The organism is Inhella sp. (assembly GCF_041912635.1).
Lineage (GTDB): Bacteria > Pseudomonadota > Gammaproteobacteria > Burkholderiales > Burkholderiaceae_C > Inhella.
Map to the genome: position 1 here is coordinate 53,759 of NZ_JAYRMO010000001.1, position 186,430 is coordinate 240,188.

The 186,430-nt window shown below is 68.7% G+C and carries 151 protein-coding genes, 2 tRNA genes and 1 other RNA gene (1 of these 154 only partly in view); 90 read left to right on the top strand and 64 right to left on the bottom strand.

Annotation, left to right across the window (positions count from 1 at the left end; translation table 11 throughout):
• Window positions 1–197 carry the 5' portion of a hypothetical protein gene (locus ACE3QP_RS00285; RefSeq protein ID WP_374432647.1) on the bottom strand. It extends 142 nt beyond the left edge of the window, so only the first 197 of its 339 coding nucleotides appear in the window; its start codon is at window positions 195–197; the stop codon falls past the left edge of the window.
• A gap of 197 nt (window positions 198–394) precedes the next feature.
• Between ACE3QP_RS00285 and coxB the strand changes: the two genes are divergently transcribed.
• The 6 genes from coxB to ACE3QP_RS00315 are packed head-to-tail and all read left to right on the top strand — an operon-like array spanning window position 395 to window position 5,052.
• A complete protein-coding gene (gene coxB / locus ACE3QP_RS00290; RefSeq protein ID WP_374432650.1) occupies window positions 395–1,579 on the top strand; it encodes a cytochrome c oxidase subunit II in 1,185 nt (394 codons plus the stop codon).
• A 17-nt stretch (window positions 1,580–1,596) separates the two neighbouring features.
• Window positions 1,597–3,222 (top strand): cytochrome c oxidase subunit I, encoded by a 1,626-nt coding sequence (gene ctaD / locus ACE3QP_RS00295; protein WP_374432651.1) that lies wholly within the window; start codon window positions 1,597–1,599, stop codon window positions 3,220–3,222.
• A complete protein-coding gene (locus ACE3QP_RS00300) occupies window positions 3,222–3,326 on the top strand; it encodes a cytochrome oxidase small assembly protein (RefSeq protein ID WP_374432652.1) in 105 nt (34 codons plus the stop codon). The genes ctaD and ACE3QP_RS00300 overlap by 1 nt, the downstream gene beginning before the upstream one ends.
• Before the next feature lie 5 nt (window positions 3,327–3,331).
• Window positions 3,332–3,886 (top strand): cytochrome c oxidase assembly protein, encoded by a 555-nt coding sequence (locus ACE3QP_RS00305; protein WP_374432654.1) that lies wholly within the window; start codon window positions 3,332–3,334, stop codon window positions 3,884–3,886.
• Between the two features lie 3 nt (window positions 3,887–3,889).
• The gene (locus ACE3QP_RS00310; protein ID WP_374432655.1) at window positions 3,890–4,126 is read left to right on the top strand and encodes a DUF2970 domain-containing protein; all 237 of its coding nucleotides are present in this window, start codon (window positions 3,890–3,892) and stop codon (window positions 4,124–4,126) included.
• A 47-nt stretch (window positions 4,127–4,173) separates the two neighbouring features.
• Entirely contained in the window at window positions 4,174–5,052 is an 879-nt protein-coding gene (locus tag ACE3QP_RS00315) for a cytochrome c oxidase subunit 3 (RefSeq protein ID WP_374432656.1), read from the top strand.
• Window positions 5,053–5,115: 63 nt separating this feature from the next.
• Here ACE3QP_RS00315 and ACE3QP_RS00320 read toward each other — a convergent pair whose 3' ends face one another.
• Complete coding sequence (locus ACE3QP_RS00320; protein WP_374432659.1) at window positions 5,116–5,331, bottom strand: DUF2909 domain-containing protein; 216 nt, start codon at window positions 5,329–5,331, stop codon at window positions 5,116–5,118.
• A gap of 16 nt (window positions 5,332–5,347) precedes the next feature.
• Here ACE3QP_RS00320 and ACE3QP_RS00325 point away from each other — a divergent pair, with 16 nt between their 5' ends.
• The 5 genes from ACE3QP_RS00325 to ACE3QP_RS00345 are packed head-to-tail and all read left to right on the top strand — an operon-like array spanning window position 5,348 to window position 9,325.
• Window positions 5,348–6,055 carry an SURF1 family protein gene (locus tag ACE3QP_RS00325; protein ID WP_374432660.1) on the top strand — a complete coding sequence of 236 codons (708 nt, stop codon included), beginning with the start codon at window positions 5,348–5,350 and terminating at the stop codon, window positions 6,053–6,055.
• Window positions 6,012–6,710: an SCO family protein gene (locus ACE3QP_RS00330; RefSeq protein WP_374432662.1), complete on the top strand. Its 699-nt coding sequence runs from the start codon at window positions 6,012–6,014 to the stop codon at window positions 6,708–6,710. Before ACE3QP_RS00325 ends, ACE3QP_RS00330 begins: the two co-directional genes overlap by 44 nt.
• The gene (locus tag ACE3QP_RS00335) at window positions 6,707–7,828 is read left to right on the top strand and encodes a heme A synthase (protein WP_374432663.1); all 1,122 of its coding nucleotides are present in this window, start codon (window positions 6,707–6,709) and stop codon (window positions 7,826–7,828) included. Before ACE3QP_RS00330 ends, ACE3QP_RS00335 begins: the two co-directional genes overlap by 4 nt.
• Window positions 7,825–8,739, top strand: coding sequence for a heme o synthase (gene cyoE, locus ACE3QP_RS00340; protein ID WP_374432665.1), 915 nt, complete (start codon window positions 7,825–7,827; stop codon window positions 8,737–8,739). The genes ACE3QP_RS00335 and cyoE overlap by 4 nt, the downstream gene beginning before the upstream one ends.
• A complete protein-coding gene (locus ACE3QP_RS00345) occupies window positions 8,717–9,325 on the top strand; it encodes an SCO family protein (protein WP_374432667.1) in 609 nt (202 codons plus the stop codon). Before cyoE ends, ACE3QP_RS00345 begins: the two co-directional genes overlap by 23 nt.
• Window positions 9,326–9,374: 49 nt before the next feature.
• Here ACE3QP_RS00345 and rpoH read toward each other — a convergent pair whose 3' ends face one another.
• Window positions 9,375–10,295 (bottom strand): RNA polymerase sigma factor RpoH, encoded by a 921-nt coding sequence (rpoH, locus tag ACE3QP_RS00350; protein WP_374432669.1) that lies wholly within the window; start codon window positions 10,293–10,295, stop codon window positions 9,375–9,377.
• Between the two features lie 109 nt (window positions 10,296–10,404).
• Window positions 10,405–10,899 carry a chemotaxis protein CheW gene (locus tag ACE3QP_RS00355; RefSeq protein WP_198111344.1) on the bottom strand — a complete coding sequence of 165 codons (495 nt, stop codon included), beginning with the start codon at window positions 10,897–10,899 and terminating at the stop codon, window positions 10,405–10,407.
• Between the two features lie 537 nt (window positions 10,900–11,436).
• On the opposite strand from ACE3QP_RS00355, the gene ACE3QP_RS00360 reads away from it, so the two are divergent.
• From ACE3QP_RS00360 to ACE3QP_RS00370, 3 genes are all read left to right on the top strand, one after another.
• Window positions 11,437–14,304 (top strand): ribonucleoside-diphosphate reductase subunit alpha, encoded by a 2,868-nt coding sequence (locus ACE3QP_RS00360; protein WP_374432670.1) that lies wholly within the window; start codon window positions 11,437–11,439, stop codon window positions 14,302–14,304.
• 271 nt (window positions 14,305–14,575) lie between these two features.
• Complete coding sequence (locus tag ACE3QP_RS00365) at window positions 14,576–15,736, top strand: ribonucleotide-diphosphate reductase subunit beta (protein ID WP_374432671.1); 1,161 nt, start codon at window positions 14,576–14,578, stop codon at window positions 15,734–15,736.
• A 203-nt stretch (window positions 15,737–15,939) separates the two neighbouring features.
• Window positions 15,940–16,473, top strand: coding sequence for a histone (locus ACE3QP_RS00370; RefSeq protein ID WP_374432849.1), 534 nt, complete (start codon window positions 15,940–15,942; stop codon window positions 16,471–16,473).
• 56 nt (window positions 16,474–16,529) lie between these two features.
• On the opposite strand, the gene ACE3QP_RS00375 is transcribed toward ACE3QP_RS00370, so the two are convergent.
• The 12 genes from ACE3QP_RS00375 to ACE3QP_RS00430 form a co-directional block, all read right to left on the bottom strand.
• Window positions 16,530–17,573 carry a DUF3426 domain-containing protein gene (locus ACE3QP_RS00375; protein WP_374432672.1) on the bottom strand — a complete coding sequence of 348 codons (1,044 nt, stop codon included), beginning with the start codon at window positions 17,571–17,573 and terminating at the stop codon, window positions 16,530–16,532.
• Entirely contained in the window at window positions 17,570–18,463 is an 894-nt protein-coding gene (gene prmA, locus ACE3QP_RS00380; protein WP_374432674.1) for a 50S ribosomal protein L11 methyltransferase, read from the bottom strand. The genes ACE3QP_RS00375 and prmA overlap by 4 nt, the downstream gene beginning before the upstream one ends.
• Entirely contained in the window at window positions 18,460–19,809 is a 1,350-nt protein-coding gene (accC, locus tag ACE3QP_RS00385; RefSeq protein ID WP_374432675.1) for an acetyl-CoA carboxylase biotin carboxylase subunit, read from the bottom strand. The genes prmA and accC overlap by 4 nt, the downstream gene beginning before the upstream one ends.
• Window positions 19,810–19,821: 12 nt before the next feature.
• Window positions 19,822–20,292, bottom strand: coding sequence for an acetyl-CoA carboxylase biotin carboxyl carrier protein (accB, locus tag ACE3QP_RS00390; protein ID WP_374432677.1), 471 nt, complete (start codon window positions 20,290–20,292; stop codon window positions 19,822–19,824).
• A 29-nt stretch (window positions 20,293–20,321) separates the two neighbouring features.
• The gene (aroQ, locus tag ACE3QP_RS00395; RefSeq protein WP_198111351.1) at window positions 20,322–20,762 is read right to left on the bottom strand and encodes a type II 3-dehydroquinate dehydratase; all 441 of its coding nucleotides are present in this window, start codon (window positions 20,760–20,762) and stop codon (window positions 20,322–20,324) included.
• A gap of 95 nt (window positions 20,763–20,857) precedes the next feature.
• Window positions 20,858–21,349 (bottom strand): TlpA family protein disulfide reductase, encoded by a 492-nt coding sequence (locus ACE3QP_RS00400; protein ID WP_374432678.1) that lies wholly within the window; start codon window positions 21,347–21,349, stop codon window positions 20,858–20,860.
• On the bottom strand, window positions 21,346–21,945 hold the full coding sequence (locus ACE3QP_RS00405) for a hypothetical protein (protein WP_374432679.1): 600 nt from the start codon (window positions 21,943–21,945) through the stop codon (window positions 21,346–21,348). The genes ACE3QP_RS00400 and ACE3QP_RS00405 overlap by 4 nt, the downstream gene beginning before the upstream one ends.
• Window positions 21,942–22,253 (bottom strand): DUF4440 domain-containing protein, encoded by a 312-nt coding sequence (locus ACE3QP_RS00410; RefSeq protein ID WP_374432681.1) that lies wholly within the window; start codon window positions 22,251–22,253, stop codon window positions 21,942–21,944. The genes ACE3QP_RS00405 and ACE3QP_RS00410 overlap by 4 nt, the downstream gene beginning before the upstream one ends.
• The gene (gene mtgA, locus ACE3QP_RS00415) at window positions 22,250–22,978 is read right to left on the bottom strand and encodes a monofunctional biosynthetic peptidoglycan transglycosylase (protein WP_374432682.1); all 729 of its coding nucleotides are present in this window, start codon (window positions 22,976–22,978) and stop codon (window positions 22,250–22,252) included. Before mtgA ends, ACE3QP_RS00410 begins: the two co-directional genes overlap by 4 nt.
• Window positions 22,972–23,811, bottom strand: a complete 840-nt coding sequence (gene aroE, locus ACE3QP_RS00420) for a shikimate dehydrogenase (RefSeq protein WP_374432684.1) — start codon at window positions 23,809–23,811, stop codon at window positions 22,972–22,974. The genes mtgA and aroE overlap by 7 nt, the downstream gene beginning before the upstream one ends.
• The gene (locus ACE3QP_RS00425; protein ID WP_374432686.1) at window positions 23,808–24,686 is read right to left on the bottom strand and encodes an energy transducer TonB; all 879 of its coding nucleotides are present in this window, start codon (window positions 24,684–24,686) and stop codon (window positions 23,808–23,810) included. Before ACE3QP_RS00425 ends, aroE begins: the two co-directional genes overlap by 4 nt.
• The gene (locus ACE3QP_RS00430; RefSeq protein ID WP_374432687.1) at window positions 24,683–26,704 is read right to left on the bottom strand and encodes a ribonuclease catalytic domain-containing protein; all 2,022 of its coding nucleotides are present in this window, start codon (window positions 26,702–26,704) and stop codon (window positions 24,683–24,685) included. The genes ACE3QP_RS00425 and ACE3QP_RS00430 overlap by 4 nt, the downstream gene beginning before the upstream one ends.
• Before the next feature lie 62 nt (window positions 26,705–26,766).
• Here ACE3QP_RS00430 and ACE3QP_RS00435 point away from each other — a divergent pair, with 62 nt between their 5' ends.
• Entirely contained in the window at window positions 26,767–26,964 is a 198-nt protein-coding gene (locus tag ACE3QP_RS00435; protein WP_374432689.1) for a hypothetical protein, read from the top strand.
• Window positions 26,965–26,971: 7 nt separating this feature from the next.
• Here the strand turns inward: ACE3QP_RS00435 and ACE3QP_RS00440 are convergent, their stop codons facing one another.
• Complete coding sequence (locus tag ACE3QP_RS00440) at window positions 26,972–27,742, bottom strand: MBL fold metallo-hydrolase (RefSeq protein ID WP_374432690.1); 771 nt, start codon at window positions 27,740–27,742, stop codon at window positions 26,972–26,974.
• Between the two features lie 81 nt (window positions 27,743–27,823).
• Window positions 27,824–29,362 carry a methyl-accepting chemotaxis protein gene (locus tag ACE3QP_RS00445; protein ID WP_374432691.1) on the bottom strand — a complete coding sequence of 513 codons (1,539 nt, stop codon included), beginning with the start codon at window positions 29,360–29,362 and terminating at the stop codon, window positions 27,824–27,826.
• A gap of 146 nt (window positions 29,363–29,508) precedes the next feature.
• On the opposite strand from ACE3QP_RS00445, the gene ACE3QP_RS00450 reads away from it, so the two are divergent.
• Entirely contained in the window at window positions 29,509–31,641 is a 2,133-nt protein-coding gene (locus ACE3QP_RS00450) for a prolyl oligopeptidase family serine peptidase (RefSeq protein ID WP_374432693.1), read from the top strand.
• Window positions 31,641–32,309, top strand: a complete 669-nt coding sequence (locus ACE3QP_RS00455; protein ID WP_374432694.1) for a CatA-like O-acetyltransferase — start codon at window positions 31,641–31,643, stop codon at window positions 32,307–32,309. The genes ACE3QP_RS00450 and ACE3QP_RS00455 overlap by 1 nt, the downstream gene beginning before the upstream one ends.
• Here the strand turns inward: ACE3QP_RS00455 and fabG are convergent, their stop codons facing one another.
• Both fabG and ACE3QP_RS00465 read right to left on the bottom strand, forming a co-directional pair.
• On the bottom strand, window positions 32,310–33,053 hold the full coding sequence (fabG, locus tag ACE3QP_RS00460; protein WP_374432696.1) for a 3-oxoacyl-ACP reductase FabG: 744 nt from the start codon (window positions 33,051–33,053) through the stop codon (window positions 32,310–32,312).
• Window positions 33,050–33,634, bottom strand: a complete 585-nt coding sequence (locus ACE3QP_RS00465; RefSeq protein ID WP_374432697.1) for a YqiA/YcfP family alpha/beta fold hydrolase — start codon at window positions 33,632–33,634, stop codon at window positions 33,050–33,052. Before ACE3QP_RS00465 ends, fabG begins: the two co-directional genes overlap by 4 nt.
• 171 nt (window positions 33,635–33,805) lie before the next feature.
• On the opposite strand from ACE3QP_RS00465, the gene ACE3QP_RS00470 reads away from it, so the two are divergent.
• A complete protein-coding gene (locus ACE3QP_RS00470; RefSeq protein WP_374432699.1) occupies window positions 33,806–36,487 on the top strand; it encodes a zinc-dependent metalloprotease in 2,682 nt (893 codons plus the stop codon).
• Window positions 36,488–36,641: 154 nt separating this feature from the next.
• On the opposite strand, the gene mpl is transcribed toward ACE3QP_RS00470, so the two are convergent.
• From mpl to ACE3QP_RS00485, 3 genes are read right to left on the bottom strand one after another with little or no spacing between them, the layout of a single operon-like run.
• Entirely contained in the window at window positions 36,642–38,003 is a 1,362-nt protein-coding gene (gene mpl, locus ACE3QP_RS00475) for a UDP-N-acetylmuramate:L-alanyl-gamma-D-glutamyl-meso-diaminopimelate ligase (RefSeq protein WP_374432701.1), read from the bottom strand.
• 44 nt (window positions 38,004–38,047) lie between these two features.
• Window positions 38,048–39,334 (bottom strand): glutamate-1-semialdehyde 2,1-aminomutase, encoded by a 1,287-nt coding sequence (gene hemL / locus ACE3QP_RS00480; RefSeq protein ID WP_374432702.1) that lies wholly within the window; start codon window positions 39,332–39,334, stop codon window positions 38,048–38,050.
• A 51-nt stretch (window positions 39,335–39,385) separates the two neighbouring features.
• Window positions 39,386–40,306 (bottom strand): hydroxymethylpyrimidine/phosphomethylpyrimidine kinase, encoded by a 921-nt coding sequence (locus tag ACE3QP_RS00485; RefSeq protein WP_374432703.1) that lies wholly within the window; start codon window positions 40,304–40,306, stop codon window positions 39,386–39,388.
• A 216-nt stretch (window positions 40,307–40,522) separates the two neighbouring features.
• Between ACE3QP_RS00485 and ACE3QP_RS00490 the strand changes: the two genes are divergently transcribed.
• The 15 genes from ACE3QP_RS00490 to ACE3QP_RS00560 all read left to right on the top strand — a co-directional run bounded on the left by ACE3QP_RS00490 (window position 40,523) and on the right by ACE3QP_RS00560 (window position 66,367).
• A complete protein-coding gene (locus ACE3QP_RS00490) occupies window positions 40,523–40,675 on the top strand; it encodes a rubredoxin (protein ID WP_198111467.1) in 153 nt (50 codons plus the stop codon).
• A 35-nt stretch (window positions 40,676–40,710) separates the two neighbouring features.
• Window positions 40,711–41,094: a PleD family two-component system response regulator gene (locus ACE3QP_RS00495; RefSeq protein WP_198111368.1), complete on the top strand. Its 384-nt coding sequence runs from the start codon at window positions 40,711–40,713 to the stop codon at window positions 41,092–41,094.
• A gap of 11 nt (window positions 41,095–41,105) precedes the next feature.
• Window positions 41,106–41,471 carry a PleD family two-component system response regulator gene (locus ACE3QP_RS00500; RefSeq protein ID WP_232351904.1) on the top strand — a complete coding sequence of 122 codons (366 nt, stop codon included), beginning with the start codon at window positions 41,106–41,108 and terminating at the stop codon, window positions 41,469–41,471.
• A gap of 55 nt (window positions 41,472–41,526) precedes the next feature.
• The gene (locus tag ACE3QP_RS00505; protein ID WP_374432704.1) at window positions 41,527–42,042 is read left to right on the top strand and encodes a chemotaxis protein CheW; all 516 of its coding nucleotides are present in this window, start codon (window positions 41,527–41,529) and stop codon (window positions 42,040–42,042) included.
• A 53-nt stretch (window positions 42,043–42,095) separates the two neighbouring features.
• A complete protein-coding gene (locus ACE3QP_RS00510) occupies window positions 42,096–44,366 on the top strand; it encodes a methyl-accepting chemotaxis protein (RefSeq protein ID WP_374432705.1) in 2,271 nt (756 codons plus the stop codon).
• A 12-nt stretch (window positions 44,367–44,378) separates the two neighbouring features.
• Window positions 44,379–51,062 carry an Hpt domain-containing protein gene (locus tag ACE3QP_RS00515; protein ID WP_374432706.1) on the top strand — a complete coding sequence of 2,228 codons (6,684 nt, stop codon included), beginning with the start codon at window positions 44,379–44,381 and terminating at the stop codon, window positions 51,060–51,062.
• Window positions 51,063–51,107: 45 nt separating this feature from the next.
• Window positions 51,108–52,142 (top strand): GGDEF domain-containing protein, encoded by a 1,035-nt coding sequence (locus ACE3QP_RS00520; RefSeq protein ID WP_374432707.1) that lies wholly within the window; start codon window positions 51,108–51,110, stop codon window positions 52,140–52,142.
• A 129-nt stretch (window positions 52,143–52,271) separates the two neighbouring features.
• Window positions 52,272–52,997 carry a TetR/AcrR family transcriptional regulator gene (locus ACE3QP_RS00525; protein WP_374432708.1) on the top strand — a complete coding sequence of 242 codons (726 nt, stop codon included), beginning with the start codon at window positions 52,272–52,274 and terminating at the stop codon, window positions 52,995–52,997.
• Entirely contained in the window at window positions 52,994–54,379 is a 1,386-nt protein-coding gene (locus ACE3QP_RS00530; RefSeq protein ID WP_374432709.1) for an efflux transporter outer membrane subunit, read from the top strand. Before ACE3QP_RS00525 ends, ACE3QP_RS00530 begins: the two co-directional genes overlap by 4 nt.
• Window positions 54,380–54,388: 9 nt before the next feature.
• Window positions 54,389–55,471: an efflux RND transporter periplasmic adaptor subunit gene (locus ACE3QP_RS00535; protein ID WP_374432710.1), complete on the top strand. Its 1,083-nt coding sequence runs from the start codon at window positions 54,389–54,391 to the stop codon at window positions 55,469–55,471.
• The gene (locus ACE3QP_RS00540) at window positions 55,472–58,561 is read left to right on the top strand and encodes an efflux RND transporter permease subunit (protein ID WP_374432711.1); all 3,090 of its coding nucleotides are present in this window, start codon (window positions 55,472–55,474) and stop codon (window positions 58,559–58,561) included.
• Window position 58,562: 1 nt separating this feature from the next.
• Window positions 58,563–59,528, top strand: a complete 966-nt coding sequence (locus tag ACE3QP_RS00545) for an alpha/beta hydrolase family protein (protein ID WP_374432712.1) — start codon at window positions 58,563–58,565, stop codon at window positions 59,526–59,528.
• Window positions 59,529–60,011 carry an N-acetyltransferase family protein gene (locus tag ACE3QP_RS00550; protein WP_374432713.1) on the top strand — a complete coding sequence of 161 codons (483 nt, stop codon included), beginning with the start codon at window positions 59,529–59,531 and terminating at the stop codon, window positions 60,009–60,011.
• A 478-nt stretch (window positions 60,012–60,489) separates the two neighbouring features.
• A complete protein-coding gene (locus tag ACE3QP_RS00555; RefSeq protein ID WP_374432714.1) occupies window positions 60,490–63,660 on the top strand; it encodes a Calx-beta domain-containing protein in 3,171 nt (1,056 codons plus the stop codon).
• A gap of 31 nt (window positions 63,661–63,691) precedes the next feature.
• Window positions 63,692–66,367 carry a LuxR C-terminal-related transcriptional regulator gene (locus tag ACE3QP_RS00560; RefSeq protein ID WP_374432715.1) on the top strand — a complete coding sequence of 892 codons (2,676 nt, stop codon included), beginning with the start codon at window positions 63,692–63,694 and terminating at the stop codon, window positions 66,365–66,367.
• Window positions 66,368–66,596: 229 nt separating this feature from the next.
• Here ACE3QP_RS00560 and ACE3QP_RS00565 read toward each other — a convergent pair whose 3' ends face one another.
• The 4 genes from ACE3QP_RS00565 to ACE3QP_RS00580 all read right to left on the bottom strand — a co-directional run bounded on the left by ACE3QP_RS00565 (window position 66,597) and on the right by ACE3QP_RS00580 (window position 70,700).
• The gene (locus ACE3QP_RS00565) at window positions 66,597–66,911 is read right to left on the bottom strand and encodes a CcdB family protein (RefSeq protein WP_374432717.1); all 315 of its coding nucleotides are present in this window, start codon (window positions 66,909–66,911) and stop codon (window positions 66,597–66,599) included.
• Between the two features lie 7 nt (window positions 66,912–66,918).
• Complete coding sequence (locus tag ACE3QP_RS00570; RefSeq protein ID WP_374432718.1) at window positions 66,919–67,188, bottom strand: type II toxin-antitoxin system Phd/YefM family antitoxin; 270 nt, start codon at window positions 67,186–67,188, stop codon at window positions 66,919–66,921.
• Window positions 67,189–67,390: 202 nt separating this feature from the next.
• Complete coding sequence (locus ACE3QP_RS00575) at window positions 67,391–68,560, bottom strand: MFS transporter (RefSeq protein ID WP_374432719.1); 1,170 nt, start codon at window positions 68,558–68,560, stop codon at window positions 67,391–67,393.
• A gap of 163 nt (window positions 68,561–68,723) precedes the next feature.
• The gene (locus ACE3QP_RS00580) at window positions 68,724–70,700 is read right to left on the bottom strand and encodes a recombinase (protein ID WP_374432720.1); all 1,977 of its coding nucleotides are present in this window, start codon (window positions 70,698–70,700) and stop codon (window positions 68,724–68,726) included.
• 167 nt (window positions 70,701–70,867) lie between these two features.
• Between ACE3QP_RS00580 and ACE3QP_RS00585 the strand changes: the two genes are divergently transcribed.
• A complete protein-coding gene (locus ACE3QP_RS00585; RefSeq protein WP_374432721.1) occupies window positions 70,868–73,477 on the top strand; it encodes a phosphocholine-specific phospholipase C in 2,610 nt (869 codons plus the stop codon).
• A complete protein-coding gene (locus tag ACE3QP_RS00590; protein WP_374432722.1) occupies window positions 73,474–74,013 on the top strand; it encodes a hypothetical protein in 540 nt (179 codons plus the stop codon). The genes ACE3QP_RS00585 and ACE3QP_RS00590 overlap by 4 nt, the downstream gene beginning before the upstream one ends.
• A gap of 64 nt (window positions 74,014–74,077) precedes the next feature.
• Here the strand turns inward: ACE3QP_RS00590 and ACE3QP_RS00595 are convergent, their stop codons facing one another.
• From ACE3QP_RS00595 to ACE3QP_RS00625, 7 genes are all read right to left on the bottom strand, one after another.
• Window positions 74,078–77,647 (bottom strand): class I SAM-dependent DNA methyltransferase, encoded by a 3,570-nt coding sequence (locus tag ACE3QP_RS00595; protein WP_374432723.1) that lies wholly within the window; start codon window positions 77,645–77,647, stop codon window positions 74,078–74,080.
• A gap of 76 nt (window positions 77,648–77,723) precedes the next feature.
• Window positions 77,724–78,506: an OmpA family protein gene (locus ACE3QP_RS00600; protein WP_374432724.1), complete on the bottom strand. Its 783-nt coding sequence runs from the start codon at window positions 78,504–78,506 to the stop codon at window positions 77,724–77,726.
• Window positions 78,507–78,510: 4 nt separating this feature from the next.
• Entirely contained in the window at window positions 78,511–79,506 is a 996-nt protein-coding gene (gene tagF / locus ACE3QP_RS00605; protein ID WP_374432725.1) for a type VI secretion system-associated protein TagF, read from the bottom strand.
• Window positions 79,503–83,330 (bottom strand): type VI secretion system membrane subunit TssM, encoded by a 3,828-nt coding sequence (gene tssM / locus ACE3QP_RS00610; RefSeq protein WP_374432726.1) that lies wholly within the window; start codon window positions 83,328–83,330, stop codon window positions 79,503–79,505. Before tssM ends, tagF begins: the two co-directional genes overlap by 4 nt.
• Window positions 83,331–83,346: 16 nt before the next feature.
• The gene (locus tag ACE3QP_RS00615; protein ID WP_374432727.1) at window positions 83,347–84,741 is read right to left on the bottom strand and encodes a hypothetical protein; all 1,395 of its coding nucleotides are present in this window, start codon (window positions 84,739–84,741) and stop codon (window positions 83,347–83,349) included.
• Entirely contained in the window at window positions 84,741–85,007 is a 267-nt protein-coding gene (locus ACE3QP_RS00620; protein ID WP_374432728.1) for a PAAR domain-containing protein, read from the bottom strand. The genes ACE3QP_RS00615 and ACE3QP_RS00620 overlap by 1 nt, the downstream gene beginning before the upstream one ends.
• Before the next feature lie 11 nt (window positions 85,008–85,018).
• Complete coding sequence (locus ACE3QP_RS00625) at window positions 85,019–85,861, bottom strand: M15 family metallopeptidase (protein WP_374432729.1); 843 nt, start codon at window positions 85,859–85,861, stop codon at window positions 85,019–85,021.
• A gap of 684 nt (window positions 85,862–86,545) precedes the next feature.
• Between ACE3QP_RS00625 and ACE3QP_RS00630 the strand changes: the two genes are divergently transcribed.
• Complete coding sequence (locus ACE3QP_RS00630) at window positions 86,546–86,992, top strand: hypothetical protein (RefSeq protein ID WP_374432730.1); 447 nt, start codon at window positions 86,546–86,548, stop codon at window positions 86,990–86,992.
• A gap of 42 nt (window positions 86,993–87,034) precedes the next feature.
• Here ACE3QP_RS00630 and ACE3QP_RS00635 read toward each other — a convergent pair whose 3' ends face one another.
• Together ACE3QP_RS00635 and ACE3QP_RS00640 are read right to left on the bottom strand one after the other, a co-directional pair.
• Window positions 87,035–87,820: a PP2C family serine/threonine-protein phosphatase gene (locus tag ACE3QP_RS00635; protein ID WP_374432731.1), complete on the bottom strand. Its 786-nt coding sequence runs from the start codon at window positions 87,818–87,820 to the stop codon at window positions 87,035–87,037.
• 85 nt (window positions 87,821–87,905) lie between these two features.
• A complete protein-coding gene (locus ACE3QP_RS00640) occupies window positions 87,906–88,697 on the bottom strand; it encodes an outer membrane protein assembly factor BamD (RefSeq protein ID WP_374432732.1) in 792 nt (263 codons plus the stop codon).
• 149 nt (window positions 88,698–88,846) lie between these two features.
• Here ACE3QP_RS00640 and ACE3QP_RS00645 point away from each other — a divergent pair, with 149 nt between their 5' ends.
• From ACE3QP_RS00645 to ACE3QP_RS00740, 20 genes are all read left to right on the top strand, one after another.
• On the top strand, window positions 88,847–89,821 hold the full coding sequence (locus tag ACE3QP_RS00645) for an RluA family pseudouridine synthase (protein ID WP_374432733.1): 975 nt from the start codon (window positions 88,847–88,849) through the stop codon (window positions 89,819–89,821).
• 178 nt (window positions 89,822–89,999) lie between these two features.
• Window positions 90,000–90,749 (top strand): SMC-Scp complex subunit ScpB, encoded by a 750-nt coding sequence (gene scpB / locus ACE3QP_RS00650; protein WP_374432734.1) that lies wholly within the window; start codon window positions 90,000–90,002, stop codon window positions 90,747–90,749.
• Window positions 90,746–92,563, top strand: a complete 1,818-nt coding sequence (gene rluB, locus ACE3QP_RS00655) for a 23S rRNA pseudouridine(2605) synthase RluB (RefSeq protein ID WP_374432735.1) — start codon at window positions 90,746–90,748, stop codon at window positions 92,561–92,563. The genes scpB and rluB overlap by 4 nt, the downstream gene beginning before the upstream one ends.
• A 112-nt stretch (window positions 92,564–92,675) precedes the next feature.
• Window positions 92,676–93,101 (top strand): nucleoside-diphosphate kinase, encoded by a 426-nt coding sequence (ndk, locus tag ACE3QP_RS00660; protein WP_198111393.1) that lies wholly within the window; start codon window positions 92,676–92,678, stop codon window positions 93,099–93,101.
• A gap of 5 nt (window positions 93,102–93,106) precedes the next feature.
• Window positions 93,107–94,231: a 23S rRNA (adenine(2503)-C(2))-methyltransferase RlmN gene (gene rlmN / locus ACE3QP_RS00665; RefSeq protein ID WP_374432736.1), complete on the top strand. Its 1,125-nt coding sequence runs from the start codon at window positions 93,107–93,109 to the stop codon at window positions 94,229–94,231.
• A gap of 35 nt (window positions 94,232–94,266) precedes the next feature.
• On the top strand, window positions 94,267–95,034 hold the full coding sequence (pilW, locus tag ACE3QP_RS00670) for a type IV pilus biogenesis/stability protein PilW (protein ID WP_374432737.1): 768 nt from the start codon (window positions 94,267–94,269) through the stop codon (window positions 95,032–95,034).
• Complete coding sequence (locus ACE3QP_RS00675; RefSeq protein WP_374432738.1) at window positions 95,031–95,963, top strand: helix-turn-helix domain-containing protein; 933 nt, start codon at window positions 95,031–95,033, stop codon at window positions 95,961–95,963. The genes pilW and ACE3QP_RS00675 overlap by 4 nt, the downstream gene beginning before the upstream one ends.
• A gap of 5 nt (window positions 95,964–95,968) precedes the next feature.
• Window positions 95,969–97,243 carry a flavodoxin-dependent (E)-4-hydroxy-3-methylbut-2-enyl-diphosphate synthase gene (ispG, locus tag ACE3QP_RS00680; RefSeq protein WP_374432739.1) on the top strand — a complete coding sequence of 425 codons (1,275 nt, stop codon included), beginning with the start codon at window positions 95,969–95,971 and terminating at the stop codon, window positions 97,241–97,243.
• Complete coding sequence (gene hisS / locus ACE3QP_RS00685; protein ID WP_374432740.1) at window positions 97,240–98,538, top strand: histidine--tRNA ligase; 1,299 nt, start codon at window positions 97,240–97,242, stop codon at window positions 98,536–98,538. Before ispG ends, hisS begins: the two co-directional genes overlap by 4 nt.
• A 39-nt stretch (window positions 98,539–98,577) precedes the next feature.
• Window positions 98,578–99,243: a YfgM family protein gene (locus ACE3QP_RS00690; RefSeq protein WP_374432741.1), complete on the top strand. Its 666-nt coding sequence runs from the start codon at window positions 98,578–98,580 to the stop codon at window positions 99,241–99,243.
• On the top strand, window positions 99,240–100,364 hold the full coding sequence (gene bamB, locus ACE3QP_RS00695; RefSeq protein ID WP_374432743.1) for an outer membrane protein assembly factor BamB: 1,125 nt from the start codon (window positions 99,240–99,242) through the stop codon (window positions 100,362–100,364). Before ACE3QP_RS00690 ends, bamB begins: the two co-directional genes overlap by 4 nt.
• Window positions 100,365–100,371: 7 nt before the next feature.
• Window positions 100,372–101,706 carry a ribosome biogenesis GTPase Der gene (gene der / locus ACE3QP_RS00700; protein WP_374432744.1) on the top strand — a complete coding sequence of 445 codons (1,335 nt, stop codon included), beginning with the start codon at window positions 100,372–100,374 and terminating at the stop codon, window positions 101,704–101,706.
• A 77-nt stretch (window positions 101,707–101,783) separates the two neighbouring features.
• On the top strand, window positions 101,784–102,020 hold the full coding sequence (gene hfq / locus ACE3QP_RS00705; RefSeq protein WP_198111402.1) for an RNA chaperone Hfq: 237 nt from the start codon (window positions 101,784–101,786) through the stop codon (window positions 102,018–102,020).
• 43 nt (window positions 102,021–102,063) lie between these two features.
• A complete protein-coding gene (gene hflX / locus ACE3QP_RS00710) occupies window positions 102,064–103,266 on the top strand; it encodes a GTPase HflX (RefSeq protein ID WP_374432746.1) in 1,203 nt (400 codons plus the stop codon).
• Window positions 103,267–103,284: 18 nt separating this feature from the next.
• Complete coding sequence (gene hflK, locus ACE3QP_RS00715; protein ID WP_374432748.1) at window positions 103,285–104,517, top strand: FtsH protease activity modulator HflK; 1,233 nt, start codon at window positions 103,285–103,287, stop codon at window positions 104,515–104,517.
• 18 nt (window positions 104,518–104,535) lie between these two features.
• Window positions 104,536–105,432, top strand: coding sequence for a protease modulator HflC (gene hflC / locus ACE3QP_RS00720; protein ID WP_374432749.1), 897 nt, complete (start codon window positions 104,536–104,538; stop codon window positions 105,430–105,432).
• A gap of 4 nt (window positions 105,433–105,436) precedes the next feature.
• A complete protein-coding gene (locus tag ACE3QP_RS00725) occupies window positions 105,437–105,622 on the top strand; it encodes a DUF2065 domain-containing protein (RefSeq protein WP_374432751.1) in 186 nt (61 codons plus the stop codon).
• Window positions 105,623–105,677: 55 nt separating this feature from the next.
• Window positions 105,678–106,835: an ATP phosphoribosyltransferase regulatory subunit gene (locus tag ACE3QP_RS00730; protein ID WP_374432753.1), complete on the top strand. Its 1,158-nt coding sequence runs from the start codon at window positions 105,678–105,680 to the stop codon at window positions 106,833–106,835.
• Window positions 106,836–106,892: 57 nt separating this feature from the next.
• A complete protein-coding gene (locus tag ACE3QP_RS00735) occupies window positions 106,893–108,230 on the top strand; it encodes an adenylosuccinate synthase (protein ID WP_374432754.1) in 1,338 nt (445 codons plus the stop codon).
• A 58-nt stretch (window positions 108,231–108,288) separates the two neighbouring features.
• Window positions 108,289–108,810, top strand: coding sequence for a phosphoribosyltransferase (locus ACE3QP_RS00740; protein ID WP_198111408.1), 522 nt, complete (start codon window positions 108,289–108,291; stop codon window positions 108,808–108,810).
• Window positions 108,811–108,925: 115 nt separating this feature from the next.
• Here the strand turns inward: ACE3QP_RS00740 and ACE3QP_RS00745 are convergent.
• Window positions 108,926–109,010: transfer RNA gene (locus ACE3QP_RS00745), tRNA-Leu, on the bottom strand.
• A 199-nt stretch (window positions 109,011–109,209) separates the two neighbouring features.
• Window positions 109,210–109,294: transfer RNA gene (locus tag ACE3QP_RS00750), tRNA-Leu, on the bottom strand.
• Between the two features lie 52 nt (window positions 109,295–109,346).
• Between ACE3QP_RS00750 and rnr the strand changes: the two genes are divergently transcribed.
• Window positions 109,347–111,530 carry a ribonuclease R gene (rnr, locus tag ACE3QP_RS00755; RefSeq protein ID WP_374432756.1) on the top strand — a complete coding sequence of 728 codons (2,184 nt, stop codon included), beginning with the start codon at window positions 109,347–109,349 and terminating at the stop codon, window positions 111,528–111,530.
• Between the two features lie 3 nt (window positions 111,531–111,533).
• On the opposite strand, the gene ACE3QP_RS00760 is transcribed toward rnr, so the two are convergent.
• Entirely contained in the window at window positions 111,534–113,024 is a 1,491-nt protein-coding gene (locus ACE3QP_RS00760) for an NAD(P)H-hydrate dehydratase (RefSeq protein WP_374432757.1), read from the bottom strand.
• Window positions 113,025–113,188: 164 nt separating this feature from the next.
• On the opposite strand from ACE3QP_RS00760, the gene rpsB reads away from it, so the two are divergent.
• The 15 genes from rpsB to ACE3QP_RS00835 all read left to right on the top strand — a co-directional run bounded on the left by rpsB (window position 113,189) and on the right by ACE3QP_RS00835 (window position 126,803).
• Window positions 113,189–113,932 carry a 30S ribosomal protein S2 gene (rpsB, locus tag ACE3QP_RS00765; protein ID WP_374432759.1) on the top strand — a complete coding sequence of 248 codons (744 nt, stop codon included), beginning with the start codon at window positions 113,189–113,191 and terminating at the stop codon, window positions 113,930–113,932.
• A 70-nt stretch (window positions 113,933–114,002) separates the two neighbouring features.
• A complete protein-coding gene (gene tsf, locus ACE3QP_RS00770) occupies window positions 114,003–114,899 on the top strand; it encodes a translation elongation factor Ts (protein ID WP_374432760.1) in 897 nt (298 codons plus the stop codon).
• A 74-nt stretch (window positions 114,900–114,973) separates the two neighbouring features.
• Window positions 114,974–115,684, top strand: a complete 711-nt coding sequence (gene pyrH, locus ACE3QP_RS00775; protein ID WP_374432761.1) for a UMP kinase — start codon at window positions 114,974–114,976, stop codon at window positions 115,682–115,684.
• 18 nt (window positions 115,685–115,702) lie between these two features.
• The gene (gene frr / locus ACE3QP_RS00780; protein WP_198111414.1) at window positions 115,703–116,263 is read left to right on the top strand and encodes a ribosome recycling factor; all 561 of its coding nucleotides are present in this window, start codon (window positions 115,703–115,705) and stop codon (window positions 116,261–116,263) included.
• Complete coding sequence (uppS, locus tag ACE3QP_RS00785) at window positions 116,263–116,988, top strand: polyprenyl diphosphate synthase (protein ID WP_374432763.1); 726 nt, start codon at window positions 116,263–116,265, stop codon at window positions 116,986–116,988. Before frr ends, uppS begins: the two co-directional genes overlap by 1 nt.
• Window positions 116,982–117,815 (top strand): phosphatidate cytidylyltransferase, encoded by an 834-nt coding sequence (locus ACE3QP_RS00790; RefSeq protein ID WP_374432765.1) that lies wholly within the window; start codon window positions 116,982–116,984, stop codon window positions 117,813–117,815. The genes uppS and ACE3QP_RS00790 overlap by 7 nt, the downstream gene beginning before the upstream one ends.
• A gap of 7 nt (window positions 117,816–117,822) precedes the next feature.
• Window positions 117,823–119,007: a 1-deoxy-D-xylulose-5-phosphate reductoisomerase gene (locus ACE3QP_RS00795; RefSeq protein ID WP_374432767.1), complete on the top strand. Its 1,185-nt coding sequence runs from the start codon at window positions 117,823–117,825 to the stop codon at window positions 119,005–119,007.
• Window positions 119,008–119,153: 146 nt separating this feature from the next.
• Window positions 119,154–121,466 (top strand): outer membrane protein assembly factor BamA, encoded by a 2,313-nt coding sequence (bamA, locus tag ACE3QP_RS00800; RefSeq protein WP_374432768.1) that lies wholly within the window; start codon window positions 119,154–119,156, stop codon window positions 121,464–121,466.
• Between the two features lie 8 nt (window positions 121,467–121,474).
• On the top strand, window positions 121,475–121,975 hold the full coding sequence (locus ACE3QP_RS00805) for an OmpH family outer membrane protein (RefSeq protein WP_374432770.1): 501 nt from the start codon (window positions 121,475–121,477) through the stop codon (window positions 121,973–121,975).
• A gap of 3 nt (window positions 121,976–121,978) precedes the next feature.
• Entirely contained in the window at window positions 121,979–123,019 is a 1,041-nt protein-coding gene (gene lpxD / locus ACE3QP_RS00810; RefSeq protein ID WP_374432772.1) for a UDP-3-O-(3-hydroxymyristoyl)glucosamine N-acyltransferase, read from the top strand.
• Window position 123,020: 1 nt separating this feature from the next.
• Window positions 123,021–123,458 (top strand): 3-hydroxyacyl-ACP dehydratase FabZ, encoded by a 438-nt coding sequence (gene fabZ / locus ACE3QP_RS00815; protein WP_374432774.1) that lies wholly within the window; start codon window positions 123,021–123,023, stop codon window positions 123,456–123,458.
• Between the two features lie 25 nt (window positions 123,459–123,483).
• Window positions 123,484–124,266, top strand: a complete 783-nt coding sequence (gene lpxA / locus ACE3QP_RS00820; RefSeq protein WP_374432776.1) for an acyl-ACP--UDP-N-acetylglucosamine O-acyltransferase — start codon at window positions 123,484–123,486, stop codon at window positions 124,264–124,266.
• Entirely contained in the window at window positions 124,266–125,405 is a 1,140-nt protein-coding gene (gene lpxB, locus ACE3QP_RS00825; RefSeq protein WP_374432778.1) for a lipid-A-disaccharide synthase, read from the top strand. The genes lpxA and lpxB overlap by 1 nt, the downstream gene beginning before the upstream one ends.
• 52 nt (window positions 125,406–125,457) lie before the next feature.
• Window positions 125,458–126,021, top strand: a complete 564-nt coding sequence (gene rnhB, locus ACE3QP_RS00830) for a ribonuclease HII (RefSeq protein WP_374432851.1) — start codon at window positions 125,458–125,460, stop codon at window positions 126,019–126,021.
• On the top strand, window positions 126,018–126,803 hold the full coding sequence (locus tag ACE3QP_RS00835) for a TrmH family RNA methyltransferase (RefSeq protein ID WP_374432779.1): 786 nt from the start codon (window positions 126,018–126,020) through the stop codon (window positions 126,801–126,803). Before rnhB ends, ACE3QP_RS00835 begins: the two co-directional genes overlap by 4 nt.
• Here the strand turns inward: ACE3QP_RS00835 and ACE3QP_RS00840 are convergent.
• Together ACE3QP_RS00840 and ACE3QP_RS00845 are read right to left on the bottom strand one after the other, a co-directional pair.
• Window positions 126,791–129,481 carry an ATP-binding protein gene (locus ACE3QP_RS00840; protein WP_374432781.1) on the bottom strand — a complete coding sequence of 897 codons (2,691 nt, stop codon included), beginning with the start codon at window positions 129,479–129,481 and terminating at the stop codon, window positions 126,791–126,793. The two genes, ACE3QP_RS00835 and ACE3QP_RS00840, sit on opposite strands and share 13 nt — an antisense overlap.
• Before the next feature lie 49 nt (window positions 129,482–129,530).
• Entirely contained in the window at window positions 129,531–130,352 is an 822-nt protein-coding gene (locus ACE3QP_RS00845) for a pyruvate, water dikinase regulatory protein (protein ID WP_198111425.1), read from the bottom strand.
• Between the two features lie 182 nt (window positions 130,353–130,534).
• On the opposite strand from ACE3QP_RS00845, the gene ppsA reads away from it, so the two are divergent.
• The 10 genes from ppsA to ACE3QP_RS00895 all read left to right on the top strand — a co-directional run bounded on the left by ppsA (window position 130,535) and on the right by ACE3QP_RS00895 (window position 143,033).
• A complete protein-coding gene (ppsA, locus tag ACE3QP_RS00850; RefSeq protein ID WP_374432783.1) occupies window positions 130,535–132,934 on the top strand; it encodes a phosphoenolpyruvate synthase in 2,400 nt (799 codons plus the stop codon).
• Window positions 132,935–133,041: 107 nt separating this feature from the next.
• On the top strand, window positions 133,042–133,407 hold the full coding sequence (rpsF, locus tag ACE3QP_RS00855; protein ID WP_374432784.1) for a 30S ribosomal protein S6: 366 nt from the start codon (window positions 133,042–133,044) through the stop codon (window positions 133,405–133,407).
• Window positions 133,408–133,483: 76 nt separating this feature from the next.
• Complete coding sequence (priB, locus tag ACE3QP_RS00860) at window positions 133,484–133,774, top strand: primosomal replication protein N (protein WP_374432786.1); 291 nt, start codon at window positions 133,484–133,486, stop codon at window positions 133,772–133,774.
• Window positions 133,775–133,804: 30 nt separating this feature from the next.
• A complete protein-coding gene (gene rpsR, locus ACE3QP_RS00865; protein ID WP_198111429.1) occupies window positions 133,805–134,095 on the top strand; it encodes a 30S ribosomal protein S18 in 291 nt (96 codons plus the stop codon).
• Between the two features lie 12 nt (window positions 134,096–134,107).
• Window positions 134,108–134,560 carry a 50S ribosomal protein L9 gene (gene rplI, locus ACE3QP_RS00870; RefSeq protein ID WP_198111430.1) on the top strand — a complete coding sequence of 151 codons (453 nt, stop codon included), beginning with the start codon at window positions 134,108–134,110 and terminating at the stop codon, window positions 134,558–134,560.
• A gap of 161 nt (window positions 134,561–134,721) precedes the next feature.
• Window positions 134,722–136,140 (top strand): replicative DNA helicase, encoded by a 1,419-nt coding sequence (gene dnaB, locus ACE3QP_RS00875; RefSeq protein ID WP_374432787.1) that lies wholly within the window; start codon window positions 134,722–134,724, stop codon window positions 136,138–136,140.
• 290 nt (window positions 136,141–136,430) lie between these two features.
• The gene (gene imuA, locus ACE3QP_RS00880; RefSeq protein ID WP_374432789.1) at window positions 136,431–137,360 is read left to right on the top strand and encodes a translesion DNA synthesis-associated protein ImuA; all 930 of its coding nucleotides are present in this window, start codon (window positions 136,431–136,433) and stop codon (window positions 137,358–137,360) included.
• A gap of 3 nt (window positions 137,361–137,363) precedes the next feature.
• Window positions 137,364–138,683 (top strand): DNA polymerase Y family protein, encoded by a 1,320-nt coding sequence (locus ACE3QP_RS00885; RefSeq protein ID WP_374432790.1) that lies wholly within the window; start codon window positions 137,364–137,366, stop codon window positions 138,681–138,683.
• Complete coding sequence (locus ACE3QP_RS00890; RefSeq protein ID WP_374432792.1) at window positions 138,680–141,925, top strand: error-prone DNA polymerase; 3,246 nt, start codon at window positions 138,680–138,682, stop codon at window positions 141,923–141,925. Before ACE3QP_RS00885 ends, ACE3QP_RS00890 begins: the two co-directional genes overlap by 4 nt.
• 10 nt (window positions 141,926–141,935) lie before the next feature.
• Window positions 141,936–143,033: a PA0069 family radical SAM protein gene (locus ACE3QP_RS00895; protein WP_374432794.1), complete on the top strand. Its 1,098-nt coding sequence runs from the start codon at window positions 141,936–141,938 to the stop codon at window positions 143,031–143,033.
• On the opposite strand, the gene ACE3QP_RS00900 is transcribed toward ACE3QP_RS00895, so the two are convergent.
• The 13 genes from ACE3QP_RS00900 to argA all read right to left on the bottom strand — a co-directional run bounded on the left by ACE3QP_RS00900 (window position 143,030) and on the right by argA (window position 158,712).
• Window positions 143,030–144,646: a response regulator gene (locus tag ACE3QP_RS00900; protein ID WP_374432796.1), complete on the bottom strand. Its 1,617-nt coding sequence runs from the start codon at window positions 144,644–144,646 to the stop codon at window positions 143,030–143,032. The genes ACE3QP_RS00895 and ACE3QP_RS00900 overlap by 4 nt on opposite strands.
• Window positions 144,647–144,766: 120 nt before the next feature.
• A complete protein-coding gene (dnaJ, locus tag ACE3QP_RS00905; RefSeq protein WP_374432799.1) occupies window positions 144,767–145,909 on the bottom strand; it encodes a molecular chaperone DnaJ in 1,143 nt (380 codons plus the stop codon).
• A 65-nt stretch (window positions 145,910–145,974) separates the two neighbouring features.
• A complete protein-coding gene (gene dnaK, locus ACE3QP_RS00910; protein WP_374432801.1) occupies window positions 145,975–147,945 on the bottom strand; it encodes a molecular chaperone DnaK in 1,971 nt (656 codons plus the stop codon).
• A gap of 83 nt (window positions 147,946–148,028) precedes the next feature.
• Window positions 148,029–148,559 (bottom strand): nucleotide exchange factor GrpE, encoded by a 531-nt coding sequence (gene grpE / locus ACE3QP_RS00915; protein WP_374432803.1) that lies wholly within the window; start codon window positions 148,557–148,559, stop codon window positions 148,029–148,031.
• Window positions 148,560–148,691: 132 nt separating this feature from the next.
• Complete coding sequence (locus ACE3QP_RS00920; RefSeq protein WP_374432805.1) at window positions 148,692–149,105, bottom strand: RNA-binding S4 domain-containing protein; 414 nt, start codon at window positions 149,103–149,105, stop codon at window positions 148,692–148,694.
• The gene (gene hemH / locus ACE3QP_RS00925; protein WP_374432806.1) at window positions 149,105–150,187 is read right to left on the bottom strand and encodes a ferrochelatase; all 1,083 of its coding nucleotides are present in this window, start codon (window positions 150,185–150,187) and stop codon (window positions 149,105–149,107) included. Before hemH ends, ACE3QP_RS00920 begins: the two co-directional genes overlap by 1 nt.
• The gene (locus ACE3QP_RS00930; RefSeq protein WP_374432808.1) at window positions 150,187–151,137 is read right to left on the bottom strand and encodes an adenylate/guanylate cyclase domain-containing protein; all 951 of its coding nucleotides are present in this window, start codon (window positions 151,135–151,137) and stop codon (window positions 150,187–150,189) included. The genes hemH and ACE3QP_RS00930 overlap by 1 nt, the downstream gene beginning before the upstream one ends.
• A 128-nt stretch (window positions 151,138–151,265) precedes the next feature.
• Window positions 151,266–153,473: an RNA polymerase sigma factor RpoD gene (gene rpoD / locus ACE3QP_RS00935; protein ID WP_198111442.1), complete on the bottom strand. Its 2,208-nt coding sequence runs from the start codon at window positions 153,471–153,473 to the stop codon at window positions 151,266–151,268.
• A 138-nt stretch (window positions 153,474–153,611) separates the two neighbouring features.
• Complete coding sequence (dnaG, locus tag ACE3QP_RS00940) at window positions 153,612–155,435, bottom strand: DNA primase (protein WP_374432811.1); 1,824 nt, start codon at window positions 155,433–155,435, stop codon at window positions 153,612–153,614.
• An 80-nt stretch (window positions 155,436–155,515) separates the two neighbouring features.
• Complete coding sequence (locus ACE3QP_RS00945) at window positions 155,516–155,902, bottom strand: H-NS family nucleoid-associated regulatory protein (RefSeq protein ID WP_374432813.1); 387 nt, start codon at window positions 155,900–155,902, stop codon at window positions 155,516–155,518.
• An 11-nt stretch (window positions 155,903–155,913) separates the two neighbouring features.
• Complete coding sequence (locus tag ACE3QP_RS00950; RefSeq protein WP_374432853.1) at window positions 155,914–156,954, bottom strand: extracellular solute-binding protein; 1,041 nt, start codon at window positions 156,952–156,954, stop codon at window positions 155,914–155,916.
• 87 nt (window positions 156,955–157,041) lie between these two features.
• Window positions 157,042–157,320 (bottom strand): oxidative damage protection protein, encoded by a 279-nt coding sequence (locus ACE3QP_RS00955; protein WP_374432815.1) that lies wholly within the window; start codon window positions 157,318–157,320, stop codon window positions 157,042–157,044.
• 51 nt (window positions 157,321–157,371) lie between these two features.
• A complete protein-coding gene (gene argA / locus ACE3QP_RS00960) occupies window positions 157,372–158,712 on the bottom strand; it encodes an amino-acid N-acetyltransferase (protein ID WP_198111445.1) in 1,341 nt (446 codons plus the stop codon).
• 134 nt (window positions 158,713–158,846) lie between these two features.
• Here argA and ACE3QP_RS00965 point away from each other — a divergent pair, with 134 nt between their 5' ends.
• The 4 genes from ACE3QP_RS00965 to ACE3QP_RS00980 all read left to right on the top strand — a co-directional run bounded on the left by ACE3QP_RS00965 (window position 158,847) and on the right by ACE3QP_RS00980 (window position 167,623).
• Entirely contained in the window at window positions 158,847–159,248 is a 402-nt protein-coding gene (locus tag ACE3QP_RS00965) for a VOC family protein (RefSeq protein ID WP_374432817.1), read from the top strand.
• A 41-nt stretch (window positions 159,249–159,289) separates the two neighbouring features.
• Window positions 159,290–163,180: an ATP-dependent RNA helicase HrpA gene (gene hrpA / locus ACE3QP_RS00970; protein WP_374432819.1), complete on the top strand. Its 3,891-nt coding sequence runs from the start codon at window positions 159,290–159,292 to the stop codon at window positions 163,178–163,180.
• Between the two features lie 288 nt (window positions 163,181–163,468).
• Window positions 163,469–165,175, top strand: coding sequence for an HDOD domain-containing protein (locus tag ACE3QP_RS00975; RefSeq protein ID WP_374432821.1), 1,707 nt, complete (start codon window positions 163,469–163,471; stop codon window positions 165,173–165,175).
• Between the two features lie 78 nt (window positions 165,176–165,253).
• Window positions 165,254–167,623, top strand: a complete 2,370-nt coding sequence (locus ACE3QP_RS00980; RefSeq protein ID WP_374432822.1) for an HDOD domain-containing protein — start codon at window positions 165,254–165,256, stop codon at window positions 167,621–167,623.
• On the opposite strand, the gene ACE3QP_RS00985 is transcribed toward ACE3QP_RS00980, so the two are convergent.
• The 8 genes from ACE3QP_RS00985 to ACE3QP_RS01020 form a co-directional block, all read right to left on the bottom strand.
• Window positions 167,564–168,424: a DoxX family protein gene (locus ACE3QP_RS00985; RefSeq protein WP_374432824.1), complete on the bottom strand. Its 861-nt coding sequence runs from the start codon at window positions 168,422–168,424 to the stop codon at window positions 167,564–167,566. The two genes, ACE3QP_RS00980 and ACE3QP_RS00985, sit on opposite strands and share 60 nt — an antisense overlap.
• A 110-nt stretch (window positions 168,425–168,534) precedes the next feature.
• Window positions 168,535–169,710, bottom strand: a complete 1,176-nt coding sequence (locus tag ACE3QP_RS00990) for a serine hydrolase domain-containing protein (protein WP_374432825.1) — start codon at window positions 169,708–169,710, stop codon at window positions 168,535–168,537.
• Between the two features lie 61 nt (window positions 169,711–169,771).
• Window positions 169,772–171,106, bottom strand: a complete 1,335-nt coding sequence (locus tag ACE3QP_RS00995; protein ID WP_374432827.1) for a sensor histidine kinase — start codon at window positions 171,104–171,106, stop codon at window positions 169,772–169,774.
• On the bottom strand, window positions 171,103–171,762 hold the full coding sequence (locus ACE3QP_RS01000; protein ID WP_374432828.1) for a response regulator: 660 nt from the start codon (window positions 171,760–171,762) through the stop codon (window positions 171,103–171,105). The genes ACE3QP_RS00995 and ACE3QP_RS01000 overlap by 4 nt, the downstream gene beginning before the upstream one ends.
• Before the next feature lie 46 nt (window positions 171,763–171,808).
• Window positions 171,809–171,905, bottom strand: an RNA gene (gene ffs / locus ACE3QP_RS01005) — signal recognition particle sRNA small type.
• 45 nt (window positions 171,906–171,950) lie between these two features.
• Window positions 171,951–172,949 carry a Kelch repeat-containing protein gene (locus ACE3QP_RS01010; RefSeq protein WP_374432830.1) on the bottom strand — a complete coding sequence of 333 codons (999 nt, stop codon included), beginning with the start codon at window positions 172,947–172,949 and terminating at the stop codon, window positions 171,951–171,953.
• Between the two features lie 155 nt (window positions 172,950–173,104).
• On the bottom strand, window positions 173,105–175,195 hold the full coding sequence (locus ACE3QP_RS01015; protein WP_374432832.1) for a winged helix-turn-helix domain-containing protein: 2,091 nt from the start codon (window positions 175,193–175,195) through the stop codon (window positions 173,105–173,107).
• A gap of 3 nt (window positions 175,196–175,198) precedes the next feature.
• A complete protein-coding gene (locus tag ACE3QP_RS01020) occupies window positions 175,199–176,320 on the bottom strand; it encodes an AIR synthase related protein (protein ID WP_374432834.1) in 1,122 nt (373 codons plus the stop codon).
• A 161-nt stretch (window positions 176,321–176,481) separates the two neighbouring features.
• Here ACE3QP_RS01020 and ACE3QP_RS01025 point away from each other — a divergent pair, with 161 nt between their 5' ends.
• Both ACE3QP_RS01025 and ACE3QP_RS01030 read left to right on the top strand, forming a co-directional pair.
• The gene (locus tag ACE3QP_RS01025) at window positions 176,482–180,093 is read left to right on the top strand and encodes an MHYT domain-containing protein (RefSeq protein ID WP_374432837.1); all 3,612 of its coding nucleotides are present in this window, start codon (window positions 176,482–176,484) and stop codon (window positions 180,091–180,093) included.
• Window positions 180,090–181,091 carry an HD-GYP domain-containing protein gene (locus ACE3QP_RS01030; protein WP_374432839.1) on the top strand — a complete coding sequence of 334 codons (1,002 nt, stop codon included), beginning with the start codon at window positions 180,090–180,092 and terminating at the stop codon, window positions 181,089–181,091. Before ACE3QP_RS01025 ends, ACE3QP_RS01030 begins: the two co-directional genes overlap by 4 nt.
• Window positions 181,092–181,106: 15 nt before the next feature.
• On the opposite strand, the gene ACE3QP_RS01035 is transcribed toward ACE3QP_RS01030, so the two are convergent.
• Together ACE3QP_RS01035 and ACE3QP_RS01040 are read right to left on the bottom strand one after the other, a co-directional pair.
• A complete protein-coding gene (locus ACE3QP_RS01035; protein WP_374432841.1) occupies window positions 181,107–182,021 on the bottom strand; it encodes an alpha/beta fold hydrolase in 915 nt (304 codons plus the stop codon).
• A gap of 4 nt (window positions 182,022–182,025) precedes the next feature.
• The gene (locus ACE3QP_RS01040; RefSeq protein ID WP_374432842.1) at window positions 182,026–183,948 is read right to left on the bottom strand and encodes a S46 family peptidase; all 1,923 of its coding nucleotides are present in this window, start codon (window positions 183,946–183,948) and stop codon (window positions 182,026–182,028) included.
• A 121-nt stretch (window positions 183,949–184,069) separates the two neighbouring features.
• Here ACE3QP_RS01040 and dnaX point away from each other — a divergent pair, with 121 nt between their 5' ends.
• Both dnaX and ACE3QP_RS01050 read left to right on the top strand, forming a co-directional pair.
• Window positions 184,070–185,965 carry a DNA polymerase III subunit gamma/tau gene (dnaX, locus tag ACE3QP_RS01045; protein ID WP_374432844.1) on the top strand — a complete coding sequence of 632 codons (1,896 nt, stop codon included), beginning with the start codon at window positions 184,070–184,072 and terminating at the stop codon, window positions 185,963–185,965.
• Between the two features lie 2 nt (window positions 185,966–185,967).
• Entirely contained in the window at window positions 185,968–186,294 is a 327-nt protein-coding gene (locus tag ACE3QP_RS01050) for a YbaB/EbfC family nucleoid-associated protein (RefSeq protein ID WP_198110233.1), read from the top strand.
• Window positions 186,295–186,430 lie beyond the last annotated feature (136 nt).

The following is a 186,430-nucleotide window of genomic DNA, read 5'->3' on the forward strand; positions in this document are numbered from 1 at the left end:
GCTTGATCGAGCGCGCCGCAGGAGGCGCAGTGCTCGAACCAGCCGGCCATTGCGCGCGGGCTTTCGCCATCGGGGCTGCGGCACACGCCCACCAGCGGATCCACCGGCCCCAGCGCCAGACTGATCGCAGGCGCCAGCAGGCCCATCCAGAGGATGAACACCAGCAGGTAGCGAGGCAGGCGGCGAATGGGCTTCATGAGGGCCGGCCGATTCTAGGAACCTGGGGTGAACCCGCACTTGTTCTGTATCAAGGCGTCAAAGTGCGATTTGCGCCTGCGCATAGAATGCGCCGCCTTTTTGGCCGCACCCTTGCTGGGGTGACGGCCTTGCGTCCGTGGCCCCCAAAGCAAGCCGCCTCGGCGCGACCCGCAGCAACCGGAGTCGAAACGCAGACATGAACAACGCACACAAAATCCTGCAGGGCCTCGGGCGCTTGGCGCAAGCCGGCCTGGCCCTGACGACCCTGGTGGGGGCGCATGCCGCCCTGGCCGTGAACGACCTGCCCGGCGGCCCGGCGGTCAACCAGATCAATCTGCATCCGCCGGTGACCAAGATCGCCGCCGATCAGATGTGGCTCCACAACATGATGCTGTGGATCTGCACCGGCATCTTTGTGGCGGTGTTCGGGGTGATGTTCTACTCGATCTTCAAGCACCGCAAATCGCGCGGTGCCAAGCCGGCCAACTTCCATGAGTCGGTGGCGGTCGAGATTGCCTGGACCATCGTGCCCTTCATCATCGTCATCGCGATGGCTCTGCCGGCCACCAAGGTGGTGGTGGCCATGAAGGACACCACCAATGCCGACATCACCATCAAGGCCACCGGCTACCAGTGGAAGTGGGGCTACGACTACCTGAACGGTGAAGGCAAGGGCATCGGCTTCCTCTCCACCCTGGATTCGGCCCAGCGCCAGCAGAGCGATAGCGGCAAGCCCGAGCAGGTGGACAACTACCTGCTGAAGGTGGACGAGCCGCTGGTGGTGCCGGTGGACAAGAAGATCCGCATCATCACCACCGCCAACGACGTGATCCACGCCTGGATGGTGCCGGCCTTCGGCGTCAAGCAGGATGCGATCCCCGGCTTCGTGCGCGACACCTGGTTCCGTGCCGAGAAGGTCGGTGACTTCTACGGCCAGTGCGCCGAACTGTGCGGCAAGGAGCACGCCTACATGCCCATCCACGTGAAGGTGCTGTCGGCTGCCGAATACACCGCCTGGGTGGACAAGAAGCTCAAGGAAGCCGCGGCCAAGGCCGACGACCCGAGCAAGGAATGGAAGCTTGAAGAGCTGATCGCCCGTGGCGAGAAGGTCTATGCCGCCAACTGCGCCGCCTGCCACCGTGCGGACGGCAAGGGCGCCGGCCCGATCAAGCCCCTGGACGGCTCTGCCGTGGTGCAGGACGCCGACAAGTCCAAGCAGATGACCATTCTGCTGAACGGCGCCGCCAATGGGGCGATGCCGGCTTGGAAGCAGCTCAGCGACACCGAGCTGGCCGCCGTCATCACCTACACCAAGAACAACTGGTCCAACAAGACGGGTCAGATCGTGCAGCCGGCCGAGATGGCCGCTGCCCGCAAGTGATCTGAGAAGGAACCACCATGAGCGCAGTGCTTGATCACCACGGCCACGGCCACGATCACCACGATGACCACCACCACGCCCCCACGGGCTGGCGCCGTTGGGTCTTCGCCACCAACCACAAGGACATCGGCACCCTGTACCTGCTGTTCGCCTTCACCATGCTGATGGTGGGCGGCGTGCTGGCCCTGCTGATCCGTGCCGAGCTGTACCAGCCCGGCCTGCAGTTCTTCAACCCCGAACGCTTCAACCAGTTCACGACCATGCACGGTCTGATCATGGTGTTCGGCGCCATCATGCCGGCCTTCGTGGGCTTCGCGAACTGGATGATTCCGCTGCAGATCGGTGCATCGGACATGGCCTTCGCGCGGATGAACAACTTCAGCTTCTGGCTGATGATCCCCGCGGCCATCATGCTGGTCTCGTCCTTCTTCATGCCCGGTGGCGCGCCCGCCGCGGGCTGGACCCTGTACGCGCCGCTGACCCTGCAGATGGGCCCGTCGATGGATGCCGGCATCTTCGCGATGCACATCCTGGGCGCTTCGTCCATCATGGGTTCGATCAACATCATCGTCACCATCCTGAACATGCGCGCCCCGGGCATGACGCTGATGAAGATGCCGATGTTTGCCTGGACCTGGCTGATCACCGCCTACCTGCTGATCGCCGTGATGCCGGTTCTTGCCGGCGCCATCACGATGACGCTGACCGACCGCCACTTCGGCACCACCTTCTTCAACCCGGCCGGCGGCGGCGACCCGGTGATGTACCAGCACATCTTCTGGTTCTTCGGTCACCCCGAGGTCTACATCATGATCTTGCCGGCCTTCGGCATCGTCAGCCAGATCGTGCCGGCCTTCGCCCGCAAGCGCCTGTTCGGCTACGCCTCGATGGTCTATGCGACCGCCTCGATCGCGATCCTGAGCTTCATCGTCTGGGCTCACCACATGTTCGCCACCGGCATGCCGGTGACGGGTCAGCTGTTCTTCATGTACGCGACCATGCTGATCGCCGTGCCCACGGGCGTGAAGATCTTCAACTGGCTGGCGACGATGTGGCGCGGCTCGATGACCTTCGAGACCCCGATGCTCTGGGCGGTGGGTTTCATTTTCGTGTTCACGATGGGCGGCTTCACCGGCCTGATCTGCGCCATGGCGCCGATCGACATCCAGATCCAGGACACCTACTACGTGGTGGCGCACTTCCACTACGTGCTGGTGGCCGGCTCGCTGTTCGCGCTGTTCGCCGGCGTGTACTACTGGGGCCCGAAGTGGAGCGGCGTGATGTATTCGGAGTTCCTCGGCAAGGTCCACTTCTGGGGCTCGCTGATCTTCTTCAACATCACCTTCTTCCCCATGCACTTCCTCGGCCTGGCCGGCATGCCGCGCCGCTACGCCGACTACCCGCTGCAATTCGCGGACTTCAATGCGATTGCCTCGGTGGGCGCGTTCGGCTTCGGTCTGATGCAGGTGTTCTTCTTCCTGGCCATCTGCGTGCCGATGCTGCGTGGCAAGGGCCAGCCGGCTCCGCAAAAGCCCTGGGAAGCGGCCGAAGGCCTGGAATGGGAAGTGCCCTCGCCGGCGCCTTTCCACACTTTCGAGACCCCGCCCAAGCTGGACGCCACCGCCACCAAGGTGATCGGCTGATGAGCCCTGAGCAGCAGAAGGCCAACCGTCGTCTCGGTCTGATCCTGTTCAGCGTGGCGCTGGCCTTTGGCGTGGGCTTCATGATCAAGATGATCTATTTCTGATCGCCATGACGTCCTGGGTCGCCAAGATTCGCCACGCCAACCGCCAGCTGCTGTTCAAGCTGGCGGTGGTCAGCCTGCTGATGTTCGGCTTCGGCTATGCGCTGGTGCCCATGTACCGCGCCATTTGCGAGGCTTTGGGCATCAATGTGCTGTCGCTGGCCGAGCGCAAGGAGCAGGCCAAGAACACCCAGGTGGACACGACCCGCACCATCCTGGTGGAGTTCGATGCCAATGCGCGCGGCCCCTGGGACTTCAAGCCGGCGATCAGTCAGATGAAGGTCCATCCGGGCGAGATGGCGACGGTGATGTACACCTTCCGCAATCGTCAGGAGCGTGCCATGGCGGCGCAGGCGATTCCTAGCTACGCCCCCAAGCAGGCCGGTGCGCACTTCAACAAGTTGGAGTGCTTCTGCTTCAACGAGTACACCTTGCAGGCCGGTGAAAGCAAGGAATGGCCGGTCGTCTTCGTGGTGGACCCCAAGCTGCCCAAGGACGTCCACACGATCACCTTGTCCTACACCTTCTTCGAGGTGCCGGGCAAGAAGTTGGCGGGGCTCTGAGGCGTGAAGCCGGGCGAAGAGTTGAAGCAGGTCGCAGCACGGCCGCTGTCCTTCGGGCAGACGATCCGCGCCGTGGCCTGGAGTTTTTTCGGTGTGCGCAAGGGCTCCGAGCATGAGGCCGACATGGCCAAGCTCAACCCGGTGCACGTCATCATTGCCGGTGTGATCGGCGCAGCGCTGTTCGTGCTGCTGCTGGTCCTGCTGGTGCGATGGGTGATCAGTTCCGGCGTGGCCGGCTGAGCACCCGCAGCAAGAGTCAGAGAAGAACCGTTCGAGGAGAACCTTAGATGGCAGCAGCAACCCCCGGGGCCGCGCCCCATTACTTCGTGCCCGGTCCGTCGCGCCACCCGGTGATGGCGGCGATCGGCCTGTTCTTCGTGATCCTGGGCGCGGGCCAGTGGGTCAACGACCACGCCTGGGGCGCCTATTCCCTGGTCTTCGGCCTGCTCTGGTGGGCCTTCGTGCTCAAGCAGTGGTTTGGCGATGCCATCCGCGAGAGCGAGGGCGGCCTGTACAGCGACCGCATCGATCTCAGCTTCCGCTGGAGCATGGGCTGGTTCATCTTCTCGGAGGTGATGTTCTTCGCTGCCTTCTTCGGTGCGCTCTACTGGGCCCGGGTGCACTCGGTGCCGATGCTGGGCAACGCCGAGCACGCGCTGCTGTGGCCGGACTTCAAGGCCCTGTGGCCCAGCACCGGCGGAGGCACCGCCTCGCCGGCCGGCACCATCGACGCCTTCTCGACCATCGGCCCCTGGCCGCTGCCGACCGTCAACACCGCGCTGCTGCTGACCTCGGGTGTGACGCTGACGATCGCGCATCACGCGCTCATCGCCGGCGACCGTGCCAAGACCATCAAGTTCATGTGGGTGACGGTGCTGCTGGGCATCACCTTCCTGTTCGTGCAGGGCTATGAGTACGCACACGCCTACCGCGACCTGAACCTGAAGCTGAGCTCGGGCATCTTCGGCTCGACCTTCTTCATGCTGACCGGCTTCCACGGCTTCCACGTCTTCGTGGGCATGCTGATGCTGCTGTTCATCACCCTGCGCCTGCAAAAGGGCCACTTCACGCCGCAGCGTCACTTCGGCTTCGAAGGCGCGGCCTGGTACTGGCACTTCGTGGACGTGGTCTGGCTGGGTCTGTACGTCGTCGTCTACTGGATGTAATTCAGAGGCTGACAAGCAAAAGGCGCCGCAATCGCGGCGCCTTTTTTCATGATCTGGGGTCGTCTAACGCCCCAGCGGACGGGGTTGGATCCAACCCATCTTCCAGGCCAGCAGGATGAACAGAAATAGCGCGATCGAAAGGCCGACTCGCACTGCCAGGGCGCGCGCCATGTGCTTGGAGGCGTCGTGCTTGGCCTGGGGCCGCTTGAGCATGAAGATGCCGGCGGCCGCGAGCGCGCCGAGGATGCCGATGAAGGCGGTCAGAAAGAGCCAGTTCATGGAGGCACTGTAGGACATGCGGGCAGAGCGATGGCTGCTCGGCGCGCTGGCCCTGCTGGGGGCTGGCCTCACGGGTTCATTGGGCCTGTGGCAGCTGGACCGGGCGCAGCAGAAGCTGGCCCTGCAGGCCGAAGAGCAGGCCGCCGAGCGCCTGCCGGTGTTGACCAACGCGGAGCTGTCGCCGCGAACCGAGCCGGCCGGCCCACGCCGCCTGGCCCGGCTGCGCGGGCGCTGGCTGCCCGAGCAGCAGATCTGGCTGGACAACCGCCCCCACGATCGGCGCAACGGCACCCTGCTGCTGACCCCGCTGCAATTGGAAGGGCGGCCGGAGCTCATCTGGGTGCAGCGCGGCTGGCAGGAGCGCGCGCCTGGCCTGCACCAGGTGCCCCCCTGGCCCGCCACACCCGGCGGCGTGGTGGAGGTGCTGGGGCAGTTGCGGCCACAGGCCTCGCAGGTGAAAGCCTTTGGGGCGGAGTCGTCCGGCCCGCTCCGGCAAAATCTCGACCTTTCCGCCAGCACAGCCCAGCTCGGACGTCCCGTCCTGCCCTGGGTCCTCTGGCAGACCGGCCCGGACTGCGCACCCCTGCGCTGCGACTGGCCGGCCCCGGACAGCGGGGTTCACAAGCATTGGGGCTATGCCGCGCAATGGTTTGCGCTGGCGGCGCTCATCCTGGGTTTGTATGTCTGGTTCCAATTTCTCAAACCAGCCCGCGCCGGTCGATGACCCGGCGCAGCTGACGGTGCATGGGCTCGGTGCGGTCGAGGCGCTGACGCAGGCGGAGCGCACGCGGCGTGGCCGCTGGATGATGGGCTGGGTGGTGTTCCTGTGCGCCCTGCCGGTGATCGCCAGCTACTTCACCTTCTACGTCGTGCAGCCGCGCGGCAAGGCCTATGGCGAGCTGATCACGCCGACGCGCGACCTGCCTGCCGATCTGGCGCCGCGCACGCTGGCCGGCCAAGCGGTGGCGGTGGAATCTCTGCGCGGGCAGTGGTTGCTGATCGTGGTGGATGGCGGCTCCTGCGTGGGCGACTGCGAGAAGCGCCTTTTCATGCAGCGCCAGCTGCGCGAGATGCTGGGCAAGGAACGCGACAAGCTCGACAAGCTCTGGCTCATCAGTGATGAGGCGCCGGTTTCCGACAGCCTGCGCCAGGCGCTCGAGACGACGCCGGCGATGCAGCTGCTGCGGGTCGATGGCGCCGCGCTGGCGCGCTGGCTCAGCCCCGCCGAGGGGCAGGCCCTGACGGCGCATCTCTACCTGGTCGACCCACTGGGGCGGTGGATGTGGCGCAGCCCGGCCCAGCCCGACCCCACGCGGGTCAAGAAGGATCTAGGCCTGCTGATGAAGGCCAATTCCGGCTGGGATCGGCCCGGGCGATGACGACCGGTGTCGACTGGTCGCCCATCCTGCAGCTGCTGCTGCTGGGCCTGGCCCTGGGTTGTCTGCCGCTGCTCGTCTGGGTGGCGCGCTCGCGCGGCCGCAGCGCGCCGCAGCGCTTGCGCGCCTTGCTGCTGCTGACTCTGTTCCTGAGCTTCGACCTGGTGGTGTTCGGGGCCTTCACGCGTCTGTCCGATTCCGGTCTCGGCTGCCCCGACTGGCCGGGCTGCTATGGCGAGCTCAGCCCCTTGGGTGCCCGCGCAGAGATCGCCGCCGAGCAGGCCGAGCGCCCGCATGGTCCGGTGACCCATGGCAAGGCCTGGGTTGAAATGGTGCACCGCTACTGGGCCAGCGCGGTGGGTTTCCTGATCGTGGTTAGCTTGGTGCTGGCCTGGATGTGGCGCCGCGAGCTCGGTGCACGCGCCTGGCAACTCGCTTTGCTCACCCTCGGCTGGGTGGTGTTGCAAGGGGCCTTCGGTGCGCTGACGGTGACGATGAAGCTGTTCCCGGCCATCGTCACCCTGCATTTGCTGGGCGGCTTGGGCCTGTTGGTGTGCCTGCTGCTGCAGGTGGAGCGCTTGCGGCCGCAACCCTTGGTGCTGCCCCCGTCCTTACGGGCTGGGCTGGGCCTGGCCCTGCTGGCGCTGCTGCTGCAAATCATGCTGGGCGGTTGGGTCAGCACCAATTACGCGGTGCTGGTGTGCCGCGACTTTCCGACCTGCCAGCAAAGCTGGTGGCCCGAGATGGACTTTGCGGCCGGCTTCACGCTCTGGCGTGCGCTGGGCCAGACCGGCGATGGCGCCTGGTTGGGGCTGCCAGCGCTGACGGCGATCCACATGGCGCATCGTCTGGGCGCATTGCTGCTCAGCGCCGTGCTGCTCGTGCTGGTGCGGGCGCTTTGGCGGCGGGCACCGGGGCATGCGCGGGCGCTGCTGGCCCTGCTGGCGCTGCAACTGCTCTCCGGAGTATCGAACGTCGTGCTGGGCTGGCCGCTGCTGGCTGCGCTGGCGCACACCGCGGGCGCGGCCGGGTTGACGATGCTGCTGGTGAGCCTGGCCTGCCGGGCCCAGGCGGCTCCGCGGGCGCGGCCGCAGGCGGCGGGAATTGAGGTGTGTGCATGAATGCTTCTACGAGCAGCCCCGCGGTGGGCCTTTCGGTCTGGCGCCAGTACAGCGCATTGACCAAGCCCCGGGTGGTGCAGCTGATCGTGTTCTGCGCCCTGATCGGCATGGCCCTGGCGGTGCCTGGCCTGCCCAGCCGTGGCGAGTTGGGCGTGATGCTGGCCGCCTGCCTGGGCATCTGGCTGGTGGCTGCTGCTGCGGCGGCCTTCAACTGCCTGATCGAACAACGCATCGACGCCCGCATGAAGCGCACGGCCTGGCGGCCGACGGCACGCGGCGAACTCAGCCCGCGCCAGGCGCTGGTGTTCTCGGCCCTGTTGTGCAGTGCCGGTGCGGCGGTGCTGGCGGTCTGGGTCAACTGGCTGACGCTCTGGCTCACGCTGGCCACCTTTGTCGGCTATGCGGTGGTCTACACCGTCTGGCTCAAGCCCACGACGCCACAGAACATCGTCATCGGGGGGGCCTCCGGTGCCATGCCACCCGTGCTCGGGTGGGCTGCGCTGCGGGGTGAGGTCGGGGCCGAGGCCTGGCTGATGTGCCTGATCATCTTCCTGTGGACGCCGCCGCACTTCTGGGCCCTGGCCCTGTACCGCGTGGAGGACTACGCCCGCGCCGGCCTGCCCATGCTGCCGGTGACGCATGGCAACGCCTACACGCGGCTGCAGGTGCTGCTCTATACCTGGATCCTGCTCGCCGCCACCTTGTTGCCGTATTTGATCGGCATGAGTGGCTGGCTTTACCTGGTGGCAGCGCTGCTGCTGGGCCTGCGCTTTTGCTGGTTCGGCTGGCAGCTGTGGCGCCAGTACTCGGATGACCTGGCCCGCCGCACCTTCTGGTTCTCGATCTGGTACCTAACCCTGCTGTTTGCTGCTCTGATGGTGGATCACTATGTCGCACCCTGGCTCTATTGATCGCCGCAGCCTGCTGGGCCTGGTGGGGCTTTCGACCCTGGCGGGCTGCCAGCCCAGCTCAGCGCCCAGCTTCAAGGGGGTGGATCTGACCGGCGTCAGCTATGCCCAGAAGCTGGAGCTGCTAGACGCCGACGGGCGACTGCGCAGCCTGGCCGACTTCAAGGGCAAGGCCGTGGTGCTCTTCTTCGGCTACACGCAGTGCCCGGACGTCTGCCCGGCCACCCTGGGTGAGCTGCGTCTCGTCAAGGAGGCCATGGGGAAGGAGGGCGAGCGGGTCGTGGGCCTGTTCGTCACTGTGGACCCCGAACGCGACACGCCGGAGTTGCTGCGCGAGTACATCGCCAACTTCGGCCCCGGCATGGTGGCCCTGCGTGGCAGCCCTGAGCAGACGCAGGCCGTGGCCAAGGAGTTCAAGGTGTTCTATGCCAAGGTGCCGAGCAAGTCCGGACCCGGCTACACCATGGACCACACGGCGGCGAGCTTCCTGTTCGACCCCGCCGGCAAGGTGCGGGTCTATCACCGCTATGGCGCCGGCCCGGAGGCGCTGCGCCACGACCTGACCCAGTTGCTGGCCGTCAAGCCCTGAGCGGGCCGCCGCACCAAGAAGCAGGGGCCCAGCGGGGCCCCTGTCACCTTCAGGCGCTTAGCGCCAACCGCATCTTCTTGAGTGCGGCCGCCTCGATCTGGCGGATGCGCTCGGCGCTGACGCCGTACTCGGCAGCCAGCTCGTGCAGGGTCTTGCCGCCACTGCTGTCGTCGTTCACTTCAAGCCAGCGGGCCTCGACGATGCGGCGGCTGCGTGGGTCGAGCCGCTCCAGGGCCTGGAGCAGGCCCTGACCGGCCATTTCATCGCGGTTGCGGCGCTCGAGCGCGCGGCTGGGTTCGTGTTGATCGTCGGCCAGATAGGCGATCGGAGCGGGCGGCGCGCCATCCTCGTCATCCACCGGGCTTTCCAGCGCCACGTCACCGCCGGCGAGACGGGTTTCCATCTCGATCACCTCTTCCGGCTTGACGTTGAGGCTGCGCGCCACTGATTCGATCTCGGCCACGCTCAACGCCTGACGCTGGGGATCATCGGCATCCGCCTTGAGGCTGTGCTTGAGCGAGCGCAGATTGAAGAACAGCTTGCGCTGTGCCTTCGTCGTGGCCACCTTCACCAGGCGCCAGTTGCGCACGATGTATTCATGGATTTCGGCCTTGATCCAGTGGATGGCGTACGAGACCAGACGCACACCTTGCTCAGGGTCGAAGCGGCGCACGGCCTTCATCAGGCCCACATTGCCTTCCTGGATCAGGTCGCCCTGGGGCAGGCCGTAGCCCAAGTACTGCCGCGAAATCGCGACCACCAGACGCAGATGCGACATCACCAGCCGTCCCGCGGCATCCAGATCGCCCTTTTCGCGCAGCAGGCGGGCGTCCTGGGCCTCTTCCTCGGCGCTCAGCATGGGCAGGGCCTGGACGGCACGGATGTAGGCATCCAGATTGCCCAGCGAAGGCACCAAGGCCCAGGGGTCGCGTACGGCCAGGGCGGTAGGGGCGGTCAAGGCAGTGGTCATTGCGGAGTTCCTCCAAACCAGAGCCACTTTGGGCTCCGACCTAAAAATATTAGCACTCTCGGATGATGAGTGCTAATCATCTGGTGGAAAGAACTGCCGACTCGGACGCCTACTCGGTCAGGCCAAATTCAGGGCTGGCCACCATGCCCTCGATATCCAGCAGGATCAGCAGGCGTTCGCCGACCTTGCCCAGGCCCGTCACGAAGCGCGAATCGATCGAGGCGGAGATTTCCGGTGCCGGCCGAATCTGGTCGGCTGGCAGCTCGAGCACATCGGACACCGAATCCACCACCATGCCCAGCACGCGATTGCCGATGTTGAGCACGATCACCACCGTGAAGGCGCTGTACTGCGCTTCGCAGTCCAGGCGGATGCGCAAATCCATGATGGGGACGATGACACCGCGCAGATTGACCACGCCCTTGACGAAGCTAGGCGCGTGGGCGATGCGGGTTGGCGCTTCGTAGGAGCGGATCTCCTGCACCTTCAAGATGTCGATGCCGTATTCCTCGCCGCCGATTCGGAAGGTGAGGAATTGCTTGCTGGGCTTGCTGCCGCCCGTGGTTTCGCCGACGGAGGACAGCACCAGTTCGGTGGAGCTCATGGTTGCAAGGGCTTCCAGTTGGGGGTGAGGGGCATTGTGCCAAGTCGGCCCCAGGGGCCGCTTGGCGCTCACCCTATCTCGCTCCGGCTTGTGCAACACGACACGCCCAGTCAATGCACATGCGGTCTGGCGGGCGGAAAGGGCTCGCCGGGCGCATGCCCAAAGGACTTCGGGGGCAGCCTGCGCTGACGGCGCGGGGACACGCCCCGGTGCCACGCTGAGAGGGCCATTTCGATGCACGGGACGGAGCGCGTTTGTGTCAGGCTGTCAAGCGGGCAACACGCTAGGGATAGTGGTTGAGTGCGCGATGACCGCTAGATATAGTGGCTGTGGTATCGTGACGACCTTCACAAAGCGCAGTCCCTGCCCATCGTTTCAACGCCTTTCTCGGCGTCCGGACGGGGTGGCGGCGAGCCGGAATCGCAGGCCGTCGAAAGCGCGTCCCTTGAATCACTCCGCAAGGCCCCGCCAGGGGTCCTTGCCCCGCCTTTGCCCATCGCCGGCAAAGCCCGTTTGACCGTTGTAAGAGGTTCATTCATGCAAAGCAGCGTCCTGTCCGCCGTCCCCGCTGGGGAACGCCCCGTCAGCGCGAGCGCCCACGCGCTTCCGTCGGCTTACCAGGCTTACCAGATCATCCGCCGCAACGGCGCGGTGGTCTCCTTCGAGCCGAGCAAGATCGCCGTGGCGTTGATGAAGGCTTTCCTCGCGGTGCATGGCGCCCAAGGCGCGGCTTCCGCCAGCGTGCGCGAGACGGTGGATGGCCTGACCGAGGCCTGCGTGCGCGCCCTGCTGCGTTCGCGCCCGGGCGGCGGCACCTTCCATATTGAAGACGTGCAGGACCACGTGGAGTTGGCCCTGATGCGGGGTGGGCACCACGAAGTGGCGCGCGCTTATGTGCTGTACCGCGAGCGCCGCTCCGCCGAGCGCGCGGCCAAGGGCGAGGCCCCGGTGGCCGCGCCGCCGGCGGAAGCGCTGTTTGTGCTGGACGGCGGCGTGCGCAAGCCGCTGGATCTGGGCGCGCTGCACGCCCTGATCGAGTCGGCCTGTGCCGACCTGGGTGCTGAAGTGAAGGCCGGACCGATCCTGGCCGAAACCCAGCGCAATCTGTACGACGGCGTGCCGCTGGACGAGGTCTACAAGGCCGCCATCCTCTCGGCCCGCACCTTGATCGAGAAAGAGCCCGGATACACCCGCGCCACCGCCCGCATCCTGCTGCACACCATCCGCAAGGAAATCCTGGGCGAGGAAGTGACCCAGGCCGGCATGCAGCAGCGCTATGCCGAGTACTTCCCCAAGTACATCAAGAAGGGCGTGGAAGCCGAGTTGCTGGACCCGCGGCTGCAGCAGTACGACCTGGCCAAGCTGGGTGCGGCCCTGAAGGCCGAGCGCGACCTGAACTTCGACTACCTGGGCCTGCAGACCCTCTACGACCGCTACTTCCTGCACATCCGCAAGACCCGCATCGAGATGCCGCAGGCCTTCTTCATGCGTGTGGCCATGGGCCTGGCGCTGAACGAGATTGACCGCGAGGCGCGCGCCATCGAGTTCTACGAGGTGCTGTCGAGCTTCGATTTCATGAGCAGCACGCCCACGCTGTTCAACAGCGGCACGCTGCGCTCGCAGCTGTCCAGCTGCTACCTGACCACGGTGGCCGACGACCTGGACGGCATCTACGAGGCCATCAAGGAAAACGCGCTGCTGAGCAAGTACGCCGGCGGCCTGGGTAACGACTGGACCCCGGTGCGTGCGCTGGGCAGCCATATCAAGGGTACGAATGGCGAGAGCCAGGGCGTGGTGCCTTTCCTGAAGGTGGTGAACGACACCGCGGTGGCGGTCAACCAGGGTGGCAAGCGCAAGGGCGCGGTCTGCGCCTACCTGGAGACTTGGCACCTGGACATCGAGGAGTTCCTGGAACTGCGCAAGAACACCGGCGACGACCGCCGCCGCACCCATGACATGAACACCGCGAACTGGATTCCGGACCTGTTCATGAAGCGCGTCATCGAAGGCGGCGAGTGGAGCCTGTTCTCGCCCAGCACCACGCCCGACCTGCACGACCGCATCGGTGCCGACTTCGAGAAGGCCTACGTGGCCTATGAAGAGAAGGCCGCGCGCGGCGAGATCAAGCCTTACAAGAAGATCGGCGCGCGCGAGCTGTGGCGCAAGATGCTGACCATGCTGTTCGAGACCGGGCATCCCTGGATCACCTTCAAGGACGCCTGCAACGTCCGCTCGCCACAGCAGCATGTCGGCGTCGTGCACTCCAGCAATCTGTGCACCGAGATCACGCTGAACACCAATGACAGCGAAATCGCCGTCTGCAATCTGGGCTCGATCAATCTTGCCCAGCACCTGAAGGATGGAGAGGTCGATCACGCCAAGCTGAAGAAGACCGTGTCGACGGCCATGCGCATGCTCGACAACGTCATCGACATCAACTACTACGCGGTCAAGAAGGCGCGCGACTCCAACCTGCGCCACCGCCCGGTGGGCCTGGGCCTGATGGGCTTCCAGGATGCGCTGTATCAGCTGCGGGTGCCCTACGCCAGCCAGCAGGCGGTCGACTTCGCCGACCGCTCCATGGAAGCGATCTGCTACTACGCCTACTGGGCCAGCTCCGAGCTGGCCGAGGAGCGCGGCCGCTACTCGACCTACCGCGGCTCGCTATGGGATCGCGGCATCCTGCCGCTGGACAGCCTGGATCTGCTGGCCGAGCAGCGCGGCGGCTTCGTCGAGGTGGACCGCAGCAGCACGCTGGACTGGGAGGCCCTGCGCACTCGCATCGGTCAGCACGGCATGCGCAACAGCAATTGCGTGGCCATCGCCCCGACCGCCACCATCTCCAACATCATTGGCGTGGACGCCTCGATCGAGCCGAGCTTCGGCAACATCTCGGTGAAGTCCAACCTCTCGGGCGAGTTCACCGTCGTCAACGAGTACCTGGTGCGCGACCTCAAGAAGCTCGGTCTGTGGGACGAGGTCATGGTCATGGACCTGAAGCACTTCGATGGTTCGCTGCGTCGTATCGACCGGGTGCCCGAAGAGGTCAAGGCTCTGTACGCCACGGCCTTCGAGATCGAGCCGCAGTGGCTGATCGAAGCCGGTGCACGCCGCCAGAAGTGGATCGACCAGGCGCAGAGCCTGAACATCTACATGGCCGGCGCCTCGGGGCGCAAGCTCGATGAGACCTACAAGCTGGCCTGGACGCGCGGCCTGAAGACCACCTACTACCTGCGCACCATCGGCGCCACGGCGGCCGAGAAGAGCACCGTCAGCCGGGGTCAGCTGAACGCCGTGTCGAGCAGCGTGCCACACGCTCCGATGGCTGCTGCCGAGCCCGAGCTGCCCGCCACCGACGCGAAGTTCTGCAGCATCGACAACCCCGACTGCGAGGCCTGCCAATAAGGCTGCTGCGAGACCCGATCTTGGGCCTGCGAAGCTCGCCGTACGGGAGTACGGCTGCGCGCCGCAGACCCAACCTCAGGCCCTTCGCCACGCCTTCTTGGCACGCTTCGGCCGCTATTTGGATGGTTTGATTAAACGTTCAATCATTTAAACCAAATAGCGATTCGATGCCCTGGCGCAACGCATTCGTGCGATGGCAACGAAATCGATGCAAAAACCATTTGCCGACTCGCCGTCATCACTTTGATAATTTGCTAGAAGAGGAACGTCCATGTTGCATTGGGAAGACGACGTCAAACCCAGCCCCGCACTCGCCACACACAGTGCCCTGTCTGCCGCAGCCAAGAGCCCGGCCAGCGTCCCCGTCACCCCTTCGCAAGTCCACTCGTCGAGCACCGCCGCGCAGAGCGGTTCGCGCCGCGTCAATGTCGCCGACAAGCGCATCATCAACGCGCAGACCGACGTCAACCAGCTGGTGCCCTTCAAGTACAAGTGGGCCTGGGAAAAGTACCTCGCCACCTGCGCCAACCACTGGATGCCGCAGGAAGTGAACATGAGCCGCGACATCGCGCTCTGGAAAGACCCGAACGGCTTGAGCGAGGACGAGCGCCGCATCATCAAGCGCAACCTCGGCTTCTTCGTTACGGCGGATTCGCTGGCGGCCAACAACATCGTGCTGGGCACCTACCGCCACATCACGGCGCCCGAGTGCCGCCAGTTCCTGCTGCGCCAGGCCTTCGAAGAGGCGATCCATACCCACGCCTACCAGTACATCGTCGAGAGCCTGGGCCTGGACGAGGGCGAGATCTTCAACGCCTACAACGAGGTGCCCTCGATCCGCGCCAAGGACGAGTTCCTGATCCCGTTCATTGACGCGATCATGGATCCGGCCTTCAAGACCGGCACGCCCGAGACCGACCAGACCCTGCTGAAGAGCCTGATCGTGTTCGCTTGCCTGATGGAGGGCCTGTTCTTCTACGTCGGCTTCACGCAGATCCTGGCGATGGGCCGCCAGAACAAGATGACCGGCGCGGCGGAGCAGTACCAGTACATCCTGCGTGATGAGTCCATGCACTGCAATTTCGGCATTGACCTGATCAACGCATTGAAGCTCGAGAACCCGCATTTGTGGACGGCCGAGTTCAAGGCCGAGATCAAGGCGCTGTTCCTGAAGGCCGTTGAGCTCGAGTACCGCTATGCCGAGGACACCATGCCGCGTGGCGTGCTGGGTCTGAATGCCGCCATGTTCAAGGGCTATCTGCGCTACATCGCCAACCGCCGTGCGGTGCAGATCGGCCTCGACCCCCTGTTCCCGAACGAAGAGAACCCCTTCCCCTGGATGAGCGAAATGATCGACTTGAAGAAGGAGCGCAACTTCTTCGAGACGCGCGTGATCGAGTACCAAAGCGGGGGCGCGCTCAGCTGGGATTGAACCGGCTGGCCCTCCTTGGTCGAACTGGATAAGAGCCACACAGCTTCAGCACTTGCGTTCACGGCCCCCCAAGAAGGGCCGGAACAGGGTGCCAACGAATTCACCCCTGGTGGCCTGAAGGCTGCTTGGGGTGAATGGCCGTACCTGCTGCGTCATGCGCGTTGCAGGGCGGTTTTTTCCTCCCCTTGATCAAGGAGATTCACATGGCAACTGCGAAGAAGGCCGCTCCGGCCAAGAAGGCCGCCCCGGCGAAGAAGGCCGCCCCGGCGAAGAAGGCCGCCCCGGCGAAGAAGGCCGCCCCGGCGAAGAAGGCTGCTGCTCCGGCGAAGAAGGCCGCTGCTCCGGCAAAGAAGGCCGCTGCTCCGGCGAAGAAGGCCGCTGCTCCGGCGAAGAAGGCCGCTGCTCCGGCAAAGAAGGCGGCTGCTCCGGCGAAGAAGGCCGCTGCTCCGGCGAAGAAGGCCGCTGCTCCGGCGAAGAAGGCCGCCCCGGCGAAGAAGGCCGCTCCGGCGAAGAAGGCCGCTGCTCCGGCGAAGAAGGCCGCTCCGGCGAAGAAGGCCGCTGCTCCGGCGAAGAAGGCCGCTCCGGCGAAGAAGGCTGCTGCGGCCAAGCCGGCTGCCAAGCCTGCGGCCAAGAAGGCCTCGGCCACCAAGTCGCCGCCCGTGAAGGCTGCGCCCACGGCCAAGACCACGCTGAGCCCGCAAGCCGCCTGGCCTTTCCCGACCGGCAACAAGCCCTGAACGAATTCGGCCCACCTCGGGTCGAGTATTCAAAGCCCGCCTCTGGCGGGCTTTTTTTATGGGTGGAAGAGGCCGACCTCGTAACCGGCCAGCCGCCCATCCAGGCGGAAGGTGGCGTGCAGATCCAGGCTGGCGCCGGGCTCGATGCGCTGCGTGTTCTGACCCAGTTCCGCCGGGCTGAGGCTGCGGCGCAGCAGACGGCGTCCATCGCCGTCGGCCAGTTGCAGGTCGACCCAGGGAAGCCGCAGGGCATGGCTGGCGCGGTTCTCGATGCGCAGGCGCAGCTGGTAGGCTTGGCCCTGGGGGGTTGGTTGCAGGCTGGATGAAGCAACCACCAGACCATCCAGGCGGGTCAGCGTCACGGGTTCACAGCCTCCGCACGCACGCTGCCACAGCGTTTCGATCAGAGGCCACTGCGCCCGCAGGGCATCCCGTTCGATCCAGGCCCATTGCAGGGGCAGTGCCAGGACAAGCACCGCCGTGGCCAGCCAACCCAGCGTGCGCAGGCCGGTGCGGGGCCGCGGCGGCCGTTCCAAGGAGGCAAACGGAGTCGGGGTCGCTTCGGCCGGGGCAGTGCCGGGGGCGGTGGTACCGAGCAGCCGGCGCATGCGTTCGGCGGCCTGCTGGGCATCCGCTTCGGGATCCAGTTCGGCGCCCGGTTCGGCGTTCCGTTGCATTGCCGTCAAGTCGCTCGGGACCGCGGTGGTCGCCGCGAGCTCGCGCGGCGCGTCCTCAAACCCCGGCTCGGTTCGGCCGAAGCGGTCTGCTGACCAGCCCGGCGCCGAATCCTCCTGCGGCAAGTCCGCGGCATCCGGCTCGCCGTGCGGGGTCTCGGTGCTGGCGAAGGTGGATGCGAACCCGCTGGACTCGGGGGTGGGCTCGAAGGGGGCCGGCTCGGGAGGAGCCGGGGCGGGAACTGGCGAAGGAACTGGCGCGGTAGGGCGGATGGCCGCCCCGGTCTCCAAGTCGAACAGATGGGCGCGGGCGTCGAACACGGCGTCGCAGCGCCCGCAGCGCACAAAGCCCTCGCTGACCCGGAGCTGGTCCTCCGCGACGCGGAACACCGTGGCGCAGGAGGGGCAGCGGGTGGCCCAGCTCATCGCGTCCCGGTCAGCAGCACCCAGCCGTCTTCGGCGTCCGTCACGCTCAGGGCCAGCCAGGGTGCGTACACCGCGGCCAGTTCCTCGGCCTGCCGTTCCAGCAGCCCTGCCAGCACCAAGGAGGCGCCAGGCTTCAGATGCGCGCAGAGCAGCGGCGCCAGCAGCTTCAACGGCGTGGCCAGGATATTGGCCAGCACCAGATCGAACTCGCCTTGCGCCAGCTCGGGTTGGCCAACCAACACCTTGACCCCGTTGACCTCGGCGTTGTGGCCGGTGGAGGTGACGGCGGCGGGATCGATGTCCACGCCGGTCAGGTCGGTGGCACCGAGCAGGCCGGCCGCAATGGCCAAGATGCCTGAGCCACAGCCGTAGTCGAGGACGCGACGCCCCTGCCAATCACCCTGACGAGCCAGCCAGCGCAGGCACATGCGGGTGGTGGGATGGGTGCCGGTCCCGAAGGCCAGCCCCGGGTCCAGACGCATCACGGTGCGGGCCTGTGGCGGGGCTTCGTGCCAGCTGGGCACGATCCAGAAGCTCTCGGTGATGGGCACCGGCGCGAACTGGGACTGCGTCAGGCGCACCCAGTCCTGGTCGTCCACGGGCACCAGGCCCTGGACATGCACGTCGGCCGCAAAGTCCTGCGCCAGCAGCGTGGTCAGGGCCTCGCTGGCCTCTTCCTGTGTGCCGAACAAGGTCTTGAGGATGCTGCGTTGCCAGCCCGCGCGCGGGATCGGCATGCCGGGCTCGCCAAAGAGGGCCTGCTCGTCGGGGCTGTCGGCATCGGCATCTTCCACCGTGACCGACAGCGCATCGAGTTCCATCAGCGCATCGCTGACCCGTTCCACCTGTTCCTGTGGGCAGATCAGTGCGAGTTCGACGAGCTGGCTCATCGCTTGTGCTGGGCCATCCAGTGTTCGAGGTAGTGGATGCTGGTGCCGCCCTCGATGAACTTGGCGTCCACCATCAGTTCGCGGTGCAGCGGGATGTTGGTCTGGATGCCTTCCACCACCGTCTCGGCCAGCGCAGTGCGCATGCGCGCCAGCGCCTGCTCGCGGGTGTCGCCGTGCACGATGATCTTGCCGATCATCGAGTCGTAGTTCGGCGGCACGAAGTAGTTCGTGTAGGCGTGGCTGTCCACGCGCACGCCGGGGCCGCCCGGTGCATGCCAAGCGGTGATGCGGCCGGGCGAGGGCACGAACTTGACCGGATCCTCGGCATTGATGCGGCACTCGATAGCATGGCCGCGCAGCTCGATCTGCCGCTGCGTGAAGGGCAGCTTCTCGCCAGCGGCGATCAGGATCTGCTGCTTGACGATGTCGATGCCGGTGACCATCTCGGTGACCGGGTGCTCCACCTGCACGCGCGTGTTCATCTCGATGAAGTAGAACTCGCCGTTCTCGTACAGGAACTCGAAGGTGCCGGCGCCGCGGTAGCCCAGTTTCTTGCAGGCGGCGGCGCAGCGGTCGCCCACCTTCTCGATCAGGCGGCGCGGGATGCCGGGGGCCGGGGCCTCCTCGATGATCTTCTGGTGGCGGCGCTGCATCGAGCAGTCGCGCTCGCCCAGCCAGACCGCGTTCTTGTGCGTGTCGGCCAGGATCTGGATCTCCACATGGCGTGGGTTCTCCAGGAACTTCTCCATGTAGACGGCCGGATTGCCAAACGCGGCGCCGGCTTCGGCGCGGGTGGTCTGCACGGCGTGGATCAGCGCAGCTTCGGTGTGCACCACGCGCATGCCGCGCCCGCCGCCACCGCCGGCGGCCTTGATGATCACCGGGTAGCCGACCTCGCGCGCGATGCGCACGATTTCCTTCGGGTCCTCGGGCAGGGCGCCTTCGCTTCCAGGCACGCAGGGCACGCCGGCCTTGATCATGGCCTGCTTGGCGCTGACCTTGTCACCCATGGTGCGGATGGCCGCCGGCGTCGGACCGATGAAGGTGAAGCCCGAGCTCTCGACGCGCTCGGCGAAGTCGGCGTTCTCGCTCAGGAAGCCGTAGCCGGGGTGGATGGCCTCGGCGTCCGTCACCTCGGCGGTGGCGATGATGGCCGGCATGCTGAGGTAGCTTTGCGCCGAAGGCGCCGGGCCGATGCAGACGGCTTCGTCGGCCAGCTTCACATACTTGGCTTCGCGGTCGGCTTCCGAGTACACGACCACGGATTGAATGCCCAACTCGCGGCACGCCCGCTGAATCCGAAGAGCAATCTCTCCTCGGTTCGCAATGAGAATCTTCTTGAACACGGTGAACCCGCTTTACTCAATGATGAACAGCGGCTGGCCGAATTCGACGGGTTGACCGTTCTCGCAGCAGATCTTGGTGACCGTGCCGGTGGCGTCGGCCTCGATCTCGTTCATGATCTTCATGGCTTCGATGATGCAGATCGGCTCACCGGCTTTGACCTGCTGGCCCACTTCCACGAAGGCCTTGGCGTTCGGGCTGGAGGCGCGGTAGAAGGTGCCGACCATCGGCGACTTGACGACATGGCCGCTCGGCGCGGCTTCAACCGGGGCAGCCGCCGGGGCTGCAGCGGCCGGGGCGGCGGCCATGGCAGGCGCCATGGCCTGCATGGGCATGGCCTGCATCGGCATGGCCTGCACCACCGGAGCGGCGGCGGGGGAACTCTTGACGATGCGCACCTTGCCATCGGCCTCGGTGATTTCCAGCTCCGAGACGTTGGACTCGGACACGAGGTCGATCAGGGTTTTGAGCTTGCGCAGATCCATGAGGTGTTCTCCGTTCGTGCCAGCACGCCTCAGGCCGAGGCCAGACGTGCCAGCGCGGCTTGCAGGGCCAGCGAGTAGCCCTGCGCGCCAAGGCCGCAAATGACGCCCTCGGCCAGCTCACTGAAATAGCTGTGCTGGCGAAAGGCTTCGCGGCGGTGGATGTTGGACAAATGAACTTCGATGAAGGGAATCGCCACGGCCGCCAGCGCGTCGCGGATGGCCACGCTGGTGTGGGTGTAGGCGGCCGGGTTGATCAGGATGAAGCGCGTGCCATCACGCGCCGCGGCCTGGATCCGGTCTACCAGGGCGCCTTCGTGGTTGCTCTGGAAGCTGACCAGGGCCACACCGGCGGCCTGGGCCTGGGCGGCCAGGGCGGCGTCGATATCGGCCAAGGTTTGGCGCCCGTAGACCTCAGGTTCCCGCGTGCCGAGCAGGTTGAGGTTGGGTCCGTGCAGTACCAGAAGGCTCACTAGAGCGGCTTCCCTAACGATGAAAAGGGCGGACTTTACGCGTTTTCGTTACAGATCCGGCCAATTTCGTCAGAAAAGGGGGCAGACCGTCTGGGTTAACCCTTGCTCTGGGGCAGCTCCGTCAGCTTCTCCAGATCGGCCGGGTGCGTGACACCCAGGCGCCGCCAGACGATGCGGCCCTGCGGGTTCAAGGCCACGCTGAAGGGCAGGGCGCCGGTCTTGTTACCCAATTGGCGCGCCAGTTCGCTGCCGGACAGCCCGGCCAGCCCGATCGCGAAACTGACCGGGCGCTTGGCCAGGAACTCGCGCACCGGCGTCGGTCCGTCGACGGCCAGGCCGAGCACCGTCCATTGGGTCTGCGCGCGCGCGAAGGCGTCCAGGTCGGGCAGTTCGCGGATGCAGGGTGCGCACCAGGTGGCCCAGAAGTTGACGAACAGCCAGCGGCCCTTCAGCTCCTGCAGTACGAGTTCGCCGCCCGCCGGGCGGGCGAAGCGGCTGGCCCAGAGCTTGTCTTCGGGGGCGGCCCAGGCCGGCTGGGTGGCGGCGAGGGGAGTGGACAAACCGAGCAAGAGCTGGCGGCGTTTCATGGGGTGTCACTTTCAGCCAGGCGGCGGCGCAGGCCGGCGGCATCGCCCCGCCAGGTCTGGCCACGTGCATCGGGCAGCAGGGCGCCGCGGCGTTCGCGCGGGTCCAGCACGGCCAGATGCAGGGCCACGGGCTGTTGGAAGCCGGGCGGCGGGCGCAGCCAGATGACGAGGTTTTGCAGATCCTGCCCGCGCGCATCGCGCCCCTGCGGGCCGGGCTCGGGGTTCTCGCCCAGGTTCAGCAGGGCGATCTCGGGGGCCTTGGGGTCGTCGGCAAACAGTTCGACGTGCAGGTCGGAAAAGCGGTTGGCCGTGCCGCGCCAGGCCGCGCCCACCAGCAGGGGCTCGAACTCGGCCAGGCGCTCCAGCCAGCGCAGCGCCAGTTCGCGCAGGGTGCGCAGCTCGGCGGGCTGGGTGTCGGCCTGGAACAGGCTGAGGTGCTCGCGCAGCGCCTCTTCCACCAGTTCATTGCCGGGCAGGGCGGTACGCGGGGGCAGGCCCAGGTCGCGCAGCGCGCGCTGCTTGGCCGGGCCCCAGGGCATGCCTTCCTCGGCAATCAGGCGCGCGCTGGCCTGGGCGATTTCCAGTTCAAGACTCATGGGATGGGGGTGGCCTGGTGAAAGCGCATCTGCCAGCCGGCGGCGCCATGCTGCCAGATCGAACTGCGCCAGGCCGGGCGGGGGCCCAGGCTGCGCCAGCTTAAGAGCCAGCAATCGGGCGCCAGTTCGATGGCCTGCACGTCGCTGCGCAAGGGGGCTTCGCCCGCGCCGCTCAGCTCGGCCAGCACCGCGGCGCGGTTCCAGCGCCGGCCGCTGCGGCCGAACTCGAAGAACTCGGGGTGCAGCAGGCGTTCAAAGTCCTGGCCCTGGGCTAGTCGGTCTTCCAGGGCGAGCAGGCTGTCCTTCATGGCAGCTCCACCGCCGGCATGCGGGCCTGGATGGTGGCACTGCGCCCGCTCAGGTAGGCCGAGCCGGGGCGCTTCTCGAAGCGCTTGGGGGCCGGCAGCATCACCGCCAGGCGGGCGGCCTGGGCGCTGCCAAGCTGCTTGGCGGGGATGCGGAAGTAGTGGCGCGCGGCGGCCTCGGCGCCGAACACGCCCTCGCCCCACTCCACATGGTTCAGGTAGATCTCCAGGATGCGGGATTTGCTGAGGAACAGCTCCAGCTCCAGCGTGATCAGCGCCTCCTGGGCCTTGCGGGCCAAATTGCGCTCTCCGCTCAGGAACAGGTTCTTGGCCAGCTGTTGGCTGATGGTGGAGCCGCCCACGACCTTGGCTGGCTTGGCCTGGGAGCGCTTGGCGGCGCGCGCTTCGGCCTTTTCGTTGCGCTCCCAGGCCTTGTCCACGGCGTCCCAGTCGATGCCGCCATGGTCCACAAAGCCCGCGTCTTCGGAAGCGATGACGGCGCGTGCCAGTTGGGGCGAGATGGCGGCAAGGTCCTGCCATTCCTGGCGCCAGGGCAGTTCACCCTTGACCTTCAGGATGCGCAGGGCTTCGCTGCGCTGGAAGGTGGTGGAGCTCGGGTCCAGCACGTTCATCAGCAGGATGCGCCCGGCCAGATAGAGCTGCAGCGCCAGCACGGCCAGGCCCAGCAGCAGCAGCCAGCGGCCCAATATCCCGACAGGCCTCAGCATGCCTGGGGCACCTCGGCGCGCAGGGCGGCGAACACAGGGGCTGTGTCAGGGCGCAGGCCCTGCCAGGCCTCGAAGGCCAGCGCGGCCTGCTCGACGAGCATGCCCAGGCCGTCGCGCACCCGTGCCCCTTGCGCCTGCGCGGCTTGCAGGAAGCCGGCGGCGGCCGGGCCGTAAACCATGTCCAACGCCCAGGCCTCGGGCGCGAACAGGCCCGGTGCCAGCTGCAGTTGGCCACCGCCCAGGGCGGTGCTGGTGCCATTGATGACGCCCTCGAAGGCGTGCGCCGGCGCGGTACCCCAGGGCAGGCTGTGCAGGGGCACGCCCAGATCGGCGTGGCGCTCGATCAGGGCCTGCACCTTGTCCGCGCTGCGGTTGCTGAGGGTGATGGAGGCCGGCCCGGCCGCGATCAGCGGCGCCAAGCAGCCGGCCACGGCGCCGCCTGCGCCCAGGATCAGCAGGTGCCGGCCGGCCAGGGCGAAGCCGGCGCGTTCCAGCAGGTCGTTCACCAGGCCCTGGCCATCGGTGTTGTCGGCCCAGAGCTGGCCGGCGTCGTCCCAGCCCAGGGTGTTGGCGGCGCCGGCACGGCGCGCGCGCTCACTGGCGCGCTGCGCCAGTGCCAGGGCCTCGGGCTTGAAGGGCAGGGTGATGTTGCAGCCGCGCAGGCCCTGGGCGCGCAGCCGCTGCAGGGTGGCAGCCAGGCCGTCGAGCGGGGCCTCGATGGCTTCGTAGCGCAGGGGCCGGCCCGTCTGGTTGGCAAAGGCTGCGTGGATGCGCGGCGAGCGGCTGTGGGCGATCGGGTGCCCGAGCACCGCGTAGAAGGGCAGTTCGTTCATGGCGAGGCGGGCGCTTCGAGGGCGGTGTGCAGGCCCTTGTCGCGGTCAAAGCTGAAGCGGGCGCTGATGACGAGGATTTCCGCCTCCTGGCGCATCTCCTTGCTGAAGGCGCCAAAGGGCCCGGCGGCGCGCACGATGGCCACGGCGCGCCGGTCCAGCAGGCTGTTGCCCGAGGGCTGCACGATGTCGGTGCCGAGCAGGCGCCCTTCGGCATTGACGCTCAGGGTCATGGTCAGCTGGCCGTACAGGCGGCGGCCCTGCTGGGTGGGGAAATCGGCCGTGCCGCGCGCCTCGATGCGGCGGCGCAGCGCGTCGTAATAGCGCGCGTAGACCACCTCCTGGGTGGCGGGGCTGACGAAGCGCTGCCGCGGCCCGCTGTTGTCCTGGTTGACGCGCCGCTCGATCTCCGCCATCAGGGCCAGCAGCTGGCGGCGCCGCTCGGCCAGCGCACGGCCCTCGGGGCTGGCGGCCTCTTCCTGCGGATCGGGGGGCGGCAACTTGGCCAGTTCGCGGCGCGCCTCCACCAGCAGCTGGCGCTGCTGCTGGCGCAGTTCCTGCACGCGCTTCTTTTGGCTGGGGTCGATGGCGTCGCCCAGCTCCATTTCGGTGGAGGGCGGCAAGGGCGACTGGGCGCGCTCGGGCGCCGGGGAGTCGCCGCCACCGCTGAGATTGGCCTGCGCCAGGGCCTGCGCCTTGGTGGGGGCGCGCTCGCCCTGGGTGTTGACGAGGATGACCTCCAGCCGTTCCTCGGCCCAGCTGCGCAGCGCGCTGCCGGGCGTGGCCAGTTGAACGAAGAGCAGGGCGATGTGCAGCAGCGCCGAAGCCGCCAGGGCGGCGTGCAGGGGCTGGGCCTGGGCGCGCTGCAGCAGCTTCATGCGCCGGCTGGGGCCTCTGTCTCGGCGTCGGCCAGGTCCACCGCGATGGTCAGGGGCGCGGCGGCTTCCTCCTCCTCGCCCTCATCCGCCTCTTCGGCCGCAGTCGCTGCGGTCTGCAGGCGTTCCAGCAGGTTCGCATGCAGCTCCAGCGTCAGCAGATCGATGCCGGTGACACGCACCTTCACGGCGGCGCCACGCTCCAGGCTTTCGCAGCCCAGGGCCTTGAAGACCAGGGGCAGTTCGTCCGCGCGCACCAAGCCGTCGCGCAGGGTGCTGGCGGTCAGTTCGCTGATGCCGTTCTGCTGCAGGTAGCGCAGGGTCCAGTAGCGCTCGATCTGGCTCTGGAAGCCGTTGTAGGCGCTGTAGGCGGCGTCGAAGCTGGAAAGGATGGCGAACAGGTTCGCGTCCTTGGGCTTGAAGGGCGCCACCAATGGGGCCGTCTGGCCGTGGCGCACCGCGGCAATCAGCTGCCACTGGTTCACCAGGTCCACATAGCGGCGCAGGGGCGAGGTGCACCAGGCGTAGCAGGCCACGCCCATGCCGGCGTGCGGCAGGGGCTTGATGCCCATGCGCACCTTGATGCCCGGCGCCAGGCTGGCCTGGCTGCGGTAGAGGCCCGGCAGGCCGACCTCGGCCAGCCAGGCGCCCCAGCGGCTGTTGGCCAGGATCATGGCCTCGGCCACGATCAGATCGAGCGCAGTGCCGCGCGCGCGCTTGCTGATGTGCACGGTCTCGTCGCCCAACGGCGGTTCGCTGCGCTCGCCTTCGAGCTTGAAGCTGTAGTCGGGCCGGTTGAAGTTCTCGGGTTTGCCGCGCACCTGCTCGCGGCCGGCCTTCAGGTGCCGGGCCAGGCGGTGAGCAAAGGCCAGCTCGGCGGCGAACTCGTAGTCGGCCGGGGCCTCGCCGGTCAGGCTGGCCTCGGTGATCACGCCATCGAGCTGGTCATGACGCAGATTGCGCACGATGGGCACCGCTTCGATCCGCGTCTCGGTGCTCTTGAGCTCCAGTGTCGCCTCGTCGAACTGGCAGTACAGGCTGAGTGCCGGGCAGTCGCGGCCTTCCGTCAGCGTGTACACCTGCACCACGCTGTCGGGCAGCATGGTGATCTTCCAGCCCGGCATGTAGACGGTGGAAAGGCGCACGCGCGCCACGGCGTCGATGGCGGCATCGGGCTGGATGGCCAGACCCGGCGCGGCGATGTGGATGCCGAAAGTGACCGTGCCGCTGCCCAAGCCCTGGACCGAGAGCGCGTCGTCGATCTCGGTGGTGCTGCTGTCGTCGATCGAGAAGGCCGCCACGGCCGCGCGCGGCAGCTCGCCGATGGTCGGGGCTTGCAGTTCGGGGAAGCCGGTGCCCTTGGGGAATTGCTCGAACAGGAAGCGCTGCCAGTGGAACTGGTAGGGGTTGCCGATGGCGCCGGCCGCCGTCAGCAGGTCCAGCGGCGCCTTCTTGGCCTGCAGGGCGGCTTGCACCAGGGCCTTGTACTCGGGGCCGTTCTTGTCCGGCTTGAAGAGCAGCTTGTAGATCTGCGCGGCAATCGGCTCGGGGCAGCGGCCGGCGGCCAGCTCGCCCGCCCAGGCCTCGATCTGCGCCTGTTGCTGCTTCTTGCGCTCGATGCCCAGCAGCGCGGCCTGCACCTGCTCCTGCGGCGCCTTCTTGAACTGCCCACCCTTGCCGGCGCGGCGGAAGTAGTGCGGCGCGCCGCTGAGTGCCAGCCAGGCAGCGGCCTGCTCAGCCGCGCTGGCCTTGTCGGAAAAGTAGTCGCGCGCCAGCTCGGCAAAGCCGAACTCGCCCTCGGGGGCGAACTCCCAGGCCAGGTCGAGATCGATCTGCGCACACAGCTCGGCCGAACTGCGCAGTAGCTCGGCGGGATTGGGGGCCGAAAACTTCAGCAGGCTCTGCTGGGCCTTGAGCTTGACGCGCTTGCCGCTGTCCAGCTCGACCTGCAGGGACGCATCGGCCTCGGAAAGGATGCGGCCGGCCTGGGCCTTGCCGCTGTCATCGAACAACACAAACATGGGGCCGGATTGTCTCCGAAGGCCCCGGGCGGCTGGGCAGGCCGCCGGCGGAATCGACGCCCATGGGAATCGCCCTGGCAAAGTGCTTGGGCGGTGCCAACTTGAAGGGAGCAACGAGCACGAGGCCTGAGACGCCAGCGAGAGTTGCGCGTCATCCGCTGTTCGAAATCTGGCGCCCCGATCTCAGCCCGCTGGAGTGCGAGCTGGTCAACGAGGTTTTCATTGCCATTGGCGGCCAGCAGGGCGAAGAGCGCCTGTAGCGCGGCCTCAGGGCAGCTGGTACTGCGCGCTGCCCATCAGATCGATGCCGCAGGGCAGTTCGCGCACCCAGTCGATGAACTGCTGCACCGCCGGTCCTTCCAGCGGCGCGCCGTGCTGCGGCACGATCAGGTCGATCGGCAGCCGGCTGACCATGTCCGCCCACAGGCGCAGCACCTTGTTCGAAACCATGTAGCGGCGGTGAAAGGCTTCCATATGGCGCAGATGCGGGCCGAGCTCGCGCACGCGCTGGCCCGGATCGACCGCGCCGCCCAGCGAGGCGCCCAAATCGCCCGAGAACAGGATGCGGCTGACCGGGTCGTAGAACTGGAAATTGCCTTCGGCGTGCAGAAAGTGCGCGGGCAGGGCCCAGAGCTCGAAGCGGTCTTCACCGCTGCCCAGCTGCAGACGCGCGCCGGCGTCATCCAGCCCCTGGATGCGGCCGCGCGTCTTGCCTGGCTTGCAGAAATGCGGGGCGAAGCGCTCCCACAGGCGCGAGATGTAGACGGTGGCCTCGGTCGCCGTCATCCAGCGGTCCAGCGAGGCAATGATGTCCGGGTCGGCATGCGAGGCCAGGATGGCCGCAAGCCGCTGGGGTGGAAAGTGCTCGGCCATGCCGAGGAAGAGTTCGTTGTAGGCCAGGTTGCCGCCCGGGTCGAGGATGGCCCCGGTGCCGCCATTGACCAGCAGGAACTGATTGGACTGCACGCCCTCGCTGCCGCTGAGCTCAGAGAACATCAGGCACTGGTGCCTGCCTTGCTTGAAAAGAATCGTCGCCACATTCACCTCCCGGACCGCGGCGCACTGTAGGCAGGCGCGCGGTGGGAGGTGTTGATGGCCGTCAAGCCGCCGCGCCGGGCTTCAGGCGCTGCCGCGCCGCAGGCGGAAGGCGGCGACGGTCTCCACCAGCTGCCGCGCCTGTACCCGCAGGCTCTCGGCGGCGGCCGCACCTTCCTCCACCAGCGCGGCGTTCTGCTGCGTCACCTGGTCCATCTGGCTGATGGCCTGGTCGATCTGCGCCACGCCCAGGCTCTGCTCCTGGCTGGCACTGCTGATCTCGCCGACGATGTCCGTGACGCGCCGGATGGCGGTGACAACTTCGCTCATGGTGCCGCCGGCCTGCCCCACCAGCTGCGAGCCCTGCTCGACGCGTTCCACGCTGGTGCCGATCAGGGTCTTGATCTCCTTGGCCGCATCGGCGCTGCGGCCGGCCAGGGCGCGCACTTCGCTCGCCACCACGGCAAAGCCACGCCCTTGCTCGCCGGCCCGTGCGGCCTCCACCGCGGCATTCAGCGCCAGGATGTTGGTCTGGAACGCGATGCCGTCGATCACGCCAATGATGTCGGCGATCCGCTTGCTGCTCTCGTCGATGCCGCGCATGGTCTGGATCACCTGGTCCACCACCTGGCCGGCCTGCACGGCCACCTGCGAGGCGCCCTGGGCCAGCTGCGTCGCCTGGCGGGCGCTCTCGGCCGTGAGCTGCACCGTACTGGTGAGTTCTTCCATTGAGGAAGCGGTTTCCTCCAGGCTGGCGGCCTGGCGCTCGGTGCGGTGGCTCAGGTCCTGGTTGCCGCTGGCGATCTGCGTGCTGGCGCCGGCCACCGACTCGGAGGAGTCGCGCACGGTGGCCACCACCGCCGCCAGCTTGTGCTCCATGTCCTGCAAGGCGCGCATCAGCTCGGCCAGCTCGTCGTCGCCGCGGGTGTCGATGTCGGCACTCAGATCGCCCGCCGCCACGGTCTGGGCCAGGCTGACGGCCTGCTGCAGCGGCCGGGTGATGGAGCGGCTCAGCGCCAGGCCGGCCCAAATGCCGACGGCACTGGCCACCGCCATCAGGATCAGGCTGATCTGGGTGGCGCGCCGACCCGCGGCGGCGGCCGCGCTGGCGGCTTCCTGGCTGTCGGCCTGAATCTTCCTGCCCACCTCTGTGATCAGCTTGGCGGGCTCGCGGTCCATGCCCTGCACCGCCTTGTCGCCGGCGGCGTGGTCATGGTCGGCGGCCTTGAATTGCTCGAAGGCACTGCGGTACTTCTGGCCCATGGTGGCGTGGGCCTGGGCAAAGCGCTGCACCAGCTCCTTGGCCTCACCCGCCGGCAGGCGATCCCCGAGGCGCTTGGCCAGCTCAGCCACCTCCTTCTCTTCCTTGCCAAAGGCGCCCCAGTACTTGTCGAGCTGCTTCGGGTCCTTGCCGCGCAGCAGGGTGTTCTTCCATTCCTGCACCTGGGTCTTGAAGCCGCTGGCCATGGCGGCGGCCAGGCGCTCGTTCTCGGTATGCGCCTGCACCTCGGTGGTGAAGGTGCTCACGGCGCTGTTGAGCTGGTAGATGCCCAGCAGCGCGGCAACAAAGACCAGGGCCAGCACGGCCGCCACAACCAGCGGGAGCTTGCGTTTCAGTTTCATGGTGGAGACCCAGGCGGGAGGGGGGATATGGATGAGAAGGGAGCCGCCGGGCCTTGTCAATGGATCCAAAGTGGGAGGGGGTTTGCACGGGTCCGCCGGGGCTTCCTACACTGCCCGGCTTTGACATTGCACCGGCGCCACCGACCATGAACCGTTCGACTCTCCTGGCCCTGAGCTTGCTGGCCGCGGCCGCACAGGCCCTGGCTTCCGCCTACCCCGAGACCCCCGTGAAGCCGGTGCGCGACCGCTACCACGGCGTCACCGTGACCGACCCCTACCGCTGGATGGAGGACATGGCCTCGCCCCAGTTCCAAGCCTGGCTGAAGGCGCAGTCCGAATTCACCGCGGCGGGCCTGAAGACGCTGCCGGGCCGCCAGGCCCTGCGCGAGCGCCTGGGACAGTTGGCCGATGCCGGCGTCATCACCGGGGGCTACACCCCGTCGGCCGGCCAGGTGCTGTACCTCAAGCGCGAGCCCGGCCAGAACCAGCGCCGCCTGTGGCTGCGCCAGGGTGTGGACGGGGTGGAGCGCCAGCTGCTCGACCCCCTGGCCGTGCCGGGCATGCCGGGCAAGCACTCGATCGATTTCTACAGCCCCTCGCCCGACGGCAAGCGGGTGGCCCTGGGCCTGTCGGCGGGCGGCAGCGAGAACAGCACCCTGGTGGTGATGGATGTGGCCAGCGGCGAGCTTCTGCCTGAGCGCATCGCCCACGCCGGCCTCAACCAGTACGGCGTGTCCTGGCTGGCCGATGGCAGCGGCTTCTTCTACAACCGCCACCCGGCCGACGAGCGCTACAACAAGAGCGCCGTCTACTTCCACCGCCTGGGCAGCACGGAGGCAGACCGCCTGGTGTTCGGCTGGGGCGCTCCGAAGAGCAAGTGGCAGATCGCCGACCTGCCCTATGTGTACGTGAGCAAGCAGTCCAAGTGGGCGCTCGCCGAGGTGCTGCACGGCGACGCCGTGGACCGCAGCTACTACGCCGCACCCCTGGAAGCGGTGCTGAAGGACGGCGCTGCAGCGCCCTGGAAGCGTGTCATCGGCCCCAAGGACCGGGTGACCCGGGCCGCGCTGGATGGCGACCGCCTGGTGGCGCTCAGCCAGGCCAAGGACCCGCGCCGCGAACTGCTGGCCTACCCGGTGGCGGGCGGCGCGCCGCAAACCCTGCTGCCGGCCAGCAGCCAGGTGCTGCTGGAGTTCGACAAGGGCGAGGGCGAGCTGCTGGTGCGCGGCCTGGATGCCGGCGTGAGCCGCCTGACGCGCGTGCCGCTGAAAGAGGGCGCGCAGCCCGAACGCCTGCTGCTGCCTTTTGACGGCACGGTGCGTGAGATGGCGGCGCTGGACGGCGGTGAGTGGCTGGTGCGCCTGGAGGGCTGGACCCAGCCGGCGCAGACCCTGGTGCTCAAGCCCGGCAGCATGCCGCGCGCCGTCAACCTGCAGCCGCCCAGCGGGCTGGACGTGACCGGCATCAGCGCCGAGCGCGTGATGGTCAAGAGCCATGACGGCGTCGAAGTGCCGCTGTCCATCATCAGCCCCAAGGGCGCGATGGTGGCGCGGCCCACCATCCTGACCGGCTACGGCGCCTACGGCATCGTGATGGAGCCGGGCTTCCGCGCCAGCCGCCTGGCCTGGGCCGAGCAGGGCGGGCGCTTCGCCGTCTGCCATGTGCGCGGCGGTGGCGAGCTGGGTGAGGCCTGGCACCAGGGCGCCCACATCGTCAACAAGCAGAACACGGTGAGCGACTTCATCGCCTGCGCGCAGTACCTGATCGACAAGGGCTACACCAGCCCGCAGCTGCTGGCGGGCACGGGAGGGTCGGCCGGTGGCATCACCATCGGCGGCGCCATCAACCAGGCGCCGCAGCTGTTCGCCGCCGCCCAGGCCGCGGTGGGGGTGAGCGACATGCTGCGCATGGAACTGACGCCCAATGGCGCGCCCAACATCGCCGAGTTCGGCACGGTCAAGAACCCGCAGCACTTCAAGGCCATGTATGCGCTCAGCCCCTACCACCGCGTCAAAGATGGGCAGGCCTACCCGGCCGTGATCGTCACCACCGGCGCCAACGACCCCCGCGTGGATGCCTGGATGCCGAGCAAGTTCGCGGCCCGCCTGCAGGCCGCCACCGCCAAGAACGCCAATGCCAAGCCCGTGTGGCTGCGCGTGGACTACGAGGCCGGCCACGGCATGGGTTCGTCGATCAGCTCCCAGCTGGACGAGCAGGCCGATGTGTGGAGCTTCTTCCTGTGGCAGTTCGGCCACCCGGCCTACCAGCCGGCGAAGTGATGGTCACGCCCGTTGCCATCGACCCGGGCGCCGGCCCGCGCGCCCAGGCCTATGCCTTCTACCGCGCGGCCAAGCAGCCGCGCTGGGGCTTCACCACCCGCCTGGACGTGGGGCCGCTGTTGCGCGCGGTGCGCATCTGGCAGGAGGACTGCCCGGACCTGACGCCCATGCTGGCCTACCACCATGCGCTGCTGCAGGCCACGCTGGCGGTGCCGGCGCTGCGCCAGCGCCTCACGCCCGAGGGTGGGGCGGTGGAGTGGCCGAGTCTGGACGCTTCCATCACCCTGGTGCGTGACGACGACAGCTTTGCCATCGCCTACCTGCCTTGGGCGCCGAAGTTGCGCGACTTCGTGGCGCCGGCGCGCGCTGCCATGGCGGCGGCGCGCCAGCCCGGCACCGACTGGGGCCTGGGCCAGGCGCACCGCGGCTGCCTCTACACGACCACGCTGCCGTGGCTGGATTTCACCCACTTCGAGCACGCGCACACGGCGGCCTTCGATGAGGGCACGCCGCGCGTCGCCTTCGGGCGCTTCTGCCCGGTGGACGACGCGCGCACCGAGATGGCCTTCAATCTGGAGATCCACCACGCGCTGGTGGACGGCGTGCACGCCGGGCGCCTGGTGCAGGCGCTTGAGGCATTGCTGGCCGAGCCCGGCCAGCTCTGGTGATTACATCGAGAGGCCGCCGCTGACTTCCAGCACCGTGCCGGTGATGTAGGCGGCCTCGTCGCTGGCCAGGAAGGCGTAGGCGTTGGCGATGTCCTCGGGCGCGCCCATGCGCTGCAGGGGCACGGCGGCGGTCATCTTCTCGGTCACCTTGGCCGGCACGGCGGCCGTCATCGGCGTGGCGATGAAGCCCGGTGCCACCGCGTTGACGCGGATGCCGCGCGGCCCGAACTCGCGTGCCCAGGTCTTGGTCATGCCGATCACACCGGCCTTGGCGGCGGCGTAGTTGGTCTGGCCGAAATTGCCGTGCAGGCCCACCACCGAGCTGGTGTTGACGATCACGCCGCGGCCAGCGGCCAGCATGGGCTGCAGAGCGGCCTGGGCGCCATGGAAGACGCCGCGCAGATTGACGTCGATGACGGCGTCGAATTGCTCCACGCCCATGTGCTCGAAGCGCGCGTCGCGCGTGATGCCGGCGTTGTTGATGAGGATGTCCAGGCGCTGCCAGCGTGCCAGCGCCGCCGCCACGGCGGCGTCCCAGGCGCTGCGCTCGGCCACGCTGCCGGGTTGGGCGATGACGTCGGCGCCCAGCGCGGCACAGCCCTCGGCCACGCGGGCCAGGCTCTCCGCGTGCAGGTCTAGCAGCACCAGGCGGGCGCCTTGCGCGGCAAACAGCAGGGCGGTGGCTTCGCCAATGCCTTGGGCGGCGCCGGAGATCAGGGCGACGCGGTCGGTGAATCGCTTCATGGGGATTGCAGGTGTCGGGTCAGTTCGGGGAGCCAGCGCTCGAAGTCGCTGAGGGCGTGGTCGGAGGCCGAGAGCAGCAGCACCCGCCCCAGGCCGTAGCGCGCCAGCATCTCACGCCAGTCCAGCAGTTCGTCGCCCTTGGCCAACAGGGCAAACCAGCGGGTGGGGTGGGGTAGGGTGCCGGGCCGCAGGGCGCGCAACTCGTCCACGTACTCGGGCTGGAAGTAGAAGGCCTCTTCCGGCCGGTGCCAGTAGCGCTGCTCGCCGATGTAGGCGGCCAGATCGCGCGCCGGGTCCACGGCGGGGTTCAGCAGGCCGACCCGCCACTGCGACCGCCGTGCGGCCAGCGCGGCGGCATAGAAGCCGCCCAGCGAGCTGCCCACCACGGCCGCGCCCTGGGCTGGCCAGCCGGCGGTGAGCTGCTCGATCAGGGCGAAGGCCGCGCGCGGCGAGGGGGGCAGGGCCGGGGCCAGGAAGTGCAGGCCGGCTTGCTCGGCCGCCCATTGCGCCATGCGCTGGGCCTTGGCGGATTGCGGGCTGGAGCGAAAGCCGTGCAGGTACAGCAGGTGCGTGAGGATCATGACCAACCGCAGTGTAGGCAGGCAGAAATTACGCTTTGCCCCTGCGCGCGGAACATGACCATCCGCACTGCGGGTTGCCCGCCTTGACGCTCACGGGTGCCGCTGGGACAGTGCCGCGCTTTTGGCCCCCGCCGACCGGGCGGGGCCGCTATGACCAAGGACACCCCCTCGATGAACACCAAGCTGAAGTCCGCCCCGCGTTGGGCTCTTTCGGCCCTGAGCCTGGCGCTGCTGAGCCTGGGCCAAGCCCAGGCGCAGACCCCGCCGGCCACGCCCAATGGCGGTGCCTCCGCTCCGGCCGCCGCCGCCGCGCCCCGCCCCCCGGCGGACCCGACCGCGCTCAAGCCCTTCGCCGAGATCTCCAAGGATTTCAAGAGCCAGGAAGGCCTGTTCAGCATCTGGAAGAAGGACGAGAAGGTCCTGCTCGAAATCCCGCGTGCGATGCTGAACAAGCCCTTCTTGTTCACCGTCAACATCGCCAACTCGATCGGCGAGCGCGGCATGTACGCCAGCCAGATGGGCCCGGACACCATGGCCGAGTTCCGCCTGGTCGGTCGCCAGCTGCAGCTGATCGCCGTCAACAACAAGTTCCGCGCCAAGGGTGAGGGCAAGGAATCGGTGGCCCAGGCCTTCTCGCCCAGCCTGATCGGCGCCACCAGCGTGGCCAGCGCCGACCACCCCGAGCGCAAGAGCTTCCTGGTGGATGCCAGCTTCCTGCTGTCCGACATCCCCGGCTACAGCACGCGCCTGGAATACGCCTACCGCCTGCCTTACAGCCTGGACAAGTCCAACTCCAGCTTCGCCGCCACGCGCGCCGAAGCTCAACTGGCCACGCTGACCGGCCGCATGCACTTCGCCACTGCGCGCATCCCGGCCCCGCCGCTGATGCCCACGCCGGTGCCCATGCCCACACCGCCGCAGTCCGTGCCGGATCCGCGCAGCTTCTTCGTGGACTATGTCTACAACTTCCGCGCCCTGCCTGATGAACCCGCCGCGGTCCGTCACATCGATCCGCGCCTGGGCCACTTCATGGAGTCCTACGTCGATCTGGATTCGGACGTGAACCCGAACAACCGGGTGCACCTGCTGAACCGCTGGCGCCTGGAAAAGAAGGATCCCAGCGCCGCGCTGAGCGAGCCCAAGCAGCCGATCGTCTACTGGATGGACAAGAACATTCCGGCGCGCTACCGCAAGGCGGTCGAGGCCGGCATCCTGGAGTGGAACAAAGCCTTTGAGAAGATCGGTTTCAAGAACGCCGTCGTGGCCAAGCAGCAGCCTGACGATGCGGACTGGGACAACATGGACGCCGCCCACGCCTCGATCCGCTGGTTCGTCGGCGCCGACGTCGGCTTTGCCATCGGCCCCAGCCACACCGACCCGCGTACTGGCGAAATCCTCGATGCCGACATCGGCATGAGCGATGTGTTCGCCCGTGGTTCGCGCCGCTTCCTGGTGGAAGACGTGCTGACGCAAGGGCAGTCGAGCGAAAGCAAGCTCGCTGCGCTGACCCAGGGCTGGAAGGAAGGCAACCGCTTCGCCGCCCAGTGCAATTACGCGCACGAAGCCAGCGCCGAGATGAATTTCGCGATGGACATCCTCGAGGCTCGCGGCGACATCGCCCCGGACAGCCCCGAGGCCGAGGCCTTCGTGAACTCGGTCATCAAGGACGTCATCATGCATGAGGTGGGTCACACCCTCGGCCTGAAGCACAACTTCAAGGCCTCGACGGCGGTGACGCGCACCCAGCTGCAGGACAAGGCCTTCACCGAGGCCAACGGCATCTCCGCCTCGGTGATGGACTACAACGCCTACAACGTGCCGCTGAAGGGCGAGAAGACCGGCTCCTTCAACAACACCACCCTGGGCCCCTACGACTACTGGGCGATCGAGTACGCCTACAAGCCGATCGACCCGGCCGCCGAAAAGGCCGAGCTGGCCAAGATCGCCTCGCGCTCGACCGAGCCGCAGCTGATCTACGCCGATGACATGGACGCCGGTGTGGGCGGCCCGTACGACGGCATGGACCCGCTGGCCAACCGTTTCGACCTGGGCGACGACCCGCTGGCTTACTTCACCAAGCGCCTGGCGCTGAGCAAGGAGCTGTGGGACCGCGTGCAGGACCGCGGCTTCAAGCCGGGCGACGACCCGCTGCGCGCCCGCCGCGTGCTGCTCTCGGGCTTCCAGCAACTGGGCCGGGGCGCCGAGTCGGCCGCCAAGTACGTGGGTGGCATGACGGCCCTGCGTGACCTGCCTGGCACCACCGGTCGTCCGGCCTTCCAGCCGATCGCACCCGCCAAGCAGCGCGAGGCCCTGAAGTCGCTGACCAGCGGCCTGTTCAGTGCCGACAGCTTCCGCTTCAAGCCCGAGTTCATCAGCAACCTACGCGTGGACTACAACGAGTGGGACCGCGGCGGCCTGGCCGATATCGGTGGCGCCGTGGCGCGCCTGCAGCTCGGCGCACTCGACCGCCTGATGAGCCCGGCCACGGCCAAGCGCCTGCTCGACCTGCCCGGCTATCTGGCCGAGAAGGACCGCAAGGGCGCGATCAGCCTGGCCGAGGTCTACGGCAGCATCCAGGGCGCCGTGTGGAGCGAGCTCAAGTCGGGTGCCGAGATCGAGCGCCTGCGCCGCAATCTGCAGCGCGAGCACCTGAAGCGCTTGACGACGCTGCTGACCAAGGGCGGCCCGCTGCCGGCCGACGCCCTGGCCCTGGTGCGCTGGCATGCCACGCAGCTGCAGGCCGATCTGAAGGCCGCGTCCGCCAAGGGCGGCTCCGTCGAGACTCGCGCCCATGTGGCCGAGTCCCTGTCGGCGCTGACCGAAGCGCTGCGCGCGTCGATGTCACGCGTCTGATCGCGTGAAAGCCCCGTGCGAGCGGGGTCGCCAAAGCAAAGGGCCGGCATTGCCGGCCCTTTTTCATTGGGGGTGCGTGATCTGTGCGCGGCCTTCAGGCCCGGGCGGCCAAGCTTTGAAGAGGAGCTTGTCGTGAATGCCGCCCCTCAGACCTTCAGGCCCGGGCGGCCAAGCCTTGCAATAGCTTGTCGTGAATGCCGCCAAAACCGCCATTGCTCATGCACAGCAGATGGTCGCCCGGCCGCGCCACCTTCAGCACCTGGCGCACCAGGCTGTCGATGTCCTCGGCCACCAGGGCCTTGTCGCCCAGCGGGGCCAGGGCGGCGCGGGCATCCCAGCTCAGGCCGCCCTGGTGGCAGAAGCTTTGGTCGGCCTCCTCCAGCGCCCAGGGCAGCTGCGCCTTCATGGTGCCCAGCTTCATGGTGTTCGAGCGCGGCTCGAAGATCGCCAGCAGCCGCTCGTTCGGGGCGATGCGACGGCGCAGGCCCTCGACCGTGGTGCGGATGGCCGTGGGGTGGTGGGCAAAGTCGTCGTAGACCTTGATGCCGCCCACCTCGCCGCGCAGTTCCATGCGCCGGCGCACCCCCTCGAAGCGGCTCAGCGCCGCCGCGGCAGCCTCGGGCGCCACGCCCAGGTGCTCGGCCGCAGCAATGGCGGCCAAGGCATTGAGCTGGTTGTGTTCGCCCGATTGGTTCCACTCCACGCGCGCCACGCGCAGGCTGCCGCGCAGTACGTCAAAGGCATGGGGCTCGCCGCGGGCACGCAGCATGCCTGGCTCTTCCTTGCGCGCGCCGAAGTGCTGCACGCTACTCCAGCAGCCGCGGGCCAGCACGCGCTGCAGCGCCTCCTCGCGCGCGTTGACGATCAGCTTGCCCGAAGCCGGCACGGTGCGCACCAGGTGGTGGAACTGGGTCTCGATGGCGGCCAGGTCGGGGAAGATGTCGGCGTGGTCGTATTCGAGGTTGTTGAGGATGGCCGTCCGCGGCCGGTAATGCACGAACTTGCTGCGCTTGTCGAAGAAGGCCGAGTCGTATTCATCGGCTTCAATCACGAAGGCCTTGCCTCCGCCCAGGCGTGCACTGGTGGGGAAGTTCTGCGGCACCCCGCCGATCAGATAACCCGGCTGCAGGCCGGCGGCCTCCAGGATCCAGGTCAGCATGGCGGTTGTGGTGGTCTTGCCATGCGTGCCGGCCACGGCCAGCACATGGCGGCCCTGCAGCACATGCTCCTGCAGCCATTGCGGGCCGCTGGTGTAGGGCAGGCCGGCGTCGAGGATGGCTTCCATGAGCGGATTGCCGCGGCTCACCACATTGCCGACGACGTACAGATCGGGCTTGAGTTCGAGCTGGTCGGGCGACCAGCCCTCGATGAGCTCGATGCCCAGCTGCTGCAGCTGGGTGCTCATCGGCGGGTAGACATTGGCGTCGCAGCCGGTGACCTTGTGGCCAGCCTCGCGCGCCAGCGCGGCCAGGCCACCCATGAAGGTGCCGCAGATGCCGAGGATGTGCAGATGCATGGGAACTGCCGGGGCGGCGTGCGCCCCGGTCTCTCAGGAAGGGCTCAGGACCAGGCGTGGGCCGCGGCGGCCAGCGTGGCGTCGATGTCGGCCTCGCTGTGCGCGGCGCTGACGAAGCCGGCTTCGTAGAGGGCCGGCGCGAAGTACACGCCCTGGTCCAGCATGGCGTGGAAGAAGCGGTTGAAGGCTGGGCCGTCGGTCGTCATCACGACCTGGTAGTTCTGCGGCAGCTCGGGCAGCAGGAAGAAGCCGAACATGCCGCCCTCGCAGTCGGCGCTGAAGGCGATCTTCTTCTCAGCGGCCACCGCCTTGAGGCCGTCGACGAGCCGGCGCGTCTTGCCGGCCAGCGCTTCGTAGAAGCCGGGCTGGCGGATCTCGTGCAAGGTGGCCAGGCCGCAAGCCGTGGCTACCGGGTTACCCGACAGCGTGCCGGCCTGATAGACGCCACCCAGCGGCGCCAGCTTGGCCATCACGTCGCGGCGGCCACCGAAGGCCGCCAGCGGCATGCCGCCGCCGATGACCTTGCCCAGCACCGTGAGATCAGGCACGAAGCCGGGGATCTGCTGCGCGTAGAGCGACTGCGCGCCACCCAGCGCGACGCGGAAGCCCGTCATCACCTCGTCCAAGATCAGCAGCGCGCCATGCTGGGTGCAGAGCTCGCGCAGGCGCTTCATGAAGGGCACGGACGCGCGCACGAAGTTCATGTTGCCGGCGATCGGTTCGATGATGACGGTCGCCAGTTCGGCGCCGTGGCGCTGGAAGGCGAGCTCCAGCGCTTCGACATCGTTGTAGGGCAGCACCAGGGTGTGCTGCGCCACCTCGGCCGGCACGCCGGCGCTGGTGGGGTTGCCGAAGGTGGCCAAGCCGGAGCCGGCCTTGACCAGCAGGCTGTCCGCATGGCCGTGGTAGCAGCCCTCGAACTTGATCATCAGGCTGCGGCCGGTGAAACCGCGCGCCAGGCGGATGGCGCTCATCGCGGCCTCGGTGCCGGAGCTGACCAGGCGCACCTGCTCGATCGAGGGCAGCAGGCTGATGATGGCCTCGGCCAGTTCAATCTCGCGTTCCGTGGGGGCGCCGTAGCTGAAGCCTTCCAGCACGGCGCTCTGCACGGCGGCGAGCACCTTGGGGTGGCCGTGGCCGAGGATCATCGGGCCCCAGGAGCCGATGTAGTCGATGTAGCGCTGGTCGTTCGCGTCCCAGAAATAGGCGCCCTCGGCGCGGCGCACGAAGCGTGGCGTGCCGCCCACGGCACGGAAGGCGCGTACGGGGGAATTCACACCGCCAGGGATCACGGCGGCGGCGCGGTCAAACAGTTGTTGGTTCTTGTCCATATCGGGTTCCGGTTCGGCGGAAGGCCAAGGCGGCCCGTGGGCCGCCGATGTTCAGTGCATCCGCCGCGGGGGCGCCTGATTCGCTGGGGTGTCTTCGGGCGTCTCGGCTTCGGTCTCGCCTTCCTCGGGCACGGGCAGGGCCCAGAAGAAGCGATCCGGAATGACCTGGCCCATGCCGGGCTGGAAGCCGGCGTCGAGCGCCTGATCCAGAAAGGCGAGGGCCTCGCCCACCGCCTCATGCAACTCAACGCCTACCGCGAGCAGGGCGGCCAGGGCGGCCGAGAGCGTGTCACCGGCGCCGATGAAGCTGGCCTCGAAGCGCTCGAACTTCTCGCCGGTGATCGGGCCCTGCGGGCCGGCGAGCACGTTGTCCACGAACTGGTTCGGCAGGCTGATGCCGGTGACCAGCACATGGGCGGCGCCGAGCTTGTGGGCCGCATTGGCCAGCTCGCGCGGCGAGGCCGGGCGGCTGCCGTCCCAGTCGGGCAGCAGGAATTCGGTCAGCACGGCGTGCGCGCCCACCAACACCAGAGTCTGCGGCAGCACCAGCTCGCGCAGGGCGTCGTGGTAGCTGCTCTGCTGTTCGTCATCCAGCCAGGGCGTGCTGCCCAGGTAGGTGACCAGCGGCAGCTCTGGGTAGTCGGACAGGATCTCGGCCACCGCGGAAACGGTCTCGGCGCTGCCCAGGTAGCCGACCTTCCAGGCGCCGATGGAGATGTCTTCCAGCACCGAACGCGCCTGCTCGGCCACCAGCTCATCGTCCAGCGCGTGGTGCTCGAAGACGTCGGCGGTGTCGCGCACCAGCACGCCGGTCACGACCGGCAGCGCATGCGCGCCCATGGCGGCGATGGCGGCGTTGTCCGCGCCCAGGCCGGCGGCGCCGGTCGGCTCGCTGGCATTGAAGCTCAGCACGCAGGGGGGCGCGGCGTCCTCGTCCGGGTTGGCTTCGGGCGACTCAGGATTTGGGTTCATGGTGTGGGAGGAGGGCGCCCAGATGGACCATCCGCGCACGCGCTGTAGCCGCTTTGAGCGGGCGCGTACCCTCGGGCGTTCCCCAGGGGGGCCACCCCGATGGCCCCTAGAGGAGCGTGACTAGAATGAATCGATTGTAGTTAGCCCCTTTTCGAGGGGCGATGACGTAGAGGACTTGACTTGAACACGAGCGTGAATACCGAGCTTTGCACCTGGATGTGTCTGATCTGCGGCTGGATCTATGACGAGGCCGAGGGCGATCCCGAGCATGGCATTCCCGCCGGTACCCGCTGGGCCGACGTGGACCTGAACTGGACCTGTCCGGAATGCGGGGCACGCAAGGAAGACTTCGAAATGGTGCGCATCTAAGCCAGGTTCACGGCGCCAACCCTAGGGGGATACCCATGTCGGCAGAAACTCCGCTCAAGGTGCTGGTCATCGACGACAGCAACACCATCCGCCGCAGTGCGGAAATTTTCCTCAAGCAGGGCGGTCATTCGGTGGTCCTGGCCGAAGACGGCTTCGATGCGCTGGCGAAACTCAGCGACTTCAAACCGGACCTGGTCTTCTGCGACATCTTGATGCCCCGACTTGACGGCTACCAGACCTGCGCCATCATCAAGCGCAATGCCGAGTACTCTGACGTGCCCGTCATCATGCTGTCCAGCAAGGACGGCCTGTTCGACAAGGCGCGGGGCCGGATGGTGGGTTCGCAGGACTACCTGACCAAGCCCTTCACCAAGGACCAGCTGCTGCAGGCCGTGCAGCAGCATCAGAACCGCCCATAAGAAGCGCCATCATGAGCATCAAGAACATCCTGCTGGTCGACGATTCGAAGACCGAGTTGCACCACCTCAGCGACATGCTGACCAAGCGCGGCTACAAGGTGCGCACCGCCGAGAACGGCGAAGAGGCCTTCAAGCGGCTGGAAGAAGAGGTGCCCGACCTGATCCTGATGGACGTCGTGATGCCCGGCCAGAACGGCTTCCAGCTGACCCGCGCCATCACCCGTGACGAGCGCTACGCCAAGGTGCCGGTGATCATGTGCACCAGCAAGAACCAGGAAACCGACCGGGTTTGGGGTCTGCGCCAGGGCGCCAAGGACTACGTCGTCAAGCCGGTGCAGGCCGAAGAACTGATCGGCAAGATCAAGGCGCTGGGCTGATGACCGCTCCGCGCGCTCCCCGGCTGTCCCGCCGCCCGCTTGATGGAGAGCGGGCATGAGCAATAAGCAGGCGCTGAGAGACTTTCAGGCGCGCCTGGCGCAGCGCCTGCAGGCGGTGCGCGAGCAGACGCAGACGGCGCGTTGGCTGGCCGTGGATTGCGCCGGTCTGGGCTTGCTGCTGCCGCTGCAGCACGCGGCCGAGATCTTCGCCCCCGTGCCCGTCACCACCGTGCCCTACACCCAGCCCTGGATGATCGGGGTTGCCAATCTGCGCGGCGGGTTGCACACCATCGTGGATCTGGCCCAGTTTCTGGGTCTGCGCGAGGGCCGTGCTGACACGCAGGGCGGGCGTCTGGTGGCCTTCAACCCCGAGCTGAACATCAACTGCGCGCTGCTGGTCGACAAACTGCTCGGCTTGCGCGGTGAAGAACAGCTCGCTCCCGCGCAAGGCGCCGGCACGCGCCCGCATTTCGCCAGTGACCAGCGCGTCGACGACAAGGGCCGGGTCTGGCAGGTGCTCGACCTGGACGCCCTGGCGCGCTTCCAACCCTTTCTGGACATCGTGGTCTGACCCCCGGATCCCGCTTTCCCAATACCACCGTTTTCACGCAGAACGAGGCAACGATGAGCCTGCTGGACAAGATGAAGTCTTCGAACGACCGCGGCACCGACAGCACGCAGGCGGACGCACCCGACAGCGTGTATGAAACCGTTCACCTCGACAGCCAGACACACGACGCCCCGCCCAGCACGCTGGCGCCGGCCGACAGCGCGATGAGCGGCTTCGCCGAGACTGGCGCGAGCCAGACCACCCAGTACAGCACCATGGAGCCCTTGGGGCAGGCCACCCCGCAGCGTCGCCTGCGTGGGCAGAACCTGTTCACCGGCCTGGTGGCGGCAGGTCTGGTCGGTACCCTGGTGGGGGTGTTTTCGAACATCTATCTGGCTGGCAAGAACTCCGACCAGGTGCGCGAAACCGGTCTGGCCCTGATGCAGTCGCAGCGTCTTGCCAAAGCGGTGTCGACCGCAATGGTGGGTACGCCGACTTCCTTCGCCGAACTGCGTGAATCGCTCGACAAGTTGGCCAGCGTGACGCGCAATCTGCACACCGGCGATGGCGGCCCGCTGTCGCGCGCGCCGTCGTCGGTGCGTGAGCAGTTGGACCCGCTGCTCCCCATGGTGGACCGCGCCGAAAAGAACGTGAAGGTGGTGCTGGGCACGGAAAAGGTGCTGACCGAGGTGGGTACCTCGCTGCGCACCATCAACCGCCAGTCTTCCGATCTGCTGGAGTCGGCCGAGGCCGTCAACTCGCTGGAGCTGCAGTCCGGTGCCTCGCCCGTCGAAATCGCTGCCTCGGGCCAGTTGGTGATGCTGACCCAGCGCATCGGCAAGAGCGCCGGTGAATTCCTGACCCAGGAAGGTGTGAGCCCCGAGGCGGTGTTCCTGCTCGGCCAGGATCTGAACGCCTTCCGTGAAATCACCCAGGGCCTGCTGAGCGGCTCCAAGGAACTGAACCTGCCGGCGGCGCGCGACCCGCAGCTGCGCGAGAAGCTCAAGACCCTGCTCACCCAGTTCGAGGCCACCGATCAGCAGGCCAAGGCCGTGCTGACCAACCTGACCGGCCTGGTGGCTGCGCGTGAGGCGGCCAACGCCATCCTGAAGGACTCGGAGCCGCTGCGCAAAGGCATGGAGCAGGTCGTGGACGGCCTGAACCAGGCTGGCGGCCTGGCCTGGTGGCAGGCCGTCCTGCTGGCGGGCTCGCTGGCGGCACTGGTCTACGGTGCGGTCGGTTTCCTGCGCCTCTACATCGCCGGCCAGCAGCGCCGCGCCCAGCTCGCTGAAGAGCAGCGTCGCCAAGCCCAGGCCCAGGAGCTGGAGGCCAAGCGTGTCAACGACGCCAACCAGGCCGCCATTCTTCGCCTCATGAACGAACTGGCCGCGGTGGCCGACGGCGACTTGACTCAACAGGCGACGGTGACGGAGGACATCACCGGCGCCATCGCCGACTCGGTGAACTACACGGTGGAGGAGCTGCGCAACTTGGTGTCGCAGGTGCAGGGCACGGCCATCCGCGTGACCGAGACCACGCAGCAGGTGGACCAGACCTCGACCGAACTGCTGGCGGCCTCGACCGAACAGCTGCACGAGATTCGCGCCACCGGTGACGCGGTGCTGCAGATGGCCGGCCGAATCAACGAGGTGTCCACCGAAGCCCAGAACGTCGCCCAGGTGGCCCGCCACTCGCGTGAAGCCGCCGAGCAGGGTCTGCAGGCGATGCAGAACAACCGCGAGGGTATGAACGCCATCCGCGATCAGATCCAGGAAACCTCCAAGCGCATCAAGCGCCTGGGCGAGTCGTCGCAGGAGATTGGCGAGATCACGGAACTGATCTCGGACATTACCGAACAGACGAACGTGCTGGCCCTGAACGCAGCCATCCAGGCAGCCTCCGCCGGTGAAGCCGGTCGCGGCTTCTCGGTGGTGGCAGAAGAAGTGCAGCGCCTGGCCGAACGCTCGGCCGATGCCACGCGCCGCATTGCGGCTCTGGTGAAGGCGATTCAGACCGACACCCAGGACGCCGTGGCCGCCATGGAGCGCTCGACCGCCGGGGTGGTGCAAGGTACGCGTCTGTCGGACGCAGCCGGCCAGGCGCTGGAAGAGATTGACTCGGTGGCCCGCCGCCTGAACGACATGGTGGCCGGCATTTCGAATCGTGCGCTGGAAGAAGCGGCGTCAGCCAACGAGGTGGCGTCCAATATCCAGCACATCTTCGCGGTGACCGAGCAAACCTCGGAGGGCACGCGCTCGACCGCCAAGATGGTGCATGAACTGTCCCGTTCCGCCGAAGCCCTGAAGGGTTCGGTGGCCCGATTCAAGGTCGGCAACGCCGCCTAAGGCCTTCGGCGCATGATCTCTCCCTCCGACCAGGAAAACCGTGACTCCGCCGACCTGACGCCGCTGGCCTGGGTGCAGGAGGAGATCCGGCGCACGCTTGAGGGCGTGCACAAGAGCCTGCGCCGCACGCTGCGTGAATTTGATCTGCGCAGTGCCACCGGCCAGGTCGATGCCAATCAGCTCGGCACCGGCCTTGGGGCCGTGGCGCAGCAACTGCACCAGGTGGCAGGCGTGCTGCGCATGGTGGGCCAGCCCGAGGCTGCCAACTTGGCGGTGGCCAACGAAGGCCTGGTGCGGCGCATGGCCGATCAGGTGCGCGTGGGCGCGGCCGAGGTCGAAGCCATTGAGCGCGCCGATTTCGCGCTGCTCACCTACATCGTGCGCCGCCTGGGTGCGAACCCGGCCTCGCCACTGGGCCTGTTCCCGTCCTACCGGCGGGTCCAGGAACTGGCGCAGGCCGAGCGTGTGCATCCGGCCGATTTCTGGTCGGCCAATTTCGAGTGGAAGACCCTGCCGCCGCCGCAGCTGAGCCAGCCCGTGCCGGCGCTGGACGCGCTGCGGACGGCATTCGAGACCGCGCTCCTGCGGCAAATGCGTCAGACCACGCCCGTGCATGCGGCGCAACTGGCCGAGTTGTGCATCGGCCTGGCAGCGGCGCTCGCGAGTGAACCGCAGGCCAGCTTCTGGCAGTTGGCGGCTGCCCACTTTGAGGCCCAGGCGCTGGGTCAGGTGGACACCGACGCTTATGTGAAGCGCCTGGGTTCTCGTCTGCTCGCGCAACTGCGCAGCCATCTGCAAGGCCACCCCCAGCCGGCGGATCGCCTGGTGCAGGATCTGCTGTTCTATTGCGCCCAGAGTGGCGACCCTCCCGAGGGCCGCGCGCCGCACCTGCAGGCGGTGCGGGCGGCCTACGGCCTGGATGGTGCACTCAGCGGCGACTACCGCGACGAGAGTCTGGGCAAGGTCGACCCGGCACTGGTGCTGCAGGCGCAGAAGCGCGTGCTGGCGGCTAAGGAGGCCTGGGGTGCTGCGGCCGAGGGCGAAGCCGCCCGCGCCGCCAGCATGAACGAAGCGTTTGCCAGCCTGGGTGAATCGCTGCAGCAGATGGTGCCCGGTGCCGAGGTGCTGGTGCAGACGCTGCAGCGCGCCGCGGTGCTCACGCTGCGTTCCGGGCAGCGCCCGCCCGCGGCCCTGGCCATGGAAATGGCCACTGCCCTGCTGTATCTCGAAGCCATCTTTGATGACGGCGTGTTCGATTCGCCCGAACAGGCCCAGCGGGTCCAGCGTGTGGCCCAGCGTGTGCAGGCAGCTGCCTCCGGTCAGGCCGAGGATTCGCTCGAGCCCTGGATGGAAGACCTGTTCCGCCGCGTGGCGGACCGCCAGACCCTGGGCAGCGTGGTGCATGAGTTGCGCCACAGCCTCACCGAGGTTGAGCGCCAGGTCGACGAATACTTCCGCGACCCGAGCCGGCGCGAGCAGCTGATCCCCGTGCCCAGCCAGTTGCAGGCCATGCGCGGCGTGTTCACTGTGCTCGGCCTGGATCAGGCCGGCATCACCTGCGTGCGCATGCGCGACGAGGTGGACCGCCTGTGCAACACCGAGGTTGACCCCAGCTTGCCCGGGCCGCGCGCGATCTTCGAGCGCTTGGCCACCAACCTGGGTCAGCTCGGCTTCCTGATCGACATGCTGAGCGTGCAGGCCCCGCTGGCCAAGTCGATGTTCCGCTTCGACGATGCCAGCGGCGAGCTCAAGGCGCTGGTGGAGCGTGAACGGAACGAGCTGCCGGTGGCGTTGCCCAGCCTGGTGGATCAGGCCCGCGAGGCCATGGCCAGCGAAGACCCGCAGGCCAAGCGCGAGGCGCTGGAGCAGGTGGCCTTGCAGGCCGCCGCCGCCGATCAGCCCGCGCTTGCGAGTGCCGCCAAGGAAGCGGCTGCCGCGCTGCAGGCGCCCAGCCTCGACTTTGGTTCGCTGGAACTGCCCAGCCTGGACCTGGAGCCCAGCGCATCTGCTGCGGACGACGCGCCTGCCAGCACCGCGCTGGAGGCCCTGGAAGCCCTGGTGGCGCCGCCAGCGGCTCCGGAGCCCGCGCCCAGTGCTGCCTTGCCGGAAACCGAGGAAGCCCTCGACCAAGAGATGCTCGAAATCTTCTTGGAAGAGGCCGCCGAGGTGGCTGAGACCGCGCGTGCGGCCTTGGCGCAGCTGGCCGACGATCCTGCCAACAAGGGTGAGCTGACGACAGTCCGTCGCAGCTTCCACACCCTGAAAGGCAGCTCACGCATGGTGGGCCTCAACGAGTTCGGCGAGGCGGCCTGGGCGTGCGAGCAACTCTTCAATGACTGGTTGGCGGACGGCAAGCCCGCCAGCGAACGCCTGCTGAGCTTCAGCGCCGATGCGCTGGAAGAACTTTGCGCCTGGCGCGATGAGGTCGCGGCCCAAGGCCGCAGCACCCGTCGCGCACAGAGCCTGCGCGAGCGCGCCGACGCCTTGCGCCTGGGCAAGCCGATGCCCGCCGCCGCGCCGGTGGCCCCGAGCTTCGTCAGCACCGAACCTGCCCTGGACAGCGTGGCGGCCGAGCCTGTGCCGCCGCTGACGCCCGAGCTCCAGCTGGACTTCGAATCGACGGCCCCGCTGCCCGAGGCTGCGGAAGCCGCGCCGCTGGAGGGGACCGAGACCGAGACCGTCACACTCGACTTCAGCCTGGAAGAGGCCCCAGCCGAGTTGGGCTTGAGTGATGCTGAGGTCGAACCCATCGCTGCCCCGGTGCTCGAAACCCTGCCCGAGCCGGAGGTCGAGACCCTCGAGCTGGGTGCCGATGACCTGCTACTGGGCACGCCCGCGCCCGCCGAACCCCAGGCCGAGGCCTTGCCCGTGCCGGAGATGGTGGAGCTGCCGGCCGACGAGGCGGGCTTTGAACTGGATCTGAGCTTGCCCACACCGGCTGAGCCACAACCGGCGGAAGCCCTGCCAGCGCTCGAGCTCAAGCTGGATCTGGGTGAGCCTGAGCTGCAGACCCTGGCCGAGCCCGAGGCCGCGATCAGTCTTGCCGAAGCCGCACCCGAGCCCGCACCGCAGGCCGTGGCGCCGCTGGAGCTGAGCTTCGGAGCCGCGGGCGCGGAAGCGCTCGAGCCCACCCATGCGGCAGAGGCCTCTGCCGACGCTGCCCTGCCCGACCTGGCCGCCGAAGCCGCCACTCTTGACCTGCGCGTTGCCGAGCTGCAGGCGCACACCGGGCACGAACCGGAACACGAACCCGACCTGTCGGGTGACCAGCCGACGCTGGATCTGCGCGATGACATGCGCACGCTGGACCTGAGCGCCGACATGCCGACGCTGGATCTGAGTGCGGATGTGCCCACGCTGGACCTCAGTGCCGATATGCCCACGCTGGACCTGTCCGCGCCCAGCGCACCGGACGTCGAGGCGCTCGCACCGACGCTGGATCTGCGCATGCCGGCCGACGAGCCCCTGATCCAGGCGGCGATGGAGGGCGTGCACGCGAGTGAGACGCTTGCCGCGGCGCCCGAGCTGACCGAACTGCCGGTCGGCTGGCCGACCGAGCTGCCGATTGAAACCGTGCAAGCGGCGAACGCCATGCCGGAAGAGTCGCCCGTGTCTTCGGTTCAGGCCGAAGCCGAGCCGCAGTCAGACGGCGAGCCTGTGGCGGAATCCGTTGCTGCGCCCGAAGTGGCAGAGGACGAGGAACGCCAGATCGGCTCGCTGCGCGTCTCGCGCGCCTTGTTCGATATCTTCGTGGGCGAAGCCGATCAGCAGTCCGGCCGCCTGGTGCTGGAGCTCGCCGAGTGGGCGGCCCAGCCCGACGAGGCACCGCCCGCGAACACCGAGGTCTATGCGCACGCCCTGGCGGGCAACGCCGCAACGGTGGGGTTCGAGGCGCTGTCCGTGCTGGCGCGTGCGCTGGAGCATGCCCTGGGCCGCGCGCAGCGCGCCCGGGTCTTTGATGCCGAGGTGGCGGCACTGTTCCGCCGTGCGGCGGAAGAGATTGCGCATCTGCTGCATCAGTTCGCCGCCGGCTTCCTGCGTGAGCCCGCGCCTGAGCTGGTGCCGGCCCTGCAGGCTTACCAGCCCGAAATGCGCGACGAGCCCGACACCGGGCTGGGTGCACTGGGCGAGTCCAGCGCACCGGCGCCCTTGCTCGACCACTCGCCGGTGGAGCATGCCGCAGTGCTGTCGGCCCGTGCCGATGATGCCGAGTACCTGAGCGGCGAGCCCGACCAGATCGACGACGAACTCTGGGAGATCTTCGAGGAAGAGGCCAGCGACCTGCTGCACCAGTTGCACGCACGTCTGCGTGACTGGACCGGCCACGCCCAGGACGACGCCCGGGGCGACGCCTGCATGCGCACGCTGCACACCTTCAAGGGCGGTGCGCGCCTGGCCGGTGCGATGCGCCTGGGTGAACTGGCGCACCGCCTGGAATCAGCGGTCGAGGGCCTGATGGGCCGCGGCAACCGTGCGGCTGCCGACCTGCTGCCCCTGCAGGATCGGGGCGACGAGCTGGAAGTCGAATTCGAACGCCTGCGTCTGGCCTTCCGCCAGCCCAAGCCCGCCCCCGTGCCGACACCGGCGCCGGTGGCTGCCCCTGCGGCCGAGCCTGATCTGCTGCTCGAAGAGCATCTGGTCGACCTGGAGCTGGAGCCGCCCCCGCCGGCCGAGCCCGAACCGGTGGCGCCGCCGCCGATTCCCCTGTCCGAGCGCGAGCTGCCGCCGCTGCCCGAACCCGAGCCCGAATTCATCGTCGGCCCGGAGGCCGTGAACTGGGACCGCTTTGCCGGTCTGGGGGCCCGCGAGATCTCCAGCGCCGATGCTGCGCCGCTGGTCAGTGGCCAGGCCATGGTGCGCGTGCGCTCCAGCCTGCTGGACCGCCTGGCCGCACAGGCTGGCGAGGTCTCGATCCGTCGTGCGCGGATGGAGAACGAGCTGACGCAGATGAAGACGGCGCTGCTCGAACTCGACGACAACCTGGAACGTCTGCGCACCCAGCTGCGCGAGCTGGAGGTGCAGGCGGAGGCGCAGATCAGTTCGCGCCAGGAACAGGCCAAGGCCCTGGGCTCCGACTTCGACCCGCTCGAATTCGACCGCTACACGCGCTTCCAGGAAGTGACGCGCATGCTGGCCGAATCGGTGAACGACGTGGCCACGGTGCAGCGCTCGTTGCAGCGCAACGTTGCGCAGGGCGAAGACGAGCTGGCCGCACAGTCGCGCCTGACGCGTGAGCTGCAGGACGATTTGCTGCGCAGCCGGATGGTGGAGTTTGACTCCCTGGCCGAGCGCCTGCACCGCGTGGTGCGCCAGGCGGCGCGCGAGGGCGGCAAGCAGGTGCAGCTGGAAGTGCAGGGCGGCGGCATCGAGCTGGACCGCGGCGTCCTGGAGCGTCTGATCGGCGCCTTCGAGCATTTGCTGCGCAACAGCGTGGCGCACGGCATCGAGCAGCCGGCCGAACGCGAGAAGGCCGGCAAGGGGCCGATGGGCACCATCCGCATCAAGCTCTCGCAAGAGGGTAACCAGGTGCTGATCGCCTTCAGCGACGATGGTGCCGGCCTGAACCTCGCCCGCATCCGCGAGAAGGCCGGCAAGCTCGGCCTGTTGCCGGAAGGCCGCGAGGCGACCGACCACGAGCTCATGCAGCTGATCTATGCGCCGGGCTTCTCGACCGCCGGCCAAGTGACCGAGCTGGCCGGCCGCGGTGTGGGCATGGACGTGGTGCGCGCCGAGGTCAACACCCTGGGCGGCTATGTGCTGACGCGCAGCCAGGCCGGCAAGGGTGCCGAGTTTGACCTGCGCGTGCCGCTCACCACCGCCCTGACGCAAGTGGTGCTGCTGCGCTGCGGTGAAGTCGAGGTGGCGGTGCCCGCCAGCTTGGTCGACTCCGTGCTGCGCCTGCCCAATGCGCAGCTGGAAAAGGCCTATGCCGAGGGGCATCTGACCGCCGGCATGCGCGGCCAGGAGATGCAAGTGCCGATCTACTGGATGGGCGGCCTGCTCTCGCACAACGACCACCCGCAGCTGCACGGCAAGCATGCCGCCGTGGTGCTGGTGCATTCCGGCCCGGACCGCATCGCTATCCATGTGGACGAGGTGGTCGGCAACCAGGAAGTGGTCGTCAAGAACCTCGGCCCGCAGCTCATCCATGTGCCGGGTCTGGCGGGCATCAGCCTGCTGGCCAGCGGCTCGGTGGCGTTGATCTACAACCCGGTGGCCCTGGCCGAGCGCTACGGTGCCCAGGCCAATGCGCGTGCCCATGCGGGCGGTGCGCCGGTCATTGCACCGGTCGCGGCCGCCGAGGTGCTGGCGCCGCTGATCCTGGTGGTGGACGATTCGCTGACCGTACGTCGCGTCAGTCAGCGTTTCCTGGAGCGTGAGGGCTACCGCGTGCAGCTGGCCAAGGATGGTCTGGATGCGATGGAACAGCTGGCGCGCGAAGAGCTGCCCGATCTGGTGCTGTCCGACATCGAGATGCCGCGCATGGATGGCTTCGACCTGGTGCGCAACCTGCGTGCCGACGAGCGTCTACGCAAGCTGCCGGTGGTGATGATCACCTCGCGAATCGCCGCCAAGCACCGTGAATATGCCGAGGCGCTGGGCGTGCAGGGCTACCTGGGCAAGCCCTATGACGAGGAAGTGCTGAAGGGTCTGATCCGTCAGTACACTGGTTCGAAGGCGACTGCGGTCGCGTGATCGGAAAGGGGCAGGGCGCAGCACCTGCCCCCCGCCAAACAGGGCATGACGAAGGTCGTTGAACAACTCGCGGAGTTGACAGGCTACAAGGACCGGGACGTCATGGACGTCACTCTGGTCGTGGCCCTGCGCGACCTCCTCAATCCCTTGTGCGTCAGCATTTACCGCGCCGTCGGCACGCCGCCGGATCTGCGCTGGATGTCGCGCGCGCACCTGGGCTATGGCGAACTGGTGCCCACCGCCGATTCCCTGGCCGGTGATCTCTCCAGCCTGCCGCCGCTCGATCAATACCCGGCCCGCCTGTCCTGCCTGCAGCGGCGTGAACTGCGCGAATCGGCCAGCCGCTCCGAATTCACCTGCCATTTCCCGCTGCTGTCCGAGCACGATGGCGACGGTGTGCTCGAAGTGGTCACCCGCACCCGCCTGAGCCCGGCCGAACAGCGCACCGTCAGTGCCATCCTGCGCGTGTTCCACAACTTCCAGGGCCTGCTGGATTACTCGGAGCGCGATTCACTGACCGGCCTGCTGAATCGCAAGACCTTCGACGCCAGCTTCCTCAAGCTGCTGGGCGAGGCCCCGGCCATGCCCAGCGCGGTGGCGGTCGGCGATCGCCGCCATGACGTGCATGCCACCTACTGGCTCGGCGTCATCGACATCGATCACTTCAAGCGCGTCAACGATGGCTTCGGCCACCTGATTGGCGATGAAGTGCTGCTGCTGCTCTCGCGCCTGATGCGCACCTGCTTCCGTTACCACGACCGCCTCTACCGTTTCGGCGGCGAGGAGTTCGTGGTGTTGATCCGCTGCGAATTGGGCGACGACGCGCAGCTGGTGTTCGAGCGCCTGCGCCAGCAATGCGAGGCCTTCAACTTCCCGCAGGTGGGTCGTGTGACCCTCTCGATCGGCTACACCCGCATCCGCAACCCGGACACCCCCACCGCCTGTTTCGACCGCGCCGACAAGGCCGTGTACTTCGCCAAGCACCATGGCCGCAACCAGGTGCATGGCTACGAGCAGTTGCTGGTGGCTGGCCATGTGCAGGAAGAGAGCGAAAAGGCCAGCGACGTCGAGCTGTTCTAAGGCGCCCGCTCTCCATGCCAAAGGCCGGACACTGTCCGGCCTTTGGCGCTTCTGGCCCCTTCATCACTCCGGCGGAGTTTTCGCAAAAAATCAAGCAAGCGCTTGAATGGTTTGCTAGCATGCGCCGCCATGTCGAAAACCCTTAGTCCGAAACCGCGTCCGACCAAGAGCCCGGGCCGGCCACGCCAGACCCAGGAACAGGGCGCGCGCGAGCGCCTGCTGGATGCTGCCTCGGTGCTGTTCGCCGAACAGGGCTTTGCCGAAACCTCCACACGCGAGATCTGCACCGCAGCCGGGCTGAACCCGGGCGCCATCCACTACCACTTCGGCGACAAGGACGGGCTTTATCGCGCCGTGCTGGCGCGCCCGCTGGAAGTCATGAGCTCCCAGCACGCAGGCTTTGCCGACCCGGCACTGAGCCTGCGTGAGGGCCTGGCGCGCTTCTTCGGTGCATTCCTGAGCGAGGCTGCCGAGGAGTTGGAGCTCCGCCTGCACCTGCGCGAGCTGCTCAAGCCCAGCACGGTCTACGCCGAGACCATCCAGGAATACATCGGCCCCAACCAGCGCGCGCTCTCGGCGCTGCTGGCCCGCCACATCGGCGTGGCACCCGACGACGAGACCGTGCTGCAGCTCGGCTATGGCCTGGTGGCCATGGCCCAGGACTACTGCCTCTCGCGCGCCTTCATGCAGCTGCTGACGCCGGGCTATCTGGCCGACCCCCAGGCGTTCGAGCGCATCCGCGAGCGCCTGCTGGACTGGGCTGAGGTGCTGGTGGCGCACGAACGTGCGCTCCACGCCGCAGGGCCCCAGGCAAGCGCGTCGAAGAAGACCTCCTTACCCAAGACGACTCGATGAAAACCGCTTCCCAACTGGGCGCGCTGGCCGTGGCCCTGCTGCTGTCGGCCTGCGCCGTGACGCCGCCGATGCAGGACCCCAAGCCGCCGCTGCCCGCGCAGTGGCTGGCCCCCTTGCCCCATGGCGGCCAGGCCGCCAGCCTGGTGGACTGGTGGCAGGCCTTTGGCGACGCCCAGCTGCTGGCCCTGCAGGCCCAGGCGCAGCAGCGCAACCCGCAGCTGGCGCAGGCGCTGGCGCGCTTGAGCCAGGCACGCGCCCAGCGCGAGGCGGCCGGGGCGCTGCTGGCGCCCCAGCTCAACGCCCAGGCCAGCGCCCAGCGCGCCAAGACCCTGCCGAGCTTTCAGGCCATGGGCAGTGGAGTGGCGCAACTGCAGGCCAGCTGGGAGATGGATCTGTTCGGCGCCCAGCGCGCGCAGGCCCAGGCTGGCCAGGCCCTGGCCGAGGCGGCGCAGGCGCAGTGGCATGAGGCGCGCGTCAGCCTGGCTGCCGAGGTGGCCCAGGCCTACCTGAGCTACCGGCAGGCGCAGATCGCCGCCGGCCTGGCCGCGCAGGACCTGGAAGCCGCCGAGCGCATCGAGCGTGCCGCTGCCCAAGCCGCCGAGCGGGGCCTGCTGGCACCGGCACAGGCGGCCGAGGCGCGTGTGCAGCTCTCCGAGGCGCAGGTCATGGCGGCCACGCAACGGGCGCTGCCGGGGCTGTGGCTGCAATCCCTGGCCCTGCTGGTGGCGGATGACGCTGCCGCGCTGGCCCAGCGCCTGGGCGAGGCCGCCTTGCCGCAGGCACCGCAATTCCCCGTGCCCGGCGTGCCCGCCACCGTGCTGGCGCAGCGGCCGGACTTGCGCAGCGCCCACCAGCAATGGCTGGCCGCGGTGTTCGAGCAGCACAGCGCCGAAGCGCAGCGCTACCCGCAGCTCAGCTGGGGCGCGCTGCTGGGCGAGGGTCGGCTGCGTATGGACGGCCAGACCCTCAAGGGCGGCATCTGGTCCATCGCCCCCAGCCTGAACTTGCCGCTCTTCGATGGCGGCCTGCGCAAGGCCCAGAGCGCCGCGGCGGCCGCGCGCGAGCAGGAGGCCCGTGCGGCCCTGGAAGCCCGCTGGCGCCAGGCCGTGGCCGAGGTGGAGGAAGCCCTGCTGACTGTGCAAAAGAGCGAGACCCAGGTGGCCGCCGTGCAGGCCGCGATCTCGCAGTGGCAGCGCCTGGACGCGGTGGCCGAACAGCGTGCGCGCGCCGGGCTCATCAGTGGCCTGGAGCGCGCGCAGGCGGCGCGCCAGTTCATCGCCGCCAAGCAGGGCGCCTACGAACTGGCACTGGCGCGTTCCAACGCCTGGATTGCCCTGTATCGCCGCCTCGGGGGCGGCTGGTCGCAAGAACAAGATTCCTGAAAGCTCGACATGAAGACTCAAGCCCTTGCGCTGGCGCTGCTGGCCGCCCTTTCCCTGAACGCCCAGGCCCAGCAGGCGGCCCAGCCGGCCCAGCCGGCCCCGGCGGGTGCGCCCAAGCCGGCGCTGAACGTCAAGCTGGTGGCCGCGCAGAGCCAGAACTGGCCGCAAACACTTTCCGCCACCGGCAACCTCGCTGCCTGGCAGGAGGTGGCGGTGGGCAGCGAGACCGGCGGGCTGCGCCTGGTCAAGGTCGAGGCCCAGGTGGGCGATGCGGTGAAGAAGGGCCAGCTGCTGGCCCAGCTGGCCAGCGAGACCCTGGAGGCCGAGCTGGCCGCCACGCGCGCCGGCCTGCGCGAAGCCGAGGTGGCGGCGCGCGACGCCGCGGCGCAGGCCGCGCGCGTGCAGGCCCTGGCCGGGGGCGATGCGGTTTCGGCCCAGCAGGTCGAGCAGCTGCAGGCCAGCGCCGCCGCGGCGGCGGCGCGGCTGGAATCGCTGAAAGCCCAGCTGCGTGCGGCCGAAGTGCGGCTCTCGCACACGCGCGTGCTGGCGCCGGATGACGGCGTGATCGCCGCCCGCGAGGCCCTGCCGGGGGCCATGGCCCAGCCGGGGCAAGAGCTGTTCCGGCTGATCCGCCAGGGCCGGCTGGAATGGCGGGCCGAGGTGCCGGCACCCGAGCTGGCGCAGCTCAAGCCGGGCCAGGCCGTGACGCTGACGCCGGTCGGCGGCCAGCCCCTGGAAGGCCGGGTGCGCGTGGTGGCGCCCAAGGTGGACCCCGCCACGCGCAACGGCCTGGTCTACGTGGACTTGCTCAAGCCTGGCGCAGCGCGCGCCGGCATGTTTGCGCGCGGCGAGTTCCAGCTGCAGAGCGGCACGGTGATCGCGCTGCCGCAGAGCGCCGTGCTGCTGCGCAACGGCTTTGCGTATGTGTTCCAGGTCGACAAGGAGATGCGCGTGCGCCAGCGCAAGGTCGAGCTGGGCCGCCGCGTGGGCGAGGCCGTGGAAATCAAGGCCGGGTTGAAGGCGGGTGAAAGCGTGGTCGCGCAAGGTCTGGGCTTCCTGGCCGACGGCGACCTCGTCAAGGTGGTGAAGTAAATGCTCAACGTCTCGTCCTGGTCGATCCGCAAGCCGGTTCCATCGATCCTGCTCTTCATCATGCTGACGGTGGCCGGCCTGCTGGCCTTCCGGGCGATGAAGATCCAGAACTTCCCCGACATCGATCTGCCCACCGTCATCGTCACCGCCCAGCTGCCCGGCGCCGCGCCGGCGCAGATGGAGACCGAGGTGGCGCGCAAGATCGAGAACAGCATCGCTTCCATCCAGGGCCTGAAGCACACCTACACCAAGGTCTACGACGGCGTGGCCACCGTGGCGGCCGAGTTCCGCCTGGAAAAGCCCACCCAGGAAGCGATGGACGATGTGCGCGACGCGGTGGCGCGCGTGCGCTCCGACCTGCCCGCCGAGCTGCGCGACCCGGTGATCAGCAAGATGGACCTGAGCGGCTCGCCGGTGCTGGTCTACACCCTGGCCTCGGAGCGGCGCGATGAGGAGGCCCTGTCCTGGTTCATCGAGAACGAGCTGAGCAAGAAGCTGCTCTCGGTGCGCGGCGTTGGCGCGGTGGGCAACGTGGGCGGCGTCAAGCGCGAGCTCAAGGTCGAGCTCAGCCCCGAGCGCATGCTGGCCCTGGGTGTGAGCGCCGCCGAGGTGTCGCGCCGCCTGAAGGAGGTGCAGCAGGAGGCGCCGGCCGGGCGCTCGACGATCGGCGGCATCGAGCAATCGCTGCGCGCCATCGCCACGGTGCAGAGCGCCCAGGAGCTGGCGGCGCTGGAAATCCCGCTGATGGACGGCCGGCGTGTGCGCCTGGACCAGGTGGCCACGGTGGCCGACGGCATCGCCGAGCGCCGCTCGGCCGCGCGCGTCAACGGCAAGCCGGTGGTGGCCTTTGAAGTGACGCGCGCCCGCGGCGCCGGCGAGGTGGAAGTGATGCACGGCGTGCGCGCCGCGCTGGCCGAGCTGAAGGCGGCGCATCCCGATCTGGTCGTCACCGAGGCCTTCAACTTCGTCGACCCGGTGGTGGAGAACTACCAGGGCTCGATGAGCCTGCTGATCGAGGGCGCGCTGCTGGCGGTGCTGGTGGTCTGGCTGTTCCTGCGCGACGGCCGCGCCACCTTTGTGTCGGCCGTGGCCTTGCCGCTGTCGGCCATCCCGACCTTCCTGCTGATGCACTGGATGGGCTTCACGATCAATATCGTGACCCTGCTCTCGCTCTCGCTGGTCATCGGCATCCTGGTGGATGACGCCATCGTCGAGATCGAAAACATCATGCGCCACTTGACGATGGGCAAGACGCCCTTCCAGGCGGCGATGGAGGCGGCGGATGAAATCGGCATGGCGGTGATTGCCACCACCTTCACGCTGATCGCGGTCTTTCTGCCCACCGCCTTCATGAGCGGCGTGCCGGGCAAGTTCTTCGTGCAGTTCGGCTGGACGGCGGCGCTGGCGGTGTTCTTCTCGCTGGTGGTGGCGCGCATGCTCACGCCCATGATGGCGGCCTACATGCTCAGGAAGCCCAAGAAGCCGCACCCCGAGCCCTTCTGGATGCCGATGTACATGCGCTGGGCCAAGTGGTGCCTGCAGCACCGCGGCAAGACCTTGGTGGCCATGCTGGTGTTCGGCGTGGCCAGCTGCGCCCCGCTCTTCATGGGCGCGATTCCGGGCGCCTTCATTCCGCCCGATGACCTGTCGCAAACCCAGGTCTACCTGCAGCTCGAACCGGGCAGCCGGTTGGAGCAGACGGTGGAATTGGCCGAGGCCGCACGCCAGCGCGTGGCCGCGAACCCGCATGTGAAGCTGATCTACACCGCCATCGGTGGCGGCGCCGCCGGCTCCGACCCCTTCCAGGGCAGCGGCGCGCCCGAGGTGCGCAAGGCCACGCTGACGATCAACCTGACCAAGCGCCAGGACCGCCCCGGCGTGACCAAGCAGATGATCGAGAAGGACCTGCGTGAGCGCCTCTCCGACCTGACCGGCGCGCGCATCAATGTGGGCTTTGGCGGCTCGGCCGAGAAGTACATCCTGGTGCTGAGCGGCGACGACGGCGAGGCCCTGCTGGCCCATGCCACCCAGGTGGAGCAGCAACTGCGCACGCTCAAGGGCATCGGCCAAGTGACCAGCAGCTCCAGCCTGCAGCGCCCCGAGCTGGTGCTGCGTCCCGATTCGGCGCGCGCCGCCGACCTGGGTGTGAGCACCGCGGCCATTGCCGACACCCTGCGCATCGCCACCGCGGGGGATTACGACCAGCTGCTGCCCAAGCTCAACCTGGCCGAGCGCCAGGTGCCGGTGGTGGTGAAGCTGCCGGACGGTGCCCGCGCGGACCTGGCCCTGATCAAGCAACTCACCGTTCCGGGTAGCAAGGGGCCGGTGGCGCTGCAGCAGGTGGCCGAGCTGGAGCTGGCCAGCGGCCCGGCGCAGATCGACCGCTTCGACCGCTCGCGCAACGTCAACTTCGAGATCGAGCTGAACGGCCGCGCCCTGGGCGAGGTGGCGGCCGAGGCCGACCTGCTGCCCGCGCTGAAGAACCTGCCCGCCGGCATCACCAAGACGGTGACCGGCGACGCCGAGGCCTTTGCCGAGCTCAGCGCCAGCTTCCTGCTCGCCATGGGCACCGGCGTGGCCTGCATCTACATCGTGCTGGTGCTGCTGTTCCACGCCTGGGTGCAGCCGCTCACCATCCTGGTGGCCCTGGTGCTGTCCATCCCCGGCGCCATCCTGGCGCTGTTCGTCACCGGCACCGATCTGTCCATGCCGGCCATGATCGGCATGATCATGTTGATGGGCATCGCGACGAAGAACTCGATCCTGCTGATCGAGTACGCCATCGTGGCGCGCGACGAGCGCGGCCTCACGCGCCTGGAAGCCCTGCTGGACGCCTGCCACAAGCGCGCCCGCCCGATCGTCATGACGACGCTGGCCATGGGCGCGGGCATGCTGCCCATCGCGCTGGGCTTCGGCACCGACCCGAGCTTCCGCGCGCCGATGGCGATCGTCGTCATCGGCGGCCTGATCACCTCGACCTTTCTTTCCTTGCTGATCGTGCCGGTCGTCTACACCTGGGTGGACGACATGGTCGAGTGGTTCATGCGCCGGCTGCGCCGCAAGGCAGTACCGGCGGTACAGGAGGCTTGAGATGAAACGTCGCGTGCTCTTGTTGGCCGGTGCCGGCGGCCTGCTGGCCTGCAGCGCGCTGCGCGCCCGTGAGGAACCGGCACCGCAGGAGGCGCTGGCGCCACCGGCCTGGCGCTACGAAGAGTTCGACTGGCTCGATGCCACGCGCCAGCGCGAGGTGCCGGTGCGCCTGTACTTGCCGGCGCAAGCCCCGGCCGGCCCGCTGCCCCTGGTGCTGTTCTCGCACGGCATCGGCGGTTCGCGGCGCGGCTACTCGTACATCGGCCAGCATCTGGCCAGCCAGGGTTTCGCCAGCCTGCATGTGCAGCATGTGGGCAGCGACCGCAGGCTCTGGGGCGGCAACCTGCTGCAGCTGGCCTGGCGCCTGCAGGCCGCGGCGCGCACCGAAGAGGCGCGGGCCCGCGCGCACGACCTGCGCTTCGCGCTCGACCAGCTGCTGGCCCAGCAGCCCGGCCTGGTGGATGAGCGCCGCATCGCCGTGGCCGGCCATTCCTACGGCGCCAACACCAGCCTGCTGCTGGCAGGGGCCGCCATTCCGGGCGAGCCCGAGCCCCTGGCCGACCCGCGCGTGCGCGCCGCGGTGTTCATCTCGGCGCCGCCGCTGCACGGCGTCAGTCAGCCCGAGCGCGCGCTGGCCGCCATCCGCGTGCCCAGCCTGCACATCACCGCCACCGAAGACGTGATCCAGGTGCCCGGCTACCACAGCACCGCGGCCGAGCGCATCGCGCTCTTCCAGGCCACCGGCAGCCCGCTCAAGCGCCTGGTGGTGTTCCAGGGCGGCTCGCATTCGGTGTTCACCGACCGCAGCGGCACTGGCGGCGTGCTGGCCAACCCGCGCATCAAGCAGGCCACCAAGGAAGTGGTGGCCGAGTTCCTGCACGGCGTGCTCGATCTGGGCACGGTGGACCATCTGCACGGCTGGTCGCAACGTCATCAATCCCTGCTCGCCCACTGGGCCGCCGCCTGAATGTCCTTCTCCATCCGCCCCGCCGCCCCGGCCGATGTGCCCGCCCTCGTCGGCCTGATCCGCGAACTGGCCGAGTTCGAGCAACTGACCCACCTGGTGCAGACCTCGCCCGAGCGCCTGCACGAACACCTGTTTGGCGAGCGCCCGGTGGTGGAGGCCGTGGTGGCCGAAAGCGCGGGCCTGGTCGTCGGCTTCGCGCTCTTCTTCACCAATTACTCCACCTTCCTCTCCTTGCCCGGGCTCTATTTGGAAGACTTGTACGTGCAACCGGCCCAGCGCGGCAGCGGCCTGGGCCAGGCGCTCTTGCGGCACCTGGCGCAGATTGCGGTGCAGCGCGGCTATGGCCGCTTCGAGTGGAGCGTGCTGGACTGGAACGTCAACGCCATTCGCTTCTACGAGCGCATGGGCGCCACGGTGATGCCGGACTGGCGCATTTGCCGGGTGACCGGCGAGGCCTTGCAGAGCCTGGGCCGCGCCGGCTGAAGCCCGGCCCCGGCCGGGTGTGCGCTATGCCACGCCGGCCGCTGCTGCGGCCTTGGCAGCCGCGCGTCCGCAGGAACAATTCCGCCGTTGGCCGGACTGCTGTGCTTCTGCCGGTCACATGCTTGTTGTCGTTGTCGCGTCGTGCTTGGCGATCAAATGGACCCGGAAATAGCCCTTGCGGGCAATGGGCTTGGTTGAGATATTGATTTAGAAAAGTGGAGGAACTGTGATCTTTTCGGGCTTGATTAAAGTTGACTGCATCTTGGGGGTCCAGACAGGAATCTATGAGGCTTCAAATAATTTGGTTAGGGTTCGATTCGATGTGATCCCATCGACGACGGAGGCCTCAAGCCTAAAAGTGTTGAATGCAGCGCAAGTTGCGAATGTTTGGACGGCACTAGACTACATCTCCTCGGTTACTGGAGTTCAATTTGTTCCGTGGGGAACGGCTGGAGCCGGCAGTTCAATTACTTTTGGCATGGGCTACACGTACGGCTGGGCCGGCTTCTGTGAATATGATGGTGGCACTACCTACGATATTGTCATTGACAACCGATATGAAGATCTGAATGAATTGAGTCCGGGTAATTTTGGTTATGAGGTCATTTTGCACGAGCTCGGACATGCTCTTGGCTTGGATCACCCTCACGACGGACCATATACGCTGAGTGGGCCGGAAAATAATTCGCACAACACACTGATGTCGTACAACCATTGCGGCTCACACAGTGTGTTCAGTCCATACGATCTTTGGGCGCTGCAGTGGATATATGGCGGCGATGGCGTAAAAGGGGTTTATGGAATTGGAGGGACCTCAGGCCCCAGCCTGCCCCCCGAGGCCTATCCGCCCATCACCCACGACATCGCCGGCGGCGGTGCCGTCAGCGAGTCCATCGGCAGCTACAGCTTCACCGTTACCCGCGCGGGCAACGTCTCGGTGGCCACCACTGTCGCCTGGGCGGTGAGCGGCAGCGTGGACGCCGCCGACTTCGGTGGCACCTTGCCCAGTGGCGTGGTAAGTTTTGCCGCCGGTGAAACCAGCAAGACCATCAACTTCCAGGCCAGCAACGACGAAGCGGCGGAGGCCGACGAAGTCTTCACCGTCGCTCTGGGCGCGCGCACCGGCAACGGCGCCATCCTGGGCACTACCTCCAGCGCCAGCTACACCCTCACCGACGACGACACCCCGCCGGTGATCAGCATCATCAGCGACGCCCGCGACACCGAGGGCGACAGCGGCAGCAAGACCCTGAACTTCACCCTCACCCGCAGCGGCAACCTGGGCAAGGCCAGCGAGGTGCTGTGGACCTTCGTTCACAGCAGCACCCATGCCGGCGATTTCGCGGGCGGCAACCCGGCGGCAGGTGGCAGCGTCACCTTCCTGCCCGGCCAGAGCAGCACCCAGATCAGCTTCCAGATCGCCGGCGACACCGCCATCGAGGCCAACGAAACCTTCTTCGTGGACATCACGCCGCTGAGCTTCGGCGTGGCCGGCAACACGCGGGGTGTGGGCACCCTCGTCAACGATGACTTCAACAACCGCTTCACGGTCTCGGCCCCGCAGGCCCAGATAGTGGAGGGCGTTTCTGGCGCCGAGAAGGCGGTCGACTTCGTAATCACCCGCACCGGCGACAGCAGCGCGGCGGCCACGCTGGTGTGGGAGCGCGGCGGCAACGTCAACGCAGAAGACCTGGGCACCAGCACGCCCAACAACGGGCAACTCAGCTTCGCCGCCGGCCAAACCCAGCAAACCCTGCGCCTGTTCGTCAAGGGCGACGCCCGCATCGAGGGCGACGAAACCCTGACCATCACCCTGCTCGACGTGCAAGGCCTGGGTTCCGGCCTGGGCACGCCGGCGCAGGCCAGCGTCACCGTGCAGGACGACGACCCCAAGGGCGAAGTCACCGTGCGCGCCACCACCCCGGCCAGCGTGAACGAAGGCAACAGCGGCAGCGTGCTGCACCGCTTCACCCTGACCCGCAGCGGCGATGTGGCCGACAGCGCCAGCATGCCCTGGCGCATCAGCGGCGATGTCAATGGCGCCGACTTCGGCGGCACCCTGCCCAGCGGCACCGCCAGCTTCGCCGCCGGCTCGGCCACCACCACGGTGGAAGTGATCACCCTGGGCGACACGCTGTTTGAGGCCGACGAGAACCTGATCCTGGTCGTGACCGAAGGCGACCGCGTCAAGCCCGCCGCCAGCGGCGCCAGCGCCACCGTGCGCTTGGTGAATGACGACATCCCCAACGAGGTCAGCATCCGCGCCAGCAATGCCGCGCTGACCGAAGGCTCGGCACCGGGCATCGCCACCGGCTTCCAGTTCGTCGTCACCCGCATTGGCGACCTGACGCAAGCCGCCACGGTGGACGTGCAAGTGCAGGGCGCGGGCACCTACCCGGCCAATGCCCAGGACTTCAAGGGCGGCGCCTTCCCGAGCTTCAAGCTCAACCTGCCTGCCGGCAGCGCGCAATCGGTGTTCTTCATCGAAGTGGCCCAGGACACCCTGCGCGAAGCCGACGAAACCTTCAAGGTGGTGCTGCTCAACGGCCAGGGCGTCAGTGTTTCGGCCACGCAGGGCGCGGCCGAATCCATCATCCGCACCGACGAGCCGGCCCCGACCGTGAGCGTCAGCGCCCCGGTCGTCAGCATCATCGAAGGCCACAGCGGCCCCAAGGCCGTGAGCTTCACCGTCACCCGCACCGGCGAGAGCTTCAGCCATCTGGACCAGGCGGCCACGGTGCAGTGGAGCCTGGGCGGCAGCGCCGACGCCAACGACCTGATGCAAGGCCAGGCCCGCAGCGGCAGCCTGAGCTTCGAGCCCTGGGAGGCCAGTAAGACCGTGACCGTGCAGGTGCAGGGTGACACCACGGTGGAGCCGAACGAAACCCTGAGCTTCAGCCTGACCCAGGCCGAAGGCGCGGTGCTGAGCGCCACCCAGGCCAGCGCCAGTGTGACCGTGCAGAACGACGACAACCCGCTGCGCACCGTGCAAGGCACGGCGGCGGCGAACGAGAAGATCGTGCTGCAAGGTGCGCGGGGCGACTACCGCATCAGCTTCGAGCCGTCCACCGGCGCGCACAAGCTGGTGGACCAGGTGCAGGGCCGCGATGGCGAGATCAACGCCAGCGCCATCGAGGTGTTTGAGTTCGCCGGCGGGGCGCGCTTCAAGGCCATTCCCAGCGCCACCGAGCTCACGATCGTGCAGCTCGGCCAGACCGTGCTGGGCGCGGCGGGCCTGAACAGCGAGTTGTGGGCCTTGTGCACCGACTACGCGGCCCAAAGCGGCATGCCGGCGCTGGCCCGCCTGGCGGTGCAGGAACTGTTTGCCACGGCCTCCGCTGCCGATATGGCGCGGACGGTGCTGCGCAATGTGGGCCTGGCCCCGGACACCCTGGCCGGCGGCGCCCCGGTGTTTGACGCCACCCTGGCCCTGGTGACCGGGCTCTTCAGCGGTGACGTGGCGGCTCGCGGCGAGGCCCTGCTGTTTGCCGCAGCCCGCCTCGCCGCCCTGGCCGATGACCCGACCTACGGCCCGGCCGCCCAGGCCTTCAACGCCCGGGTGGGTGCGGAGTGGATGGAGGAATTTGCCGGCCACCCCGCAAGCCTGGTCGGGCTGCCTGACCCCTTGCTGGATGTGCCTTTGGGGTGAGGCCCAAGCTCGTTACAGAATGCCGGCCACCATGAGCCTGGCCACCGTCCCTGCCGAGATCGCGATCACCAAGATCCAGGCGCCCAAGCCGCGCAGCAGCGGCTTTCTGGCGCGGGCGCGGATCGAGGAGCGCCTGGGCCAGGCCTTGCTGCGCCAGCGCCTGGTGCTGGTGACGGCGCCGGCCGGCTATGGCAAGACCTCGGTGCTGGCGCATCAGCTGGGCGAATTGCCCGACGGCGTGGCCCATGCCTGGGTGGCGCTGGAAGAGGGCGACGACCTGCAGCGCCTGCTCGAAGCCCTGGTGGCCGCGCTGGAACCCTATGACCCGCCCTGGCGCACCGCGCCCGAGGCCCTGGCCACCACCGCCACCCAGCCGGGCCGGCGCGCGGCGGTGGTGAGCGAGCTGGTGAATGCGCTCGATGCCTGCGAAGTGCCGCATGGCGTGATCGTGCTGGACGACCTGCACCGCGTCAGCGACCCCGAGGCGCTGGAGTTCCTGAAGCTGATGGTGGAGCGCCTGCCCACGCGCTGGACCCTGGCCGTGGGCACCCGCACCGAGCCCCCGCTGGCCCTGCCGCGCCTGCGCGCCCTGGGCGAGCTGGCCGAGTTCCGCCAGCTCGACCTGGCCTTCGGCCGCAGCGAGGTGCTGGCCCTGGTGCGCCTGCTCGGCCTGCCCGAGGAACGCGCCGAGGCCTTGTGGGAGCGCACCCAGGGCTGGCCGGTGGGCTTGCGCCTGGCGCTGAACGCCTGGCAGGACGTGGCACCCGGCACGCAGCGCCTGCCGCCCATCAACCGCCATGTGTTCGACTACTTGGCCGCCGAGGTGCTGGACCGCCTGCCCGAGCACCTGCGCCGTTTCCTGCTGCGCTGTTCGGTGCTGAGCGAGCTGGACCCGAAGCGCTGCGCCGCGCTCAGTGGCGAGCCGCGCGCGGCCGAGCTGCTGGAGGAGATCGAGCGCCTTGGCCTGTTCGCCACCGCCATCGACGGTGAGGACGACGGGCTCAGCGCCCCGCTGACCTTGCGCCTGCACGACCTCTTCCGCGCCGCCCTGTTGCACCGCCTGGAGCGCGAGCACCCCGAGGAGCTGCCCGGCCTCTTGAAAACCGCCGCCGCCCATGAGCCCGACCCGGCACGCAGCGTGCCCCTGCTGGTGCGGGCAGGCGAGCTGGATGGCGCGGCCGAGCTGCTGCTGGCGCATGGCCACCGCCTGCTCACGCTGGGCGCCGGCGCGCTGGTGGACCGGCTGCTGGGGCTGTTCCCGCCCGACTTCCAGCAGCGCTGCCCGGACTGGCTGCGCATGCAGGGCCTGGCCGCCTGGAACCGCTGGGACTGGCCCGCCATGCTGACGGCGATGCAGCAGGCCGAAGCCGCCGCCGCGGGCGACCCGCTGCGCCAGGCGGTGGCACGGGTCTATCAGGTCATCGCCACTCTCTCGCTGGACCGCTTGGAGCCGCCCGAGCGGCATCTGCAGGGTTTTGACGAGGCCGCGCTGCCGCTCAATGCCCGCGTGGTGTTCCTGTTCAGCCAGGCCTGGTTCGCGCTGCAGACCGGCCGCCTGGGCGAGGTAGGCCCGCTGCTGCACCGCATGGTCGATCTGCTGGAGCAGACCGACGCGCACGAAGTCTGGTATCAGGTGCTGCCGGTGCCGCGCTTTGTGGGCCTGCCGGGCCAGCCTGGGCTGGGCCATGCCAACGGCGCGCTGCAGCGCTATGCCGAGGGCCTGCTGCGCATAGCGGCCGACGCGCCCACGCCGCTGCGCGGCATTGCCGTGGTGCAGCAGGGCTGGCTGCTGCTCTGGGCCGGCCAGCTGGATGAGGCCGAAGCCGCGTTGGCGCGTGCCCGCGCCGACGCCCACTGGGCCGGCGAACCGGTGACCGTGCGCGTGCCGCTGAAAGCCCTGACCGCACTGCTGCGCACCGCCCAGGGCCGCGGCGACGAGGCGCTCGAAGAGGTGCGCCAGCGCGTCACCGATCTGCCGCGCTCCGGCGGCCTGAACACGCGCTGGACCGCGCTCTTCCTGTGGGGCCGCGTGGCCGTGGCCTTCGGCCGCCTGGACGAATGGCAGGCCTGCCGCGAGCAGCTGGACCGGGTGCGCGCCGCCTTGGGCTACGAACCCCTGCTGGGCCGCGCCGTGCCGGCGCTGGAAGCCTGCGTGATGGGCCAGCGCGCCGCCGAGGTGCCGGCCTGGCAGGCCCTGCTGGAGCAGGAGGAGTCCATCGACATCATGGGCCTGGCGGTGGAAGCGCGGCTTCGCTTGGCCGAGGCCCTGCTGGCCCTGGGCCGGCGTGCCGAGGCCGCCGAGGCCCTGCTGCCGCTGCCCGCGCGCGTTGCCCGCCAGGGTGGGCCCGGGGGCGCGCTGCTGGCCCGCAGCGCGCTGCGCCGCGTGGCCGAGCAGGCCTGGGGCGATCTGCTGCCGGCCGACTTGCAGGCCCAGCTGCGCCGCTGCGCCGGCCTGGGAGCGTTGCCCCTGGCCGAACTGCCCAGCCCGCTGAAGCCGGCGCCGGCGGCGGACATTGCGGCCGCTGGCCTGACGGCGCGCGAGCTGGAGATCCTGGAGCGCCTGGCCGCGGGCGAGAGCAACAAGGTCATCGCCCGGGTGTTCGAGCTCAGCCCCTTCACCGTCAAGCGCCACGTCGCCAACATTCTGGAAAAGCTCGGCGTGCAATCGCGCGGCCAGGCGGCCGACTGGTTCCGCCGCCGCGCCTGATCAGGCGCTTGCGGTGGACAACAGAGACTTGAGCATCTTGACCGACCGGGCAGGCTGAGCGCTGTCTGCGTCTTGATCGCGGGCCGTCAAACCTGAGCAGACCTTCCGCGGCATGGTCGCGGAGTGAGTTGCCAATCAGCGGTCATTCGTGGGTGTCAGCGATCGACCCGTTGGAGATAGAGCCGTACCGGTCTCGGTGCCGCCCAGCGGCCTTCCGTATCGGCACGAACTAGATTCCCGACAACACCGCGTCCAAGGCCGCGACCAGTGCGCTGGCCTGCGAAGCCACGTTTTCCACCGGACGCCGCAAGGCCTTCGCGGGCAAAGGTGCGCCGTAGTGCACCAGCGCGTGCAGCCGCTGGCCTTTCACCCTGATGACCGGACAAAGAGCGGTCGGCACCTTGGTCACGACATCGAGCACGGCCAGCGGCATGGTCAGCCGCGTGGCCAAGGCATCCAGCAGATCGCTCTGGACCACCACCACGTAGGGAATGCCTTCGGCCGCGCTGCCGCTGGGTTTGGGGAAGACGTCGTACTGGGCCATCGGCCGCTCACCACGGGCGCAGGTCGGCGCCGGGAATGCCGTGCGCCTCGAAACGGGCGTTCTGGGCGGCGATCCAATCACCGTACTCAGCTTCGAACGCCTTCTTGCGCGCGGCCCGGCTCGCCCTGTCGTGGTTGGCCTTCAGGGCCTGGTAATGCTCGGCCGAGAGGATCACGGTGTCGAGTTGGCCGGCCTTTTCCACGAACACGGGTTCGCGCTTGGCCTGGGCGCAGAGGCTGCCAAAGCGGTTCTTGGCTTCTGTGGCGGTGACGCGCATGGGGTCTCCCAAGATGGATGGCCATTTTGGCCATTGAAGATCACGAGAGCAGAGCGGTGCGGTATGCGCATCGGCCCTTGCTGTAGCGGTCAGTCATCGAGTTCGGCTCCTGGCCGAATCGAGACTGCCGGCTCATGCAATTGCCCGCCCCCAACCGGCCGGCATGGACCTGGCTCTGAGCACCTCAGGCTTCGTGAATGGATCAAACGCTGCGGCTGCGCGGCCAGAGGGCACACAACAGCGCCGCACCCAGGGCGAACAGCAGGGCCGGGGCCCAGCCCCATTGCGCAGCCACCACCGGCGCCGGTGCGACGAAGCTGACCACGGCGATGCGCGAAAGCGCCGCCGCTGCCAGGGCGGCGTTGAGGGCGCCTCCCGTGAAGCCTTCGCGGCCTACTTGACCGAAGAAGACGGCGGCCGAAAAAGCGCTCATCAGGCCCACGCCCCAGGCCGCGCCGGCCAGGCCTTGGATGGGCCACAGCGCCTCCAGCGAGGTGGCGGTCCAGGCGCCCGCGCTGCACGCGGCGGCCACCAGCAGGCTGCCGGCCATCACCGGCAGGGCCCTGAAACGCCTGACGGCCAGGCTCGCCGGCATCAGCGCCAGATTGAAGCCGACCCAGAACACCGGCAACAGGGACGGCAGCATCGTTGCCGGCGCATGGCGCAGGTAAAGCGGCGCGGCCACCAGGTTGGTGTGCACCTGGGCGGCGGCCCCCGCCAGCAGGGCTGCCAGCAGGAAGCCCGGGAACGGCGCCACGCCACCGCCTTCGGCGAGCAGAGCCGGTGGCGGCGCCACGGTCTGCAACGCCGGCGCCCCTACAGCGGTCCGCTGCTGGGCCAGCGTGCGCTCGGCCCACACCATGCCGGCCGTGATGGCGGCCAAGGACAAGCCGGCCAGAGCGAACGGCAGACGCGGGTCAATGCCCTTCAGCGTCAAGCCCAGGTAGGGGCCGATGGCGGAGGCGACCCCCGTGCCCAGCAACACCAGGCTCATCAGCCAGGGGACGGCGGGCTTGGCGACATAACGGCCCAGCAAGGTCAAAGGCGGCGCCCGCAACGCCGCGCTGCTGGCCGCCCAGAGCGCGGTGGTCGCCACGAACAGGCCCGCTGGTGCTCGAGGCGCCACCCAGGGCAGCAGCAGGAAGGCGACGGTCGACAGCAGGGTGACGCCGACGACCCACCCGCCGATACGCCCCAGCACGCCCGCCGCGCGGTCCGACCAGACGCCCACCGCCAGATCGCAGACCACGAAGATCAGCTGATCCATCAGCAGCAACCAGGGCACGGCCGACCTGGGCAGCCCGGCCTGCTCGGCCAGCGCCGGCAGATAGATCACGTAGACGACCCAGCCGAGCGCAAACAGGAACTGCACGCCCGCCAGGTACAGGCCGACGGCGGTGGGGCCTTGGCGGATGGGCTCAACGCGTCGTTCTCCGCAAGATGGGCTGGCTCGGGGCTTGCGGCATTCTCAGGGCTGGCCTGCGCGGCCGCATTCGTGCAACAGCGCTGTTCCGGCCCATTCGATCAGGACCTTGTCATCGGTCACCGGTGCTGGGTGCCTGCGCCGGCGGCGGCAGCACGAAGCTCAGCGGCGCACTGCGCAGGCGGGCGCGCAAGGCCTGGGCGATGCGCCGGCGCTCATGCAGGCGGATGCCGCGCGAGCGCAGCGCCACGCGGAAGGCCAGCCAGAAGCTCACGCCCACATTCAGCGCGCCGATGCCGGCCACCGTGACCACGCAGGACCAGAAGGCCGGCTCGCGCAGCAGCCCACTCCCCAGCGTGCCCAGCGCCGCCGCCAGCTGGCCGGTGGAGAGCGTCACATGGCGCACGTCCAGCCCCAGGCCGAAAAAGCCGAGTACCACCGGCACCAGACCGAGCAGAAAGCCCAGCGAGATGTTGGCGGCCAGGCCCGAGACATTGGCGCGCCACCAGCGCGCCCAGCGCTGCGCGCGTTCCGGCCCCAGCAGGGCCTGCAGACGCGGGTTCCAGCGCAGCGCGCTGTCCAGCCGGTGCAGCACGAAGGCGTTCTCGGCCCAGCCGGCGATCAGCGAGCTGCCGAACAGCAGCACGCCGGTGAAGGCGGCAAACAGCAGGCTGGGGCCGAGCAGGCTCAGGCTGTCCAGCACGTAGCGGGCCTTGGCGGCGTCGATCACCGGCGCCTGGCCCAGGCCCTGCAGCAGCAGCTGCAGCAAGAGCACCAGCGGGCCGCACACCGCCACATTGCCGACGATGCCGGCCACCTGCGAGCGGATCAGCGCCGCCACGCGGTCCACGAAGCCCTCCACCGCCTGGGTCACCGCGGCCTCGTCGCGCAGGCCGCGCAGCGCGGTCAGGCTGTCGGCCAGGGCCGGGGCCGTCATGGCGGGCTGCTTGGTCGCCACCGTCCAGTGCAGCAGCATCACCAGCACGAAGCTGACCGCGTAATTCAGCCCGGCCGCGAAGCCGCCCCAGAAGGGGCTGAGCGCCAGCGCGGCCAGGGCGAACTTCAGCACCGTGGTGCCGGCAATCACCAGGCCACCGCCGGCGGCGCGGCGCAGCATGTCGAAGTACTCGCTGCGGCTGCGGGTGATGTAGTGCTCGCCGGTCTCGGCGCTGCGCTCGGCAATCTGGCGCGCCAGCAGCTGGAAGTGCTGGCCCAGCAGCGGGCGAATGCCGCGCTGCGCGCCACCGAGCTCGATCAGGCGCAGCAGCAGGGGCAGGGCGGGGCCCCCCAGGGCCAGATTCAGCAGGGCCTCCAGGCGCTCCAGCCGGCCGTCCAGCTGGTCCAGCGTGAAGACGAGGTCGATCGACACGCCATGGCTTTCCAGGTGGCTGAGCACGCTGGCGGCGGCGCGCCGGCAGGCATCCAGCAGGGCGCGCAGGTAGGCGGCGTGCTGCAGGGCCTCGGCCTCGGCGCCATGCTCCAGCGCCTGGGCCAGCTGGGCCACCGTCAGCGGCAGCTGGCGAAAGGGCTGCGCCTGGCGCAGGGCTGGGTCCATGCGGCCGCGCAATTCGGCGTCCTGGCCCTCGGCGGCGGCCTCGTTGGCCAGCAGGGCCAGGGCATCGAGCGCCTGGGCGCGGGCGGGGAAGGCCAGCAGCTCGGCCAGGCGGGCCTGCAGCGGTTTGTCCAATGCGGCCAGCCAGGCGGCATCGGCGGGGCGGAAGGCCAGCTCGAACAGGGCGCCGAGCTGGTCGGTGTCGGGCGTGCCGGGCAGCCAGCGCAGCGCGGCGCGGCGGCGCAGCTCGCGCAGCAGCGAGAGGCGGCGCGCCAGCCCGTATTCGGCCAGCAGGCTGCCGCCGTCGGATTCGCTCCACAGCAGCGCCAGCAGGGCCTGCACGCACTCGCGCAGTGCGGGTTCGTCGTCCAGGCGCTGCAGCAGCTGCTGCAGGCGCAGCACGGCCATCTCGGCGCCCTCGTGGCGGCCCGGGCGCAGCCAGGCGATCAGCTGCACCAGCGCCAGCTGGCGTTCGGCGCGCACGGCCGCAGGGTCCAGCCGGGCCAGCAGGGTGTTCAGGGTGGGCAGGGCTTGCATGGGGGCGCACCTTAACGGCAATCGCGCGCGCTCGCCCTGTGCCGCTTCCTGCGGCGCGGCGGCCGAATGCGGCACAGCCTTGCCGCGCTTCACGCGACCGTCACACCGGCTTTCAACACTGCGCGCGCCTTTCACCCCCAGGCCGCTCGCGGCGGCCGCGCACGCCCATGAATTCACCGCATTCGCGCCGCCGCTTTCTGGCCGCCGGCGCCGCCCTTGGCAGCAGCGCGCTGGCGCAGACCCTGCAGCGCGCCCTGGCCGTGCCGGCCGCGCGCCGCAGCGGCACGCTGGCCGACATCGGCCACATCGTCTTCCTGATGCAGGAGAACCGCAGCTTCGACCACTACTTTGGCACCCTGGCCGGCGTGCGTGGCTTCAACGACCCGCGCGCCATCCGCCTGCCCTCGGCCAAGCCGGTGTGGCACCAACCCCATGGTGCAGCCGAGGTGCTGCCCTACCACTTCGACGTGCGCGGCACCAATGCGCTGCGCATCGGCCTGAACCACAGCTGGAAGGGCAGCGAGGCGACATGGAAGGACTGGGCCGCCTGGGTGCCCAACAAGAGCCCGCGCTGCATGGGCTTCTTCGACCGCCAGGACCTGCCTTTCTATTACGCCCTGGCCGATGCCTTCACGGTGTGCGACGCCTACCACTGCTCGGTCTTCGGCCCCACCGATCCGAACCGCTTCTACGCGCTGAGCGGCCATGCCGGCGGCGTGCTGACGGGCATCTCGGACAGCCGGCTCTACAACGTCAACAACGGCACCTACAACGGCGACATCGCCAACGACAACCCGGCCGCGCAGGGCATCGCCTGGGCCAGCTATGCCGAGCAGCTCGAAGCCCTGGGCGTGAGCTGGAAGGTCTACCAGGAGTGGGACAACTACGGCGACAACTACCTGCAGTACTTCCAGCGCTTTCGCGTGGACGAGCAGGGCCGCCGCCTGACACCCGACTCGCCCTACTACCGCAAGGGCCGCGCGCTGGCGCCGGGCTCCACGGCGGCCAATGCACGCGGTACCAGCGGGCAGTGGCTGATCGACGACTTCACGGCCGACCTGCGCGCCGGCCGCCTGCCTGCGGTCAGCTGGATCTGCGCCCCCACCGAGTACTGCGAGCACCCGGCCGAAACGCCGAATGCCGGCGAGCACTTCACCGCCCGCCTGCTGGCCGCCCTGGCCGACCACCCCGACACCTGGGCCCGCACCGTGCTCGTGCTCAGCTACGACGAGAACGACGGCTTCTTCGACCACCGCCCGCCGCCCATGGCGCCGCGCGATGCCAATCAAGGCCGCAGCAGCTACCCGAACACCGGCGAGCTCTACCAGGGCCGCGAGCCCATCGGCCTGGGCCCACGCGTGCCCGCCCTGGTGCTCTCGCCCTGGAGCAAGGGCGGGCGCGTCAACTCGCAGCTGTTCGACCACAGCTCGCAGATCCGCCTGCTCGAAGAATGGTTGACCCAGGGCCTGGGCCTGCCGCGCGCGGCCGTGCAATGCCCGCACATCAGCCCCTGGCGCCGCGCGGTGTGTGGCGACCTGACCAGCACCCTGAACCTGAGCCAGCCTGATGCGCAGTGGCCGCCGCAGCTGCCGCGCAGCGCCGTCTACTTCAGGGGCTGGGGCACGGCCGATGCGCTGCCGCCCACCATCCAGACCCTGCCCAGCCAGGAACGCGCGGCCCGCCCGCGCCCGGCCTGCCCCTTGCCCTATCGCGTGGCGGTGGAGGGCGCCATCCAGGCCGACGCGAAGCAGTTCGCGCTCGACTTCGTCAACAGCGGCACGGCCGCCGCCGCCTTCATCGTCTACAGCGGCCTGCGTGGCGACGGCCCCTGGCACTACAGCGTCGCCCCCGGGCAGCGCATCGCCCAGGAAGTCTGGAACTGGACCGGTGGCGAGTACCACCTGGCTGTGCAGGGCCCGAACGGCTTTGCGCGCGAGTTCTGGGGCCGCCTGGGCGCCGGCACGCCGCGCGTGGAGGCAAGCCTCATCGAGCAGCCGCAGGCGCAAGGCGTGCAGCTGCTGCTGCGCAACGCCGGCGGCAGCCCCCAGCGCCTGCAGCTGCGCGACCTGGCGTATGGCGACCGCAGCGTACAGACGATCGAGCTCGCCCCCGGCCAACAGCGCCTGCTGGCGCGCAGCCTGCTCGCCAGCCAGGGCTGGTACGACCTGGGCCTGCGCCTGGAGGGCGACGCGCGCTGGTGGCGGCGCCTCAGCGGCCACTTGGAAGGCGCTGGCCTGGACGCCAGCGACCCCGTGCTCAGCGGCCTGGCCCAGGCCGAACCCTCGCCCTGGCCTGCGCCGGCCAACGGCCCCGCGCCGGTGCAGTTCAGCGCCTCCACGGCGCTCACGCGCGTGGGCGACAGCGTGCAGCTGCAGTGGCGCGATCTGCCCGCCGGCAGCACGCATTGGCTGGGCGTCTACCGCAAGGGCCAGACTCCCGGCGTGCAGGGTTCATTGAAGTGGAACTACGTGGCCGCGCCCGCCGGCAGCCAGGCCTTGAGTGGCCTGGGCGAGGGCGAGTACTTCATCGGTCTCTTTCTGAACGACGCCTACACCCCCGCCGCCGCCTTCCTGCCCCTGCGCGTGCTGCGCCGCGGCGACCTCAACGGCGACGCCCGCATCGACGCCACCGACCGCGAAGCCCAGCGCGCTGCCCTGGGCAGCTGTGCCGGCCAGCCGCGCTACCAGCCGCTCGCCGACTTCGACGGCGACGCCTGCATCACCCAGGCCGACTACCGCGCCTGGTACGAACTCTTCACCCAGCAGACTCGCCCATGAAACAGCTCCTGTTCACTCTCTTGCTGGCGCTCGTGCAGGCCGCCAGCGCCCAGACCCTGCGCCTGCAAGGCCCCGAGACCCTGCCCGCCGGCCAGGCCTTCAGCCTGCAGCTCTGGCTGGACGAACCCTTTGCGGGCCGTGCGGCCGATGAGGAGCTGCTGTTCTTCGGCTTGAGCCTGCAGAGCAGCGGCCTGCGCTTCGTTGGCTTCGAGCCGGCGGCCGGCTGGCAGGACGACAGCCCCTGGTTGGGCGAGCAGCGCATCGGCGCCTCGCGCTTTCCTGGCCTGCCCAACCAGGGCCAGGCCAGCGAGGCGCTGGGCTGGTTGCACTTCGAGGCGCTGGGGCCGGGTGCGCTGGGGCTGTCTTTGAGTTCGGGGGCCGCAGATCCCAACCTCGGGCTGGGCTACTGGCAGGGCGGTAGCCTGGCGGCGCAGGTGCAGTGGCAGGGGGCGGCGCTGCCGGTGCCGGGCAGCTTGGCCTTGGTGCTGGTGGCTGGTTTGGCGGCTGTGGGCAGGTGGCAGCGTCGTTTGGGTTGACGCTGCTGTTCGAACGACCGCGCAGTGGTCTTCACCAAGCGTTCGAGACCCAAGACCAAGACGATCAGCAGCCCTGCCACCCACCCTCCACCCGCCGCGCCCGCCCCAGGGCCTCCAGGGTGTCGAGGATCTGCGGCAGGCGCTTTTTCCAGGGGCCGCGGCCGCTGAAGCGTTCGCCCAGCAGGGCTTCGGTCCAGGCGGTGGCGCCGGGCCGGGTGCCCAGCAGTTCGGCCACCGCGCGCATCTGGGCCGGCAGGCCCTCGGGCCAGGGCTGGCGGGCCGTGGCGCTGGCTGCTGCCGCAGGCGCTGCAGCCTGCGTGGCTTCTTCCGCTTCGGCGGCCTCGGCTTCGGCTGGCGCGGCGGCAGGAGCTTCCACCGCAGGCAGTGTGGCCTGGCGGCGCGCCGGGTCCTGGAACTCGGGGCGCAGCCAGCGCACCAGGCCTTGGGCTTCTTCGACCGCGCGGCGGGCGTTCAGCTCCACCAGGCGCTGCAGCAGGGTCTCGGTCCAGCCGCGGCGCGCTTCCTCGTCGCGCCAGGGCACGGGGCCCAGGTCGCTCCAGCCGTAGGCGGCCAGCACGGCGGCATCCAGCTCTTCGTGCAGGCTCAGCAGCACGCCCACCAGGCCCTGCTCATGCAGCAGCTTGTCTTTGGCGCTCAGCGCCTCGCCGCGGCGCAGCTTGTCCAGCACGTTGTAGAGCCCCGTGAGTGTCACGGCCTCGTGCGCGGCCTGACGGGCCTTGCGGTGGGCGTCGAGCTGTTCGGCCAGGTGGCGGATGCGCTCGGTCAGTTCGGGGGTGAGGCCGGTGTCGTCGGAGGGGAATGGGAACCGCTCGAAGCAAACGGACTTGTTGTAGCGCGGTCGGTCCTCAAGCGTCCCACCTGCTGCGAGTGCCCAGTCAATGTGGATCTGGCTGGACAGCACTCCCAGATGAGTCGCATCAGAACTGGCGATGCAGACCACCATGTGGTCAGAAAGTACGTTGGCATCAATGAACTGAAATGCTCGGTGCTTCGCAGTCTCTGTGGTTCCGACATACCGGCTGAGTGGCTTGATGGCCTTGCGAACCAAGGGGCGCTCCCAGCCGAAGCGCCACCACAGCTCGCGAATGGTGCGCCGGCTGTTGTGGTCGCGCTCTGGCTTCACATAATCCATCACACGTTGATAGGCCGCTGGATTGGTGGCGCGGGCTTCTGCCTCGGTGAGGCCAGAGAAATCGATCAGGTAGCGCTCACGCGGTCTTTGCAGCAAGTCTCTGCCACCGAGATAAGGCGCAATGACTGAAGCGCCTGCCACACGCAACGCCGCAGCTTGGCTGGGTTCAATAATGAAGCCGCTGCCGTGAAGTGCAACTCCCATGCCGGAAAGGCCGGCATTGGCCCTCAATGCGGTTGCGGTGGCTACCGCTGCGCCCACTCTCAAGTCGGGGCCTATGGTTCCGCTGCGCTGGCTGAGCGCAACTGTTACTTCTCCGTCCGTTCCGTCTGACTCGGACTCGACTTGGCTCAGAGTGCCCAGGCCAACTCCTGCCGATCCGGCTGTCATCGAAATGCGAACAGCTGCCCCGTTGGCGCTGTCGACCCAGGGGTGATCTGGTACGGCGAAGCAAATAGAAAGCTCGGGCTTCGCTTGCAGGTGCCGGCTCAGCACCTGGCGATTGAAAGCTTGGCGAATGCTGTTCGTGGTGATCAAACCGAACCGCTTGACGCGCCCATGGCGAGTCAACTCGGCTGCGTGATCCCACCAGTACATGACGAAGTCCGACGAATCGCTGACGTGCGGCCAGGAGGCTCGCAAGGCGTCAACGTAGCCGTCGCCGAGGAGCGACCGCATCCGTTTGGTGCCAATAAACGGCGGATTCCCAACGATGAAGTCCGCCTGCGGCCAGGCCGCCGGGCGCGGGTTCAGGTAGCGCCAGACCTGGATCTGCGCGCTCTCGTCCGGCACGGCCTCGCCCGTCACTGGGTGGGTCTTCGTCGTCTTGCCATCCCAACGCAGCAGCGGCTTGCCCTCGGCGTCCTGCGCGGGCTCCATGCCGTCGTAGGCCAGCACGGCGTCGCGGCATTCGATGTTGCCGTAGTCGTGCACCACGGGTTCGGCCACGCTGCTGGGGCCGCGGGTGCGCAGCTGCCATTGCAGCCAGCCAATCCACAGCACCAGCTCGGCCAAGGCGGCGGCGCGGGGGTTGAGTTCGATGCCCAGCAGCTGCTGCAGGGTCACGGTCTCGCCTTCGAGCACCAGCTTGTCCTGCGTTTCGCCCAGCTGGGCCAGCAGGTCCAGCACCTCGCCTTCCAGGCGCTTCAGGTGTTCCAGGGTGATGTAGAGAAAGTTGCCGCTGCCGCAGGCGGGGTCCAGCACGCGGGTGGTGCAGAGCTGGTGGTGGAAGCGGTGCAGCTCGTCGCGCGCTTCCTGCAGCTTGGCTTCGCGTTTGCGGGCGTCCTTGGGGGCGCTGAGGGCCTCGGCTTCCTTGACCAGCAGCAGGGCGGCGGCGCGGGCGTTGGCGAAGTCGTCGCGCAGCGGCTCCACCACGGTGGGCAGCACCAGCCGTTCCACGTAGGCACGCGGGGTGTAGTGGGCGCCCAGGGCGTGGCGCTCGTTGGGGTCGAGCGCGCGTTCCAGTAGGGTGCCGAAGATGGCGGGCTCGACATGGCGCCAATCGGCACGCGCGGCGCGCAGCAGGCCGTCCACCTGGGCGGGTTGGAGTGGCAGCGCATAGCCGCTGCCGGCGGCGCCCTTGAAGAGCTTGCCGTTGAAGCGCAGCACGTCGGCGGCGATGGCGGCGTTGAAGCCGCCTTTGTCGCAGCCGTCCCAGAACACGGTGAGCATGCGGGCCAGGGTGTCGGGCTTGTCGCGGTGCTGGCGCAGCAGTTGCTCGAAGGAGCCACGCCCATCGGGCCCGGGCGGCAGCAGGCCCACGTCCTCCGCAAACAGGCTGAACAGGCAGCGGGTCAGGAAGGCGGCCACGGTTTGCGCGGGGTGGCCGTCGGCTTCCAGCGAGCGGGCCAGCTCGGCCAGTTCGGCCGCCACCGCACGGGTGACGCGGCCGCTGACCCGCGCGGGGTCGAGCGCCAGCGGGTCCAGCCAGAGCTGGCGCAGGCGCTCGCGCAGCTCGGGGCGGGCCAGATCGGCCAGGCGGATGCGGTGGCTGCGCGGGTCGGGGTAGGGCGTGTAGGTGGCGCCGCTGCGGCTGAACTCGGCGTAGAGCTCGATCACATGGCCGACATCCACCACCACCAGGAAGGGCGGCCGGCCTTCGCTGGCGGGCAGGGCGCGGGCATAGGCCTCGGCCTGGGCGCGGGCGCGCAGCAGGGCTTCGTCAAAGCGCTGGCTGCTGGGGCCGCCGGAGTGCTGCGCGGCGCGGGTTTGCGCATCGAGCTTGAGCTTCTTGCTTTCCCAGATGAAGGCGCCACGGCGGTAGCAGTCGATCCGGCCGGGGCTGCTGCTGCCATCGCCATGCTGGAAGCTGATGGGGCGCTCGAACTGGTAGTCCTGTTCGGGCGTGGGGTGCGGGCGGGGCACGCCCAGCAGCTCGCACAGCTCGATGACGAAGCTCTGCGAGGTGGCGAGTTCCGAGGCTTGCACTCCGTGCCAGCGCGCGATGAAGGCCTGGCTGCGTTGCTGTTCTTCTGCACTCATGGAGCGCGAATGTAGCGAGTGCCCGGCCGACCCCCGGGGGCCGCCGGACAGCTGAAGCTTCAGCCTGCCCCGGGCCTCAGGCCAGCACCCGGAACTCAATCCGCCGGTTCCGCGCCTTCCCCGCCGCACTGCCGTTGTCCGCCACCGGCCGGTCCGGCCCCGCGCCGTCGGTGACGATGCTGGCCGCCGGGATGCCGCGCTCCACCAGGTAGCGCTTGACGGCCTCGGCGCGGGCTTTGGAGAGCGCCATATTGGCCTCGCGCGCGCCGTCGCTGTCGGTGTGGCCCACCACCTCGAAGCGGCGGCCGTCGAACTGCTTGAGCAGGGGCAGCAGCTGGTCCAGCACCTGGGTGCCGGCGGCGGTGAGCTGGTCGCGGGCGGGTTCGAACTCGACGATGCGGTTGGCCAGCGCGGCGTCCAGCTGGGCCTGGCCGGGGCTGTCCACGCGCAGGCCGGCGCGCAGCTGGTAGCTCGGGTTGGCCAGTTGGCCCTGCAGGCTGGCGGGGATGCTGGCCACCAGGGCCTGGCTGCCCACCTGGCCGTTCAGCTCCACCACCGAGCCGCGCACCTTGAGCTCGCCCTGACTGACCTGCTTGAGCTCGGGCTGCATCAGCTTGACGACCTGCTGCGTCCAGTTCGGCGGGGCAGCCAGCTTGCCCACGCCGAGCTGGTCGACCACGCGGTCGGGGCCGTAGAGCTCGCGGGCGCGGGCCAGGATGGCGGCGCGGCTGGCTTCGTCGGGCACCACGCCGCTGACGATCACGGGCTTCTGGGCCGGGGCGGGTGCAGGGGTTTGGGCGAAGGCGGGCGTTGCACTCAGCAGCAGGGCGGCGCTCAGCAGGCGAAGGGAATGTGTCATGGCGTCACTCACCGAGGAAGGCCTCGCGGAAGGTCTGGGTGGCCTGGCGCAGCGACAGGCCCTGCTGCTGCAGGTAGCTGGCGAGCTTGCGCACGGCGTAGTCCTGCTCGGCCAGGGCATCGGCCCAGTCGGGGTCGAGCAGGTCCACGAAGGGGCCGCTGTCGGGCTCCGGCACCTGGCCCAGATGCGCGGCCAGCGCCGTGGCGCTGCCGCCGGCAAAGCCGAGTGCCAGCCAGGGGGCGCTGTCCTGCGGCCAGAGCAGCAGCAGTTCGAAATTGGCGCGGCGCAGGAAGCCGGACACCAGGTCCAGCCACCAGCTGGCCATGAAGGGGGCGTAGAGCGGGTCGGCGGGCAGGGGCAGGCGCAGGCCGCGTTCCAGCCGGGCACTGCCGCTGGCCGGCACGGGCTGCAGCAGCAGGCCCAGGCCCAGCACCACGCGCGCCAGGTCCACCTCCGGGTGGGCGCGCGCCAGCAGGGCCTGCGCGCTGCCGATGGTCTGCAGGTCGAGGAAGTCGGTCAGGGCGGCGTCGTAGGCGCTGGGCTGCAGGTTCAGGTCCACGCGCTGCTGTGCCGCCTCGCCCAGCAGGGTGGTGGCGTCCACCGCGCCTTGGGCGCGCCGCGCCAGCTGCTCGGCCTGGCTCCACAGCCGGTTCAGCGCCAGCGGCGCGCGGCCGATGAAGTGGCCGGGCGCCTCGGCCTCGAAGCTGCTGGCCACCAGAAAGGGGAAGCGCCGGCCCGAGCCATCTTGCGAGGGCCGGATGTGCCCGGCCACAACCTGGCGCTGCTGCGGCCCGAGTACGGCGAAGTGCAGGGGCGCGGCGCCGTCGTACAGGCCCTTCCAGTGCGCGTTCGGCACCAGCAGTTCGAGCGCACCGCTGAGCCAGCGGTCGAAGCTCTGCACCAGGGCGGGCTGCTGGGCGCTGCGCACGAAGTCGCCGCGGCTGGGCAGCTTGCCGAAGAAGAGCAGGGGCGCGCTGGCCTCGTTCAGTACCGCGCTCACAGCTTGGCTCCAGTGGCGGTGGCGGCGGCAGCCGTGGCGGTGGCGGCACTGCCCGTCGCACTGTCCACGCCCACTACCAGGGGCGGCAGCTTCAGGCCCTTGAGCCCGCTGCCGGCGCTGGCGGTCTGGGTGGCCTGGGCGGCGGCGCCGGGCGCGCGCACGATGCGCAGCTGGATGCTGACGCTGTGCTCGCCCTGGCTCCAGCTCATTTCGTTGATGTCGCCGGGCAGGCGGCGCGTCTTGGCCAGGCTGAACATGCGGTCCAGGCCGTAGGCGCCCACCACATTGATGAACTCGACCGTGCGGCCATCCACCGTGATGCCGGACAGGCGCACGCCGGGCTGGCCGGCGGGGTTGGGCCAGACGAAGTCGGTCCACTGCGCCGCGCCGTTGCGGTAGCGCAGCTGCTGGCCGTCGATGCTGAGCGTGTACTCCAGCAGGCCCGGCGCGCCTTGGGGCTGCACCTGGAAGGCGTACTGCGCGCTGGCGGCGGCCGGCGCCGTGCTGGCCGCGGGCGCGGCGGCGGCGCCGTCCAGCGGCGCGATCCAGCGGCCGTAGCCTTCAAGGAAGGCCGGGCGCAGGCGCAGGCCGATGTCGGCCCAGGTGCGCGCCTCGATGCTGTCGCCGCGCCGCACCACCATGGTTCCCAGGGTGTCGTTGCCGAATTTGGCGATTGCGCCCTCGGGGCCGAAGAGCTTGGCGATCTCGGCACTGCCGGCCTCGACGCGCGAGGCGGTGTCGAACGGATATTTGCCGGCCAGGGTGCGCTGGAAGGGGCCGTAGACCTCGGCCTCCCAGCGGCGGTTCAGCTCGGTCTCGGCAGCCGGCACGGAAACGGCGTAGGCCTGCATCAGCGGGCGCACCAGCAGCGGGCGCAGGGTGCTGCGCTGGCTGGGGCTCAGGCCCAGCATCATCTGCTCGTCCACGAAGCGCAGCGCCTCGGCGAGCTCGGAGTTGCCGGCTTCGAGCGTGCCGCTCATCAGGCTGCGCGCGCCGGGGCCGGGGTTGCCTTCGTTGGCGATGGTGTTGAAGCGGCTGCGCAGCTTGCCCAGCGCGGCGAAGTAGCCCTTCACCAGCGGCGGGCCGCTGTCCTTGGCCAGCATCAGGCGCGGCAGGGCGGCGAACTCGCGGCCGATCGGGCCCATCGGCACTTCCTTGTTGCCGCCGCTGATGTTGACGTCCACCTCGACGCGCGAGGGCGCCATGCGCAGCACCGACTGCTTGAACCAGGCGATCACGCCGCCCTGGGTGCGCTTGAGCCGGTCGTTCAGGATGCTGGGGTTGTCCCAGCTGGTCTGGTCCAGCAGGGCTTCGAGCACCAGCTTGAGCGGCGAGTCGCTGGCGTCGCCCAGGCGGTTCAGGTGCTTGACGGCGTCGCCGAAGTCCTGGAACTCGGCCACCGTGACGCCCTGCACGAAGCGTTGCCACTCCTTGACGTACTCGGTCTTGTAGAGCTCGGTGAGCGCGGCGCGGATCTGCTCGGGGCTGCCCTCGAGCGAGAGGTCGTCCTTGGCGGCGACGTTGAGCACCCAGTCGACGCGCTGCAGCTCGGTGGTGGCGGCCTGCTTGATGGCGGGCTGCACATACTCTTCCCAGGCCTGGCGCGTGAAGCTGCCCGGGATGGCGTAGCTGCCGACCACCGAGGGCAGGCTGCCGGCCTCGGTGGGGCGGCCGGCTTCGGTGAGGATGCGCGCCACCGTCATCGGCGCAAAGCGGGTGGCGGCGCGGGCCTTGATCTCGGCGTAGACGCGGTCGCGCGCCGGCATGCCGCGCATCACCTTGCGCAGGTTTTCGCGCGTCTGGTCCACCAGGGCGAGGTTGGTGTCCAGCACCGGGAAGGCCGGGTCCTGCAGATGGGCCAGGCTGAAGGCGAGCAGGCGCTCGGCGCTGCGCACCAGCTGGTCGCGCGGCAGGCTGCCGCGGTTCTCGTCCAGCCAGCCGCGCCAGAAGCGGGTGATCTGATCGGTCAGGTGGGCCGGTTCCATGCGGCTGCGCTCGGCCAGCATCAGGTAGGTCTTGAGGGCGTTGTAGGCCTCGCCCGCGTGCGTGGGCGAGGCATCGGTGTAGCGGCTCGGCGCACCGGGCGCGGATTCACTCGCGGCCACGCCGGAGTCGGGCGTGCGCGTCAGCGGGCTCAGGTCAGCGGCCTGCTGGTTGACCTCGGTGAGGTAGCCCTCCACCGCCTGCGCCACCGGCTGCAGCATCAGCTGGCGGATGCCGGCGAAGTACTCGGCGCGCAGCTTGCGTTCGATGGCCTCGCCCTGGTAGAGGCCGAAGCCCAGGCCGAGCGGGCGGTCGTCGCGCAGGCGCTCCAGCTCCTCGATGCGCTGCTGCAGCACCTCCAGCGCTTCCAGGCGGGCGCCCAGGTCCACGCGCTCGGCCTGCAGGGCCACGACTTTGCGCAGATCGGCCTCCACGCCATCCAGCAGCTGGCGGTTGCCCAGGGCGGACCAGGCCCACATCCCCAGCAGCAACGCCAGCGCCGCCACGCCGGCCGCAAAGGCGGCGGTGCGCAGGCGCAGCTTGCCGCGGCTGGCGTATTGGCGCACCAGGTTGCGGTCCGCAAACACCACCTTGCTGAAGAGCTCGCGCAGGAAGTAGCCGGCTTCGGACAGCACCACCGCGCTGCCCTGCGTGCCGCGCGCCTGCAGGCCGAAGGCCTTGGCCACCTCGGCGCTGGCGGGCGATTGCGCGCTGCCTTCCTGCACCGAGCTGGTGAAGTAGAAGCCGCGGAACACCGGCTTGAACTGGAAGGGGTTGTCCTCGAACAAGGTAGCCACGAAGCTGCGCAGCGCGGGCTTCAGCGCCGCGAATTCGAGCGGGAAGCTCAGCACGCCCGTGGGCAGGGCTTGGCCGCGCTGCAGGCTCATGCGCGCCAGCGTGAGTTCGCGCAGGCCTTCCTGCAGCTCATCGAAGTGGCGCTCGAAGTGCCCAACCGCGTCCTCGCCGCTCTCGGCCTTGTAGGGCAGGGTGGCGCCCCAGATCTTGTCGCGCTCGGCGGCGTCGCGGTCGGCGAAGAACTCGACGAAACCGGCCACCAGATCCACCTTGGTGAACACCAGGTATACCGGGGCGAACACCTCAAGCGATTCGGTCAGCTCCTGCACGCGCTGGCGCAGGCTCTTGGCGAGCTGGATGGCGGCGTCGGGCGTGCTGCCCGAAAGTTCGGCCACCGAGACGGCGATCAGGATGCCGTTGATGGGGGCCAGCGGCCGTGCGCGCTTGAGCAGGCGCAGGAAGCCCAGCCACTCGCTGCGGTCTTCCTCGTGCACCGAGTAGCGGCCGGCGGTGTCGAGCAGGATGCCCTCGCTGGTGAAGAACCAGTCGCAGTTGCGCGTGCCGCCGATGCCCTGCACTGCGCTGCCGGCCTGGTCGGCGAAGGGGAAGTTCAGGCCACTCTTCAGCACCGCCGTGCTCTTTCCGGCCGCGGGGTTGCCGATGATCATGTACCAGGGCAGTTCGTACAGCGCCGCCTTGCCCACGCTCTGGCCGAGCTTGCTGGTCTTGATGGTCTTCACGGCGGCATCCATGCGCCCGCGCAGGGCCTGCAGCGAGGCCTTGTCGCGCTCGCCGGCCGCCTTGGCGGCGGCCTCGGCCTCGGCGTCCAGCCCCTGCTCCAGACGGCGCGCCGCGCGCACGGCGCGGGCCTTCTGCAGCGCCCACCACAGGCCATAGCCCAGCAGCACCGCCAGCAGGGCCAGCAACGCCCAGATCAGCCCGAGGCGCAGCATGTCCGCGCCCAGGAAGAGGAAGGTGGCCAGCGCGATCAGACCCAGCACGCTGAGCGTGCGCAGGTCGAACAGGAAGCGGAAGAAGAGTTTCATGGCGGGGTGACTTCGTTCAGGCGGGTGCGCCGCGGCGCACCAGCAGGCCCAGGCGGGCCTGCAGATCGTTCAGGCCCAGGATCAGGCTGGGCCGGTGTTCCTCGTCGGCCGCGGCGCGCTGCGCGGCCAGGGCCACGGCGGCGACGCTGCCCACGCTGCCCAGGTGCCCGCAGGCGGCACCGAGCAGTTGCATGTCCTCGATCGGGTCGAGCGGCAGCTTGTGCGCCAGCACGGCGCCAAAGAGCTCGGTGTTGCGCGGGCCGTGGCGGTCGGCATCGCACACCAGGCTGCCCAATGCCTCCACGCCGCAGCGGCCCAGCGCCAGGGTCTGGGCCAGCACGGCCTCCAGCACCTGGTGGCCGACCTTGCCGGCAGCTTCGATGGATTTGTCGCGCTGCGCCAGCACGGGGCGGTGCAGATGGGGCAGGGGGGGCTCGTCGCCCGCCACCGGCCAGTCCGCCGGACCGAGCACCAGCACGGCCGCGCCTTCGCCCGGCATCAGGCCCTTGGGCTGGCGCTCGGCATCAAACAGCCGGCCCTCGGCCTCCCAGCGCTCCACCAGGTCTTCAGCCAGGTGGCTGTGCGCGGCCACCAGCACCAGCAGGTCGGGGCTGCGCTCGCGTTGCAGCAGGGTGAGCAGCCGGTCGGCGGCCTGCCAGAGCGCCTGAGCCGGTTCGGCAGCAGCGGGCAGGGGCTCGATGCGCAGGCGCTCCAGGGGCAGGCCGGTAGCCTCGGCCAGTTGCTGTTGTACCCATTGCGCCACGGCCTCGCTCTCGCGCGCCGCGCAGCCAGTCTGCAGCAGCAGGCGCAGGCTGGGGGCGGGCTCTTGCGTCCATGCGGCCAGGGCCTGATGGATGTCGTCGGCGCTGCGCTGCAGCGGCTCCAGCAACGCGGCCAGCGCGCGGCGCGTCGCCGTGCCGAGCTCGCGTTCGGCGTCCGGCCAGCTGGCCTCCAGTGCGCTCGGATCCAGATCGGCCATGCGGGCGGCCAGGATGGGCAGGCCGCGTGCGCCGCGCAATTCGCCGTCCACGCCCGGCGCGGCCTTGCCGCTTTGCACTGCGTCCTGCACCTCGCTGGCGCTGCTGCCGGCGCTCAGGCGCAGCTGGGCGCTCAGCACGGGGTGGGTGCGCTCGCGCGCCTGCTCCTCGGCGCTGCGGGCCGGCGGGGCGGCCGCTGCCGCGGCGGGTTCGGCCACGGCGGCGGCCAGGCCGGGCAGCCACACCGCCTGCCAGGCCCAGCGCAGCAGCAGCAGGCAGGCAAACAGCATTAGCGGGAGTACCAGCAGGTAGAGCAGGGCCTCGCCGGTGCTGGGCTGATGGCCCTGGGCGTCCCAGCGCCACAGCATCAGGAGGCTGCTGCCGCACAGCAGCAGCACCAGCAGGGCCAGGGCCTTGAGCAGCTTGCCGGCCATCAGTCCACGCTCGGGCTCTGGCGCATCAGCAGGGTGGCGCCACAGGTGGTCTTGTCGCCGTGCCGGGCCGCGGGCTTGCCGTCAATGATGCAGGTCGGGTCGCCCGTGGCGATGACCGCGCCGCCATGGCCGGGGATGGGGCAGGGTACGGCGTCGCCGATGCGCGAGATCGGGATGCCGTAGTGAAAGGTCGTGGGCGCACCCTCGACGACGGTGCCACCATGGTCGGTCTTGCAGCCAATGATGATGAATGGGCGTTTGCTCATGGTTCTCCCTTTCAATGCGTGTGTGCGTGCCCGGCCTCGCGCCGCAGCACGCCGAGGCGGCGCAGCTCCACATGGCCGTAGTCCTTCAGGCTGCGCCAACCACCGCCCCAGGTCAGGCCGATCGATTCGGCGGCCGCGCCGAGCAACTGGTAGCCCTGCATCGCGTAGGGCTCGCGCTCGCTGATGACGATGCGGCCCTCGCGCAGGAAGGCGATGTCCGCGGCCAGGCCATGCTGGTGGTAGCTCTCGAAGGCACCGGCCTGCGTGACCTGCGGCCCCAGGGCCTGCAGCGCAGCCTGGCGTTCGGGGCTGCGGTAGCCCTCGATCAGCACCGCCTCGTAACCGTGGCGCTCCTTCAGCACCTGGAACACCACCAGCAGACGCTGGCGGAACTCGGCGTCCAGCAGCGCCCACTCGCGGTTCGCGCTGCGCACCAGGGGGCGCGCCTGCTCCAGCTCGCGCTGCAGGAAGAGTTCGGGCGGCAGGGCCGGTGGGGGCACCAGCTGCTCGCCCATGAGGAGCGCGGCGATACGTTCATCCCGCGGCCGCTCCAGGCGGTGGTCGTAGGTGTCGGCCGGCAGCCGCAGGCGCAGCAGCCCAAGGGCGGCGGGCACCAGCAGCAGCACCAGCAGCGCCAGCCCGAGCGGCAGGGCGTGGCGGCGCACGAAGCCGAGCCAGTGCACTCCCCGGGTGCTGGCTTTGTGGCTCAATGAATGAGCCACTTGAACTTGACGCCACTGCCAGCGGCGCAGGCGCGAGTGCCCGCGCGCGAGCCCGCGCCAGGTGGCCGCACGCGCGCCCGGCACGAGCAGCAGCAGGGCCAGCGCGCAGGCGGCCAGCAGATACAAAAACAAGCCAACAATTACACCCAGAAGCATGGGCAAAAACAGGTGAAAAACGGGCTGATGGTGGGCCGCGCGGCGAGCGCTGAAAGCGCTGCGTTTTCATAGGAGAAAGCGCGGTTTTTCGAGGCCGGTTCGGCACTCAAAAACAGGCCCCGCGGCGAGGCGATCAGTGTGCCGTCTCATGGCTTGCGCAGCACCCCTCGGCGAGGGGGGCAAAGTGGACGTGAAACGCGCGCCCAGGCCCTAGACTTTTTCACGTTCCTGCGCCCGCGCGCCGGGCCCGCCGGAACCCTTGGCGGGCCGGTGCTTGACCGATCCGCATCTCATCAAGCCATGCCAAGCAATGCATCCGTGTTCCCCAAGTCGAGCTCGCGCCCGAGTCTGCTGGCCCGTGCCGGCCAGGGGGCGGGCCCGGCTGATTCGGAACCCAGCGGCTTTGGTCTGAGCATCCTGAGCGCCGCGCGGGAGGACCAACGCCCGGAGACCGCCACGCGGGCTGGACGGGCCGTTTTCCATGGGAGAAATCGGCGTGCCAACGGGCTTTGGTTGCTGGGTACCGGCCTCGTGGCCCTGGCTTTGATCGGCTTGTCGCAATGGCGGCCGTCTGCGCCGTCCACGCCTTTGGCTGCCCCGAAGGCCAGTGTGTCGGCGGTGCCATTGCCTGCGCCGGCGCGAACCGCGGTGGCTCAGTCTGTGAGCCAGTCTCCACCGTTGGTGGCGGCGGCCAGTGCGCCAGTTGCCGCGGCCCTGCCGCTTGCAGCAGCCAGCGCTGCTGCGGACGTAGCGCCCGGCGAAGCGCTGCGTGCATTGCCCGTGGCCCGGCCGGCCGCGCCGGCCAAGCCAAGCAAGCCGGTGGCCAAGGATCCGGATGCCGAGCTGGTGGCGGCGGTCATGGCCCACAGCGACCTGGCGCGCCGGCCAGCCGCTCCCAAGCCCCTGAGCGATGTGCAGCGCTTCCAGTTCGCCATGGAGCTGCGGCGCTGCAAGGGCTTGCCGAATCAGACCACCCAGGACGCCTGCGTGGTGGCCGCCTGCGAGGCCAAAGCCTTCTGGGGTCGTACCCGCAGTTGCCCCTTGCCGCCCGAACCCAGGCCGCAGCGCGCCGGTACGGGCGCGGCGGGTTCCGCGAAACAGGGTTGAGATTGCGGCGCCGCCCGGGTGCGGGCGTGCCGCCGCAGGGGTCTAGCTGGACGCCTCGATCTTGACGATCGCGATCGACAGGTTGTCACCACTGCCTTGCGCACGCTGGCGGGCCTTGTTGATCAGCAACTCGGCCGCTTCCCGCGGCGGCAGGCTGTGCATCACCGTGCCGAGCTCGCGGTTGTTGAAGTAGTGCCAAAGGCCATCGCTGCAGCACATCAGCACGTCGCCGGCCTGCAGGTCGTGGATGGCGCTCTCGACCGGTTCCGGGTCCTGCACCGTGCCCAGACAGGCAGTGAGCAGATTGGACTGCGGGTGGCTGGCGGCGTCGGCCTCGGTCAGAGTGCCCTCATTGATGAGCTTCTGCACATAGGACTGATCCAGCGTGCGTCGCATCAGCGTGGGGCCGCGGAAGTGATAGATGCGCGAGTCACCCGTGTGCAGCCAGAAGCACTGCTTGTCGGCCGTGACCATGAAGGCCGCCAGCGTGCTGTGCGGCTCTTCCTCGGCGGACAGTGCAGTCAGCTTGATCATCAGGTGCGCTTCCGAGCACAGCTGGCGCAGCAACTCGGCCGGGTCTTCATCCCCGGGCGAATGGCGCTCGAACAACTGCTGGGCGGTGAGCAGCACCTGGTCGGCGGCCTTGCGGCCACCGCTCTTGCCCCCCATGCCGTCGGCCACGACGCCGAGCACGCAGCCCGGCACGCGCGGGTGCACAAGCACGGCCACCTGATCTTGCTGGTACAGGCGATCACCCCGATGCAGGCCGGTGGCTGCAACCAGACGGTGACTGGGCTTGGGTGGCTTCGCGGCGCGTTGAATTGCCATGCCGCGATCCTAGAGGCCTTCGGGGACGATCTGGCGTCTGGGCATGGATCTGCGGGGCAGGGGTTTCAGGGGTGGCGCGTGGCGCTCACCAGAGGCGCCACCAGGGCTTTTCCTGGCGGCCGCCATCGGCCAGGTACTTGCTCTGCGGGAAGTTCTTGCGCAGCACCCGCAGGGCGTCATCGCGCAGCTGGGGCAGTTGCAGCCGGTCGTAGCTCTGCGCCTGGATGGACAAGGCCTCTTCGACGGCCGGGGCGTATTGGTATTCCGTCACCGCCGTTTGGGCGCGGCTGGCCGCGGCCACATAGGCGCCGCGCACGAAGTAGTAGCGCGCCACGTGCACTTCGTGCTGGGCCAGGGTGTTGGTGATGAAGTCGATGCGGGTGCGCGCGTCGGCCGCGTAGCGCGAGCTGGGGTACTTCTCGATCAGCTCGCGAAAGCTCTGCAGCGCGTCGCGCGAAGCCTGCTGGTCGCGTTCGGAGACGTCCTGGTTGGCGAGGCGCCCGAACAGGCCGAGGTCCTCGTTGAAGTTGACCAGGCCCTTGAGGTAGAGCGCGTAATCGGCGCCAGCCGACGAAGGGTGCAGCTTCAGGAAGCGATCCAGCGTGGCCAGGGCCTGGGCCTTTTCGCCACTGCGGTGTTGCGCCCAGGCCATTTCAAGCATGGCCTGCTGCGCCATCAGCGTGCCGGCGGCCCGCCCCTCAATGCGCTCAAGCAGCTTGATCGCACGCTCGTAGGCGCCGGTCGAAAGCTCGTCCTTGGCCTCTGCATACAATTTGTCCAGACTGGCCTGCGAGTTCGGATCGTCCTTCGGGGTGTTGCTGCAGGCGGCCAGCACAGCCAGCGCAAGCAGGCTGCCGATGCGACCGATGCGGTGCATCCAGGGGCCTTGCGGGCCATGAACAGGCGCTTCGACGGCGCGCGATGCGCGGCGCTGCAGGGCAGCGCGAGAACTCGAGACGGGCATTGACAAGCCGACGATTCGGCCACTGAGAGAGGGGTGCGGGAATTATAGGAAGCGCAGAAGCCTTGCCTGGAGACGAGGACGAGCTTGAAGAAGCTGCACCCGAAGCGGTCCAGGATTGGAACGGTGAGATCCTGCCGCAGTGGGCAGGCTGGCGCCTGGATCGGGCCTTGGTGGCGCTGTACCCGGGGTATTCGCGCTCGCACCTGCAAAGCCTGGTGGAAGAAGGGCGTGTCGGGCTGGATGGCGCCGCCTGCCCGCAGGCGGCGCGCAAGTTGCGCCTGGGCCAGCGCCTGCAAGTGCAGTGGCGTGCGCCACAGCATGAGGTGCCGTTCGCGCCCGAAGCGCTGCCCATCGACATCCTGTTCGAGGACTCCCACCTGCTGGTCTTGAACAAGCCAGCGGGCTGGGTGGTGCATCCGGCGGCCGGCAATTGGAGCGGCACGCTGCTGAACGCTCTGCTTGCACATCATGAAGCGGCACGCCTGCTGCCGCGGGCCGGCATCGTGCACCGGCTCGACAAAGACACCTCCGGCTTGATGGTGGTGGCCAAGAGTGTGGCCACCTACCACGCGCTGGTGGCCCAGTTGGCTGCGCGCGAGGTGGGGCGCGAGTACATGGCGCTGTGTCATGGCCGCGGGGAGCAAGCCTTCAGCGTGGACGCCCCGATCGGCCGCGACCCGCGCAGCCGGGTGCGCATGGCCGTGGTGTCGGACGGCAAGCCGGCCCGCACGGATTTCACGCCTTTGGCGGTTGGCGCGGCCTGCAGCTTGCTGCACTGCCGGCTCCACAGCGGGCGCACGCACCAGATCCGGGTGCACGCGGCGTCGCGGGGGCTGCCCTTGGTGGGTGATGCCCTTTACGGCGGCCGGGAGCTGGCGGGCATGCAGCGCCAGGCGCTGCACGCGGCTCGTCTGCGTTTGCAGCATCCCGTGCGCGGTGTTGCGTTGAGTTGGTCGGTGGCGCCGCCAGCGGACTTTCTGGCTGGCGCGAGCGCGCTGGTGGGGTGGTCTGGCGGCGGGTTGCCTGAGGGCCTTTAGAATTGCCGAAATACCTGCGCGGCGTGGACCGCGCAGATCGCGGGGCCAGGCGCCTCGCCGGAGGCGCCGCGGCAGATCGGCGGCGCTCCAGATCGGATGCCAGCGGCGTCCAGCGCGGGAGGCCAGGCTTCCCATGTGTAAGCAGGGCACCGGGTGTGCCAGCCTGAACCAGAGGTCCATGGAGATTCAAGCAGCGGAGGCGAAGTCCATCCTGGAAGCGGCGTTGCTATGCGCGCTGCAGCCCATGCCATTGAAGGACATGCAGGTCCTGCTGGGTGACGGGGTGGACGCCGATGCCGTGCGGGCCCTGCTGGTCGAGCTGCAGGGGGATTGGTCCAATCGCGGGCTGGAATTGGTGCAGCTGGCGGGTGGCTGGCGCTTTCAGACGCGACTGCAGCTGCGTTCACACCTGGAGCGACTGCACCCCGAGAAGCCGCAGCGCTATTCGCGTGCCGCGATGGAGACCCTGGCGGTGATTGCCTACCGGCAGCCAGTCACGCGCGGCGACATCGAGGACATCCGCGGGGTGGTGGTGAGCTCCCAGATCGTGCGCCAGCTTGAGGAGCGCGGCTGGATCGAGAGCATCGGCCACCGTGAAGCGCCGGGGCGGCCCGCGCTCTACGCTACGACGCGGCAGTTCCTCGAAGACCTCGGCTTGCGGTCCCTTTCGGACTTGCCGACCCTGGATGCCATGCTGGCCACCGGCCTGACGCCGGAGCAGGCCAGCCTGTTGCCCGAGACCGAAGCGGCCGGTACGCCGGCCGATGAGATGAGCCCGCAGGCTGAAGCTGCGGACGAGATGGGCGAAGGCCCGAACCCGGCGACGGATGCTTCAGCGACCGTTGCCGCCCCAGTGCCTGAAGCCCCGGCTGCGGCCGAGTCCCCCGAATGGCTTCCTCAAGAAGACCCCGAAGCGAGCGCACCATGAGCGACGAGCAAAAACCAGTCCTGAATCCTGATGCGGCAGCCGAGGCGCCGGCCAAGCCGGCCCGCAAGCGCACTCCGCGGGCCAAGCCGGCCGCAACCGAAGTGGCCGCAGCACCTGAGCTGACGGCCGAGGCGCCTGCCGAGGTCCCCGCAGCGGAGACCGCGCCCAAGGCCCGTGCCCCGCGTCGCCGCAAGCCGGCGGTGACGGCCGAGGTGGACGCTGTGCTGGAGACGGGCGAGGCCCAGGCGCAGCCAACGCCAACGCCCGCGGCCGAGCTTGCCGCGCAGCCGGCACCGGAGGCCGCTCCGCCAGCGCAGGCCCGGGAAGCCAGTGAGCCCCGCGAAGCGCGTGGTTCACGTGAAGCTCGTGGTCCGCGTGAAGCCCGCGAACCGCGTGAAGCCCGCGGGCCTCGCGAAGCGCGCGAGCCCCGCGAGGACCGTGAGCCTCGTGAAGCCCGCGAGGATCGTGAGCCTCGTGAAGCCCGTGACGAACCGTCCGCGCCCAGCCTGGTGCTGCAGGACGAGCAGGTCGAGGCCGCGCTGTCCGAGCGTCTGAATGCCCTGCTGGCTGAGGGTGACGCCGCGCCCGAGCCGGCGCCCGCCGAGCTGGCGCCCGCCGAAGCGGAAAAGCGCGTGCTCGCGGCGGAGGCCGATGCCCCCAAGTTGCAGAAGGTGCTTGCGCAGTCTGGCGTCGGCTCGCGGCGCGACATCGAGGCCTGGATTGCCGAGGGCAAGATCGAGGTCAATGGCGAACCGGCCCATATCGGCCAGCGCATCTCCTGGGGAGACCGGGTGAGCGTCAACGGCAAGCCGGTCAAGATCCGCATCCAGCCGCCGCTGCCGCGCGTGCTGGCCTATCACAAGCCGGTGGGCGAGATCGTCACCTTCAACGACCCCGAGGGTCGCCCCACGGTGTTCCGCTCCCTGCCCAGGCTGCAGATGGGCAAGTGGCTGTCGGTCGGTCGCCTCGACATCAACACCGAAGGCTTGCTGCTGTTCACCAACTCTGGCGACCTGGCCAACCAGCTGATGCATCCGCGCTTTGGCGTGGAGCGCGAGTACGCCGTGCGCGTGCTCGGGCAGTTGGATGACGAGGCCAAGGCGCGCCTGCTGGAAGGGGTCGAGGTTGACGGTCAGACGGCCGCCTTCAAGAGCATTGAAAGTGCGGGCGGCGAGGGGGCCAACCGCTGGTACCGCGTGGTCATCACCGAAGGGCGCAACCGCGAGGTGCGCAAGCTGTTCGACGCCGTGGGCCTGACGGTCAGCCGCCTGATCCGGGTGCGCTACGGCAGTGTGGTGCTGCCCTTGGGGCTGAAGCGTGGGGTCTGGGTGGAGCTGAACGGCTTCGACGTCAAGTCCATCCGCCGTCTGGCCCAGCCCGGTGGCGGCGAGGAACGCCGCCCCGACGGCGGCCGCGGCGCTCCGCGGGCTGACAAGGGCAAGGGTCCGCGCGAGAACCCGCGTGGCGAGCGCCCGCCGCGTGCCGAGGCGCCCTTTGCCGAGCGTCCGCCGCGCGCCGAGCCGCGTCAGCGTGCCGAGGACGACGACGACTACATGCCGCGCGACATCAATCCCTTGGAGCAAACCTTCGACCGCCGCTTCGCCAAGAGCAAGCGCGGCTTCCCGCAGGGGTTTGGCCATGGCGGCAGCGCGCCCGATCACGGCCAGGCCCCGCGCGGCCGGGGGCCGGGCGGTGAGCCCGACCCGATGCGCACCTCGGTCGGCTACATCGGCGCCGACAGCTTCCATCGCCGCAGTGGTGGCGGTGGAGGTGGCGGCAAGGGCGGCGGCGGTGGGGGCAAGCGCCGTCGCTGACTGAAGGCTTCCGTTCGACCTGCTCGCGCGCCGCGCCGGCAGGTGACGGAGGCCATGGCCCTGCACCTACAATCGCGGGCTTTGCCGAATTGCCAGTAAAAGGAGAAACCCCATGGCCATCGAACGTACCCTGTCCATCATCAAGCCCGACGCCGTCGCCAAAAACGTCATCGGTCAAATCCTGGCCCGCTTCGAAGGCGCCGGCCTGAAGATCGTTGCCGCCAAGATGGTGCACCTGTCGCGCGCCGAGGCCGAGGCCTTCTACGCCGTGCACAAGGCTCGCCCCTTCTTCAACGATCTGGTGAACTTCATGATTTCCGGCCCGGTGATGATCCAGGTGCTGGAAGGCGAAGGCGCGATCCTGAAGAACCGCGACCTGATGGGCGCCACCGACCCGAAGAAGGCCGAGAAGGGCACCATCCGTGCCGATTTCGCCGACAGCATCGACGCCAATGCCGTGCATGGCTCCGACGCTGCCGAAACCGCTGCCGTGGAAGTGGGCTTTTTCTTCCCGGGCATGAACGTCTACAACCGCTGATGGTCATGACGGCAACCAATCTGCTCGGGTTCGACCTGGAGGGCTTGGTTGCCTATTGCGAAGGGCTGGGTGAAAAGCGCTTTCGCGCCGTTCAGCTCTTTCGCTGGATTCACCAGCGCGGGGTCGCCGACTTCGCGCAAATGAGCGATCTGGCCAAGTCCCTGCGCGACAAGCTGGCCCAGAACGCTGAAGTCAGCGCGCTGCGCGTGCTGTCCGAGCAGCGCTCGGCCGACGGCACCATCAAGTGGTTGTTCGACGTCGGCAATGGGGACGCCGTCGAGTCCGTCTACATCCCCGAGGACGACCGCGCCACGCTGTGCATTTCCTCGCAAGCCGGCTGTGCGGTCGGCTGCCGCTTCTGCTCTACCGGCCACCAGGGCTTCAGCCGCAACCTCAGCACGGCCGAGATCGTGGCGCAGCTGTGGTTTGTCGAGCATCTGCTGCGCGGCGAGGGCAAGGCGCGCGACCAGAGCGGCCGCGTCATCAGCAACATCGTCATGATGGGCATGGGCGAGCCGTTGCAGAACTACGCGGCCCTGGTGCCGGCGCTGCGGACTTTCCTTGATGACCATGGCTATGGCCTGTCGCGCCGCCGCGTGACGGTGTCCACCTCCGGCGTCGTGCCGATGATCGACCGCCTGCGCGAGGATTGCCCGGTGGCGCTGGCGGTGTCGCTGCACGCCCCCGACGACGCGCTGCGCGACCAGCTCGTGCCGCTGAACAAGAAGTACCCGATTGCCGAGCTCCTGCAGTCCTGCCAGCGCTATCTGGAAGCCGCGCCGCGCGACTTCATCACCTTCGAGTACTGCATGCTCGACGGCGTGAACGATGCGCCCGAGCAGGCCGAACAGCTGGTCAAGCTGCTCAAGGGCAAGGTGCCCTGCAAGCTCAATCTGATCCCGTTCAACCCTTTCCCGGCCTCCGGCCTGAAGCGCAGCCCGCGTGAACGCGTGCTGGCTTTTGCCGAGGTGCTGATCCGGGCCGGCATCGTGACCACGGTGCGCAAGACCCGGGGGGATGACATCGACGCGGCCTGCGGTCAGCTCGCCGGTGAGGTGCAGGACCGCACCCGCGCCGAGCAACGCATGACGCGCGCTCCGGTGGTGGTGCACCGCCGGCCCAGCTCCTGAAGAATCGCGATCCCAGTCCACTGCGAAGGCTGCCCATGCTGCGTGTGCTTCTAGCTGCCAGTTGTCTGACCGTTCTAGCCGCCTGCGCCCAGCAGCAGGCTCCGCGCGAACCGCGCACCGAGGTGGACGCCAATGAGGTGGAGCGCCGCGCGGCGATGCGCATCGAACTGGCTGGCGGCTACCTGGCGCGTGGCCAGTACAACGTCGCGCTGGACGAAGTCAAGCAGGCCTTGGCGCTGCGCCCAGACACCCGCGAAGGCCTGAACCTGCGCGCGCTCATCCTGGCCGCGATGGGCGAGACGAGTGCCGCCGAGGAAGGCTTCCGTCGCATCCTCAGCCTCTACCCGAACGACCCCGACACCCTGCACAACATGGCCTGGATGGCCTGCCAGCAGCGGCAATGGGAACAGGCCTTCAGCCGCTTTGACGAGGCGCTCAAGCAGCCCAGCTACCGTGCGCCTGCGCGCAGCTGGCTGGCCAAAGGCGTCTGCGAGCTGCGCGCCGAACGACTGGAGGCGGGCGAGCGCAGCCTGATGCGGGCCTTCGAGCTTGACCCGGGCAACCCGAACATCAACTTCACGCTGGCCGACCTGCTGCTGCGCACCAACCAGCTGGAGCGGGCGCGCTTCTACGCGGCACGGGTGAATGCCAGTGCCGCCAATGCGCAAAGCCTCTGGCTGGCCGCGCGCATCGAGCAGCGCCTGGGCAACCGGCCGGGCACCGCCGAGTGGGGCCAGCGCCTGCTGCGCGAGTACCCGCAAGCCGCGGAAGCCCAGCTGTACCGCGACGGACGCTTCGAATGAGCGAGCAACACGCTGCTGCCGGCGCCGGCGCGCGGCTTGCTGCGGCCCGCAAGGCGCGTGGCCTGAGCCTGGCCAGTCTCGCGGCCCAGTTGAAGGTCTCCGAGGCACGGCTGGCCGCGCTGGAGGCTGAGCGTTGGTCCGAACTGCCCGACGGGCCCTACGCCCGGGGCCTGGCCACTTCGTTCTGCCGGGCTCTGGGCCTGGACCCCAAGGACGTGCTGCACCTGATGCCCGGCGCGGCGCCAGTGGCCCTGGAGAAGGTGGCCGAGGGCATCAACCGCCCCTTGCAACTGCATCCGCGCCAGCGCCTGCAGGCCTCCGGCCCCTTGCTCTTGCTGCTGATGCTGCTGCTTGCCGTGGCGGCCGCAGTGGCCTTCTGGCCGCAGGGGCGCAGCCTGCCCTGGTCCTTCTCCGCCCAGACGGCCGAGGCTGATGCCGAGCCGGTCCGGATGGTTGAGGCGCCGTCGGTTCCGCTGCCTGTCAGTGTGCCCGCCAGTGCTAGCGCGGCAGCCGCGCCGTTGCCCCGGCCGTCCAGCGCAGTGGCGTCGGCGGCCTCTGCGGCTGCCGCGGTTGCTGCGGCGGCTTCGGTACCCGCCGCAGCGGCCCCACCCAGTTCCGCACCGCTTCCCCAGGCGGTGCCGGTGGTGCTTGCGCAAGGCGTCGGTCCGGCGCCCGCCACGGCAGCAGAAGCGGCCTTGCTGACCGTGGTGGCGCGCGAAGAAACCTGGGTCAGCATTTCCGATGCCCGGGGCGCCAGCCTGGTGGCGCGCGTGCTGACGGCGGGCGAGCGCTTGCAGCTGGAGGCGCCGGCGGCGCCGCTACGCGTCGTGCTGGGCAATGCGCCCGGCGCCGAATTGAACTGGCGCGGCCAGAGCCAGGACCTGGCGCCCTTCCACGCCGTGCGCGTGGCCCGCCTGACCTTGAACTGAGCGCCATGAATTTGCAGCAGCCTTCCGGGGCCATCCTCGGCCTTCCCATTCCTGCCCGGCGCAGCCTGCAGGCGCGCGTGCGCTGGGGTGAGCGCCTGGTGACGATCGGCGGCGACGCCCCGGTGCGCATCCAGTCCATGACGAACACCGACACGGTGGATGTCATTGGCACCGCCATCCAGGTCAAGGAGCTGGCGATCGCCGGTTCGGAGCTGGTTCGCATCACCGTCAACACCCCCGAAGCCGCCGAGGCCGTGCCGCACATCCGCGAGCAACTGGACCGCATGGGCATCGACGTGCCCTTGGTGGGCGATTTCCACTACAACGGCCACCGCCTGCTGAGCGAGTTCCCCGCCATGGCGGCAGCCTTGAGCAAGTACCGCATCAACCCCGGCAATGTCGGCAAGGGCGACAAGAAGGACCGCCAGTTCGCCCAGATGATTGAGGCCGCGCTCCAGCACGACAAGGTGGTTCGCATCGGCGTCAACTGGGGCAGCCTGGACCAGGAGCTGCTGGCCGGCCTGATGGACGAGAACGCCCAGCGCGCCCAGCCCTGGGAGGCCAGTTCGGTGATGTATCAGGCGCTGATCGATTCGGCGCTGCAGTCTGCCGCTTACGCGGTGGAGCTGGGCATGGACCCGGGCCAGGTCATCATCAGCTGCAAGGTCAGCGGCGTGCAGGACCTGATCACCGTCTACCGTGAGCTCAACCGCCGCACCCGCCACCCGCTGCACCTGGGCCTGACCGAGGCCGGCATGGCCACTAAGGGCACGGTGGCGTCCACGGCAGCGCTGTCGGTGCTGCTGCAGGAAGGCATTGGCGACACCATTCGAGTGAGCCTGACGCCACAGCCGGGTGAGGCGCGCACGCAGGAAGTGGTGGTGGCCTCCGAGATCCTGCAAGCCCTGGGCCTGCGCACCTTCAACCCGAGCGTCACCGCCTGCCCCGGCTGCGGTCGCACCACCAGCACCACCTTCCAGGAGCTCGCCAAGCAGATCGACGACTTCCTGCGCGAGCAGATGCCGGTCTGGCGCGCTCGCTACCCCGGGGTGGAGAAGCTCAAGGTCGCAGTGATGGGCTGCATCGTCAACGGCCCGGGCGAGAGCAAACATGCCGACATCGGCATCAGCCTGCCCGGCACGGGCGAGGCGCCGGCTGCGCCCGTCTTCATCGACGGCGAAAAGGCCATGACCCTGCGCGGCGAGGGCATCGCCCGCGAATTCCAGACCCTGGTCGAGAACTACATCGAGCGCCGCTTTGGCGCCACCGCATCCGCATGACTGAGCAGAAGAAGCCCGAGCCCCTGAAGGGCGTCAAGGGCATGAACGACACCTTTGCGCCCGCCTCCGGCCATTGGGAATGGCTGGAGGCGCAGATGCGCGATTTGCTGCGGTGCTACGGCTACCGCAATGTGCGCACGCCCATCGTCGAGCCCACGGCCCTGTTCGTGCGCGGCATCGGCGAGGTCACCGACATCGTCGAGAAGGAGATGTACACCTTCACCGACAAGCTCAACGGCGACGAGCTGGCGCTGCGCCCCGAGATCACCGCCGGCCTGGTGCGCGCGGTGATCGAGCACAACGCCTTGTATGACGGCGCGCTGCGCATGTGGTCGATCGGCCCGGTGTTCCGCCACGAGCGCCCGCAGAAGGGCCGCTACCGCCAGTTCCACCAGCTGGACGTCGAGGCCATGGGCTTTGCCGGGCCGGATGTGGATGCCGAGCTGATCCTGCTCAGCCGGGCGCTGTGGCAACGCCTGGGCCTGAAGGTGGGTGAGGACATCCAACTGGAGCTCAACAGCCTGGGCGAACCGGCCGAGCGTGCCGCCCATCGCGCGGCGCTGATCGCCTACCTGGAACAGCACCAGGCGCTGCTGGACGAGGACGCGCGCCGCCGTCTGCACACCAACCCCTTGCGGGTGCTGGACACCAAGAACCCTGCCATGCAGGCACTGGTGGACGCCGCGCCCAAGCTGCTGGACTTCCTGGGCCCCGAGTCGCTGGCGCACCTGAATGCGGTGCGCGCGACGCTGGACGCCGCCGGTCTGGCTTACACCATCAACCCGCGCCTGGTGCGCGGCCTGGACTACTACAACCGCACGGTGTTCGAGTGGGTCACGCCGCACCTGGGCAGCCAAGCCACCGTGTGTGGCGGCGGCCGCTACGACGGCCTGATTGCCCAGCTCGGCGGCAAAGGCGCGCCGGCGGTCGGTTTCGGCCTCGGCATGGAGCGCCTGCTGCTGTTGCTTGAGGCCCTGAACCTGCTGCCGGGCGAAGACGCACCCGACGCCTATGCCGTGTTGCCCGACGCGGCCGCGCTGCCCCAGGTGCTGCCGGTCCTGGAGGCGCTGCGTGCCGCCGGGCTGGCGGTGCAGATGCACGCCGGGGGCGGCAGCATGAAATCGCAGTTCAAGCGCGCCAACGGCAGCGGGGCCCGCTACGCCCTGGTGTTCGGTGGGGATGAGCTGGCGCGCGGCGAAGTCGCCATCAAGCCCCTCCGAGATGAGGGCGCCCCCCAGTTCAGCCGTGCCTTGGGCCAGGCTGCCCAATGGGCGTCCGAGCTCCGGACCGCATAATCCCGCCGCTTTTTCCGCCCGACTTCACCGCGACCCGCCATGGCCACGCTCGACCTCCAAGAACAAGAACAACTCGACAACCTCAAGGCCTTCTGGCAGCGCTGGGGCAACCTCATCACCACCCTGGTCACGCTGGCCCTGCTTGCCTTCGCGGGCTGGAACGGCTGGACCTGGTGGCAGCGTGAGCAGGGCCTGAAGGCCAGCCTGCTGTACGACGAGGTCGAGCGCGCCGCCGAAGCCAAGGACGTCGACAAGACCCTGCGCATGTGGCAGCAGATGAAGGATCAGATGCCGCGTGCCACCTTCACGGCCCATGCGGCGCTGCTGACGGCACAGGTGGCCTTCGACGGTGGCAAGGCCGATGCCGCCCTGGGCGCGCTGGAGTGGGCGGCCGAGCAGGCCAAGCCCCAGGCCTTGCAGGAACTGGCGCTGCTTCGACTGGCCGCCGTGCACCTGGAAGCCAAGCGTTTTGCGCCGGCCGAAGCCGCGCTGGCGCGCATCCAGTCCACGGCCTACGCCGGCCTCGTGGCTGACAAGCGCGGTGATCTGGCCCAGCTCCAGGGGCAGGCCGACAAGGCGCGCGAGCACTACCAAGCCGCCTTTCTGGCCTTGCCGAAGGAGCAGCCCTACCGGCAACTCGTCGAGGCCAAGCTGACCGCCCTGGGCGTGGACACCAGCAGCCTGACGGCCAAGGAAACCAAGTGAAGCCGATTTCTCGCGCCCTGTTGGCGTTGCCGCTCAGCCTGGCGCTGGGGGCCTGTTCCCTGTTTGGCAGCGATGCCCCGAAGCCCACGCCCCTGCAGGCGGTCAGCCCGAGCTTGGCCGGACGCGTGGTGTGGAGTGCGCGCATCGGTGATGTCGATTTCCCCCTGCAAGTGGCGGCCACGGCCGAGCGATTCGTCGTGGCCGACAGCGGCGGCCGTGTGCTGGCCTTGCGCGCCCAGGATGGCGCTGAAGTCTGGCGCGGCGATGTCGGCGCCAAGTTGATGGCGGGTGTGGGCAGCGATGGCCGCTGGGCCGCTGTCGTCACGCGCGACCAGGACCTGGTGGTGTTGGATGCCGGCCGTGAGATCTGGCGCAAGCGCCTGGCCGCGCCGGTGCACACCGCGCCCTTGGTGGCCGGCGAGCGCGTGTTTGTGCAGAGCGTGGACCGCGCCGTGCAGGCCTTCGACGTGCTGGACGGCCACCGCCTGTGGGAGCTGCGCCGCCCGGGCGATGCGCTGCTGCTGGCCCAGCCCGGCGGCCTGGCCGCCTTCAAGGACACCCTGGTGGTGGGGCAGGGCGCCCGGCTTGCGGGGGTGGACCCGCTGCGCGGCATCCTGCGCTGGGAGGCCAATGTGGCGAGCCCGCGCGGCACCAATGAGGTCGAACGCCTGGCCGATGTGGTCGGGCCGCTGGCCCGCGCCGGCGACTTCCTGTGCGCCCGAGCCTTCCAGTCGGCGGTGGGCTGCATCAATGCCCAGCGCGGCAGCCTGGTGTGGAGCCGCCCGAGCGCCGGCGCCAAGGGCGTGACGGCGGACAGCAAGGCCGTGATCGGCTTTGACGCCGTGGACCGGCTGACCGCCTGGCGCACCGAGAACGGTGAAACGCTGTGGAGCAACGAGGAATACCAGCACCGCCAGCTGAGCGCCCCGCTGCTCAGCGGCACGAGCCTGGTGTTTGGTGACCTGGAAGGGCAGGTGCACTTCCTGGCGCGGGACACCGGCAAGATCCAACTGCGCGTGTCGACGGGCGGTAGCCCCATCGCCGCCGGCCTGGTGCAATCCGGCACGACCCTGCTGGCAGTGGCGCGCAACGGCGGCGTGCACGCCCTGCGCCTCGAATAAGGCTCAGATGAAACCCGTCATCGCCCTGGTGGGGCGCCCCAATGTGGGCAAGTCCACGCTGTTCAACCGCTGCACCAAGAGCCGCGATGCCATCGTGGCCGACTATGCCGGCTTGACGCGGGACCGCCATTACGGTGATGGCCGCATCGGCCGGCGCGAGTTCATCGTTATCGACACCGGTGGCTTCGAGCCGACGGCCGAGACCGGCATCGTCAAGGAAATGGCCAAGCAGACGCGTCAGGCCGTGGCCGAGGCGGATGCCGTCATCTTCGTCACCGATGTGCGCGCCGGCATCTCGGCGCAAGACCATGACATCGCCTCCTACCTGCGCACCTCCGGCAAGAAGGTGCTGCTGGCGGTGAACAAGGCCGAAGGCATGAAGGATGCGCCGGCGCTGGCGGAGTTCTACGAACTCGGCATCGGTGAGCCCATCCCCATCTCCGCCGCGCACGGCCAGGGCATCCGCAGCCTGCTGGAAGCCGCGCTCGAAGCCTTCGAGGAGCCGCCCGAGGAAGACGAGGCCGAGCAGGGCGATAAGCCCATTCGCCTGGCCGTCGCCGGCCGTCCGAATGTCGGCAAGAGCACCTTGATCAATGCCTGGCTTGGTGAGGAGCGCCTGGTGGCCTTCGACATGCCGGGCACGACGCGCGACGCCATCAGCGTGCCCTTCGAGCGCGACGGTCGCAAGTTCGAGCTGATCGACACTGCCGGCCTGCGTCGCAAGGGCAAGGTGTTCGAGGCGATCGAGAAGTTCTCGGTCGTCAAGACCCTGCAGGCCATTGCGGACGCCAATGTGGTGCTGCTGCTGGTCGATGCGACCCAGGGTGTGTCCGACCAGGATGCCCACATCGCCGGCTACATCCTCGAATCGGGCCGCGCGGTGGTCATCGCCATCAACAAGTGGGATGCGATCGACAGCTACCAGCGTCAGATGCTGGAGCGTTCGATCGAGGCGCGTCTGTCCTTTCTGAAGTTCGCGCCGCTGGTGCACATCTCGGCGCTGAAGCGGCAGGGCCTGGGGCCGCTGTGGAAGGCGCTGGCCGAGGCCCATTCGTCGGCGTTTAAGAAGCTCAGCACCCCGGTGCTGACGCGGCTGATCCACGAGGCCGTGCAGCACCAGCAGCCGCAGCGTGTGGGCGCCTTCCGACCCAAGCTGCGCTATGCGCACCAGGGCGGCATGAACCCACCGATCGTCGTCGTGCACGGCAACTCGCTGGAGCATGTCAGCGATTCGTACAAGCGCTATCTCGAGGGGCGCATCCGCACCCATTACGGGCTGACCGGCACGCCGATGCGCATCGAAATGCGCTCGGGCAGCAACCCCTTCGACAACGAATCTTGACCCTGTCGAGCGGGCAGGGCTGGGGCCTGTGTTAAGGTGCCGCGGCACTGCCCACCACAACCAACACGGAGCATATCGTGAGCAATAAAGGCCAACTGCTGCAGGATCCCTTTCTGAACCTGCTGCGCAAGGAACATGTGCCGGTGTCGATCTACCTCGTCAACGGCATCAAGCTGCAGGGCCAGATCGAATCCTTCGACCAGTACGTGGTGCTGCTGCGTAACACGGTGACCCAGATGGTCTACAAGCACGCCATCTCCACCGTGGTTCCCGGTCGCGCGGTGAACTTCCACCCCAGCGACGCCGGCGCCTGAGCCGCGTGCTGAACTCCGCGGGCCCGCGCCCGCGGCGCATCCTTTGAACGACACCTTCATCGCCGACCCAGCCCGTGTGGTGCTGGTCGGTGTCGACTTCGGGCGTGACCCCGACTTCGACGACAGCCTGGACGAACTGGCCTTGCTGGCCGGAACCGCCGGGGATCAGGCCGTGGCGCGTGTGATCGCCCGGCGCAAGGCGCCCGACGCCGCCCTCTTCGTGGGCAGCGGCAAGGCCGACGAAATCAAGGCCCTGGTGCTGGGCGAGCGCGCCGAAGCGGTGCTGTTCGATCAGGCCCTCTCGCCCATCCAGCAGCGCAACCTCGAAAACCACCTCGGCGTGCCGGTCTCGGATCGCACCGCCCTGATTTTGGAAATCTTTGCCCAGCGGGCCCGCAGCCACGAGGGCAAATTGCAGGTCGAGTTGGCCCAGCTCCAGTACCTGGCCACGCGGCTGGTGCGGCGCTGGTCCCACCTGGAGCGTCAGCGCGGCGGCATTGGCGCGCGCGGTGGCCCGGGCGAGCGCCAGATGGAACTGGACCGCCGCATGATCGACGAGCGCATCAAGCAACTGAAGCTGCGCCTGAAGAAGGTCGAACGCCAGCGCAACACGCAGCGCAAGGCGCGCGCGCGGGGCGGGCAACTGCGCGTCTCGCTGGTGGGCTACACCAATGCGGGCAAGTCCACGCTGTTCAATGCCCTGACCAAGGCCGACAGCTATGCCGCGGATCAGCTGTTCGCGACGCTGGACACCACCACGCGGGCGCTCTACCTCGGTGGGGACAACGGCGGCGCGTTGCTGTCCGATACCGTGGGCTTCATCCGCGACCTGCCGCACAAGCTGGTGGAGGCCTTCAAGGCCACGCTGCAGGAAGCTGCCGATGCCCACCTGCTGCTGCATGTGATTGACTGCGCCTCACCCAAGCTGCTTGAGCAGTGGGCCGAAGTTGAACGCGTTCTGAGCGAGATCAATTGCGCCGATACACCGCAGATCGTGGTGTTCAACAAGCTGGATCGCCTGCCCGACGTGGCGCGGCCGCGTCGCCTGGTGGATCAGGTACAGCGGCCCGACGGCAGCCGCGTCTTGCGGGTTTTCGTCAGCGCCTACAGTGGCGAGGGGCTGCCGGAATTGCGTGCAGCCCTGGCCGCAGTGGCGCGTGGCGATGATGCCGCCCAAGCCTTGAGTTTGGTCGCGCAGCCCCCAGCTCTGATTGACACTGCGGTCCTGCCTCTTCCGCACCCCTGAATACCAACCGGTGATTGCATGACGGACCGTCTCTACGAGCCCGCCCCCCACCTCCTGGCCCGCTTGCAGCGCACGCTGCGAGGGGTGTTCGCCCAGCAGGAAGGCCCCCCCGATCTGGATGAACTGTGGCGCGATTTCAAGCGCAAGCTGGGCAATCTGCTGCCCGGTGGTGGGGCCAATGGTCCGCGCCGGCCGGATGCCCCACCGCCCGATGCACGTGCCGCGGGGGTGGGCGTCGGCTTGATCCTGGGCGTCGTGGCGCTGGGCTGGCTGGGCAGCGGCTTCTTCATCGTGCAGGAAGGGCAGCAGGCCGTCGTCACCTCGTTCGGCAAGTACGACAAGACGGTGGAGGCTGGCTTCCAGTGGCGTCTGCCTTATCCCTTCCAGGCGCACGAAACGCTCAGCGTGACCCAGTTGCGCTCGGTCGAGGTGGGGCGCAACAGCGTGGGTTCGGCCACCGGCCTGCGCGACTCCTCCATGCTGACGCAAGACGAGAACATCGTCGACATCCGCTTCACGGTGCAATACCGGCTGAAAGATGCACGCGAGTTCCTGTTTGAGAACCACAAGCCTGATGAAGCGGTGCAGCTCGCGGCCGAGTCGGCCGTGCGTGAGATCGTCGGTCGCTCCAATATGGATTCGGTGCTCTATGAGCAGCGCGATGCGATTGCCAATGACCTGGCCAAGTCGGTACAGGCGCAGCTGGACCGCTTGAAGGCGGGCATCCTGGTAGTGAGCGTGAACATGGGCAGCGTGCAGGCGCCCGAACAGGTGCAGGCGGCCTTCGACGACGCCTTCAAGGCCGGCGCGGACCGCGAGCGCGAGAAGAACCTGGGCGAGGCTTACGCCAACGACGTCATCCCCAAGGCCAAGGGCACGGCCGCCCGACTGATGCAGGAGGCCGAGGCCTATCGGGCGCGTGTCGTCGCCGTGGCGGAAGGCGATGCGCAACGCTTCCGTGCCGTGCTGGCCGAGTACCAGAAAGCGCCCGGCGTCACGCGGGACCGCCTCTACATCGACACCATGCAGCAGGTCTACGCCAACGTCAGCAAGGTGATGGTGGACGCGCGCACGGGCTCCAACCTGCTCTACCTGCCGCTCGACAAGTTGCTCGGCTCGCCGCAGCCGGCGGCGACCGTCGCGGCGCCGCAGGCGGTCACCCTGCCGCCCGCCACCGACAGCAGCCAGACCGTGAACATCGATGTGCGCTCGCGCGACGGCCAGCGCTCGCGCGACCGTGAAGGTCGCTGAGTCGGCCAAGGACACGCCATGAACCGAATCATTTCCGTGCTGTTTGGTGCCCTGGTGGCCCTGCTGGTTGCGAGCTCCACGTTGTTCATCGTGGATCAGCGCCAGTTCGCCGTCGTCTATGCACTGGGCGAGATCAAGGAAGTCGTCACCGAACCGGGCTTGAAATTCAAGCTGCCGCCGCCTTTCCAGAACGTGGTCTACATGGACCGACGTATCCAGACGTTGGACAGCCCGGTCTTCCCGCCGATCTTCACGGCCGAGAAGAAGAGCCTGGTGATCGACTGGATGGTGAAGTGGCGTATCAAGGATGCCAAGCAGTTCATCCGCAACAGCGGTGCCACGCTGACCCAACTGGAGGCGCGCCTGAGCCCGATCGTCCAGGCGGCGCTGAACGAGGAGGTCACCAAGCGCACCGTGCGTGCCGTGCTGTCCACCGAGCGCGAAGGTGTGATGCGCGATGTTGCCAAGCGACTTGAGGCGGACATCAAGCCCTTCGGCATCGAAATCGTGGATGTGCGCATCAAGCGCGTGGATTTCGCCGCCGGCATCACTGATTCGGTCTATCGCCGCATGGAATCCGAGCGCAAGCGTGTAGCCAACGAACTGCGCGCGACCGGCAGCGCCGAGGCCGAGAAGATCAAGGCCGATGCCGACCGGCAGCGTGAGGTCATCGTGGCCGAGGCTTATCGCGATGCGCAAAGCATCAAGGGCGAGGGCGATGCCAAGGCCTCGGCCCTGTATGCCGAAGCCTTTGGGCGTGATCCTCAATTCGCTCAGTTCTATCGCCAGCTTGAGGCGTATCGCAAGAGCTTCCAGAACAAGAGCGACGTGATGGTGGTTGATCCGTCGTCGGAGTTCTTCAAGGCGATGCGCAACGGTGGCCCGGCGCCGGCCGCTGCGCCGGCGCGCAAGTAGTCAGATGTGGGAGGTTCTGGGTCTGGCCTTGGGCCTGACCCTGATCCTGGAAGGCCTGTTGCCTTTGCTGAGCCCGGGGCAGTGGCGCGCCATGTTCACGCGCCTCACGCAACTGCAGGACGGTCAATTGCGCTTTGTCGGCCTTTGCAGTGTGGTCCTAGGTCTGCTGACTCTGCTGTTGTTGAGCTGAGCCTTCTGCGGGTCGACCCGTAGAATGCCGTTTTTAACCCCCCGGCGTTTTTTGCATGAGTTCAGCATGGCTGCTGCCTGAGCACCTGGCCGATGTCTTGCCAGCCCAGGCGCGTCGTATCGAAGAGCTGCGGCGCCAACTGCTGGACCTGGCGCGCAGCTATGGCTGTGAATTGGTGGTTCCGCCTCTGCTGGAGCACCTGGATTCGCTGCTCAGCGGTCACGGACAGGCGCAGGATCTGCGCACCTTCAAGCTGGTGGACCAGCTCTCGGGCCGTTCCTTGGGCGTGCGGGCGGACATGACCCCGCAGGTGGCGCGCATTGACGCCCACCTGCTGAACCGCAAGGGCGTGACTCGCCTGTGCTATTGCGGCTCGGTGGTGCACACCCGGCCCAGCAGTCCGCTGGCCTCACGCGAGCCTCTGCAGTTCGGGGTCGAGGTGTACGGCCATGCCGGGCTGGAGGCCGACCTCGAAGTGATCGAGCTGGCGCTCGACGCACTCGAAACGGCCGGCCTGGGATTGCCACTGCTCGACCTCGGGGACGCGCGCCCGCTGCAGGCCCTGCTGGCCGGTGTGCCGCGGCCCGAGCAAGAGGCCATCCGGGTGGCCATGAACGTGCGCGATCCGGTGGCGCTGCAGGCCGCCAGTGCCGCCTTGCCTTCCGAGCACGCGCAAGCCTTGCGGCAGTTGTTGGAACTGGATGGTGGGCCGGAAGTGCTGGCGCTGGCGCGCCGCACCTTGCCCGACAGCCCGCAACTGCGTGCCGCGCTGGCGGATTTGGAGTGGTTGATCGACCACTTGCAGCGCACGCATCCGAGCCTGCGCATCAGCCTGGACCTGGCCGCGCTGGTGGGCAACGACTACTACACCGGGGTCTGCTTCAGCGCCTTCGTGGACGGCCAGCCCCAGGCCCTGGCACGCGGTGGGCGGTATGACGAGGTTGGCGCCGCCTTTGGCCGCCGCCGGCCGGCGGCGGGCTTCAGCTTGGACCTGAAGGCGCTGGTCCAGGCCGTGCCTGCCGGCGAACTGCGCGCAGCGATCCGAGCGCCCTGGGGCGAGGAGGCCGCGCTGCGCCAGACCGTCCGCAGGTTGCGGCAAGAAGGTGAAACCGTGGTCTGTGTACTGCCCGGCCACGAGGACGAGGGCGAGGAATACGCTTGCGACCGCGAACTGGTGTTGCAAGACGGTCAGTGGTCTGTGCGGTCGCTCTGAGCGGCCATTCCAGGCGATCCAAGTTGCGCGGGCCACCTGCCCGCATGGGAAACAGCAATGAATGCAAGCAAGTCGGTGACCGGGCGTCACGTCGTGGTGGTGGGCACCCAGTGGGGTGATGAAGGCAAGGGGAAGGTGGTCGACTGGATGACCGACCATGCCCAGGGCGTGGTGCGTTTCCAGGGCGGCCACAACGCCGGCCACACCTTGGTCATCAAGGGCGTGAAGACCGCGCTGCAACTGATCCCTTCGGGCGTGATGCGCGACGGCGTGGTCTGCTACATCGGCAATGGTGTGGTGGTCGATCCGACCCACCTGCTGTCCGAAATCCAACGCTTGGAAGCTGCTGGCGTGGAGGTTCGTTCGCGGCTGCGCATCAGCGAGAACTGCCCCATGATCCTGCCCTTCCATGTGGCGGTGGACAAGGCGCGCGAAGCCCTGCGGGAAAGCAGTGGCAGCGGCAAGATCGGCACCACGGGCAAGGGCATCGGCCCGTCCTACGAGGACAAGGTGGCGCGACGCGCACTGCGCCTGCAGGACCTCAAGCATCCTGAGCGCTTCGCCAAGAAGCTGCGCGAACTGCTGGAACTGCACAACACCATGCTGGTGGGATATCTGAGGGCCGAAGCATTGGCCTTCGAGCCCATCTACGAGCAGGCCATGGCACTCGCCAGTCAGGTCACCCCGCTGCTGGCGGACGTCGGCTATCTGCTGCATCAAGCCCATCTGCGCGGCGACAACCTGTTGTTCGAAGGTGCCCAGGGCACGCTGCTGGACATCGACCACGGCACCTACCCCTACGTCACCTCCAGCAACTGCGTGGCGGGCAATGCGGCCGCCGGCGCTGGGGTGGGGCCGCAAATGCTGCAGTACATGCTGGGCATCACCAAGGCCTATGCCACCCGCGTGGGCAGTGGCCCGTTCCCTACCGAACTGGAGTGGGAGAAAGAGGGCACGGTGGGTCACCACTTGTCCGTCGTCGGCCAGGAGCGTGGCACGGTGACGGGGCGTGCCCGCCGCTGCGGCTGGCTGGATGCAGCCGCGCTCAAGCGCTCGATGATCATCAACGGCATCACGGGCCTGTGCCTGACCAAGCTGGACGTGCTGGACGGACTGAGCGAGGTCAAGATGGCCGTGGGCTACAAGCTGAATGGCCAGACCACCGACATCTTGCCGTTGGACCCGGATGAGATCGCCGCTTGTGAGCCGATCTACGAAAGTTTCCCGGGTTGGACCGAAACGACCTTCGGTGCCACCGCTTGGGATGCTTTGCCGGCCAATGCGCGTGCCTACCTGCGCCGCATCGAAGAGGTGATCGGTGTGCCGATTGCGATGGTGTCCACCGGCCCGGATCGCGAGCACACCATCGTGCTGCAGCATCCGTACAAGGCCTGAGGCGCCCGGCTGGGCGCCCGTCAGAATCCCCCAACCCTTTGGCACCGAAAGGCCTTCCATGCTGACCGATGACGGCAAGCACCTCTACGTTTCCTGGGACGAGTACCACCTGCTGGTGGAAAAGCTGGCGCTGAAAGTGCACGCGTCGGGCTGGGAGTTCGACCAGATTCTTTGCCTGGCGCGTGGCGGCCTGCGCCCGGGCGATGTGCTGTCGCGTGTGTTCGACAAGCCGCTGGGCATCATGTCCACCAGCTCGTATCGCGCCGAAGGCGGCACGATCCAGGGCCGCCTGGACATCGCCAAGTACATCACCATGCCCAAGGGTGAACTGGCCGGGCGGGTCCTGCTCGTTGACGACCTGGCCGACTCGGGCGTGACGCTGAATGCCGTGGTAGAGAGGCTGCGTGCGACGCCCGCAATCACCGAGTTGCGCTCTGCGGTCATCTGGGTGAAAGGGGTGTCGACCTATACCCCCGACTACTACGTCGAGATGCTGGAGACCAGCCCTTGGATCCATCAGCCTTTCGAGGAGTACGACAACCTCCGCCCCGAAGCGCTGAAGCGCAAGCTGTCCATCTGAGGACATCGGCACGGGCCCCGCGGGGCCCGTCCCTCTATGTGGCACCAATCGCCCGATGTGCGTATCCGTCGACCCAAAGCAAAAGGCCAGAGCGAAAGCGCTGGCCTTTTATGTTTGGTGCCCAGGAGAGGACTCGAACCTCCACGGAGTTACCCGCTAGTACCTGAAACTAGTGCGTCTACCAATTCCGCCACCTGGGCTTCGCTGCAATCGATCAACTGCAGGAAAGACTGCAACTATAGCATCAAATTCTTGGAATGCAACACCCTTCGGATGGATTTGCATCCCGCCACGGCGCCCCATTGGCTGGGTCGCTCACGTTGTGATGCTGGCCCGGAATGGAAGGGAAAACGCGAGACAAAGAAAAAGGCCAGCGCTTTCGCGCTGGCCTTTAGCATTTGGTGCCCAAGAGAGGACTCGAACCTCCACGGAGTTACCCGCTAGTACCTGAAACTAGTGCGTCTACCAATTTCGCCACCTGGGCTTCGCTACAGTCAAGTGACTGCAGGAAAGACAAGGACTATACCATCAAAAAAATGAAACTCACAAGTGCTGCCGAGACTCCGGTTGCACCCGGCCTGCTGCAAGAGGTCAGCGGCATTCTTCAAGGACATCGTGACGGGCACGGTTTCGTGCTGCTGCAAGGGCAGGGTCCCGATCTCTACATTCCCTCCAATGAGATGCGTGCCGCGCTCCACGGCGATGAGGTGCGCGCGCGGGTGGTGCGCATCGACAAGCGCGGTCGTCCGGAGGGGCGCATTCTGGAGATCCTGAATCGGCGCAACCGCCCCCTCATCGGCCGCCTGCTGCTGGAGTCTGGTGTGTGGCTGGTGGCCCCCGAAGACAAGCGGCTCAGTCAGGACATCCTGATCCCCAAGTCTGGAACCGCGCAGGCGCGTCCCGGTCAGGTCGTGGCGGTGGAATTGACCGAGCCGCCGACCCTGTACGCGCAGCCGGTCGGGCGCATCACCGAAGTGCTGGGCGATATCGACGATCCCGGCCTGGAGATCGAGATCGCGGTACGCAAGTACGAGGTGCCCCATGTGTTCTCGGCGGAGACCCTGGCGCAGGCGGGCAAGCTCCCCGAAAAGCTCCGCGCCACGGATCTGAAGGGGCGGGTGGATCTGCGCGATGTGGCGCTGGTGACCATCGACGGTGAGGACGCGCGCGATTTCGATGATGCGGTGTACTGCGAGCCGCATGGTCGCAAGGGTGGATGGCGCTTGCTGGTGGCGATTGCGGATGTCAGCCACTACGTCAAGCCCGGCGAGGCGCTGGATGGCGACGCTTTCGAGCGAGCCACCTCGGTCTACTTCCCGCGACGCGTCATTCCGATGCTGCCGGAGAAGCTCTCCAACGGACTGTGTTCTCTGAACCCTGAGGTCGAGCGACTCTCGCTGGTATGCGACATGATCGTCAGCGCCGAGGGCGAGACCGAGGCTTATCAGTTCTACCCGGCGGTCATTTGCTCGCACGCGCGCTTCACCTACACCGAGGTGGCGGCGATCCTGGCCAACACGCGCGGGCCCGAGGCCCAGCGCCGCGACGAGCTGGTGCCGCATCTGCTGCACCTGCACGGTGTCTACAAGGCCTTGCTGGCGGCCAGGGCCCGGCGCGGTGCGGTTGATTTCGATACGCCGGAGACGCAGATCATTTGCGACGAAAACGGTCGCATCGAGCGCATCGTGCCGCGTACCCGCAACGAGGCCCACCGGCTCATCGAAGAAGCGATGCTGGCTGCCAATGTGTGTGCGGCGCAGTTCATCGAGCAGGCTGAGCACCCGGCGCTCTTCCGGGTGCACGAAGGCCCGACCGAGGAAAAGCGGCAGACCCTGATGGCGGCCCTGCGCTCGCTCGGCATCCAGGCGAACCTGCCCGAAAAGCTCAAGCCGGCTGATCTGCAGTCGCTGGCGCAGGCGACGCGTGAACGGCCGGATGCCCCCCAGGTCCACATGCTGTTGCTGCGCTCGATGCAGCAGGCGCTCTACACGCCCTACAACAACGGCCACTTCGGCCTCGCGTACGCGGCGTATACCCACTTCACCAGTCCGATCCGGCGCTACCCGGACTTGCTGGTGCACCGGGTCATCAAGTCTTTGCTTGCCGGCAAGCGTTTTGTGCTGTCCGGGGGCACCGCGCGGGGCCGCCAAGCGCAGGCGGCAGCACTCGGTGCGTGGGAACAGATCGGTTTGCACTGCAGTGCCAATGAGCGTCGGGCGGATGAGGCGTCGCGCGATGTCGAAGCCTGGCTCAAGTGCCGCTATATGCGGGACCGCCTGGGCGAGGACTATCTGGGTCAGGTGACCTCGGTGGCCCCCTTCGGTGTGTTCGTGCAGTTGGAAAACCTGTTTGTCGAGGGGCTGGTGCATGTGACTGAGCTCGGCGGCGAGTACTTCCGCTTCGACGAGGCGCGCCAGGAGCTTCGTGGCGAGCGCACCGGTATTCGCTACGGCTTGGGGGCGCGCCTGCATGTGCAGGTGAGCCGGGTGGATCTGGACGGGCGCCGGATCGAGTTCAGGCTGTTTCAGCAGGCCGAGGGCAAGCCCAGCAGCAAGAGCCGCGCGCGTGACCCTGCCGAGCCCACGGCGGTGCAGCGGCTCAAGGAGGTCGAGCAGGAGTCGCGTGCGCTCAAGCGCGCGCGTACGGAGCGCACCCCGTCTGCAGAAGGGCGCAAGGCGGCGCCCGGCGCACGCAAGGCGGCCCGCAAGAGCCGTCGCTGAGCCTCAGGGGTGCAGCTGGTGCATGCGCTGCACCAGCTGGCTGGCTGGCAAGGGGGCGCTGCCCTGGGGTAGTTGGTCAGCGGCGAGCCCATGCCAGGCAGCGGCCAGTGCCGCCAGGCGCTGCGGGTCGGCCGAGGGCGCCTGCGCCCACAGGCCGCCCAGCCAGCCGGCGAGCACGTCGCCAGTGCCTGCGCTCGCCAGTGCGCCATGTCCGGTGGTGTTGATCAGCGGCCGCTGGCCAGGGCTGGCAGCGACGGTGCCGGAGCCCTTGAGCAGAACGGTGCAATTCAGCCCTTGTGCCAACGCCTGGGCCCAGTGCAGGCGGTCGGCCTGCACCTCTGCCACCGTGGTTTGAAGCAGGCGCGCGGCTTCAAGGGGGTGGGGGGTCAGGATGGTGCGGGCGCCTCGGCCAGCGCGCTGCTGCAACTGGGTGCGCAGGCCGGCATCGGCAGCCAGGCTGTTCAGGGCGTCGGCGTCGAGCACCAAATGTTGGTGGCAATCAAGCAGTGCCGCCAGGCGGTCTGCTTGGCCCTCGCCCCAGCCGCAGCCTGCCACGAGGCAGCTGCCTATGGGCGGACCTTCCGCGGGCAGGGCTCGCAAGATCAGCTCGGGTTGAATGCTGTCGGCTTCGAGGCGGCCGTCGAGGTAGACCCGTCCTGCCCCCGCATGCAAGCCAGCTCGCGCGGCCAGCATGGCGGCGCCTGGCATGGCGCCGCCCAGTACCCAGAGGTCGCCTTGGCGGCCCTTGTGCGTGCCGTGGCTGGATTGCGCGCGTGGCGAGAGGGCGCGCCAGCCGGCAACCAGTTCGCTGCCGACCAGTTCGGCCACGGCAGATTCGGCCTCGAAGGATGCGCCCAGCTCATCCAGCCAGACGCGCCCGGCAAGCGCACGCCCGGCGCCGGTGAAAAGGCCGGGCTTGGCGCCCAGGAAGGTCAGGGTGTCGGTGCACGCGGCGGCGCCCCAATCGCGCCCGGTGTCGGCTTCCAGGCCACTTGGCAGATCGAGCGCCAGCTTTCGGGCCGGGTGCTGGGCCAGTGCGCGCAGGCAATGCGCCAACTCGCCAGCGGGGGCTGAGCGCAGGCCGATGCCCAGCAGGGCGTCCAGTACCAGCTCTGCCTGGGTGGATGGCTGCGGCTCGCTGGAGATGGGCACGCCCGCGGCGCGAGCACGCGCCATGGCGCCGCGGTGGTCTGCGCTGCGGCTTTCGCCGCCGATGGCGTGGGCGGTCACCGGCACACCCCAGCGATGCAGGTGCCAGGCGGCCACCCAGCCGTCGCCACCGTTGTTGCCGGGCCCGCAGAGGACCGACACCTGTCCCGCGCCCGGACAGAGTGCCCGCGCCAGGCGGGCGGCCGAAAGGCCGGCGCGCTCCATCAGCAACGAAGGCTGGGGGCAGGGCGCCGCCGCGCACGCCTCCAGGCGGCGCGTGGCCGCGGCGTCGAAGGCGAGGAGGGTTCCGCTCAGTGGCAGCAGCGCGCGCGGGGGCTTGTTCATGAATACGGCTATACTCTTTCGGTTTCGCGCGGCACACCGCTGCGTCAAGACGTCCTCAACCTCGTGGTATTCGCGGTAATTCGCGAGCCGGGCACCGAATGGTGCCACCGCCCTTTCGGGCCGGTGGTCTAGCCCGGCTTCAGACCCAACCTTCGGAGACTCTTATGTCCGTCACCATGCGTGAAATGCTGGAAGCCGGTGTCCATTTCGGCCACCAAACCCGCTTCTGGAACCCCAAGATGGCCCCGTACATCTACGGCCATCGCAACAAGATTCACATCATCAACCTGGAAAAGAGCCTGCCGGCCTTCCAGGAAGCGCTGAAGTTCGTGCGCCAGCTCTCCAGCAAGCGCGGCAACATCCTGTTCGTCGGCACCAAGCGCCAGGCTCGCGAGATCGTCGCCCTGGAAGCACAGCGCGCCGGCATGCCCTTCGTTGAGCAGCGTTGGCTCGGCGGCATGCTGACCAACTTCAAGACCGTCAAGGGTTCGCTGAAGAAGCTCAAGGACATGCAGGCTGCCAAGGAAGCCGGCACCGAATCGAAGATCAAGAAGGAAGCCTTGATGTTCGATCGCGAGATCGCCAAGCTGGAAAAGAACATCGGCGGCATCCAGGATATGGGCGCCCTGCCTGATGCCCTGTTCGTCATCGACGTGGGTTACCACAAGATCGCCGTGGCCGAGGCCAAGAAGCTGGGCATCCCTGTGATCGCCGTGGTGGACACCAACCACTCTCCCGAGGGCATCGACTACGTCATCCCCGGCAACGACGACTCGGCCAAGGCCGTCGCCCTGTATGCCAAGGCCATGGCAGACGCTGTGCTGGAAGGCAAGGCCAACGCCGGCAACGAGCTGGTGCAGGCTGTGACCACCGGCGACGAGTTCGTCGAGGTCAGCGAAGGCAACTAAGCCTCGCCCCAACGCTTTTCCGAAGGGGGCTTTCAGGCCCCCTTTGTCCAACTGAATTCTGGAGAGATTGATGGCTGCTATCACCGCAAGCATGGTCGCCGAGCTGCGCGCCCGCACCGACGCCCCGATGATGGAATGCAAGAAGGCCCTGACGGAGGCCGACGGCGATCTGGCCCGTGCGGAAGAGATCCTGCGCGTCAAGCTGGGCAACAAGGCTGGCAAGGCCGCCTCGCGCGTGACCGCCGAGGGCGTGATCGCTGCTGCCGTAAAGGGTGATGTCGGTGCGCTGATCGAGATCAACTGCGAAACCGACTTCGTCAGCAAGAACGACGCCTTCCTGGCTTTCACCAATGCGCTGGCCGCCCTCGTGGTTGAGCACAACCCGGCCGACGTGGCGGCCCTGTCGGCCCTGCCGCTGAGCCAGGAAGGCTTCGGCCCGACGGTGGAAGACGTGCGCAAGGGCCTGATCGGCAAGATCGGCGAGAACATGTCGATCCGCCGCTTCCAGCGCTACGCCGGCGCCGGCAAGCTGGCCCACTATCTGCACGGTACCCGCATTGGCGTGCTGGTGGCCTTTGATGGTGACGAGACGGCTGCCAAGGACGTTGCCATGCACGTCGCCGCCATGAAGCCGGTGGCGCTGAGCAGCGCCGATGTGCCGGCCGAGCTGATCGAGAAAGAGCGCAAGATCGCCACCGAGAAGGCTGCCGAGTCGGGCAAGCCGGCCGAGATCGTCGCCAAGATGGTTGATGGCTCGGTGCAGAAGTACCTGAAGGAAGTCAGTCTGCTGGATCAAGTCTTCGTCAAGGCCGCCGATGGCAAGCAGTCGGTCGGCGCCATGCTGAAGGACAAGGCCACCAGCCTGAAGAGCTTCACCCTCTACGTGGTGGGTGAGGGCATCGAGAAGAAGGTTGACGACTTCGCTGCCGAAGTGGCTGCCCAAGTGGCTGCCGCCAAGGGCCAGTAAGCCGCTCCTGCCTTCCTTGCAAAGGGCGCCTGCGGGCGCCCTTTAAACTGGTGAATCCCTCGAAATTGACCGCCATGGCAGCCCACAAACGCATCCTGCTCAAGCTCTCCGGTGAAGCCCTGATGGGCGACGATGCCTACGGCATCAACCGCGCCACCATCGTGCGCATCGTGCGCGAGATCCAGGAGGTCACCCAGCTGGGCACCGAGGTGGCGGTGGTGATCGGCGGCGGCAACATTTTCCGCGGCGTGGCGGGCGGCTCGGTGGGCATGGACCGCGCCACGGCCGACTACATGGGCATGCTGGCCACGGTCATGAACGCCCTGGCCCTGGCCGACACCATGCGCCAGGAAGGCATGACGGCCCGTGTGATGTCCGCCATCGGCATTGAGCAGGTGGTCGAGCCCTATGTGCGGCCCAAGGCCCTGCAGTACCTTGAAGAGGGCAAGGTGGTGGTGTTCGGCGCCGGCACGGGCAACCCCTTCTTCACCACCGACACCGCTGCTGCGCTGCGCGGTGCCGAGATCGGTGCCGAGATCATGCTCAAGGCCACCAAGGTGGACGGCGTCTACACCGCCGACCCGAAGAAGGATCCGAACGCGACCCGCTACACCCGCCTCAGCTTTGACGAGGCCATCACCAAAAACCTGCAGGTGCTGGACGCCACGGCCTTTGCGCTGTGCCGCGACCAGAAGCTGCCGATCCGTGTGTTCAGCATCTTCAAACCGGGTGCTCTCAAGTCCGTGGTGATGGGCCACGACGAAGGCACCCTGGTCCACGTTTGAGTCCAACGAGAGTTCCCCATGAGCACCGCTGACATCAAAAAGAGCGCCGAAGCCAAGATGGCCAAGTCCATCGAGGCCTTCAAGACCGAATTGCAGAAGATCCGCACCGGCCGTGCCCATCCGGGCATCCTGGACCAGGTGCATGTCGACTACTACGGCTCGATGGTGCCGATCTCGCAGGTGGCCAATGTGTCGCTGCTGGATGCCCGCACCATCAGTGTGCAGCCTTGGGAAAAGCCCATGGCGGCCAAGATCGAGAAGGCCATCCGTGAGTCGGACCTGGGCCTGAACCCGAGCAGCCAGGGCGACCTGATCCGCGTGCCGATGCCGCCGTTGTCGGAAGAGCGCCGCAAGGATCTGGTGAAGGTCACCAAGGGCACTGGCGAAGACGCCAAGGTGGCCGTGCGCAACGTGCGCCGTGATGCCAACGAGCATGCCAAGAAGCTGCTCAAGGACAAGGCCATCACCGAGGACGAGGAGCGCCGCCTGCTCGACGAGATGCAGAAGCTCACCGACAAGACCGTGGCCGAGATCGACAAGCTGCTCGCCGCCAAGGAAGCCGAGATCCTGGCCGTCTGATGGGTGCCGCACTGGCGGCCGCCATGCCGCGTCACATCGCCATCGTGATGGACGGCAACGGCCGCTGGGCGAAGAAGCGCTTCCTGCCGCGCTTCTTCGGCCACAAGGCCGGCGTCGATGCCTTGGTTCGCATCATCCAGGCCTGCATCGACCGCCAGGTCGAGCAACTCACCGTCTTCGCGTTTTCGTCCGAGAACTGGAAGCGGCCGACCGATGAGGTCAGTGGCCTCATGGGCTTGGTGCTGGCGGCGGTGAGCCGCTACCTCGTGCGGGTGGGCTCGATGGGTGTGCAGATCCGCATCATTGGTGACCGCGACGCCATCCCCGACAAGCTGCGCAAGGCCTGGGCCGATGCCGAGGCCGCCACGGCGCACAACCGCAAGCTGGTGCTGAATGTCGCCTTCAACTACGGGGGGCGCTGGGACATCGTGCAGGCCTGCCGCAAGGCGATCGCCGCCGGTCTCAAGCCGGAAGAGCTGACCGAAGCCCAACTGGATCGATTCATGGCGATGGCCCATGCGCCCGACCCCGATCTCTTCATTCGCACCGGGGGCGAACTGCGCATCAGCAACTTCCTGCTGTGGCAGTCGGCGTACACGGAGTTCGTGTTTTCGAACTGCCTGTGGCCAGACTTCAATGAGGCGGAACTGGACGCGGCGATCCGGTCGTTCCAGGAGCGCGACCGGCGCTTTGGCGGCGTCAAGCTGGAGGCCCAGTCATGCTGAAACAGCGTGTGATCACCGCCCTGGTGCTGCTGGCCATCCTGCTGCCCGCACTCTGGGCGCCGATGGCCTGGCCCTTCATGCTGTTCGTGTTGCTGGCCATCAGTTCGGCGGGTTGGGAATGGGCGCGACTCAATGGCTGGGAGGGCGCTCGTGCCTGGGGCTTGGGCGGCTTGGTGCTGCTCGGCTTCGGGGCACTGCTGCACCAGCAGCCGGCCTTGCCGGCGACGGTCTGGATCGTCGCTCTGGCGGGCTGGTGCCTGGGCGGCAGCCTAGCTCTGCGGGGCGCGGCGCCGGGCTGGTCGCGTTGGCCGCAGCCGCTGCGCCTGGCGCTGGGGCCCCTGCTGTTGCTGCCGGCAGGTCTGGCCTTGCTGGCCTGGAAAGGGCAGGGGCTGAATGCGCTTCTGTCCACGCTCTGCCTGGTCTGGGTGGCAGACATCGCGGCCTACTTCGGCGGTCGTCGCTTCGGACGCCGCAAGCTGGCGCCGGCCATCAGCCCGGGCAAGAGCTGGGAAGGCGTGTGGAGCGGATTCGTTGGCGTGCTGGTCTTGGCCCTGCTCTGGGTGCTGGTAGTCGACCGCCAAGCTTGGGTGGACGGCCCCAGCTTGTTCGGCCAACTGGTCGGTCGCCATGGTTGGCCACTGGCCAGCCTGGCGCTGGCCTTGCTGACGGCGCTGAGCGTGGTCGGTGATCTGTTCGAGTCCCTGGTCAAGCGGGCGGCGGGTGCCAAGGACAGCAGCCAGCTGCTTCCCGGCCACGGTGGGGTGCTGGACCGTATTGATGCCCTGCTGCCCGTACTGCCAGCTGCGCTGGCGTTGACGACGCTTTGAGTTCCTCATGAAGCAACGATTGCGCGTCTGCGTGCTGGGCTCGACCGGCTCCATTGGCGCCAACACCCTGGATGTGATCGCGCGCCACCCGGAGCGCTTCGAGGCCGTGGCCCTGAGTGCGCACAGCCGTGCGGACGAGCTCTTTCAGCAATGCCTCCACCATCGTCCCCGCTGGGCCTGCCTGCCCGACCCGGCCGCTGCGCTGGAGCTGCAGCGTCGCCTGCGGGAGGCCGGCCTGAGCACCGAGGTGCTGCAGGGACCGGCGGCGCTGGAGCAGCTGGCGGCGCACCCCGACGTGGATGCCGTGATGGCCGCCATCGTGGGGGCGGCCGGGCTGTCGCCCTGCCTGGCGGCCGCACGGGCCGGCAAACGCCTGATGCTGGCCAACAAGGAGGCCTTGGTGGTGGGCGGCGCCTTCTTCATGCGGGCCGTGCAGGCCGGTGGTGCCACGCTGCTGCCGGTCGACTCCGAGCACTCGGCCATCTTTCAGTGCCTGCCCGAGGCGCGTTCCCGCTGGCCCGAGGTCATCGACCATCTGGTGCTGACGGCCTCTGGCGGCCCTTTCCGGCAACGCGATCCGGCCAGCCTGCACGCCGTGACGCCCGACGAGGCGTGTGCGCACCCGAACTGGGTCATGGGGCGCAAGATTTCGGTCGATTCGGCCAGCATGATGAACAAGGGCCTGGAGCTCATTGAGGCGCGCTGGCTCTTTGACCTGCCGCCCGAGCGCCTCAAGGTGCTGATCCATCCGCAGAGCATCGTGCATTCCATGGTGGTGTGCCGCGATCAATCCGTGCTGGCGCAGCTCGGCACGCCCGACATGCGCGTGCCGATCGCTTATGCGCTGTCCTTCCCTGAGCGTATCGAATCGGGTGCGGCGCCCTTGAACTTGCTGGACTTTTCCGCCCTTCAATTTGAAGCTCCCGATTTGCGCCGCTTCCCGGCGCTGGACCTGGCTTGGCAGGCTCTGCGCGGACCTGAAGGCAGTACGGCCGTGCTGAACGCCGCCAACGAGGTGGCCGTGGCCGCCTTCCTGGCGGGCGGCCTGCGATTCACCGGCATTGCCGAGCTGGTGGCGCGCTGCCTGGAGCAGGTGCTGCCCGCGGCCGATGAGGTTGGCAGCGTGGCCGGCCTCCTGGAACTGGACACGCGTACCCGCGCCAAGGCCCAAGAGCTCCTGGGCAAGCCCTGACCGTCAGATATCATGCCCCGCACTTTCCCGAGGGCTGCGCGGGCGCACTGTTTGGTGCGCTGCGAGTCGCCTGAAGGCGACCCTGGTGCGTTGGCCTCCCTTGCCACGTACCGCCCCTCCCACCGGTTCCCTGATTCCCCTGCTGCATGGCCGCTTTCGAACGTTCGCGCTCGCGCATTCACTCGTCCCTGCTGACCCTGGTGCTGTGTGGCGCCGTCCATCTGCCCAGTTGGGCGGTGGAGCCGTTCAAGCTGCGTGACATCCGCGTCGAGGGTCTGCAGCGCACCGACCCGGGCACCGTCTTCGCCAGCCTGCCCTTCCGCATTGGCGACACCTACAACGACGAGAAGGGCGTGGCGGCCTTGCGTGCACTGTTCGCCACCGGTCTCTACAAGGACGTGCGCATCCAGATTGACGGCGACGCCGTGGTGGTGGTGATCGAAGAGCGCCCCATCATTGCCGACGTTAGCTTTGTCGGGCTGAAGGAGTTCGACAAGGAAGCGCTGACCAAGTCCCTGAAGGACGTGGGCATCGGCGAAGGCCGTCCCTTCGACCGCGCGCTGGCCGACCGCGCCGAGCAGGAGCTCAAGCGTCAGTACCTGACCAAGAGCTTCTACGGTGCCGAGGTGACGACCACCATCACCCCGATCGAGCGCAACCGCGTCAATGTGGCCTTCTCGGTGGTGGAAGGAGAACCCGCCAAGATCGCCGACATCCGCATCTTGGGCAGCAAGGCTTTTTCCGAATCGACCCTGCTTGGACTGCTGGAGCAGACCAGCTCGGGCTGGCTGACCTGGTACACCAAGACCGACCGCTATTCGCGCGCCAAGCTCAACGCCGACCTGGAGACGCTGCGCTCGCACTACCAGAACCGTGGTTACCTGGAGTTCAACGTCGAGTCGACCCAGGTCACGATCTCGCCGGACAAGCAGCGCATCGCCATTGCCGTGACCGTCAGCGAAGGCCAGCCCTACACCGTGGCGGCCGTCAAGATGGAAGGCGATTACCTGGGCCAGGAAGAGAACTTCCGCCAGCTGATCGCCATCAAGCCGGGTGAGGCCTACCAGGGCGAGGCGGTGGCCCGCACCACGCGCGCCTTCAGTGACTACTACGGCAGCTTCGGCTACGCCTTCCCGCGCGTGGAGCCGCGTCAGGACATCGACCGTGCCACCGGCCTGGTCACCATCACCCTGGTGGCCTCGCCCGAGCGACGGGCCTATGTGCGGCGCATCCAGGTCGCGGGCAACAACAAGACGCGCGACGAGGTGATCCGCCGCGAGTTCCGTCAGTTCGAGGGCGCTTGGTACGACGGGCAGCGCATCAAGGCCTCGCGCGACCGCGTCGATCGTCTGGGCTTCTTCGAATCGGTCGAGATCGACACGGTTGAAGTGCCGGGAGCGCCCGATCAGGTGGACGTGGTGCTCACTGTCAAGGAGCGTTCGACCGGCAACATCACCTTCGGTGCCGGCTACTCGAGCCAGACCAAGGTGACGCTGACCGGCTCGGTGCGCCAGGACAACTTCCTCGGTTCCGGCCGCTCGGTGGAGATGGAGCTGAACACTTCCAGCCTTGGCCGCGCGGTGGTGCTGGGCATGGCGGATCCCTACTCGACCGAAGACGGCGTCTCGCGCCGGGTCGACTTGTTCTACCGCACATCCAAGCCGCTGAGCAATCTCGGCGAGGTGTATGAATTCGCCTCGCAGGGTGGCCGCCTGACCTACGGCGTGCCGATCGCCGAGTTCGATTCGGTGTTCTTCGGCTTGGGCTATGAGCGCACCAAGATCACCGAAACCCAGGGTGTGCCGAACAACATCTTCAAGTACGCCCAGGCCTTCGGCTCGTCCAGCATTGCCGTGCCGCTGACGATCGGCTGGGCCAATGACAGCCGCGACAACCTGCTCTCGCCGATTGCCGGTTCGTTCAAGCGCGTCAACCTGGAAATCAGCCCGATCGGCGATGCGCGCTACGGCCGCCTGAACCTGCAGTACCAGCGCTTCTTCCCGCTGGGCAACAAGTTCACGCTGATGGTGAACGGCGAACTGGGTGCGGGCGACGCCCTTGGTGGGCGTCTGTACCCGGTGTTCAAGACCTTCTATGCGGGCGGCCTGGGTTCCGTGCGGGCCTTTGAAGGCGGCTCGCTCGGCCCGGTGGACAACACGGGCGCGCGCAGCGGCGGCAACCTGAAGGTCAACTTCAACACCGAGCTGTACATCCCGGTGCCGGGCTCGGGCAAGGATCGCACCTTCCGCCTGTTTGCCTTTGCCGACGCCGGCAATGTGTGGAACACCGAAAGCAAGTACGAGAAAGTCGGCCTCGATTCGATGCGTGCTTCGGCGGGTATCGGTCTGTCCTGGATGTCTCCAGTCGGCCCACTGCGGCTGAGCTGGGGCAAGCCCTTCCGCTCGCAGCCCCAAGATAGAATCGAACGCTTCCAATTCCAGATCGGGAACTCCTTCTGATGATCGCCATGAGTCTGCGTGCATTGACCCTGGCTGCGCTCGCTGCGCTGCCCCTGAGCAGCGTGTCGGCGCAAGAGCTGAAGATCGGTTTCGTCAATAGCGAGCGCGTGGTGCGCGAGTCCAATCTGGCCAAGGCCGCCCAGGCCAAGCTGGAGGCCGAGTTCGGCAAGCGCGAGAAGGAATTGAAGGACGCGGCGGCCAAGCTGCAGGCGGCCGGCGAAAAGTTCGAGAAGGATCAGGCCCTGCTGACGGAGGCCGAGAAGGGCCGCCGTCAACGCGAGCTGATCGAGAGCGACCGAGACCTGCAGCGCAAGCGCCGCGAGTTCCAGGAAGACGCGCAGCAGCGCCGCAATGAAGAGTTGCAGGTTGTGGTGGAGCGCGCGAACCGCGTCATCAAGCAGATCTTCGAGCAGGAGAAGTTCGACTTGATCGTGCAGGACGCCATCCATGCCAGCGCGCGCATCGACATCACCAAGCGCGTGATCGACGCGCTCAACGCACAGAAGTAAAGCGTGCGTGGCGCCGGCGAGGTTCGACTCGGGGAGATCGTCGAGGCGCTTGGCGGTCAACTGATCGGACCGGCAGACCTGCTGCTGCAAGGCCTGGCCAGTCTCGCCTCGGCTCAGATCTGGCACATTGGCTTCGTCACCGGGGCACGCCACGCCGAAGCCATGCGCGCCAGTCGCGCTGGCGCGCTGATCGTGCCGCCCGACCTGGCCGAGGGAGCCGCCGAGCAGGCGGCGCTGATCGTCAGCCCTAATCCTTATCTGTACTACGCCCGGCTCAGCCAATGGTGGGCCGAGCGCCTGCGCGCACCCGCGGCAGGGGTTCACCCCCAGGCGGTGGTGCACCCTAGCGCCGTGCTGGGTGAAGGGGTGGAGGTGGGGGCACTGGCCTTCGTAGGAGCCGGCGCGACGCTCGGCGCGGGCGCCCGCATCGCGCCCCATGCCGTCATCGAGGCTGGTGCCCTCATCGGGCCTGGTACGCGCATCGGTGCCCACGTGGTCATCGGTGCCGACTGCGAGCTCGGCGCGCGCTGCATCGTGCATGGCGGGGCCGTTATCGGCGCCGATGGCTTCGGCTTCGCGCCTGATCAGGGGCGCTGGATCAAGATCGAGCAGCTTGGGCGCGTCCGCATCGGCGATGACGTCGAGATCGGCGCCAATTGCACGATCGACCGCGGTGCCCTGGACGACACCGTGATCGAAGAGGGCGTCAAGCTCGACAACCTGATTCACATCGCCCACAACGTCCACATCGGAGCGCATACGGCGATGGCCGGCTGCGCGGCGGTGGCTGGCAGCACCCGCATCGGCCGCCACTGCACCATCGGCGGCGACGCCAAGATCATTGGCCACCTCACGCTGGCCGATCACGTGCACATCTCGGCCTGTACCGTGGTCACGCGGTCGATTCAAAAGCCCGGCACCTACACCGGCATCTTCCCGATGGACGACAACGCGTCTTGGGAAAAGAACGCCGCCTCGCTGCGCCAGCTCTACAAGCTGCGCGAGCGGGTGCGTGCGCTGGAACATCAGCAGAAGAAGAACTGACATGGACATCCACGAGATCCTCAAGCGCCTGCCGCATCGCTACCCCATCCTGCTGGTCGACCGTGTGGTCGAACTGGACAAGGGCAAGCGCATCCGGGCGCTGAAGAACGTCTCGATCAACGAGCCGCATTTCCTCGGCCACTTCCCGCACCGACCGGTGATGCCGGGCGTGTTGATCCTGGAGGCCATGGCCCAGGCAGCCACACTGCTGTGCGTGGCCAGCGAGGACGTGGTGCTGGACGAGAAGTCCGTCGTGTACTTCGCCGGCATCGATGGCGCGCGCTTCAAGCGCCCGGTCGAGCCGGGGGACCAACTGATCCTGGAGGTGACGCTGGACCGCGCCAAGGCTGGCATCTACAAGTTCACCGGCAAGGCCTATGTGGGCGAGGAGCTGGCTGCGGAAGCCCAGCTCATGAGCACCATGCGCCGGATTGCCTGAACCCGGCTTCGAGGACGTCGCCCGCATGAGTTCCATCCACCCGACCGCCATCGTGGACCCCGCCGCCCAGCTGGACGAGGGCGTCACCGTCGGCCCTTACGCCATCATCGGCCCCGCGGTGAAGATCGGCGCGGGCACCGTGGTGGGTTCGCATTGCGTGATCGAGGGCCGCACCACCATCGGCCGCGACAACCGCTTCTATTCGCACAGCTCCATTGGCTGCATGCCGCAGGACATGAGCCACCGCGGCGAACTGACCGAGCTGGTGATCGGCGACCGCAACACCGTGTTCCAGTACTGCACTTTCAGCACGGGCACGCACAAGGAGCAGGGCGTCACGCGGGTCGGTTCCGACAACTGGATCATGGCCTACGTGCACCTGGCGCATGACGTGGTGCTGGGCAACCACTGCGTGCTGGCCAACAACGCCACGCTCGCGGGCCACGTGCATGTGGGCGATTGGGCGGTGATCGGGGGGCTCACCGGCGTGCACCAGTTCGTGCACATCGGGGCCCACGCCATGATCGGTTTCCAGGCGCATGTGTCGCAGGACGTCGTGCCCTACATGACAGTGGACGGCAACCCGCTGACGGTGCGTGCCGTGAACCTGACGGGCCTGAAGCGACGCGACTTCACGCCGGCGCGCATCACGGCCATTCGCCAGATGCACAAGCTGCTGTTCCGACAGTCCTTGACGCTGGAACAGGCCCGCAGCGAGATCGAGGCGCTGAAGGGCCAGGGCGGTGACGAGGATGTGCAGCTGATGCTGGACTTCCTGGCCGAGTCCAAGCGAGGCCTGGTGCGCTGATGCCCTTGCAGCGCCTGGGTCTCGTCGCCGGCGAGGCGTCGGGCGATCTGATCGGTGCCAGCCTGGTGCGCGCCTTGCGCGGCCGCTGGCCCCAGCTGCAGGCCGCCGGCATTGCCGGTGCGCGCCTGCAGGCCGAAGGGGTGCAGGCCTGGTGGCCGTCCGAACGCCTGTCGGTGTTCGGTTATGTCGATGCGCTCAAGCGCTTGCCCGAGTTGCTGTGGATCCGCCGCCGTGCGGGTTCGCGCTGGCTGGCTGAGCGCCCGGAGCTCTTCGTTGGCATCGACGCGCCAGACTTCAATTTCGGTCTCGAAAAGCGCCTGCGCGCCGGTGGCATCAAGACGGTGCATTACGTGTGCCCGTCGATCTGGGCCTGGCGCCCCGAGCGCGTCGACACCATCCGGGCCGCTGCCGACCACGTGCTGTGCCTGTTCCCGTTCGAGCCCGAGATCCTGCGGCGCGCCGGCATTGCGGCCAGCTTTGTGGGCCACCCGCTCACCGAGTTGATCCCTGCCGAACCGCCCCGGGCCGTGGCCCGCGCGACGCTGCGTCTGGCCGAGGGCGTGCGGGTGCTTGCGCTGCTGCCGGGCAGCCGCAAGAGCGAGGTCGAGCTGATCGGCCCGGCCATGCTGCAGGCCGCTGCCATCCTGAAGGGCCGCGAGCCGGCGCTGCAGGTGCTGCTGCCGATGGCGCCCGGTCGCCGTGAACAGATCGAGGCCCTGCGCGCGCAGGTCGCCCCCGGCCTGGAGCTGCGTCTGCTCGAAGGCCAGGCCCATGACCTGCTGGCCGCGGCCGATTGCGCCTTGGTGGCCAGCGGCACCGCCACGCTGGAAGCCGCGCTGTTGCAATGCCCGCAGGTGGTGGCCTATCGCGTCAGCCCGGCCAACTACCGGCGCATGAAGGGCAAGCAGTTGCAGCCCTGGGTGGGTCTGCCCAACATCCTGGCGCGCGAATTCCTGGTGCCCGAACGCCTGCAGGACGAATGCCAACCCGAGCTTCTGGCCGATGCCGCCCAGGCCTGGCTGGACGATCCGGCCGCCAGCGCGCGCCTGCGCGAGCGCTGCCGCGCCCTCTACGACTCCCTGCAGGCCGACACGGCCACGCTCTGCTGTGACGCGATTGCGCAAACCCTTGGCCGCTGAAGTGGCGCCCTACACGCCAGACCTGTTCGGGCCCGCGCCTGAAGCGGCGCTGATGGCCGGGGTGGACGAGGCCGGCCGCGGCCCGCTGGCCGGCCCGGTGGTGGCGGCCGCCGTCATCCTGGACCCCGACCACCCGATCGAAGGCCTGGCCGATTCCAAGGTGCTGACGGCGCGCAAGCGCGAGCGCCTGGCCGAGGCCATCCGCGCCTATGCGCTGTGCGTCTCGGTGGCCGAGGCCTCGGTGGAGGAGATCGACCGCCTCAACATCCTGCAGGCCACCCTGCTGGCCATGCAGCGCGCGGTGCGCGGCCTGCGCCTCAAGCCCGGCCTGGTGTGGGTGGACGGCAACCGCGCGCCGGTGCTGGAGCAGCCGGTGCGCACCATCGTCAAGGGCGACGCGCTGGTGCCGGCGATCTCCGCCGCCTCCATCCTGGCCAAGGTGCAGCGTGACGCCTGGTGCCTGCAGGTGCACGAGCAGCACCCCGAATACGGTTTCGCCGGCCACAAGGGCTACCCCACGGCCGAGCACCTCGAAGTGCTGCGCCGCCTGGGGCCGGGCCCTTGGCACCGGCGTAGCTTTGCCCCTGTTCGTGAAGCCCTGGGAGTGTTGCGATGAGCAGCCCGCAAGTTCTGCGCATTGACTCCAGCGCCAACCCCACGCTCAAGCGCCTGCGCGAGCTGGCGCGCGAAAGCACGGCCTACCGTGAGCAAGGTCAGCTCTGGCTGGATGGCGACCACCTCTTGCGCGCGGCGCTGGCGCGTGGCCTGACGCCGACCCAGGTGCTGGTGACCGAGGAGGCCATGCACCAGCGCCCCGAGTGGCGCGAGCTGGCCCTGCAGGCCCCGCGCGTGCTCGTGGTGCCGGCGAAACTGTTCGAGTCGGTGAGCGGCCTGCCGTCCAGCACACAGATCGGCGCCACGCTGGCCTGGGCCGGCCGCGCGCCCGTCCTGGCCGATGTGCCGACCGTGGTGCTGGACCGTCTGCAGGACGCCGGCAATGTCGGCACCATCCTGCGCAGCGCGGTGGCGCTGGGCGTGCGCCAGGTGCTGGCCTTGAAGGGCTGTGCGGCCCTGGGCTCGCCCAAGGTATTGCGCGCCGGCATGGGCGCGCATTTCGGCCTGCACTGGGTCGAAGGTCTGGTCGAGGCGGATCTGGACGCGCTGCGCATGCCGCTGCTGGCTACCAGCTCGCATGCCGAGCACGAGCTGCACCGCATCGCGCTGCCGCAGCCCTGCGCCTGGGTTTTCGGGCATGAAGGGCAGGGCGTGTCCGAGGCTTTGCTGGCGCGCTGCCAGACCACGGTGCGCATCCCGCAGCCGGGCGGCGAGGAGTCGCTCAACGTCGCCGCCGCCGCGGCCATCTGCCTGTACGAGAGCCTGCGCCGTCAGCTCAGCTGATCGCCATCCGGCCCGGCCAAGGGCAGGCTGAGCAGGAAGTGGCAGCCCTGGCCGGGCTGGCTCTGCACCTGTAGCTCGCCGCCCAGCAGCACGCGCGCCCGGTGCAGGGCCACGCTCAGGCCCAGACCACTGCCGCCTTGTCCAAAGCGGGTGGAATAGAAAGGGTCGAACACCCGCTCGGGGGGCTCCACGGCGATCCCGCGGCCGTTGTCGATCCAGTCGATGCGGTAGTGCCCGCCTTCGATGGCGCCGCGCACCTCCAGCCGTGCCGCGGCAGCGTGCACCAGCACGTTGTCCAGCAGGGCACGCAGCACCTCCAGCAAGGCGTGGCGGCGGCTCAGCAGGCCGGGTGCGGGCTGCAGCCGGGTCTCCACCACCAGACCGGCCTGCTTCAGCTGGCCTTGCTGGCTGCGCAGCAGCTCCTGGCAGAGCTCGGAAGGATCCAAGGCCTCGGGGGGCTCGCTTTCGGGCTGGCTGGCCAGGCCCTTGAAGTCCTCCACCAGCAGGGCCGCGCGCTGCAGCGCGCGCTCGACCAGGTCCATGCCATGGGCGAGGTCCGCGCAGCCGCTTTGCAGCAGGCTGCGCTTGGGGGCGGGGCTGTCCACCTGCGCCAGCAGGGCCTGCAGCTGGGCCTGCATGGCGCTCAGCACCAGCAGGCAGTTGCCCAGCGGGGTGTTCAGCTCATGCGCCACGCCGGCCACCAGGCTGCCCAGCGCGGCCTGCCGACGCCGTTCCGCCAGTTCGTGCTGCAGGGCAGACACCTGTTCGTACGCGCGGCAGTTCTCCAGCGCGATGGCCAGGTAGGCGGCCAGATTCAGCACCAGCTGCTGCTCCGGGGGGCCGTAGGCGCTGCGCGCCTGCGCCTGCAGGCTGAGCACGCCCACCACATGGTCCTGCCAGCGCAGGGGCGCGAACAGCAGGCTGTGCGTGGCGGGTACGCCGGGGATGCGGCTGGCCAGCTGCTCGCCATCCAGGCATAGCAGCTGGTCCTCGCGTGCGCAGCGGGCCGAGAGCGCGTGTGGGTCGTCCAGGGCGATCGGGGCCAGCGCCAGGTCGTGCCCGTCCTCGTGGCCATAGAGCAGTTCCAGCTGCTCGCCGCGGCGCTGGAACAGCATCATCACGTTGACCGGCAGCAAACCGCGCAGCTCGCGTTCCAGCAGCGGAAACAGCGCGGCGGGCTGCAGGCGAGCCGTCAGGCCGCGGCCAATCTGCGCCAGCTGTTCCAGGGTGTGCAGGTTGTGCTCGGCGGCCGCGGCGCGCTGTGCAGCCGCTTCACCCATCCGCCGCAGGGCCTCGTTTTCCTGCCGGGTGTGCTGCAGTTCCTGCTGCGTCTGCAGCACCTGCAGGCGTTGCTCGCAGGCGCTGGTCAGCTCTGTGCGTTCGCGCTCGGCGGCCAGGCGCTCGCACTGCAGGGCGGCGGCCAGCTGGTCGAGTTGCTCATAGGCCTGCGCCAGGCCGCGCAGCAGCTCAACCGGCGCTTCGGCGCCGGGGATCCGCTGCAGGCGTGCGCGCAAAGGCTCCAGCAGGGCCAGCGCGGCCGCGGGGGCGCCGGCCTCCAGCTCGATGCGGGCGCCTTGCAGCAGCAGGTCCTGCTCCTGCTTGCCATAGCCCCCGGCGCGGGCCAGCTGCAGGCCTTGCTGCAGCAGCTCGCGCGCCCGCGCTTGTTGCCCAGCGGCCAGCGCACAGGCGCTCAGGCCCTCCAGGGCTTCGGCCTGGGTGTCGATGAAGCGGGCGCGCTGAGCGCCCTCGAGCAGTGCTTCGAACTGCGCCTGCGCGGCGCCCCAGCGCCCCTGCGCGGCCTCCAGGCGCCCGAGGCTCCAGCGCGTCTGCTGCATCGCGCGGGACAGCGGGCGAAGCTGCAGGTCCTTGATGAGGTTCTCGAATACCTGGCGGGCGGCGTCGGTCTGTTGCTGCCGCAGCAGGGCTGCCCCCAGCTCGTAGCGGCAGGCGGCGCTGCGCAGGGTCCAGCCCGGGGCGGCCAGGTCCAGGCCACGTTGTGCCCATTCGGCCGCGCCGCCCAGATCGCCCAGGCCGGAGAAGCTGTGCGCCAGCAGGGCGCACAGGGCCACGGCGCGGTAGCGCATGCCGTAGTCCAGCGCGGCTTCGAAAGCGCGCAGCAGGCCCTGGGCGGCGCGCAATGAATCCCCCGAGTGCACCGCCACCAGGGCCTGCACCATGGCCAGCAAGGCCGCCACGGCGGCCGAACGTTCCGCCCGCACCAGCGCGCACAGGTTGCGGCAGCGCGCCAGATCGCGCGTGGCACAGCGGGCGGCCAGCTCCAGCCGGGCCAGGTCCGCCTGTTCGGGCTCGCCCAGCTGCACAAAGCGCCCGATCAGGCCTTCCAGCAGCGCCTCGACCGCCCCTTCCTCGCCGCGTGCCCAGGCCAACTGCACCTGCACCCAGCCGCACATGGCGTGGGCATGGGGCAGCTCCAGGCGCTCGAACGCCTCTCCTGCCGATTGCAGCAGGGCCTGGGCGGGCTCGAAGTCTTCGGCGCAGGCGGCGCTGTCGGCCTGGGCCAACTGTTCCCAGGCGCGTGCCAAGGGGCCGGGGAGGGCGGCGAACAACTGAACGGAGCGCTCGGGTTCAAGCTGGCGCAGCGCCCAGGCCAGCGCCAACGGGTCGCCAGGCTGGCGGGCGAGTTGTTCGCGCTCGCTTGCCGCATAAAAGGGCCGCATGGCGCGAGCCTACGCCCGTGCCGACGCGCTGCAAATGGGGTGTCGCGTTTCAGTACACCAGCCGGTCGGGCCGGATGTCCCGCAGGATGGTGGTGGCGATTTCTTCGATCGACTTGTGCGTGCTGGACAGCCAGGCGATGCCCTCGCGCTTCATCATCGATTCGGCCTCGGCCACTTCGTAGCGGCAGTTGCCGAAATCGGCGTACTTGCTGCCCGGGCGGCGCTCGTTGCGGATCTGGCTCAGGCGGTCGGGGTCGATCGTCAGGCCGAAGCACTTGCTCTTGTGCACCTTCAGGGCCTCGGGCAGGCGGCCGCGCTCGAAGTCCTCGGGGATGAGCGGGTAGTTGGCGGCCTTGATGCCGTGCTGCATGGCCAGGTACAGCGAGGTGGGCGTCTTGCCCGAGCGCGAGACGCCGACCAGGATGACGTCGGCGGTGTCCAGGTTGCGGGCCGACTGGCCGTCGTCGTGCGCGAGCGAGAAGTTGATGGCCTCGATGCGGTCCTGGTACTCCTGGCTCTTGGCGGCGTCCCCGAAGCGGCCGACGCGGTGGCTGCTCTTGAGTGCGAATTCTTCTTCCAGCGGGGCGATGAACATGCCGAACATGTCCAGCACCATGGCTTGGCACTGTTCACGCACCAGCGCCAGCACCTCGCGGTTCACCAGGGTGGCGAAGACGATGGCGCGCGGCGCGCCCGATTCGGCGATGGCATTGATCTCATGCACCACCTCGCGGGCCTTTTCCGCGGTGTCGATGAAGGGGCGGCGCACATGGCGGGGTTTGACGGCGAACTGGGCCAGGATGGAGTTGCCGAAGGTTTCGGCGGTGATCCCGGTGCCGTCCGAGAGAAAGTACACGGTGCGGTCGGCCATGGCGAAGCTTGGTTACGCGGGATTCCGATGGTAGGGGCAGGCCGTCTCCCTAGAATCCTGCCCATTGCGTTCGCCGCCAGATTGCCCGTGTTCCGCTGCCTCCCCCAGAACCAGAACATGACGCGTGGCAGCGTGTCGGCCCTGCGGCAACCCCGGTTTTTTCACCATCGAGGAGTTGTTCCATGTCTGCACGCTTTGAGCCGACCGCCCTGGTCGTCCCGTTCGAGCACCTAAGAAACGAAGACGTCGAAGTCGTCGGCGGCAAGAACGCCAGCCTGGGGGAAATGATTTCCCAGCTGGCCGAGAGCGGGGTGCGCGTGCCCGGGGGCTTTGCCACCACGGCGCATGCCTTTCGTGAGTTCCTGCAGGCCGGTGGCCTGGATGCGCGCATCCACGCCAAGCTGGACGCGCTGAACGCCGACGACGTGCGCGCGCTGGCCGAGGCCGGTGCCGAGATCCGCGGCTGGGTGATGAACCAGCCCTTCCCATCGGCGCTGGAAGACGCCATCCGCACCAGCTACGCCGCCCTGGCCGCCGGCAGCCCGGACGCCAGCTTTGCCGTGCGCAGTTCGGCCACGGCCGAAGACTTGCCTGACGCCAGTTTTGCCGGCCAGCAGGAAACCTTCCTGAACGTGCATGGCATCGAGGACATCCTGCACAAGGTGCGCGAGGTCTTCGCCTCGCTCTACAACGACCGCGCCATCAGCTACCGCGTGCACAAGGGCTTCACGCACAGCCATGTGGCCTTGTCGGCCGGCATCCAGCGCATGGTGCGCTCGGACCTGGGTTCGTCCGGCGTGATGTTCACGATCGACACCGAGTCCGGCTTCAAGGACGTGGTCTTCATCACCAGCAGCTACGGCCTGGGCGAGACCGTGGTGCAGGGCGCGGTGAACCCGGACGAGTTCTATGTCTTCAAGCCGGCGCTGGCCAAGGGGCAGTTGCCCATCATCCGCCGCAACCTGGGCAGCAAGCTGATTCGTATGGGCTTCGCCACGCCGCAGGAGCGCGCCGAATCGGGCAAGCTGGTCAAGACCGAGGACGTGGCGGTGGAGCTGCGCAACCGCTATTCGCTCAACGACGCCGATGTGGTCGAGCTCGCCCAGTACGCCGTCATCATCGAAAAGCACTACGGCCGCCCGATGGACATCGAGTGGGGCAAGGACGGCGAGGACGGCAAGCTCTACATCCTTCAGGCCCGCCCCGAGACGGTGAAGAGCCAAAGCCAGGTGGAGCACCGCTACCGCTTGAAGGCCGGCAAGGACAGCGTGGTGCTGGTGGAAGGCCGCGCGATCGGCCAGAAGGTCGGCACCGGCCCGGTGCGCCTGGTGGAGAGCACGGCCGAGATGGAGCGCGTGCAGCCGGGAGATGTGCTGGTGACGGACATGACCGACCCGAACTGGGAGCCGGTGATGAAGCGCGCCTCGGCCATCGTCACCAACCGCGGCGGCCGTACCTGCCACGCCGCCATCATTGCGCGCGAACTCGGCATCCCGGCCGTGGTGGGTTGCCACGACGCGACCGAGAAGCTCAAGGACGGCCAGCTCGTCACCGTGGCCTGCTCGGAAGGCGACACCGGTTTCGTCTATGAGGGCCTGATCGAGGCCGAGGTCACCGAGGTGCAGCAGCAGGAGCTGCCCTACTGCCCGGTGAAGATCATGATGAATGTCGGCAACCCCCAGCTGGCCTTCAACTTCGCTCAAATGCCTTCGGGCGGCGTGGGCCTGGCGCGCCTGGAATTCATCATCAACAACAACATCGGCGTCCACCCCAAGGCGATCCTGGACTACCCGGCCATCGATGCCGACCTGAAGAAGGCGGTCGAATCGGTCGCCCGCGGTCACGCCAGCCCGCGCGCCTTCTATGTGGACAAGCTGGCCGAGGGCATTGCCACCATCGCCGCCGCTTTCTACCCGCGCCCGGTGATCGTGCGTCTGTCCGACTTCAAGAGCAACGAGTACCGCAAGCTGATCGGTGGCTCGCGCTACGAGCCGGACGAAGAGAACCCCATGCTGGGCTTCCGCGGCGCCAGCCGCTACATCAGCGGCGAGTTCTCGGACGCCTTCGCGATGGAATGCGAGGCCCTGCGCCGCGTGCGCACCGAGATGGGCCTGACCAACGTCGAGATCATGGTGCCCTTCGTGCGCACGGTGAAGCAGGCTGAGCGCGTGGTGGGCATGCTGGCCGAGCGCGGCCTGAAGCGTGGGGTGGACGGCCTGCGCGTCATCATGATGTGCGAGGTGCCTAGCAACGCCATCCTGGCCGACCAGTTCCTGGAGCATTTCGACGGCATGTCGATCGGCTCCAACGACCTGACCCAGCTGACCCTGGGCCTGGACCGCGACTCCGGCCTGGAACAGCTGGCGGGTGATTTCGACGAACGCGACCCGGCCGTGCGCAGCCTGATCAGCCGCGCCATCAATGCCTGCCGCGCCACCGGCAAGTACATCGGCATCTGCGGCCAGGGCCCCAGCGACCACCCGGACTTCGCCGACTGGCTGGCCGCCGAGGGCATCACCTCGATCTCGCTGAACCCCGACACCGTGGTCGAAACCTGGACCCGTCTGGCGGGCGTGAAGTAAGTCCGGCGGACAGCCGCCTCAAGCCCGTTATACTCGCGGGCTTTCCCTTGCCTTGGGCGTCCGACGCCGCTCAAGGCTTCCATTCCTGGAATCCACAAGGAGTTCTCATGCGTCACTATGAAATCGTGCTGCTGATCCACCCGGATCAGAGCGAACAGGTTCCGGCCATGCTGGAGCGTTACAAGGGCATCGTCACCGCCGCCGGCGGCAAGGTGCACCGCGTCGAGGACTGGGGCCGCCGCCAGTTGGCCTACATGATCCAGAAGCTCGCCAAGGCCCACTATGTGTGCCTGAACATCGAGACCAGCAAGGAAGTGCTGAACGAGCTCGAGACCGGCTTCCGCTACAACGACGCCGTGCTGCGCCACATGACCATCAAGAAGGACAAGGCCGAAACGACCCCGTCCGTCATGATGAAGGCCGTCGAGCGCGAGGAATCGCGCAAGGCCAATCAAGAGGCCGCTGCCGCCTAATTGGCGCTGACGCTTTCGGAGGACAAGACTGCAAACCCCTGCATTGCCTGCTGAGGCCTCGGTCAACGAACTGACCTTGAGCGCCCGGTGGGTGGAGCGAGCGGCGTTGCGCTACACACCGGCTGGTCTGCCGGCCCTGGATCTGACCCTCGAGCACTGCGGCGAAGCCGTGGAGGCGGGCAAGCCCCGCAAGGTCGAGATGCGTATCCGGGCCGTCGCCATCGGGCCACTGGCCCAGCAGCTGCTGGGTCTGCCGAGCGAAAGCCCGGCCCTGTGGAGCGGCTTTCTGGCCGCAGCGCGCAACGGCAAGGGGGTGGTGTTCCACATCACCGATGTGAACCCCGCAGCGAGTCCGACGAGCACCTGATCAACACAGTACGAATCAACGAGGTCCATCATGGCCATTTCTCGAGGCAAGGGTCGCTTCTCCAAGGACAAGAAGCCCAAGCGCAACCAACAATCCCTGCTGTTCCGCCGCAAGCGTTTCTGCCGCTTCACCGTCGCCGGTGTTGAGCAGATCGACTACAAGGACGTGGACACCCTGCGTGACTTCATTGCCGAAAACGGCAAGATCACCCCGGCCCGTCTGACCGGCACCCGCGCGATTTATCAGCGTCAGCTGACCACCGCCATCAAGCGTGCGCGCGTTCTGGCCCTGCTGCCGTACACCGACCAGCACAAGGCCTAAGGAGTACCGACCATGCAAATCATCCTGCTGGAAAAAGTGGCCAACCTGGGCAACCTGGGCGAGATCGTCAAGGTCAAGGACGGCTATGCCCGCAACTTCCTGATCCCGACCAAGCAGGCGCGCCGCGCCACCGAGGCCGCGATCAAGGAGTTTGAAGCCAAGCGCGCCGAGCTGGAAAAGGTCGCCGCCGAGAAGCTGGCCGCTGCCCAGGCTCTGGGCGAGAAGCTGACCGGCAAGACCATCACCGTGACCCAGAAGGCCGGTGTGGACGGCCGTCTGTTCGGCTCGGTCACCAACGCCGACATCGCCGACGCCATCAAGGCCCAAGGCATGGACGTGGTCAAGGGCATGGTTCGCCTGCCCAACGGCCCGCTGAAGCACACCGGCGAGTTCGCGCTGCAGATCGCTCTGCACTCGGACGTGGTGGCTGACATCCACGTGCACGTGGTCGCTGCCGCCGAGTAATCGCGCGCCGCACGCTGTGCCGCAAGCAAGGCCGGGCCCGCAAGGGTGCCGGCCTTGTTTTATTTCGGCCCGGAGTTTTCCCGCGCAACCCACCGCTCACGCACCGTTTGCCCACAGCCTTGTCCACAGAGGCGGTGGGCCGGCGCTCCTATCATCGACCGATGTCCGCAGACACCCGATTTGCCCCCGCGCTGGCGCGCGAAGACGACCTGGCGCGCCTGCGCGTGCCCCCGCACTCGATCGAGGCCGAGCAATCGGTGCTGGGCGGTCTGCTGATTGACAACAGCGCCTGGGATCGCGCGGCCGACCTGGTGGCAGAAGGTGATTTCTACCGCCTGGAACACAAGCTGATCTTTGCCTCGATTGGCCGCCTGATCACCGCCGGCAAGCCCGCCGACGTCATCACGGTCAATGAAGACTTGGGGATGCAGGGCAAGGCCGAGGACTGCGGCGGCCTGGCCTACCTGAACGCGCTGGCGCAGGCCGTTCCCAGTGCGGCGAACCTGCGTCGCTACGCGGAAATCGTGCGCGAGCGCGCGGTGCTGCGCAAGCTGGTGACGGCCAGCGACGAGATCGCCTCGGCCGCGCTGGCGCCGCAGGGGCGCACCGTCACCAGCATCCTGGACGACGCGGAAAGCAAGATCCTGCGCATCGGCGAAGAAGGCAACCGCAGTGGCCAGGGCTTCCATCGCATGGACAAGCTGATGGTCGAGCTGATGGAGCGCGTCAACGAACTGGCCGAGAACGGCGCCAACGACGTGACCGGCGTGCGCACCGGCTTCTACGACCTGGACCGCATGACCGCCGGCCTGCAGCCCGGCGACATGATCGTGCTGGCCGCACGCCCCTCGATGGGCAAGACCGCCTTTGCGCTGAACATCGGCGAGCACGTGGCGGTGAACGAGGGCCTGCCGGTGCTGGTGTTCTCGATGGAAATGGGCGCGGCGCAGCTGGCGCTGCGTCTGGTCGGTTCGATCGGCCGCGTGGACCAGAGCCATCTGCGCACCGGCCGCCTGCAGGACGACGAGTGGGGCCGCATGATGGAAGCGGTGGAGCGCCTGGGCCGCTCGCCGATGTTCATCGACGAAAGCCCCGGCCTTTCGCCTTCCGAGGTGCGCGCCCGTGCGCGCCGCCAGGCGCGCGAGTGCGGCCAACTCGGCCTGATCATCATCGACTACCTGCAGCTGATGACCGGCGAGAGCGGTGGCAGCGAGGAAAACCGCGCCACTGTGCTGGGCGAGATCTCGCGCGGCATGAAGGCCCTGGCCAAGGAGCTGCGCTGCCCGGTGATCGCGCTCTCGCAGCTGAACCGCTCGGTGGAACAGCGCCCCGACAAGCGCCCCATGATGAGTGACCTGCGCGAATCCGGCGCCATCGAGCAGGACGCGGACATCATCATGTTCATCTACCGCGACGAGTACTACACCAAGGAAGAGTGCAAGGAACCCGGCGTGGCGGAGATCATCATCGCCAAGCAGCGTAACGGCCCGGTGGGTACGGTGAAGCTCGGCTTCCAGCGCATGCACACCAAGTTCGAGAACCTGGCGCCGGATTACCAGGGTGGCGGTGCGGAGTACTGATTGGCCCACCCCCGAAGCGCCTGCGGCGCCCTCCGGGCCAGCCGAGGCCAGCGGCCTCGGCCTTCGGCAGGCACAGCCAGCCCACCGGGCTGTCTGTGTCCGGCCTCAGCCCCCTCAAGGGGGCGCCACCAGCGGCCCGGCAAAGCCGGTTCCGCGGTGGCACTTGAATGAATTGGTGCGTGCGGAAAAGGCCTCCCCAAAGGTCTTCAGAGTCGCTAGAGTACTGGATGTAAACACAGTATCCAGTGGCGAATGATTGCGACTGGGTGCGGTGCTTTCCGTACTCGACCGTGACCCTCGCCCCACCCCTGCTCGATCTATTCGGTGAACCGCTGCGCGTGCCCACGCGGCGCGAGCGCCAGCGCGTGGCTACGCGGCGCTCCGGCCCGGCGCCGCGCGCTCCGGGCGTGCCCCGGGCGCTGCCGCTGCCCTTGTTGCCGCTGCTGCGCCTGTCCACCGAACCCCCAGCGCCTGAACCGCCCGCCGAGCTGCCCGGCGGCATGCCGCTGCAGCCCACGCTGGCCGCCTTGCTGGAACGCCACCCCGGCCTGTGGCGTGGCCAAGCGCTGGGGCACAGCCGGGCGCGCTGCTGGCCCAGCGGCCATGCGCTGCTGGACGCTGAATTGCCCGGCGGCGGCTGGCCCACGCGGAGCCTGACCGAGTTGCTGGTCGGCCCCCAGCCCGGCCATGTGGAGTGGCGGCTGCTGGCCCCGGCCCTGCCGCGCCTGCTGCAGGGCGGGCGGCGTTTGCTGCTGATCGACCCGCCCCATGAGCCCCACCCCCAGGGCCTGGCCGCCTGGGGCCTGGGCGCGGGCGATTGCCTGTGGGTGCAGGCGCGCGAACCCGCCCAGCGCCAATGGGCATTGGAGCAGGCTCTGCGCGCCGATGCCGACGAGCTCGGCGCCATCCTGGCCTGGCTGCAGACGCCACGTCCGGCCCTGCTGCGCCGCCTGCAAACCCTGGCGGCCGGCTGCCGCGCGCCGGTCTTCATCTGCCACGCCGCGGCCGGGGCGGCCCTGCATTCGGCCGCGCCGCTGCGCCTGCGCGTGCTGCCGGGGCCGCATTGGGCGCAGTTGCGCGTGGAACTGCTGAAGCGCCGCGGCCCGCCGCTGGACGAGCCCCTGTGGCTGCATGCGCCGCCGCCCACGCTGCGGGCGGTGCTGCCCATTCCGCAGGCCAGTGCCCTGGTGCGGGCGCGCCAGCTGGAAGCGGCGGGGTGACGCATGCTGTGGTTGGCCTTGCGGCGTGCCGCCGGCCCCTGGCCGGAGGCGCTGGTGTGGTGGGCCCTGCAGTTCACGCCCCGGGTGGCGCGGCTGGAGGAGGCCCTGGTGCTGGAGCTGGCGGCCAGCCTGCGCCTGTTCGGTGGCCGCGCGCGCCTGCAGCAGCGCCTGCTGGCCGAGTTGCAGGACCTGGTGGGCGCCGGCCAAGCCACGCTGGCCTGGGCACCGAACAGCCGCGCGGCCCTGCTGCTGGCGCGCGCGGCCGCGCCGGGCGAGCTGGTGGAGGCCGCGGCGGGCCCTCTGGCCGCGCAGCTGGAGGCCTTGCCACTGAGCGTGCTGGGCAGCGCCCAGGAGCACTTGTCGCTGCTGCATGGCCTGGGCTGCCGTCGCCTGGGCGACTTGCGCCGCCTGCCGCGCGCGGCGCTGACACGGCGTGTGGGGCCGGCCCCGCTGCGCGAGCTGGATGCCGCGCTGGGGCAGGGCGCCGAGGCGCATGACTGGTGCCAGGCCCCCGAGCAGTTCGAAGCCAAGCGCGAGCTGCCGCAGCGCTGCGAGCAGGCCCAGGCCCTGCTGCAGGCGGCCGATCCCCTGCTGCAGGCCGCCTGCCTGTGGTTGGCGGCCCGCCATGCCGGCACGGCCGAGCTGCAGTTCGGCTGGCAGTTCGACGCCATGCGCGCGCGCGACCTCGGCCCGGGCGGCGAGATCCGCCTGGCCGCCAGCGCGCCGCACCGGCGCCTGCGCAGCTGGCAGCGCCTGCTGGCCGAGCACCTGCAGCGCCTGAGCCTGCCCGCGCCGGTCAGCGACCTGTGGCTGCGCATCGAAAGCGCAGAGCCCCTGGCCGAGGCCAGCGCCAGCCTGCTGAGCGCCGGTGCCGAGGCCCAGCGCGCCGATGGCGAGAGCCTGGATGAGCTGCTGGCGCGGCTTTCCGTGCGCCTGGGCAAGGAGCAGGTGCGCCAGGCCCGCCCGGTGTCCGACCACCGCCCCGAATGCCAGCAGCGCTGGCAGCCCTGGCAGGATGCGCCCAAGCCGGCGCCCGCCGTGGCGCGCCCCGAAGCCCCGGCGCAATGGCCGCAGCCCAGCTGGCTGTTGAACCCGCCCCAGCCCTTGCGCGCGCTGGGCGAGCAGCCGCTCTACCAGGGCCCGCTGACCCTGCTGGCCGGGCCGCAGCGCATCGAGGCCGGCTGGTGGGATGCCGAAGCCCCGGCCTGCAGCCGCGACTACTACCTGGCCCACAGCGCGCGTGCCGGCCTGCTGTGGCTGTTCCGCGAGCGCCGTGCGGCACGCGGCGAAGCGGCCTGGTTTCTGCATGGGATGTTTGCGTGAGCACCGTCCACCCGCCCCAGGCGGCCCTGCAGGTGCTGAGCAATTTCAGCTTCCTGATCGGGGCTTCCCACCCCGAGGAGCTGGTGCAGCAGGCGCAGGCTCTGGGCCTGGGCGCGCTGGCGATCACCGACGACTGCAGCCTGGCCGGCGCGGTGCGCGCGCATCTGGCGGCCCAGGCGGCCGGGCTGAAGCTCTTGATCGGCGCCCGCTTCGATGTGCAGCGCAGCGGCGCACCGTTTGCACGGGCGGCGCCCGATGCCCAGCTGCGCGGCCTGGACGCCGGGCTGGATCTGCCCGCGCCCGACAGCGGCCCGCTGTTCCGCCTGATCCTGCTGGCCACCGATCGCACGGCCTACGGCAACCTGAGTCAGTTCATCACCGACCTGCGCTGCAGCGCGCCCAAGGGCAGCTACTGGCTGGACTGGCGCGGCATCCGGCCCGAGCACCTGGGCGGCCTGCTGGCCATTGCTCTGCCCAGCCGGCGCGCGCGTGATCCCGAGCTGCTGGGCATCGGCCGCTGGCTGCTCAAGCACTTCAGCGGCCGCGCCTGGCTGGGCGTGGACCTGCCGCAGCAGCTGGACGACGCCCGCTGGTGCCAGCGCCTGCGCTGGCTGGCCGAGCAGACCGCCTTGCCTCTGGTGGCCGCGCCGCAAATCCTGATGCACCGCGCCCAGCGCAAACCCTTGCAGGACGTGATGACGGCGATCCGCCTGCGCACGCCCCTGCGCGAATGCGGCCAGCGCCTGGAGCCCAATGCCGCCGCGCATCTGCGCCGGCTCGGGGCCCCTTACGAGCCGGCCTGGATCGCCCAGACCCAGGTGATTGCCGAGCGCTGCCGCTTCAGCCTGAGCCAGATCCGCTACGAATACCCCGACGAAGTGGTGCCGCCCGGCATGACGCCGCAGGCTCACCTGGCGCAGCTGGCCTGGGCCGGTGCGGCGCGGCGCTGGCCGGCCGGCGTGCCCGCGGCGGTGCGCGCGCAACTCGACAAGGAGCTCCAGCTGATCCATCAGCTGAAGTACGAGCACTACTTCCTGACCGTGGCGGACATCGTCGACTTCGCGCGCGGCCGCGGCATCCTCTGCCAGGGGCGGGGCTCGGCGGCCAACAGTGCGGTCTGCTATGCGCTGGGCATCACCGAGGTCGACCCTGCGCGTGGCAACACCCTGCTGGAGCGTTTCATCAGCGCCGAGCGCGACGAGCCGCCCGACATCGATGTCGACTTCGAGCACCAGCGCCGCGAGGAAGTCATCCAGTACCTCTACGCCAAGTACGGGCGGCGCCGCGCCGGGCTCACGGCGGTGGTGACCCGCTATCGGCCGCGCTCGGCCCTCCGCGATGTGGGCAAGGCCCTGGGTCTTGCGCCCGAGCAGGTGGAGCGCATCGCCAAGGAACACCAGTGGTGGGACGAGGCGCTGCAGCCCGTCGCCCCCGAAGGCATCGACCCGCAGGACCGCCGCCTGGCCCTGCTGTTCCAGCTGGCCGGCGAGCTCATCAACATGCCGCGCCACCTCAGCCAGCATGTCGGCGGCTTCGTGCTCACCAAGGGCCTGCTCTCGCGCCTGGTGCCGATCGAGAACGCCGCCATGGTGAACCGCACCGTCATCCAGTGGGAGAAGAACGACCTTGAGGCCCTGGGCCTGATGAAGGTGGATGTGCTGGCCTTGGGGATGCTGAGCTGCCTGCGCCGTGCGCTGGACTTGCTGAGCTGGCAGCGCGGCCACAGGGTGAGCCTGCAAGACATCCCGCCCGAAGACCCGGCCACCTACGCCATGCTCTGCCGGGCCGATTCGGTGGGCGTGTTCCAGGTGGAAAGCCGGGCCCAGATGGCCATGCTGCCGCGCCTGCGCCCCAAGGTGTTCTACGACCTGGTGGTGCAGGTGGCCATCGTGCGGCCCGGGCCCATCCAGGGCGGCATGGTGCACCCCTATCTGAAGCGCCGGCAGGGCCTGGAGGCGCCCGACTACCCGAGCGAGGCGCTCAAGCCCGCGCTGGAGCGCACCCTGGGCGTGCCGATCTTTCAGGAGCAGGTGATGCAGGTGGCCATGATTGCCGCCGGCTTCACCGGCGGCGAGGCCGACCAGTTGCGCCGCGGCATGGCCGCCTGGACGCGCCATGGCGATCTCTCGCCCTTCCGCCAGCGCCTCTTCGACGGCATGCGCGAGCGCGGCTACCCGCAAGCCTTTGCCGAGCGCATCTACCAGCAGATCCAGGGCTTTGCCGAGTACGGCTTTCCTGAAAGCCATGCCGCCAGCTTCGCGCTGCTCACCTACGCCAGCAGCTGGATCAAACGCCATCACCCGGCGGTGTTCCTGGTGGCCCTGCTGAACAGCCAGCCCCTGGGCTTCTACACCCCCAGCCAGCTGGTGCAGGACGCTGCGCGCCATGGCATCGAGCTGCGCCCGCCCTGCGTGAATGCGAGCTTCTGGGAAAGCACGCTGGAAGACGGTGCGGTGCGCCTGGGCCTGCATTTGGTACGAGACCTGCGCGAGGCCGCCGCACGCGCCCTGCTGGTCGCGCGTGAAGGGGAGGGCAGCCCGCGCACCCAGGCCACGCCGCCTGGCGAGCCCGACGACCCCTGGGCGCGCGGCCCCTACGCCCCGCCCGACCCGCGTCGTCGCCTGTTTGCCAGTGCCGAGGAACTGGCCCGGCGCGCCCGCCTGGAACGTGCCGACCTGCAGGCCCTGGCCGCGGCCGATGCCCTGGCCGATCTGGCCGGCCAGCGCCGCCAGCAGCGCTGGGACGCCGCCGCCCTGGCCAAGCTGCCCAGCTTGCTGCAGGACGCACCGATCCTCGAAGCCCCGCTGCAGCTGCCCGCCGCCCCGCAGGGCGAGGAGGTGCTGTGGGACTACCACGCCCTGGGCCTGACCCTGCGCCAGCACCCCATGGCCTTGCTGCGCAGCGCCCTGCAGGGCCTGGGCTATGCCGATGGCGCGGCCTTGCAGGCCCTGCCCAACCGCCGCCTGGCGCGCGCAGCCGGCATCGTCACCAACCGCCAGCAGCCCGGCACGGCCAAGGGCGTCACCTTCCTGAGCCTGGAGGACGAGCACGGCTCGGTGCAGGTCATCGTCTGGAAGAAGGTGCGCCTGCAGTTCCGCGCCGAGCTCTTGCATGCGCGCCTGCTGGGCGTGTGGGGCATCTGGCAGCGCGAGGCAGGCGTCTGCCATCTGATCGCCCACCGCCTGGTGGACCTGAGCCCCTGGCTCGGCCGCCTGCCCACCCGCAGCCGTGATTTCCATTGAGGGACAGCCTATGAGCGACAGCGACTGGAAACCCCTGCAGCCCCCCGCCAGCCTGAAAGGCCGCGGCGCCGCCACGGCGATGCCGCACCGCTTTGAGAAGCTGGCGCGTGCCACTGAGGACGACGGCTGGCCGCAGGACGACGAGGAGGGCGCACCGGCACCGCCGCGCACCGAGATCCGCGAGGAACCAGCGCGTCGCATCCTCTCGCGCAACGATTCGCCCGACATCGGCTTCGAGCTCTCCATCAACCCCTACCGGGGCTGCGAGCACGGCTGCATCTATTGCTATGCGCGGCCCACGCACAGCTACCTGAACCTCTCACCCGGGCTGGATTTCGAGACCCGCCTCATCGCCAAGACCAATGCCGCCGCGGCACTGCGGGCCGAGCTGGCCGCACCCGGCTACCGGCCGCTACGCCTGTGCCTGGGCGCGGCTACCGACTGCTACCAGCCCGCCGAGCGCAAGCTGCGCATCACGCGCGGCGTCATCGAGGTCCTGGCCGAATGCCGTCACCCCTTTTCCATCATCACCAAGGGGGCGGGCATCGAGCGCGACCTCGACCTGCTGGCCCCGCTGGCGGGGCAGCGCCTGTTCTGCGCCTACATCAGCCTCACCACGCTAGACCCCGAGCTGGCCCGTGTGCTCGAACCGCGCGCCGCCAGCCCGGCACGGCGCCTGCAGCTGATCGAGCGCCTCACGGCGGCGGGCATCCCGGTCGGCGTCAGCGTCTCGCCCACCATTCCCTTCATCAACGAACCCGAGCTGGAACAGGTGCTGGCCGCTGCACAGGCCGCCGGTGCGCAGCGGGCCTTCTCCATCCCGCTGCGCTTGCCCTGGGAGCTCAGCGAGCTCTTCCAGGACTGGCTGCAGCGCCACTACCCCGGTCGCGCGGCGCGCGTGATGGCGCGCGTGCGCGAGATGCGAGGAGGCAAGGACAACGACGCCCGTTTCGGCAGCCGCATGACGGGCGAGGGCGTCTGGGCCGAGCTGCTGCGCCAGCGCTTCATCAAGGCCTGCGCCCGCCTGAGGCTGGGGCGCCAGCGTTTCGACTACGACTTCAGCCGCTTCCGGCCGCCGGGGCCGGCAGGGCAGGGCGAACTGTTCTAGCCGCGCAGCGCCACGCCGCCAGCTTGGCGCGCCCGGCCCACGCTGGCGCCCAAGGGCTTGACCCAACGGTCCTGCAGCTCACCGATGCGCAGTTCCATCGTGGCGGCCGCTTCGATCTTTTCCTCGTGGCGCTTGAGCACCGACATCGCCATGTCGATCAGCTTGGAATTGCGGGTCTGGTCGCCCTGCTGGATCAGCAACTCCACCGAGCCGGTGGCATTGCCGCGCAAGGCCTGCTTCATCGCCGTTTCGGCAATCTCGAACACCCGGGCGTGGCAGTCCTTCAGGGTCTGGACGGTGGCCTCGTGCCCATCGGCCATCGAGACCAGGACCTCGGTGCTGGCCTTGGAATTGCAGTAGCGCATGCCCAGGCGCTGGAACATCTCGTTCATCTCTTCCAGGCGCAGATCGGCCGCGGCCAGGCGCACCCAGACGGCGATCACCAGGCTGGCCGCCTCGTGGTCCGCGTGCGGCTGGTCCAGCTCGGCAGCGAGGCGGCGAGCACTCGTCAGGGCGTCGGCACTGCGCTTTTCCAGCATGGCCTGCAGAGCCTGAATGGCGGTTTGCAGCCGCAGCAGGCGGGGCGAATCGGGCACGCGCTCGATCTGCCGGTGCAGCGAATCCAGGGTGTGCTTGATGCCTTTGGCGTCGCGCTTGTCATAGCGCATCAGGGCCACCAGCACCAGGGTGTACATGTCGAAGAGCTTGGAGCGCAGGCCCGAGGCGATGGTGCGTTCCAGGGTCTTGAGCGCCTCGTTGCGCTCGCCGGCGTAGAAGGACAGGGTGCCCGAGCGCTGCATGCGCAGCAGGCAGCCCGGGGTCAGTTCGGCGGCGGTGCGGTAGGTGGCCAGGGCGGCGGCAATCTCGCCCTGTTCCATGTGGATGCGGCCCAAAACGTCGTAGCTGTCGGCATGGTCGGGCATTTCGCCGATCAGGTTCTCCAGCGTGCGGCGGGCCTGCGCCAGATTGCCGGACGCGAATTCGGACCGCGCCACCCCCAGCTTGGCCCAGGGCACAGTCTTGGCCGCGATGATGGCCTCGTACAGGGTCTTGGCCTCATCAGGCCGGCGCAGGCGCAGCAGCAGCTCGGCGCCGATGCGCGCGGCAAACAGCCAGAACTCCTGGCGCTTGTGAAAGCGCTCCAGGCAGAGTTCGGCGGCGAGGTCGAAGTTCTGCGCCTCGATGGCCTCGAAGATGCCTTTGAGCACGCGCTTGCGGTGGCGTGCCGACTGCACCCGCTCGGCCAGCGCCGTCAGCGTGTAGGGCTTGATCAGGTAGCCGTCCAGCGCGGCTTCGGCGGCCTCGGCCACCTTGGAGTAGGTGGCCTCGGCGGTCACCATCATGAAGACGGTGGAGTAGGGCAGCAGCTGCTCGCGGCGCAGCTCGTCCAGCAGGTCCTGGCCCGATTCGTCGTGACCTTCGAAGTGGTAATCGCAGATCACCAGGTCGAAGGGGGCGTTCTCCAGAACGATGCGGGCGTCCTTGACGCGCGTGACCGCCCGAACATAGCCCACACCGATCTCACGCAACTGGGCGGTGATCAGACTGCGAGCGTTGGCGTTGCTGTCGATCACCAAGGCGTTGGCCTTGTGGATCGTGCTGTCGATTTGCATGCCGAAAAACAAAAAGGGAGGCGAAAGCCTCCCGATTCTTCGTCCTAAATGCCACTGAACTTGAGAGGGCAAGCCCGTTGGGTGTTGCCCGAATGCTTCATTTTCAGTGACTTAGGCCACTTATTTAAACAAATCTTTGACTCGGTCAGCCCAGCTCTTGGTGCTCGGGGAATGGCGCTCCCCGCCCTCGCGGAAGCTCTTGTCCAACTCCTTGAGCAGCTTGCGCTGGTGCTCGGTCAGCTTCACCGGGGTCTCCACCGAGATGTGGCAGTAGAGATCGCCGGGGTAGCTGGAGCGCAGGCCTTTGATGCCCTTGCCCTTCAGGCGGAAGGTCTTGCCATGCTGGGTGCCCTCGGGCAACTCGATTTCGGCCTTGCCGCCCAGCGTCGGCACTTCCGTGCTGCCGCCCAGGGCCGCGGTGGTCAGCGGCACGGGCACCGTGCAGTGCAGGTCGTCGCCATCGCGCTCGAAGATCTCGTGCTGCTTCTGGTGGATCTCGATGTACAGGTCACCCGGCGGGCCACCGTTGACGCCCGGCTCGCCATTGCCGGCTGAGCGGATGCGCATGCCTTCGCTGATGCCGGCCGGGATCTTGACTTCCAGGGTCTTGGTCTTCTTGACCTTGCCCGCGCCATGGCAGGCGCCGCAGGGGTCGGGAATGATCTTGCCGCTGCCGTGGCAGTGCGGGCAGGTCTGCTGGATCGAGAAGAAGCCCTGGCGCATGTGCACCGTGCCGCTGCCGTTGCAGTGGCCGCAGGTCTTGGCGCTGGTGCCGGGCTTGGCGCCTGTGCCATTGCAGGTGCCGCAGCTTTCCCAGGTGGGAATGCGGATCTGGGTGTCGTGGCCGTGAGCCGCCTCTTCCAGCGTGATCTCCAGCGAATAGGACAGGTCGGCGCCGCGGTAGACGCGCTGGCCGCCCCCGCCACGCCGGCCGGCGGCGCCGCCGAAGATGTCGTTGAACATGTCGCCGAAGGCGTCGGCGAAACCGCCAAAGCCCTCGGGGCCACCGCGCCCGCCACCCATGTTCGGGTCCACACCGGCGTGGCCGTACTGGTCGTAGGCGGCACGCTTTTGCGGATCGGAGAGCATCTCGTAGGCCTCCTTGGCCTCCTTGAATTTCTCCTCGGCTTTCTTGGCGTCCTCACCCTGGTTGCGGTCCGGGTGGTACTTCATGGCCAGCTTGCGGTAGGCCTTCTTGATGGCGTCGTCGTCAGCGTTCTTGGCGACGCCGAGTACTTCGTAGAAATCGCGCTTGGTGGCCATGGTGTTCTTGAGAAATCAAAAAGCCCGGGCGGCATGCCCGGGCTGGTCTGAGGCCCGGGCAGGGCTTACTTGTTGTCCTTGACTTCCTTGAACTCGGCATCCACGACGTTGTCGTCGGCCGGCTTGGCTTGCGCGCCTCCCGCCGAGTGAGGTTGCTGGGCCTGCTGGAAATCGGCCCCCGGGGCCGCACCCGCCGCACCTTGGGCCGCCTGGGCCTGCTCGTAGACCTTCTCGCCCAGCTTCTGGCTGGCCTTCATCAGGGCCTCGGTCTTGGCTTCGATGGCGGCCTTGTCCTCGCTGTCCTTCAAGGCGTCTTCCAGCTCCTTGATGGCGGCCTCGATCTTGGACTTCTCGTCGGCTTCCAGCTTGTCGCCGAACTCGCTCAGGCTCTTCTTCACCGAGTGCACCATGGCGTCGCCCTGGTTGCGTGCCTGTACCAGTTCGAGCTTCTTCTTGTCCTCGGCGGCATTGAGCTCGGCGTCCTTGACCATCTTCTCGATCTCGGCCTCGCTCAAGCCCGAGTTCGCCTTGATGGTGATCTTGTTTTCCTTGCCGGTGCCCTTGTCCTTGGCGCTGACGTGCAGGATGCCGTTGGCGTCGATGTCAAAGGTGACCTCGATCTGCGGCACGCCACGCGGTGCGGCCGGAATGCCTTCGAGGTTGAACTCACCCAAGCTCTTGTTGGCCTGCGCCATCTCGCGCTCGCCCTGGTAGACCTTGATCGTCACGGCCGGCTGGTTGTCGTCAGCGGTCGAGAAGGTCTGCGCGAACTTGGTCGGGATGGTCGTGTTCTTCTTGATCATCTTCGTCATCACGCCGCCCAGGGTCTCGATGCCCAGGCTCAGCGGGGTGACGTCCAGCAGCAGCACGTCCTTGCGGTCGCCGCTCAGGACCGAGCCCTGGATCGCGGCACCGACGGCCACGGCCTCGTCGGGGTTGACGTCCTTGCGCGGCTCCTTGCCGAAGAAGGCCTTCACGGCCTCCTGGACCTTGGGCATGCGGGTCATGCCGCCCACCAGGATGATGTCGTCGATCTCACCGACCTTGACGCCGGCGTCTTTGATGGCGACGCGGCAGGGCTCGATGGTGCGCTCGATCAGCTCGTCCACCAGGGCTTCCAGCTTGGCGCGGGTCAGCTTGATGTTCAGGTGCTTCGGGCCCGAGGCATCGGCGGTGATGTAGGGCAGGTTGACGTCGGTCGAGGCGGCCGAGCTCAGCTCGATCTTGGCCTTTTCGGCGGCTTCCTTCAGGCGCTGCAGGGCCAGCACGTCCTTGGTCAGGTCGACGCCTTGCTCCTTTTTGAACTCGGTGACGATGTAGTCAATGATGCGCTGGTCGAAGTCTTCGCCGCCCAGGAAGGTGTCGCCGTTGGTGCTCAGCACCTCGAACTGCTTCTCGCCATCGACATCGGCGATCTCGATGATCGAGATGTCGAAGGTGCCGCCGCCCAGGTCATAGACGGCGATCTTGCGGTCGCCCTTGCTGGCCTTGTCCAGGCCGAAGGCCAGGGCCGCGGCGGTGGGCTCGTTGATGATGCGCTTGACTTCCAGGCCGGCGATGCGGCCGGCGTCCTTGGTGGCCTGGCGCTGGCTGTCGTTGAAGTAGGCCGGCACCGTGATCACGGCTTCGGTCACTTCCTCGCCGAGGAAGTCCTCGGCGGTCTTCTTCATCTTGCGCAGCACTTCGGCGCTGACCTGCGGCGGGGCCATCTTCTTGCCGCGCACTTCCACCCAGGCGTCGCCGTTGTCGGCGGCAGCGATGGTGTAGGGCATCAGGTCGATGTCCTTCTGCACTTCCTTCTCGGTGAACTTGCGGCCGATCAGGCGCTTCACCGCGTACAGGGTGTTCTTGGGGTTGGTGACGGCCTGACGCTTGGCCGGGGCGCCGACCAGCACCTCGCCGTCCTCCATGTAGGCAATGATGGACGGGGTGGTGCGCGCACCTTCCGCGTTCTCGATCACGCGGGTGGTGGTGCCGTCCAGGATGGCCACACAGCTGTTGGTGGTGCCGAGGTCAATGCCGATGATCTTGCCCATGAAGGTGCTCCTTGAATGCTTTGAGGGAATGCGGTGTATCTGGGTGCGCTGTGGGGGCTTTCAAGACCCCGCAGCCAGCAGGTTCATTTGGGTGCGGCCACCGTCACCAGGGCCGGACGCAGCACGCGGTCGGCAATCAGGTAGCCTTTTTGCAGCACAGCCACGATGGTGTTGGGCTCCTGCTGAACGTCGGCAGGCAGGGGCACCATGGAGATGGCCTGGTGCTGGTGCGGGTCGAACTTGGCGGCAACCGCCGGATTGATCTCGACCACCTTGTTGCGCTCCAGCGCCTGCACCAGTTGGCGGCGGGTGGCATGCGTGCCCTCCAGCAGCTGCTCGTTGCTGGCGTTGGGCAGGCCGATGGCGGCCTCCAGGCTGTCCAGCACCGGCAGCATGGCCTCGGCAAAGCCCTCGACGGCGTACTTGCGCGCCTTGGAGCTCTCCTCTTCGGCACGGCGGCGGATGTTCTCGGCCTCGGCCTTGGCGCGCAGATAGGCGTCGCTCATCTCGGCCAGGCGGGCCTTGAGGCTGTCAATCTCGGCCGCGGGGTCCTGCAGTGCGGCCTGCGGTTCCTGGTTCAGGTCCTGCTCGGGGGTCGGCATCTCGGGGTTCATGGTGTCGTCGCAAAAAAACGAAGGCCCACACTGAGAGGGCCGGACGGGGTTCTGGCGCACACCTGGGGCTGGCGGGCCGGAATTCAAGGGGGCGGATTTTCGCTCAGGGAAAGTCCGGGGCCTGGGCCGGCGCTACTCCGGATCCAGCTCCACGCTCCAGCGGTCCCAGTCCTGCAGCGCTCGCCGGTCCTTCTTGGTGGGGCGGCCTTGCTCGATGGCACTGGCGGGTTCGGGGCTGAGCCGGCGTCGCTCGGCCGCGGCGGCGGCGTCGCGCAGGCTTTGCTCGGTGTCGCGGTAGAGGGCCTGCGCCACCGGGGCCGGGCCGCGGGTCATTGAAAGTCCCAGGATCTCCACCTCACGCCGCCAGCCGGGCTGGGTCAGGCCGATGCGATCGCCCGGTCGCACATCGCGCCCTGGCTTGGACGCCTGGCCATTCACGTCCACGCGGTGCTTCTCGACCGCCTCGACGGCCAGGGCGCGCGTCTTGTAGAAGCGTGCCGCCCAGAGCCATTTGTCCAGGCGCATGCTGGCGGGCAGGTCGGCCATCAGCGCGGTGCCCCCAGTGCCTGGGCGCGTTCGCGCTGCGCCGCCAGGGCGGTGGCATCAGGCAGTTCGCGGGTCGGCCAGCCTTGCAGATGCTGCTCGGCGAGGGTGCCCAGGGCGCGCATGCCGGCCTCGCTGCTGTTGAGGCAGGGGATGTAGCGCAGCTGCCCGCCACCGGCGGCCTTGAAGGTCTCGGCGCCTTCCATGGCGATCTCCTCCAGCGTCTCCAGGCAATCGGCGGCAAAGCCGGGGCAGATCACATCCACGGCCTGGTGCTTGGCGCGGCCCAGTTCGGTGAGCACATGCTCGGTGCTGGGCCCCAGCCATTTGGCGCGGCCGAAGCGGCTCTGGAACGCCACCTGCCAGCTGCCTTGAGGCAGTTGCAGGGCCTCGGCCAGGAGGCGCGCGGTCTTGTGGCAGTGGCAGAAATAGGGGTCGCCCAGGTGCAGGGTGCGCTCGGGCATGCCGTGAAAGCTCATCACCAGCGGGGCATGCGGGCCGCCCTCACGCTGCCAATGTGCGCGTACCTGGGTTGCCAGGGCATCGATGTAGGCAGAGTGGTCGTGGTACTGGTTGATGACGCGCAGCTCGGGCTGCCAGCGCTGGGCCTGAAGCCACTCGTTGACCTTGTCCATCACGCTGGCGCTGGTGGCGGCGCAGTACTGCGGGTAGGCATTGAAGACGAGGATGCGCTGGGCGCCCGCGGCGCGCAGGGCATCGAGCTGGCTGGCAATGCTGGGGTTGCCGTAGCGCATGGCCCATCGCACCTGCACCTTGTGCCCGCGCTCGCCCAGCCAGCCCTGCAGCAGCTTGGACTGGGCCTCGGTGTGGACCTTGAGCGGCGCGCCTTCCTTCATCCAGACGCTGGCGTACTTGGCCGCACTCTTGGCCGGCCGAGTTCGCAGAATGATGCCGTGCAGGATCAGCCACCAGACCGGCCGCGGGATCTCGACCACGCGGGGATCGGAGAGAAATTCCGCCAGGTAGCGGCGCACGGCACCGGTTTCGGGCGCATCGGGGCTGCCCAGATTGCACAGCAGCAGGCCGACCGTCAGCGGGCGGCCATGGTCATGAGAAGCGGACATCAGCGCAGGTGGGGCAGGGTATCGGCGAAGTGGAGCACTTCGAAGCGCACGACAGGGGCATCCAACTCAGCGGGCGAACTGCCCAAACCGATCGAGCCCGAGCCATGCAGCGTGCAGGAGTTGCGGCGCAGCGGCAGCACTTCGCCACTGGTGCCGAAGCGCACATAACTGCCGTTGAAGCTCAGGTCCGTCAGCGTGTAGCTGCCGGCGTGCCAGTCAATGCGTGCATGGGAGCGGCTGACGCGGGCATCGGTGATGCAGAAGGCCGCCTCGGTGCTGCGGCCCAGCACGATGGGCAGCTGCTCGATGTCGAACACCCGCTCGTTGTCCAGCCAGGTCAGGCGGATGCCATCGGGTGCGGGCGGCGAGAAGGCGGCGTCGCCAAACTGGGTGGCGGCCCCATCGGTGTCGCGCACCGGTGCGTCCAGCACGTGGACATGAACGGGCTCGACCCGGCCGCGCACCTTGATGCCGTCCAGGCTGCGAAAGCGCGTGCGCTCCGCCGGGCTCAGCTCGGCGTGGAATTCGGCGGTCACCAGGGTCTCGTTGTCGCCCGCATGGTCAAGCAGACGGGCGGCCACGTTGACGGCGTCGCCAAAGCAATCGCCCGCCATGTCCACCACTTCACCAAAGGACATCGCCACCTGCAGTCGCAGCGAGCGCAGCCCCGGCGAGGCCCCGCGCTGGCGCCCCTGCTCCACCAGCTGGCCGAGCGCGTCGTGCATCGCGACGGCGGCACTCAGTGCGTCGCTGGGGTACTCGAAGACGGCCATCAGGCCATCGCCCAGCGTCTTGACGACCCGTCCGCCGCAGGCTTCGATCGACTGGCGCATCAGCCCGATGGTGTGCGTCACCACCGAGGTGGCCTCGGCATTGCCCAGGTTCTCGAACAGCGCAGTGCTGCCGCGCAGATCTGCGAAGACGACAGCGCGTTGCCGGATCTGCGTCATCGAATCAAAGTTGGAAAGTCGGCTGAGGGACTTTCAGTGTAAAGCCGGTAATTCCGCACGCGCCTTGCGCGGGGGCATGAAAAAGGCCGGGCAGTGCCCGGCCTTCGGTCCTGCGGCCGGCGACGGGCTTACAGGTTTTCCAGGTAAGTCCGCAGCTTGTCCGAGCGGCTCGGGTGCTTGAGTTTGCGAATGGCTTTCGCCTCGATCTGGCGGATGCGTTCGCGCGTGACGTCGAACTGCTTGCCCACTTCTTCCAGCGTGTGATCGCTCTGCATCTCGATGCCGAAGCGCATGCGCAGCACCTTGGCCTCGCGCGGGGTCAGGCTGTCGAGGATGTCCTTGACGACATCGCGCAGGCCGGCCTGCATCGCGGCTTCAACCGGGGCCACGTTGTTTGTGTCCTCGATGAAATCGCCCAGGTGGCTGTCGTCATCGTCACCGATCGGCGTTTCCATGGAGATCGGCTCTTTGGCGATCTTCATGATCTTGCGGATCTTGTCCTCGGGCATCTCCATCTTCTCGGCCAACGTGGGGGCGTCGGGCTCGAAGCCGAACTCCTGCAGATGCTGGCGCGAGAGGCGGTTCATCTTGTTGATCGTCTCGATCATGTGCACCGGGATGCGGATGGTGCGGGCCTGGTCGGCGATCGAGCGCGTGATGGCCTGGCGGATCCACCAGGTCGCGTAGGTCGAGAACTTGTAGCCGCGGCGGTATTCGAATTTGTCCACCGCCTTCATCAGGCCGATGTTGCCTTCCTGGATCAGGTCCAGGAACTGCAGGCCGCGGTTCGTGTACTTCTTGGCGATGGAGATCACGAGGCGCAGGTTGGCCTCGATCATTTCCTTCTTGGCGTCGCGGCTGGCGCGCTCGCCGGCATTCATGTGCTTGTTGATCTCCTTCAGGTCCTCGAGCGGCACGACCGCCTTGGACTGGATGTCGATCAACTTCTGCTGCAGTTCCTGGATGGCCGGCAGGTTGCGGCCGACCACGGCGGAGTAGGGCTTGCCAGCCTGCGACTCCTTCACCGCCCACTGTAGGTTCAGCACATTGGGCGGGAAGACCTTGATGAACTGCTCCTGCGGCATGCCGCACTTGTCCACCACGATGCGGCGGATCTCGCGCTCGAACTTGCGCACGTCATCCACCTGCGAGCGCAGGATGTCGCACAGGCGCTCGATGGTCTTGACCGTGAAGCGCAGCGTCATCATTTCGGCGCTGATGGCTTCCTGGGCCTTGTTGAAGGAGGGGCTCTTGTAGCCATCCTTCTCGAATGCCTTGCGCATCTTGTCGAAGTGGGTCGACAGGTTGTCGAACTTCACCAGTGCAGCGTTCTTCAGCTCTTCGAGCTTCTTGGTCAGGGCCTTGCTGCCACCCTGGCCGTCGTCGTCGTCTTCCTCGTCGAACTCGTCGAAGTCTTCTTCGGCCACATAATCGTCGGCCTCGTCGTCGGACACGAAGCCGTCGACGACGTCCGAAATCTGCATCTCACCGGCGCGGATCTTGTCGGCCAGCGACAGGATCTCGGCGATGGTGGTGGGCGAGGCCGAGATGGCCAGCATCATGGCCTGCAGGCCGCCTTCGATGCGCTTGGCGATCTCGATTTCGCCTTCGCGGGTCAGCAGTTCCACCGAGCCCATTTCGCGCATGTACATGCGCACGGGGTCGGTCGTGCGGCCGAACTCGGAGTCCACCGTGGACAGGGCAGCTTCGGCGGCTTCTTCAGCTTCCTCTTCCGAGGCGGCGGCGGTGCTCTGGCCCTGGATCAGCAGCGTGGCGGCATCGGGTGCCTGCTCGTAGACCGCGATGCCCATGTCGTTGAGCATCGAGACGATGGCCTCGAGGATTTCCTCGTTGATCAGCTTCTCGGGCAAGTGATCGTTGATTTCCTGATGCGTCAGGAAACCCCGCGTCTTGCCCATCTTGATCAGGGTCTTGAGTTCGTGGCGGCGCTTGGCCACTTCCTCTTCGGTCAGCTGGGTGTCGTCCAGGCCGAACTCGCGCATCAGCGCGCGCTCCTTGGCGCGGCTGACCTTCATGCGCAGCGGCTTGGCCTTTTCTTCTTCGCTGGCCTCGGCGGCCTGGGGCTCGTCTACCGCTTCCGGCTCGCCTTCCAGCTCCGCCTCGATGTCGCCCAGGTCTTCGTCCTCCTCGGCCTCGACCTTCTTGGCCTTTGGCGTCTCGGTGGCAGCCTTGGGCTTGCGTCCGCGCTTGGGCTTGTCGTCCTCCGCCACGGCAGCGGTCTTGGCTGCCTTGCCAGCCTTCTTCACCGTTTCTTCGGCAGCGGCCTTGGTCGCTTTCTTGGCTTCAGGGGCGGCGGCGGGCTTTTTGGCGGTCATGCAAGTCCTTTTGGGGCGGTGGCGCTATGGGCGTCAGCAAACCCTCTATTTTACCGTCGAAGAAGCGCTTTGCTCGTGAACGTGCCACATCAGCTGGGGCTCCTTCGGCCCTGATTCAAGCCCTTTGGAAGGCCCGGATCAGCCTTTGGGCCTGAGCGCGACCGCCGAGCGGCCCAGGATGGCGCTCAGGTTCTCGTGATCGGTCAGGACGGCGGCCAGCAGCCGGTTCATCTCGCTGCGGTGCAGCTCTACGGCGGCCATCTCATCGAGGCGCTCCAGGTCCAGTGCCGGCAGGCTGGCGGGAAGCTCGGCTTGGTCGAGCGCCTCGACGAGCCGCAGCCGCAGCTCGGCCCAGGCCAGGGCGCCGTGGTCGATCACCTGGCGGTCCAGCCACGCGAAGACCTTGGCGTGCGGTGTGCCGCGCTGGACCAGTCGGGCATGGGCGTCGGCGCTGAGGGACTCCCACCAGGCCGAGTGCAAGAGCAGCAGGCGCAGCAGCTGGTCCTCCGGGCTGGCGATCGGGAGCGGGCCGCTCGGCGCCTTGAGGCGGGCATTGCGAAAGGGCTTTTTGGCGTAGGGGCCGCCCACCCCGCCGCGCTCCGCATAGGGCTCCTGACGCTCCTGGGGTGGGCTGGGCGTTCGGCCGCCGCCATCTCCCTGCCACAGCGACTGCAGTTCCGCGTCGTCCAGCCGTGCGTGGCGCGCCAACTCGCCCAGCATCTGGCGTTTCAGCAGGCCTTCGGGCAGATCGACCCACAAGGGCTTGGCCTGCGCGAGGTAGCGGGTGCGGCCCTCCGGCGTGTCCATGCGGCAACCCTCTGAAGCCACCTCGACCAGGAAGCGCGACAGAGGCTGGGCATCGGCGATGCAGGCCTCGAAGGCGGCCATGCCGTGCTCGCGCACATAGGAATCCGGATCGTGCTCGGTCGGCAGGAACAGGAAGCGCACCTGACGGCGCTCGCCCAGGTGCGGGAGCGAGGCTGCCAGTGCGCGTGCGGCGGCACGGCGGCCCGCAGCGTCGCCGTCAAAGCTGAAAACGATGTCTTCGGTGAAGCGGAACAGCTTGCTGACATGCTCGCCGGTGCAGGCCGTACCCAGGGTGGCAACGGCCTGGCCGATGCCGAACTGCGCCAGCGCCACCACGTCCATATAGCCTTCGACCACCAGCGCATGACCGCCGCGGCGAATGGCGGGCCGCGCCTCGTAAAGACCATATAGCTCCTGGCCTTTGACGAATACGGGGGTTTCGGGAGAGTTCAGGTATTTGGGTTCGCCTTGATCCAGCACCCGCCCGCCAAAACCAATGACGGCGCCGGCCACGTTCCGGATCGGAAACATGATGCGGTCGCGAAAGCGGTCATAGCGCCGCGGATTGCCACTCTCGTCGAGCTTGTCCTCGCTCGAAATTACCAGGCCGGCGGCTTCCAGTTGGGGGTCGGCGTAATCGGGAAAACAGCGCGCCAATCCGCGCCACCCGGCCGGCGCATAGCCCAAGCCGAACTGGGCGGCAATCCGGCCGCTTAGGCCCCGCTGTTTCAGATATTCGACCGCACGCGCACTGGACTTCAGTTGTTGGCGGTAATGCTGCGCGGCCTGCGCCAGCAGTTCGCTGAGATCCTTCTGCCGCGCCTTCTGTTCGGCCTGCTGTGCGCGCTCCTCCACGCTGCGGCGGTCGTCAGGAACTTCCAGGCCGGCGCGTCGGGCCAAATCCTGGACTGCATCGACAAACCCGAGCCCCAAATGCTCGGTCAGGAATCGCAGGGCATCGCCATGGGCGCCGCAGCCAAAACAGTGGTAGGTCTGCCGGCTCGGGCTGACATGAAAACTCGGGGTTTTTTCACCGTGAAAAGGGCAGAGCCCTTTGAGGCTGGCGCCGGACTTCTTCAGCTGCACATGGGCGCCCACCACGTCGACGATGTCGATGCGGCCCAGCAGCTGCTGAAGGAACTCGGGAGGGATCACGCCCGCAGTTTAGAGGCGCAGAAAAAGCGACACCCGGCCTGGCAGGCTGCCAGGCCGGGTGTCGGGTGGAATTGCGCGCTTTAGACGGCGAAGTCGCTGAGCTTGGCGCCGCCGGCAAGCGCGGCCTTGAGCCACTTGGGCTGCAGACCACGGCCGCTCCAGGTTTCCCCGGTGGCCTTGTTGCGGTATTTCGCGGCCACTTTGGACGGCGCCTTGGTGGCTGTGCGACCGCTGCGCAAGCTGAGGTCAGCCGGGGTCAGCCCAAATTCGCTCATCAAGGCGCGCACCTTGGCAATGGCCTCGCCGCGCTCGCGGTCTTTGGTTTCAGCGATTTGCTGGTCGAGTGCGGCGCGTTGCGCCATCAGTTCTTGCAGGGTTGCCACGATGCCACCTCTTTCCGGTTCGAAACCAAGCGCTGCATCCTGTGCAGCTTTGGCGCATGATAACCAGAGAATGGCCTCGGGCAATACCCGGCTAATTACTTGTACCCAACGCGATCCAGCATTTGTTGTACCGCGGCAATATTTCCGGCCACGCGGCTCAGGGGAATCGTCTCGGCCTTGAACTCCCCCATGCTCTTCAGTGCGGGGTTCTCGGTGCGCAGCCCGGCCACCACGGGCCATTCATTGTTGCCCTCGGCGAAATACCGCTGTGCCGCATCGCTGGCGAGATATTCAAGGAAGCGTTGTGCCGCCTCGCGGTTCTTGCTGTGCCGTGCAATTGCGCCGCCGGCAATGTTCACATGTGCGCCCTGATCACGCTGATTGGGCAGAACAAAACCGATCTGCTCGACGGCTGCCTGGTCCTCGGGCTTCTTGGAAAGCATCATGCGCGCCAGGTAGTAACTATTGCTCAGGGCAATTTGGCATTCGCCGCTGGCGACGGCGCGAATCTGGTCGGTGTCGCCGCCCTTGGGCGCGCGGGCCATGTTGGCCACCACGCCCGCCAGCCATTTCTCCATCCCTTGGGCGCCCAGGCGTTCGTAGAGCGAGCCGAACAGCGAGAGGTTGTAGGGGTGGGAGCCGGAGCGTGTGCAGACCTTGCCCTTGTGGCGCGGGTCGGCCAGATCTTCGTAGCGCAGCACCTGCTCGCGCGGCACGCTCAGTTTGTTGTAGACGATGACGCGGGCGCGGGTCGAGAAGCCCCACCAGGCACTGCCCTGGGGGCCCGCTGCGGCGTGGTACTGGGCTGGCACACGCTGTTGCAGCGTGGCGGATTTGAATGGCAGGAACAGGCCCTCGCGTTCCGCCATGTCGAGGCGGGCAGCGTCCACCAGCAGCACCACATCGGCGGGGCTGGCGGCCCCTTCGGTCTTCAGTCGCGCCAGGATGCCGGCATCGTCCGCTTCGATGCGCTGGATGCGGATGCCGGTCGCCTTGGTGAAGTTGGCGTACAGGGCCTCGTCGGTTTGGTAATGGCGGGCCGAATACAGGTTCAGAACGGCGTCCTGCGCGCGCGCGGCGGGCAGGGCGAGGGTCAGGGTAGCGGCCAACAGGCCGGCCAGACGGGCGCGAATCATGAGCACTCCAGGGACGTCGGCGGATTGCCGGATGCCCAGGAGTTTAGCGAATGCGAATAGTTCGTGTTTGCGTTGACGCAAATCGCCTCAGGCCGCCGGCGGAACGAAGCCCGCCGGCGCGTCGGCTCCGCCGCCGAAGAAGAACTGTTCCATCTGGCGGGCCAGGTATTGGCGGGCGCGCTGGTCGGCCAGGTTCAGGCGGTTCTCATTCACCAGCATGGTCTGGTGCTTGATCCAGGCGGTCCAGGCTTCCTTGCTGACCTCGTTCCAGATGCGCTGACCCAGCGGGGTATGGGCAGGGTAGGGCGGAAAGTCCAGGCCTTCGGCCTCTTTCTTCAGGTAAGCGCATTGAACAGTGCGGGCCATGGCGGCAACTCCGGGGAACGTGAATTCGGGGCGGGACTGTAGCGGTGCCGCTCAGCCCAGTTGTTTGACAAGGACTTGCGAGCGCCGGTCCCAGTTGTACTTGCGCTTGCGCTCCTCGGGCAGCCAGTCTGGGTCCACCTGCACGAAACCGCGCTTGATGAACCAGTGCATGGTGCGGGTGGTCAGTACGAAGATGGATTTCAGTCCCTGGGCCTTGGCGCGCTGCTCGATGCGTTTGAGCAGGCGCTCCCCGTCGCCCTGGGATTGGGACTGCGGGCTCACCGTCAGCGCGGCCATTTCGGCGGTGCCCGCTTCCACGTAGGGGTAGAGGGCTGCGCAGCCAAAGATGACGCCATCGTGCTCGATCACGGTGTAAAGCTCGACATCGCGCTCGATTTCGGTGCGATCCCGCTTGACCAGCACGCCTTCGCGCTCGAAGGGTTCGATCAGGGCAATGATGGAGGACACATCGTCGCTGCTGGCCTCGCGCAGGCTTTCCAGCTTTTCGTCCACCACCATGGTGCCGATGCCGTCGTGCGTGTACACCTCCTGCAGCAGGGCGCCGTCCACCGCAAAGGGCAGGATGTGCGAGCGGTCCACGCCGGCGCGGCAGGCCTTGACGCAGTGGCGCAGGTAGAAGCCGGGGTCGGTGGGTTGCTCGGGTTCAGGCCAGCGCGCCAGCAGGCGTTCGGCTTCGGCCACGGCCAATTCGGTGTCGATGGCGCTGCTCGGGTCGTCCGGCACCTCGTGCACGCCGGGCGTCTCGGTCATGAAGATCAGCTTGTCGGCCTGCAGCGCGATGGCGGTGGCGGTGGCCACGTCTTCCATCGTCAGATTGAAGGCCTCGCCGGTGGGTGAGAAGCCAAAGGGTGAGAGCAGCACGATCGCGCCGGAATCCAGCGCGCGCTGGATGGCCACGCCATCGGCGCGGCGCACGTAGCCGCTGTGCTCGTGGTCGATGCCGTCGATGATGCCGATCGGCTTGGCGGTCAGGAAGTTGCCGCTGACCACTCGCAGCGTGGCGTTGGCCATCGGCGTATTGGGCAGGCCTTGGCTGAAGGCGGCCTCGATCTCGAAGCGCAGTTGGCCGGCGGCCTCCTGGGCGCAGTCGAGTGCCACGGCATCGGTGATGCGCTGGCCGCGGTGGTGGCGGGCCGGGTGGTTCTTCAGGCGCAGCTGCTCGTCCACCTGGGGGCGGAAGCCATGCACCAGCACGATGCGGATGCCCATGGCGTGCATCAGCGCCAGATCCTGAGCGAAGACCGAGAGCTTGCCCGCGGCGATCAGTTCGCCGGCCATGCCGACGACAAAGGTCTCGCCGCGGTAGGCGTGGATGTAGGGCGCCACGGCACGGAACCAGGGCACGAAGGTGTGCGGGAATACGAGGCTCATGGGCCGGGCCGATCAGGAGAATTCTGCAGAGCCCAAGATTGTGCGGCAGGGCCTGGGCATGACGAATGGTGGTGGCGCCGGCGCAGCCGAGCTGCGAGCATGGCCGCCCCAATCCATCCCCGGAGGAGCGCGCGATGAAGGACTTCACGGACATCTATGCGACCCCTGGCGCCTTCAGCTGGAGCGAGCTGAGCACCACGGACCCCAAGTCCGCCACCGAGTTCTATGGCGGCCTGTTCGGCTGGCGCTTCGAGAACATGGACATGGGCACCGGCCCGTACCACATCGTCAAGCTGGGCGAGACCAGCGTGGCCGGCGTGATGGCCATGCCGCCCGATGCCCCGCCCGGCATGCCTCCCTGCTGGGGTGTCTACATCACCGTGGCCGACTGCGATGCCACGGTGAGCAAGGCCAAGGGCCTGGGTGCGAACTGCCTGGCCGGCCCCTTTGACGTGCCGACCGTCGGCCGCATGGCGGTGCTACAGGACCCGCAGGGCGCGGTGTTCCAGGTGATCGCCTACTTCCCCAAGGGCTGAGCCGCAGCAGGGCCCCGGCCTCGCGGGACAATGCGCCCGCCATGAATGAAGCCAAGCCAAACAGCCGGCGCGATCCGCCGGCTGTTTCTATTCGCCCGCCGAAGCCGTCCCAGCCGCCTGTCGCAGCACGGCCCGAGCCCAAGCCGCTGCCGCCGATCACCTTTCCCGAGTCGCTGCCCGTCAGTGCGCGGCGCGAGGAGATCGCCGCCGCGCTCAAGGCTCACCAGGTGGTCATCGTCTGCGGCGAAACCGGCTCGGGCAAGACCACGCAGCTGCCCAAGATCGCCCTGGCCCTGGGTCGCGGCACGGGCAATGGGGGCCGGCTGATCGGCCACACCCAACCACGCCGCCTGGCGGCGACCAGCGTGGCCAAGCGCATTGCCGAAGAGCTGAACTCGCCCCTGGGCGAGGTGGTGGGCTACAAGATCCGCTTCAACGACCGGCTCACCCCCGGCGCCTCGGTCAAGCTGATGACCGACGGCATCTTGCTGGCCGAAACGCAGACCGACCCGCTGCTCAAGCGCTACGACACGCTGATCATTGACGAGGCCCACGAGCGCAGCCTCAACATCGATTTCCTGCTCGGCTACCTGAAGAACATCCTGCCGCGCCGGCCGGATCTGAAGCTCGTCGTCACCTCGGCGACCATCGACGCCGAGCGCTTTGCCAATCACTTCGCCTCGCGCAAGGGGCCGGCGCCGGTGATCCAGGTCAGCGGCCGCCTGTTCCCGGTGGAGCAGCGCTGGCGCCCCTTCGAGGAGAAGAAGGACTACGGCCTGGCCGATGCCATTCGCGATGCGGTGGACGAGCTCTGGCGCAGCGGACCGGGCGATTGCCTGGTCTTCCTGCCCGGCGAGCGTGAGATCCGCGAGGTGGCCGAAGCCCTGCGTGCCCACCACCCGCCCGGCGTGGACGTGCTGCCGCTGTTCGCGCGCCTTTCCCCGCAGGACCAGGACAAGATCTTCCAGCCGCACGGTGCGCCGCGCATCGTCCTGGCCACCAATGTGGCCGAAACCTCGCTGACGGTGCCGGGCATCCGCTTCGTCATTGACGCCGGCACGGCGCGGGTCAAGCGCTACAGCTACCGCAACAAGGTCGAGCAGCTGCAGATCGAGCCGATCAGCCAGGCCGCTGCCAACCAGCGCGCCGGCCGCTGCGGCCGCGTGAGCAACGGCATCTGCGTGCGCCTGTATGACGAGCAGGACTTTGCCCAGCGCCCGCGCTTCACCGACCCGGAGATTCTGCGCTCCAGCCTGGCAGGGGTGATCCTGCGCATGAAGAGCTTGGGTCTGGGTGCCGTCGAGGACTTCCCCTTCCTCGAAGCCCCACCCGGCAAGGCGATTGCCGATGGCTACCAGCTGCTGGCCGAACTGGGTGCGGTCGACGAAGCCAACGAGCTCACCGACATCGGCAAGCAGCTCGCCAAGCTGCCGCTGGACCCGCGCGTGGGCCGCATGTTGCTGGCCGCGCGCGACCAGCAGGCCTTGAGCGAGATGCTGGTGATTGCGTCGAGCCTCAGCAGCCAGGACGTGCGCGACCGCCCGCCCGAGCAGCAACAGCAGGCCGATGCCAAGCACAAGCCCTTTGACGACGAGAAGAGCGAGTTCAGCGGCCTGCTCAAGCTGTGGAAATGGCTGGAGGCCGCGCGGGGCGGGGAGGGCGAGCACAAGCTCAGCCACCGCAAGTACGAGGCGAAGCTGCGCGAGCACTTCATCAACCCCCGCAAGGTGCGCGAGTGGCGCGACATCCACCAGCAGCTGCATGGCGTGGTGGCCGAGCAGGGCTGGCGCCTGAACGAGAGCGAGGCCACGTACGAGCAGCTGCACCGCGCGCTGCTGGCCGGCCTGCTGGGCAACATCGGCCTGAAGAGCGAGACCGAGGACACGAATGCCTACAACGGCGCGCGCGGCATCAAGTTCTGGCCCTGGCCGGGCGCGCACCTGAGTAAGAAGCCCGGCCGCTGGGTGCTGGCGGCCGAGCTGGTCGAGACCTCGCGCCTGTGGGGCCGGGGCCTGGCGAGCATTGACCCGGCCTGGGTGCTGGCGCAATGCGGCCATTTGCTGAAGACCCATCAGGCCGAGCCGCATTGGGAAAAGAAGGCCGGCGAGGTGGTGGCGCTGGAGCGCGGCACGCTTTACGGCCTGACCCTGTACCAGGGCAAGCGGGTGAACTTTGGCCGCATCGACCCGGTGAAGGCGCGCGAGATCTTCATCCGCGAGGCCCTGGTGGGCGGCGAGATCGAATCGAACCTGCCCTTCCTTGCGCACAACGCCAAGCGCATTGCCGAGGTCGAGAAGATCGAGCACAAGAGCCGCCGCCAGGACGTGCTGGTGGATGACGAGCTGATCCAGCTTTTTTACGACGCCCACATCCCCGCCGAGGTGTGTTCCACCGCTTCTTTGGAGCGCTGGTACCGCCAGGCCAGCAAGGCCGAGCCGAAGCTGCTGCACTTCAGCCGCGAGGAGCTGATGCGCCACGAGGCCGCCGGCGTCACCAGCCAGGCCTTCCCGAAGATGCTGCGTGTGGGCGGCGTGGACTGCCGCTGCGACTACCTGCACGAGCCCGGCGACGCGCGCGACGGCCTCACCGTCACGGTGCCGGTTTTTGCGCTGAACCCGGTGAGTGAGGCGGCCTGCGAGTGGCTCGTGCCGGGGCTACTGGAGGCCAAAGTCACCGCGCTCATCAAGGCCCTGCCGCAAAAGCCGCGTGCCCGCCTGGCGCCGGTGCCGGCCTTCGTGGCCGAGTTCGTTGCCGCCACGCCCTTTGGCGAGGGCTCGCTGATCGACACCCTGCTCGCCGCCGTCAAGACCAAGACCGGTCTGCCGCTGACCCGCGCCGACTTCAAGCTCGAACTGCTCAGCCCGCACCTGTTCATGAACCTGCGCATCGTGGACGAGCATGGCCGCCAGCTCGGCATGGGGCGCAACCTGGCGGCGCTGAAGGCCGAGTTTGGCGGCCTGGCGCGCTCCAGCTTCCAGGCCCTGGCGGCGCTGAAGCTGGCGCCCGCGGCCGCGCCAGCGGAAGAAGCGCCCAAGGCCAAGACCGGCGCCGCAGCAGCCGCCGCGCCGGCCGTGGAGGCGGCGCAGCGCCATACCGACTGGAGCTTTGGCGAGCTGCCCGAGCTGCTGGAGATCCGCAAGGGCGGCCAGAGCCTGATCGGCTTCCCGGCCCTGATCGACAAGGGCGCGCATGTCGAAATCGAGGTGTTCGACGAACCCGAGGCCGCCCAGGCCCTGCACCGCGCCGGCCTGCTGCGCCTCTTCGCCCTGCAGCTCAAGGAGCCGCTCAAGGGCCTGGAAAAGAACCTTGGCCCCGATCTGCAGCGCCTGGGTGTGGCCTTCATGGCCCTGGGCACGGTGGAAGAACTGCGCGCCCAGGTGCTGAACCTGGCGCTGGAGCGCGCCTTCCTGGCCGAGCCCCTGCCCACCACGGCCGAGACCTTTCATGCCCGGCTGGCCGAAGGGCGCCCGCGCCTGGTGCTGATAGCCCAGGAGGTGCTGCGCCTGGCGGGCACCGTGCTGGCCGAGTTCCAGGCCACCCAGCGCAAGCTCAAGGACGCCCGCGCCCCCAAGGAGGTTGCGGACGACATCCAGGCCCAGCTGGAGCGCCTGGTGCCCAAGCAATTCCTGCCGCGCACCCCCTGGGGCCAACTGCAGCATTTCCCGCGCTACCTCAAGGCCGTGCAAGTGCGCTTGGACAAGCTGCGCGCCGACTCCGAGCGCGATGGCCGGCTGCTGGCCGAGCTGCGCCCGCTGGAGCAGCGCTGGCAACGCCGTGTGGCCGAGCGCCGCGGCAGCCCGGACGCGCGCCTGGACGAATTCCGCTGGCAGCTGGAAGAGCTGCGCGTCAGCCTGTTCGCCCAGGAGCTGCGCACGCCGCAGCCGGTCTCGGTCAAACGCCTGGACAAGATCTGGCAGCAGATGTCGGGTTGACCCCCCCCGAAGCGCCTGCGGCGCCCTACGGGCCAGCCAAGGCCAGTGGCCTTGGCCTTCGGCAGGCACAGATGGCCCACTGGGCCGTCTGTGTCCAGCCTCAGCCCCCAGGGGGCGTCACCAGCGGCCCGGCAAAGCCGGTTCCGCGGTGGCACTTGGTGGTGTGTGTTCTTCGAAAGAATGGCGCGCGAGTTTCTGCTCTCAGAAGAGAAGTCACTGTGATCGGCGTCGCGTCTTGGCGCTTCTTCGGGGGTTTGACCCCTCGCGCAGCAGGTTTAATCGCTCCCAATGGTTTCCACGAATCCTCCCGCCCCGTCTCCCGCACCCCTGCGGCTGGGGCCTTTTGAGCTCAAGGCGCTGCTCGGAAAGAGCGAGCGCTGCATGCTCTGGCAGGTGCTGGACACCCGCAACCGCCAGGAACTGCTGGTGGCGCTGCCGCGCGTCAAGCCGGCCGACCCGCAGCAATGGCTGCAAAACGCCCGTCAGGCCGCCAAGGTCGAGCACCCCGGCCTGGCCGCGCCGGCCGAGATCGGCTACGCCGACCCCTGGCCCTACATCGCCTACCCGCGCAGCCTGGGCCTTACGGTGGCCGAGCGCCTGACGCGCCACAAGCAGCCCGCGCCGGTGGAAGTGGCACGCTGGCTGGAGCGCGCGCTCGATGGCTTGGCCATGGCGCATGACGCCGGGCTCTCGCATGGTGACCCGCAGCCCTTCATGCTGCTGCTGGGTGAAGACGGGTTCGCGGCTCTGCTGGGCATCGGTTTGCTGGGAGCGGGTTGGCAGAGCACCCCCGAGGCCCGCCAGCGCCGCCAGGCCGAGGCGTTGGAAGACGTGCTCTGCCTGGGCCTGCTGACCAACCGCTTGCTGGGCGGGCGCGCCCCACTGGAGTGCACTGACACCCGCGAGGTGCTGATGCGCCTACCCCCGCATGGGCGCGAGTTCGTGCGCCTGGGCTGGGAGCGGACCCACCCGGTGGACGAGGCGCTGCGCACCATCGTCAACCGCAGCACCGCCACGCAGCCCACGCATCGCTACCTGCAGGCGCGAGCCTTTGCACGCGCCCTGGAAGGATGGCGCGAGCGCGTGCAGAACCCCGAAGGCGGCATGGTGGCGCAGCTGCTGGACCGCCTCAAGCGCTTTGGCGGCCTGCCCGTCACCCGGCCCGAAGCCGTGCGCCAGGTGCTGGCTGGCGGCCTGGAGCAACGCCACGCCGACGAGTTGGCCGGCCTGGTGCTGCAGGATCTGGCGCTCACGCTGGAGCTGCTGCGCCGCGTGAACCTGGCGCAGCGGCGCGAGGGCGGCGCCGGCCAGCCGGCGGTGCTGAACATGGCGCGCGCCATCAGCCTGCTGGGCCTGGAGGAGCTGGCCACGGCGGCGCAAGCGCTGCGGCCCTGGCCGGGCCTGCTGGCACCCGAGCGCGTGGTGAACCTGCGCCTGGCCCTGGCGCGTGCCCACCAGGCCGCCGAGGTGGCGCGCCGCCTGGCCCCGGCCGGCTACGACCCCGAAGTGCTGCGCCTGGTGGCGATGGTGCAGAACCTGGGCCGCCTGTTGGCCCAGTACCACCTGCCCGGTGAGTGCGAGCAGATCGAACGCCTGCAAGTGCCGCCCGAGCCCACCGAGGAACACCCCAACCCGCAGCCCATGAGCGAGCGCGCCGCCGCCTTTGCCGTGCTGGGGTGTGAGCTGGACGACCTGGGCCTGGCCGCCTTGCGCCACTGGGGCCTGGGTGATGAACTGCAGGCCATGGCGCGTCGCCCGGAGCCCGATCAACCCATCCACCATGCGCATGGCGACATCGAACAGCTGCGCCTGAGCTGCGCGATGGCCAACGAGCTGGTGGATTGCCTGGTGCAGCGCGAGCCCCGCAAGCGCCGCCAGGCCATCGAAGCGGTGACGCGGCGCTATGCCCGGGCCCTCGGCCTGAGCCTGGACGACGTGCAGCGCGCGCTCTTTCCTGAATCCGCACAGGCTGCCGTGCAGCACACCCTGGCATGAAATCGCCCCCAGTCTCGCTGTCGCTCGCCACCCCCCAAGGGGGCGCTCAGTGGCTTCGGGCGGCCGGGCGCCACTGATATGAGAACGCTGGGCCGCTTCAAGCTCATCCGCAAGCTCGGCGGCGGCGCCCAGGCCATCGTCTGGCTGGCGCACGACCCGCGCCTGGACCGCGAGGTCGCGCTCAAGGTGTTGAACACCGAAGAAGCCACGCCGGACGCCGTGGACGAATGGCTGCATGAGGGCCGCGCGGTCAGCCGGCTCAACCATGTCGGCATCGTGCCCGTCTACGAGGCGGACCGCTTCGATGGCCAGCCCGCCTTGGTGTTCGAGTTGGTGCGTGGTGGCACCCTGAGCCGTGTGTTGGGCGAGGGCCCGCAGCCGCCGCGCAAGGCGGTGGAGACCATGGTGCAGGTGCTGGACGCCTTGGCCTTTGCCCATGCCGCCGGCATCGTGCACCGCGACCTCAAGCCCGGCAATGTGCTGATCGACGCCCAGGGCCGGCCGCGCGTCACCGATTTCGGCATCGCGGCCCGTGCCACCGACCAGAGTGCCGCCCAGGTGGTGGGCACGCCGGGCTACATCTCGCCCGAGGCCGCGCGTGGCGAGGCGCCGCAGCCGCGCATGGACGTATTTGCCGCCGCCATCATGCTGGCCGAGCTGATGAGCGGCCGCCGCCTGGTGGGCGAGGCCGATGTGGCGCGCAGCCTGCACCGCACCCAGCACGAAGACCTGGAGATGCCGCACATCGACAACCCGGACGCCGACGACGCGCTGCGCGCCATCGTGCAGCGCGGGCTGGCACGCGACCCGGCACGGCGCTGGGAGAGTGCCGCGGCCATGCGTGACGCGCTGATGGCCTGGCTGCACGGCCCGGCCGACGCGCCGGCTGAAAGTGGCGATGGCCCGGCCGGAGCCGCCGCGCTGGAGTTCCTGCTGCGCCGCATGCGCGCCAAGGCCGATTTCCCTGGCCTCACCGCCTCGATCGAGCGTATCCAGCGTCTCACGCACTCCGACAACGAGAGCCTCGCCGGCCTGGCCAACGAGATCCTCAAGGACGTGGCGCTGACCAAGAAGCTGCTGCGCCTGGTCAACACCGCGCAATTCCGCCATGCCGGCGGCGGCAGCATCAGCACGGTGTCGCGGGCCGTCGCCCTGGTGGGCTTTGGCGGCGTGCGCAATCTGGCGCTCAGCCTGGTGCTGCTGGAGCGCATGCAAGACCGCGCCCACGCCGCCCAGCTCAAGACCGAGTTCCTGCGCAGCCTGATGGCCGGCAGCCTGGCGCGCGAGCTCAGTGGCGCCAGCCGCGAGGGCGAGGAGATGTTCCTCGGCGCACTGTTCCAGAACCTCGGCCGCCTGCTGACCGAGTTCTACTTTGCCGAGGAAGCCTCCCAGGTGCGCCGCCTGGTGCGCGAGGCCCAGGGCACGCAGGCGCCGATCAGCGAGGCCACTGCCAGCGCGCGCGTGCTGGGCATCAGCTACGAGGAACTGGGCATTGCCGTGGCCAAGCGCTGGGGCCTGCCCGATGGCCTGACGGCCATGATGCGCCGCCCGGTGGGCGACCCGCCGGAGCGCCCGCCCGAGCAGGCCATCGAGCGCCAGCGCTGGCTGGCCCGCGCCGCCAACGAGGCCGCGGACGTCATCCTGCACAGCGAGCCCGACCAGGCCAAGCTGCGCCTCAAGCAGCTGGGCGAGCGCCACTCGCGCGCGCTGCGCGTGGGTGCCGAGGCTTTTGCCGGCGCCTGTGGCCAGGCACAGCAGAAGCTGGCTGACTTGGCCGACGCGATGGAGCTGCGGGTGGAGCGCAATTCGCCCGCCCAGCGCCTGATCAGCGTCACCCCGGAGCCCAGTTCGGACGCCGAGCTGGCCACCGTGGTCATGCAGGCCACGGTGGTGACGGACATCCATTCCCAGCCGCGCGAGCAGGCCTCGCAGCAGCTCGCCGCCGGCATCCAAGACATCACCGATGCCATGGTGCAGTCCAACGATGTTGGCGCCGTGCTGCGCATGATCCTGGAGACCATGTTCCGGGCGCTCAGCCTCAAGCGCGTGCTGTTCGCCATGCGCGACGCCCGCACCGAGCAGCTGATCGGCCGCTTCGGCCTGGGCGAGGGCGTCGAGGCCCTGGCACCGCATTTCAAGGTGCCGCTCAAGCCGGCCCCCGGACAGACGCCGGATCTGTTCTGCGCCGTCTGCCTCAAGGCCGTGGACACCCTGATTAGCGACGCCACCCAGCCCAACATCGCCCAGCGCCTGCCGCCCTGGTGGCGCGACAAGTTCAAGGCCGGCAGCTTTCTGGTGCTGCCGCTGGCGCTCAAGGGTGCGCCTTTCGGCCTGATTTATGCCGACCGCGAGAAGCCCGGCGACATCCAGTTGGATGAGAAGGAACTGTCACTGCTGCGCACCCTGCGCAACCAGGCGGTGATGGCGTTCCGGCAGAGCGGCAGCTGAAGCAGTCTCGCGATCCCAGGCAGCCACCAGCAGGCACACGGCGCACAGGGCCAGGCTGAACTCCGCGCCGCCGTTGCCAAATTCACCCACGAACCAGCCCAGGCGCAGGTGGATCACCCCGATGCCTACGGCGCTGATGCCGAACAGGCCCAGGGCTGCCCACCGGGCGCCCCGGTTCAGGAGCAGCGCGGTGCCGCCGGTCAGCTCCAGCGCCGTGGCGGCCACGCCAAAGTAGAAGCCGAAGGGCAGACCGAGCTGCTCCAGCCCGGCTCCCAGGCCGCGAAAGTAGTCGGCCTCGGTGAAGCGGCTGGCCGCATGGATCATGAAGAACAGTGCCAGCGCCCAGCGCAGGACGCAGTTGGCGCGGTTGGGGCTCAGCAGCGCCGCCAGCCGCCCGCTCTGCGCCTTCAGACCTATGGCGCTGACCCACAGGCACATGGCGCACAGCACAAAGCTGAACTCGCGCCCGCCATCGCCATGCTCGGCCACCCACCAGCCTTGCTCCATGAAGGCCATGCGGCCCAGCGTGATGAGCAAAAAGGCCGGGCCGATCCAGCGCAAGCCTTGGTTCATCACCAGCAGGGGGCTGCCCACCAAGGCCACGGCGGTGGCGGCCATCAGCCAGACGGAGGCCCAGGGCAAGCCGCGCGCGGCCATCTGTTCACCCGCCTGGGCGAAGTAGCCGGGGGTCAACACCCGCATCAGCGCATGACCGAAGAACACGGCGGCCAGGCTGAGCCGGAACAGCAGTTGCGTCAGCGGAAGCGACACAAAGGGAAAGCGTTGGAGCAGGGGCGGCATGGCAAAGCAAGTTTGAAAATGGCCGCCACCCTAATCGCCCGGCCCGCCGCTGTCTTCCGTTTGCCCCAGCCCCAGCGACGGGTGACGGATTCCGGGGGCCGAGGCGCGCCTCAGCGCGAAGCCAGCCGCACCAGGCTGTCGTTCAGGATCGTCGTCACCCAGTCGCTGGGGCCGGCGTTGGTGCCGAAGGTGTTGGTCAGCGCAAAGTGGGCGCGCTGGCCGTCCTGGCGCAGCACCACCATGCCCATGAACCCGTTCGAGGCGCCGGTGTGGAAGAGCACGGTCTGGCCCTTGACCTGGCCGCCGGCCCAGCCCAGGGCGTAGTCGCCGGGGCGGATGCTGCGCAGGTTCTGCACATAGCTGGCCGGCAGGCCATGGCCCTGGCCCTGCAACGCGCGCTGGTGTTCGGCCAGCCAGCGGGCGTACTCGGCCGGGCTGAGCCAGACGTCGCCCGAGGGCTTGATGGCATCCACCCAGGGCTGCAATTCCGCCCCGAAGCCGGTGAAGGGCTGCAGCTTGCCGGGGGCCTCGCCCTCGTAGCCCTGCGTCACGGGTGACAGGGTCTGCCAGACCGGGTGCAGGCCCAGCGGCGCCGTGAACTCGCGCAGCAGGGTCTCGAAGTCCTGGCCGGTGGCGGCTTCCAGCATGGCGCCGGCCAGGGTGTAGCCGGCGTTGGAGTAGACGAAGTCCTGACCGGGCTGACCGGCCGGAGGCAGGCTCAGCAGGTAAGCGCTCAAGAAGCGGCGGCGGCCGGTGTCGGTTTGCGGCAGCGGTGCGGTCTGGCTGGCCAGGTAGGCACCGAAGTCTTCGAGGCCCTCGGCGCTGTCCAGCGGTACCAGGCCGGCGCGGTGGTTCAGCAGCTGGGCCAGGGTGATCTGCGCATAGGCCGGGTGCATCTGCGCGGCCAGTTCGGGCAGCAGTTCGGCGGGCTTGCTGTCCCAGCGCAGCTTGCCCTTCTCGACCCACTGGGCCGCCAGAGCGGCGGTCATGGATTTGCTCATCGAGGCCAGGTGGAAGGCTTCATCCCCTTGCAGGTTTGCGCCGGCCTGCTTGCGCAGCCCTGCCGCACCCAGGTAGAGCTTGGCGGTGGATTCGGCCTGAGTGGCGAACACGGCACCCACCAGCCCGGCCTTGACGCCGGCCTCGGCCTCGTCGCGCGCCGCCTGGGTCTCGGTCAGCAGCTCGGGGTTGCGGATCTCATCAACCTGGGAACCGCCGCAGGCGCTGAGGATGGCGGCCAGGCCAAGGGCCAGAAGGGAACGTCGGGGCAGAAAGGCTGCAAACATGGTCGGAAATCAATGCGGGTGAACGAGGCCCGCATTCTTGAAATCCGACCCTAAAGGATTCCTAAAGCTGCACCCGAAAGCCGATGCCCCGGCCGAGCAGACCGGTCGAGATGGCCAGTTGGGCACCCAGCCGTTGCAGAGCCTGGGCCACGATGGCCAGGCCCAGGCCGGTGCCGGACTCCAGGGTCTGGGTGCCGCGCCAGAAGCGGTCAAACATCTTCTGGTGCTGCTCGGGCGGCACGCCGGGGCCATCGTCGGCCACGGCCAGCCAGGGGCGCCCATCGGGGCCCTGGCCGAGCTGCAGTTCCACTTCGCGGGCGCCGTAGCGGATCGCGTTGTCCAGCAGGTTCTGCAGCAGGGTTTGCAGGGCCAGGCGTTCGGCCTTCCAGGGCAGGTGGTCCGGCGCCTGCAGCGCCAGCTGCACGCCGCGGGCGCGGGCTTGCGCATGGGCCTGGCGTAGCTGGGTGGCGGCCAGTTCGGCCAGGTCCAGCTCTTCGGTCTGAGTGGGCCGTTCCTGGTCCAGGCGGGCCAGGTCCAGCAGCTGCTGGGACAGATGGGCCGTGCGTGCCAGGCCCTGCTGCAGGGCCTGGGCGGCCTGCTGGCGCCCGGCTTCATCCGGGCTGCTGAGCAGCACATGGGCCTGGGCGCCCAGGGCGGCCAGCGGCGTGCGCAGCTCGTGGGCGGCGTCGTGGATCAATGCGCGTTCGCGTGCCAGTTGCTCGCGCAGGCGTTTGAGCAGGGCGTCGAAGGCCTCGCCTAAGGGTTTCAGCTCGGTGTACCGCAGGTCCAGGTTCAGCGCGGCCAGCTCATGGCGGGTGTCCAGTGCGGCGATGCGGGCGGTGAAGCGGTGCAGTGGCGCCAGGCCGGTGCGCACCGCCAGCCACAGCGTCAGCAGCAGCACCGGCAGGGCCAGCAGCAGCGAGCTGCCGATTTCACTCAGCACCCAAATGATCAACACCTCATCGCCGATCAAGGGGTCCAGCACCTGCACCCGCCAGGGCCCGGCTTGGGCCTGGAAGACGGCATGGGCTTGGCCCCGAATGTCGGTCTGGCTCAGGCCTTCGGGCAGTTCGCCTGCGGGCTGCGGGCCGATCTGGCAGACGACACGCTGCCCGGTGTCGCGCAGCTGCACCCCCGCCCCGCCATAGGCATAGCCCTGCAGCTTGCGCATGCGCTCAAGCTCGCCCGCGAAGCCCTGGGCTACGGCGCAGGCGCTCTCGGCATCACGCAATTTCTCGACGCTGCGGGCGAGCAGGCTGCCGAGCATTTGCGCGGGTGACTGCTGCACCAGCTGGCTGCGTGCCTCCCAGTAGTTCCAGACCACCAGCAGCAGGGTGATCAGTGCATAGGCCACCAGCAGCGCGCCCACCAGGCGCTTGCCCAAGCTGTGTTTCATAGCGACTCCAGCCAATAGCCCACGCCGCGCAGCGTGCCGATGCGCTCGGCCCCGATCTTGCGGCGCAGATTGCTCAGATGCACCTGCAGCGCGGCCGTGTCCACGGCCTCGCCCAGGGGTTCCAGGCGCTGTGCCAGGGTGGCCTTGTCCACCACCTCGCCGCCGCCCTCGGCCAGGGCCAGCAGCAGCTGGTACTCGCGCGGCGTCAGGTCCAGGGTCCGGCCCTCCAGCTGGGCTTGCGAGCGCCGCGGCAGCAGGGCCAGGGCGCCGAACTGCCAGGTCTCGCCGGCCTGGGCGGCACTGCGCCGCAGCACGGCGCGCAGGCGCGCCAGCAGCTCGGGAATCTCGAAGGGCTTGACCAGGTAATCGTCGGCACCGGCGTCCAGGCCGGTGAGGCGTTCGTCCAGCGCGCCGCGTGCGGTGATGACGAGGATCGGCGTGCGGCTCTGTGCCGCGCGCCAGCGCTGCAGCAGGGCCAGGCCGCTGCCATCGGGCAGGCCCAGATCCAGCAGCACGGCGCTGCAGGCGGGGTCATCCAGCTGGGGCGGGGCATCGGCGGCGCGACGCAGCCATTGCACGCTGAAGGCCTCCAACTGCAGGGCGCTCAGCAGGGCCTGGCCGAGATCCAGATCGTCTTCGATCAGCAGGATGTGCATGGCAATGAAAAAAGCGGCTGCCGGGGCAGCCGCTTTTCAAGTGATGGGTGACGAGCCTTACCTCGGCACTGGTTGCAACGCTGAGGGCTGCTTGGTTCCCCACCTGACCCGGTTGGGCGCGCTCCCATGCGAGGGGGCCCGTCACCGCGCATTCTACGTGCGGCGGCAGGCCCGCCTCGGCCGCCCCTTCAAGGCTGGTAGCGCCAGACCTGGCGCGACTCGCTGCCCACCGCGTCTGAGGCTGCCGTGAAGCCGCCCAGCACATAGATCGCATCACCCACCGCCACCGCCCCCAGGCCATGGGCGGCGTAGGGCATGGCGGGCAGCGGGGTCCAGCTGCGCGTGGCGGGGTCGAAGCGCTCCACAGCGGCACTGACCGTGCGCGCTGCGGTTTCACCGCCAAAGGTGTAGAGCTTGCCGCCCAGCACGGCTGCAGCCAGGCTGCCGCGCGCGGTGGGCAGGGCGGGCTCGGCGGCCCAGCTGTTGCTGGCCGGGCTGTAGCAATCCAGGCGGTCCAGCGGCTGCTGGTCGGTGGCGCGGATGCCGGGGCCGCGGCCGCCGGCCACGCACAGCCGGGCATCCAGCACGGCTGCGGCGGCGGCATTGCGGGCCGGGCTGAGCGGTGCCAGGGCCTGGCTCAGCCAAGTCTGGCTGGTGGTGTCGAAGGCCGAGTGGCTGTCGACCGAGGCGCTGGCGGCGTTGTTCAGGTTCCAGCCGCCCACCAAGTGCAGGCGGCCATTCAGCTCGGCCGCCGCGGCGGCAAAGCGTGGCACCGGCAGGGCCGGGCCGCTGCTCCAGGTGTTGGCCGCCGGGTCATAGACCTGCAGCGCATTGCTGGCCTCGCCGCCCAGGGCGTAGACCTTGCCGGCCGCGCTCAGGGCCGCCAGGTTGTCGGTGCCGCGCGGCAGGCGTGGGCCCGTGGACCAGCTGTTGCTGGCGATGTCGTAGAGGTAGCTGCTGGCCGAGGTGTCGTAGCCGCCGGCCACGATCAGCTTGCCGTTGACGGCCGCCAGGCCGAACTTGGCCACGCCGGCGGGCAGGTCGGCCAGGCGGGTCCAGCCCGCCGGTGCAGGTGCTGGCGCGGGTGCCGGGGTCGGTGCGGGTGCGGGTGCCGGGGCAGGAGCCGGGCTGCTGCCGCCACCACCGCAGGCGGCAAGCAGGCACAGGGTGGCAAGGAGGCTGGGCATCGTGGTGCGCATCGGGGGGAACTCCGTGAGTGTCGGGGCCCAGGCTGGGCCGGAGCGCGCATTGGCGCCGCCCCCCTTTCAGCCCACAAGACACTCAGCCTCCAATCGCGCTCCGCTTTCCGTCAAAAAGAAATTTCTTCTCTTGAATCAATGCTTTAGCGGAGTTCCAGCAGGTCCCCCTGGGCACCGCCGGAGCGCTCCAGCACGAGCCGGCCAGGGCCGGCGCTGAGGCTGGGGAACTCGGCCAGCGTGCCCAGCGGCCAGCGCGCCAGCTCTTGCGCCGCTGCTTCGGGCCGGCGCTGGTGCAGCAGGCGCTCGAAGCGGCCACGGCTCAGCAGCCACAAGCCGGCCTCGGGGTGCGGGGTCCAGCCGATCACGCGCTCGCCGGTTTCGAGCCCCTGTGCCGTCCAGCGCTCGGTGCCGGCGCCATCTGGCGCCCAGCGCAGGAGGCCGTCCTCGCCCTGGCCCCAGAACTCGCCGCCGGGGCCAAGGTCCAGCCGGGCCTGGGCGTGCAGGGCCGGCGCGCCGGGCAGGGGCTGTGGCGCCTGGCCCGGTGTCAGCGCCCAGGCCCGCCAGCTGCCGGCCTGTGGGCGGCTGAAGACCAGGGTGTTGGCGTCGCGCCAGGTCGGCGGGCCGCCGGCCTGGCCGTCCTGCAGCAGGACCTGCACGGCGCTGCTGCTGCGTTGCCAGGCGCACAGGGCGAGCTGGCCGCCGGCGCCGCAACGGGCCCAGAAGGCCAGGCGCTGGCCGTCGGGCGACCAGGCGGGCCGGCCAATCTCGCCCGGCAACTGCAGGCGCTCCTGCGGGTCGGCCAGGGCCGGCGCGGCCACCCAGAGCTGGCTGAAGCCCGGGCTGCCGCGCGCCACGAAGGCCAGGGCGTCGCCGCCCGGCCCCTCGTGCAGGGCCGGATGGCGGCGCGAGCCCAGGGCCGGCGCCAGCACCTGCAGCCCGGCCGCGCCCAGGGTCCACTGCGCCAGACCTACGCTGCCGCGCAGCACCGCCACAGTGAGCCGGCCATCGCGTTCGCGCATCGGCGCACTGCCTTCCTGCCCCAGCGGCTGCAGCTGCCCGCTGCGGCGCTGCCAGCGCTGCAGCATGCGCACTTCCAGCTGGGTGGTGGAAAGGATCAGGTCCTCGCCCTGGGCCGTGTAGGCCAGGCCGTGCAGGCTGGTGAAGCCCTGCTGCGTGAGGCGGCGCTCCTGGCCGCTGGCCAAATCCAGCTCGAACAGATCGCGCGTGCCCGCGCCGGGCTGGCTGCGCGCAAAGGCCAGGCGGCGGCCATCGGGGGCGAAAGCGGGCTGGTGATCGGGCAGCAGGGGGTCGGGGGCGGTGGTGAGGCGGCGCAGGCCGCTGCCATCGGATTGCAGGGCAAACAGACCGGGCCGGCCCTCGCCCGGGGCGGTGAACACCAGGGTGCGGCCATCGTCTCTGGCGGCCAGGATGGGGGTGAACAGGGGCTGGCATTCGGCCAATGGGCGGGGCGGGGCTGCGGGTTCCAGGTCCACGCGCCAGAGCTGGCAGCGGCCCTCTTTCAGTGCGGTGAAGGCCAGCGCCCGGCCGCCCTCCAGCCAGGCCAGGCCGTGCACATCCCCGTGGGCATCCGCCAGCACCTGAGGCGGCTCGCGCCCTTTGGCACTGCGCAGCACCAGGGCCGCATCGCCCTGGCCCTGCCACCAGGCAAAGGCCAGCCAGCGGCCATCGGGCGAATGCTGGCCGAGGAACTCGACGCCGGGCAGTTGCGTCAGCCAGCGGCTTTGCAGGGCGGGGGCGGGTGCCGCTTGGCGTGCCTGCCAGGCCAGGCCGCCCAGCAGGCCGCTCAGCCCCAGCAGCACCCAGGCGGCGGTCAGCCAGGGCCGCTTGGGGCTGCTGGGCGCCGGAGATGAGGCTGTGACCGCGGCTGCAGCGGGAGCGGTCGGCGCCCGCGCCAGCATCTGCACCGGCGCAATCAGCCGGTAGCCCTTCTTGGCGATGGTCTCGACATAGCGCGGCGCCTCCGGGTCGTCGCCCAGGGCCTGGCGGATCGTCCAGATGGCCGTGTTGATGGCCTTCTGGGCCACGAAGGCGTTGCCACCCCAGACGCGCTCGATCAGGGTCTCGCGCGCCACCACCTGGCCGGGCGTTTCGGCCAGCAGCAGCAGGGTGGCCATGGCCTTGTGGCGCAGCGGGCGGCGCTCGCTGCCCTCCTGCCAGAGCTCGTTGGCGCTGCCGTCAACCGTCCAGTCGCCGATCCGCAGCAGCGGCGCCACGGCTTAGCGCAGCTGCAGATCCGCGTCCGAGAACTCGATGCCCAGCGGCTCGATGAACAGGCGCTTCGGGCCGGCCTCGACTTGGCCGGCATGCCAGGCCTGGATGCCGCAGCCCTGGGCCACCTTGACCACCTCGGCGGCCTGCTCGGGCGGCACGAAGAGGGCGAAGCCGGCGCCCATGTTCAGCGTGGAGTAGGCCTCGCGGTCGTCCAGGTGGCATTCCTTCTGCATGAAGCGCAGCACGGCGGGCACCGGGGGGACGGTTTTGATGCGGTAGGTCAGCTCACCCGGGTGGCGCAGCAGCTTGCGCCAGCCGTGGCCGGTGATGTTGGCGCTGTAGTGCACGGTCAGGCCACTCTTGTAGAGCGCTTCGGTGACGGGCGAATACAGCGGCGTGGGCGCCAGCAAGGCGGCGCCGTAGCTCAGGCCGGGCTCGATCTCGGTCAGGTAGCCGTTCTCCAGGCGCTCGGCCAGCTTGCGGGCCAGGCTCAGGCCGTTGGCATGGATGCCGCTGGCGGCCAGCAGCACGATGGCGTCGCCGGGGGCGAGCTGGTCGCCGACCGACAGGCGCGACTTCGGGTTGATCAGGCCGGTGCAGGAGGCCGCCAGGTCGATGCGGTCGTTCTCGACGATGCCGGCCAGCGCCGGCGTCTCGCCACCGCCCCAGGCCACGCCGCAGGTTTCGCAGGCGGCTTTCCAGCCGGCCACCAGGGCTTGGGCACGCGGGGCGTTGCCAAACCAGTCGGAGCCGCCGGCGGCCCAGTAGGCCTGCACCACCAGGGGCGTGGCGCCGACGGTGATGAGGTCGTTCACCGCCATGGCGATGGTGTCTTGCGCAATCGCGCCGTAGAAGCTCTGGCCGGTCAGCTGGGCCATCTCGTCGGCCACCAGGGTCTTGGTGCCCAGGCATTCGACGATCGAGGCCATGTAGAACGGCCCCACGTCCACCACATAGGCCGATTCACCCCGCGAGGCCTTCACCTCGTTGAAGCCGTGCACGCCCAGCTGGGTGGCGGTGCTGGCGGCGGCGCGCTGGGCGCTGACCTTCAGGGGGTCGATCAGGTCGTAGTTGACGCCGGCCTGGTCGTAGGTGAGGGGGGTGTTGGCGGGGGTGGACGTGCTCATGGCGCGGGATTGTCTCAGCCCGGCCTGGCTCAGCCGGCGCTCCTGCCGAGCCAGGGTTTGCCGGCCCGGTGGAATCCCGGGGCGATGCCCCGACGCCGGGCGCGGGCGGGCCGCGCCCTCCAGAATGGGCCGAACGCTCCCCACCCCCAAGGGCCCGCACCTTGCTCGACCGCTTTTTCCTGCTTGAGGCCCACCGGGGCCAGATCCTGCCCCAGGGGGATTACGACCTGCGGCTGGTGGCCTTGTCGCTGCTGGTGGCGGCGGTGGCGTCCTACTTCGCGCTGCAGCTGGCCGACAAGGCGCGCAGCAGCCCCACGCCCGGCCTGCGCAGGGGCGCGCTGCTGGTGGGCGCCGTCACGCTGGGGGCGGGCGTGTGGTCGATGCACTTCATTGGCATGCTGGCCTACCAGGTGTGCACCACGGTGCGCTACGAGCCCTGGCTGACGGCTCTTTCGGTCCTGCCCGCCATGGCGGCGGCCTGGGTGGCCCTGAGGGTGCTGGCCAGCGCGCGCCAGAGCCGCGTGGGCTTGCTGGGCGGTGGCGTGCTGATGGGGGTGGGCATCGGCCTGATGCACTTTGGCGGCATGGCGGCCATCCGCTCGAACGCCCTGCTGCGCTACGACCCCGCCTGGTTCCTGGCCTCGCTGCTGATTGCCGTGGGCCTGGCGGTGACGGCGCTCTGGGTGCGCCACGCGCTGGAAAGGCGACCCGGCCTGGGGGCGCGCAGCGCTGACCTGCTGGCCGCGTTGGTGATGGGTGGCGCGATCTCCGGCATGCATTACGCCGCCATGCGGGCGGCGCACTTCGTCGGCCTGGAAGAACAGGTGAGCGGCTCGGCGCTGGAACAGAACCTCGGGCTGGCGATGGGCGTGGCCTTCATGGCCGTGGTGGTCAGCGCGCTGGCGGCCCTGGTCAGCGCGGCGCTGCGCCATCGCCAGCTCTTCATGGCGCTGCAGCGCAATGAAAGCCAGCTGCAGGCGCTGTTCGATGTGGCGGTGGATGGGGTGCTGCGCATGGATGCGGCCGGCACCATCCTGGACGCCAACGCTGCGGCGCTGCAGATCTTCGGCGCCCGCCGCGAAGACCTGGTGGGCCAGACGCTGGAGCACTGGGTGCCCGCCGCGGCCGAGCTGCGCCCGCGTGGCCGCGCCGTGGCCGAGTGCAGCGGCCGGCGCCGTGACGGCAGCCTCATCCCGCTGCGGTTGGCGCTGGGCCATGCCGAGGCCGGCGGCGGCGAGGCCGCAATGGGCGTGGCCTTTGTTACCGACATCAGTGAGCGTCGCCGCGTCGAACGCGCCCTGCAGGACAGCGAGCAGGAGCACCGCAGCCTGATCGCCAACCTGCCCGGCGTGGCCGCCCATGGCGTGCACGACTTCGCCAGCGGCCGCACCGAACTGCGCTTCGTCAGCGAGGGCATCGAGGCGCTGAGCGGCTGGCGCGCCGACGAGCTGGTGGGGGCGGCGCAGGGGCTGGACCTGCTCGTGCACCCGGACGATCTCGCCGTGGGGGGCAGCCTGGCCCGCCGCGGCCCGCCGCGCCTTGGGAATTACCAGCTGGAGTACCGCATCCTGCGCCGTGATGGCCAGGTGCGCTGGGTGGCCGAGACCGGCACGCTATCGGCCCTGCCGGATTCCCCGCTGTGCCGGGTGGACGCCCTGGTGCTGGACGTGACCGAGGCGCGCCTGCGCAATGCCGAGTTCGCGGGCGTGCTGGCTGCCATCCGGCGCGCCCTGGTGGTGGTGGAGTTCGACCTGGACGGCTGCATCGTGCACGCCAACGAGCGCTTCCTGCAGCTGTTCGGCTACAGCGCCGAGGAGCTGCTGGGCCGCCACCACCGCCTGCTGTGCCTGCCCATGGAGCTGCACAGCCCGGCTTACCGCGAGCACTGGGCTGCGCTGCGCCGCGGCGAGGTGCGCAGCGGCGAGTACGAGCGTGTCGGGCGCGACGGCCGCCCTGTGTGGATCCAGGCCACCTACAACCCCATCCTGGACGCGGCCGGCAAGCCGCTGCGCATCGTCAAGTTCATCACCGACCTGACCGACCGCCACCGCCTGGAGCAGGACCTGCGCCAGGCCAAGGTGCGCGCCGAGCTGGCCGCCGACGCCAAGAGCGCCTTCCTGGCCAATATGAGCCACGAGATCCGCACCCCGATGAACGCCATCATCGGCTTCACCGAGGTGGTGCTGGACGGCGAATTGCCCGCCGACGCCCGCCGCCACATGCAGACGGTACAGCGCTCGGCGCGCGCGCTGCTGGGCCTGCTGAACGACATCCTGGACACCGCCAAGATGGAGCAGGGCGCCATGACGCTGGAGCAGCGCCCCTTCTCGCTGGCGCAGCTCTGCCAGGACGTGGTGCAGACCCTGGGCCTGAACGCCCGCCGCAAGGGCCTGGCGCTGACGCTGGACCTCGACCCCGCCCTACCCACCCAGGTGCTGGGCGACCCGCTGCGCGTGCGCCAGGTGCTGATGAACCTGGCCGGCAACGCGGTGAAGTTCACCGAGCAGGGCGAGGTCAAGCTGAGCGCCCACCCGCTGGACGATGGCCGGGTGGAGCTGGCGGTGCGCGACACCGGCATCGGCATCGCGCCCGACCGGCTTGAACACATCTTTGACCCCTTTGCGCAGGCCGATGCCACGATGAGCCGCCGCTTCGGCGGCACCGGCCTGGGCACCACCATCGCGCGCCAGCTCTGCGAGCTGATGGGGGGCGAGATCGGTGTCGAAAGCACGCTGGGGCAGGGTTCGCGCTTCTGGGTGCGCCTGCCGCTGGCCGCCACGGATGAAGAGCCGCAGGCCGCGCACACCGCTCGTGAACGCGTGACCCTGCCGCCGCTGCGCATCCTGGTGGCCGACGACGTGCCCGAGAACCTCAGCCTGCTGGAGCTGCGCCTGCGCAGCATGGGGCACGAGGTGGTGACGGCCGTGCACGGCGTGCAGGCGCTGCAACGGCTCGATGAGGGTCGCTTCGACCTGGCCTTGCTGGACGTGCAGATGCCCGAGATGGACGGCCTGCAGGTCTGCCGCGCCCTGCGCGAACGCGAGCGCCAGAGCGGCGCGCACCTGCCCGTCATCGCGCTCACCGCCAGCGCCATGCAGGGCGACCGTGACCTCACCGAGCAGGCCGGCATGGACGGCTTTGCCACCAAGCCGATTGACTGGCCGGACCTGACCGCCGAGATCGCGCGCGTGCTGGGCTTGCAGCCGCAGCCGGCCGAGCCCGCCGCCACGGCCGCGCAACCCGAAGCGGCGCTGCTGCCGCCCGGGCACGACTGGAGCGAGGGCCTGCGGCGCTGGGGCGACGCGCGCCTGCTGCGCGAGCAGTTGCAGCGCTTCCTGGCCGACGCCCTGGCGCGTTGGCCCGCGGGCCAGGAGGACGCCGCCTGGGCGCACCGCCTGCGCGGCACCCTGGCCAATCTGGGCTACGGCGTGCTTTCCGCGCCCTTGCTGGCGCTGGAGCAGGGCGCTGCGTCCGACCCCGCCACCGCATGGGTCGGCCTGCGCGCCCAGTTGCAGGCCCTGTGGGCGGCGCTGCCGGCAGCAGCCAATCCGGAACCCAGCCCTTCCGCGCCCCAGCCGAGGCAGCCTGAACCCGCCGATCTGCAGGCCCTGGACCAGGCGCTGGCGCAGGGCGAGCTGCCGGAGCCGCTGATTCAGCGCATCCTGGCCGCCCTGGGGCCGCAGCGCGGCCAGGCCCTGGAAACCGCGCTGGCAGACTTTGAATTCGAGCAAGCCCGCCGCCTGCTGGCGGCGCTGAAGGAGCCACACCCATGAACTGGGCCGACCCCCACCAAGACCGCCGCCCCAAGCTGCTGCTGGTCGACGACGAACCCGCCAATCTGCAGGTGTTGCGCCAGATCCTGCAGGCGCATTACCGCCTGGCCTTCGCCCGCGACGGCTTCAAGGCGCTGGAGCTGGCCGCGCAGGAGCGGCCGCAGCTGATCCTGCTCGACGTCATGATGCCCGGGCTCACCGGCCTGGAGGTCTGTGCCCGCCTCAAGGCCGATCCCGCGCTGCGCGGCATTCCGGTGCTGTTCGTGACGGCGCTTTCCGACCCTGCCCACGAGGCCGAGGGCTTTGCCGCCGGCGCGGTGGACTACCTCACCAAGCCCGTCAGCCCGCCCATCGTGCTGGCCCGTGTGCGCACCCACCTCTCCTTGGTGGCCAGCAGCGAGCTGCGCGCCAGCCGCCTGGCCATCGTGCAGTGCCTGGGCCGAGCTGGCGAGTACCGCGACAACGAGACCGGCCGCCATGTGATGCGCATGAGCCACTCCGCCCAGCTGATGGGCAAGGCCCTGGGCATGACGGACGACGAGGCCGACGACCTGCTCAACGCCGCCGCCATGCATGACGTCGGCAAGATCGGCATTCCCGACGCCGTGCTGCTCAAGCCCGGCCCGCTGGACCCGGCCGAGTGGGATCACATGCGTCGCCACGCCGAGATCGGCGCAGAGATCATCGGCGAGCACGAGGCCCTGGTGCTGCAGATGGCGCGCCGCGTGGCCCTGCACCACCACGAGAAATGGGATGGCAGCGGGTATCCGCAGGGCCTGGCGGGCGCAGCCATTCCGCTGGAAGCCCGCATCGTGGCCCTGTGCGATGTGTTCGACGCGCTGACCAGCGCGCGCCCCTACAAGGCCGCCTGGCCGGTGGAAAAGGCCACCGCGCTGCTGCAGGCCGAGGCCGGCAAGCATTTCGACCCCGAACTGGTGACGCTGTTCCTGGAGTTGCTGCCCAGCGTGCTGGCGCTGCGCGAGCGCTGGCCGGACTGAGCCGCGGCGCTGCCCTCAGCCCGGGCCCGCGGCGCGCCGCCCGAGCAGGCTTCGGATGGCCGCGACCACGGCTTCCGGCGCGGCCTCCTGCACGCGGTGGTGGGCCTGCAACTGGCGCAGCTCGGCCTGTGGGTAAAGGCGGTCCAGCTGGCGTTCGGCCAGCTCGGGATCCACCGCCCAGACGCCGAAATCCTCGGCGTAGATCACGCCCTTGAGCAGGTCGCGAACCAGGCCCTGGGGCTTGGCGGCGCGCGGATCGGGCAGGGCCACCAGGCGGATCATCGGCCCGCCGAATGCGCCGGGCTCGGCCAGCAGGCGCTCGCCCAGGTCGTGGATGCCGGCGATCTCGCGCCGCGCTGCGGCCGGGGCGAACAGCCACAGGCCCAGGCGCGTGAACCAGGGGAAGTCGGCCGCGGGTTTGACGGCGCCCGGCGGCAGCGCATCCACCAGCAGCAGTCCCTCGACCTGCTCCGGGTACTGGCGCGCAAACAGCTGGGCGTACTGCCCGCCCAGCGAATGCCCGACCAGCACATAGGGCGGCGCCAACCCCTGCTGCTGCAGCAGTTGCTGCAGCCGCGCTGCAGCCTGTTCGGGCGGCTGCGGCGTGGGCGCCAGTGCACTGCGGCCAATGCCGGCGCGGTGGTAGGCGAGCAGATTGCAGCAGTCCCCCAACGCCGCCACCACGGCGCGCCAGGTGTCGAGCGTGAGCATCAGGCCGTTCTCGAACACCAGCGTGGCGCGCGGCTGTGCAACGCGGTGCACCGCGTACTCGACAGCCAGCCCGTCGATCTCGGTCAGCACCGGGGACCAGTCCGGGGCGGCCACTTCGGCGGGCGGTGCCACTGGTGCGGGTGGCGCGTCTTCCTGCGCCCAGGCCATGGGCAGGGCGGCCAGCAGGCCGCAAGCCAGCAGAACTTTCCAGCTGCGCATGGTCTTACAGCCCCAGTTCTTCGGCCAGATGCTTGGCCGAGTAGAGCTGGCGCAAGGCCAGCCGGATGGCCGCCTGGTGCACCACCACCGCGCGGTTGTTGCGCTCGTCGAACGCAAAGCGCCCGGCCAGCGAGTCGAGGTTGCCGTCGAACACCACGCCCACCCAGTCGCCTTGGCTGTCGACGGCGGGTGAGCCGGAGTTGCCGCCCACGATGTCGGCGGTGCAGATGAAGTTCAGCGGCGTGGCGCCGGGCAATTCGCGGCGCAGCGCGGCCAGGCGCGGGCTCAGATCAAAGGGGCTGGTGCCGGCAAAGCCGTCGGTGCGCGCCCACAGGCCGTCCAGCGTCGTGAACCAGGGCTGGCGCAGGCCGCCCAGGGCCACCTCGGCCACCCGCCCGAAGGACAGGCGCAGGGTGCCGGTGGCGTCGGGCGGGCTGCCGTCGCCCAGCACGCTCCAGCGCGTCTGGGCCAGCGGGTCGGCCTGGGTGCGCACGGGCTGCGTCACCTCGCGGGCATAGGCGTCGAGCACGCCACGGCGCAACGCGTGCAGCTGGCGGCCGAGTTGCAGCATCGGGTCGTCCACGGCATCGAAGGCCGCAGGCTCTAGGGCCAGCCAGCGGGCGCGCTGCGCGGCGCTGCCGATCTGCGTGCCAGCCAGCCACTGGCGCGCCGCGCTGCGTGCATCGGGCTGGCCGGCCTTGAGGGTGCGCACCCAGGGATCGGCCGCGCCCAGCGCCTGTTCGCTGCGTTCGATGTAGCCGGCCAGGCGCAGTTCCTCCAGCACCGGGTGCAGGGGGTGTTCGGCCTTCAGGGCCTCGGCGGCCTCGCGTGCGGCCGCAGCGCTGAAGCGCTCCAGGCGCTGGCCCTCGGGCCGGCGCGCTTCCAGCTGCAGGCCGGCCAGGGCCAGGGCGTCTTCCAGCAGCGTGCCCGAGGGCGGACGCATGGCCACCAGTTCGCGCGCCAGGCGCTGCTGAGCGGCCGCGGCCTTGGCCACCACCTGCCAGGGCTGTTCGCTGGCGGCGCGGCCGCGCACCAGGTTCTCCTCGCGCTGCTTGGCGCCGAAGAGCTCGGGGTCCTTCAGTGCCGCCAGCTCGCCGCGGCGCGCCTTCAGGCCGTTTTCCAGCGCGTTGATGGGCTCCAGCGCTTGGCGCGCCTGCTCCTCGCCCTGGGCGGCATAGCGGTGCAGCAGGGCCTGCTCGGCCTCCGCCGTGGCAATCTCGGCCGGCAGCTGGGCGTCGCGCAGGGCGGCGAGCTGGGCCACGGTCAGCAGGCGGTCGGTCTGCCAAGGGTGGCCGGGCACAAACACGGCGTCGCCGAGCTTGAGGGCGGCGCGCGCCGGGCGCAGCCAATGCGCGGGGCGCACCGGCTTGCCCTGGTGGTAGACGCGCAGCAACGCGAAGTCGAAGGCGAAGCGCGGGTAGGCGAAGTTGTCGTCGTCGCCACCGAAATTGGCGGCCTGGGTCTCGGGCGCCATCACCAGGCGCAGATCGGTGTAGCGCTGGTAGCGGTAGCGCTGCTGCACCGCACCGCCGTACAGCGAGACCAGCTCGCAATGCTGCTCCTTCGGGCAGCTGGCGTCCAGCTTGGCCAGGGCGCTGACGCGCGCAGCCGGTTCGGCCGGCAGGCTGACGGGGTCGATGCCGATCAGCAGGCGCGCCGTCATGCCGGGGCAGCTTTTCTCGTCCTTGGGCGTCGCGGCGACGAAGCCATGCTTGGCCAGATCGGCCTGCGCGCTGGTCAGGCGGTCGATGCAGTCGCTCACCACATGGTGGTTGGTCAGCACCAGGCCCTGGGGCGAGACGAAACTGCCCGATGCACCGTCCAGGTTCAGCGCCGCGCCCTGCAGCTTGGCGACCCAGGTGGCATCGGGCGCGCGGCCCAGGTGCTCCTTCAGCGGGCCGTGCGGCAAGCGGTCCAGGGGCCACATGCCTTCGGCGGCGTGGGCGGAGGCAAACAAGAACGGGAGAAGCAACAGCGAGCGCATGGGTTTGGGCAGGCGGGAGGGGCGGGCAGGATAGCCCGACAGCCTCCCTAGAATCCGCCCCTCTATGAGCGCCCAAGTCCTCGCCCGCCAGTACCGCCCCCGTCGCTTCCAGGAATTGGTCGGCCAGGAACATGTGACCCAGGCCCTGGGCAATGCCCTCACCAGCGGCCGCCTGCACCACGCCTATCTGTTCACCGGCACGCGCGGGGTGGGCAAGACGACGGTCTCGCGCATCCTGGCCAAAGCGCTGAACTGCCAGGGGGCGGATGGCCAGGGGGGCGTCACGGCCGAACCCTGCGGCGTTTGCCCGGCCTGCCGGGACATCGATGCCGGGCGCTTCGTCGATTACGTCGAACTCGATGCCGCCAGCAACCGCGGCGTCGAGGAGATCTCGCAGCTGCTCGATCAGGCCGTCTACAAGCCGGTGGTGGGCCGCACCAAGGTCTACATGATCGATGAGGTGCACATGCTCAGCACCCACGCCTTCAACGCCATGTTGAAGACGCTGGAGGAGCCGCCCGAGTACCTGAAGTTCGTGCTGGCCACCACCGATCCGCAGAAAGTGCCGGTGACCGTGCTGAGCCGCTGCCTGCAGTTCAACCTGCGCCCGCTGCCGCCGCCGCTGGTGGCGCAGCATCTGGCCACGGTGCTGCAGGCCGAGAACATCCCCGCCGAACCCGGCGCCTTGCGCCTGCTGGGCCGTGCCGCGCGCGGTTCGATGCGCGATGCGCTCTCGCTGACCGACCAGGCGATTGCCTTCGGCGCCGGTCAGCTGAAGGAGGCCGAGGTGCTGGGCATGCTGGGCAGCACGCCGCGCGCCCAGGCCCTGGACCTGCTCGATGCCCTGGCCCATGCCGATGCCGCCGCGCTGGTGGCCGGTGTGGACGGCCTGCGCGCCGCCGGCCATGGCGCCCCGGGCGCCTTGGACGAGCTGGCCCGCTGGCTGCAGCTGATCGCCCTGGCCCAGGCCGCCCCCGAGGCGCTGGAAGCCCAGGACCCCGACACCCCCGAGGCCCTGCGCTTGGCCGGGCTGTGGGCGGCCGACACCCTGCAGCTGGCCTATGCGCTGCTGCTGCAGGGCCGGCCCGAGCTGGCGCTGAGCCCCGACGAGCACGCCGGCCTCTTGATGATCCTGCTGCGCGTGCTGGCCTTCCGCCCGGCCGGTGACCCGGCCCCCAGCAGCGCGCCGCTGCGCCGCACGCCTGCCACTGCGCGCCTCAACGTGCCGGTGCCCGCTCCGGCGGCACCCTTGCCCGCTGCCGCCGCTCCGGTGGAGCGGATCTCTCCGGTTAGCCCGGTGCGCGCGCCTGAGCGCATCACGCCGGTCACGCCGCCGCGGCCGGCACCGCAACCCGCGCCACAGCCCGCCCCCTCGCCGGCCCCGCGTGCCGAAGCGGCAGCTGCTGCGCAGCCGCTGCCCAGCAGCGCCGCAGACGACGACGCTCCGCCCTGGCTGGACCTGCCCGCCGAGGAAATGGAAGCGCCGCAGGCCGCCTTTGAGGAACCGCTGCTGGCCGATGAGCCCGCCGCCCCGGTTGCCAGCACGCCTGGTCTGGAGCCCACGCCCGAGGGCGAGGCCTGGGCGGCGCTGCTGGCCGAGCTGCAGATCACCGCGTTGGCGCGCACCCTGGGCATGCAGGGGCAATGCCTGCGCCTGCAGCGCGGTGCGAGCGAGTGGCAGATCAAGCTGCGCGTCAGCGCCGAGGCCTTGCGCATGGCGCCCGGCCCCGCCAAGCTGGAAGCGGCTCTGACCGAGCATGCCGGCGTGCCGGTGAAGCTGGAAACCGAGGTCGGCCCCGTCACTGACAGCCCGGCCTTGCGCGAAGCGGCGGCCAAGGCGGCCCGCCAGGTGGCGGCCGAAGAAGCCGTGGCGAACTCGGCCGAGCTGGCCGCGCTGAAGCGCCATTTCGAAACCACGCGCATCGTGCCCGGCACGGTGCGCCCCTTGTCGGAGAACTGAACATGATGAAGAACCAACTCGCCGGCCTGATGAAGCAGGCCCAGGCCATGCAGGACAACCTCAAGCGCGCCCAGGAAGAGCTGGCGACCATCGAGGTGGAAGGCCAGAGCGGCGCCGGTCTGGTCAAGGTCACCATGACCTGCAAGCACGACGTGCGCCGCGTGCAGATCGATCCCAGTTTGCTGGCCGACGACAAGGACATGCTGGAAGACCTGGTGGCCGCGGCCTTCAATGACGCGGTGCGCCGGGCCGAGGAGACCAGTTCGGAGAAGATGGGCAAGCTGACCGCTGGAATGCCGCTTCCGCCAGGAATGAAGTTCCCGTTCTGAGCTACTTGGGCGTGCCGGTTTGGCCTCTCCCAGACCCCGCCGGGATTTCGCCCCGGCAGGCGACCCCCTTTTCTTTGCTGCGCCAAAGAAAAGGGGGGAAAAGAAAGGCGCTGAATGCCGCCTTCGGTCTAGGACC

Bases quoted from the DNA above. Each gene is read 5' to 3' on its own strand.
- scpB (WP_374432734.1), top strand. From the start codon at position 90,000: ATGGAGATTCAAGCAGCGGAGGCGAAGTCCATCCTGGAAGCGGCGTTG.
- dnaB (WP_374432787.1), top strand. From the start codon at position 134,722: ATGTCCGCAGACACCCGATTTGCCCCCGCGCTGGCGCGCGAAGACGAC.
- fabG (WP_374432696.1), bottom strand. From the start codon at position 33,053: ATGAAGCGATTCACCGACCGCGTCGCCCTGATCTCCGGCGCCGCCCAA.
- ACE3QP_RS00735 (WP_374432754.1), top strand. From the start codon at position 106,893: ATGAATGCAAGCAAGTCGGTGACCGGGCGTCACGTCGTGGTGGTGGGC.
- ACE3QP_RS00545 (WP_374432712.1), top strand. From the start codon at position 58,563: ATGAAACGTCGCGTGCTCTTGTTGGCCGGTGCCGGCGGCCTGCTGGCC.
- bamA (WP_374432768.1), top strand. From the start codon at position 119,154: ATGGCCGCTTTCGAACGTTCGCGCTCGCGCATTCACTCGTCCCTGCTG.
- ACE3QP_RS00410 (WP_374432681.1), bottom strand. From the start codon at position 22,253: ATGAAGGACAGCCTGCTCGCCCTGGAAGACCGACTAGCCCAGGGCCAG.
- rpsB (WP_374432759.1), top strand. From the start codon at position 113,189: ATGTCCGTCACCATGCGTGAAATGCTGGAAGCCGGTGTCCATTTCGGC.
- ACE3QP_RS00965 (WP_374432817.1), top strand. From the start codon at position 158,847: ATGAAGGACTTCACGGACATCTATGCGACCCCTGGCGCCTTCAGCTGG.
- ACE3QP_RS00345 (WP_374432667.1), top strand. From the start codon at position 8,717: ATGTCGCACCCTGGCTCTATTGATCGCCGCAGCCTGCTGGGCCTGGTG.
- ACE3QP_RS00790 (WP_374432765.1), top strand. From the start codon at position 116,982: ATGCTGAAACAGCGTGTGATCACCGCCCTGGTGCTGCTGGCCATCCTG.
- ACE3QP_RS00530 (WP_374432709.1), top strand. From the start codon at position 52,994: ATGAAAACCGCTTCCCAACTGGGCGCGCTGGCCGTGGCCCTGCTGCTG.
- ACE3QP_RS00520 (WP_374432707.1), top strand. From the start codon at position 51,108: ATGACGAAGGTCGTTGAACAACTCGCGGAGTTGACAGGCTACAAGGAC.
- rpsF (WP_374432784.1), top strand. From the start codon at position 133,042: ATGCGTCACTATGAAATCGTGCTGCTGATCCACCCGGATCAGAGCGAA.
- ACE3QP_RS00885 (WP_374432790.1), top strand. From the start codon at position 137,364: ATGCTGTGGTTGGCCTTGCGGCGTGCCGCCGGCCCCTGGCCGGAGGCG.
- ACE3QP_RS00375 (WP_374432672.1), bottom strand. From the start codon at position 17,573: ATGAGCTGGGCCACCCGCTGCCCCTCCTGCGCCACGGTGTTCCGCGTC.
- ACE3QP_RS00300 (WP_374432652.1), top strand. From the start codon at position 3,222: ATGAGCCCTGAGCAGCAGAAGGCCAACCGTCGTCTCGGTCTGATCCTG.
- ACE3QP_RS00795 (WP_374432767.1), top strand. From the start codon at position 117,823: ATGAAGCAACGATTGCGCGTCTGCGTGCTGGGCTCGACCGGCTCCATT.
- dnaJ (WP_374432799.1), bottom strand. From the start codon at position 145,909: ATGGCCACCAAGCGCGATTTCTACGAAGTACTCGGCGTCGCCAAGAAC.
- ACE3QP_RS00550 (WP_374432713.1), top strand. From the start codon at position 59,529: ATGTCCTTCTCCATCCGCCCCGCCGCCCCGGCCGATGTGCCCGCCCTC.
- ACE3QP_RS00990 (WP_374432825.1), bottom strand. From the start codon at position 169,710: ATGTTTGCAGCCTTTCTGCCCCGACGTTCCCTTCTGGCCCTTGGCCTG.
- ACE3QP_RS00615 (WP_374432727.1), bottom strand. From the start codon at position 84,741: ATGGCCGGCAAGCTGCTCAAGGCCCTGGCCCTGCTGGTGCTGCTGCTG.
- ACE3QP_RS00315 (WP_374432656.1), top strand. From the start codon at position 4,174: ATGGCAGCAGCAACCCCCGGGGCCGCGCCCCATTACTTCGTGCCCGGT.
- ACE3QP_RS00570 (WP_374432718.1), bottom strand. From the start codon at position 67,188: ATGCGCGTCACCGCCACAGAAGCCAAGAACCGCTTTGGCAGCCTCTGC.
- ACE3QP_RS00580 (WP_374432720.1), bottom strand. From the start codon at position 70,700: ATGCAAGCCCTGCCCACCCTGAACACCCTGCTGGCCCGGCTGGACCCT.
- prmA (WP_374432674.1), bottom strand. From the start codon at position 18,463: ATGAGCCAGCTCGTCGAACTCGCACTGATCTGCCCACAGGAACAGGTG.
- ACE3QP_RS01050 (WP_198110233.1), top strand. From the start codon at position 185,968: ATGATGAAGAACCAACTCGCCGGCCTGATGAAGCAGGCCCAGGCCATG.
- ACE3QP_RS00500 (WP_232351904.1), top strand. From the start codon at position 41,106: ATGAGCATCAAGAACATCCTGCTGGTCGACGATTCGAAGACCGAGTTG.
- ACE3QP_RS00505 (WP_374432704.1), top strand. From the start codon at position 41,527: ATGAGCAATAAGCAGGCGCTGAGAGACTTTCAGGCGCGCCTGGCGCAG.
- ACE3QP_RS00445 (WP_374432691.1), bottom strand. From the start codon at position 29,362: ATGAAACTGAAACGCAAGCTCCCGCTGGTTGTGGCGGCCGTGCTGGCC.
- ACE3QP_RS00355 (WP_198111344.1), bottom strand. From the start codon at position 10,899: ATGAGCTCCACCGAACTGGTGCTGTCCTCCGTCGGCGAAACCACGGGC.
- ACE3QP_RS01030 (WP_374432839.1), top strand. From the start codon at position 180,090: ATGAACTGGGCCGACCCCCACCAAGACCGCCGCCCCAAGCTGCTGCTG.
- ACE3QP_RS00495 (WP_198111368.1), top strand. From the start codon at position 40,711: ATGTCGGCAGAAACTCCGCTCAAGGTGCTGGTCATCGACGACAGCAAC.
- rpoH (WP_374432669.1), bottom strand. From the start codon at position 10,295: ATGACCACTGCCTTGACCGCCCCTACCGCCCTGGCCGTACGCGACCCC.
- ACE3QP_RS00590 (WP_374432722.1), top strand. From the start codon at position 73,474: ATGAAACAGCTCCTGTTCACTCTCTTGCTGGCGCTCGTGCAGGCCGCC.
- dnaX (WP_374432844.1), top strand. From the start codon at position 184,070: ATGAGCGCCCAAGTCCTCGCCCGCCAGTACCGCCCCCGTCGCTTCCAG.
- pilW (WP_374432737.1), top strand. From the start codon at position 94,267: ATGCTGCGTGTGCTTCTAGCTGCCAGTTGTCTGACCGTTCTAGCCGCC.
- ACE3QP_RS00450 (WP_374432693.1), top strand. From the start codon at position 29,509: ATGAACCGTTCGACTCTCCTGGCCCTGAGCTTGCTGGCCGCGGCCGCA.
- ACE3QP_RS00995 (WP_374432827.1), bottom strand. From the start codon at position 171,106: ATGAAACACAGCTTGGGCAAGCGCCTGGTGGGCGCGCTGCTGGTGGCC.
- ACE3QP_RS00740 (WP_198111408.1), top strand. From the start codon at position 108,289: ATGCTGACCGATGACGGCAAGCACCTCTACGTTTCCTGGGACGAGTAC.
- aroE (WP_374432684.1), bottom strand. From the start codon at position 23,811: ATGAACGAACTGCCCTTCTACGCGGTGCTCGGGCACCCGATCGCCCAC.
- ispG (WP_374432739.1), top strand. From the start codon at position 95,969: ATGAATTTGCAGCAGCCTTCCGGGGCCATCCTCGGCCTTCCCATTCCT.
- grpE (WP_374432803.1), bottom strand. From the start codon at position 148,559: ATGAACCCCGAGATGCCGACCCCCGAGCAGGACCTGAACCAGGAACCG.
- ACE3QP_RS00435 (WP_374432689.1), top strand. From the start codon at position 26,767: ATGGGAATCGCCCTGGCAAAGTGCTTGGGCGGTGCCAACTTGAAGGGA.
- ndk (WP_198111393.1), top strand. From the start codon at position 92,676: ATGGCCATCGAACGTACCCTGTCCATCATCAAGCCCGACGCCGTCGCC.
- ACE3QP_RS01020 (WP_374432834.1), bottom strand. From the start codon at position 176,320: ATGAGCACGTCCACCCCCGCCAACACCCCCCTCACCTACGACCAGGCC.
- ACE3QP_RS00560 (WP_374432715.1), top strand. From the start codon at position 63,692: ATGAGCCTGGCCACCGTCCCTGCCGAGATCGCGATCACCAAGATCCAG.
- ACE3QP_RS00405 (WP_374432679.1), bottom strand. From the start codon at position 21,945: ATGAGTCTTGAACTGGAAATCGCCCAGGCCAGCGCGCGCCTGATTGCC.
- cyoE (WP_374432665.1), top strand. From the start codon at position 7,825: ATGAATGCTTCTACGAGCAGCCCCGCGGTGGGCCTTTCGGTCTGGCGC.
- ACE3QP_RS00840 (WP_374432781.1), bottom strand. From the start codon at position 129,481: ATGCGGCCCTTTTATGCGGCAAGCGAGCGCGAACAACTCGCCCGCCAG.
- ACE3QP_RS00955 (WP_374432815.1), bottom strand. From the start codon at position 157,320: ATGGCCCGCACTGTTCAATGCGCTTACCTGAAGAAAGAGGCCGAAGGC.
- ctaD (WP_374432651.1), top strand. From the start codon at position 1,597: ATGAGCGCAGTGCTTGATCACCACGGCCACGGCCACGATCACCACGAT.
- ACE3QP_RS00485 (WP_374432703.1), bottom strand. From the start codon at position 40,306: ATGAACCCAAATCCTGAGTCGCCCGAAGCCAACCCGGACGAGGACGCC.
- rpsR (WP_198111429.1), top strand. From the start codon at position 133,805: ATGGCCATTTCTCGAGGCAAGGGTCGCTTCTCCAAGGACAAGAAGCCC.
- ACE3QP_RS00690 (WP_374432741.1), top strand. From the start codon at position 98,578: ATGGCCACGCTCGACCTCCAAGAACAAGAACAACTCGACAACCTCAAG.
- rnhB (WP_374432851.1), top strand. From the start codon at position 125,458: ATGGCCGGGGTGGACGAGGCCGGCCGCGGCCCGCTGGCCGGCCCGGTG.
- ACE3QP_RS00805 (WP_374432770.1), top strand. From the start codon at position 121,475: ATGAGTCTGCGTGCATTGACCCTGGCTGCGCTCGCTGCGCTGCCCCTG.
- ACE3QP_RS00555 (WP_374432714.1), top strand. From the start codon at position 60,490: ATGGGCTACACGTACGGCTGGGCCGGCTTCTGTGAATATGATGGTGGC.
- ACE3QP_RS00325 (WP_374432660.1), top strand. From the start codon at position 5,348: ATGCGGGCAGAGCGATGGCTGCTCGGCGCGCTGGCCCTGCTGGGGGCT.
- hemL (WP_374432702.1), bottom strand. From the start codon at position 39,334: ATGGACAAGAACCAACAACTGTTTGACCGCGCCGCCGCCGTGATCCCT.
- ppsA (WP_374432783.1), top strand. From the start codon at position 130,535: ATGTCTGCACGCTTTGAGCCGACCGCCCTGGTCGTCCCGTTCGAGCAC.
- ACE3QP_RS00725 (WP_374432751.1), top strand. From the start codon at position 105,437: ATGTGGGAGGTTCTGGGTCTGGCCTTGGGCCTGACCCTGATCCTGGAA.
- ACE3QP_RS00845 (WP_198111425.1), bottom strand. From the start codon at position 130,352: ATGGCCGACCGCACCGTGTACTTTCTCTCGGACGGCACCGGGATCACC.
- ACE3QP_RS00950 (WP_374432853.1), bottom strand. From the start codon at position 156,954: ATGATTCGCGCCCGTCTGGCCGGCCTGTTGGCCGCTACCCTGACCCTC.
- ACE3QP_RS00565 (WP_374432717.1), bottom strand. From the start codon at position 66,911: ATGGCCCAGTACGACGTCTTCCCCAAACCCAGCGGCAGCGCGGCCGAA.
- fabZ (WP_374432774.1), top strand. From the start codon at position 123,021: ATGGACATCCACGAGATCCTCAAGCGCCTGCCGCATCGCTACCCCATC.
- hrpA (WP_374432819.1), top strand. From the start codon at position 159,290: ATGAATGAAGCCAAGCCAAACAGCCGGCGCGATCCGCCGGCTGTTTCT.
- ACE3QP_RS00510 (WP_374432705.1), top strand. From the start codon at position 42,096: ATGAGCCTGCTGGACAAGATGAAGTCTTCGAACGACCGCGGCACCGAC.
- ACE3QP_RS00620 (WP_374432728.1), bottom strand. From the start codon at position 85,007: ATGAGCAAACGCCCATTCATCATCATTGGCTGCAAGACCGACCATGGT.
- rnr (WP_374432756.1), top strand. From the start codon at position 109,347: ATGAAACTCACAAGTGCTGCCGAGACTCCGGTTGCACCCGGCCTGCTG.
- ACE3QP_RS00515 (WP_374432706.1), top strand. From the start codon at position 44,379: ATGATCTCTCCCTCCGACCAGGAAAACCGTGACTCCGCCGACCTGACG.
- ACE3QP_RS00980 (WP_374432822.1), top strand. From the start codon at position 165,254: ATGAGAACGCTGGGCCGCTTCAAGCTCATCCGCAAGCTCGGCGGCGGC.
- ACE3QP_RS00975 (WP_374432821.1), top strand. From the start codon at position 163,469: ATGGTTTCCACGAATCCTCCCGCCCCGTCTCCCGCACCCCTGCGGCTG.
- ACE3QP_RS00730 (WP_374432753.1), top strand. From the start codon at position 105,678: ATGAGTTCAGCATGGCTGCTGCCTGAGCACCTGGCCGATGTCTTGCCA.
- rluB (WP_374432735.1), top strand. From the start codon at position 90,746: ATGAGCGACGAGCAAAAACCAGTCCTGAATCCTGATGCGGCAGCCGAG.
- hflC (WP_374432749.1), top strand. From the start codon at position 104,536: ATGAACCGAATCATTTCCGTGCTGTTTGGTGCCCTGGTGGCCCTGCTG.
- ACE3QP_RS01000 (WP_374432828.1), bottom strand. From the start codon at position 171,762: ATGCACATCCTGCTGATCGAAGACGATCTGGATCTCGGCCAGGCCCTG.
- ACE3QP_RS01040 (WP_374432842.1), bottom strand. From the start codon at position 183,948: ATGTGGCCCCTGGACCGCTTGCCGCACGGCCCGCTGAAGGAGCACCTG.
- rpoD (WP_198111442.1), bottom strand. From the start codon at position 153,473: ATGACCGCCAAAAAGCCCGCCGCCGCCCCTGAAGCCAAGAAAGCGACC.
- ACE3QP_RS00330 (WP_374432662.1), top strand. From the start codon at position 6,012: ATGTCTGGTTCCAATTTCTCAAACCAGCCCGCGCCGGTCGATGACCCG.
- dnaK (WP_374432801.1), bottom strand. From the start codon at position 147,945: ATGGGCAAGATCATCGGCATTGACCTCGGCACCACCAACAGCTGTGTG.
- ACE3QP_RS00600 (WP_374432724.1), bottom strand. From the start codon at position 78,506: ATGACACATTCCCTTCGCCTGCTGAGCGCCGCCCTGCTGCTGAGTGCA.
- ACE3QP_RS00455 (WP_374432694.1), top strand. From the start codon at position 31,641: ATGGTCACGCCCGTTGCCATCGACCCGGGCGCCGGCCCGCGCGCCCAG.
- ACE3QP_RS00470 (WP_374432699.1), top strand. From the start codon at position 33,806: ATGAACACCAAGCTGAAGTCCGCCCCGCGTTGGGCTCTTTCGGCCCTG.
- pyrH (WP_374432761.1), top strand. From the start codon at position 114,974: ATGGCAGCCCACAAACGCATCCTGCTCAAGCTCTCCGGTGAAGCCCTG.
- tssM (WP_374432726.1), bottom strand. From the start codon at position 83,330: ATGAAACTCTTCTTCCGCTTCCTGTTCGACCTGCGCACGCTCAGCGTG.
- ACE3QP_RS00760 (WP_374432757.1), bottom strand. From the start codon at position 113,024: ATGAACAAGCCCCCGCGCGCGCTGCTGCCACTGAGCGGAACCCTCCTC.
- ACE3QP_RS00360 (WP_374432670.1), top strand. From the start codon at position 11,437: ATGCAAAGCAGCGTCCTGTCCGCCGTCCCCGCTGGGGAACGCCCCGTC.
- lpxB (WP_374432778.1), top strand. From the start codon at position 124,266: ATGCCCTTGCAGCGCCTGGGTCTCGTCGCCGGCGAGGCGTCGGGCGAT.
- ACE3QP_RS00930 (WP_374432808.1), bottom strand. From the start codon at position 151,137: ATGACGCAGATCCGGCAACGCGCTGTCGTCTTCGCAGATCTGCGCGGC.
- ACE3QP_RS00540 (WP_374432711.1), top strand. From the start codon at position 55,472: ATGCTCAACGTCTCGTCCTGGTCGATCCGCAAGCCGGTTCCATCGATC.
- rplI (WP_198111430.1), top strand. From the start codon at position 134,108: ATGCAAATCATCCTGCTGGAAAAAGTGGCCAACCTGGGCAACCTGGGC.
- ACE3QP_RS00465 (WP_374432697.1), bottom strand. From the start codon at position 33,634: ATGATCCTCACGCACCTGCTGTACCTGCACGGCTTTCGCTCCAGCCCG.
- uppS (WP_374432763.1), top strand. From the start codon at position 116,263: ATGGGTGCCGCACTGGCGGCCGCCATGCCGCGTCACATCGCCATCGTG.
- accB (WP_374432677.1), bottom strand. From the start codon at position 20,292: ATGGATCTGCGCAAGCTCAAAACCCTGATCGACCTCGTGTCCGAGTCC.
- ACE3QP_RS00635 (WP_374432731.1), bottom strand. From the start codon at position 87,820: ATGGCAATTCAACGCGCCGCGAAGCCACCCAAGCCCAGTCACCGTCTG.
- coxB (WP_374432650.1), top strand. From the start codon at position 395: ATGAACAACGCACACAAAATCCTGCAGGGCCTCGGGCGCTTGGCGCAA.
- ACE3QP_RS00335 (WP_374432663.1), top strand. From the start codon at position 6,707: ATGACGACCGGTGTCGACTGGTCGCCCATCCTGCAGCTGCTGCTGCTG.
- rlmN (WP_374432736.1), top strand. From the start codon at position 93,107: ATGACGGCAACCAATCTGCTCGGGTTCGACCTGGAGGGCTTGGTTGCC.
- ACE3QP_RS01010 (WP_374432830.1), bottom strand. From the start codon at position 172,949: ATGCCCAGCCTCCTTGCCACCCTGTGCCTGCTTGCCGCCTGCGGTGGT.
- ACE3QP_RS00985 (WP_374432824.1), bottom strand. From the start codon at position 168,424: ATGCCGCCCCTGCTCCAACGCTTTCCCTTTGTGTCGCTTCCGCTGACG.
- ACE3QP_RS00585 (WP_374432721.1), top strand. From the start codon at position 70,868: ATGAATTCACCGCATTCGCGCCGCCGCTTTCTGGCCGCCGGCGCCGCC.
- ACE3QP_RS00835 (WP_374432779.1), top strand. From the start codon at position 126,018: ATGAGCAGCCCGCAAGTTCTGCGCATTGACTCCAGCGCCAACCCCACG.
- lpxA (WP_374432776.1), top strand. From the start codon at position 123,484: ATGAGTTCCATCCACCCGACCGCCATCGTGGACCCCGCCGCCCAGCTG.
- ACE3QP_RS00490 (WP_198111467.1), top strand. From the start codon at position 40,523: ATGTGTCTGATCTGCGGCTGGATCTATGACGAGGCCGAGGGCGATCCC.
- ACE3QP_RS01035 (WP_374432841.1), bottom strand. From the start codon at position 182,021: ATGCGCAGCTGGAAAGTTCTGCTGGCTTGCGGCCTGCTGGCCGCCCTG.
- mtgA (WP_374432682.1), bottom strand. From the start codon at position 22,978: ATGCTGAGGCCTGTCGGGATATTGGGCCGCTGGCTGCTGCTGCTGGGC.
- ACE3QP_RS00320 (WP_374432659.1), bottom strand. From the start codon at position 5,331: ATGAACTGGCTCTTTCTGACCGCCTTCATCGGCATCCTCGGCGCGCTC.
- argA (WP_198111445.1), bottom strand. From the start codon at position 158,712: ATGAGCCTCGTATTCCCGCACACCTTCGTGCCCTGGTTCCGTGCCGTG.
- tsf (WP_374432760.1), top strand. From the start codon at position 114,003: ATGGCTGCTATCACCGCAAGCATGGTCGCCGAGCTGCGCGCCCGCACC.
- ACE3QP_RS00895 (WP_374432794.1), top strand. From the start codon at position 141,936: ATGAGCGACAGCGACTGGAAACCCCTGCAGCCCCCCGCCAGCCTGAAA.
- ACE3QP_RS00305 (WP_374432654.1), top strand. From the start codon at position 3,332: ATGACGTCCTGGGTCGCCAAGATTCGCCACGCCAACCGCCAGCTGCTG.
- ACE3QP_RS00640 (WP_374432732.1), bottom strand. From the start codon at position 88,697: ATGCACCGCATCGGTCGCATCGGCAGCCTGCTTGCGCTGGCTGTGCTG.
- mpl (WP_374432701.1), bottom strand. From the start codon at position 38,003: ATGCATCTGCACATCCTCGGCATCTGCGGCACCTTCATGGGTGGCCTG.
- frr (WP_198111414.1), top strand. From the start codon at position 115,703: ATGAGCACCGCTGACATCAAAAAGAGCGCCGAAGCCAAGATGGCCAAG.
- ACE3QP_RS00920 (WP_374432805.1), bottom strand. From the start codon at position 149,105: ATGGCCGACCTGCCCGCCAGCATGCGCCTGGACAAATGGCTCTGGGCG.
- ACE3QP_RS00675 (WP_374432738.1), top strand. From the start codon at position 95,031: ATGAGCGAGCAACACGCTGCTGCCGGCGCCGGCGCGCGGCTTGCTGCG.
- ACE3QP_RS00525 (WP_374432708.1), top strand. From the start codon at position 52,272: ATGTCGAAAACCCTTAGTCCGAAACCGCGTCCGACCAAGAGCCCGGGC.
- ACE3QP_RS00365 (WP_374432671.1), top strand. From the start codon at position 14,576: ATGTTGCATTGGGAAGACGACGTCAAACCCAGCCCCGCACTCGCCACA.
- ACE3QP_RS00400 (WP_374432678.1), bottom strand. From the start codon at position 21,349: ATGAAACGCCGCCAGCTCTTGCTCGGTTTGTCCACTCCCCTCGCCGCC.
- ACE3QP_RS00370 (WP_374432849.1), top strand. From the start codon at position 15,940: ATGGCAACTGCGAAGAAGGCCGCTCCGGCCAAGAAGGCCGCCCCGGCG.
- ACE3QP_RS00595 (WP_374432723.1), bottom strand. From the start codon at position 77,647: ATGAGTGCAGAAGAACAGCAACGCAGCCAGGCCTTCATCGCGCGCTGG.
- hisS (WP_374432740.1), top strand. From the start codon at position 97,240: ATGACTGAGCAGAAGAAGCCCGAGCCCCTGAAGGGCGTCAAGGGCATG.
- der (WP_374432744.1), top strand. From the start codon at position 100,372: ATGAAACCCGTCATCGCCCTGGTGGGGCGCCCCAATGTGGGCAAGTCC.
- ACE3QP_RS00535 (WP_374432710.1), top strand. From the start codon at position 54,389: ATGAAGACTCAAGCCCTTGCGCTGGCGCTGCTGGCCGCCCTTTCCCTG.
- hflK (WP_374432748.1), top strand. From the start codon at position 103,285: ATGACGGACCGTCTCTACGAGCCCGCCCCCCACCTCCTGGCCCGCTTG.
- ACE3QP_RS00425 (WP_374432686.1), bottom strand. From the start codon at position 24,686: ATGAAGCTGCTGCAGCGCGCCCAGGCCCAGCCCCTGCACGCCGCCCTG.
- hemH (WP_374432806.1), bottom strand. From the start codon at position 150,187: ATGTCCGCTTCTCATGACCATGGCCGCCCGCTGACGGTCGGCCTGCTG.
- ACE3QP_RS00900 (WP_374432796.1), bottom strand. From the start codon at position 144,646: ATGCAAATCGACAGCACGATCCACAAGGCCAACGCCTTGGTGATCGAC.
- ACE3QP_RS00430 (WP_374432687.1), bottom strand. From the start codon at position 26,704: ATGTTTGTGTTGTTCGATGACAGCGGCAAGGCCCAGGCCGGCCGCATC.